The 201,555-nt window shown below is 72.9% G+C and carries 159 protein-coding genes; 88 read left to right on the top strand and 71 right to left on the bottom strand.

All coding sequences use genetic code 11. The features are described from left to right. The 9 genes from K4S16_RS37735 to K4S16_RS37695 form a co-directional block, all read left to right on the top strand. A partial coding sequence (locus tag K4S16_RS37735; protein ID WP_200842343.1) for an alpha-glucosidase C-terminal domain-containing protein occupies positions 1-281 on the top strand: 281 nt, incomplete at its 5' end. A gap of 2 nt (positions 282-283) precedes the next feature. Beyond that, positions 284-1,714, top strand: a complete 1,431-nt coding sequence (locus K4S16_RS37730; protein WP_149263870.1) for a phosphotransferase — start codon at positions 284-286, stop codon at positions 1,712-1,714. A 150-nt stretch (positions 1,715-1,864) separates the two neighbouring features. Next, entirely contained in the window at positions 1,865-2,872 is a 1,008-nt protein-coding gene (locus tag K4S16_RS37725; RefSeq protein WP_149263869.1) for a C40 family peptidase, read from the top strand. Between the two features lie 101 nt (positions 2,873-2,973). Further along, complete coding sequence (locus K4S16_RS37720) at positions 2,974-3,969, top strand: aldo/keto reductase (RefSeq protein ID WP_149263868.1); 996 nt, start codon at positions 2,974-2,976, stop codon at positions 3,967-3,969. A gap of 159 nt (positions 3,970-4,128) precedes the next feature. Further along, positions 4,129-5,037: a metal ABC transporter solute-binding protein, Zn/Mn family gene (locus K4S16_RS37715; protein ID WP_149263867.1), complete on the top strand. Its 909-nt coding sequence runs from the start codon at positions 4,129-4,131 to the stop codon at positions 5,035-5,037. Continuing rightward, positions 5,034-5,732 (top strand): metal ABC transporter ATP-binding protein, encoded by a 699-nt coding sequence (locus tag K4S16_RS37710; RefSeq protein ID WP_149263866.1) that lies wholly within the window; start codon positions 5,034-5,036, stop codon positions 5,730-5,732. The genes K4S16_RS37715 and K4S16_RS37710 overlap by 4 nt, the downstream gene beginning before the upstream one ends. Continuing rightward, entirely contained in the window at positions 5,729-6,628 is a 900-nt protein-coding gene (locus tag K4S16_RS37705) for a metal ABC transporter permease (protein WP_149263865.1), read from the top strand. Before K4S16_RS37710 ends, K4S16_RS37705 begins: the two co-directional genes overlap by 4 nt. Positions 6,629-6,809: 181 nt before the next feature. Beyond that, the gene (locus tag K4S16_RS37700) at positions 6,810-7,868 is read left to right on the top strand and encodes a rod shape-determining protein (RefSeq protein WP_149263864.1); all 1,059 of its coding nucleotides are present in this window, start codon (positions 6,810-6,812) and stop codon (positions 7,866-7,868) included. 72 nt (positions 7,869-7,940) lie between these two features. Next, the gene (locus K4S16_RS37695; RefSeq protein WP_149263863.1) at positions 7,941-8,879 is read left to right on the top strand and encodes an MBL fold metallo-hydrolase; all 939 of its coding nucleotides are present in this window, start codon (positions 7,941-7,943) and stop codon (positions 8,877-8,879) included. A 7-nt stretch (positions 8,880-8,886) separates the two neighbouring features. Here the strand turns inward: K4S16_RS37695 and K4S16_RS37690 are convergent, their stop codons facing one another. The 4 genes from K4S16_RS37690 to K4S16_RS37675 are packed head-to-tail and all read right to left on the bottom strand — an operon-like array spanning position 8,887 to position 15,501. Beyond that, entirely contained in the window at positions 8,887-10,863 is a 1,977-nt protein-coding gene (locus K4S16_RS37690; protein ID WP_149263862.1) for a hypothetical protein, read from the bottom strand. Beyond that, complete coding sequence (locus tag K4S16_RS37685; RefSeq protein ID WP_200842342.1) at positions 10,860-12,020, bottom strand: VWA domain-containing protein; 1,161 nt, start codon at positions 12,018-12,020, stop codon at positions 10,860-10,862. Before K4S16_RS37685 ends, K4S16_RS37690 begins: the two co-directional genes overlap by 4 nt. Continuing rightward, a complete protein-coding gene (locus K4S16_RS37680) occupies positions 12,017-14,338 on the bottom strand; it encodes a DUF5682 family protein (protein WP_149263890.1) in 2,322 nt (773 codons plus the stop codon). The genes K4S16_RS37685 and K4S16_RS37680 overlap by 4 nt, the downstream gene beginning before the upstream one ends. Beyond that, positions 14,338-15,501 carry an AAA family ATPase gene (locus tag K4S16_RS37675; RefSeq protein WP_149263861.1) on the bottom strand — a complete coding sequence of 388 codons (1,164 nt, stop codon included), beginning with the start codon at positions 15,499-15,501 and terminating at the stop codon, positions 14,338-14,340. The genes K4S16_RS37680 and K4S16_RS37675 overlap by 1 nt, the downstream gene beginning before the upstream one ends. A 103-nt stretch (positions 15,502-15,604) precedes the next feature. Here K4S16_RS37675 and K4S16_RS37670 point away from each other — a divergent pair, with 103 nt between their 5' ends. Further along, positions 15,605-16,459, top strand: coding sequence for an SDR family oxidoreductase (locus tag K4S16_RS37670; protein WP_200842341.1), 855 nt, complete (start codon positions 15,605-15,607; stop codon positions 16,457-16,459). A 332-nt stretch (positions 16,460-16,791) separates the two neighbouring features. Next, positions 16,792-18,156 carry a hypothetical protein gene (locus K4S16_RS37665; RefSeq protein ID WP_149263859.1) on the top strand — a complete coding sequence of 455 codons (1,365 nt, stop codon included), beginning with the start codon at positions 16,792-16,794 and terminating at the stop codon, positions 18,154-18,156. A 382-nt stretch (positions 18,157-18,538) separates the two neighbouring features. On the opposite strand, the gene K4S16_RS37660 is transcribed toward K4S16_RS37665, so the two are convergent. After that, a complete protein-coding gene (locus tag K4S16_RS37660; protein WP_149263858.1) occupies positions 18,539-19,270 on the bottom strand; it encodes an SDR family oxidoreductase in 732 nt (243 codons plus the stop codon). 95 nt (positions 19,271-19,365) lie between these two features. On the opposite strand from K4S16_RS37660, the gene K4S16_RS37655 reads away from it, so the two are divergent. Next, the gene (locus K4S16_RS37655) at positions 19,366-20,196 is read left to right on the top strand and encodes a LysR family transcriptional regulator (RefSeq protein WP_149263857.1); all 831 of its coding nucleotides are present in this window, start codon (positions 19,366-19,368) and stop codon (positions 20,194-20,196) included. A gap of 398 nt (positions 20,197-20,594) precedes the next feature. Here the strand turns inward: K4S16_RS37655 and K4S16_RS37650 are convergent, their stop codons facing one another. Continuing rightward, a complete protein-coding gene (locus K4S16_RS37650; RefSeq protein ID WP_149263856.1) occupies positions 20,595-21,989 on the bottom strand; it encodes a pyridoxal-dependent decarboxylase in 1,395 nt (464 codons plus the stop codon). A gap of 61 nt (positions 21,990-22,050) precedes the next feature. On the opposite strand from K4S16_RS37650, the gene K4S16_RS37645 reads away from it, so the two are divergent. After that, complete coding sequence (locus tag K4S16_RS37645) at positions 22,051-23,463, top strand: PLP-dependent aminotransferase family protein (protein WP_149263855.1); 1,413 nt, start codon at positions 22,051-22,053, stop codon at positions 23,461-23,463. Positions 23,464-23,488: 25 nt separating this feature from the next. On the opposite strand, the gene K4S16_RS37640 is transcribed toward K4S16_RS37645, so the two are convergent. Further along, positions 23,489-26,779, bottom strand: a complete 3,291-nt coding sequence (locus K4S16_RS37640; protein WP_149263854.1) for a DUF4132 domain-containing protein — start codon at positions 26,777-26,779, stop codon at positions 23,489-23,491. A 49-nt stretch (positions 26,780-26,828) separates the two neighbouring features. Here K4S16_RS37640 and K4S16_RS37635 point away from each other — a divergent pair, with 49 nt between their 5' ends. From K4S16_RS37635 to K4S16_RS37620, 4 genes are all read left to right on the top strand, one after another. Continuing rightward, positions 26,829-30,287 (top strand): protein kinase, encoded by a 3,459-nt coding sequence (locus tag K4S16_RS37635; protein WP_160161161.1) that lies wholly within the window; start codon positions 26,829-26,831, stop codon positions 30,285-30,287. Positions 30,288-30,303: 16 nt separating this feature from the next. Next, positions 30,304-31,203 (top strand): tetratricopeptide repeat protein, encoded by a 900-nt coding sequence (locus K4S16_RS37630; RefSeq protein WP_149263852.1) that lies wholly within the window; start codon positions 30,304-30,306, stop codon positions 31,201-31,203. A 103-nt stretch (positions 31,204-31,306) separates the two neighbouring features. Further along, positions 31,307-32,416: a cystathionine gamma-lyase gene (locus K4S16_RS37625; RefSeq protein ID WP_200842340.1), complete on the top strand. Its 1,110-nt coding sequence runs from the start codon at positions 31,307-31,309 to the stop codon at positions 32,414-32,416. A gap of 48 nt (positions 32,417-32,464) precedes the next feature. After that, positions 32,465-33,715, top strand: coding sequence for a hypothetical protein (locus K4S16_RS37620; RefSeq protein WP_149263851.1), 1,251 nt, complete (start codon positions 32,465-32,467; stop codon positions 33,713-33,715). Here the strand turns inward: K4S16_RS37620 and K4S16_RS37615 are convergent. The 5 genes from K4S16_RS37615 to K4S16_RS37595 all read right to left on the bottom strand — a co-directional run bounded on the left by K4S16_RS37615 (position 33,712) and on the right by K4S16_RS37595 (position 43,104). Continuing rightward, a complete protein-coding gene (locus K4S16_RS37615; protein WP_149263850.1) occupies positions 33,712-35,871 on the bottom strand; it encodes a DUF4132 domain-containing protein in 2,160 nt (719 codons plus the stop codon). The two genes, K4S16_RS37620 and K4S16_RS37615, sit on opposite strands and share 4 nt — an antisense overlap. 14 nt (positions 35,872-35,885) lie before the next feature. Next, positions 35,886-39,209, bottom strand: a complete 3,324-nt coding sequence (locus K4S16_RS37610) for a DUF4132 domain-containing protein (RefSeq protein ID WP_149263849.1) — start codon at positions 39,207-39,209, stop codon at positions 35,886-35,888. A 37-nt stretch (positions 39,210-39,246) separates the two neighbouring features. Beyond that, positions 39,247-40,635, bottom strand: a complete 1,389-nt coding sequence (locus K4S16_RS37605; RefSeq protein ID WP_149263848.1) for an FAD-dependent oxidoreductase — start codon at positions 40,633-40,635, stop codon at positions 39,247-39,249. 57 nt (positions 40,636-40,692) lie between these two features. Further along, complete coding sequence (locus K4S16_RS37600; protein ID WP_235037334.1) at positions 40,693-41,808, bottom strand: amidohydrolase family protein; 1,116 nt, start codon at positions 41,806-41,808, stop codon at positions 40,693-40,695. A gap of 135 nt (positions 41,809-41,943) precedes the next feature. After that, positions 41,944-43,104: a transposase gene (locus K4S16_RS37595; RefSeq protein WP_235037333.1), complete on the bottom strand. Its 1,161-nt coding sequence runs from the start codon at positions 43,102-43,104 to the stop codon at positions 41,944-41,946. A gap of 209 nt (positions 43,105-43,313) precedes the next feature. On the opposite strand from K4S16_RS37595, the gene K4S16_RS37590 reads away from it, so the two are divergent. Then, entirely contained in the window at positions 43,314-44,771 is a 1,458-nt protein-coding gene (locus K4S16_RS37590; RefSeq protein ID WP_200842338.1) for a glutamine synthetase family protein, read from the top strand. Positions 44,772-44,803: 32 nt separating this feature from the next. Here the strand turns inward: K4S16_RS37590 and K4S16_RS44695 are convergent, their stop codons facing one another. Beyond that, positions 44,804-44,959 carry a hypothetical protein gene (locus tag K4S16_RS44695; RefSeq protein WP_160161160.1) on the bottom strand — a complete coding sequence of 52 codons (156 nt, stop codon included), beginning with the start codon at positions 44,957-44,959 and terminating at the stop codon, positions 44,804-44,806. A 116-nt stretch (positions 44,960-45,075) separates the two neighbouring features. On the opposite strand from K4S16_RS44695, the gene K4S16_RS37585 reads away from it, so the two are divergent. Together K4S16_RS37585 and K4S16_RS37580 are read left to right on the top strand one after the other, a co-directional pair. Then, positions 45,076-45,609, top strand: a complete 534-nt coding sequence (locus K4S16_RS37585) for a CGNR zinc finger domain-containing protein (RefSeq protein WP_149263846.1) — start codon at positions 45,076-45,078, stop codon at positions 45,607-45,609. 79 nt (positions 45,610-45,688) lie between these two features. Then, positions 45,689-47,080, top strand: a complete 1,392-nt coding sequence (locus K4S16_RS37580; RefSeq protein ID WP_235037332.1) for an aromatic acid exporter family protein — start codon at positions 45,689-45,691, stop codon at positions 47,078-47,080. A 16-nt stretch (positions 47,081-47,096) separates the two neighbouring features. Here the strand turns inward: K4S16_RS37580 and K4S16_RS37575 are convergent, their stop codons facing one another. Further along, the gene (locus K4S16_RS37575) at positions 47,097-48,542 is read right to left on the bottom strand and encodes an LVIVD repeat-containing protein (protein WP_149263845.1); all 1,446 of its coding nucleotides are present in this window, start codon (positions 48,540-48,542) and stop codon (positions 47,097-47,099) included. A 204-nt stretch (positions 48,543-48,746) separates the two neighbouring features. Here K4S16_RS37575 and K4S16_RS37570 point away from each other — a divergent pair, with 204 nt between their 5' ends. From K4S16_RS37570 to K4S16_RS37540, 7 genes are all read left to right on the top strand, one after another. Beyond that, on the top strand, positions 48,747-50,276 hold the full coding sequence (locus K4S16_RS37570) for an ABC transporter substrate-binding protein (RefSeq protein ID WP_149263844.1): 1,530 nt from the start codon (positions 48,747-48,749) through the stop codon (positions 50,274-50,276). Positions 50,277-50,292: 16 nt separating this feature from the next. Then, positions 50,293-50,832: an NADPH-dependent FMN reductase gene (locus tag K4S16_RS37565; RefSeq protein WP_235037331.1), complete on the top strand. Its 540-nt coding sequence runs from the start codon at positions 50,293-50,295 to the stop codon at positions 50,830-50,832. A gap of 44 nt (positions 50,833-50,876) precedes the next feature. Next, positions 50,877-51,899, top strand: coding sequence for a LacI family DNA-binding transcriptional regulator (locus K4S16_RS37560; protein WP_149263843.1), 1,023 nt, complete (start codon positions 50,877-50,879; stop codon positions 51,897-51,899). A gap of 109 nt (positions 51,900-52,008) precedes the next feature. Next, positions 52,009-52,587 (top strand): TetR/AcrR family transcriptional regulator, encoded by a 579-nt coding sequence (locus K4S16_RS37555; protein ID WP_149263842.1) that lies wholly within the window; start codon positions 52,009-52,011, stop codon positions 52,585-52,587. After that, positions 52,584-53,417: an oxidoreductase gene (locus K4S16_RS37550; protein WP_149263841.1), complete on the top strand. Its 834-nt coding sequence runs from the start codon at positions 52,584-52,586 to the stop codon at positions 53,415-53,417. The genes K4S16_RS37555 and K4S16_RS37550 overlap by 4 nt, the downstream gene beginning before the upstream one ends. A gap of 97 nt (positions 53,418-53,514) precedes the next feature. Continuing rightward, positions 53,515-54,078 (top strand): TetR/AcrR family transcriptional regulator, encoded by a 564-nt coding sequence (locus K4S16_RS37545; protein ID WP_149263840.1) that lies wholly within the window; start codon positions 53,515-53,517, stop codon positions 54,076-54,078. A gap of 9 nt (positions 54,079-54,087) precedes the next feature. Further along, positions 54,088-54,873 (top strand): MBL fold metallo-hydrolase, encoded by a 786-nt coding sequence (locus tag K4S16_RS37540; RefSeq protein WP_149263839.1) that lies wholly within the window; start codon positions 54,088-54,090, stop codon positions 54,871-54,873. Here the strand turns inward: K4S16_RS37540 and K4S16_RS37535 are convergent. Together K4S16_RS37535 and K4S16_RS37530 are read right to left on the bottom strand one after the other, a co-directional pair. Continuing rightward, on the bottom strand, positions 54,864-57,095 hold the full coding sequence (locus K4S16_RS37535) for an ATP-dependent RecD-like DNA helicase (RefSeq protein ID WP_375708363.1): 2,232 nt from the start codon (positions 57,093-57,095) through the stop codon (positions 54,864-54,866). The two genes, K4S16_RS37540 and K4S16_RS37535, sit on opposite strands and share 10 nt — an antisense overlap. Before the next feature lie 27 nt (positions 57,096-57,122). Then, positions 57,123-58,331, bottom strand: coding sequence for an RNA-guided endonuclease TnpB family protein (locus tag K4S16_RS37530; protein WP_149263837.1), 1,209 nt, complete (start codon positions 58,329-58,331; stop codon positions 57,123-57,125). 24 nt (positions 58,332-58,355) lie between these two features. Between K4S16_RS37530 and K4S16_RS37525 the strand changes: the two genes are divergently transcribed. Beyond that, entirely contained in the window at positions 58,356-59,222 is an 867-nt protein-coding gene (locus K4S16_RS37525; protein ID WP_149263836.1) for a transferrin receptor-like dimerization domain-containing protein, read from the top strand. Here the strand turns inward: K4S16_RS37525 and mtnA are convergent. Then, entirely contained in the window at positions 59,206-60,264 is a 1,059-nt protein-coding gene (mtnA, locus tag K4S16_RS37520; protein WP_149263835.1) for an S-methyl-5-thioribose-1-phosphate isomerase, read from the bottom strand. The genes K4S16_RS37525 and mtnA overlap by 17 nt on opposite strands. A 146-nt stretch (positions 60,265-60,410) precedes the next feature. On the opposite strand from mtnA, the gene K4S16_RS37515 reads away from it, so the two are divergent. Genes K4S16_RS37515 through K4S16_RS37505 form a run of 3 tightly spaced genes read left to right on the top strand, consistent with a single transcriptional unit; the run spans position 60,411 to position 66,031 of the window. Next, positions 60,411-61,196, top strand: a complete 786-nt coding sequence (locus tag K4S16_RS37515; protein ID WP_235037330.1) for a hypothetical protein — start codon at positions 60,411-60,413, stop codon at positions 61,194-61,196. Next, positions 61,193-62,716, top strand: coding sequence for a DNA polymerase Y family protein (locus K4S16_RS37510; protein WP_149263834.1), 1,524 nt, complete (start codon positions 61,193-61,195; stop codon positions 62,714-62,716). Before K4S16_RS37515 ends, K4S16_RS37510 begins: the two co-directional genes overlap by 4 nt. 45 nt (positions 62,717-62,761) lie before the next feature. Beyond that, positions 62,762-66,031, top strand: a complete 3,270-nt coding sequence (locus K4S16_RS37505; protein ID WP_149263833.1) for an error-prone DNA polymerase — start codon at positions 62,762-62,764, stop codon at positions 66,029-66,031. A 21-nt stretch (positions 66,032-66,052) separates the two neighbouring features. Here the strand turns inward: K4S16_RS37505 and K4S16_RS37500 are convergent, their stop codons facing one another. Beyond that, on the bottom strand, positions 66,053-67,408 hold the full coding sequence (locus K4S16_RS37500; protein ID WP_235037329.1) for a transposase: 1,356 nt from the start codon (positions 67,406-67,408) through the stop codon (positions 66,053-66,055). A gap of 341 nt (positions 67,409-67,749) precedes the next feature. Between K4S16_RS37500 and K4S16_RS37495 the strand changes: the two genes are divergently transcribed. Then, on the top strand, positions 67,750-69,774 hold the full coding sequence (locus K4S16_RS37495) for a protein kinase (protein WP_149263832.1): 2,025 nt from the start codon (positions 67,750-67,752) through the stop codon (positions 69,772-69,774). A gap of 30 nt (positions 69,775-69,804) precedes the next feature. Here K4S16_RS37495 and K4S16_RS37490 read toward each other — a convergent pair whose 3' ends face one another. Continuing rightward, a complete protein-coding gene (locus K4S16_RS37490; protein WP_149263831.1) occupies positions 69,805-70,731 on the bottom strand; it encodes a Ppx/GppA phosphatase family protein in 927 nt (308 codons plus the stop codon). Between the two features lie 65 nt (positions 70,732-70,796). Here K4S16_RS37490 and K4S16_RS37485 point away from each other — a divergent pair, with 65 nt between their 5' ends. Further along, positions 70,797-71,225, top strand: coding sequence for a PH domain-containing protein (locus tag K4S16_RS37485; protein WP_149263830.1), 429 nt, complete (start codon positions 70,797-70,799; stop codon positions 71,223-71,225). A gap of 1 nt (position 71,226) precedes the next feature. Here K4S16_RS37485 and K4S16_RS37480 read toward each other — a convergent pair whose 3' ends face one another. Both K4S16_RS37480 and K4S16_RS37475 read right to left on the bottom strand, forming a co-directional pair. Continuing rightward, on the bottom strand, positions 71,227-72,132 hold the full coding sequence (locus tag K4S16_RS37480; protein WP_149263829.1) for a ribokinase: 906 nt from the start codon (positions 72,130-72,132) through the stop codon (positions 71,227-71,229). A 42-nt stretch (positions 72,133-72,174) separates the two neighbouring features. Next, a complete protein-coding gene (locus tag K4S16_RS37475) occupies positions 72,175-72,393 on the bottom strand; it encodes a hypothetical protein (RefSeq protein ID WP_149263828.1) in 219 nt (72 codons plus the stop codon). Between the two features lie 117 nt (positions 72,394-72,510). On the opposite strand from K4S16_RS37475, the gene K4S16_RS37470 reads away from it, so the two are divergent. Further along, positions 72,511-73,329: an SAM-dependent methyltransferase gene (locus tag K4S16_RS37470; RefSeq protein WP_200842337.1), complete on the top strand. Its 819-nt coding sequence runs from the start codon at positions 72,511-72,513 to the stop codon at positions 73,327-73,329. 1 nt (position 73,330) lies between these two features. On the opposite strand, the gene K4S16_RS37465 is transcribed toward K4S16_RS37470, so the two are convergent. From K4S16_RS37465 to K4S16_RS37385, 17 genes are all read right to left on the bottom strand, one after another. Beyond that, on the bottom strand, positions 73,331-74,122 hold the full coding sequence (locus K4S16_RS37465) for an aldo/keto reductase (protein ID WP_149263883.1): 792 nt from the start codon (positions 74,120-74,122) through the stop codon (positions 73,331-73,333). A 137-nt stretch (positions 74,123-74,259) separates the two neighbouring features. After that, on the bottom strand, positions 74,260-74,736 hold the full coding sequence (locus K4S16_RS37460) for a MarR family winged helix-turn-helix transcriptional regulator (RefSeq protein WP_235037328.1): 477 nt from the start codon (positions 74,734-74,736) through the stop codon (positions 74,260-74,262). 81 nt (positions 74,737-74,817) lie between these two features. Beyond that, a complete protein-coding gene (locus K4S16_RS37455) occupies positions 74,818-77,946 on the bottom strand; it encodes a family 78 glycoside hydrolase catalytic domain (RefSeq protein WP_200842336.1) in 3,129 nt (1,042 codons plus the stop codon). A gap of 20 nt (positions 77,947-77,966) precedes the next feature. Continuing rightward, positions 77,967-80,021 (bottom strand): trehalase family glycosidase, encoded by a 2,055-nt coding sequence (locus tag K4S16_RS37450; protein WP_149263826.1) that lies wholly within the window; start codon positions 80,019-80,021, stop codon positions 77,967-77,969. Positions 80,022-80,114: 93 nt separating this feature from the next. Beyond that, a complete protein-coding gene (locus K4S16_RS37445) occupies positions 80,115-83,069 on the bottom strand; it encodes a glycosyl hydrolase (protein WP_200842335.1) in 2,955 nt (984 codons plus the stop codon). A 2-nt stretch (positions 83,070-83,071) separates the two neighbouring features. Beyond that, the gene (locus K4S16_RS37440; protein ID WP_235037327.1) at positions 83,072-86,257 is read right to left on the bottom strand and encodes a family 78 glycoside hydrolase catalytic domain; all 3,186 of its coding nucleotides are present in this window, start codon (positions 86,255-86,257) and stop codon (positions 83,072-83,074) included. A gap of 11 nt (positions 86,258-86,268) precedes the next feature. After that, positions 86,269-88,983 carry a family 78 glycoside hydrolase catalytic domain gene (locus K4S16_RS37435; protein WP_160161159.1) on the bottom strand — a complete coding sequence of 905 codons (2,715 nt, stop codon included), beginning with the start codon at positions 88,981-88,983 and terminating at the stop codon, positions 86,269-86,271. Beyond that, positions 88,980-92,942: a family 78 glycoside hydrolase catalytic domain gene (locus K4S16_RS37430; RefSeq protein ID WP_149263824.1), complete on the bottom strand. Its 3,963-nt coding sequence runs from the start codon at positions 92,940-92,942 to the stop codon at positions 88,980-88,982. Before K4S16_RS37430 ends, K4S16_RS37435 begins: the two co-directional genes overlap by 4 nt. Positions 92,943-93,013: 71 nt before the next feature. After that, complete coding sequence (locus K4S16_RS37425; protein ID WP_149263823.1) at positions 93,014-94,432, bottom strand: L-fucose/L-arabinose isomerase family protein; 1,419 nt, start codon at positions 94,430-94,432, stop codon at positions 93,014-93,016. Between the two features lie 310 nt (positions 94,433-94,742). Beyond that, the gene (locus K4S16_RS37420) at positions 94,743-96,794 is read right to left on the bottom strand and encodes a bifunctional aldolase/short-chain dehydrogenase (protein ID WP_149263822.1); all 2,052 of its coding nucleotides are present in this window, start codon (positions 96,792-96,794) and stop codon (positions 94,743-94,745) included. Positions 96,795-96,858: 64 nt separating this feature from the next. Further along, a complete protein-coding gene (locus tag K4S16_RS37415) occupies positions 96,859-100,131 on the bottom strand; it encodes a family 78 glycoside hydrolase catalytic domain (protein ID WP_149263821.1) in 3,273 nt (1,090 codons plus the stop codon). Positions 100,132-100,133: 2 nt separating this feature from the next. Next, positions 100,134-101,300 (bottom strand): L-rhamnose isomerase, encoded by a 1,167-nt coding sequence (rhaI, locus tag K4S16_RS37410; protein ID WP_149263820.1) that lies wholly within the window; start codon positions 101,298-101,300, stop codon positions 100,134-100,136. Positions 101,301-101,329: 29 nt separating this feature from the next. Then, positions 101,330-101,659: an L-rhamnose mutarotase gene (locus K4S16_RS37405; protein ID WP_141584541.1), complete on the bottom strand. Its 330-nt coding sequence runs from the start codon at positions 101,657-101,659 to the stop codon at positions 101,330-101,332. 58 nt (positions 101,660-101,717) lie between these two features. Beyond that, positions 101,718-102,803, bottom strand: a complete 1,086-nt coding sequence (gene rhaS / locus K4S16_RS37400; protein WP_149263819.1) for a rhamnose ABC transporter substrate-binding protein — start codon at positions 102,801-102,803, stop codon at positions 101,718-101,720. Positions 102,804-102,904: 101 nt separating this feature from the next. Next, a complete protein-coding gene (locus K4S16_RS37395) occupies positions 102,905-103,894 on the bottom strand; it encodes an ABC transporter permease (RefSeq protein ID WP_149263818.1) in 990 nt (329 codons plus the stop codon). Continuing rightward, complete coding sequence (locus K4S16_RS37390) at positions 103,891-104,994, bottom strand: ABC transporter permease (RefSeq protein ID WP_149263817.1); 1,104 nt, start codon at positions 104,992-104,994, stop codon at positions 103,891-103,893. The genes K4S16_RS37395 and K4S16_RS37390 overlap by 4 nt, the downstream gene beginning before the upstream one ends. Before the next feature lie 4 nt (positions 104,995-104,998). Continuing rightward, positions 104,999-106,537, bottom strand: coding sequence for a sugar ABC transporter ATP-binding protein (locus K4S16_RS37385; protein ID WP_149263816.1), 1,539 nt, complete (start codon positions 106,535-106,537; stop codon positions 104,999-105,001). Positions 106,538-106,837: 300 nt separating this feature from the next. On the opposite strand from K4S16_RS37385, the gene K4S16_RS37380 reads away from it, so the two are divergent. From K4S16_RS37380 to K4S16_RS37345, 8 genes are all read left to right on the top strand, one after another. Further along, positions 106,838-107,902: a LacI family DNA-binding transcriptional regulator gene (locus tag K4S16_RS37380; RefSeq protein ID WP_149263815.1), complete on the top strand. Its 1,065-nt coding sequence runs from the start codon at positions 106,838-106,840 to the stop codon at positions 107,900-107,902. Between the two features lie 50 nt (positions 107,903-107,952). After that, complete coding sequence (locus tag K4S16_RS37375; RefSeq protein WP_149263814.1) at positions 107,953-108,666, top strand: (Fe-S)-binding protein; 714 nt, start codon at positions 107,953-107,955, stop codon at positions 108,664-108,666. Beyond that, positions 108,663-110,117, top strand: coding sequence for a LutB/LldF family L-lactate oxidation iron-sulfur protein (locus K4S16_RS37370; RefSeq protein WP_149263813.1), 1,455 nt, complete (start codon positions 108,663-108,665; stop codon positions 110,115-110,117). The genes K4S16_RS37375 and K4S16_RS37370 overlap by 4 nt, the downstream gene beginning before the upstream one ends. After that, entirely contained in the window at positions 110,114-110,734 is a 621-nt protein-coding gene (locus K4S16_RS37365; protein ID WP_149263812.1) for an LUD domain-containing protein, read from the top strand. The genes K4S16_RS37370 and K4S16_RS37365 overlap by 4 nt, the downstream gene beginning before the upstream one ends. Further along, a complete protein-coding gene (locus K4S16_RS37360; RefSeq protein WP_235037326.1) occupies positions 110,731-112,176 on the top strand; it encodes a rhamnulokinase family protein in 1,446 nt (481 codons plus the stop codon). Before K4S16_RS37365 ends, K4S16_RS37360 begins: the two co-directional genes overlap by 4 nt. Before the next feature lie 316 nt (positions 112,177-112,492). After that, positions 112,493-115,375, top strand: a complete 2,883-nt coding sequence (locus K4S16_RS37355; RefSeq protein ID WP_235037325.1) for a LuxR family transcriptional regulator — start codon at positions 112,493-112,495, stop codon at positions 115,373-115,375. 133 nt (positions 115,376-115,508) lie between these two features. Next, positions 115,509-116,603 (top strand): alpha/beta hydrolase, encoded by a 1,095-nt coding sequence (locus K4S16_RS37350; RefSeq protein ID WP_149263810.1) that lies wholly within the window; start codon positions 115,509-115,511, stop codon positions 116,601-116,603. A 3-nt stretch (positions 116,604-116,606) separates the two neighbouring features. Further along, entirely contained in the window at positions 116,607-119,051 is a 2,445-nt protein-coding gene (locus K4S16_RS37345; protein WP_149263809.1) for a GMC oxidoreductase, read from the top strand. Positions 119,052-119,165: 114 nt separating this feature from the next. On the opposite strand, the gene K4S16_RS37340 is transcribed toward K4S16_RS37345, so the two are convergent. Continuing rightward, positions 119,166-119,615, bottom strand: a complete 450-nt coding sequence (locus tag K4S16_RS37340) for an SRPBCC family protein (RefSeq protein ID WP_149263808.1) — start codon at positions 119,613-119,615, stop codon at positions 119,166-119,168. A gap of 53 nt (positions 119,616-119,668) precedes the next feature. Continuing rightward, complete coding sequence (locus tag K4S16_RS37335; protein WP_149263807.1) at positions 119,669-120,232, bottom strand: CGNR zinc finger domain-containing protein; 564 nt, start codon at positions 120,230-120,232, stop codon at positions 119,669-119,671. A 70-nt stretch (positions 120,233-120,302) separates the two neighbouring features. On the opposite strand from K4S16_RS37335, the gene K4S16_RS37330 reads away from it, so the two are divergent. Further along, complete coding sequence (locus K4S16_RS37330) at positions 120,303-121,079, top strand: trans-aconitate 2-methyltransferase (protein WP_235037324.1); 777 nt, start codon at positions 120,303-120,305, stop codon at positions 121,077-121,079. A 20-nt stretch (positions 121,080-121,099) separates the two neighbouring features. On the opposite strand, the gene K4S16_RS37325 is transcribed toward K4S16_RS37330, so the two are convergent. After that, positions 121,100-121,771, bottom strand: coding sequence for a hypothetical protein (locus K4S16_RS37325; protein ID WP_235037323.1), 672 nt, complete (start codon positions 121,769-121,771; stop codon positions 121,100-121,102). A gap of 322 nt (positions 121,772-122,093) precedes the next feature. On the opposite strand from K4S16_RS37325, the gene K4S16_RS37320 reads away from it, so the two are divergent. The 3 genes from K4S16_RS37320 to K4S16_RS37310 all read left to right on the top strand — a co-directional run bounded on the left by K4S16_RS37320 (position 122,094) and on the right by K4S16_RS37310 (position 124,235). Further along, the gene (locus K4S16_RS37320) at positions 122,094-122,693 is read left to right on the top strand and encodes a sigma-70 family RNA polymerase sigma factor (RefSeq protein WP_149263806.1); all 600 of its coding nucleotides are present in this window, start codon (positions 122,094-122,096) and stop codon (positions 122,691-122,693) included. Beyond that, on the top strand, positions 122,690-123,415 hold the full coding sequence (locus K4S16_RS46105; RefSeq protein ID WP_149263805.1) for a zf-HC2 domain-containing protein: 726 nt from the start codon (positions 122,690-122,692) through the stop codon (positions 123,413-123,415). The genes K4S16_RS37320 and K4S16_RS46105 overlap by 4 nt, the downstream gene beginning before the upstream one ends. A gap of 79 nt (positions 123,416-123,494) precedes the next feature. Beyond that, on the top strand, positions 123,495-124,235 hold the full coding sequence (locus K4S16_RS37310; protein ID WP_149263804.1) for a hypothetical protein: 741 nt from the start codon (positions 123,495-123,497) through the stop codon (positions 124,233-124,235). Positions 124,236-124,240: 5 nt separating this feature from the next. Here the strand turns inward: K4S16_RS37310 and K4S16_RS37305 are convergent, their stop codons facing one another. Both K4S16_RS37305 and K4S16_RS37300 read right to left on the bottom strand, forming a co-directional pair. After that, entirely contained in the window at positions 124,241-124,990 is a 750-nt protein-coding gene (locus tag K4S16_RS37305) for an ABC transporter permease (protein ID WP_149263803.1), read from the bottom strand. Positions 124,991-125,031: 41 nt separating this feature from the next. Further along, positions 125,032-125,988, bottom strand: coding sequence for an ATP-binding cassette domain-containing protein (locus K4S16_RS37300; RefSeq protein ID WP_235037322.1), 957 nt, complete (start codon positions 125,986-125,988; stop codon positions 125,032-125,034). A 93-nt stretch (positions 125,989-126,081) separates the two neighbouring features. On the opposite strand from K4S16_RS37300, the gene K4S16_RS37295 reads away from it, so the two are divergent. Continuing rightward, complete coding sequence (locus tag K4S16_RS37295; protein ID WP_149263801.1) at positions 126,082-126,831, top strand: TetR/AcrR family transcriptional regulator; 750 nt, start codon at positions 126,082-126,084, stop codon at positions 126,829-126,831. Here K4S16_RS37295 and hrpB read toward each other — a convergent pair. After that, a complete protein-coding gene (hrpB, locus tag K4S16_RS37290; RefSeq protein WP_149263800.1) occupies positions 126,818-129,310 on the bottom strand; it encodes an ATP-dependent helicase HrpB in 2,493 nt (830 codons plus the stop codon). The genes K4S16_RS37295 and hrpB overlap by 14 nt on opposite strands. Before the next feature lie 468 nt (positions 129,311-129,778). Here hrpB and K4S16_RS37285 point away from each other — a divergent pair, with 468 nt between their 5' ends. Further along, positions 129,779-130,366, top strand: coding sequence for an NERD domain-containing protein (locus tag K4S16_RS37285; protein WP_235037321.1), 588 nt, complete (start codon positions 129,779-129,781; stop codon positions 130,364-130,366). Between the two features lie 54 nt (positions 130,367-130,420). Here the strand turns inward: K4S16_RS37285 and K4S16_RS37280 are convergent, their stop codons facing one another. Together K4S16_RS37280 and K4S16_RS37275 are read right to left on the bottom strand one after the other, a co-directional pair. After that, positions 130,421-130,828, bottom strand: a complete 408-nt coding sequence (locus tag K4S16_RS37280; RefSeq protein WP_149263876.1) for a hypothetical protein — start codon at positions 130,826-130,828, stop codon at positions 130,421-130,423. A gap of 169 nt (positions 130,829-130,997) precedes the next feature. Continuing rightward, the gene (locus tag K4S16_RS37275; RefSeq protein ID WP_149263799.1) at positions 130,998-131,363 is read right to left on the bottom strand and encodes a hypothetical protein; all 366 of its coding nucleotides are present in this window, start codon (positions 131,361-131,363) and stop codon (positions 130,998-131,000) included. Positions 131,364-131,473: 110 nt separating this feature from the next. Between K4S16_RS37275 and K4S16_RS37270 the strand changes: the two genes are divergently transcribed. Continuing rightward, complete coding sequence (locus K4S16_RS37270; protein ID WP_149263798.1) at positions 131,474-132,199, top strand: histidine phosphatase family protein; 726 nt, start codon at positions 131,474-131,476, stop codon at positions 132,197-132,199. Here K4S16_RS37270 and K4S16_RS37265 read toward each other — a convergent pair. Beyond that, positions 132,183-133,676: a GAF domain-containing protein gene (locus tag K4S16_RS37265; RefSeq protein WP_149263797.1), complete on the bottom strand. Its 1,494-nt coding sequence runs from the start codon at positions 133,674-133,676 to the stop codon at positions 132,183-132,185. The genes K4S16_RS37270 and K4S16_RS37265 overlap by 17 nt on opposite strands. A 479-nt stretch (positions 133,677-134,155) precedes the next feature. Between K4S16_RS37265 and K4S16_RS37260 the strand changes: the two genes are divergently transcribed. The 5 genes from K4S16_RS37260 to K4S16_RS37240 all read left to right on the top strand — a co-directional run bounded on the left by K4S16_RS37260 (position 134,156) and on the right by K4S16_RS37240 (position 139,786). Beyond that, positions 134,156-134,719, top strand: coding sequence for a hypothetical protein (locus K4S16_RS37260; protein ID WP_149263796.1), 564 nt, complete (start codon positions 134,156-134,158; stop codon positions 134,717-134,719). A gap of 85 nt (positions 134,720-134,804) precedes the next feature. Then, a complete protein-coding gene (locus K4S16_RS37255; RefSeq protein ID WP_149263795.1) occupies positions 134,805-135,863 on the top strand; it encodes a low specificity L-threonine aldolase in 1,059 nt (352 codons plus the stop codon). A gap of 98 nt (positions 135,864-135,961) precedes the next feature. After that, positions 135,962-137,155: a beta-ketoacyl synthase N-terminal-like domain-containing protein gene (locus K4S16_RS37250; protein WP_149263794.1), complete on the top strand. Its 1,194-nt coding sequence runs from the start codon at positions 135,962-135,964 to the stop codon at positions 137,153-137,155. A 156-nt stretch (positions 137,156-137,311) separates the two neighbouring features. After that, positions 137,312-138,232 carry an oxygenase MpaB family protein gene (locus tag K4S16_RS37245; RefSeq protein WP_149263793.1) on the top strand — a complete coding sequence of 307 codons (921 nt, stop codon included), beginning with the start codon at positions 137,312-137,314 and terminating at the stop codon, positions 138,230-138,232. Between the two features lie 507 nt (positions 138,233-138,739). After that, a complete protein-coding gene (locus K4S16_RS37240; RefSeq protein WP_149263792.1) occupies positions 138,740-139,786 on the top strand; it encodes a lysylphosphatidylglycerol synthase domain-containing protein in 1,047 nt (348 codons plus the stop codon). Positions 139,787-139,804: 18 nt separating this feature from the next. On the opposite strand, the gene K4S16_RS37235 is transcribed toward K4S16_RS37240, so the two are convergent. After that, positions 139,805-140,614: an amidohydrolase family protein gene (locus K4S16_RS37235; protein WP_149263791.1), complete on the bottom strand. Its 810-nt coding sequence runs from the start codon at positions 140,612-140,614 to the stop codon at positions 139,805-139,807. Beyond that, on the bottom strand, positions 140,604-141,176 hold the full coding sequence (locus K4S16_RS37230) for a TetR/AcrR family transcriptional regulator (RefSeq protein ID WP_149263790.1): 573 nt from the start codon (positions 141,174-141,176) through the stop codon (positions 140,604-140,606). The genes K4S16_RS37235 and K4S16_RS37230 overlap by 11 nt, the downstream gene beginning before the upstream one ends. Positions 141,177-141,444: 268 nt before the next feature. Between K4S16_RS37230 and K4S16_RS37225 the strand changes: the two genes are divergently transcribed. After that, positions 141,445-142,614, top strand: coding sequence for a Cmx/CmrA family chloramphenicol efflux MFS transporter (locus K4S16_RS37225; RefSeq protein WP_149263789.1), 1,170 nt, complete (start codon positions 141,445-141,447; stop codon positions 142,612-142,614). Here the strand turns inward: K4S16_RS37225 and K4S16_RS37220 are convergent. After that, positions 142,560-143,375 carry an SGNH/GDSL hydrolase family protein gene (locus tag K4S16_RS37220; RefSeq protein ID WP_149263788.1) on the bottom strand — a complete coding sequence of 272 codons (816 nt, stop codon included), beginning with the start codon at positions 143,373-143,375 and terminating at the stop codon, positions 142,560-142,562. The two genes, K4S16_RS37225 and K4S16_RS37220, sit on opposite strands and share 55 nt — an antisense overlap. 699 nt (positions 143,376-144,074) lie before the next feature. Between K4S16_RS37220 and K4S16_RS37215 the strand changes: the two genes are divergently transcribed. Together K4S16_RS37215 and K4S16_RS37210 are read left to right on the top strand one after the other, a co-directional pair. Next, on the top strand, positions 144,075-145,598 hold the full coding sequence (locus K4S16_RS37215) for a hypothetical protein (RefSeq protein WP_149263787.1): 1,524 nt from the start codon (positions 144,075-144,077) through the stop codon (positions 145,596-145,598). Continuing rightward, positions 145,595-146,233, top strand: coding sequence for an NUDIX hydrolase (locus tag K4S16_RS37210; protein ID WP_149263786.1), 639 nt, complete (start codon positions 145,595-145,597; stop codon positions 146,231-146,233). The genes K4S16_RS37215 and K4S16_RS37210 overlap by 4 nt, the downstream gene beginning before the upstream one ends. Here the strand turns inward: K4S16_RS37210 and K4S16_RS37205 are convergent. Beyond that, positions 146,217-146,522: a PGPGW domain-containing protein gene (locus K4S16_RS37205; RefSeq protein ID WP_235037320.1), complete on the bottom strand. Its 306-nt coding sequence runs from the start codon at positions 146,520-146,522 to the stop codon at positions 146,217-146,219. The genes K4S16_RS37210 and K4S16_RS37205 overlap by 17 nt on opposite strands. Positions 146,523-146,674: 152 nt before the next feature. Then, positions 146,675-147,670, bottom strand: coding sequence for an aldo/keto reductase (locus K4S16_RS37200; RefSeq protein ID WP_149263785.1), 996 nt, complete (start codon positions 147,668-147,670; stop codon positions 146,675-146,677). A 132-nt stretch (positions 147,671-147,802) separates the two neighbouring features. Between K4S16_RS37200 and K4S16_RS37195 the strand changes: the two genes are divergently transcribed. From K4S16_RS37195 to K4S16_RS37185, 3 genes are all read left to right on the top strand, one after another. Further along, on the top strand, positions 147,803-148,663 hold the full coding sequence (locus K4S16_RS37195; RefSeq protein WP_149263784.1) for a helix-turn-helix transcriptional regulator: 861 nt from the start codon (positions 147,803-147,805) through the stop codon (positions 148,661-148,663). Between the two features lie 76 nt (positions 148,664-148,739). After that, positions 148,740-149,234, top strand: coding sequence for an NUDIX domain-containing protein (locus tag K4S16_RS37190; protein WP_200842333.1), 495 nt, complete (start codon positions 148,740-148,742; stop codon positions 149,232-149,234). Between the two features lie 18 nt (positions 149,235-149,252). After that, on the top strand, positions 149,253-149,654 hold the full coding sequence (locus K4S16_RS37185) for a PPOX class F420-dependent oxidoreductase (RefSeq protein WP_149263783.1): 402 nt from the start codon (positions 149,253-149,255) through the stop codon (positions 149,652-149,654). Between the two features lie 17 nt (positions 149,655-149,671). Here the strand turns inward: K4S16_RS37185 and K4S16_RS37180 are convergent, their stop codons facing one another. From K4S16_RS37180 to K4S16_RS37165, 4 genes are all read right to left on the bottom strand, one after another. Then, a complete protein-coding gene (locus K4S16_RS37180; protein ID WP_149263782.1) occupies positions 149,672-150,238 on the bottom strand; it encodes a hypothetical protein in 567 nt (188 codons plus the stop codon). A 21-nt stretch (positions 150,239-150,259) separates the two neighbouring features. Then, complete coding sequence (locus tag K4S16_RS37175; protein WP_200842332.1) at positions 150,260-151,663, bottom strand: sigma-70 family RNA polymerase sigma factor; 1,404 nt, start codon at positions 151,661-151,663, stop codon at positions 150,260-150,262. A gap of 115 nt (positions 151,664-151,778) precedes the next feature. Then, complete coding sequence (locus K4S16_RS37170) at positions 151,779-154,415, bottom strand: tetratricopeptide repeat protein (protein WP_149263780.1); 2,637 nt, start codon at positions 154,413-154,415, stop codon at positions 151,779-151,781. 1 nt (position 154,416) lies between these two features. Beyond that, positions 154,417-154,719 carry a trypco2 family protein gene (locus tag K4S16_RS37165; protein WP_149263779.1) on the bottom strand — a complete coding sequence of 101 codons (303 nt, stop codon included), beginning with the start codon at positions 154,717-154,719 and terminating at the stop codon, positions 154,417-154,419. A gap of 485 nt (positions 154,720-155,204) precedes the next feature. Here K4S16_RS37165 and K4S16_RS37160 point away from each other — a divergent pair, with 485 nt between their 5' ends. Beyond that, the gene (locus tag K4S16_RS37160) at positions 155,205-156,143 is read left to right on the top strand and encodes a hypothetical protein (RefSeq protein WP_149263778.1); all 939 of its coding nucleotides are present in this window, start codon (positions 155,205-155,207) and stop codon (positions 156,141-156,143) included. A gap of 42 nt (positions 156,144-156,185) precedes the next feature. On the opposite strand, the gene K4S16_RS37155 is transcribed toward K4S16_RS37160, so the two are convergent. The 4 genes from K4S16_RS37155 to K4S16_RS37140 all read right to left on the bottom strand — a co-directional run bounded on the left by K4S16_RS37155 (position 156,186) and on the right by K4S16_RS37140 (position 158,887). After that, positions 156,186-157,043 carry a hypothetical protein gene (locus K4S16_RS37155; RefSeq protein ID WP_149263777.1) on the bottom strand — a complete coding sequence of 286 codons (858 nt, stop codon included), beginning with the start codon at positions 157,041-157,043 and terminating at the stop codon, positions 156,186-156,188. 232 nt (positions 157,044-157,275) lie between these two features. After that, entirely contained in the window at positions 157,276-157,545 is a 270-nt protein-coding gene (locus tag K4S16_RS37150) for a hypothetical protein (protein ID WP_149263776.1), read from the bottom strand. Positions 157,546-157,898: 353 nt separating this feature from the next. Continuing rightward, positions 157,899-158,465, bottom strand: coding sequence for a hypothetical protein (locus K4S16_RS37145; protein WP_149263775.1), 567 nt, complete (start codon positions 158,463-158,465; stop codon positions 157,899-157,901). Then, positions 158,462-158,887 (bottom strand): ATP-binding protein, encoded by a 426-nt coding sequence (locus K4S16_RS37140; RefSeq protein WP_235037319.1) that lies wholly within the window; start codon positions 158,885-158,887, stop codon positions 158,462-158,464. Before K4S16_RS37140 ends, K4S16_RS37145 begins: the two co-directional genes overlap by 4 nt. A 385-nt stretch (positions 158,888-159,272) precedes the next feature. Between K4S16_RS37140 and K4S16_RS37135 the strand changes: the two genes are divergently transcribed. From K4S16_RS37135 to K4S16_RS37105, 7 genes are all read left to right on the top strand, one after another. Next, the gene (locus K4S16_RS37135; protein ID WP_149263774.1) at positions 159,273-159,746 is read left to right on the top strand and encodes a hemerythrin domain-containing protein; all 474 of its coding nucleotides are present in this window, start codon (positions 159,273-159,275) and stop codon (positions 159,744-159,746) included. Positions 159,747-160,246: 500 nt separating this feature from the next. Further along, a complete protein-coding gene (locus tag K4S16_RS37130; protein WP_149263773.1) occupies positions 160,247-162,055 on the top strand; it encodes a hypothetical protein in 1,809 nt (602 codons plus the stop codon). Positions 162,056-162,059: 4 nt separating this feature from the next. Then, the gene (locus K4S16_RS37125) at positions 162,060-162,482 is read left to right on the top strand and encodes a hypothetical protein (RefSeq protein ID WP_149263772.1); all 423 of its coding nucleotides are present in this window, start codon (positions 162,060-162,062) and stop codon (positions 162,480-162,482) included. A gap of 5 nt (positions 162,483-162,487) precedes the next feature. After that, complete coding sequence (locus tag K4S16_RS37120; RefSeq protein ID WP_149263771.1) at positions 162,488-162,991, top strand: hypothetical protein; 504 nt, start codon at positions 162,488-162,490, stop codon at positions 162,989-162,991. Between the two features lie 395 nt (positions 162,992-163,386). Next, positions 163,387-164,268: a helix-turn-helix transcriptional regulator gene (locus K4S16_RS37115; protein WP_149263770.1), complete on the top strand. Its 882-nt coding sequence runs from the start codon at positions 163,387-163,389 to the stop codon at positions 164,266-164,268. Further along, the gene (locus K4S16_RS37110; protein WP_149263769.1) at positions 164,265-164,459 is read left to right on the top strand and encodes a DUF397 domain-containing protein; all 195 of its coding nucleotides are present in this window, start codon (positions 164,265-164,267) and stop codon (positions 164,457-164,459) included. Before K4S16_RS37115 ends, K4S16_RS37110 begins: the two co-directional genes overlap by 4 nt. A gap of 270 nt (positions 164,460-164,729) precedes the next feature. Next, a complete protein-coding gene (locus K4S16_RS37105) occupies positions 164,730-166,052 on the top strand; it encodes a glycosyltransferase (protein ID WP_308800962.1) in 1,323 nt (440 codons plus the stop codon). Positions 166,053-166,096: 44 nt separating this feature from the next. Here the strand turns inward: K4S16_RS37105 and K4S16_RS37100 are convergent, their stop codons facing one another. Continuing rightward, on the bottom strand, positions 166,097-166,888 hold the full coding sequence (locus tag K4S16_RS37100) for an arginase family protein (RefSeq protein ID WP_149263767.1): 792 nt from the start codon (positions 166,886-166,888) through the stop codon (positions 166,097-166,099). 185 nt (positions 166,889-167,073) lie between these two features. Here K4S16_RS37100 and K4S16_RS37095 point away from each other — a divergent pair, with 185 nt between their 5' ends. The 4 genes from K4S16_RS37095 (at position 167,074) to K4S16_RS37080 (ending at position 171,290) form a co-directional block, all read left to right on the top strand. Further along, positions 167,074-167,694, top strand: a complete 621-nt coding sequence (locus tag K4S16_RS37095; protein ID WP_149263766.1) for a GNAT family N-acetyltransferase — start codon at positions 167,074-167,076, stop codon at positions 167,692-167,694. 264 nt (positions 167,695-167,958) lie between these two features. Next, a complete protein-coding gene (locus tag K4S16_RS37090) occupies positions 167,959-168,969 on the top strand; it encodes a DUF1259 domain-containing protein (RefSeq protein WP_149263765.1) in 1,011 nt (336 codons plus the stop codon). Positions 168,970-169,122: 153 nt separating this feature from the next. Beyond that, positions 169,123-169,488, top strand: coding sequence for an Mth938-like domain-containing protein (locus K4S16_RS37085; RefSeq protein WP_149263764.1), 366 nt, complete (start codon positions 169,123-169,125; stop codon positions 169,486-169,488). 263 nt (positions 169,489-169,751) lie between these two features. Then, positions 169,752-171,290: an Ig-like domain repeat protein gene (locus tag K4S16_RS37080; RefSeq protein ID WP_149263763.1), complete on the top strand. Its 1,539-nt coding sequence runs from the start codon at positions 169,752-169,754 to the stop codon at positions 171,288-171,290. 64 nt (positions 171,291-171,354) lie between these two features. On the opposite strand, the gene K4S16_RS37075 is transcribed toward K4S16_RS37080, so the two are convergent. After that, a complete protein-coding gene (locus K4S16_RS37075; protein ID WP_200842330.1) occupies positions 171,355-171,678 on the bottom strand; it encodes a YciI family protein in 324 nt (107 codons plus the stop codon). A gap of 191 nt (positions 171,679-171,869) precedes the next feature. Here K4S16_RS37075 and K4S16_RS37070 point away from each other — a divergent pair, with 191 nt between their 5' ends. Both K4S16_RS37070 and K4S16_RS37065 read left to right on the top strand, forming a co-directional pair. After that, complete coding sequence (locus K4S16_RS37070; protein ID WP_149263762.1) at positions 171,870-172,454, top strand: suppressor of fused domain protein; 585 nt, start codon at positions 171,870-171,872, stop codon at positions 172,452-172,454. Between the two features lie 81 nt (positions 172,455-172,535). Then, a complete protein-coding gene (locus tag K4S16_RS37065; RefSeq protein WP_149263871.1) occupies positions 172,536-172,913 on the top strand; it encodes a nuclear transport factor 2 family protein in 378 nt (125 codons plus the stop codon). A 337-nt stretch (positions 172,914-173,250) separates the two neighbouring features. On the opposite strand, the gene K4S16_RS37060 is transcribed toward K4S16_RS37065, so the two are convergent. Both K4S16_RS37060 and K4S16_RS37055 read right to left on the bottom strand, forming a co-directional pair. Next, positions 173,251-173,445, bottom strand: a complete 195-nt coding sequence (locus K4S16_RS37060; protein WP_149263761.1) for a DUF397 domain-containing protein — start codon at positions 173,443-173,445, stop codon at positions 173,251-173,253. Then, complete coding sequence (locus tag K4S16_RS37055; protein WP_149263760.1) at positions 173,442-174,257, bottom strand: DUF5753 domain-containing protein; 816 nt, start codon at positions 174,255-174,257, stop codon at positions 173,442-173,444. Before K4S16_RS37055 ends, K4S16_RS37060 begins: the two co-directional genes overlap by 4 nt. A gap of 101 nt (positions 174,258-174,358) precedes the next feature. Here K4S16_RS37055 and K4S16_RS37050 point away from each other — a divergent pair, with 101 nt between their 5' ends. After that, entirely contained in the window at positions 174,359-174,709 is a 351-nt protein-coding gene (locus K4S16_RS37050; protein WP_149263759.1) for an ATP-binding protein, read from the top strand. 52 nt (positions 174,710-174,761) lie between these two features. Here K4S16_RS37050 and K4S16_RS37045 read toward each other — a convergent pair whose 3' ends face one another. Continuing rightward, positions 174,762-175,727: a zinc-binding dehydrogenase gene (locus K4S16_RS37045; RefSeq protein ID WP_149263758.1), complete on the bottom strand. Its 966-nt coding sequence runs from the start codon at positions 175,725-175,727 to the stop codon at positions 174,762-174,764. A gap of 164 nt (positions 175,728-175,891) precedes the next feature. Here K4S16_RS37045 and K4S16_RS37040 point away from each other — a divergent pair, with 164 nt between their 5' ends. The 5 genes from K4S16_RS37040 to K4S16_RS37020 all read left to right on the top strand — a co-directional run bounded on the left by K4S16_RS37040 (position 175,892) and on the right by K4S16_RS37020 (position 179,850). Continuing rightward, entirely contained in the window at positions 175,892-176,536 is a 645-nt protein-coding gene (locus tag K4S16_RS37040; protein ID WP_149263757.1) for a TetR/AcrR family transcriptional regulator, read from the top strand. A gap of 109 nt (positions 176,537-176,645) precedes the next feature. Further along, the gene (locus K4S16_RS37035) at positions 176,646-177,275 is read left to right on the top strand and encodes an RNA polymerase sigma factor (protein WP_149263756.1); all 630 of its coding nucleotides are present in this window, start codon (positions 176,646-176,648) and stop codon (positions 177,273-177,275) included. Continuing rightward, a complete protein-coding gene (locus K4S16_RS37030) occupies positions 177,272-178,030 on the top strand; it encodes a hypothetical protein (protein WP_149263755.1) in 759 nt (252 codons plus the stop codon). The genes K4S16_RS37035 and K4S16_RS37030 overlap by 4 nt, the downstream gene beginning before the upstream one ends. Before the next feature lie 187 nt (positions 178,031-178,217). Next, complete coding sequence (locus K4S16_RS37025) at positions 178,218-178,661, top strand: group II truncated hemoglobin (protein WP_149263754.1); 444 nt, start codon at positions 178,218-178,220, stop codon at positions 178,659-178,661. 169 nt (positions 178,662-178,830) lie between these two features. Continuing rightward, on the top strand, positions 178,831-179,850 hold the full coding sequence (locus tag K4S16_RS37020) for an aminotransferase class V-fold PLP-dependent enzyme (RefSeq protein ID WP_149263753.1): 1,020 nt from the start codon (positions 178,831-178,833) through the stop codon (positions 179,848-179,850). Positions 179,851-180,061: 211 nt separating this feature from the next. On the opposite strand, the gene K4S16_RS37015 is transcribed toward K4S16_RS37020, so the two are convergent. From K4S16_RS37015 to K4S16_RS37005, 3 genes are all read right to left on the bottom strand, one after another. After that, on the bottom strand, positions 180,062-181,030 hold the full coding sequence (locus K4S16_RS37015; RefSeq protein WP_149263752.1) for a hypothetical protein: 969 nt from the start codon (positions 181,028-181,030) through the stop codon (positions 180,062-180,064). Between the two features lie 209 nt (positions 181,031-181,239). Continuing rightward, entirely contained in the window at positions 181,240-183,474 is a 2,235-nt protein-coding gene (locus K4S16_RS37010; protein WP_149263751.1) for a UvrD-helicase domain-containing protein, read from the bottom strand. Next, on the bottom strand, positions 183,471-190,085 hold the full coding sequence (locus K4S16_RS37005; RefSeq protein WP_149263750.1) for a DEAD/DEAH box helicase: 6,615 nt from the start codon (positions 190,083-190,085) through the stop codon (positions 183,471-183,473). Before K4S16_RS37005 ends, K4S16_RS37010 begins: the two co-directional genes overlap by 4 nt. Positions 190,086-190,455: 370 nt before the next feature. Here K4S16_RS37005 and K4S16_RS37000 point away from each other — a divergent pair, with 370 nt between their 5' ends. From K4S16_RS37000 to K4S16_RS36990, 3 genes are all read left to right on the top strand, one after another. Further along, positions 190,456-191,982, top strand: a complete 1,527-nt coding sequence (locus K4S16_RS37000; RefSeq protein WP_149263749.1) for a B12-binding domain-containing radical SAM protein — start codon at positions 190,456-190,458, stop codon at positions 191,980-191,982. A gap of 179 nt (positions 191,983-192,161) precedes the next feature. Beyond that, the gene (locus tag K4S16_RS36995; protein WP_149263748.1) at positions 192,162-193,322 is read left to right on the top strand and encodes a hypothetical protein; all 1,161 of its coding nucleotides are present in this window, start codon (positions 192,162-192,164) and stop codon (positions 193,320-193,322) included. A 38-nt stretch (positions 193,323-193,360) separates the two neighbouring features. Then, positions 193,361-194,548 carry a hypothetical protein gene (locus K4S16_RS36990; RefSeq protein ID WP_149263747.1) on the top strand — a complete coding sequence of 396 codons (1,188 nt, stop codon included), beginning with the start codon at positions 193,361-193,363 and terminating at the stop codon, positions 194,546-194,548. Positions 194,549-194,575: 27 nt separating this feature from the next. On the opposite strand, the gene K4S16_RS36985 is transcribed toward K4S16_RS36990, so the two are convergent. Then, positions 194,576-195,766 carry a hypothetical protein gene (locus K4S16_RS36985; RefSeq protein ID WP_149263746.1) on the bottom strand — a complete coding sequence of 397 codons (1,191 nt, stop codon included), beginning with the start codon at positions 195,764-195,766 and terminating at the stop codon, positions 194,576-194,578. Positions 195,767-195,989: 223 nt separating this feature from the next. On the opposite strand from K4S16_RS36985, the gene K4S16_RS36980 reads away from it, so the two are divergent. The 5 genes from K4S16_RS36980 to K4S16_RS36965 all read left to right on the top strand — a co-directional run bounded on the left by K4S16_RS36980 (position 195,990) and on the right by K4S16_RS36965 (position 200,453). Continuing rightward, a complete protein-coding gene (locus tag K4S16_RS36980; protein ID WP_149263745.1) occupies positions 195,990-196,424 on the top strand; it encodes a DUF6196 family protein in 435 nt (144 codons plus the stop codon). 665 nt (positions 196,425-197,089) lie between these two features. Then, positions 197,090-198,292, top strand: a complete 1,203-nt coding sequence (locus tag K4S16_RS36975; protein WP_149263744.1) for a S9 family peptidase — start codon at positions 197,090-197,092, stop codon at positions 198,290-198,292. A gap of 84 nt (positions 198,293-198,376) precedes the next feature. Continuing rightward, positions 198,377-198,769 (top strand): sigma factor, encoded by a 393-nt coding sequence (locus tag K4S16_RS46100; protein WP_235037318.1) that lies wholly within the window; start codon positions 198,377-198,379, stop codon positions 198,767-198,769. Continuing rightward, complete coding sequence (locus tag K4S16_RS36970; protein WP_235037317.1) at positions 198,652-199,368, top strand: sigma factor-like helix-turn-helix DNA-binding protein; 717 nt, start codon at positions 198,652-198,654, stop codon at positions 199,366-199,368. The genes K4S16_RS46100 and K4S16_RS36970 overlap by 118 nt, the downstream gene beginning before the upstream one ends. 284 nt (positions 199,369-199,652) lie before the next feature. After that, positions 199,653-200,453, top strand: coding sequence for an RNA ligase family protein (locus K4S16_RS36965; protein ID WP_149263743.1), 801 nt, complete (start codon positions 199,653-199,655; stop codon positions 200,451-200,453). Between the two features lie 369 nt (positions 200,454-200,822). Here the strand turns inward: K4S16_RS36965 and K4S16_RS36960 are convergent, their stop codons facing one another. Continuing rightward, positions 200,823-200,954, bottom strand: a complete 132-nt coding sequence (locus K4S16_RS36960) for a DUF397 domain-containing protein (RefSeq protein WP_308800960.1) — start codon at positions 200,952-200,954, stop codon at positions 200,823-200,825. 16 nt (positions 200,955-200,970) lie between these two features. After that, positions 200,971-201,555, bottom strand: a 585-nt coding sequence (locus K4S16_RS36955; RefSeq protein ID WP_235037316.1) for a DUF5753 domain-containing protein, incomplete at its 5' end; no start/stop codon positions are given.

The following is a 201,555-nucleotide window of genomic DNA, read 5'->3' as shown; positions in this document are numbered from 1 at the left end:
CCGAGGACGAGAGCCCGTGGGGGGAGATGGACACGGTCCTGTGCGTCAGCAACCTGTCCCGGTTCCCGCAGCCCGTCGAGCTGGACCTGCGGCGCTTCGAGGGCTACTCCCCCGTCGAGTGCATGGGCGGCGTGCAGTTCCCGGCCATCGGCGAGCTGCCCTACCTGCTGACCCTGCCGGGCCACGGCTTCTTCTGGTTCCAGCTGATCCCCCCGGACGACGCGGCCCCCGGGCCGAGTGCGGAGGCCGGGCTCGGCACGCGCGCGGGAAGGACCGTCTGACCGTGCTTCCTCCAGAGCCGGACCTCGTCCGGGACATCGCGGAGTGGCTGCCCCGGCAGCGCTGGTTCGGCGGCAAGGACGGCCCCATCCACGAGCTCGCCATCGGCACCGCCACCGAACTCCACTCCGGCGACCCCGCCCTGCACCACCTCGTCATCGACGTCCGCCGCGACGACGCCACCGACCACTACCAGCTCCTCCTCGGCGTCCGCCGCGACCTGCCCGACCGGCTCCGGCACGTCGAGATCGGCGGGCACTGCGGCGACCGGCCCGCGAGGCCCCGCCTGTACGACGCCGCGCACGACCCGGACCTGACCCGGGTGCTGCTGGACGCCATGGCGCGCGAGGCGTCCGTCGGCCCGCTGCGGTTCCACCACGCCGGCGGGGCCCGCATCCGCACGGACCTGGCGAGCCTGCCCATGACCGCCGAGCAGAGCAACACGTCGCTGCTGTTCGGCGACGAGTACATCTGCAAGCTGTTCCGCCGCCTGTCCCCCGGCGTCAACCTCGACCTGGAGGTCAACCTCGCGCTGACCCGCGGCGGCTGCACGCACGTCCCGGCCGTCCTCGGCTGGATCGAGCTGGACCGGGGGCACGGCGCCCCCGCGGGCGGGGAGCCGGTCACGCTCGCCCTCCTGTCGGACTACCTGCACACCGGCGTGGACGGGTGGAGCCTCGCGATCGCCAGCGTGCGCGACTGGTTCGCGCACACGCCGCCGCCCGGCGGCGACGAGTGGGCCGAACTGGACGCGAGCGCCGCCGGCGGCGACTTCGCCGCCGAGGCCGAACGGCTCGGCGCGGCCACCGCCGAGGTGCACCGGGCGCTCGCCGACGCGTTCGGCGTGACGGTCGTCCCGGCGGCGGAGGTCCGCGCGATGGCCGCGCGGATGAACACCGAGCTGACCGGCACCTGCCGCACGGTGCCCGCGCTCGCGCCGCACGCCAAGGCGCTCACGGAGGCGTACCTCGACCTGGCCGCCCGGGCCGAGCCGCTGCCCGTCCAGCGCGTCCACGGCGACTACCACCTCGGGCAGGTCCTGCGCACCGAGTCCGGGTGGACGGTCCTGGACTTCGAGGGCGAGCCGGCGCGGACGCAGAGCGAGCGCCGCGCCCTCGCGCACCCGCTGCGCGACGTCGCCGGGATGCTCCGCTCGTTCGAGTACGCCGCGCGGTACCTCATCACCAAGGCGGGCACGGTGCCGAGCGAGTCGGGGCCGCGGCTGGAGACCCGGGCGCACGCCTGGGCGGCGCGCAACCGCGCCGCGTTCTGCCGCGGCTACGCGGCGGGCGGCGGCCCCGACCCGGCCGCGCATTCGGTGCTCATCCGCGCCTTCGAATTCGAGAAGGCCGTCTACGAGGTGCGGTACGAGGCGCAGAACAGGCCCGCCTGGCTCGCCGTCCCACTGAAATCGCTCGCCCATCTGACCGCTTGATCAAAGACACTGAATCCGGCCTCCAATTCGGCGCCATGATCACGTAAAATCGGCGCGCTCGCACAATTCCGTGCCGTTCAACGGGTACCCGTTCCCTCGGCGGGATGATGATCACCTGCCGATACCTGATCGGAAACGGAGAGCGGAAGAATGTCCATCGCACGCCACTCGCACGAGGCCGAAAGCGGAAGCGGAGCGATCGCGGGCCGGACCGGCCGCGGCCGGGCGGCCGACCGAAAACGGGGAGCGCTCCGAACCGCCGTCACGGCGACGGTGACCGGGCTCGCCCTGACGGTCCCGCTGGGTTCCACGTCCTTCGCCGCGCTCACGCCGACGGCGCTCAGCCCGACGTCGCTGAGGAGACTGCACCTGGACGCGGCCACGCTGCACAAGGTCCGGGCGTACGACAAGTACCGGACGCGGGAGGCGGCCCAGCGCAAGCGCGCGAAGAAGGCGCTGCGGTTCGCCCGCAAGCAGATCGGCAAGCCGTACAGGTGGGGCGCCACGGGGCCGTCCGGCTACGACTGCTCCGGCCTCATGATGGCCGCGTGGCGCAGGGCGGGCGTCAGGATCCCCCGCGTCACCTACGCCCAGTACCGCAAGGTGGACCGGAAGGTGAAGATGAGGCACCTCAAGCCCGGGGACCTCATCTTCTTCCACGGCCGCAGCCACGTCGGCATGTACGTCGGGCACGGCCGGTTCCTGCACGCGCCCAATTCGGGGGCCAGGGTCCGCATCGACAAGTTCGGCGCGCGGCGCAAGAAACAGTTCGCGGGCGCGGTACGGCCCGGCGCGCCCGCCTATCGCGAGTGGTCGCCGTCCGTGCGGGAGCTCGTCGAGAAGATCGATCGGATGAGTGCGCAGAAGAGAGCCGACCAGCCCCCAGATAGCGAGCGGACCCCCCACATTCCGCCACATCACTTGAAATCCCACAAGAAAAGCGACAAACCCTCTAAAAAGGCCCCCCGCCACCCGGTAGCGAAGGCCGCGCCACCCGGCGGCCACTCCAGACCGGACGATTCCGCGACCCAGGCTCCGCGAAGCGACACACCGTCGGACATGTCAAAGCCTGAACCCCGGCCGAGAGCCGCGGGGCAACCGAGATCCTTCTGGCACGGCCCGGCCTACGAGCCGTGGGCCGTATACGTCGGTCCCTGAGCCTCTCTCCGCCTGCCCCGGCGCCATGCGCGCGCCGTGCGGCGCCGGGGGGCGCGTCACGCTTGACCTGGAGCACGCTCCAGGTGCTTGGCTTGATCACCATGGAATACACCCGACTCGGCCGCACCGGCCTGAAGGTCAGCCGCCTGGTGCTCGGCACGATGAACTTCGGCCCGTTCACCGAGGAGGCCGACGCCCACACGATCATGGACGCGGCGCTCGACGCGGGGATCAACTTCTTCGACACCGCGAACGCCTACGGGTGGGGCGCGAACAAGGGCCGCACCGAGGAGATCATCGGCTCCTGGTTCGCCAAGGGCGGCGGTCGCCGGGAGAAGACCGTCCTCGCGACGAAGGTCTACGCGGACATGGCGCCGCCCGACTCGCCCTGGCCGAACCAGGGCGGGCTGTCCGCGCTGCACATCCGCCAGGCCGCCGAGGCGTCGCTGAAGCGGCTCGGCACCGACCACATCGACCTGTACCAGTTCCACCACATCGACCGGTCGACGCCGTGGGAGGAGATCTGGCAGGCGGTCGACGTCCTCGTCCAGCAGGGCAAGGTGCTCTACGCCGGCTCGTCCAACTTCCCCGGCTGGGGCATCGCGCAGGCCAACGAGGCCGCCGCCCGCCGCGGCTCGCTCGGACTGGTCAGCGAGCAGTGCCTGTACAACCTGGTCGAACGGCGCGCCGAGATGGAGGTCGTCCCAGCGGCGCAGGCCTACGGGCTCGGCGTGATCCCGTGGTCCCCGCTGCACGGCGGGGTGCTCGGCGGCGTCCTGCGCAAGGAGCGCGACGGGGACGGCTCCCGGTCCCGGTCGGGCCGCGCCGCGGAGATGCTGGGCGACCCGGCGGAGCGGGCGCGCGTCCAGGCCTACGAGGACCTGTGCGACGAGCACGGCCTCCCCCCGGGCGACGTCGGCCTCGCCTGGCTCCTCACCCGTCCCGGCGTGACCGGCCCGATCGTCGGGCCGCGCGTCCGCGAGCAGCTCGACTCCGCCGTCCGCGCCGCCGAACTGGAGCTGCCCGAGGCGTTCCTGTCCGCCCTGGACGACATCTTCCCCGGCCCGGGTCCGGTGCCGGAGGCGTTCGCCTGGTAGAGCCCGTCGACCGAACACCGCACAGGCCGCCGTCCCTGACCGGGACGGCGGCCTTTCGCGTGCGAGGGCCTTTGCCCGCGACGAGCGACGAACGGGACAGGACGGGCGAGCCGTGCTAGGTTGCCACTGAAAATCGTTATCATTTTCAGGAGGTTCATGATGCCTGCTCAGCGTGCGCGCGTCCTCGGGGCGGGCGCCGTCCTCGCCGCCGCGGCGCTCGGGTCCGCCGCCTGCGGATCGTCCCCCGGCGCCGGCGCGGCGGCGACGGTCCAGGTCGTGGCGTCGACCAACGTGTACGGGGACATCGCGCGGCAGATCGGTGGCGGCAGGGTGACGGTGACGTCGTTCATCAGCGACCCCGCGCAGGATCCGCACTCCTTCGAGGCGGGCACCCGCGCCAGGCTCGCGCTCTCCAGGGCCGAGGTGGTCATCGAGAACGGCGGCGGCTACGACGGCTTCGTGGACACGCTGCTGAAGGGCGCCGGTTCGAAGGCCCGGGTGCTCAACGCCTTCCAGATCTCCGGGAAGACCGCGCCCGCGGGCGAGGAGCCGAACGAGCACGTCTGGTACGACCTGCCGTCCGTCGCGCTGCTGGCCGACCGGATCTCCGCCGCGCTCGGCGAGGCGGATCCCGGGGCCGCCGAGACCTTCTCCTCGAACGCGGCGTCCTTCAAGGCGAAGCTGAAGGCGCTGGAGGAGAGGGTGGCGGCGATCAAGGCCGCGCACGCCGGGGACCGTGTGGCGGTGACCGAGCCCGTCCCCGCCTACCTCCTCGAGGCGGCCGGCCTGGTGGACCGGACGCCGGAGGGGTTCGCCGAGGCGATCGAGGAGGGGGACGACGTCCCGCCGAGGGCCATGCGCGACACGCTGGCGCTGCTCACCGGCAAGAAGGTCCGGGCGCTCGTCGAGAACGTGCAGACGAGCGGCCCGCAGACCGAGCAGGTCCGCAAGGCGGCGGACGAGGCGGGCGTCCCGGTGGTCCCGGTCACCGAGACGCTGCCCGGCGGGCGGGACTACGTCGCCTGGATGGACGGCACCGTGTCCGCGCTCCAGAAGGCGCTGTCGTGATCGCCCTGCGCGGCGCCGCCCTGTCCTACGGCGGCCGGACGCTGTGGCGCGGGCTGGACCTCGACGTGGCGCCCGGCGAGTTCCTCGCCGTCGTCGGGCCCAACGGTTCGGGGAAGACCAGCCTGCTCAGGGTGCTGCTCGGGCTCCAGCGGCCGTCGTCCGGAACGGTCGCGGTGGACGGGCGCCGCCCCCGGCGCGGCGGCGCCGGCATCGGCTACGTCCCGCAGCACAGGGCCGTGCCGCCGCACACCCCGCTGCGCGCCCGCGACCTCGTGCGGCTCGGCGTCGACGGCCACCGCTGGGGGCCCGGCCGGCCGCGCCGGGACGTGCGCCGCCGGGTCGACGCCGCCCTCGCCGACGTGGGCGCCGCCGCGTTCGCCGATGTCCCGCTCGAACTCCTCTCGGGCGGCGAGCTGCAGCGCGTCCGGGTCGCGCAGGCGCTGGCGGCCGGTCCGCGCGTCCTCCTGTGCGACGAGCCGCTGGCGTCCCTGGACGCCCGGTACCAGCGCGTCGTCGCCGGACTGGTCGACCGGCGCCGCCGCGAGCACGGCACGACCGTCGTCTTCGTCACCCACGACATCGACCCGGTCCTCCCCTTCGCGGACCGGCTGCTGGACATGGGCACGACCCGGGTCACGGAGGCTCCGGCGCGCGCGGCGGCCGGCGCGCGGCCTTGCCGCTCGGAGACGGTATGAGCTGGCAGGAGGCGTGGCACGAGGTCTTCGACTTCCAGGACTACGGGGCGCTGCTCGGGCTGGTGCGCAACTCGCTCATCGCCGGGGCCGTCCTCGGGCTCGTCGGGGGGCTCGCCGGGACGTTCGTCGTCATGCGCGACCTCGCGTTCGCCGTGCACGGCATCAGCGAACTGTCGTTCGCCGGAGCGGCGGCCGCCCTGCTGGCCGGGGCGAGCGTGGCGGGCGGCTCGGTGGCGGGGGCGCTGGCGGCCGCCGGCCTGATCGGGGTGCTCGGCGCGAAGGCCCGCGGCCGCGGGTCGGTCATCGGCGTGCTGATGCCCTTCGGGCTCGGGCTCGGCGTGCTGTTCCTGTCGCTGTACCAGGGGCGGTCGGCCAACAAGTTCGGGCTCCTCACCGGCCAGATCGTCGCGATCGACACGCCGGGGCTGACCTGGCTGCTCGCGACGTCGGCGGTGGTGCTGGCGTGCCTCGCGGTCATGTGGCGCCCGCTGGCGTTCGCCAGCCTGGACCCGGACTCGGCGGCGGCGCGGGGCGTGCCGGTGCGGGCGCTGTCACCGGCCTTCATGCTCGTGCTCGGCCTGGCGGTCGCCGTGTCCGTGCAGGTCGTCGGGGCGCTGCTGGTGCTCGCGCTGATCTGCACGCCCGCCGCGGCGGCGGTGCGGGTCACCGCGTCGCCCGCCGCGGCGGCGGTACTGAGCGCGGGGCTCGCGACGGTGTCGGCCGTGGGCGGGATCCTTCTGTCGATCGGGTCCAGCCTTCCGATCAGCCCGTACGTCACCACGGTCTCGTTCCTGCTGTACGGGGCGTGCCGCGCGGTGGGCGAGGTCCGGGCCCGGTGGGGTCGGCAGGGCCGGACGGCGCCGCCGGACGCGCGGTCCGGCACCGTCCCCGCATGATCTCTGGCGCCGGCCCGGGAGCGGGTGCCGGGCCGGCGCCGGGGCGCGTTCCGCGATCCGGACATTCCGGATTCAACCCGCCAGGTCGTTGCGATTCGCTTACCCGGGCGTGGGCATCGCCGCAGGTAGCACGGGAATCATCTGGACTCTTGCGACGAACAGGGCGATTGGGAGGGACGCGATGTGGGACTTCGCGGGCCGGGACACCGCTATCGACCTGGGCAGCGCGACCGTGCGGATGCATGTGAAGGGCCGCGGCGTCGTCTGCCGCGAACCGTCGCTCCTCGCACGCTCCCGGGACACGGGGCGCATCCTCGCCCTCGGCGCCCCCGCGCGGGAGATGGCCGGGCGCAACCCGGACGTCACGCTCGTCCGGCCCATCCGCGAAGGCGCACCGACCGAGACCGACGAGGCCGAGTACCTGATGCGGCACCTGGTGCGCCGCCACCACAAGCGCCACTACACGGCGCGCCCGCGCCTGGTCGTCACCGTCCCGAGCGGGCTGACGTCCGTCCACTACCGGGCGCTGCAGTTCTCCGCCTACCAGGCGGGCGCGCGGCGCCTCACGCTCGTGCCGACGCCCATCGCCGCCGCCATCGGGATGGGCATGACCTCCACCGTGCGGCCCGACATCACGGTGATCGCCGACATCGGGGCGGACGTCACCGACGTCGGCGTCATCGCGTTCGGCGGCCTGGTCACCTCGCACACCGCGCACGTCGGCGGATCGGCGCTGGACCGCGCCATCGCCGCGCTCGTCCGGCAGGAGCACGGCCTCGCGCTGTCGCTGTCGGCGGCGGAGCAGGCCAAGCTGGAGGTCGGCGCGGTGCCGCCGCTCGGTCGCCGCCCGGTCCGGCAGACCGTCGTCCACGGGCGCGACATCGCGACGGGGATGCCGCGCGGCGTCGTCCTCACCACCGCGGACGTCGCCCGGGCGATCTCCGGTCCGGTCGCGCGGATCGTGGACGCGATCGGCGCCGGGCTCTCCGGCTGCTCGCCCGAGATCTCCGGCGCCCTGCTCGGCGTCGGCATCACGCTCACCGGCGGCTGCGCCCGGCTGCCCGGCCTGGAGCGGCTGATCAAGGACCGGACGGGGCTGGGCGCGCGGCTCGGGGACGACACCGGCGACGCGGCCGTGCTCGGCGCCGGGGAGGTCCTGCGCTCCGCCGGGACGCAGGAGCCGTCCGCCCGCGCCGTCTCGCCGCGCGCGCACCTGCTGACGACCGTGGCGGAGTACTGACCGGGCCCGCCGCGGCCGCGCGGGAGCGGCCCGCCCGACCGCGTTCCCGCCGCCCGTTACACTCCCGGTCCCATGAGCGACGCACCCGACCGCGAGGGACCGGGAAGCCCGCGGCTGCAGGAGGTCTCCGACGGGATCTTCGCCTACCTCCAGCCCGACGGCACCTGGTGGATCAACAACACCGGCTTCCTCGTGGGGGCGCGGGGGGTGACGAGCGTCGACTCCTGCTCGACCGAGCGCCGCACCCGGGCGTACCTGGAGTCGATCCGGTCGGTCACGGACCGCCCCGTCCGGACGCTGGTCAACACCCACCACCACGGCGACCACACCTTCGGCAACTACCTGTTCTCCGGCGCGACCGTCGTCGGCCACGAGAGGACCCGGGACGACGCGCTCAGCTGGGGCGAGCCGTTCGACGAGCCGTTCTGGACGAAGGTCGACTGGGGCGGCGTCGAGATCGAGCCGCCGTTCCTCACCTACACCGACGCCGTGACGCTGTGGGTGGACGACCTGCGGTGCGAGGTCCGCCACGTCGGCACGCCGGCGCACACCACCAACGACTCGATCGTGTGGCTCCCCGACCGGCGGGTGCTGTTCTGCGGCGACCTGCTGTTCAACGGCGGCACCCCGTTCCTGATGCAGGGCTCGGTCGCGGGCGCGATCAAGGTGCTGGAGGAGGTCGTCGCGCCGCTGGGGGCGGAGACGATCGTCCCCGGGCACGGCCCCGTCGGCGGCCCCGAGCTCATCGGCCGGGTGCTGGGCTACGCGCGATTCGTCCAGGCGACGGCCGCCGAGGCCAAGCCGGCCGGGCTGTCGCCGCTGGAGGCCGCCCGCGAGGCCGACCTCGGCCCGTACGCGGAGCTGACCGACCCCGAGCGCCTCGTCGGCAACCTGCACCGCGCCTACGCCGAACTGGACGGGCACGCGCCCGGCGCGCCGATCGACCTGGTCGCCGCCCTGAACGACATGATCACCTTCAACGGGGGCCGCCCGCTCACCTGCCGCGCGTAGCGGCAGGTCAGCGCAGTTCCGCCGCGGTGACCAGGCGGATGTGGGCGGTGGCCCAGGCGCGGGACATGCTCCTCGGGTCGTCGCCCGCGAGCGCGGCGGCGAAGGCGGCGAGCGCGTCGGCGGTCGTGCGGAGGCCGGCGCGCTCCAGCGTGGTGCCGGCGCGGACGAGGCGCTCCCGCACCCCGGTCGGGAGGCGCAGCAGGCCGCGGTGGGCCGCCTCGGCGCAGGCTGCGAGCGCCTCGTCCAGGGACTGGCCCAGCGGGTCCGGCGCCGCAGCGGGAGGGGCCCCGAGGGCGGCGGTGCCGTCGCCGGGCGCCAGGTCGGGGACGACGGTGCCGTGCGAGGTCATGACGGCGAACGGGTCGATGACCAGGCCCCCGCGGTCCCTGCGGACGGTGCCCGACACGAACCGGGGCTCCGCAGCGAGCGCCTCGGCGAGGGCGTCCAGCGCGGCGGGGCGGTGCGGGCTGTAGTCGGCGGACACGGCGGCCGCGGTCCCCGCCGCGTCGGCGACCACGGCCTCCAGCCGCTGCGCGCCCGGGTGGTAGCCGATGTCGCGGACCTCGGCGATCTCGACGACGCGGACCATCTCGGCCTCCACGCGGGGCCGCACCAGGCGGGGCGGCAGCGCGTCCAGGGCCCGCCCCTCGGCGGCCATGTCGCGGACGAGCAGCCGGACGGGCAGGCTCTCCCAGGTGTCGCCGAGCGGGGTGACCGTCGTCTTCGCGATCCGCCCGGCGGCGACCCGGACGACGCGCCCGGCGCTGCGCGAGGCGCTCTCGGACACCACGTTCGCGGCGGCGAGGGACCGCAGCGCAGACCCGAGGACGCGGCGCCCGGCGAGGTCGGAGCCGGTGAGGCGGTCGCCGTCCGGGACGTCCCAGCGCCGTTTCAGCACGAGGACGATCCCGGTGCCGGTGTGCGCGAGGTAGACGTCGGCGGTGCGGGTCCCGGGCGTGCCGCCGACTCGGCAGCCGAGGGCGGCGAGGCGGACGCGGCGCAGCGGCGTGTCCGCGGCCTCCTCCGTGCCGAGCACCTGGGAGCGGCCGCCGCCGCGGGCCGCCGCGCGGTGCCGGGCGTGGAGCTCGGCGAGCAGTTCCGCGACGCGCAGCGGGTCGTGGTCGGCGCGGCGGTCGTGGTGCGCGGCGAGCTGCTCGGCCAGGTCGCCGAGCGCGGCGGCGGGCCAGTGCAGGCCGGCCGCCGCGAGGTCGCCGGCGGTGCGGCCCAGCGCGGTCGCGAGGACGGGCCCGGCGTGCGCGGCGCCTTCCAGGAGGACCTGGTCGGCGAGGTCGAGCGCGGCGTCGAGGCCGTTCCCGCCCGTCCCGCCCGGCCCGCCCGTCCCGTCCGCCGCGGCCGGGCCGCCGACGTCCAGCCGGACCTCCTCGCCGGTCAGGCCGCGCTCGTCGGCGGCGCGGAACGCCCAGACGGCGAGGACGGTGACCTCGCCGCGCACCGCCGCCACGGCGTCGGTGTGGATGTAGCCGAGCTCGCCGGGCACCAGGAACCGGACCGTGCAGGTCGGCAGCTCGACCTGCGCCACCGGGTCCTGCGCGGTGGGGCGGCGGATTTTCGCCGAGTAGCCGGCGCGCAGGGCGCGGCGCGCGGCGGTGAGGGCGCGCCGGCCGAGGACGCGGGCAAGCGCGTCGTCGTCGAAGGCGCCCGGCGACCAGTCGGCCGCCGGCTCCGGGGCCGGCGGGGCGTCCGGTTCGGCGGCGCCGCGCTGGTAGGCGAGCACGAGGCAGATCCGGTGCCGGCACGTCCCGGTCGCCGCGCAGGAGCAGTGCGCGGCGTCCAGCCCCGCCCCGGCGGGCAGGGACGCCGTGGTGCCGTCGGGGAAGGCGCCCTCGATCCCGCCGTCCGGCATGACGGTGATCTCGGGGCCGTTGCCGGCGTCGAGGTCCTTGGCGGCGCGCTTGACCAGGCCGCGGTTGGCGAGGGCGGCGAGCGCGTCCGGGGTGAGCGCGAGGAGGTCGGCGCGGGTCAACGGCCCATCCTCTCCGCGACGAACTCGGCGAGCTGACCCGGCGTCATCGCGCCGACGTGGGCGCCCTCGTCGGCGAGGCGCTGCGCCATCCCCCGGTCGTAGGACGGGTTGGCCTCCTCGTCGAGCGCCGCCAGCCCGAGCACCTGCGTGCCCTGCTGGACGAGCCGCCGCACCTCCCGGACGAGCCGGTGCTGGTCCCCGCCCTCGTAGAAGTCGGTGATGAGCGCGACGATCGAGCGGCGCGGGTTCTCCACGAGGCCCGCCCCGTAGGCCACGGCCCGCGCGATGTCGGTGCCGCCGCCGAGCTGCACCTTCATCAGCAGCTCGGCGGGGTCGGTCACGTCGGAGGTCAGGTCGACGACGGAGGTGTCGAACGCGACGAGGTGCGTCTTCAGGCCGGGCAGCCCCCACAGGCACGCGGCGGTGACGGCGGCGTGTACGACGGAGCCGACCATGGAGCCGGACTGGTCGACGAGCAGGATCATCTGCCACTGCTCGACGTGCCGCCGCGTCCGGGACACGAACCTCGGGTTCTCGATGTAGAGGCGGCGCTCGTCCGGCCGGTAGTGGTCGAGGTTGGCGCGGACGGTGCCGTGGAAGTCGAAGTTGCGGGAGTTCCTGATGCGGCTCGGCCGCCGCGTGCGGGTGCCGTGGAACGCCTGCCGGACCTCGGTGGCGAGCCGCTCCATCAGCTGCCGGACGACGGCCTCCACGATCTTCCGCGCGAGCGCGAGGACCTCGGGGTTCATCAGGTGCTTGGTCCGCAGGACGGCGCGCAGCAGCGCCTCGTCCGGCTCGATGCGCTCCAGGACGGCCGGGTCGGTGACGATCTCGTGGATCTCGTACCGCTCGACGGCGTCGCGTTCGAGCCGCTCGATCGTCTCCTTGGGGAAGAGCCGGTGCACGGCGTCGAGCCAGTCGACCGTGGTGAGCTTGGACGGCCCATCGCCGCCGGTGCGGTCGTCGGACCGGGCGGGGTCGCCGTCGCAGCTCCCGCCGCCGCGCCGCACTCCGCGCCGGCCGAGGTCGGGGTCGCGCCCGTACAGCCAGTCGAGCGCCGCGTCCTGTTCGGCGGCCGCGCCGCCCAGCCCGCCCATGCACGCCCCGGCGGGCGAGCCGAGGACGAGCCGCCAGCGTTCCAGGTCGGGCGGGATCACGATGCCCCCTCCTCTGCGGTGGGCCGGCTTTCCGCGCCCTGCCCGTCCGCTTCGGCGGTCAGGAGGCCCGCGGCCGCGAGGGCCCGGTCCACGCGGGCGTCCAGCGCGAGGGCCTCGGCGGTGAGCAGCGGCGGGTCGGGCGCGCGGAGCAGCGCGCGGCCGGAGCCGCTCAGGCCCCGGCGGTCCAGCAGCCCCTGGGCGATGGCCTCGCGCTCGCGGGGCGGGAAGAACTCGAACGCCTGCCGCAGCGCGGGCAGCGCCACCAGGAACTCGGTCTGGTCCAGCCCGCCGACCAGCTCGTCGAGGACGCCGAGGACGGCGGCGCCGGGGTCGAGCACCTCCTGCCTGGCCAGCGCGAACAGGCCGGCGAGCCAGTCGCCGAACGTCTCCGGCGCGGCCGCGCCGCGCACCGCGCGGGCCGGGTCGGAGGCTTCGCCGAGGGTGCGGGCGAGCCCGAACGCGGCGCCGCGCAGGTCGGGCGGCGCGCCGGGTTCGGCGGCGACGCGCCGGGCGACGCCGAGTGCCGCGTCCCGGTCGAGGCGCAGCGCGCCGGAGGCGTGCAGCAGCGCGTCGCGGGCCGCGGCGACGGCGCTTAGCCGGCGCAGGTCGGCGGGCGCGGGGCCGCCGCGCACGCCCTCCGCCAGCCACAGGATCCGGTCGACGCACTCCTCGATGACCGTGCCGAACAGCGGGCTGCCGGCCGTGCCGAGGACGCGGTCGTGCCGCCACAGCCCGAGGACGGATTCGAGCGCGGCGCCGAGCGCGGCGATGTCGGAGGCGCCCGCGACGCCTGCGGCGATCGACTCGGCGATCCGGCCGGACTGGTCGGCGCAGCCGCACAGCGCCGCGTCGAACAGCACCGCCGCGAGGTCGTCCATGTCGGCGCCCGCGGCGGCCGTCCGCTCGTCCAGGACGGCCGCGGCGGCGTCGGCGAGGGTCGGCCCGTAGGCGCCCGCCTCGATGAGGGCGGCGTGTCGGCGCCCGTCACGGTCGGAGGCGTCCAGGACCCAGCGCTCCTCCAGCACCGGGTCGGCGCCCGTCTCGGGACCGGCCTCGCGCTCGGCGAGGGGAACGCGCAGGACGCGCAGGCGGTGCAGCGTGCGGCTGCGCTCCAGCCCGCGCGGGGTCGCCAGCTTCAGCACGACCCGGCCGTCGCGGTCGAGCCCGAGCCGCGCCAGCTCGGCCGTCGCGTGGTCGACGAGCGGCGGGGCCGGGGTGTCGGAGTGCAGCCGCCCGGTCCGGTCGCCGCTCAGCGCGGCCACCATCTCGACGACGGCCGGATGCGCCCCGGGGGCGAGCGGGCCGCGCGAGGTCCACGGGAGCCGCTGGTCGAGGTCGTCGTTCACCAGCGCGGACACCAGGCCGTCGAGCAGGTCGGTGCGGGCGGGCGCGGAGTGGCCGCGCAGCCGGGTGAGGCCGCCGGTGAGGGTGCGGGCGGCGATCAGGTCGGCGGTCGACACGACCTGCCCGCGTCCGCGCAGCCGGGCCACGACCGTCTCGACGAGCGCCTCGGCGGCCGCTTCGGGGCCGTCCTCCCAGAGCCGCTGGTAGTACTCCGGCGACGGCATCCCCGACTGGTAGCCGGTGAACGCGTCGAGCCGCCGGAACGAGTACGGCACGAGGAAGCTGCCCCCGGCGGCGCCGTCGGGCGGCTCGGGCACCCGGGGCCACTCGGTGCCGCCGGACGCGGCGAGGGCTTCGAGGGCCGGCTTGTGGAAGCCGCCGGTCACCACGACGACGGGACGATCCCCGGCGTCGGCCTCGGCTGCCCGCACCCACTCCGCCATGTAGGACTCGCGGGCGGTGTCGTCTCCCCCGGCCTCCGCCTCGCCCCTCAGGAGCCCGAAGTACGCGTCGAGCCGCTCCGCCGCGCCCTCGGCGTCGATCTCGAACAGGTGGTCCCAGAGGATGTCGGTGTTGTCGACGGCGAACTCCCGGCACAGCCGCTCGGTGACCTCGGCGTAGCGGCGCTCGGCGTCGGCGTAGCGGTTGCTGCGGCCCGCGAACGCCGGATGCCACGCGGGCAGGTCGATGAACCGCAGCTCCGCCCCGGCGGCGCGGCCCTCGTTCAGCGCGACCCATTCCGGGGAGTACGCGCAGAACGGCGACCAGGAGGCGTGCACCCGCTCGGCGTCCCGGTAGTAGCTGAACACCGCGACGGGCGGCAGGTGGCCGAGGAGCAGCTCGCCGATCCGTCCGCCGAAGTCGGCGGGCCCCTCCACCAGCACGTACGCGGGCCGCAGCCGCCGGATCACGTCCCGGACGAGCCGGGCGCACGCGGGGCTGTGGTGCCGGACGCCGACGAACGTGACGGCCATCAGCCGGGCAGCAGGTGCCGGGCGGCGTGCAGCGCGCTCCACTGCTCCCCGCCGCGGCGGGGCGCCTGCTGCTCCAGGTAGCGGCGCAGCCGGGCGAGGTCCTCGGGGCTGTCCTTGGCGGCGGTGCCGGCGAGGCACTCGACTATGTCGGCGGCGCCGCCCGCCTCGCCGCGCAGGAACCAGCCGCGCACCCCGACCTGGTGGGCGACCGACACCGCCTCGGCGGTGCTCATCACGGCCGAGAGCCGGTCCATCGCCCGGCCCTCCCCGGTGGTGGCGTCGCGCAGCTCCCGGAACACGGTGACGAGCACCTCCAGGACGTCGCGGCGCGGCGCGACCTCGACGCCGCTGTGCTCCAGCAGCCGCCGCGCCTCCTGCTCGACCAGGTCGAGCTCGGTCGCGAAGTCGGCGATCGGGAACACGGTCTCGAAGTTGAACCGCCGCTTGAGCGCGGCGCTCATCTCGTTGACGCCGCGGTCGCGGGTGTTGGCGGTCGCGATGATGTTGAACCCGTCGCGCGCGAACACCATCGCGTCCGCGCTCTGGCCCCCGTGCGAGACCGCGCCACTCCCCCCGGCCGCCGCGCGGGACAGCTCGGGGATCGCCAGGACGCGGTCGGACAGCGGCGAGAGCAGCGAGTCCTGCACCTCCAGCGGGCAGCGGGTGATCTCCTCGAACCGGACGACCTTGCCCTCGGCCATCCCGGTGAGCAGCGGCGCCGGCACGAGCGAGCGCGTGGAGGGCCCCTCCGACACCAGCAGCGCGTAGTTCCACGAGTACTTGATCTGGTCCTCGGTGGTGGCCGCGCCGCCCTGGATCGTGAGCGTGGAGGTGCCGCTGACCGCCGCCGCGATCAGCTCCGACAGCAGCGACTTCGCCGTCCCGGGCTCGCCGACGAGCATCAGCCCCCGGCTCGTCGCCAGCGTCACCAGGGCCCGGTCGATGAGCGCGGTGTCGCCGACGAACTTGCGGCGGACGCCGAGCGCGTCGTCCCCGACGATGAACCGCCGCGCGGCCGTCAGGCTGAGCGCCCAGCCGGGCGGTCGCGGCCCGGTGTCGCTCTCGCGGAGCCTCTCCAGCTCGTCGGCGAACCGCACCTCCGCCGGCGGCCGCTGATACTCCGCCTCGACGTCCTCGGGCCCCTCCGAGGGATGATCTTCCATGCCCCCAACGCTAGGGGACCTCTCGGACACTCCGCCCGAAGATCCTCATCTTGCCCCGAGCGGGAGGGCGGGGCTGTCGGCCGGTGCGGTTAGCATGCGCGGCATGATCTTGGTAACGGGGGCGGGCGGGGCCGTGGGGTCGGCGCTTCTCGGGACGCTGCGGGATGCGGGGCAGCCGGTGCGGGCCGCGTACCACGCGCAGCGCGACGTCGATCGGGCGGTCGCCGCCGGACTGGACGCCGTCCGGATCGACCTGGGCGAGCCCGCGACGCTTCCGGCGGCGCTGCGCGGCGTCGACGTGGTGTTCCTGGTGAGCGCGATGGGCCCCGACCAGACCCGCCATGAGCTCAACCTCATCGAGGCCGCGACCGCCGCAGGTGTGTCCCGGGTCGTGAAGCTGTCGGTCTGGCGGGCCGACGAGGAACTGACGCCCATCGGCCGCCTCCACCGGCCCGCGGAGGTGGCGCTCCAGGCGTCCGGCCTGCGCTGGACGTTCCTGCGGCCGAACTTCTACATGCAGAACTTCTCCCGCCAGTTCGCCGCGTCGATCAGGACGACCGGCCGCTTCGCCCAGCCCCGCGCCGACGCCCCCATCAGCTTCGTCGACGTCCGCGACATCGCGCGGGCGGCCTCCCACGTGCTCACCACCGACGGCCATGACGGTCGCGTCCACGCCCTCACGGGCCCTGAGGCGCTGACCTACGACCAGGCCGCCGAGGTGCTCTCCCGGGTGCTGGACAGGCCGGTCCGCTTCGTCGGGCTCTCGGACGACGAAGCCCGAGCCGCCATGCTGGAACGCGGCCTGCCCGCGTACCACGCCGACGCCCTCATCGAGGTGAGCCGCGCATACCGGAACGGCGGCGCGGAGGCGGTCACCACGGCGGTCCGCGACCTCACCGGCCGCGAGCCGACGACCTTCGAGCAGTTCGCCCGCGACCACCGCGCCGCCTTCCTCTAGGTCGACGCCGCACAGCTCATCGCCCATCTCGCCGACGCCCGGGCCCGTCTCGCACGCCTCCTCGGCACCCATGGGCACCCGGACCGCCACCGCGACCGCGAGTTGCGGCGATTCAACCTGGACCCCGAACTCACCCTGAGACACGAGATCAACGTCCTCGATGCGCAGGCCTGCTTGACCTATAAGGCACTAGTCGAATGTTCCCGCTACACGGAGGCCGACTACCAGCGGGTCCTTGAAGAGGGCGGCGAAGGACTCGGCCAGTACCATTCCAGATTCCCTTAGGCCGCAGGAGCCCACCCGGTCCCGAGTGATCGCCGGGAACGGTCGCTATGACCGCCACGTCCTATCCGGGGTTTCGCTGGGAAATCACCTCGCAAGGGATGGGCGTGAGGATGCAGAGCGTCTGGGTGGGCGAGAAGCGGTTAGGCCTGATGACCGTGTCGGGTTTCCAGGACGTTCCAGGGCTCGGCCTCCTTCCCAAGGGCAGGGTGGTGGGAGGGCCCGGGATCGCACGGGGCGCCCGGGCGCGACTGCTTCGGCACGGCACGGTGATCGCCGAGGATCTCCGTATCGGCGCCCTGATCAAAAAGGCCGGCATCGGGTCTGGGCTGGAGCCCAGGGAACGGGTCGGCATCCTGGAAAGGTGCATGCCGGCCATCGGTCACCGGCACGTCCTCAAGGGCGATCAGATCCAGGCCTACGTCCGCGCGGAGCCTGCGGGGGTCAGTTCCGACCTTGTTCTGGGGTACCAGGATCCCTTACCGGAGCACCGGCGCGGGCTCGGGCGAGCCGAGGTGCGCGGGGTCGCCGGCGATCCCCTGGCAGGGTCCGTCGCGCGGGCCGCCGTGACCGAAGGCAGGCTGGCGGTCGGTGACCGAGTGCGGGTCCTGCGCGACGGACGGCCGGTGGTCGAGGCGCTGCGCCTGCTGGCCCTCGCGGACGGCAACGGCGGACCGGAGGACGACCTTTTGCAGGGAAGCACCGGGACCCTGTACCTGGGCCATCCCGATGTGCGTCCCGGAGACGTCGTCCAGGCATATGACGTTCCGCCCCCGCAGCGAACCGAGGAACGCAAGCAGATCCTCACCGTCCTGCTGGCGGGGTCGAATGCCATGGTGGCCACGGCCCGTGTCCAGCCGGTCCCGAGTTCTCCCCACGGAGGGCAGGAACTGGCCGTCGGGCACCGCGCGCGGGTGCTGCGCGATCGGGTCGTCGTGGCCGACGGTCTGACCATCGGCGATGTCCGCGAGCCGGGCCTCCTCCAGACAGTGGCCGTCGACTACGGCTCCAAGGCGCGGGCCGGCTGGCTCGATGTCGGCGTCGACTTCCCCGGCCTCCGGAACGGAGACGAGATCGAGCCGTATGAGGTCGTCCCCGCCGACCACGAGCCGACACCGCAGATCAAGCGGCCCGAGAGCATACGATTCATGGTCGGCGTCACGGTGGTGCTCGGCGCCGTCGTCGCCCTGTTCGGTTCTTTGGCCGTCTGGGCAGGTGTGACGGCGTGGCAGTCGTTCCGGACGCCGCCTGCGGACGACACCGGCTTGGACGGGGGTTCGGCGCTGGGCCTCACTCTGTTCTTCACCGCGATCACCGCCGTGTTCGCCTGGATGCTCGTCATGGGCCACCGTCATCAGCGTCGGCGGCGCGAACATGCACGACGGCGAACCGGCCCGCGTCGGTTCAGGGGCTGAAGGCGGGGCGGGTCGGGTCGTTCATGCCGTTGACCGGGGCGATCGTCGTGCACCGGGACACCTCCGTCAGGCGGTCCGCGGCCTCGGCGGGCAGGTCGAGCGCGAGGCCCGGGCGCTGGCAGGCGCCAGCGACGCCGGGGCGGCGTTCTTCGCCTTCTTCACCCGCGTCGTGGCCGACTCCACCGACAAGAAGATGCTCGTGGACGCCCTCGCTGACCCGACCCGCCGCCTCGTCGGGCGTTGCTCTTCAGCACCTCAACGAGACTCCGAAGACCCGCCCGGCTCATGCGGTGTCGCGGCTGCAGCGGCCGGTCAGCACGCCGCCCGAAGCCCGGGCCGCTGCAGAGCGGGGACGCGGGTTTCGTACGGGCTGGTCGGCGAGTTACCAGGGCACCACGCCGGCGTCTTCGAAGAAGGAGCCGGTCGGGCCGTCGTCGGGCAGGGTGGCCAGGTGGATGGCTATGGCGGCGCCCTGCTGGGGGGTGCGGATGCCGCGGAAGCCGTTGAGGTCGGTGGCGCAGTAGCCGGGGCAGGCGGCGTTGATCAGGATGTCGGTGTCGTGCAGTTCCTTGGCGTACTGGAGGGTCACGGCGTTGAGGAAGGTCTTGGAGGGCGCGTAGGCGGCGGAGATCGGGCCTACGGCCTCCGCGGCGGACTGGGAACTCTGGCGGGTGAGAGACCCGACGCTGCTGGACATGTTCACGATTCGCGGTGCGGCGGACCGCCTGAGCAGCGGCAGCATGGCGTTGGTGACGCGGATGACGCCGATCACGTTGGTCTCCACGACCGTTCGCATGGTCGCGGGGGCGACGGTCGTGGGCGTCTGCGGCATCCCGCCGGTCACCCCGGCGTTGTTGACCAGCACGTCGAGCCGTCCGAAACGCTCGGAGAGCAGGGAGGCCGCGGCGGTGACGCTCTCGTCTGAGGTCACGTCGAGGGGTACCGCGAACGCGTCGACCCCCTCGGCGCGGAGTTTCTCGACGGCCTCCGAGAGCCGCTCCGGGGACCTGGCCCCCACGCCGACGGTGTGGCCGAGGGCGCCGAGCCCGAGGGCGATCTCGTATCCGATTCCCTTGTTGGCGCCGGTGATCAGTGTGATCTTCTGTTCGCTCATGACCTGAATCCTGGCCGGTACGGCCGAGAGCACTCCAACACCGCCTGGGTAGCACTCGATACCCCACGGGTATTGATCCCGGGTACGGTGAGAGCATGGAGACGCGGGAGCTGCGGTACTTCGTCGCCGTCGCCGAGGAACTCCATTTCGGCCGCGCCGCCGAGCGCCTCGGGATCGCCCAGCCGCCCCTCTCGCGAGCGATCAAGCAGTTGGAACGCCGCCTGGGCGTTCAGCTCTTCGAACGCACCAACCGTACGGTCGCACTCACCGAGGCCGGAAAGGTCCTGCTCAGAGAGGGCCGGGCCGCCCTCGACGCGGTCGACGCCGCCGCCCGCCGCACCCGCCGCGCCGCCGCCGAGGAGCCGAAACTGGTGCTGGTCACCAAGGCCGGGGCGTCGGGTGAACTGCTGCCGAAACTCCTGGACGCCTACGCCGCCGAGCCCGGCGCGGTCGCCGTCGAGGTCCTGCTGTGCGGGATCGGAGAGCAGGAGCGGCTGCTCCGCGACGGCCGTGCCGACGTGGGCCTGCTGCACAGGCCGTTCGACTCGACGACCGGCCTGGACATCGAGGAGCTGAGCACCGAGGGCCAGATTCTGATCCTGCCGAAAGGCCATCCCCTCGAAGGCCGTACGGACCTGCGCATGGCCGACATCGCCGGCCTTCCGCTGCCGCGCTGGCCGCGCTTCGACGGCGGCTACCCCGACGGTCCGGGACCCGAGGTGCACGACCACGCCCAGCTCCTGCAACTGGTCGCGCTGGGCAGGGCGGTGGCACTACTGCCCGAAACCGCCCGGAGCCACCTCCGCCGCGACCTGGCCTTCGTGCCGATCCTGGACGCGCCGACCGTCACCACCGTGATCGCCTGGCCGCCGCACAGCCGCTCCCTGGCCCTCGCCGGCCTGATCCAGACGGCCACCCGCCTTTAGAGCCGACCTCATTCGGCAAGGCACCGGTAGCAGACGCCCATCAGGCGTCGCTCTTGAGCACCTCAACGAGACTTCCGAAACCCGCCCGGCTCATCACGACCCGGGCACCGTCAGGATCCTTGCTGGCCGGGCGGGGATGTGCCGGTTACCTGGCGCCGTGTGGTGACGCGAAGTTCGCCGCTGATCAGATCGACGCGGTGCTCAGGCACAAGATGTTCCCGGCCGCCTGGTAGTCGCCGGGGCGACGTCAGGCGGCCGGGGGCGGGCGGGTGGTCTTGGGCGGCGGTGTCGGCCCCACGCTTCGTCACCGCCGATCTGCCGTTCCCCGCGCCGCACCGCACCGCACCGCCCGGCGGATATCGCCCATGGCGGTGCAGGTGGTCAAGCTGCCGAGACGCCTAGGGTGCGGGAGCCGGACGGCCCAGCGCGTTCCTCAGTGCCTCGGTTAGGCGGTGGACGTCGGCCTCCGTAGTGCGCCAGTTGCTGAAGGCGGCGCGGAGCGCGGGTACCCCGGCATAGGTGGTCGGGGTGAGGAAGGCCTCGCCCTTCAGGTCGGCGGCGAGGTCGGCGAGCCGCTCGGCGGTGGGGTCCTCTGCCAGCGTGAAGCAGACGACGTTCAGGCGGACCGGTGCCAGCAGGCGCAGTCCGGGGATCGTCTCGACGGCCTGGCCGAGGGCGTGGGCGCAGGCGATGTTCCGCTGGACGATCTCGCGGTGCCCGTCCCGTCCGTAGGCCCGCAGCGTGAACCAGGCGGCGAGGGCGCGCAGGCGGCGGGAGTTCTCCGGGGTGAGGTGGACGGGGTCGGGCGTCTCGCCGAGCGGGCCGAGATAGGCGGCGGCGTTCTGGAACACCCGGGTCTGGAGGCGCCGGTGGCGGGTGAACTGCACGGCGCTGTCGTAGGGGACGTTCAGCCATTTGTGCAGGTCGACGCAGATGGAGTCGGCGGCGTCGAGTCCGGCGACCAGGTCCGCGTGGCCGGGCGACAGCGCCGCGAAGGCGCCGAAGGCGGCGTCGACGTGGAGCCAGAAATCGTGGCGTTCCCGCAGCGCGGCGATGGCGCGGAGGTCGTCGAAGTCGACGGTGTTGACCGTGCCGGCGTTGGCCACCACGATCACTGGGCCGCCGGCCTGGGCCAAAGCCCGCTCCAGCGCCTCGACATCGACCGCTTCCCGGCCGTGCAGAACCGGCACCTGAACCAGCGAGGCGCGGCCTAGGCCGAGGAGCGACAGGCCCTTCCCGATGCTCGAATGCGGGCTGCCGGACAGGACGCGCACCCGCCCCAGTGCCGCCGCGCCGTCCTCCGCCACGTCGACGCCCGTGCGCTCGCCGAGCCACTCGCGGGCGATGGCCAGGCCCACCGTGTTGGACATGGTCGCGCCGCTGACGAACGCCCCCTGGTGCGCGGCGCCGAGACCGAACAGCTCGCGCAGCCAGCCGACCGTCCGGCGTTCGAGCTCCGGGCCCGCGCCGTCGAGCGCCGACGTGGGGTTCTGGTCGGCGGCCGCGGTCAGCCAGTCGCCCGCCAGCGCGGCAGGCGTGACGCCGCCCGTGACGAAGCCCAGGTAGCGGGGCCCCGCGCTGGCGGACAGCAGCGGAGCCCACTCGCGGGTGAACTCCGTGAGCGCCGCCGCCAGCCCGGCTCCCTCCTCGGGGAACGGTTCGGGGTCGGGCAGGCGCAGCGGCGGGACGACCGGCTGCTCGTGCAGGCGGCCGAGGATGTCGTTCGCGCTTAGGCCGACCGTCCGCAGGAGATCCGGGAGCCCGGCGAGATCAGCGGCAAGGCGTGGATGCATGGGTGGAACGGTAGCCAGGGCGGCATCCGAAATCCTGGTCCAATACTGGCAAACTGGACCAATGCGTACTACCGACCTGCAGTTGGCCGCGGCGCTGGGCGCGTGGCGAAGACCGGGCGTGGCGCTGGCCCGGGCGCTGGCCGACGCGGTCGGCGACGCCGCCCTGGACGGCCGGCTGCGGGTCGGCTCCCCGCTTCCCGCCGAACGCCGTGCCGCCGCCGCGCTCGGCGTGAGCCGGGGCACCATGACCGCGGCGCTGGACATCCTCCGCGCCGAGGGATGGGTCGACACGCGCCGCGGCAGCGCGAGCACCCTGCGGCTTCCGCCGGAGGCGGCGATGCGCGTCGCCCCGACCTCGGCCGTCGGCGAGGACGGCGTCATCGACCTGCGAAGGGCGGTTCCGGCCGCGCCCCACACGGCGTACCAGCAGGCGGTGCTGAGAGCGGTCGAGCGTTCCGGCCCGGTCCTGGCCGAGAGCGGGGAGACCGGCCCCGGGCTGCCGGAGCTGCGCTCACTGATCGCGGACCGCTACACGGGGGAAGGGCTCGTCACGCGGCCCGAGCAGATACTGGTCACCGCGGGGGCGCGCGCGGCCCTCGCGCTGCTGACGGCGCACCTGCGTCCCCGGGCCGCGGCCGTGGAGATCCCCACCTATCCCGCCGTGCTGGCCGGCTTCCGGGACGCCGGAACCCGCCTGGCCGGCTGCCGGGTCACCACGGGCGGCTGGGACCTCGACCAGCTCGACGACGCGTTCCGGGTCGCGGCGGGCGGGGTGGCCTACCTGGTCCCCGACTTCCAGAACCCGACCGGCGCGCTCATGCCGGACGCCGCCCGGCGCACCGTGGCGCGGCTCGCCGAACGGCACCGGGTGACCGTCCTGGTGGACGAGACCATGCGCGACATCGATCTGCGCGCGGCACCGGAGTCGCTTGACCGGATACCCCGCGCCGTCCTCATCGGATCGGCGGCCAAGACGGTCTGGGCCGGCCTGCGGGTCGGCTGGATCCGCGGAACGGCCGCGCTGGTCGGCGAGCTGGCCCGCCATCCGCTGTGCGAGCCGCTGTCCGCGGCGCCGACGCAGCAGATGATCGCCGCCGAGCTCCTCCGCGACCCCGCGCCGGTCCTGGACCACCGGCGGAGGGCCCTGCGGCGGCAGCGCGACCACCTGAGCGGGCTGCTGGCCGGAGACGACCGCTGGCGGTTCACGGTCCCTCCGGGAGGGCTCGCGCTCTGGTTGCGCCTGACCGACGTGCGCTCCGACCTCGTGACGGCCCGGGCCCGCGCGCACGGGCTCGAACTCGCACCCGGACCGTCCTTCGCGGCCGACGCGACCTGCTCCCACCATCTGCGCCTGCCCTACACCTCGCCGATCTCCACGCTGGACCGCGTCGCGGCCGTGCTGGACGGCGCGTGCGGCGGCCAAGGCCCGGAGGCCCCGGGTCGGGGCCACCGGGAGGCGCGCTCCGGTCGGTGAGCCGCCGCTCAGGTGGTCGTGCCGCTCATTTCTCGGCCTTCTCGGCGAGGGCGGTCAGGTCGGACAGGATCTCGGACGCCATGACGGGGTGCAGCTCGCCGAACGTCAGCGGCGTCCCCTTGCTGGGCCAGAAGTCGTCGGGTTCCGGGGCGAGCCACACGTAGTCGAGGACCTGGTGGTCGCCGGTGGCGTCGAGCGCGCCGACCGCGAAGCCGGGATCGAGGTCGATGACGACGTACTGCTGATCGTCGACGCGCCGGTAGATCCACCGTTCGACCCCGGCGTCCAGCGGCGCGCCGCGCTCCCAGCCCAGCTTCACCAGCCCGAGGACGTCGCCGAAGGGCAGCTTGAGGCCCTCGAACCGCTTCAGCCGCCCGCTGCCGCCCTCCTGCTCGGTCAGCGCGAAGACCGGGCGGGTGAGCTGCGGGAACGGCTGTGTGATCTCGTAGTCGGCGAACACCTCCGTCCACGCCTCCGCCGCGCCGCCGAGGTCCAGCGGGTGGGCGATGCCGACGCGCGCCGACTCGGGGAGGGTGAACGCGTCGTCGTCGGCGTCGGCGAGCGACCGGTCCTCGGCGATGCGGAACGCGGTGGTCCTGCCGCCGTCCTCCGCCAGCCAGACCAGGCGGCGGGCGACGTGCCAGACGAGCGGGTGCCGGACGAGGTGCTCGCCGAACTCGGCGGGCGTCCAGCGGCGCCGCGTCACCATCGCCTGCTCCAGCCTGCGGATCTGCTCGGAGGCGACGGTCCGGACGTCCTTCTTGAGCCCCGCGAACGCCTTGTAGGCGGCGGGCGCGAGTTCCGGGTCGTCCTTGGCGCCGGGCTTGGGGAGGGACTTGCGGCGCTTCCCGTCCTCGTCGGCGACGAACGGCTTGAGCTGCTCGTCGAACCGGACGAGGAAGCGGCGCGGCCCGTAGTCGAGGGCCATGCCGCCGTCGGCGTCGAGGCCGAAGTCGGGGACGAGCCGGTCCGCGAGCTGGTCGGTGGTCAGCCCGAGCCGCTCGGCGACCTGCCGGATCCGCTCCTGCGCCTCGTACTGGAGGCCCTTGAACTTCACCTTCTGGGCGATGCCGTGCAGGTGCATCAGCGCCACGTCGGTGCCGATCTCGGCGAGGACGCCGAGGCCGTTGACGGCGTTCTTGTGCCCGCCCTCCCCCGGCCACGCCCGGATCACCGGGGTGAGGAGCCGGACGGTCTCGTCGTCGCCGGTGCGGCCGAGCTGCCGCAGGGCCCAGGCGTCCTTGGACGGCTTGCCTGCGTCGAGCCACTGCCGGAACAGCGCCCACCCGAACTCGGCCACCGAGCCCGGCGCGCACGCCTCCGCCAGCTCGTCCATCCCGTGGGGGGTCGGGAGGGCGAGCAGCTCGATCAGGCGGCTGACCGCGTCCAGGGGAAGGGCGCGGTCGCGACCGCGCAGCAGCACCTGCGGGAGCGGCGCCGGATCCGCCCAGGCGCCGATCTTGGCGGGCTGGTCGAGGCCCGTCTCCGCCGCGGGCCGGGACAGCAGTTCCCCGATCGCGTCCGCGGCCTCGCCGCCATGGGCGTCGCGGGCGGCGGCCGCGACCGCGTCGGGGCCGTGCGCGTCCAGCAGGTGGCGGAGGGCCGTCTCGGCGTTCCGCCAGTCCTTGGCCTTCTTGCCGAGCGCCGCCGGGACCAGGAAGGGCACCGCGTCGAGCCCGTGGCGGCCGAACCACTCGCGGGCCGGGTCGAGGACCGCGCCGCGCTTGGCGAGCCCTTCCGCCATCAGCATCGCCACGCGGCCGTCCAGGTAGGGCATCAGCGGGGCGGAGGAGTAGCCCGGGTTCGCCTTGGCCATCCGGATGGCCGCCGGCAGGGCGTCCATCTCGTAGCGGGCCGCGAGGAGCCGCGTCCACGCGTGAGCCCATCGGACGGCGTAGCCCTCCCAATCGGGCAGAAGCGGACGGATCAGATCCTCCGGCCCGTGCACCATCAACTGCACGGCGCCGGTGCGGTGGTTCCCCGTCTTGTAGCCCTCGACGAGCGCCTCCCAGTCGGTGCTGTCCGGCTCGCCGATCCCCGGGTCGGTTTGGAGCCACTCCTGGCGCTCGCCGTCCAGCCACCCGAGCCGCGGCTCCGGGACGGCAAGACCGGTCAGGGCGGGGCGGCGCGGACGCAGCCACGGCGGGTCGGTGAGCACGGCGGGCAGTTCGTCCGGCGCCGCCGCCGGGACGCGGGCGGACGCGGCGGAGGCGCGGCGGACGGCGTCGGCCACGTCGTCCGGCAGACCGGGCAGCGCGGAGGCGACCAGGTCGGCGTTGGCCTCGACGTGGGCGGCGAGCAGGTCGTCGGCGCCCGCGCGGGCCAGCAGCCGCAGCGCCCGCACCGGGAACCGGCGGGCGGCCTCCCCGAGGGCGGCCCGGACGTGCTTGCGGTCGAGCCGGTCGAGCAGCGCCTGGAACGCCTCGTCCGTCGGCAGGATCGCGACCGTCTCGAAGATGCGCTTGCGGTCGTCCGACGCCAGGTTGCCTCCGTCCGCCTCGGCGAGCAGGAGGGGCAGGACGCCGGGGCCGATGCCGTCGGCCATGCTGGCCAGCAGCCCCCGGGTCGCCCAGCCCCAGTACAGGTCGCGCGCCGGATACGGGGCGTCGAGCTGCTCCGGCTTGCCGAGCGCCGACATCACCATCCACAGCAGGGTGTGGTTGCGCGCCGGCGGCGGCGGGACGGCGCAGCACTCGTCGACCCAGTCCTCCCGCGTCGGGACGAGGTACGACACCAGCCAACGGGTGCACCAGCCGGTCCTGAGGGCGGCCAGCCGCTCGACCGCGTCCGCGTACTCGGCCTCGGGCGCGACGGCCAGCAGCCCGCGGACGCGGCGCGCCTCCTCATCCGGGATCTTGGGCAACCTGGCCTCATCCGAGACGCGTCGGGCGCCGACCCGGGTGCCGCCGCCCCCTCTGGTCGCCTCCGTCCTGCTCAGTTCGACCAGCGCGCACGCCGCGAACGCGACCCCGTGCTCGGTGACCCATGCGTCGACGAACGCCCGGTGCGCCCTGTTCTTCTCGTCCAGGCCGTGCACGCGCACCACCGTGACGGCCGCGATCGCCGCCGCCCCGGCCGGATCGGCACGGCCGTCCAGGTGCCGCCGCGCCGCCTCGGTCAGCTCGGGCTCCCCTTCGCCGCCCTTGAGCAGCGCCTCGACCGCCCCGGTCTGCTCGATGAAGCCCTGGACGGCCCGCGCCGCCGAGCGGTCCACCTTGATCTTGGGGCCGGGCGCGCCGCCGCGCCGCGCGTGCAGCGAACGCCGCCAGGCGTCCGGGATCACCAGGTCGTCCTCGCCGGGGAGCTGATCTTCCATGCCGCCCAACCGTAGAGGGGCGCGCCGACAAATCCGTAGGATCCGGGAAATGATCGACTCTGGGGGCGCGCGGACGTGGCGGCGCGGCGACGTCGTGCTCGACCTCTACGAGGTCCTCGACGTGGTGGCGAGCGGCGGGATGGGCCTGGTCTACCGGGTGCGGCACCGCGGCTGGGACGCCGAGCTGGCGATGAAGGTGCCCCGTCCGGAGCTGGTGGGATCGCCGGACGACCTGCGCGCGTTCGAGGACGAGGCGGGGACCTGGGTCGGGCTCGGCCTGCACCCGCACACGGTGAGCTGCGCCTACGTACGCCGGCTCGACCCGCTGCTCGGGGTGTTCGCCGAGTGGGTGGACGGGGGCAGCCTCGCGGACGCGGTCCGGGACGGCCGGCTCCGCGACCCCGACCCGCGGCGCGCGACGGCCCGGATCATCGACGTCGCGATCCAGTTCGCCTGGGGGCTGGACCACGCGCACCGCAGCGGCCTCGTCCACCAGGACGTCAAGCCCGGCAACGTGATGCTCACGCGGGACGGGACCGCCAAGGTGACCGACTTCGGCCTGGCGAAGGCCCGCGTCCGGGCGGGCGAGGACGGCGTGCGGCGCCCCGACGCCGACCCGCTGGTCAGCTTCGCCGGGCTGACCCCGGCGTACTGCTCGCCCGAGCAGGCGCTCGCGGCGGAGGGCCGCCGGACGCCGCTCACCCGCGCGACCGACGTGTGGTCGTGGGCGCTCAGCGTCCTGTCGATGTTCACCGGGGGCCCGCCGGTCCGGTTCGGCGCGCTGGGCGGGCGGGCGTTCGAGGAGTTCGCGGCGCGGGCGACCGGCCTGCCGCCGGATCTGACCGCCCTGCTGGGCGCGTGCTTCCGGCCCGACCCGGCCGCGCGGCCGGACCGGATGGACGAGCTGGCGGACGCGCTCGCCGCCGTCTACGCGCAGGTCGCCGGCGTCCCGTACCCGCGGGCCCGGCCCCGTCCCGCCACGCTGCTCGCCGACGGCCTGTCGAACCAGGCGCTGTCCATGCTCGACCTCGGGCACCCCGCCGAGGCGGAGGCGCTGTGGGAGCGGGCCCTGGAGACCGATCCGCACAACCCGCACGCGGTGTTCGACCGGGGCCTGCACCGCTGGCGCGCGGGGCGGCTGACCGACGCCGAGCTGCTCGCCGAGCTGGAGGCGGTCCGCGCGACGCACGACGGCGACTGGGTCGGCGACCACCTGCTCGGCCTCGTCCACCTGGAGCGCGGCGACCCGGCCGAGGCGACGGCGTTCCTTGAGGCGGCGGTCCGGCGGGCGCCGCACGCCCCCGAGCCCGCCGCCGCGCTGGAACGCGCCCGGCGCCTGCGCGCACCAGGGCCGCCGGTCGTCCTGGAAGGGCACGCCAACGGCGTCAACGCGCTCGCGCTCGGCCCGGGCGCGGCCATGGCGGTGAGCGGCGGGCGGGACGACTCGTCCAGTCCCCCGCCGGGCTCCGAAGGCGGCACCGTCCGGCTCTGGGACCTCGCCTCCGGGCGCTGCCTCCACACGCTGCCGGCGCATCCGGGCGGGCTCGCCGGCGGGGTGGGCGCCGTCGCGCTGAGCCCCTGCGGCCGGTTCATGGCCTCGGCCGGCGCGGACGGCGCCCTCCTTCTGTGGGACGTCCGCGCGGGGCGCGTCCTGCACCGGTTCGAGGACCATCCCAGCAGGGTCGCCTCACTCGGTTTCTCCGAGGACGGCTCGCTGCTGGTGTCGGCCACCGAGGGCGGGACCGTCCGCGTGTGGGCCACGCTCGGCGGACGGTGCGTGCACGCGCTCCAGAACGAGCAGGACCTCGGCCGCGGCCACGGGACCGCCGTCGCGGTGACGGGCGACGGCGCGCACATCGTGAAGTGGGAGCCGACGACGATGCGGCTCCGCGTCTGGGAGACCGGAACCGGCGGCCTGGTGCGCACGATGCCGCTGCCGGGGGCGACCGTCGCGCTCGGCCCCGGCGGGCGCGTGGCGCTGGCCGTGTCGGACACCGAGCAGCGGCTGGTGGACCCTCTCGCGGGCCTGCCGCTGCGGACGGTCCGCTTCCCCGTCGGCCGGGGCGCGCGGTTCGGGGTCAGCGGCGACGGGTCGCGGGCGCTGACCGGCGGCCTCCAGCTGTGGGACCTGGACGAGGGCCGCTGCCTGCGCACCCTGCCCGGCGACGGCGGCTCCCTGACCGCGCCCGTGCTGAGCGCCGACGGGCGCGTGGGGCTCACCGCGGCGGGACGGACCGTCCACGCCTGGCGGCTCGGGCCCGCCGGGCCGCGCGCGCCGTGGAGCCACGCCCGGCCGCGCGGGGCGGCGGAGCTCGCGCGCGAGGCGGACACCGCCGCCCTCGCCGCCGCCCGCGCCCGCGGGCACGCCGAGCGCGGCGACTGGGCGCGGGCCGCGGCGGAGATCCGCGCCGCGCGGAGCGTCCCCGGCCACGAGCGCAACCGCGAGCTGCTCGACCTGTGGCGGGCCGCCGGACGGCACGGACGCCCCACGGCGGTCCTGGGCGCCTGGGAGGTGCGTGCCCTCCCGGACACCGGGGGCCGCGCGGACGGCGGGACCGCACTGAGCCGCGGCGGCGTCCTCGCCGTGCGGTTCGGCGGCTGGTCCGAAGTGTGGCTGGTGGACGTCGAGACCGGCGAGCACCTCCGCACCCTCCACGTCGGCGGGACGTCGGTCGGCGCGGCGGCCTTCACTCCCGACGGGACCCGGCTGCTGACGGGCGCAAGCGACGGGAAGGTCCGGGTGTGGGACGTGGCGTCCGGCTCCTGCGTCCACGTGTTCGGCGGACACCGCGCCGAGGTCAGGGCGCTGGCGGTGAGCCCGGACGGGCGGCTCGCCGCGTCCGGCGACGAGAGCGGCACCGTCCGCGTCTGGGACCTGGCCAAGGGCAGGCGCAGGCACGTCCTCAAGGGCCACGACGGGATCGTGTTCAAGGTCGGGTTCGGGCAGGGCGGCCGGACCCTGCTCGTGGGCGACTTCCAGCGGATCGTGACGCTGTGGGAGCTGGACGGGGAGCGCCGCCACATCCTGCCCGGCCAGACGCCCGCCGCCATGAGCGGCGACGGCCGCACCGTCGTGTCCTGCGGGCACACGGTCGGGACGCTGTGGACGGCGGACGGCACGACCGGCGAGGCCACCGGCTACGTCCGGGGCCCGTCCGAGCAGCTCGCGGCGATCGAGGTGAGCGCGGACGGCGGGATCGCCGCCGCCGTCGGCCCCGGGCGCGCCCTGCGGGTCTTCGACGTGCGCGCCGGGCGCCTCCTGCACCGCCTGTCGGATTCGACCGTCTGCCTCGCCCCCGCCACCGACGGCAGGTTCGCGGTGTCCGGCGAAGCGGACGGGACGGTGCGGGTATGGGACCTGCCCGCCGGCCGCTGCCTGCACGCGTTCGGCGCGGACACCACCGCGATCGAGTGGGTCGGCCTCAGCGCCGACACCCGGATCGCGATCACGCGAACCCGGGACCACGGTATGCGCGTCTGGGAACTCGACTGGGATTACGCACACTAAGGGAACGGGAGCGACCATGCTTCTCAGCTGTTCGGGTTGGGCGTGCACGCGGCTCATCTCGGTGTCGAAGGTGCCGGGCGGCAACCCGGTGGCGCGGCAGGACCCTGACGGGTTCGCGATCGAGTTCATGATCTGCGACTTCTGCGGCAGCAACTTCTGCGACCGGTGCCACGAGCCCGGCTCCCGCTTCCGCGCTCCGCGCTGCACGTCCTGCGGAGGCAAGCTCGTCTCCGGCGCGAGGCTGGAGCAGATGAGCGGCCGCCCCCGGCCGGCCGCGGCCCAGCACCACGCCCAGGCCGTGCGCCTCATGGAGTCCGGCCGGTTCCAGGACGCCCTGCCCGAGCTGGACGAGGCCGTCCGGCTCCGCCCCGAGTACGCCGAGGCGCACCGGGTGCGCGGCATCGCCCTCAGCGGGACGGGGCGGCACGCCGAGGCCCTGGCCGCCTTCGACCAGGCGCTCCAACTCAATCCGTCCGACGCGCTCGCGCACGTCGAGCGGGCCGGGACGTTCCTGCGGATGGAGCGTCCCGCCGAGGCGATCGCCGCCTACGACCAGGCGATCGCCCTGCGGCCCGGCTACGCCGCGCCGCAGATCAACCGGGCGATCATCCTCATGGACGGCGGCCGGGACGCGGAGGCGCTGGCCGCGGTGGACCGCGCCATCGCCCTCCTCACCTCCGGGAGCGCCGTCGGCGCGGGACGCTACGACCTCGCCTCGGCCCACAGCGTCAAGGGCGCGGCGCTCGTCAAGCTCGGCCGCTACGCGGAGGCCCTGCCCGTCATCGACTACGCCATCGACAACGGCCCCGACTCCTGGAACGACCACTACAACAAGTCCTACGCCCTGGAGCGGCTGGGCCGCATCGAGGAGTCGGAAAGGGCACGCGGTATCGCCGACTCCCTGCGCAACTCCTGAGCGAAGCGAACCGGGGGGTGTGAGGGGATCGTCCCCGCATGAAACACGCTCGCGGACCCGTGGGTGGGACGATGGGGGCCGGACCTGCGGGAAAGGAGCGCGCGTGGAGATCGGGGACGGGACGCTGGCCGTGGGCGCCGGGCGGCCGGAGGCGGAGAACTTCGCCCCCGCGCTGCCCGGGCCCGTGTTCGCGGCGCACTACCACCTGGCCGGGGAGGCGGTCGGCCCCTACACCTACGGGCGCGACTCCAACCCGACGTGGACGCGGCTCGAACGGGCGGTCGGCGAGCTGGAGGGCGGCGCGGAGGTCGTCTCGTTCTCGTCGGGGATGGCGGCGGTCGCAAGTGTGCTGCTGTCGCAGACCGGCTCTGGCGACGTCGTGGTCATGCCCGACGACTGCTACTACACGGCCCGGGCCCTGAAGGAGCGGCTGGAGTCCTACGGGGCCGTGGTCCGGATGGCGCCGACGGCGGGCGACGTACAGCTCGGGCTGCTGGAGGGGGCGCGGCTGGTCTGGCTGGAGACCCCGACCAATCCGAGCCTGGACGTGTGCGACGTCAGGCGGATCGTCGACGCAGCGCACCGGGCGGGCGCGCTCGTGGCCGTGGACAACACCCTCGCCACTCCGCTCGGGCAGCGGCCCCTGGACCTCGGGGCCGACTTCTCCGTCGCCAGCGACACCAAGTCGATGAGCGGGCACGGCGACCTGCTGCTCGGGCATGTCGCGACCCGCGACCCGGAGCTGGCGGACGCGGTCCGGTTCTGGCGCAAGACCGTCGGCGCCATTCCCGGGCCGATGGAGGCGTGGCTGGCGCACCGGTCGCTCGCCACGCTCCAGTTGCGGCTGGACCGGCAGACGGCCAACGCGCTGGCCGTGGCCGAGGCGCTGCGGGGGCACCCGCTGGTGTCCGGGCTCAGGTATCCGGGGCTGCCGGACGACCCGGCGCACGAGGTCGCGGCCCGGCAGATGCGGCGGTTCGGCTGCGTCGTGTCGTTCGCGCTGAGGGACGAGGCGTCCGCCGAGCGGTTCCTCGGCTCCCTGCGGCTCGTCATGCAGGCCACCAGTTTCGGCAGCGTGCAGAGCTCCGCGGAGCGGCGCGGCCGGTGGGGCGGCGACGCCGTGCCGCCCGGCTTCGTGCGCCTGTCCGCCGGCATCGAGGACACCCGCGACCTGGTCGCGGACGTCCTGCGGGCGCTGGCGGCGACCGAGTAGGGAAAACCGGATGATCGGCGCGGGCGCCCGCCGCTAGCGTGGCGGCCCATGAGCGAAGCGCGGGAACTCCTGGAAAGCGGCGACATCTCCGGCCTGATCCGGCATCTGCGGTTCAACGCCGACGCCATGGAGCCCGCCGAGGTCGCGCGGCTCATGGAGGGCGCGGCGGCGGTGTCCGGCTTCGACGACATGCGCGAGGCCGCCGCGGCGCTGGCCGCCCGGCAGGAGCCGCAGCAGCTCTACGACTTCGGCTACGCCTGCATCGAGCGCGGCGTCGCCTTCCTGGCCGTCCCGGCGCTGCGGCGCGCGCTGGAGATGATGCCGGGCGAGCCCGCCCTGCTGGCGGAACTCGTGTCGGCGCTGGAACGCGAGAACCGGAACGCCGAGGCCGTCGCCGCCCTGGAACCGCACGTGGACGCGCTGGACCCGTGGCCCTCCCGGTACCTGCTGGCCTACAACGCGCTGTTCTCCGGGGACCTCGACCGGGCCGCCCGCGAGGCGGCACGGCTGCCCGCGCCGGACGAGCAGTGGGGCCTGGCCAACGACCGGCTCGCGCGGATGCTCTCCCGGGCGGCGGCGGCCCGGGCCGTGAGCCCGCTCGACTCCCGGGACCTGCGCGGCTGGCACTTCGCGCTCGGCGGCTCCGTCCTCGCCACGATCTCCCCGTACGGGTTCGAGGACGGCATGACGGGCCGTTTCGCCTACACCTCCGACAGCTTCGCCACGTGCAGGCGGACCCTCGACCGGCTGCGGCTCGTCCTGGACGCGGCGGGGCGGCGCCCCACGTCGGTCGGCCTGCTGCCCGGCCGGTCGAGCCGCATCCTGGGCCTGGCGGCGGCGCGGCTGTTCGGGCTGCCCGCCGAGCCGTTCGCCCCGGACCGCCCCGGCGCGCTCGTGGTCGCCTACGACCTGAACGAGACGGACCCCGGCGGCCTGCACGAGCGGGCCGAAGGGCAGGTGCTGTTCGAGCACGCGTCCTGCTGGACCGACCCGCCCGCGGTGAGCGCCGACGTCGCCGGGTTCCTGCACCAGGTCGTGGTGTCGCCGTGGGGCGAGCAGCTGCGGTTCTCGCCGGGCGGCGAGCCGGAGCGGGCCCCGGAGGACGAGCGCCCCGAGGAGGAGCTGGCCGCCGAGATCGTCGCCGCCGACCCCGCGCCGGAGGCCGGCGACGGCGACGCGCCGCCGGACCCCGACGAGCGCCTGGCGGGCTTCGTCCGGGCGGTCGCCGGCCACTGGCTCGCCGGGCCGAGGTACATGGTGCACTCCCCCGGCCCGGTGCCCAGCAGCCGTTTCGCCTAAGACGCGGTGAGGGCCGTCAGGTCGGCGAGGAGCTCGGAGACCAGGACCGGGTCCACACCGGCGAGCCCGTTCGCGATCATGCTGGACGGGTCGCCGGGCGCCCGGCCGATCCAGACCCGCTCGATCGTCTGGACGGGGTTCAGGTCGACGAGGCCCACCGCGATCCCGGGGTCCAGGTCGACCACGACGGTGACGCCCGGCGCGAGCGTGCAGGAGATCCAGTGCTCGATGCCGTTGTCCTGCGGGGCGCCGCGCTTCCACGCCGTCCGGGTGAGGCCGAGGAACCTGCCGGTCGGGACGGCCGCACCCTCGAAGCGTTCGAGCCTGCCGCCGTCCCCCTCGCCGTCGGCGAGCGCGTGGACGGGCCGTCCGAGCTGCGGGAACGGCTGGAGGATCTCGTAGTCGGCGAACACCTGCGACCACGCGGCCAGGGACTCGCCCAGCAGCACCGGATGGGCGATGCGGACGCCCGCCGCAGGGTCGGGCTCGACGGGCTCGTCGTTCAGGTCGGCGAACGTGCCGTCCTCGGCGATCCGGAACGCCAGGCCGCCGCTCAGCCAGACCAGCCGCCGGGCGAGGTGCCGCATCAGCGGGTGCGCGACGGCGAACTCGCCGAACTCGGCGTGCGACCATTCGCGGCCCGCGACCATGGCGGCCTCCAGCCGGGCCACCTCCGTGGACGCGACCGCGCGGGCGTCCTTCCTCAGCTCCGCGAAGCGCCGGTAGGCGGCCGCGGCCGGCTCGGGGTCGTCCTTCGCGCCGGGTTTCGGCAGCGCCTTGCGGCGCACCCCGCTCTCGTCCGACACCTGCGGCTTGAGCTGCTCGTCGAACCCGACGACGAAGCGGCGCGGACCGTAGTCGAGCGTCAGGGTCCCGTCCGCGTCCAGGCCGAAGTCGGGCACGAGCCGGTCGGCGAGCTGCTCCGCGGTCAGGCCGCGCCGCTCCGCGATCTGGGCCAGCCTCCGCTGCGCCTCGCCGCGCAGCCCCTTGTACCGCGACTTCTGCGCGATGCCGCTGAGGTGCGTCAGGGCGACGTCGGTACCGATGGCCGCCAGCGCGTCGAGGCCCTGGACGGCGCTGCTGTAGCCGCCGCTCCGCCCCGGCCACTCCTTGACCATCGGCGTGAGCCGGCGGACGGTCCCGTCGTCGCCGAAGCGCCCGAGGGCCGCCAGCACGAACCCGCTGCGGTTCGGCATGCGCGCCGCCTGCCACGCCTCGAACAGCGCCCACGCGAACGCGGTCAGCGACTCCGGCTCGCAGACCTCGGCGGCGGCGTCCACCACGCCGGTCGCGTCGAGGCGTCCGCCCGGGCTCACCGTCAGGGCGAGCAGCAGGGTGCGGGCGGCGTCGCGCGGCAACTCTCCGCCGTCCCGCAGGACCGGGCGCGGAAGCGCGTCGGCGTCGAGCCACCTCGGGAGGGACGGAGCCCTCACCGGAGGTTCGACGGGCGCTGCGACGGGCGGCGCGGCGGCGAGGAGCCGCGCGACCGCCTCGGCCGCCTCGTCCCCGTGGACGCGGGCCGCCGCCACGACGTCCCCCTCGATGGTCCGCAGGGCCTTCACCGCGCCCCGGCGCGGCCCGACGCGCTTGCCCAGCGCGTCCGGCACCAGGTACGGGACGGCGGCCAGGCCGTGCCGCTCGAACCACGCGTGCGCGAGCTCCTGCGCCGACTTCAGCCGGTAGAGCCAGTCGGCGACCAGCCGGGCCACGTCGGCGGACAGGAACGGCAGCACGACCGGGCCCGTCCCGAAGGGGTTCTGCTTCGCCAGCCGGACCGCCACGTCCCAGGCCGCGGTCTCGAACCGCGCCACGATCGGTTTGAGGGAATGGTCGAAGTCCCACGTCACGTGGGGCTCCCACTTGTCCAGCAGCGGCCGGGCGAGATGCTCGGGCGCCTGCGCGAGGAAACCCGCCCGGGTGGGCTCGTAGCCCATCCGCCCGTCGCGGAACTCCTCAGCGGCCTGCTCCCACTCGCCGTCCTGCCATGCCCCAAAGGGGCGGACCGCGGCCCATTCCTCGCGCTCGCCGGGCGCCCAGACCACCTGGCGGCCGTCCGGCGCCGCCAGGCCGGGGACGATGACCGGCTCGTCGCCGGAGGGCGGGGAGGCCGGTTTGCGCGCCCACGGCGGGTCCAGCAGCGGCTTCGGCAGATCCATGGGGGTTCTCTTTCTCAGGTCAGCGTCGCCAGGTCGGCGAGGATCTCGGACGCGGTGATCGGGTCGAGGTCGGCGAAGGACGCCGTGGGGCCGTGGCCGTACCCCACATGTTCGCGGCGGCTCACCAGGGCGACGCCCCGCAGCGTCTGGTCCGGTAGCGAGCCCACCGCGCGGACGGTGATGCCGGGATCGAGGTCGACGACGAGGTACCGGCCTTCGGGGAGGCGCCGGGAGATCCAGGGTTCGATGCCCCCGTCCTGCGGGTCGCCACGGTCCCAGCCGCGCGAGGTCAAGCCGAGCACCTTGCCGACCGGAACGGTCAGGCCCTCGAAGCGATCGAGCCTTCCGCCCGACCCCTCGCCGTCGGCGAGGGTATGGACGGGCCGTCCGAGCTGCGGGAACGGCTGGACGATCTCGTAGTCGGCGAACACCTCCGACCAGGCGGCGAGGGAGCCGCCGAGGTCGAGGGGGTGCGCGACCCGGACCTCCGCCGACTCCGGGAGGGCGACGGCGTCGTCCTCGACGTCGGCGAACGTGCCGTCCTCGGCGACGCGGAACGCGGTCGTCCTCGCCCCCTCCCCCTCGCCCCCGCACGCGAGCCACACCAGGCGCCGGACGATGTGCCGGACGAGCGGGTGCCCGGCCAGCAGCTCCCGGAACCCCCGCACCGGCCAGCGGCGCTGCGCGACCATGGCCGCCTCCAGGCGGCGGAGCTGGGTGGAGGCGGCGGCCCGCACGTCCTTCTTCAGCGTCGAGAACGCCTTGCAGGCCGCGGGGGCGAGTTCGGAATCGTCCTTGGCGCCGGGTTTCGGCAGCGCCTTGCGGCGGGCGCCGCCCTCGTCCGCCACATACGGCTTGAGCTGCTCGTCGAAGCCGACGACGAAGCGGCGCGGACCGTAGTCGAGCGTCAGGGTCCCGTCCGCGTCCAGGCCGAAGTCGGGCACGAGCCGGTCGGCGAGCTGCTCCGCCGTCAGCTCCAGCTCGGCGGCGACCTCCTCGATCTTCTCCTGCGCCCTGGTCCTGAGCGCCTTGAACTTCACCTTCTGGGCGATGGCGTGCAGGTGCATGAGCGCCACGTCGGTGCCGATGCCGGCGAGGACGTCCAGGCCGGTGACCGCCTTGGCGTGCCCGCCGACGCCGGGCCACTCCCGGATGAGCGGGGTCAGGCGGCGGACGGTCTCGTCGTTCCCCGTCAGGCCGAGCTGCGTCAGCGCCCACCCCTCCTTGGACGGCGCGCCCACCGTCTCCCACCGCCGGAACAGGCTCCAGCCGAACTCCGCGAGCGAGTCCTCGTCGCACAGGTCGCGGACGGCGTCCACCCCGGCGTAGACGTCACCGGGCCTGGACATCGCGAGCATCGTCACCACGTGCCGCGCGGCGGCGTCCGGCAGCGCACGTTCCCGGCCGCGCAGCAGGATCTGCGGGAGCATCCGCATGTCGGCCCAGTCTCCGATGGACGGCGTCTTCGCGGGCAGGACGCCCAACGGGTCCGCCGTGACGAGTGCCTCGACCGCGCCCGCCGCCCGGTCGCCGTGGACGCGGGCCGCCGCGACGACCGCCTCCGCGCCTTCCCGCTCGGCGACGAAGCGCAGCGCGGCCTCGGCGGCGCGGCGCGGCGCGCCCGCCTTGCCCAGCGCGGGCGGCACCAGGGCCGGGACGGCGGCCAGGCCGTGCCGCCGGAACCAGACCCGTGCGGTCCGGCCCGCCTGCTTGAGCCGGAGGAGCCAGTCGGCCATCAGCAGCGCGACCTCGTCGCTCAGGAACGGCAGGAGTGCGGGGCCCGCCTTCGCGGGGTCGCTCCGCGCCGCGGTGACGGCGAGCTCCAGCGCGTCGAGCTCGAAGCGGGCTATGACGGCCCGCAACCACTCGTCCGCGTACCAGTTGGACGAATCCAGGTTCGCCAGGAGGGGACGGACGAGCTCCTCAGGCGCCTCGGCCAACAGCATCATCCGCAGGGAGTAGCGAAGGGTGCCCTTCTTGAACTCCGCGACCTGGAGGCGCCAGTCCACGCGTTCGGCCCATCGGGGCCGGGCGACGCCCGCCGTCCAGGCGTGCCGCTCGCCGGGTTCCCAGACGACGGAGCGTGTGCCCGGCGGCTCCAGGTCCTTGATGACGACCGGCCTGGCCTTCGTCCGAGGCCGGGTCCAGGGCGGGTCCACGAGCAGTTGCGGCAGGGCGTCGGCCGGGGCCTCCGGCACGCGCACGGCGCTCCCGCGGAGCGCCTCGACCGTCGCGCGCGACTCCTCCGGGAGTCCCGGCAGCATCTCCTCCGCCAGCTCGGGGTGCGTGAGCAGGTGCGCCCGCAGCACTTCCTCCACCTCCGGGCGCCGCGCGGCCGGCGGGAGGAGGCGCAGCGCCCGCCGCGGGAACATCCGCGACGCGCTGATCAGCGCGGGCGGGCCGTAAAAGTAGCGGGCCTGCTCCACGAGCACCTGGAACGCCTCGTCCAGGGGCAGCCGGGCCAGCACGTCCAGCAGCTCGGGGCCTGCCAGGGCCTCGAGCACCAGCGGCAGCGCTCCCGCCGGCCCGACGCCGTCCACGAGGGTCGCGATGACGCTCGTCGTCCGGGCGAAGTGGCCGAGCGGCAAGACGTCCGGGTCGACCTGCTCCGGCCCGCCGAGCGAGCAGAAGAGCATCCACCGGTTCGCCGTGTAGGGCGGCAGGGCGAGGGTCGCCGGGTCGGCGCGGACCTCGTCGACCCAGTCCTGCCGTGTCGGTGCCAGGTAGGACACGGTCAGCCGCTGGAGCGGCGTCCGGCGGTGGCCCGCCAGTTTCTCGACGGCCTCGGCGTACACGTCGTCGCCGGCGGCGGCCAGCAGGGCGCGCAGGCGCCGCGCCGCGCGCTCGCCCGCCCACCAGCCGCCGCGGATCTCCGACGGCCCGGTCCGGCGCACTCCGGTCCAGGTCGGCTGGAGAGGCCTCTGCAGGTAGTCGGACGTGACGTCGCACATCTCGGCGTAGGCGCACGCGGCGAACGGCAGGCCGTGCTCGGCGGCCCACGCGTCCCGGAACGGCTCCCTGCCGCCGAGTTCGCGCAGGCCGCCCCTGGGCACCGCGACGGTCGCGACCACGGCCGCGCCCAGCGGGTCGGCCTCGCCCTTGAGGTAGGCGCGGCCGTGCTCGGCCAGGTCGGGCACCGAGCCGGGCAGCGCGAGGACTTTCCCGATCTCGGCCCGGCGGCCTTCCAGCAGCGCCCGCGCCTCCCCGACCGCTCGTGCGTCGATCCGCACCCGCGGCCACGGCCCGGGCCGGTCCCGGCGGGGATGCGCGACCCGCCGCCACTCCTCCGGCATCACCCAGGTGGTCTCGTCGGCCGCCGCCGGCCCCGCAGTCGCCATGACGCCACACCGTAAGGGAGATCACCGACAAGGCGGATCAAGAACCGGAGCGCATGTCCCGCTCGACGGCGTCGGCGGCCTTGCGGGCGGCGATCAGCACGGGGTCCCAGACGGGCGCGAACGGCGGCGCGTAGCCGAGGTCGAGGCCCGTCATCTCCTCGACCGTCATCCCGTTCCACAGCGCGATCGCCAGGCCGTCGATGCGCTTGGCCGCGTTCTCCTCGCCGACGATCTGCGCGCCGAGCAGCCGCCCGGACCTGCGTTCGGCGATCAGCTTGGTCGTCATCGCGGCGCCGCCCGGGATGTAGCCGACCCGGGTCGTGGACCCGACGGCCACGCTCAGCGTCTCGAACCCGGCCGCGGCCGCCTCGGCCTCGTTCAGGCCGGTCCGCGCCACCTCCACGTGGCAGATCTTGGAGACGGCGGTGCCGATGACGCCGGGGAAGGTGGCGTAGCCGCCGCCGATGCCGATCCCGGCGACGCGGCCCTGCTTGTTCGCGTGCGTGCCGAGCGCGATCGCGACCGGCGCGCCCGAGATCAGGTGGCGGGTCTCGACGCAGTCCCCCGCGGCCCACACCCGATCGGTGCGGGTGCGCATCCGCCGGTCGGTGACGATGCCGCCGGTCGGGCCGGTCTCGATCCCCGCTTCGCGGGCCAGTCCGGAGGCCGGCCGCACGCCGAGCCCGAGGACGACGAGGTCCGCCGGCAAGGTGCGGCTCTCCGTGCGGACCGCCGTGACGCGCCCGTCCGGCGAGGTGTCGAAGCCCTCGACCGGCTCGCCCAGGTACAGCTTGACGCCGATGCCGCGCATCGCGTCCGCGACGAGCGCGCCCATGTCGGGGTCGAGGGTGCGCATCGGCTGGTCGGCGAAGTCCACGAGGGACACCTCCAGGCCGCGCATCACCAGCGCCTCGGCCATCTCCAGGCCGATGTAGCCGCCGCCCACGACGACGGCGCGGCGCGGGCTCCCGTCCTCGACGGCGCGGCGGATCGCCACGCCGTCGTCGAGGATCTGCACGCCGTGGACGCCCTCGGCGTCCGCGCCGGGCAGCCGCGGCCGGGTGGGGACGGCACCGGTGGCGATCACGAGGTGGTCGTAGGGCTCCCAGCTCTCGCCGCCGCCGTCCAGGGAGCGGACCCGCACTCGGCCGCCGCCGGGATCGATCTCCACGGCCTCGGTGCGGAGCCGCAGGTCGATGCCGCGCTCCTGGAACTCGGCGGGCGTCCGGGCGATGAGCGAGTCGAGCTCCTCGACCACACCGCCGACGTAGTACGGGATGCCGCACGCCGCGTAGGACGCGTGGTGCCCCCGCTCGACGGCGACGATCTCCAGGTCGTCCGGGGCGCGCAGCCTGCGGGCCTGGGACGCGGCGCTCATCCCCGCGGCGTCGCCCCCGACGACGAGCAGGCGTTCACGTGCGGCCATACCTGTCCCCCCAAATGCCGAATCCTCCCGATCGCCGGTTCCGCCCGGATGATCGGTTCACTCCAGACCGTAGACCCGGCGGGCGTTGCCGGAGGCGACCAGCCCCGCGACGCGCTCGGCGTCCCCGGGCGTCCAGGCTCCGTCGTCCACTCCCCCGGCCAGGAACCCGGCGAGCGCGCGCCGGAACAGCAGCGCCCCGAGGTGGTAGAGCTCGGCCAGGCCGAACGCGTCCGAGGAGTACAGCACCTTCCCGAACGGCGCCAGCTCCAGCAGCTCGGCGATGAGCGCGGGCGAGCGGTGCCCGAGGTTGTGCGTCGCCAGGCCCGCGTCGACGTACACGTTCGGCAGCACCTGCGCCAGGTACCCGGCGTTCCGGTGGAACGGGTAGTTGTGCAGCAGCATCGCGGGGACGGGGTCCATGGCGCGCAGCAGCTCGATGAGCAGCAGCGGGTCGCCGCGGCGCAGGTCGGCGTCCGCGTCCCCGTAGCCGACGTGGAACTGGACGGGCAGCCCGGCGTCCACCGCGCACCACACGAGGAAGCGGTGCAGCACCTCGTCGCACACGCGCGGCGGGGTCCCGGCGCGCTCCGCGGCGAGCATCAGCCGGTCGGCGGCGAAGACGACCTCGGCCTCCGACGGCCGCTCACCCGAGAGCTCCAGCCCGGCCCGGTAGGCGGCGATCGACTTGGCCCCCACCGCGTCCCTGGCGTGGAACCGGGAGCGCACCTCGTCGGCGAACCGGGCCGCCTCGACCCCGTCCGCCGCCACCTGCTCCGCGACCGACTCCAGCCGCACGATCTCGTGCGCCTCCGCCCCCGCCAGGCGGCCGAGGGCGGGCGGGTCGAGCATCGCCTCCGGCAGGTAGCCGGTGTCGACGCAGAGCGCGTCCAGCCCGGCGGCGTCCAGGAACCTGCGGTTCACCTCGGCGGCGCCCAGCTCGTCCCGGCGCGACAGGTACTCGTCAGGCCCGGCGTGCGCGTCGAGGCCGAGGACGGGCGGGCACCAGCGCCGCAGCGCGAACCCGACCTGGGTGTCGAACATGCTCACGCCGGGCGGCCCGGCGGTCTCCGCCTCGGTCAGCATCTCCTCGAAGGCCGTCCGGCCCAGGTCCCTGTCGAGGACGCCATGGCAGTGGTGGTCGACCAGCCGCAGCGACTCCAGATACTCCAGCACGGTTCCCGCTCTCCTCCGTCAACTACTCGGCCCTGGAAGCGCCGAGCTTGCGAGCTCGGTCCTTGGGGCGTTGTTCGCGCTCCCGACTGCCCGTTACGGCGGGGCGGTCACGGGTCGCATCCACCAGCGCCCGGGCTATGCCGGGGCTGGTTGGGGCATGTTGACAAATACCCACGCCGAGCGTGCGCGGTCGCGCACGTTGACCCCGGCGACGACGTCGGCGGGCCCAGCGAGACCGCACCGGCGACAGTGGAAGTGGTCCCGCGTGGGACGGTTGTTCCTGGCGGTGTGGCCGCAGCGCGGGCAGCGCTGCGAGGTGTAGGCCGCATCCACCTCGATGAAGGCCACACCGGCGCGGCGGGCCTTGTACTCGATGAAGGCGCCGAGCTGGCGGAACGGCCAGGACGACAGGCGTGCCCGCTGGTCGCGAGGAACCGTGACCCGTCCGCGGATCCCACCCAGCTCTTCGAGTGCGATGCCGCGTCCGGTGCGTGCCGCGACGGCGACGACCTGCTTGGAAATCGTGTGGTTGACGTGGCGGGCGTGCCGGGCCTCCCGCCGGGCCCGCTTCTTCAGCAGCCGGGCCGCCGCCCGGGTGCGTTTGGCCTGGAGTTCGGCGCGTTTGCGAGCCTGCCAGCGGCGGTAGCGGTCCAGGCGCCGCCCTTGATGGTTGTCGCCGTCGCTGGTGGTGGCCAGGTTGACGATGCCGCGGTCCACGCCCACCCAGTCGGCGGGTTCGTACACCTGCGGTTCGGGGATGTCGCAGGTGGCGATCAGCAACCACTTCCCGCCCCGGTGGACGAGGTCGGATTCACCGCGCCGGTGCGCGGCCAGTGTCTTGGCCTGCTCGGGTGAGCAGGCGAACCGCAGATGCTTGGCCCGGCCTCTCACGGTCCAGATGCTGACCGTGCCCGCGTCCAGCTGCCAGGACAGGCACCGGTCGTCGTAGGTGTGCGCGGCCTCGGGGCGGAAGGCGATCGGTTTGGCCTCGGCTTTGCGGCGCCGCTTGGAGCCCGGGCCGCCGAGGCCGCCGCCGCGGATACCGGCCCGCAGGGCAGTGTAGGCGTCCACAACCCGTTTGATCACGTGCTGGGCGGCCTGGGCGCCCAGCCCGCCGGCCTTGAGGTCGCCGTAACACAGCCTCCGCAAGGGCAACTCCCGGGCACGGAGCCCGAACCGGGCGAAAGCGACAGCCGAGACGTGATCGGCGGCGGTGTTGACCTGGTGGAGGGTGTCGGTCAGGGCCGCCGCCTGCTCGGGCGTCGGCAGCAGCCTCACCTGCACCACCAGCTTCACAATCCGTGACCATAGCATTACACTCTCCGGAATGTTCGGGGGTTGGACCCTGGCGGCTCTGACGCACCACGTAAGGCAGAAGCGATTCCTCCGGCCCTGAAGAACCCGGGTTCCTCACTAGAAGCCCGCTGAAACGCGCACGCGTTCTCCCTACGATGCCCTTACGGAGCGTGTTCACCTCCGCCGCCACCCGACCGGGAGCCAGCACCGTGGAACCGACCTCTCTTCCCGCCCCCCGGGGGCGCGGCGCCGGAGCGCAGGCACTGGACGGGCACGAGCGCGCCCGGCTCGGCGCCCGCGCCGCCGAGGCGGGGCGCAGGCTGGCCGGCGAGGGCATCGTCGCCGTGGCGCTGACATGGGTGGACGTCAGCGGCATCACGCGCACCAAGACCGTCCCGGTGGAGCGGCTGGAGCACGCGGCGGCATGGGGCGTCGGGATGTCCCCGGTGTTCGACGTGTTCCTGCTGGACGACTCGATCGTGTCCGGGCGGCACATCGGCGGCCCGAGCGGGGACCTGCGGCTGCACCCCGACCTGGACCGGCTCGTCCCGCTGGCCGCGCTGCCGGGCTGGGCGCACGCGCCCGCCCTCCGGTACGCCCAGGACGGCTCGATCCATCCGCTGGACACGCGGGCCCTGCTGCGCCGCGAGGCGGGCCGGCTCGCCGAGCGCGGCTGGGCGGTGAAGGCGGCGTTCGAGATCGAGTGGGCGGTCTCGGACGGTGGCGGCGACGAGTTCTCCCCCGCGTGCGAAGGCCCCGCGTACGGGATGACGCGGGTGACCGAACTGGCCGGCTACCTGCGGGACCTGCTGGAGGCGCTGAGGACGACGGGCGTGACGGTCGTCCAACTGCACCCGGAGTACGCGCCCGGGCAGTACGAGGTGTCGGTCGCCGCCGAGGACCCGGTCGGCGCGGCCGACACCGCCGTGCTCGTCCGGGAGACGATCCGCGCGGTGACGATGCGGCACGGGATGGCCGCCTCGTTCTCCCCCAAGGTCGAGGCCGACTCGGTCGGCAACGGCGCGCACGTCCACCTCAGCCTGTGGCGGGACGGCACGGCGAACGCGGCGGCGAACGGCGCGGTGAACGCGATGGCGGGCGGCCCCGGCCCGTTCGGGATGACGGCGGCCGGGGAGGCCTTCGCGGCGGGCATCCTGCGGCGGCTGCCCGCGCTGCTCGCGGTCGGCGCGCCGTCGGTGGCGAGCTACCTGCGGCTGATCCCCTCGCACTGGTCGGGCGCGTACGCGTGCTGGGGGCTGGAGAACCGGGAGGCCGCGCTGCGGTTCGTGACGGGCGCGGACGGCGAGCGCGCGACCGCCGCGAACCTGGAGGTCAAGTGCCTGGACGGCGCCGCCAACCCGTACCTGCTGCTGGCGGCGCTGCTCGCGGCCGGCCGGGACGGGCTCGGCGCCGACCTCCGGCTGCCGGAGCCGGTCGACGTCGATCCGGCGGGGCTGGCGGAGGAGGAGCGCGCAGCGCGGGGCATCGCCCCGCTGCCGTCGTCGCTGGCCGAGTCGGTCGCGGCGTTCGAGGCCGACGCCGTCCTGCGCGAGGCGCTCGGCGAGGCCGTCACCGACACGGTGGCGGCGGTGCGGCGCGGGGAGATCGCGCTGCTGGACGGGGCGACCCCGCAGCAGGTGGCCGCCGCCACCCGCTGGCGGCACTAGCGGTGCCGCCGAGTGCGCCGCCAGGGGCGCGGCTAGGGGTGCTTCGGCGCGGCCCCGCCGTCGCGGCCGGCCGCCGCGACCGGGCCCGCCTCGAACCGCTGCACGCGCATCTGCGGCCGTCCGCACGCGCAGCGGGTGTAGGTCACCACTCCCTCGGAGGTCAGGTGCCGCGACAGCACCTCGTACACATCGGACTCAGGCCAGCCACAGCGTGGGCATTCCACCGCGCATCCCCAGGGACGTCTGTAAGGGTTATAAACAAGATAACATTTACTGATCGGCTGCGGGACCGGAGGCCCGGGTAATGCGCATCACTGGATACAAGAGTCACGGGGTGGCCGCCGCCGCCGCGCTGGTCAACGCCGTGACGAGCGCCGGCGGGGACGACTCGCCCGGCGCGCTGCGCCGCATCCTGCGGGAGAACGAGTTCTTCTGGCAGGAGTTCGAGGACGCCGACGCCGGCGACTTCCGGCGCTGGGGCCGGGTCCTGCGCCCCTTCTTCGAGGCGCGGAGCCTGGAGGAGGCGATGGCGCTGCTGAACGGGCTCATGCTGGAGATCCCCATGCACCCGCACCTCTCCGACCACGAGCCGCACGGCCTGCACATGCACTACGCGCCGCCCTCGTCCCGGCTGGTGGAGCGGTTCCGCGCGACCACGCTGATGAACCTCGCCGAGCTGATCGTCGAGCACGGGCTCGGCCGGACGGGCGTCTGCGCGGCGGACGGCTGCGACCGCGTGTACGCCGACACGTCCCGGGCGGGCCGGCGCCGGTTCTGCTCGGAGTCCTGCGCCAACCGCACGAACGTCGCCGCGTTCCGCGCGCGTCGGCGGGAGTGACGCCCCCTCCCCGTTGACCTGCGGCTTCAGCGATTTTGTGATCTTTGTCCCTATCTGTGACCTTTACCCGCCTGCGGGCATGACAGAGCGCATGTCGCTCGTGTTCTTCCGCCGGCGTTCCGGCCAGGGTGACCGCCGCGACCGCTCGCCGCTGCGCGTGGCGACGGAGATCCGCTCCACGGTCTTCCGCATCGCCCGCCTGACGGTCACCGCCACGCTGGCGTTCGTGCTGGCCCTGGAGGTGCTCCCGGCCGGCGGGCCGCAGCCGCTGCTGGCACCGCTGACCGCGCTGCTCGTCGTGCAGTTCTCCGTCTACCAGACGATCAAGGCGAGCATCCTGCGGGTCGCCGCCGTCACCTCGGGGGTGCTGGTCGCGGTGATGGCCGCGAGCACGATCGGGTTCTCCTGGTGGACGCTCGGCCTGACGATCCTCGCGGCCCTGGTCATCGGGCACGTGCTGCGGCTCGGCGAGCACGTGCTGGAGGCGCCGATCTCCGCGATGCTGATCTTCGCGCTCGGATCGGCGAGCGAGGCGGGCGCCGCCGACCGCGTGCTGGAGACGCTGATCGGCGCCGCCACCGGGCTGGCGGCGACGCTGCTCGTGCCGACGGTGCGGGTGCGGCCCGCGGAGGAGGCCGTCCAGGACGTCGCCGAGAAGCTGCGGGAGCTGATCGAGGGCATCGCGGACGGGCTGCGCGGCGAGCGCGCCCCGGACGAGGCGGCCCGCTGGCAGGCGGACGCCGAACGCCTCGCGCGCGAGATCGGCCGCGCCGACCGGGACCTCGGCGCCGCCGAGGAGAGCGTCCGGCTCAACCCGCGGACCCAGGCGCGGCGGCTCATCGACGCCGGTGTCGCGCTGCGCAACGCCATGGAGACCATGGAGCACTTCACGCTGTCGCTGCGCGGGCTGACCCGGTCCCTCGCCGACGACGAGCGGCTCGGCGAGCGGGGGCGGCTGCTGACCGACCCCGAGGTGCGCCGCGAGCTCGGCGACGCGCTGGCCGGGATCGCCGCCAGCATCGCCTCCTACGGCCGGCTGGCCCGCTCCGACCTCACCCGCGACGCCCGGCCCTTCCTCGCCGAGCACGAGCTGGAGGTGCGGGTGGACGTGGCCCGCGAGCGCCGCGCCCGGCTCGCCCGGCGGCTGCACGAGCGGGCCGCGGCGGGCGACCTGTGGCCGCTGTACGGGGAGGTCTCCATGGACATCGACCGCCTCATCGAGAACCTGCGGGTCGAGCACCGGGCCCGCGCCCGCGAGCACTGGCGGCGGCACCGCGGCGCCTCGCGGCACCTGCCCGCGCGGCCGGTCCAGGTCGTCCAGCAGGCGGGGCAGCAGCTGCGCCGGGCGGCCGGGTCCGCGGTCGCGGCCGCCGAGCGCGGCGCCGGCGAGATCGAGACGCGCGCGACCGACCCGAGCAGGGCGAAGACCCGCCCCCGGGGGGATGGGGACGGGTCTTCGCGCGGGGCGTGAGGCCCCGGTGGGACGGTCAGCGGAAGGTGGGCTCCAGCACGTCGACGCCGCGGGTGTTGTCGGCGACGTAGACGTACTTGCCGTGCCAGTACGGCTGCCAGGACGCGGCGTCCGCCGGGCGGTAGTAGGCGACCTGCCTGGGGTTCGTCGGGTCCGTGACGTCCAGGAACCGGGTGCCCTGCGAGTAGAACGACTGGGCGATCACGCCGTCCCGCACGTCGAAGTAGTGCGCCGAGCAGTCCGTGCTCTCGGGGTCGCTGCCCTCCTTGCCGGCCACGCCCCAGGTCGCGACGGTGTGCAGGCGGAACTTGTTCTCCGGCGTGGACCGCCAGCCCTCGCCGCCGTAGGAGCCCTTCAGCGACGCGATGACGAGCAGGCCGTCGTTGGCGCAGCCGTCGTTGAACGTCTCCTCGGTGACGTACAGCAGCTTGCCGTTACCCCACCGGCGCGGGTCGGCGGCCTGGTCCCGGGTCCGCCCGACCGCCCGGTAGCTGTTGTGCATGAAGGTGGAGTTGGTGGTGGCCTCGTCCAGGCCGCCGCCCGCGTACGGGACGGGGTCGACCGCGGTGGCCGTGCGCCACTTCTTCCGCAGCGGATCGTAGTGGCGGCCGGTCGTGTAGTAGCCGCGCACGCCGCCGCGTCCGGACGCCCAGGCGACCCCGTCGGAGTCGACCTGGATGTCGTGGGTGTAGTCGGTCTTGCCGTCGTTGCGGCCGGTGTCGATCGGGTCCTTGTGGACCTTCGGCCTGGCCGGGTTGCGCACGTCGGTCACCCAGACGGGGCGCCCGCCCCAGTCCGCGGGCATCCAGCTGGCCTTCGCGGGGCCGCCCGTCCACAGGTACTTGCAGTCGTTCACGCAGGTCGTGGTGTGGCCCGCGGGCACCTTCACGTAGGTGATCTGGCGCAGGCTCTCCGGCTTGGAGGCGTCCACGACGTAGATGCCCGACTCGCCGGTGGCGGTGTTGCCGCCGAACGCGCGCGGGTCCCGGGAGAGGTAGATGATCTTGCGCTTGGGGTCGAAGTCGGTGTCCTCGGTCTCCCACATGCCGGGCATGTTCAGCTGCCCGACCAGCTTGGGGACGCGGGGGTCGGCGCTGATGTCGTAGGCCTTCAGCCCGAACTGGCCGGTAGCGTACATGATCGTCCGCTTGTGCGGGCCGCGGCCGTAGTCCATGAACATCAGGGAGATGGCGCCCTTGGCGTCGGGCACGCCGCCGACGCGCCGCACGCCCTTCACCGCCTCGGACTTCGTGCTCGCGGGGGCCGCCCGGTGGTAGTGCCCGGCGTGGCCGCCGGTGCCCTCGGCGGCCTGACCGCCGGCCGCGGCGGCCTGCTCGGTCTGGGAGTTCTCCGGCTCGGGCGGGCACGCCCAGGCGCTGCCGGCCGTCAGTGCCACGGTCGCCGCGACCGCCGCGGCGCCCTGCAGCAGGCGCCCGGAGGGAAAGGATGTGCGGGGGTGCATCGCGCCTCCACGGAAAGGATCTTCGCAAGCGCCAGTGTGACCGGCGCCGCCGAGGTGATCAACAGGCCCGCGGGTCACGAAATGGACTCAGCACCGTAAGGACTGGTGGGACCTGACATCGTGGTCTAGCCTCCCCTGGGGGCCGCCCCGGCCCTCGGAGCCGTCCCGGCCCGGCGGCGCCCGCCCAGCTCCCGGGAGTGGCCCTTGAAGAGCTCAGCCCGCACCGCCGCCCTGGTCGCCGGGGCCGTGGCGGTGCTGGTGGCGCCCGTCGCGGCCCTGAAGGCGTGGAGCGAACCCGCCGATCCGCGGATCTCGGTCGGCGCCCCGGCCCCCGCGACGCTGCTGCCCGGCGACGTCCGCGACGCCTCCGGCCGGATGATCGCGAACGCGGTGTGGACGGGCCTGGTCGCCTACGACCCGAAGACGGGCGCGCCCGTGAACGCCGCCGCCGAGTCGGTCACCAGCCCGGACCGGCGCGTCTGGACGGTCCGGCTCCGCCCCGGAGCGACGTTCCAGGACGGCTCGCCCGTCACGTCCCGCTCGTTCACCGGCGCCTGGACGGCCGTGCTGCGCGAGGGCTGGGCCGGGTCGCGGCTGTTCACCGAGGTCGCGCACATCAAGGGCGCCCGAGCGGGCGAGGACGGGGTCGCGGGCCTGAAGGTGAAGGACGAGCGGACCTTCGAGGTGACGCTGGACCGCCCCCTCAACGGCTTCCCCGCCCTTCTCGGCGACCCCGCGTTCTTCCCGGTCCCGGAGAGCGTCCTGGCGTCGCGCGACTGGGCGGCCTACGGCCGCGCCCCGGTCGGCAACGGGCCGTTCCGGCTCCGGTCGCGGAGCGCGCGGGAGATCGTCCTGAGCCGGCGCTCGGGCGACGGGCGGTCCGTGGTCGTCAAGGCGATGCCGGAGGCGAAGCGCCAGTACACCGCGGCCGGCTCCGGCGACCTGGACGTCGCCACGACGGTGCCGGCGGACCGGCACGAGACGATGGAGGCCGACTTCGGCGACCGGCACCTCGCCGTCCCCGGCCGCGACGCCGCCTACCTGGCGTTCCCGGCCTGGGCGGAGCGGCTGTCGTCCCCCACGGTCCGGTCGGCGCTGTCGATGGCGATCGACCGCTCCGCCGTCACGGAGGGGCCGCTCGGCCACCAGTACTCCCCCGCCGACTCGCTCGTCGCCCCGGGCATCCGCCCCGGCCGCCGCGAGGGGCAGTGCCGGCTGTGCGTCCACGACTCCAAGGCGGCGGTCGCCGCGCTGGCCGACGCGGGCGGGCTGAAGGGCCCGCTGAACCTCTGGTACGAGGCGGGCCGGGGCGACGACGCCTGGGTGAAGGCGGTCGCGGACCAGCTCCGCAAGGAACTGAAGCTCGACGCGCGCCCCCACCCCGTCGCCGACCTGCGCAAGGCCCTGGACTCCCATGACGTGGACGGCCCCTTCGCCGTCCACACGACCGCCGCCTACCCCGCGCCCGTCGCCGCGCTGACGCCGCTCCTGGACGCCGGGACCGGGTTCGACGACGAGTACACGGCCGGTCTCGTCGCCGAGGCCGAGCGGGCGGTCACCCCCGAGGAGGGCGTGATCCCGGCGCGCCTGGCCGAGAGCGCGATGCTGCGCGACATGCCCGCGATGCCGCTGTGGGCGCACCACGACCACATGGTCTGGTCCGAACGCGTCCGCGGCGTCACCGCCGACGCCTTCGCCGGGCTGCGCCTCGACCGCCTGACCGTCGAGGACTGACCGTAACCTGGTGATCGTGACGAACGTGCTGATGCTGTGCGGAAGCCTGCGCAAGGGGTCCACGAACGAGGCGGCGCTGCGCACCGCGCAGGCCGTGGCGCCGCCCGGGACCGAGGCGACCCTCTACCCCGGCATGGGCGACCTGCCGCACTTCAACCCCGACGACGACCGCGAGCCGCTGCACCCGGCCGTCGCGGGCCTGCGCGCGGCGATCGGTGCCGCGGACGCGCTGCTGATCTGCACCCCCGAGTACGCGGGCGCGCTGCCCGGCTCGTTCAAGAACCTGCTCGACTGGACGATCGGCGGCGGCGAGGTCTACGGCAAGCCCGCCGCCTGGCTGAACGTGGCCTCCCCGTCGGCTCCGACGGGCGGCGGCGACGCGCACGCCTCGCTGCGCAAGGTGCTCGGCTACGCGGGCGCCGAGATCGTCGAGGCCGCGTGCGCGCGGATCCCGGTGACCCGGCCCGACGTGGGCGAGGACGGGCTGGTCCGCACCGCGGAGCCGCGCGAGCGGATCGCCGCGGCGATGGAGGCGCTGCGGGCCGCGCTCCGCTGACGGCAAGTTTCGGGGCGTCGGGCGAAATCCCTATGCTTGCCGGCATGGAGCAGGACGAGGGGGCGGGCCGGGTGACCCTGGCCCAGGTCGCGGACCAGGCCGGCGTCTCCATCTCGACGGTTTCGAAAGTCCTCAACGGCCGCGAGGACGTGGCGCGCGGGACGCGGCTGCGGGTGGAGCGGCTGCTGGAGCAGCACGGCTACCAGCGGGGCTCCCGGATGGCGACGGACGCGCCGCTGATCGAGCTCGTGCTGCACGAGATCGAGAGCCTGTGGACCATGGAGCTGATCCGGGGCGTGGAGAGCGTCGCGAAGGCGAACGGCGCGAGCCTGGTGCTGACCGAGAGCGGCACCCGCCACTCCCCCGGCCCCGAGTGGATCGGCGGGGTGCTGCGGCGCCGCCCGCTCGGCGTCGTGCTGACCTTCTCCAGCCTCGCGCCGCAGGACAAGAAGCGGCTGCGGTCCCGGTCGATCCCGTTCGTCATCATCGACCCGGCCGGCGACCCCGACCCCGACGTCCCCTCGGTCGGCTCGGCCAACTGGTCCGGCGGCCTCGCCGCGACCCGGCACCTCATCGACCTGGGGCACCGGCGGATCGCGATCATCACCGGGCCGGCCGACATGCTGTGCTCGGTCGCACGCCTCGACGGGTTCCGGTCGGCGATGGGCATGGCGGGCCTGGAGGTCGACCCGTCCCTCGTCGCCTACGGCGACTTCCACGTCCAGGGCGGGTTCGAGAGGGCCGCGGAGCTGCTCGCCCGGCCCGACCGGCCGACCGCGATCTTCGCGGGCAGCGACCTGCAGGCGCTCGGCGTGCTGGAGGCCGCGCGGGTGCACGGGCTGCGGGTCCCGGACGACCTCTCCGTGGTGGGCTACGACGACGTCGCGGTGGCGCCCTGGGCCAGCCCGGCGCTCACCACCGTCCACCAGCCGCTGCGGCAGATGGCGGAGTCCGCCGCCCAGATCATCCTGAGCGTCCGCGCGGACGAGCCCGTCGCCACCCGCATGGAGCTGTCGACCAGCCTGGTCGTCCGCAAGAGCACCGCCCCGCCGCCCGAAGCGGGCTGACCGCGCTCAAGCGCGCTCCGCCGTTCCGTCCGGACAGTTCCCCACCGCCGTCGGCCACTCCCTCGCGCCCATGCATGTCACTCTGACATTTTGTGCATAGAATGTCAGAGTGACAGACGCGAGGATCGAACCCATCCTGGACGCCGCGTACACGTGCTTCACCCGGCATGGAGTCCGGCGCACCACGATGGACGACATCGCCCGCGAGGCGGACATGTCGCGCGCGGCGGTGTACCAGCACGTGAGCAACAAGCAGGACGCCTTCCGCCGCCTGGCCGAGCGGCTACTGGAGCGGGCCCTGACCGAGGCCCGGCTCGGCGCGGAGTCCGGCGAAGGGCTCGCGGCGCGGCTCACCGCGGCGCTGGAGGCCAAGCTCGGCTTGGCACTGCGCCTGTGGCAGGACAGCCCCGCGCACGCCGCCGAACTGCTGGGCGAGGACGCCCGCCTGTCCGCCGACCTGATCGAGTCCTACGACACCGCCATGCGCGACCTGCTCGCCGCCACCGTCCGCACCGGCGCCCCGGACGCGGACGCCGCCGAATTCGCCGAACTCCTCCTCGCCCTGACGCGCGGCCTGGAGGCCGACCTCACCGACCCCGAGGCCCCGACCCGACGGCTGCGCCATGCCGTGGCGCTGCTCGTGGCGGGCCTGACCCAGCAGCGACCTCTCACCTCGGAGCAGCCATGACGACCGCAGTCCTGATCACAGGGACCTCCTCCGGCATCGGCCGGGCCACCGCCGAGCGGCTGGCCGCCCGTGCCGAGCTGACCGTCTACGCCACCGCCCGCCGCCCCGAGACGATCGCCGGCCTCGCCGAGACCGGCGCCCGCGTCCTCGCGCTCGACGTGACCGACGACGAGTCCATGCACGCGGCGGTCCGCGCGGTCGAGGCCGAGCACGGGGCGGTCGGCGCCCTGGTCAACAACGCCGGCTACGGCGAGTACGGCACCATCGAGGAGACCGACCTCGGCGGCGTGCGCCGCCAGTTCGAGACCAACGTCTTCGGCCTCGCCCGCATGACCCAGCTCGTCCTGCCCGGCATGCGGACCGCCGGACGAGGACGGATCGTCAACGTCGGCTCAATGGGCGGGCGGATCGTCTTCCCCGCGGGCGGGTACTACCACGCGAGCAAGTACGCCGTCGAAGCCCTCACCGACGCGCTGCGCTTCGAGGTCGCCCCGTTCGGGATCAAGGTCAGCCTGATCGAACCCGGCCTGATCCGCACCTCCTTCGGCGAGACCGCCGCCCACACCCTCGCGGGCTCCGCCGGGTCCGCCGGCCCCTACGCCGCTCTCAACGCCGCCGCGGACCGCCAGATGGCGGCCTCCTACCGCAACGCCGCCCTGTCCGCTCCGCCCGAGTCGGTCGCCAAGGTGATCGAACGCGCCGTCACCGCGGCCCGGCCCCGCTCCCGGTACGTGGTCACCCCCGCCGCCAGGGCTCTGATCCACACCCGCCGCCTGCTCGGCGCCGGCGCCTTCGACGCCTACCTGCGCATGCAGTTCCGCGGCGCCTGAGGCAGGAGCTCGAAACATTTCGGGTCGCCCGATCCGCTCGCGGATCCGTCCCGGCGCCGACTTGTAATCTATAGACCAGTCGGTCTATTTTGGGGTCATGACACCTCGGGGCGAGACGCGCGAGCGCGTCCTGCGGACGGCGGCGGAGCTGTTCCAGCGGCAGGGCTACCACGGCACCGGGCTCAACCAGGTCCTCGCGGAGAGCGGGGCGCCCAAGGGCTCGCTGTACTTCCACTTCCCGGACGGCAAGGAGCAGCTCGCGGCCGAGTCGGTGGCGCGGTCCGGCCGCGCGGTGGGCGAGGCGCTCGCCGAGGCCCTCGTCGCGGCGCCGGACGGGCGCGCCGGGCTGGCCGCCCTCGGCGACCACTTCGCGCGCGCCCTGCTGGAGTCCGGCTTCACCAAGGGGTGCCCGGTCGCGACGGTGGCGCTGGAGACGGCCGCCGAGAGCGAGGCCATCCGAGCCGCCTGCGACGCCGTCTACGCCGAATGGCAGCGGGGCATCGCGGCGGCCCTGCGCGGATGGGGCGTGCCGGAGGAGCGCGCCGATCCGCTGGCGGAGCTCGTCCTGTCGTCGGTGCAGGGCGCCGTCATGCTCGCCCGCGTCCGGCGCGACGTGTCCGTCATCCACGAGGTCACCCGCCGGCTCGGCGACCTGGTCTAAGGAGCATCAATGCGCGTTCACCACCTCGACTGCGCTCCCATGCGGGAGATCGAACCGGCCGACGGGCCGGAGAGCCCGCTGCGGCCGGCGCGGGCCACGGGCCATGTGCTGCTGGTGGAGACCGACTCGGCCGGGCTCGTGCTCGTGGACGCCGGGATCGGGCTCGGCGACATCGAGCGGCCGTCCGAGCGGCTGCTGGACGACTGGGTGGAGATGGCGGGGCCGACGCTCGATCCGTCCGCGACGGCCGTCCGGCAGATCGAAGGGCTCGGGTACTCGGCCGCCGACGTCCGGCACGTCGTCCCGACGCACCTGCACCGCGACCACGCGGGCGGGCTCAGCGACTTCCCGGACGCGGCGGTGCACCTGTTCGAGGCGGAGCTGGCGGACGGCGGCAAGACCCCGGCGCAGCTCGCCCACGGCCCGAAGTGGGTCGCCTACGACGGCGGCGGAGGCGGGACCTGGCACGGCTTCGAGGGCGTCCGGTCGCTGGAGGGCGTGCCCGACGACATCCTGCTGGTCCCGCTCGGCGGCCACACGCCGGGGCATGCCGGCGTGGCCGTCCGCGACGGCGACCGCTGGCTGCTGCACGCGGGCGACGCGTACATGTACCACGGGGAGGTCGACCGCCCAGAGCCGGTCGTGCATCCGCTGATGGAGCTCGTCCAGATGAGCGGCGAGGTCGACCGGGAGCTGCGGCTCGCGAACGTGGCGCGGCTGCGGGAGCTGGCGCACGGCGGCGAGGTCGAGGTGTTCTGCGCCCACGACCCCTGGGAACTGGCCCGCTACCGCTGACCCAGGCGGTGGGCCAGGGCGGTGTGGCGGCGGCCGGCGCCGGCGGTGCGGACGGCGGCGGCCAGGGCGCGGCGCGACCCGACGAGGACCACGAGCTTCTTGGCCCGGGTGATGCCGGTGTAGAGGAGGTTGCGGCGCAGCATCATCCACGCGCCGGTGGTGAGCGGGATGACGACGGCCGGGTACTCGCTGCCCTGGGACCGGTGGATCGTGATCGCGTACGCGTGGGCGAGCTCGTCCAACTCGTCGAAGGCGTAGTCGACGCTCTCGTCCTCGTCGGTCACCACGGTCAGGGACTGGTCCTCCGGGGAGACGGACGACACGACGCCGACGGTGCCGTTGAAGACGCCGGCCTCGCCCTTGTCGTAGTTGTTGCGCAGCTGGGTGACCTTGTCGCCGACGCGGAAGACCCGGCCGCCGTAGCGGCGTTCGGGGCGGGCCTCGTCGTGCGGGGTCAGCTTCTCCTGGAGCAGTGAGTTCAGCGTGCCGGCCCCGGCGGCGCCCCGGTGCATCGGGGTGAGGACCTGGACGTCGCGGCGCGGGTCGAGGCCGAACCTGCGCGGGATGCGGTTCGCGACGACGTCCACCGTCAGCTCGGCGGCCTCGTCCTGCTCCTCGCAGGGGAACAGGAAGAAGTCGGGGTAGCCGCGGGTGTGGGGGTGGTCGCCGGAGTTGACGCGGTGCGCGTTGACGACGATGCCCGACTGCTGCGCCTGCCGGAAGATCCTGGTGAGCCGGACGCGCGGGACGGCCTCGGCGCCGAGCAGGTCGGCCAGCACCTCGCCCGCGCCGACGGACGGGAGCTGGTCGACGTCCCCGACGAGCAGCAGGTGCGCGCCGCGCGGGATGGCCTTCACCAGCTTGTTGGCCAGGATCAGGTCGACCATGGAGCACTCGTCGACGACGACGAGGTCGGCGTCGAGGGGGTTGTCCTGGTCGTACTTGGGGTCGCCGCCCGGCTGGAGCTGGAGCAGCCGGTGCACGGTCGCGGCCTCGTGCCCGGTCAGCTCCGCGAGCCGCTTGGCCGCCCGGCCCGTCGGCGCCACCAGGACGATCTTGGCGTGCTTGGCGGCGGCCAGCTCCACCACCGAGCGGACGGTGAAGCTCTTGCCGCAGCCGGGGCCGCCGGTCAGCACCGCGAGCTTGGAGGTGAGCGCCAGCTTGACGGCGTCCTCCTGCTCGGGGGCGAGCGCCTGGCCGGTGCGCTGCCTGAGCCACGGGAGCGCCTTGTCCCAGTCGACGTCGGCGAACGCCTTGAGGCGGTCGGCCGGGGCGTCGAGCAGCTCCAGCAGGCCGCGGGCCAGGGAGCGTTCGGCGCGGTGGAACGGGACGAGGTACACGGCTGGGATCGTCGCGGCGTCCTCCCCCTCCCCGGGGATCGGCTCCCGGACGACGCCCTCCTCGCGCGCCAGCTCCTCCAGCGCCGGGACGACCAGCTCCCGCCCGACGCCGAGGATCTTCTCGGCCGCCGTGACGAGGTTGGGCTCGGGCAGGAAGCAGTGCCCGTCGTCGGCGGCCTCCGACAGCGTGTACTGCAGGCCCGCCTTGATCCGCTCGGGGCTGTCGTGGGGGATGCCGACGGCCTGCGCGATCGTGTCGGCGGTCTTGAACCCGATCCCCCACACGTCCGAGGCGAGCTGGTAGGGCCGCTTGCGGACGGTGTCGATCGAGGCGTCCCCGTACTGCTTGTAGATGCGGACGGCGAGGGAGGTGGAGACGCCGACGCCCTGGAGGAAGACCATGACCTCCTTGATGGCCTTCTGCTCCTGCCAGGCGTCCCCGATCCGCTTGGTGCGCTTGGGGCCGAGGCCCTGGACCTCGACGAGGCGCTCCGGCTCCTCCTCGATGACGCGCAGGATGTCGGTGCCGAAGTGCGAGACCATCCGGTCGGCCATCACCGGGCCGATGCCCTTGATCATCCCGGAGCCGAGGTAGCGGCGGATGCCCTGGATCGTCGCCGGCAGGACGGTCGTGTAGGAGTCGACCTCGAACTGCTTGCCGTACTTCGGATGCGAACGCCAGCGCCCGACCAGGCGCAGGCTCTCCCCCACCTGCGCGCCGAGCAGCGCGCCCACGACGGTGAGCAGGTCGGGCCCGCTCCTGGCGGTCGCGACGCGCGCGACGGTGTACCCGGTGTCCTCGTTCGCGTAGGTGATCCGCTCCAGCACCGCCTCCAGCTCCGCCGGACGCGGCGTGGCGGGTGGGTTCGGGGAGGTCGGCACGACAACCATGTTGACATCCTCCCTCGCCTAGAGGCGAAGGGCTCCAGCGGTCGCCCGCCGGGTTTCCTGCTTCGCCGACGACCGCCCCGTCCGGGAGGTGTCCCGTTGAGGTCTTACACCGTCTCCACAGGCGGTCACCGCCAGCCCGGCGGCCAGGATGTTGCGCGCCGCGTTCACATCGCGGTCATGCACCGCGCCGCACTCGCACGTCCATTCGCGGAGGTCCAGCGGCAGCTTGGCGCGGACCGTGCCGCAGGTTCCGCACAGCTTCGTGGAAGGGAACCAGCGGTCGACCACGACCAGGTCGCGCCCGTACCAGGCGCACTTGTACTCCAGCATCGAGCGCAGCTCGCGCCACGCGGCGTCAGACATGGCGCGCGCGAGCTTGCGGTTCTTGAGCATATTGCCGACGGTGAGGTCCTCGATCACGACCGTTTGGTTCTCACGGACGAGACGAGTCGACACCTTATGCAGGAAGTCGCGGCGCCGGTCGGCGATCCGCGCATGCACCTGGGCGACTCTGCGGCGGGCCTTGTCCCGGTTGGCCGAACCCGGGGCTTTGCGGGACAGGTCCCGCTGCGCCTTGGCCAGGCGGGCGCGGTCACGGCGCTCGTGCCGGGGATTGTCGACCTTCTCCCCAGACGACAGCACCACCAGGGAAGTAATCCCGGCATCGATCCCGACCGCGCTCTCTGTGGCCGGGGCCGCAGGAATGATGTCCTTGCACAGCAAGGACACGAACCAGCGGCCCGCGCTGTCGCGCGACACCGTCACCGTGCTCGGCTCCGCTCCCTGGGGCAGCGGACGCGACCAGCGGATGTCCAGCGGCGCGGTCATCTTGGCCAGCGTGAGGTGGCCGTCGCGCCAGGTGAAGGCGCTGCGGGTGTACTCGGCCGACGCACGCGACCGCTTGCGCGACTTGAACCTCGGGTAGGCGGCGCGCTTGGCGAAGAAGTTGGTGAACGCCATCTGCAGATGCCGCAGCGCCTGCTGCAGCGGCACGCACGACACCTCCGCCAGAAAGGCAAACTCCCTGGTCTTCTTCCACTGCGTCAGCAAGGCCGAGGACTGCGTGTAGGAGATGCGCCGCCGCTCGACGTGCCAAGCCCGGGTGCGTTCCTCCAGCGCCTTGTTGTACACCAGGCGCACGCAGCCAAACGTCCGCGACAGCTCCGCCGCCTGCTCCTCAGTGGGATAGAAGCGGTACTTGAACGCCCGCCTGACCTGCCGCGCCACGTCCTGCACCCTACTGACCCTGACGTGAGCCAGGCCGACGAACGCCGAATCACCACAGAAGAACCCGATGACGGCGCCGGAGGGTCGCGGTTCGGTGCGGCGGCGACGCCCGCCCTCGACCGGTCGGTGGTGGACGCCTCCAAGGAGGTGCGGTGGCCCGGCACGAACGGGACGCTGCACGAGGCGTGGAAGGCGCAGAACGGCGGCGAGACCCCGATCGACCGCATCGGCGGCGGCTCTGACTTCCAGCCGTTCTTCCAGCGGTATGGAGTGCCCGCCATGGACCTCGGGTCCGCGTCGCCGGGCTCGCCCGGGAACTACCACTGCTCCTGCGACGACTTCTACTGGACGGCGCACTTCGGCGACCCGTCGTGGGAGTACCACGCGGCGATGTCGCGGCTGGCCGGGATCGCGACGCTGCGGCTCGCCGACGCCGACGTGATCGCGATGCGGTACCGCCCGTACGCGGCGGAGACCGCCGGATACCTGGCCGGCTTCACCGCCGAGCAGCGCAAGCGGCTCGGGTCGGTCGTCGTGGACGTCTCGCGCGACATCGCGCAGGCCAGGGCCTGGCGGCGCGCGGCGGAGGCGCTGCAGGCGCGCGCGGACGAGGCGCTGCGCCGGGGCGACACGGCCGCGTTCCGGCGCCTCAACGACAAGATCATGCGGACCGAGCGGGATCTGCTGACGCGGGCCGGGCTGCCGGGCCGCCCCTGGTACCGGCACCAGATCTACGCGCCGGGGATCGACACCGGCTACGCGACGCAGCGGCTTCCCGGGCTGCACGACGCCCTGTTCGCCGACCGCGACGTCCGTGCCGCCAGGGCGCAGGAGGCGCGCCTGTTCGAGAGCCTGCGCGCCGCCACCCGCACCCTCACGCCCGAGGAGTGACCCCAGGGGCGGTCGCGGCCGCCCGCTGAGCGGGTGTGGCGCCCGCGGAGACCTCCAGCACGCCCGTCTCGGTGACCAGCGCGGTCACCAGGCGGGCGGGCGTGACGTCGAACGCGGGGTTGAACGCGCCCACCCGCTCCGGGGCGGTCCGCGCGCCGCCCCAGGCGAGGATCTCCTCGGCCTCGCGCTCCTCGATCGGCACGCCGGTCCCGTCGGGGAGCGCGAGGTCGACCGTGCTCCACGGCGCGGCGACCACCAGGGGTACCCCGGCCTCCCGGCAGGCCAGCGCCACGCCGACCGAGCCGATCTTGTTGGCGGTGTCGCCGTTGGCGGCGATCCGGTCGGCGCCGATGACCGCGACGTCCACCAGGCCGCGCAGGATCGTGCTCGGCGCGGCCCCGTCCGCCTGCACGACGCACGGGATGCCGGCCTGGTCGAGCTCCCACGCGGTGAGCCGCGCGCCCTGCAGGAGGGGGCGGGTCTCGTCCGCGTAGACGAGCTCGACGCGTCCCCGGTCGTGCAGTTCCCGGACGACGCCGAGGGCCGTCCCCCAGCCGGCGGTGGCGAGCGCCCCGGCGTTGCAGTGCGTCAGGACGCGCAGGGCCCGGTCCCCCGCCCGCGCGAGGATCCAGTCGGCGCCGTGCGCCCCGATGGCCCGGTTGCCGCGCACGTCCTCGTCGAGCAGGGCCTGGGCCTCGGCCGCCACCGCGCCGGCGCCCCGCGCCACGAACGGCAGCACCCGGTCGACGCCGGCGGCCAGGTTCACCGCCGTCGGGCGCGCCTCCCGGACGCGGGCGATCGCGGCGTCGCGCCGGGCGTCGTCCCAGCCCTCGCGCGCGGCCTGCGCCACGGCGACGGCGACGCCGAACGCGCCCGCCACGCCGAGCGCGGGGGCGCCCCGCACCACCAGCCGCCTGATGGCGTCCACGAGCGCGTCGACGTCGCGGACCGTGCGGAACTCGACCCGGCCGGGCAGGACGGTCTGGTCGAGCAGCCGCAGGGCGTCGCCCGTCCATTCGAGGGTCGGCACGTCGTTCGTCATGCCTCCATCATGTCCGAAATGCCGGGAGGCCCTGCCCCACCAGGCTTTCGGGCCCGCCCGGCTCCCCCGTGTGACCTGCGACAACTTGACAGAGGTCGAACTCGTGTTCGAAATTGATCCGGGAGGGTTCGAGAGGAGGAACGAGCGTGCCGGAGGCGGCCCTGCGGGATCTCGCGACGGCGCTGGAGGGCGCCGGAGCGGGGACGGCGCCGCACGCGACCGTGCCGGTCCTGCCCGCGCTGCGGACCGTGGTCCCCGGCGGCGGGCTGCGTCCCGGCTCGGCCGTCGGGCTCGACGGCCCCGGCGCCGCCTCCCTCGGCCTCGCGCTCGTCGCGGGCGTGTCCCGGCACGGCGGCGAGGACGGCGCCGGCGGCTGGTGCGGCGTCGTCGGCCTCCCCGGCTTCGGCGTGGCGGCCGCGGCGGGCATGGGCGCCGCGCCCGAGCGGCTCCTGCTCGTCGACGAGCCCGGCGACCGCTGGCCGGACGTGGTCGCCGCGCTGGCCGAGGCCGTCGACCTGGTCCTGCTGTGCCCGCCGGAGCGGCCCGGCGCCGCCGCGGTCCGCCGGCTGTCGGCGCTGGCCCGCAAGCACGGCTGCGTCCTCACGCTGACGGGGGCGTTCGCCCGCGACTGGCCCGGCACCCGGCTCCGCCTCCGCGTGGAGGATCCCGCCTGGGAGGGCCTGGCCGAGGGGCACGGCCGGCTCACCGGCCGCCGCGTCCAGGTGGTCGCCGAGGGCCGGGACGCCCCCGGCGCCGGCCGCCGCGCGAGTCTCTGGCTCCCCGCGCCCGACGGCACCGTCCGGCCGGTCGAGACGGCACGGCCGCCGCTGGAGCTGGTCCCCGGCTCCGTGGCCGCGGGCGCGCCCGTGCATCCGCGGCCGGCCGGCGCCCCGCCGTTCGTGCGGGCGGCGGTCGAGGAGGGGATCGCGTGACCAGGGTCCTCGTGGCGTGGTGCCCGGACTGGCCGGTCACCGCGGTCGGGATCGACGCGGCGACGCCGGGGGCCGTGGTCGTGCGGGGGCAGGTCGCGGCCTGCTCGGCGGCGGCGCGGGCCGAGGGCGTGCGGCGCGGGCAGCGGCTGCGGGACGCCCAGCGGCGGTGCCCCGGGCTGGTGGTGCGCGAGCGCGACCCCGACGCGGAGGGGCGCCGGTTCGAGGCGGTCGCGGAGGCGGTCGCGGAGCTGACGCCGCGCGTGGAGGTGGTGCGGCCGGGGCTGTGCGCGATCCCGGCGCGCGGCCCGGCCCGGTTCTACGGGGGCGAGGAGGCGCTGCGCGTCCTCGTGCAGGACACCGTCGTCGAGGCCGGGCACGACTGCGGGACGGGCGTCGCGGACGGCCTGTTCGCGGCCGAGCTGGCGGCGCGCGCGGGCCAGGGCGGCATCGTGGTGCCCGAGGGCGGCGCGGCGGCGTTCCTCGCGCCGTACCCGCTGTCGGTGCTCGACCGGCCGGAGCTGGCCGACCTGCTGCGGCGCCTCGGGATCAAGACCCTCGGCGACTTCGCGGCGCTGCCGTCCGGGCACGTCGCCGGCAGGTTCGGGGCCGACGGTGCGCTCGCGCACCGGCTGGCGCGGGGCGAGGAGCCGCGCCCGCTCGCGCCGGTCCGCGCCGCGGCCGACCTGTCGGTGCGCGCCGGCTTCGACCCGCCCGCCGAGCAGGCGGAGCGGGTCGTGTTCGCGGCGAAGCGGCTCGCGGGCGAGCTGCACGAGGGCCTCGCCGCGGCCGGGCTGGCGTGCGTCCGGCTGGAGGCCGCGGTCGGGTTCGCCGACGGGCACGTCCTGCGGCGGCTGTGGCGGCACGACGGGCTGTCGGCGCTGGCCGTGGCCGAGCGGGTCCGCTGGCAGCTGTCGGCCCACCGGCCGGCCGGGCAGGACGGGAGCGGCGAGGCAGTCTGGGGCGGCGTGACGTGGGTCGAGCTGGCGCCCGACCAGCTCGTCCCCGACCTCGGGCGGCAGGAGGGCCTCTGGGGGCGCACCACCGTCACCGACCGGATCGCGCGGGCCGCCGACCGGATCCAGGCGCTCCTCGGCCACCACGGCATCGCGCGGCCCGTGCTGGTGGGCGGGCGCGGGCCGGGCGAGCGGGTGGTCCGCGTCCCGGTCGGCGACCTGCCGCCCGCCGCAGCGCCGGAGGGGCCGTGGCCCGGGAGCGTGTCCGGGCCCGCGCCGGCGGTCGTCCCCGTCACCCCGGCGCCCGCCGAGCTGGCCGACGCGTCCGGCGCGGCGGTCGTGGTGTCGGCGCGGTGCGAGGTGTCCGCGCCGCCCGCGACGCTGTCCGTGCGCGGGCGCCCCGCCGCCGTGACCGGCTGGACGGGCCCGTGGCCCGCGGACGAGCGCTGGTGGGACCCGGCCGCCGCGCGCCGCCGCGCCCGGTTCCAGGTCACCACCGACGACGGCGCCGCCTACCTGCTCGCCGTCGAGGGCGGGCGCTGGCACATCGAGGCCGTCTATGACTGAGGCGTCCATGACCGAGCCATCTGTGATCGAAGGGTGCTCCGGCTGATGGGATGGCACAACCCGCCGATCTCCTGGAAGGAGTTCGAGGGGCGGCTGTCGTGGCGGCCCGGCGAGCGGGCGCCCGAGCCGCCGCCGGAGCCGGCCGGCGTCCCCCGCCGCGCCGAGGGGGAGGTGCCGTGGGCGGAACTGCACGTCCACTCCTCGTTCAGCTTCCTGGACGGGGCGAGCGACCCCGGCGCGCTCGTCGCCGAGGCGGCGCGGCTCGGCGTGCGGGCGATGGCGGTCACCGACCACGACGGCATGTACGGGGCGGTGCAGTTCGCGCAGGCCGCGGCCGAGGCCGGGATCGGCACCGTGTTCGGCGCGGAGCTGGGCCTCGGCCTGCCGGGGCCCCGCACCGGCGAACCCGACCCGGCGGGCCGGCACCTGCTGGTCCTCGCCCGGGGCGCCCCCGGCTACGCGCGGCTCTGCTCGGCGATCACGTCCGCGCAGCTCGCGGGCGGGCTGAAAGGCCGTCCCGTCTACGACGTCGACGCGCTGGCCGGTGCGCACGACGGCCACTGGGCCGTCCTCACCGGCTGCCGGAAGGGCCCGGTCCCGGCGGCGCTGGAGTCGGGCGGGCCGGACGCGGCGGAGCGGGAGCTGCGCGGGCTGGTCGGCATGTTCGGCCGCGAGAACGTGTTCGTCGAGCTGATCGACCACGACCAGCCCGACGACGACCTGCGCAACGACGCCCTGTTCGCGCTGGCGCGCCGGACCGGGGTGGACGTGGTGGCGTCCAACAACGTGCACTTCGCCGCGCCCGGCGCCGACGCGCGGCTGGCGCAGGCGATGGCCGCCGTCCGGGCCCGCCGCGGCCTGGACGACATGGTCGGCTGGCTTCCGGCGAGCGGCACCGCGCACCTGCGGAGCGGCGCGGAGATGGCGCGGCGGCTGGCGCGCTTCCCCGGCGTCCTGGAGCGGACGGTCGCGCTGGCCGAGGAGTGCCGGTTCGACTTCGACGTGGTCGCGCCCCGGCTGCCCGACTGGCCCGTCCCCGACGGGCACGACGAGGCGAGCTGGCTGCGGCGCCTGGTGAAGGAGGGCGCGCTCAAGCGGTACGGGCCGCCCGAGCGGGAGCGGGTCACCGGCGCGTACGAGCAGATCGCCCGGGAGCTGGACGTCATCGAGCAGCTCCGCTTCCCCGGCTACTTCCTGATCGTGCACGACATCGTCGAGTTCTGCCGGAGCAGGGGCATCCTGTGCCAGGGGCGGGGGTCGGCGGCCAACTCGGCGGTCTGCTACGCGCTCGGCATCACCGGGGTCGACGCCGTCCGGCACGGCCTGCTGTTCGAGCGGTTCCTGTCGCCCGGCCGCGACGGCCCGCCCGACATCGACCTCGACATCGAGCACCGGCGCCGCGAGGAGGCCATCCAGTACGTCTACGGCAAGTACGGGCGCGAGTGCACCGCGCAGGTCGCGAACGTCATCAGCTACCGCCCGCGCATGGCCGTCCGGGACGCGGCCCGCGCGCTCGGCTTCTCCCCCGGCCAGCAGGACGCGTGGTCGAAGAGCATCGACCCCCGCGATCCGGTCGGGTCCGAGACCGACATCCCGGCGCCGGTGATGGACCTCGCCGAGCGGATGCTGAAACTCCCCCGCCACCTCGGCATCCACTCCGGCGGCATGGTCATCGCAGACCGGCCCGTCGGGGAGATCTGCCCGATCGAGTGGGCGACGATGCCGGGCCGCAGCGTCCTGCAGTGGGACAAGGACGACTGCGCGGCGGCGGGCCTGGTCAAGTTCGACCTGCTCGGCCTCGGGATGCTCGCGGCGCTGCACGACTGCTTCGACCTGGTGGCCGAGCACCACGGGCGCCGCTACGACCTCCAGTCGATCCCGCCGGACGACCCCGAGGTCTACGACATGCTGTGCGACGCCGACACGGTCGGGGTGTTCCAGGTCGAGTCGCGGGCGCAGATGGCGACGCTGCCCCGCCTCAAGCCCCGCGAGTTCTACGACCTGGTCGTGGAGGTCGCGCTGATCAGGCCGGGGCCGATCCAGGGCGGGTCCGTGCACCCCTACCTGCGGCGGCGCAAGGGCCTGGAACCCGCCGAGTGCCCGCACCCGCTGATGGAGCCGGCCCTGTCCCGGACGCTCGGCGTCCCGCTGTTCCAGGAGCAGATGATGCAGCTCGCCGTCGACTGCGCGGGCTTCACCCCGGCCGAGTCCGACCAGCTCAGGCAGGCGATGGGCGCCAAGCGCGCACCCGAGCGCGTCGAGCGGCTGAAGCGGCGGCTGCTGGACGGGATGGCCGAGCGCGGCATCCCGGCCCCCGTCGCGGAGAGCGTGTACGAGAAGATCCTCGGCTTCACCGGGTTCGGGTTCCCCGAGTCGCACGCGCAGAGCTTCGCCCATCTGGTGTACGCGAGCGCCTGGCTGAAGCGCCACCACCCCGCCGCCTTCACCGCCGCCCTCGTGCGCAACCAGCCGATGGGGTTCTACAGCCCGCAGAGCCTCCTGGCCGACGCCAGGCGGCACGGCGTCGTCGTCCGGGGCGTGGACGTCAACGCCAGCGGCGTCCACCCGGCCCTGGAGGAGCCCGTCGAGGTCGACTCCGGCCATCCCCACGCGCCCGCCGCGCCGCAGCCCGCGATCCGGCTGGGGCTGGCGGGCATCCGCAACCTCGGGGACGACACCGCCGAGGCCATCGCGGCGGGCCGCCCCTACACGGACATGGAGGACCTCGCCCGCCGCGTGCCGCTGTCGGCGGGCGCGCTGGAGGCGCTCGCCACCGCGGGCGCGTTCGACCGGTTCGGCCTGTCGCGGCGCGAGGCGCTCTGGGCGGCGGGCGCGCTGGCGGGCTCCGGGCCCGGACGGCTGGAAGGCGTCACGCCGGGCGCGGCGGCCCCCGCCCTGCCGGCGATGACGCCGATCGAGGAGACCCTCGCCGACCTGTGGGCGACCGGCGTCTCGCACACCCATCCGGTCGCGCACGTCCGGGACGCGCTGGACGAGCTCGGCGCCCTGTCGTCGGCGCGCCTCGCCGAGACGCCCGGCGAGACCAACGTCGTCGTCGCGGGGCTCGTCACCCACCGGCAGCGCCCGCCGACGGCCGGCGGCATCGTGTTCATGACACTGGAGGACGAGACCGGCATCATCAACGTGGTGTGCCCGCCGCAGGTGTTCCAGCGGTTCCGCGGCCTCGCGGTCGACTCGCAGGCGCTGCTGGTCAGCGGCCGTCTGGAGCGCGCCGACGGGGTCGCCAACGTGCGCGCGACGCGGTTGCGGCGGCTCCCGGTGCCCGGCCGGGTCCGGGCCCGCAACTTCCACTGAAACGAGATCGGGGCGCCCGCGCTAGAACCTCACCGCGTCCTCTGACATCGTATGGAGGCGTTGGGGCCGCGTGCCGCCGTGGGGCGGTCGCCAAGACGTGGCTGGGGCGGAAGGTGAGACTCCGTGACTCCACCCACGCGTAAACGCGCGGGCTTCCTGCGTCGGTGGCCAGGCCACGTCGCAGCGGGCCAGCCCGGCCCGGTTGAGGACGTTCAATGCACCGACGTGGTCGGCGTTGGCTGCGAACCCGCATGCGGTGCATCGGAAACCGGCTTGGGTGACGCGGTTCTCCGCGCTGACGTGCCCGCATTCGGGACACGTGCGGGAAGTGTTGCGGGCGTCCACCGCGATCACATGGCGACCGGCGCTCTCAGCCTTGTTCGCAAGGATCGTCAGGAATTGCCCCCAACCCGCGTCCAAGATGTTGCGGTTAAGCCCGGCCTTGGCGGCGGCGCGGTTGGGCAGAAACGCGCCGCCGTTGCCGGGGGCGGGCTTGGGTGCGGGTGCCTTTACCATACCCGCCGTGTTGAGCTGCTCGTGTGCGATGACGTCATGGTCGCGGACCAGCCGCAATGCGGTCTTGTGGTGGTGATCCAAGCGCTGCCTGCGGACCTTGGCGTAGAGCTTGGCGACCCTGCGGACGGCGGCCCGGTGCCTCTTGGTGCGTTGCCGGGTCCGTTTCGGGAACGTCGCCAGGTGCCGTTGGGCCTCGACCAGCTCGGTGGCCGCCGCGCCCAGGAACCGGGGATTGGGAACGTGCTCGCCGTCGGCGGTGGTCAGGAAATGAGTCACGCCCATGTCGATCCCCGTGACCGCGCCCGTGGGGTCCAACGGCTCGGCAGGGACGTCGGCGCAGACGATGATGACGTGCCAGCGGGTGCCCTCGCGTTTGACACTGATGGTCCTCACACGGCCCTGGACGGCCCGGTGGCGGTGGACGCGGACGTGTCCGACGCCCTGGAGCCGAACGCGGGTCTGCCGATCGTGCGGGGTGGAGTCCCAGCGGCACCCGTCACCGTCTTTGGGGAAGGTGACGGTGTTGAAACGCCCGGTGCCCTTGAATCGCGGGTATCCGGGGCTCGCACCGTTCTTGAGTCGCTGGAAGAACGCGGCGAACGCCTTGTCCAACCGGCGCAGGGTGGCCTGTTGCGAAGAGAACGACCAGCGGCCCTGACATTCGGGGTCGAACGCCCGGATCTCCTTGAGCTGCGCGGACTGTTCTCCGTACCGGATCGTGGTCTTGGACGGGTGCCGGTAGGCGTCCCGCCTTTCCTGGAGCGCAGCGTTGTACAACGACCGGTGGTCCCGCAGCATCTCGGCCAACGCCTGTCGTTGGCGCGAGGTCGGACGGAGCAGGAACTTGTAGGCGCGTATCACGGCCCGTCCCCCTTGTGCGAGGGACGTTCCACCGGCACGATCTCCCACCCCCGTTCGTCAACCGTGATCCGGGTCAGTTCGTCCAGGCCGGATGCGACCTGGCCGCCGAAGACCGGACGGCGGCATTTCGGGCACCGCACCACGTGCAGCCCGAGGCCCTACACACCGCCGGACAACCGGCGAACCCTTCTGCCCACAGCCACAGCCACAGCCACAGCCCAGATATACACGCCCGGCTCATATCCGCTCGGGGAGACACGCTGGCCACGCCAGGCAACTCCGGCCCGGCCCGCCACACCCCCACCGGCCAAGGCCAGCGGTCTTCTCGGAGGCAATTGACGATGGACGCGACCACCCTGGGTGAGCTGCGCCCGGACGACCCCACCCGGATCGGCCGGTACCGGATCGAGGCCAAGATCGGCGAGGGCGGCATGGGCGCCGTCTACCTCGGCCGCGATCCCGACGGCCGCGCGGTGGCGGTCAAGGTCGTCCGGGCCGAGCTGGCGGGCGACCGGACGTTCCTCGCGCGCTTCCACGACGAGGCCGCCAACGCGCAGCGCGTCGCGTCGTTCTGCACGGCGCAGGTCCTGGAGCACGGCGAGGACCTCGGCCTGGCCTACATGGTCACCGAGTACATCGACGGGCCCTCGCTGCTCCAGCACGTCAGCGCGAAGGGCGCGCTCTCGCCGGGGATGCTGCACGGCGTCGCGGTCGGGGTCGCCGCCGCGCTCGTCGCCATCCACAGCGCCGGCCTCGTGCACCGCGACCTCAAGCCCAGCAACGTACTGCTGTCCATCTCCGGCCCGCGGGTGATCGACTTCGGCATCGCCCGCGCGCTGGACATGGCCTCCTCCCACACCCGGACCGGGCAGGTCGTCGGCACGCCCGGCTGGATCGCGCCCGAGCAGATCACCACGCAGGAGGTCACCCCGGCCGTGGACGTGTTCGCCTGGGGCTGCCTGGTGGCGTACGCCGCCAGCGGGCGCAACCCGTTCGGGCAGGGCTCGTTCCAGATCATGGCGGCCCGCGCCGTGCACGCCGACCCCGAGGTCGGCGACCTGCCGCCGTCGCTGTCCGGGCTCGTCCGCGCGGCGCTGCGCAAGGACCCCGCGCAGCGGCCGACCGCCCGCGACCTGCTGCTGGCGCTGGTCGGCGGGTCCGGCGAGGCCGCCGTGACGACCGAGCTGGGCGAGGCGTGGACGTCCCCGCCTCCCGCCGGACCGGTGGCCTCGCCCGCCGGACCGCCGGCCCCGGCCGCCGGAGGACCGAGTGCGCCGTTCCCGGGCGGGCCGGGGGCCACGTTCCAGGACGTCCCGGCCCGGCGGCCGGAGCCGGAGCCGCGCACCGAGCCCGTGTACGAGCGCCGCACCGACCCGCCCACCATGCGGGAGCTGCCGGAGCATCCGGTCGCGCGCCGGGGAGCGTCCCGGCGCACCGTGCTCGCCGCGTCGGCCGCTGCGGGGCTGCTGGTCACCGGGATCGCGGGCGCCGTCTACCTCGTCGGCCGGCCGTCCGGCGGCGCGCGGAACGCGGGGGCCGCCGCGGCGGCCCTCCCGACCTCGCCGATGTTCGTCCGGATCGACACGGCGCCCGGGTGGCCGAAGACCTGCAACGCCGACATCGGCGTCTACAGGCCCGGCGACCCGTCCGCGAAGACGCTGGTCCGCGGGCCGAGCTGCGACATCCTCCCCGAGCGGTCACCGGACGGCAGGCGCGTCGCGTTCACCAGGATGGACGACCGGAGCGCCGACGCGTGGACGATGAACGCCGACGGGTCCGGCGCCCGGAAGGTGACCGGCATCGTGCGCGGCACCCGCGTCGCGTGGTCGCCCGACGGCACCCGCCTGGCCTACATGGGCGTGAAGGACGGCGTCCGGCAGATCTTCTCCCTCCCGCTGGGCGGCGGCCCGGCCACCCAGCTGACCACCGACGACTCGGTCAAGGACGACCCGATGTGGTCGGCCAAGGGCAAGCTCGTGTTCTGGAGCAAGCGCGACAGCGACGTGGAGCAGCTCTACACGATGGACGCCGATCGCCCCGGCGGCGCCTGGACGCGGCTCACCCGCGACGGCGAGCGCGCCGTCGACCCGGAATGGTCCCCCGACGGCTCCAAGATCGCCTACGTGCGGGGCCCGGCCACCGCGAGCGACATCTGGGTGATGAACGCCGACGGATCCGGCGCGCACGCGCTGACGTCCGGGACCGACCGCGACATGGACCCGGCGTGGTCGCCCGACGGCCGGTGGCTCGCCTACGTGCGCGGCGACGTCGCCGACCCGGTGATCCACGCCGTCCGCGCGGACGGCTCCGCCGACCGCGTCCTCACGCCCCAGGGCGCGGTGATCGGCCACCCGAACTGGTCGTGAGAGCGGGCCCGGTGCTCGGAGCGCCGGCGCTCAGCCGGTGATCATGTCGAGGCGGCGGAGGATGACGCCCTCGCGCAGCGCCCACGGGCAGATCTCCAGCTCCCGCAGCTCGAACAGGTCCATCGCGGCGTCCGCGACGATCGCGCCCGCGAGCAGCTGGGCGGCGCGCCGCTCGGACACCCCGGGCAGCTCGGCGCGCTCGGCGGAGGGCATCGCGGCGAGCTTGTCCGTCCAGTCGGTGAGGTCACCGCCGGACAGGACGCGCCGCTGGTAGGGCCCGTCGCCGGTGGGGGCGGCGCCGCCGATCCGGGCGAGCTGCTTGAACGTCTTGGACGTGGCGACCGCGTGGTCGGGGGGCCCGTACCGGGCGACGTCCCCGACCCGGCGCGCGATCTCCGTGCGGACGTGCCGGCGCAGGCCGCGGACCTCCTCGGCGGGCGGCGGGTCGGCGGTGAACCGGTCGCGGGTGAGCCGGCCGGCGCCGAGCGGCAGGGAGAACGCCACGTCCGGCTCCTCGTCGATGCCGGAGGCGACCTCCAGCGAGCCGCCGCCGATGTCCACCACCAGCAGCCGCCCCGAGGACCAGCCGAACCAGCGGCGGACGGCGAGGAACGTCAGCCGCGCCTCCTCCTCGCCGGACAGCGCCCGGATGTCGATCCGCTTGTCCTCGCGGATCCGCGCCAGCACCTCCTCGCCGTTGGAGGCGTCGCGGACGGCGGAGGTGGCGAACGCGACCAGGTCCTCGACGCCCTTGTCCTCGGCGACCTGCAGCGCCTCGTCGACGAAGTCGCGCAGCAGCGTCTCGCCCTCCTCGGAGAGCCGGTCGCCGTCCAGGTGGTCGGCGAGCCGGAGTTCCGCCTTGTGGGAGTACGCGGCGAGGGGGCGCGCGCCCTGATGGGCGTCCACCACGAGGAGATGCACCGTGTTCGAGCCCACGTCCAGCACACCGAGTCGCATGGCCCCGACGGTATCGGACCGCTCCGATGCGCGGGCAGGCCCCGGGTGCGGCTATGGTCTCGGGCATGGAGCCGGGTCAGGAGCGGCGGTGGCGCGTACCGCCAGGTCACGTGGTGGTCAAGTGCGCCGCCGCGGCCGCCGTCACGGCGCTGCTCGTCCTGTACTCCCACGACCCCCAGTTCCTGTTCCTCGCGGGCGCGGCGGCCATCGGGCTGAACGCGCTCGCGCTGCGCGACCTGGTCGCCCCCGTCCGCCTCGCCGCCGACGGCGACGGCCTCACCGTCGTGACCGGCTACGCCGGGCGCCGCCGCCTCCGCTGGGACCAGGTGGTCTCCATCCGGGTCGACGAGCGGCGCCGGCTCCTGCTGCACACGCGCATCCTGGAGATCGAGACCGCCGACGACCTGTACCTGCTCAGCGCGTTCGACCTGGGCTCGGACGTCCACGACGCCGCCGACGAGCTGTACCGGCTGCGCGCCCGGACGGACCGCTGAGCTAGAGGGCGGGCAGCTCGTCCGGCGTGGGGAACGAACTCTGCGCGCCGCGGCGGCGGACGGCGGCGGCGCCCGCGCGGGTGGCGAGGCGGGCCGCGTCCCGCAGGGAGTCGCCGCGCGCGAGCCGCAGGCACAGCGCGGCGGTGAAGGCGTCCCCGGCGCCGGTGGTGTCGACCGCCTCCGACCGCGGGGACGGGACGGCGGCCGTGCCCCGGCCGTCCGCGACGACGACGCCGTCGGCGCCGACCGTGACGGCGGCCGAGCGCGCCCCGGACTCGACCAGCGCCGCCGCCATCCGCGCCGGGTCGCCGTTCCCGCCGAGCAGGAAGGCGGCCTCGTGCTCGTTGACGACGAGGGGGTCGCAGAGGGCGAGCAGGTCGTCCGGGACTGGCGCGGCCGGCGAGAGGTTGAGCACGACCCGGCGGCCCGCCCCGGCGGCGACTCCGGCGGCGGCCTCCACCGCGGCCGGCGGCACCTCCATCTGGAAGGACACCACCGGCGCGCTCTCGATCAGCGCGCGGGCCGCCTCGACGTCGGCGGGGCCGAGCCGGGCGTTGGCGCCGGGCGAGACGACGATGCTGTTGTCGCCGTCCGGCCCGACCGTGATCAGCGCGACGCCGGTCGGGACGCCCGGCGTGGTCACCAGGTGCGCGAGGTCCACGCCGTCGGCGGCCAGGGCGCCGCGCAGCAGTTCGCCGTGCCCGTCGTCGCCGACCCGGCCGACGATCGCGGTCCGGGCGCCGAGCCGCGCCGCCGCGACCGCCTGGTTCGCGCCCTTGCCGCCCGGATGCGTGGCCAGGTCGGACCCGAGCACCGTCTCCCCCGGCGCGGGCCGCCGCTCCACGCCCACCACGAGGTCCGCGTTGAGCGATCCGACCACGGCCACGTCCCACCTGCGCTCTTCCACGGGTAACCGACTACACGCGCGGGGGCCGTCCGCGCAACCCGCTCACCCGGAGCGCAGCTCCGCGAGGTCGACCACCTCGGCGAGCTCCGCGACCGACGGGTAGTACCCGCGGCCCACGGGCACGCCGTCCCGCGTCACCAGCAGCGCGGTCGCGCCCCGCACGCCCGCGAAGTCCGCCCACACCCGGTGCGCGCCGGTGAGCCGCACCGCCGTCACCCGCAACCCGCCCGGCCCCGTCCAGGTCCCCTGCTCCTCCCCCATGCACGGAACGTTACGTATCGCTACTTAAAGCCACGACCACGTGGGTTCCCAGGCGGTCACCGGGCCGGATGCGGCGTTCGTGTTGCCGCCCGGGGGCCGTTGCCCGATCATGAGCCGGTGACCGACTTCTCGGGCGGGGCCTCCGCCGGTCTCGACGCCTCCTCGCCCAACGTGGCGCGGATGTACGACTACTGGCTCGGCGGCAAGGACAACTTCGCCGCCGACCGGGAGGCCGCCCAGCGCGTGGTGGAGATCTCCGAGGGGCGGGTGGTGCGGGGCGTCCGGCTCAACCGCGCCTTCCTCGGCGGCGCGGTGCGGGACGCCGCCGGGGCCGGGATCCGGCAGTTCCTCGACCTCGGGTCCGGGCTGCCCACGCGGGAGAACGTGCACGAGGCCGCGACGCCGGCCCGCCCGGACTCGCGGGTCGTCTACGTCGACTACGACCCGGTCGTGTGCGCGCACGGCCGGGCGCTGCTCGCCGACGCGGGGAACGTGGGGTTCGCCGAGGCCGACCTGCGCCGCCCGGACGACGTCCTCGGCCACCCGGTCGTGGCCGACCTGCTCGACTTCTCCGAGCCGGTGGCCCTGCTGCTGGTGTCGGTGCTCCACTTCGTGGACGACGCCGAAGATCCGCACGCGCTCGTCGCCCGCTACCGGGACGCGCTGGCGCCCGGCAGCCGCCTGATCCTCTCGCACCTGGCGTCGGACGCCTTCCCCGAGCGGATGGCCGAGGCCGAGCGCGTCTACAAGGACGCCAGCGCGCGGCTCGGCGCCCGTCCCCGCGCCCGCATCCTGGAGTTCTTCGACGGCTTCGACCTGCTGCACCCGGGGCTCACCGGTCCCCGCGAATGGCTGGACGGGGGCGTCAAGACCGACGGCGAGCAGTTCGCGGGGCTCGTCGGCGTCGGGGAGCTGACGCGGCCCGGCGCGGGCTGAGCTAGTCCGTCTCGAAGGTCGCCGGGTCGGGCCCGAACCGGACGCCCTTGTCCATCTCGCCGATCGCCTTCATGTCGTCCGTCGTCAGCTCGAACCCGAACACGTCGATGTTCTCGGCGATCCGGGAGGGCGTCACCGACTTCGGGATCACGACGTTCCCGATCTCCAACTGCCAGCGGAGCGCGATCTGCGCGGGAGTGCGGCCGCGGGCCTGGGCGATGCGGTCGAGCGCGGGGTCGTCCAGGAGCCCGTGGCCCTGCCCGAGCGGCGCCCACGCCTCGGTGCGGATGCCGTGGTCTCGGTGGAAGGCGCGCAGCCCGTCCTGCTGGAAGTACGGGTGCAGCTCGATCTGGTTGACGGCGGGGACGACGTCGGCCTCGTCGAGGATCCGGCGCAGCGTCTCGACCGTGAAGTTGGAGACGCCGATCGACCGGACCCGGCCGTCGTGCTTCAGCCGCTCCAGCGCCCGCCATGTCTCCAGGTACAGGCCGCGGCCCGGCATCGGCCAGTGGATGAGGTAGAGGTCCAGGTACTCCAGGCCGAGGCGGGACAGGCTCGCCTCGTAGGCGCGCATCGTGTCGTCGTAGCCCTGGTCGCTGTTCCACACCTTGCTGGTGACGAACAGCTCCTCGCGCGGCAGCCCCGACGCGCGCAGGGCGCGCCCGACGCCGTCCTCGTTGCCGTAGACGCTCGCGGTGTCGATGCTGCGGTAGCCGTTCCGCAGGGCGGTCGCCACGGCGCTCTCGGCCTCGTCGTTCCCCACCTGGAAGACCCCGAAGCCGAGCTGCGGCATCGCGGTCCCGTCGATGAGATCCACCTTCGGTACGGTCACGGTGTCCCTCCTTCCTCGACTGTGTGCCGTGCGCTCTCCTGCCCAGCGACGTGCCGTCAAACATGGCGGGGCGACCGCGCCCCGGCCCGGAGGCCGCGTCAGGCGTCCCGGTCCCAGGCGCGCTGTGACCGCGCGATCTCGTGGAACGCGTCCTTGAAGACGGCGTAGCGCTCGTCGCCGAGGGCGCGCCGGTGGCGGTCCTCGATGCCGGCGAGGATCGCGCGGGCCTTGGCGATCTCGTCGAGTCCGCGCTCGGTGGGGACGACCCGCTTGGCGCGGCGGTCGGCGGGGTCGGGTTCGCGGAGGACGTACCCGAGCTCCACCAGCTCGTCCACGATCGTGCCGACGATCTGCTTGTGCTGCCCGGAGCGGGCCGACAGCTCGGTCGCGCGCACGCCCGCGGGGTCCAGAAAGGCGAGGACGGTTCCGTGCCGCGGCCGGACGTCGGGGTGCCCCTCCTCGGCGAGCCGGTGGAACAGCTCCTCCTGGAGCGCCCGCATCAGCTGACCCGCCAGCATGCCGAGGTCGGGGGCGCCGCGCCCCTGGGCCGCGCGGTCCCGTCCATCTTTAGTCACAGTCTCTGACTATCAATATTCGTGACCGCAGGCAAGGCGCCGGTCCGGTGGGCCGCGGGGCGCGGCCCACCGGATGGTGCGTCAGGAGACGGTGCCGTGGAAGGTGTGGGTGCCGGAGCCGACCGTCGTCGGCTCGGCGGTGCCCGGGACGTGCACCTGGGCGGTGCTGCCCGGCGGGACCGTGACCTTCAGGGTGATCTCGCCGTCCTCCAGCGTCCAGGAGGAGCGGACCTCGCCGAACGGCGTCCGCCGGGTGGCGGAGGCGCTGGTCAGGTCGCCGACCACGGCCGGGTCGATGACCAGCTCGCGGTACCCGGCGGAGCCGGGCGCCTGCCGGATGCCGGCGAGGCGGCCGGAGAACCAGGAGTCGATCGAGCCGAGCATGAAGTGGTTCTGCGACTGGCCGGCGCCGCCGTCCCACGACTCGCCCAGGGCGGTGTTCCCGTGGACGACCTGGTACCCGTAGCTCGGGCTGTCCGTCCGCGTCGCGATCTTGTAGATCACCTCGTCCGGGAGGACCCGGAACGCCGACGGCAGCGAGATCTCACCGAGCAGCAGGTGGTGGCCCGCGTCGCGGATGCTGCCGACCAGGTGGTCGAGCAGCCTCTGGCGCTGGTCGGCGGGCACGGCCCCCATGTCCAGCGCGATGGCCTCGGCGCCCTGGCCGCCGCCCCCGAAGGTGCCGGTCGCGGGGTCGTAGAGCTTGTCCGAGAGGGCCTTGGCGCTCCTGTCGGCCTTGGCGCGGTAGGCGGCGGCGCCCGCCTCGTCGCCCAGCGCGCCTGCGATCCTGGACATGGTGTCGGCGATCCGCCACCAGCCGTACGTCCCCGAGACGACCTTGGGGAACGTGCGGTCGGGGGTGAACCAGTCGCCCAGGGTGTAGTCGGTCAGCCCGTCGGAGACGCGGCCCTCGATGTACGCGGCGTACCGCTTCATCGCGTCGTAGTACGTCCGCATGGTCTCGGTGTCGCCGTAGTTCAGGTAGAGCTGCCACGGGACGGCGACGAACGCGCCGCCCCAGTTGGAGTCGTCCCTGTAGGTGCCCGGAAGGACCGTGTAGTCGGGGACCGTGGACGGGACGAGCCCGGTCTCGGTCTGCGCGTCCGCCATGTCCTGGACGATCTTGCGGAGCTGGGCGTGCACGTCGTAGTTGGCGGCGAGCGCGTCGCCGACGAGGTGGGTCTGCTCCAGCCAGCCGAGCTTCTCCCGGCTCGGGCAGTCGGTGAGGACGCTCGTCATGTTGCCCTCGATCGCACGGCGGATCAGCCCGTGGATGCCGTTGAGGAGGTCGCTGGACGAGCTGAACGAGCCCGCGGAGTCGTTGTCGGCGCGCAGCACCTGCCCCCGCACGGATATCGTCGCGCCCTCGGGCAGGCCGCGCACCTCCAGGTAGCGGAAGCCGTGGTAGGAGAACTGCGGATGCCACGTCTCGGAACCCGCGGTGCGCGTCGTGTACTCGTCCCAGATGGGCGCCCCGACGTTGCTCATCGACTGGAACGCGCGGCCGTCCTTGAGGCTCTCGGACGGCAGGACCCGCACGGACGTCCCGGCCGGGGCCTCGACGGTGATCTCGGGACGGCCCGCGATGTTGCGGCCGACGTCGAACACCCGGTAGCCGTCACCCGCCCCGACCTGGCGGCCCTCCAGCGTCTCGACCACGCGGACCGGTTCGGCCGTGCGGCCGCTCAGCGCGCCCGGCGCCGCGACGGGGACGGCCGCCTCCCAACCGGAGCGGGACGCGCCCGGCCTGTCCCAGCCGGGACGCTCGCGGCGGGCGTCGTGGTCCTCGCCCCCGTACCAGTTGGAGAACGTGACGGGCCCGAGGACGGTCTTCCACGTGCCGTCGCTGGCGACCCGCACGACGCGGCCGTCGGAGAGGGCGACCTCCAGCTGGGCCATCAGCTTGGGGTCGCTGATCGTCCCGGTGAACTTGCGGTACCGGTCGGGGGTCGAGATCACGTTGGCGATGCCGTTGCCCAGCTCGACGCCGAGCGTGTTGGTGCCGGAGCGGAGCATGTTCGTGACGTCGTAGGTCGCGTACTGGACGCGCTTCTTGAACCCGGTGTTGGCCGGTTCCAGTTCGGCGTCGCCGACGCGGCGCCCGTTCAGCCGGGCCTCGTAGACGCCGAGGCCGGCGACGTAGAGGCGGGCGCTGCGGACGCCGCCGGGCAGCCCGAAGTCCTTCGCGAAGATCGGCAGGGCCTCGGGGACGGGCGACTCGGGCGGCTCCTGGCCGGTGACGGCCGCCCTCGTCGTGAAGGGCCCCTCGGCGGCGTCGGAGGCGGCGACCGAGAAGTCGACGGGCGCGTACGGGACCTTGCCGCCCTCGATGCCCTGGTCCGTGCGCGGGTAGAGGAGGACCTCGTCGAAGTCCTTGGCCGCCTGGAGGTCCACGGTGAGGGTGAGCGGCTTGTCGGAGACGTCCGCCTTGCCGTAGGCGGAGCTCGACCAGCCGGCGAACTCCTGGTTGGTCGTCTGCGTGCCGTCGGTCAGGTAGCGGGTCAACCACTTGCGGTTGACGTTGCCGCCGTTGTCGGACGCGGTCACGGTCCTGCCCTTGGCGAGGTTGGTCTCCGGGTCGCCGGAACTGCGCACCTCCAGTTCGGCGAGCTGGAGCCGCCAGGTCTTGTCCGGCAGCTGCTCGACCTTGGGCAGGCCCAGCTTCGTCACGTCCAGGCGGACGTAGCGCGCGGTGGTCTTCGGCAGCTTCACCACGATCGGGGCGGGTTTCTTGCCCGCGACCTGCCAGTCCTTCTGGCCGATCCAACCGCCCCGCCAGTCGTTCTGGGACGTCAGGCCCGTCTCGAACCAGGACGGCGACGACCAGCCGGAGGGCCGCGGCCCGGTCCAGACGCGGACGCGCCAGTACACCCGGGTCCGGCTGCCGATCTCCTTGCCCGCGTAGACGGCGCGCTGGCCGCCGGAGGCCACCCGGCCGGAGTCCCAGAGGTCGGCGCGGCCGTCCCGCAGTGCCTTCTCGCTGGTGGCGGCCTGGATCTGGTAGGCGGTCTGGGCGACGTTCCGGCCGCCTTGGAACTGCCAGGTCAGCGGCGGTGTCGTGTCGTCGATGCCGAGGGCCTGGTTGAGGTCGGCGGTCTTCATGCGGGTGACGTGGGCTTCCGCGTCCGCGTACACGGGGGCGGACAGGAAGGTCATCGGAAGGGCGACGGTGATGGACGCGGCCGCGAGGCCGCGCAATGGCCTGCGCAAGGGGACTCCTGGAAGGGCGGTCATGCGCGGTCGCTGCGCAGACGGTGGGAGCCGCGCAGGCCCTCGATGTACACGTACTCGCCGTCGCTGCGGACGCCCGCGGCCCGTGCGCGGGTGCCGTCCCAGACGAGGCGTCCGTCGACCCGGACCTCGATGCGGGCGCCGAACGTCGGCACGCCGGCGCGGCCGACGGTGGTGCCCGGAGCCTTCAGGTGCGCGGTGTACGTCCCGTTGGAGACCCTCCAGGAGGCGTCGACCGCGCCGGCCGTCGTGGTGATCCGGCCCTGCGCGAACGTGAGGTCGGCCGGGTGCGGGACGAAGTCGAACGACCGTCCGCCCGTCCCGGTGGGGTTCAGGCCGAGGACGGAGAACGTGAGGGCCGGCGTCGGGCCCGTCGCCCAGGCGTGCGCGAGGCTGACGTAGGAGCTGCAGAAGACGCACCCGTCCCCCGGGTTGCGGAACGACTCCCAGAAGGTGCTGCCGGTCCCCTGCGGGTGGTCGAGCATGTAGCCCCACTGGCGGCGGATGATGTCCACGCCGGCCTGGTCGGCGGCCTGGCCGCCCGCCGCGAAGTGGGCGTTCACCTCCATCGATCCGGAGAAGACGCCGGGGTTGCCCTTGTTCTCGGGCGCGGTGGAGGTGATCTCGTTCCAGTTGCCCTTGAGGGACTCGCTGATGCGGCGTGCCTGCCGCTGGTCGGCGAGGCCGTACCAGACGGCGAGGGCATTGTCCGCCTGCGGGTGGATCGGCGAGTTCGGGTAGAACTTGTACGCGCCGGCGGCCTCGTCCCAGAAGTTCGCGTTGATGGCGGTGCGGAGCGCGGCGGCCCGCTCGGCATAGGACGCGGCCAGGGCGTCGTCGCCCTGCGCCTTGGCGAGCTGCGAGCCCCTGTCGAGGACGCGCCACATCAGCACGTTCGCGATGAGGTTCTCGCCCTTGGCCAGGATCCGGACGGAGTCGGACGTCCCGGTGATGGACACCAGGCCCTTGTCGTCCATCTTCCTGGCGATGAAGTCGACGCCCTTCTGGTACCGGCCCCAGACGCCGGACAGCCAGCCCGCGTCGCCGGTGTAGTGGTAGTAGTCCCAGCTCGCGGCGAGGGTCCACAGGTGGTAGGTGTCCGAGCCCCACTTGTTCAGCTCGGGGCCGGCGTAGGGCAGCTCGCCGGTGTCGCGCTGGGCCTGGTAGACGGTGGTGAGCGCGTTCCGGGCGGACTCGGTGTCGTTGAACGCCGCGTAGGCGCTCGGGATCTCGATGCCGAGGTCGCCGGGCCAGACGGTCCGGTCGCGCTTGGCGCCGTCCACGAGGATGGTGTCGCCGACGCCGATGTCGCCGGTGCTGTCCCACAGGGCCGCCGGGGGCTCCCAGACCCGGCCGGTCTTCGGCGAGATCGTGTTGAGCTGGACGGTGTAGGCGCCCGCGTACCAGATGCGGTTGAGCAGATCGTCGCTCGAGTAGAAGTAGTTGGCGTACTTCGACGGGTCCTTCATCGTCGGCGCGGGGGTGTAGTGCAGCGACACCTTGTCCAGGTCGACCCGGCCGCCGGACTGCAGGAAGACCGTCAGGTAGCGGAAGCCGCCGCGGAGCAGCTCGGCGGGCGTGGTGTAGGACGTGGCGCCGTCGACGTCCACGGTGAGGGCGCCGTCGCGGCTGCGGGGGCCTCCGGTGGAGGCGTCGCTCGTCGTGTCCACGTAGGTGGACGACTCGGAGAACGCGACGCCGACCTTCTGCGGGCCGTCCGACCCGGCGAAGCGCAGCGTGGTGAGCCCGCTGACCTCCTTGCCGAAGTCGAGCGTGACGGACGATCCGGCGCCGGTCAGGCTGGTCGCGCCGCCCTTCAGGACGGCGTCCTGGTCCGCCACGGTGCCGGTGGTCTTGAAGACCGACACCGGGGAGAGCGTCCGCGACGACGGGGAGAAGTTGTACCGCTCCCAGGGGGCCGACTCGCGGCCCGGCTCGCGGCCCGGCTCGGCGTAGGCGGAACCGAGCGGGGCCGCCTGGACGGCGGTCAGGGCGGACAGTCCGAGAGCGACCGCGATGGCGCCGCGGCGGCGCCTGGATACGCTGGTGTGCATGGATTCCTCGCTATTCCGGTCTTGAAGAGGGCTTGGGATGAGGGGTCCACCGTGCGGGAGGGCGGGGCCAACGCCCTCCCGCACGTCCGGGGTTCAGCGGGTGGGGACCACCGCCTCGCCGTAGGGGACGAGCCGGACGGGCCCGACCAGCCCGTACCGCTGGCGCGACGCGTTCCCGTAGACGCCCGGGTCGGAGACGCGGAGCCGGTTGTTCAGCGTGGTGGCGACCTCGACCTCGATCGTGTTCGCGCCGCGCCGCAGCCAGGGGCCGATGTCCACGACCGGGACGATCACGCTGACCGGGAGCCGGTGGCCGTTGACGGTGACGCGGCAGGTGTCGAAGACCTCGCCGAGCTCCAGCAGCGCGCCGCCGCCCGTCCAGTCCACGGTGGTGGTGTAGGTGCCGATGCCGGAGACGTCCGCGAGCTCGGGGATGTCCGGCCACGCCTTGAGGCCGTCGAGCTCAAGGTCGTGCCGCTTCACGCCGTCCGGCGTCATGTCCTCCACCTGGAGCCGCCAGGACGTGAGGGTCCGCGCCTCGGGCACCGCGCCGATCTCCGTCTGCACGGTGCGGCCGTCGGGCAGCGTCGTGGAGTAGCCGCCGGCGGCCTTCGCGCGGGCGATCAGGCGCTGCCGGTCGACGCGGAGCTCGGCCTGCGACGCGGTCGCGGACGGGGCCTCGCCGCCGCGCGCCAGGATGATCACGGTGGCCTCGGAGGGCTGCAGCGCCACCCGAAGCGTGATCGTGTCGCCGTCCTCGCGGTAGACGGCGATCCGCTCGGTCTCGCCCGTCCACAGGTTCAGCCGGTACGGGACGGCCTTGCGGTCGGACCGGGTGAACGTGACCTCGTGGTCGATCGCGGCGACCGGCGGCTTGACGGTCTCGGCGTGCTTGCCGTTGCACAGGTAGAAGTAGTCGGCGCGGCCGTCCCGCCGGTGGCCGGTGAGGAGCGTCGACGCCTCCGCGTAGGAGACCGTCGGGCGCAGCCCGAGGTCGGCGAGCGCCCCGGGCACGTCGGCCTCCGTGGCGACGACTCGGACGCGCGGCTGCGCGAACAGCTGCTTGAGGACGGCGCGCAGTTGCTCGTTCTCGCCGTCGCGGTCCAGGCCCGGCACGGTCGCGGCCGACCAGTCGCCGAGGAACAGCAGCGGCAGCCCCGCCTTCGTCAGCTTCAGCATGGTGCGGGCCGTGGCGAGCGGCAGCGTGCACTCGTTGCCGCCGAAACGGTCGCCCTCGACGAACACGACCTTGTAGGCCGGGCCGTCGGGGGCGAGCCGCCCGCCGGACACGGTCGCGGACGGGAGGTCGAGCAGCGGCGCGCTGATGAGCTGGTGCGTCCAGCCCAGCGGGACGCCGAACTTGGTGAACCACCCGGCGCCGATGCCGGTCTTGGTGTAGCCCTTCTGGCGGAAGACGGCCACGTCGATGCGGCTCTTGCCCGCCTGCATGGCCAGGTGGATGCGCGACAGGTAGGCGGCCACGTCGGGGACGTGCCGCCATGTCGGCTGGCGCGGCCCCCACGACTCGGAGAATCCGATGCCGCCGTTGTAGGGGGTGAACGCGGCGAAGCCCGGCCACGCCGCCCCAGGCGCGGTGGCGTAGGAGAAGCCGTGCAAGACGGTCTGGTTGAGACCGGCCGCATAGGCGCCGCCCATGGTGCGGAGGAACTTGCCCCAGGTGGTGTTGTAGGCGCCGCCCTGGTAGGCGCCCGCCTCGCAGGAGAGGACCTTGCGTCCGCCCATGTCGCGGCCTCCGGCGAGCGCGCGGTAGTCGTCCAGGTTCTTGAACCCGAGCGACTCGCCCTCCGGGACGTCCAGGATCGCGGCGGTGTAGATGGCGTCGGTCTCCAGCCCGTACGGCTGCGCGCGGTACTCCAGCCCGATCGAGTGCGCCCACTTCGCGAGCGCCGCGAAATGGAACTCGTTGAACAGGTCGGAGACCGTCTGCCAGAAGTCGTGCCGGACGTGGGCGGTCGTCGCCGCGTCGTAGGCGAACTTGGTGTTCTCCTTGAGCCGGACGATCACCGGCAGGTACGGCATCAGGTCGTAGCCGCGGCGCCGCCGGAACTCGGCCGGGAGGTCGGGCGTCCAGTTGAGCGCCGCCGTCTCCAGCTCGATCGAGTCCTCGAACAGCGTCGCGCCCGCCCGCTTGATCAGTTTGCGGATGTCGCGGGTGAGCAGGCGCGCCTCCCAGAACGCGGTGACGGCCCGGGTCCCGGCGCGGCTGAAGTGGTCGACGACGCAGCTGTCCGGGGACGAGTGCGGGCCGGACTCCGGCCGCTGCCCGCTGCCGCGCCGCCAGTAGGAGAACAGCAGCCAGTCGCCGCCCCCGGGGGCCGTCCAGGTGATCCGCTCCCCCGCGGCCTTCGAGGTCAGGTCGGTGAACGACGCGGGGTCGAGGCCGGTCTCCTTGCGGGTGTTGTTCGCGGCGTCGAGCCGGACGGCGTGGACGGCGACGAGGTGGCGCCTGGTCACGCCGCTCCCGGGCGGGGCGACCGGCTCGGGGACCGGGCCGTCATGGGTGGCGCCGCCCGCGACGGTCACCGTCCCGTACGCGAGTTCCTGGACGGCGGCCTCGTCGTCCGGCGTGATCGTCGGGACGGCCGCGGGCCAGGCCGGGCCGATCGTCAGGTCGACGGTCACGCCGCGCCGGGCGGCCTGGTCGAGCGCGGCCTCGACGCCGGCGTTCCAGGCCGGGGTGCCCCAGCCGTGCCCCGCCGGGTCCAGGACGGACTTGTCGCGGATGCTGTGGTGCACGGCGACGATCTCCGCGCCGCCGAACCCGGCGTCCGCGATCTGGTCGATCTCGCGCCGGATCTCCGCCGGATCTACCAGGCCGTCCGGCCACCACCAGCGGAAGCGGGGCCGCACCGCCGCGCCTGGGCCGGCGAACCCGCCGGCCTCCGGCGCCGCGGGGAGACCGGGCGCGGCCTGCGCCGCCGCCTCACCACCGAGGACCGGGCCGGCGCCCGCCACCACGGCGGCGGCGGCGCCGATCTGGAGTGCGCGCCTGCGGGTGACGCCCTGGCCCATGCGTTCGTCGTTCACTGTCAACTCCTGATCACTGTGCTGCGGCCGGAGCCGACCGGGCCGATGGCGAGGAGCCGGCCGGTGGCGTCCTGGCTGGTGGAGCGGGGGGCGCGGGCGTGGGGTCCGGTGAGGCGGAACGCGCGCGGATCGTCGTCGCCGAGCTCGACGACGACGCGGGCGGACATGCCGGGCGGCACGTCCACGTCCAGGCGGTAGCCGTCACCGCGGTCGAGCGCGACGGAGACCGGGCCGCGGATCGTCGGGACCCGGCCGGAGGCGCGGGTCAGCCCGCCCGGACGCGGCCGGACCTCGATCTCGGCCGCTCCCGGCGCGGTGATCCGCACACCGAGGACATGGCGCGGGATGACGTTCGCGGGCGCCGAGCCCCAGGCGTGCGAGAACGTCATGTTGGGTTTGAGGGACGGGTCCCAGGCCTCGGCCACGATGGTCGCGCCCAGGTCGTCCAGCATGTGCAGCCACGAGCTCATGCCGGTGGCCGTCATCAGGCCGATCGCGGCCTTGGCCTGGCCGGTGGCGAACAGGGCGTCCAGAAGGAACTGCGCGCCGTAGACGCTGACCTTCATGCCGCCGTCGGCGAGGGTCTCGCCCAAGGCGCGGACGACGGAGTCGGGAACCGTGCCGGGCCCGGCCACGCCGAGCGCGACCGGGTAGACGGTGGCGTGCTGCGCGCTGTGGGTGGTGCCCACTCCGTCGAAGAACCGCCCGTTGGACGCGTCGAGGAACTGCTCCCGCATCGCCCTGGCCAGCGTGTCGGCGCGTCCCCGCCAGCTCTTCGCGTCGGCCGTCCTGCCGAGAGCGTCCGCGATGTCGGCCATGGCGGTGAACGCGGCGTACTGGCAGGCGTTCACGACCGTGTTGACGTCGGTGAACACGTAGCCGTCCCGGTTGGACGCAGGCCAGTCGACCAGGTCCTGAGTGGGCGAGCCGGGCTTCTTGTGGACGAGCCCGTCCTCGCCGAGGTGGGGCGTCAGGTGCTTGGAGACGAGGATGTCGTAGTCCGCGGCGAGCTGCTCCGGGTCACCGGTGTGCAGGTAGTCCTGCCAGGCCGACATGACGCTCATCAGCCGGTACTCGGTGGGCCAGGTGGGGTTGCGGGCCAGGTAGGCGTCCGAGGCGCGGGCAAGCGCGAACGAGCGCTGCACGGCGTACTCGGACGCCTGGTTGACGAGCGCGTCGCCCTCGTAGGGGCCGCGTTCGCGGGTGGGCGTGTCCGTGTAGAGGTCGCCGCGCGTCGCCTCGATCGAGTACCGGCACAGCTCGTACACGCGGTCGAGGTCGGGGCTGGAGCTGGAGAACGACGCGTCGGAGTCGCGCCAGGCGGCCCGCCAGGCGCGCCCGGTGGCGGCCTGTGAGAGGTCGAGGTCGTCGTCGCAGATCAGCTGCGCGTAGCGGAAACCTCGGTAGCCCCAGTGCTCGATGGTCTGGTCGCCGTCGCGGAGCGTCCAGACCTCCCGGTAGGTGACGCCGGCGCGCAGCGCGTGCCTGACGGTCCCGTCGGCGTTCAGCTCCTCGCCGAGCCGGACCTCGACGGTCTGCCCCGCCTTGCCGCGCAGGGACAGGCGCAGACCGCCCGCGATCTCCCGTCCGAGATCGACGATCCAGGTGCCGGACGACGCCTTCCGCACGGACGCGGGCCGGACGTCGTACAGCCCGACCGGTTCGACGAGCGCGGGCTCCAGGCCGCCGATGGCCTGCTTCACCACCGGCGGCTCCCACCCGGAGTCGTCGAAGCCGGGGCTCGTCCAGCCGGCCGGCTCCTGCCGCATGTCCCAGTACTCCTGGGGACCCAGGTAGAAGCCGGAGCCGATCGTCCCGCCGTCGCGCAGCATCCCGGCCTGGCGGCGCGCCTTCCATGCCGCGCCGCTCCTGACGGTGGTGGACGTCCCGTCGGCGTAGGTGACGACGAGTTCGGCGAGGAACCGCTTGTCCTCGGTGGTGAACGCGAGGGCGGCGAGCGCGTTGGGCCGGCCCGGCTCCAGCGCCCCGGTGACGTCGAAGGAGTGGTACTTCGGCGCCCCCGTCCCGCCCCGCATGGAGGCGAAGCCGGCCACCTCGCCGTTCACCCAGATCTTGGCGGGGTACTGGCGGCTGGGCGCCGGGGACTGGGCGGCGACGTGGAGCACGGCGGCCGCGATCGGTTTGCGCTCCGGGGTGAACTCGGTGCGCAGCAGCGCCCAGCTGTCGTCGGGCGACCCGGCCGAGGACAGCGTCGACTGCCCCTTGGCGAGGGTCAGGGCGCCCCCCGCGACCGTGCCGGCGCCGAAGGTGCCGCGGCCGTCGGTGAAGTCCTCGTCGATGACCGCCTTGCCGTCCGCGCCGGTGAAGGTGACGCGGTCCCACACGTTGGCCTCGCTGGAGCCGTTGCGCATCCCGACCGTGCCCGTCCGGTACGTGCCGTCGGTGGTGGTGTCGACCTCCGCCCCGTCGATGGACGTCCGGAAGGTGGAGCCCGCCATCTCGACCGCCACGTCGTACCAGCGGCCCGTCTCGACGGGGAACGCCAGCCGCTTCTCCTCCAGCACCTGGTAGGTGCCGTTCACGCAGACGTGCTTCTTCAGGACGCCCGGAGATCCGGCGCGCAGCTGCCACAGGTAGTTGGCGCCCGTCCCGGACGCCCGGAACCAGAGGCTCGCCGCGACCAAGGTGATCTGCACCCGGGCCGTGAGGACGCCGTCGCCGGGCGCCTGCGCGGCCGCCGTCCAGACCGGTTCGGCGGACCACTCCTCGACTCCCGTGGCCAGCAGCGCGGGCTCGGACCAGCGGGACGCCTTGGGCCCGTCGAACGTCCGAACCCGCCACCAGTACGGCGTCCGCGGCGACAGCGCCGGGCCGCCGTACGGCACGGCGACGGACGCCGACGACGCGGCCCTGCCGCTGTCCCAGACGTGCGGGCCGTGCTCCAGGCGGGCCGGCGTGGTGGCGAACTGCACCTGGTAGTGCGTCTGCTTCGTCCCCGGACCGAGGTCGGCGACCTGCCAGCTCAGCCGCGGCCGGGCCGCGGTGACGCCGAGCCCGTCGGGCAGCAGGGAGGTCAGCAGCCCGGACGGCGTCCGGGCCGCCGCGGCGGCCGGGGACGCCGACGCGGCGCCCCCGGCGGAGCCGAGGACGACCGTGCCCGCCACCCCGGCCACCGACGCCCCGAGGAAGTGCCGCCGGCTCATCCCGCTTCTCGATCGTTCGGTCATGACCGGGCTCCTCAGAGGTGGTTCGAACGGAAGGTCAGGTGCCCGGAGCCGGCCTCGAAGACGGCGTAGCCGTCCTTCATGCCGACGAAGCGGGCGCCGCCCGGCCCGGAGACGTGCACGTCGCCGGCCGAACGGGCGGGGACGTGGATCTCGGCGCGGACGTTGACCGGGATGTCCGCGTCGAGGGAGAAGCCGTCGCCGGCCCGCTTCCACGCGACGCCGACGTCACCGCGCTGCAGCGGGACGGTCCCGGCCGCGCGGTCCAGCCCGGTCAGCGGCGGCCTGATCCGGACGGCGGCCGAGGCCGGGGCGGTCGCGGTGACGCCGAGGAGGGTCCGCTGCACCTCGACCAGCGACGTCGCGCCCCACGGGTGGGAGTGGCTCTGCCCGGTCTCCGGCGCGTCCCACGACTCCCACGTGAACGTGCCGCCGCGGGCGAGGATGTTGCCCCAGCCCGGCCCGTCCTTGTCGGTCAGGCGGGCCACGACGTCCGCCGGACGTCCCGCGAGCGCCTCCAGGAGCCGGTGCGCTGTCATCGGCCCCATCTGCATGCCGAGCCCGGCGATGTGGGACTCGACCTCGGCCCGGTCCGCGGCGGGGGCGACGCCGTAGGCGAGCGCGTAGGCGTTGGCGATCTGCGAGGCGTGCGTGCTCTGCACGCCGTCGCTCTTCAGGCCGTCGATGTAGACGCCGTCAGGGCGGCGGAGCCTGGCGTTGATGTTGCCGGTGAGCGTCCCGGCGTCCTTGCGCAGCGCCTCCGCGTCGCCGGTCCTGCCGAGCACCTCGGCGGCGCGGGCCGTGGCGTTCAGGACGTCCACGCCGAGCACGTTGACGACCGTGCGGGCGGCGGTGTCCATGTCGTGCCCGTACCGCATGGTCGCGGGCCAGTCGATGATGCCGTACTTGTAGGCCCCGGAGCCGCCCTCCAGGTTGGTGACCAGGCCCGTCCCGTCCGCGATGTAGCGGCGGACGTAGCCGGCGACCGCGCTCATCACCGGGTACGCCTCCGCGAGCGTGGACGCGTCGCCGGACTGCTGGTAGTAGTCCCAGACCCAGCCGGGGAACATCTCGGTGTAGTCGGGGATGTCGCGCTTGCCGTCGCCGTTCGGGTAGACGGCGTTGAGGCGCCCGTCCGGCCAGTACCGCGCCTGCGACGCCATGAACTCGCGGATCGCCTGCCGGGTCAGGCGCCGCTCCCCGTACGCGCCCATCATGGCGATCGACGTGTCGACCGAGTCGCCGAGGAACTGCCCCTTCTCCCGGGTGGGCGTGTCGAGGAACTGCGACTGCGACCCGTACAGCGCCGACCGCGCCATCAGGTCGTAGGCCGCGTTCACTCCCTCGTCGGACGTGCGGAGGTCGCCCCTGCGGGTCACCTCGTTGTGCTGGAGGACGGCGGAGATGTCGTCCGCCTCGGCGCCCGAGCCAGGCGCGATCTCCAGGTAGCGGAACCCGACATAGGTGAGCGGCCGGAAGGTCTGGTCGCCGTCGCGCTGGGTGTAGCCGTAGCTGAGGTCGGTGTCCTGGTTGTCGTCCTTGGAGCGGGAGACCGTCCCGTCGGCGTTGAGGACGTAGGAGGCGTGCATGTCGACGTGCCGCCCGGCGACGCCGTCCCGGAACCGCACCACCGGCACGGCCGGGATCACCTTCCCGAAGTCGGCGACCAGCGCGCCCGAGTCCAGCCGCGTGACCTTCACCGGCCGGACGGCCTGGTACGCGAGCGCGGTCTCCTGCCCGTGCAGGTGCTTGAACCCGGACGCGGGGTGGACGCCGACGACCACCGGGTCCTGCCAGGAGGAGGCGTCGAAGCCGGGCTCGTCCCACCCGGCCTGCACGGCGGTGCCGTCGATGTCCTCGACGTAGTCGCCGCCGTCGCCGTTGCGCTTGGGCGCCTTCTTCCAGGGGGCGCGCGCCACCTTCCACGTCCCGTCGGTGACGACGACCTGCCGCGTCCCGTCGGCGTGGTCGATGACCAGCCGGACGAGCAGGCCCGGCTCGCCCTTCGGCCGCCCCTGCCCCGACCCGTACCAGTGGTAGAGCGCGCCGATCGTGGCGGGCTGCCCGGCCTTCACCTTCGAGGTGACGTCGACGGTCTTGTAGAAACCGTCGTCGGCGTACTCGAAGGCGGGGCCGTGGTCGACGGTCTCGCCGTTCAGGTGCAGCGCGTACTGCTGCCCGGCCGCGATGTGCACGCGGGCCCGCACGACCTTCGACGCGCCGACCGTGAAGTCCTTGCGGGCGAGGGTGTAGTCGTCGGCCTCCGCGGTGGTGCGCCGGATCCAGGCGGCCTGCCAGTCCGGGTCGGACAGCCCGGTGTCGAACGCGGCGGGCCGCGCCCACGGAGAGCGCTTTCCGGAGATGTCCCAGGTCCGGACCGTCCATGTGTAGGACGTCTCCGGCGCGAGCGCCGGCCCGGCGTACTTCACGTACTCCTGGCTCCCCGACCGGACGCGCCCGCTGTCCCAGACCGCCTTGCCGGAGGCGTCCCGCACGACGATCTCGTACGCGCTCTGCACCTCCCCGGGGTCGCGGTCGCGGGGCGTCCAGCCGAACAGCGGCGCCCCTTCCACACTCAGCGGGCGGTGCTGGTCCCCCACGGTCAGCCCGGCCGGCGCCTGCGGCGCGTGCCCGGCCCTCAGCGCGGCCTGCGCGGTCCCGGGGAGTGCCACGACGGCGGCCGACAACCCGGCCGCGGCGGCGACGCGGAACGTCTTGGAACGGATCATGAGGCGTAGCCCTCCAGTTCGATGACGCGGCTGTAGTTGTGGTCGTTGGAGTCGTGGACCAGGAGCCGGAGGGCCGACGCCGGGACGGGGGCGAAGGTCTTCTCGACCGTGCCGGCGGCGCTGCCGGCGACGGTCGCGACGGTCGTCCATGCCCCGTCCACCCGCGCCTGGACGTCGAAGTCCCGGATCCCGGACTTGGCGGCCGGGTGCGCGGGGTCGTCGAGCGTGAAGACCTTCACGCGGCCGATGCGCTGCGGCTCGTCCCAGGTGGCGGTGAGGGTGTCGGGGAAGTCGCCTGCGGTGTCGTCGTTCCAGCCGCCGACGCCGTTCAGCCAGACGCCCGAGTCGGTGCCGCCGTCGTTGGTCCACGCGGGCGAGGAGCCGCTGTGGACGCTGGACGCCGACATCTCGGCGAGGCGCACGAGGTTGCCGGTGACGCGGACCGGGGCCTGAACGCTCTCATCGTCGACGGTGAGGGTGACGGTGCCGTCCGCCGCGCCGCCGGAATGCCCGATCTTGACCGGGACGTGGACGGAGCCGCCCGCGGGGATCGTGACCCGGCCCGCGGCCTCGGCGGTGAAGCCGTCCGACGCGGCGGCCTTCACCGGGACCGTGACGGTGTGCCGCTCAAGGTTGGTGACGCGGAACCGGGCGTCGGTGGTCTTCCCGTCGAGCACCGGGATGTCGACGCCGAACGGCGGTTCGACGGCGAGCTGGGTGCGGTCCTGTTGCACGGCCTCGGGGGTGCGGACGTTGAACGTCCAGGAGCCCGATCCGACCTCGTACACGGCCCGCCCGTCCTGGACGCCCAGGGACCGGGCGCCCGCCGGGGCGGTCGCGGCGGCCGCGCCGAGCAGCGGCACCTCGACGCGCGCGGGGGCGCCGGGCGGGACGGTCACGTCCAGGCGGAGGTCGTGCCCGGAGCGGCGCCACTCGCTGGACACCGCGCCGCGCGGCGTCCGGTAGGTGGAGGCGGCGCGGGTCAGGTCGCCGACCACGGCGGGCCGGACGACGAGATTGCCGAAGGCGACCGAGTCGCCGGCCTGGCCGATCCCGGCGAGCCCGGCGCCGAACCACTCGTCGATCGCGCCGAGCATGAAGTGGTTCTGCGAACCGTAGCCGGTGGGGCCGTCCCAGTACTCGGTGAGCGCGGTCGCGCCGTGCACGACCTGGTAGCCGTAGCTGGGGTCGGTGACCTGCTGCGCGACGGCGAGGATGACGTCGTCGCGCCCGGCCGCCGACAGCACGCGGAACAGGGCGGGCAGGGCGATCTCACCGGTGGTGACGTGGTAGCCCTTGCCCTTGACGGACGCGACGAGGTGGTCGAGGACCGCCTGCCGCTGCGCCTCCGGGACGATGCCGAGGTCGAGCGCGAACGCGTCCCCGGCCTGGCTGCCCGACCCGTAGGTGTGCCGCTCCTCGTCCAGGTACTTGGCGTTGAACGCGTCGGCGATGTCGCCGGCGAGCTTGCGGTAGCGCGCGGCGTCGTCGTCCTTGCCGAGCAGCCCCGCCACGGAGGCGAGCGCGGCGGCGCTGCGCTGGTAGCCGTAGGTCGCGGCGATCCCGCGCGGCGTGGTCTTGTCGACGGCGGCCCAGTCGCCGAGGCCGTAGTCGAGCAGGTTCCCCTTCGCCTTGGAGGTCAGGTAGTCCAGGTAGCGCTGCATGTTCGGGTAGAAGTCGCGCAGCGGGCGGGCGTCGCCGTAGGTGCGGTGGTGCTGCCAGGCGGCCATGATGATGGCGCTGCCCCAGTTGGGGTCGTCGCGGACACCGCCGGAGAACTGGACGTACTCGGGCGCGATGTCGGGGACGAGCCCGTCGGCGGTCTGCGCCTCGGCCATGTTGCGCAGCAGCGCCGGGTAGTAGGCCGCGACGTCGTAGTTGCGGGTGACCGACCCCTGGACGAGCTGGGTCTCCTCCAGCCAGCCGAGCTTCTCCCGGTCGGGGCAGTCGGTGAGGATGCTGAACATGTTGCCCTGGATCGACCGGTCGATGATCCGGTGGATGCCGTTCAGCAGCAGGTCGGAGCTCTCGAACGAGCCGGCGGAGGCGTTGCCCGCGCGCAGCACGACGGCGGAGACGGTGTCCGGGTCCGGCGCGGACGGCAGGCCCGTCACCTGGAGGTAGCGGAAGCCGTGGTAGACGAACCGGGGGTGCCAGGTCTCGGTGCCGCCGCCGGCGAGGGTGTAGTGGTCCTCGATCGGCGGGCGCTGCGCGCCGCCCGCGATCACCGTGCCCTGCTCGACGAGGCCGTCCGCGCCGAGCCGCTCCCCCGGCTTGAGCGCCAGTTCCGTGCCGCGCGGGCCGCCGACCCGGATCCGCGGCCAGCCCGCGACGTTCTCGCCGAGGTCGAAGACGTAGGTGCCCTTCTTCGGCTGCGTGACCTTCACGGTCCCGCGGCGGCCGACGGGCACGATCGTGGGCGACATGCGCGCGGTCAACGCGATGCCGGGGTCGGGGGCCTCGGCGGCGGGGCGCCATGACGCCAGGTCCGCCGACGGCTCGTCCCAGCCCTCGCGCGCGAGCCGGGCGTCCTCGTCCTCGCCGCCGTACCAGTGCGTGAACGTGGTCGGCCCGAGGTCGGTGCGCCAGGACGAGTCGGTCGCGACCCGCGCGGTCGTCCCGTCCGCGAGCGTGACCTCCAGCTGGGCGAGCAGCTTCGGCGATCCCTGCGCCCCGACGTACTTGGTGTAGCGGTCGCTGGTGGAGGTGACGTTGTAGGTGCCGTTGCCGAGCCGCACGCCGATCGCGTTGCCGCCGCGCCGCAGCAGCTTCGTGACGTCGTAGGCTGCGTACTCGGCGCGCTTGCGGTAGTCGGTGTTCGGCGGCTCCAGGACGGCGTCGCTGACCGGGCGGCCGTTGACGGTGGCGTCGTAGATGCCGAGCGCGGTGATGTAGAGCCGCGCCGACCGGACCTCGTCCTTCAGGGAGAACTGCCGGGCGAGCAGGGGCAGCCGGGGCAGGTCCGTCTGGTAGGCGGGCGGCGGCTCCTGGCCGGTGACGGTCTTCACGGTCGCGAACGGGCCGTCCGCCGAGTCGGAGGTCTGCAGGGTGTAGTCGACGGGGAAGTTCGGCGTCTTGCCGGCGCTCGTCATCAGGTCCGTGCGCGGGTACAGCTTGACCGAGGCGAGGTCCTTGGCGGCGCCGAGGTCGAGCTGGAGCCAGATGTGGTGGCCGGGGTCCTGAGTGCCATAGGCGGGGCTCGTGTAGCCGAACGGTGCCTTCTGCGTGGTGAGCGACCCGTCGGTGACGAACTCCGGCATCCACTTGCCGGGGTACTCGCGCACCTCGGAGGCGGTGACCTTCGCGCCCTTCGCGACGTTCGCCCCGGACGGGTCGAGCGCCTCGATCTCGGCGAGCTGGAGCCGGGACAGCAGCGAGCCGCCCTCCTTGACCGGAAGGCCGAGCCTCGTCACGTCCAGCCGCAGGTAGCGGGCCTTGGTCCCCGCGGGCAGCGGGACGGTGGCGGGGGTCGGCGCCCGGTTCAGCCAGCGCTCGTCACTGATCCACTTGGCGGACCAGTCGTCCTTGCCGAGCAGGCCGGTCTCGAACAGGGCGGGCGTGCTCCAGTCCGACGCGCGCCCCGAGCCGTCCCAGACCCGGACCCGCCACCACACCTGGCGGCGGGAGGTGAGCGCCGTGCCCCGGTAGACGGCGCTCGCGGCGGCGGAGGACACCTTGCCGGTGTCCCACAGGTCGGCGCTGCCGAGCCGGTCGCGGGACGTCGCCGCGACGACCTGGTAGGCGGTCTGGAGGGAGCCGCGGCCGGGGGCCTCCAGGCGCCAGCTCAGGGTGGGCGCCGTGTCGTCGATTCCGAGGGGCTCGTCGAGCGCGTCGGTCCGCAGCCCGGTGGCGTGCAGGCCGGGGGCGTCCGCGCGGGCGGGCAGGGCGGTGGCGGTGGTGAGCGCCAGACACAGGGCGACGCCGCACGCGGCACCGCGGGGTGGGGGGATTTTGCGCATGACGAAACATCCTTCGGAGCTGCGCAGGGGGGTGGGGGTGGGGAGCGGCGTCGCGCCCGGGTGTCGTTCCGTCAGGGATTCACTTGGACGAGTTCGATCTCCATGAGGTCGGCGAGGGCCTTCAGGTCGGCGACGCGGTGGCCGGTGCCGAGGGCCCAGTGGTGGGAGATCCCGGTGGCCGACCACGCGTCGGTCCACTCGCCGGGGTCGCAGCCGAAGTCGACTCGGGAGGTGGTGTTGCCGATCTGGAGCAGCGGCCCGTCCACGGTCTCGCCCTCGGACGCGACGAACGCGAACCGGCCGTCGCGGCGCTGGATGACGCCGAACGCGGTGACCGGGCCGTGCTTGACGTCGAACTCGACGGACACGCCGTAGCCGCGCTTGCCGTGGTAGACGCCGAGGCCGCGCAGCAGCGGCCGGCGGGCGCTGATCGCCAGGTGCGCGGGCCCGTCGTGGCCCATCTCGACGTGGCCGCGGTGGAAGTCCAGCGCCTGCAGCTCGGTGAACGAGCCGCCGGCGCCGAGCCGGTCGGCGATCAGCATCGCCAGGGAGGTGCGCAGCTCGTACTCCCCGGCCGCCGGGATCCCCCGCGCGGTGAGCAGCGACGCGCCGAGGATCATCCCGGCGCCGAGCCGCTCGTGGATCTCGCCGTCCAGGCCCCGGTGGTAGTAGGCGAGGCTGTCCAGCTCGAAGTCCTCGACGAGGCGGTCCAGGCCGACCGAGACGCGGGCCGCCCAGGTCAGGTCGTCGTCGTTGACGGAGGCGTCCAGCTCGAAGATCTTCTCGGCCTCGGCCTTCTTGGCGGCCGTCTCGGCCTCGGTGACCTTCTCGACCCTGACCCGCAGGTCGTCGAACTCCAGCACCTCCACGTGCCCGCCGAAGTTGGCGCTGACGAGCGTGAGGTCGGTGGAGACGTCGAGCATGCCCGGGTACAGGTGGCCCATCAGCCCGTGCCTGCCCCGCCGCAGCGCCGCGCGGACCCCGGCGGCGCGCACCCAGCGGCCGATCCTCGCCCAGGCGCGCTCGTCCTCCAGGTACCCCGACACCGAGCGGAACGGGACGCCGCAGCGCGCGAACGCGTTCGCCATCTCCGGCAGCGGGCAGGCGCCGCAGTAGGCGAGCCACTGCCCGGTGTCGAAGGTCGCGTGGTCCATCGACTCGGTCGGCTGCAGGTTGATCAGCAGGACGGGCGCGTCCGCCCGCTGCGCGACCGGGACCAGCATCGTCGCGGTCATGTAGGTGGTGAGGAAGCCGACGATGATGTCGCAGCCCGCGGCGCGCAGGCGCTCGGCCGCGGCCGCGCCCTCCTGCGCGTCGGAGATGAACCCGACGTCGACGACCTCGGCGCCGAGCCCGCGCATCCGCTCCGAGACGCGCTCGGCGGACCGCTCGAGCTGCGGCAGCAGGTCGGGGAACTGCGGCCAGTAGGCGCCGAGGCCCCCGGCGACCAGGCCGACCTTCACCGGCGGCGGCGCTGTCGTGTCTGCCATTGCTTGTCCTCTCCTAGCAGGCGGTGAGGGTGCGGCGCCCGGCGGACGCCCCTTCCATGGGGACATGCCCACCGGCGCGGGACCCGCCGGATGCGGCGTCCCCGGCCCGGGGACGTGACGACGGACACAAGGGAGCGTGTGAACTTCCTCGCCGCCGGCACCGTTGTCCCTTCGGGTTCACTTGGTCGAGCGGGCCCGGACAGGACGGCCGGCGGCCCGGGTGGGGACGGCGCGGCCGCGGCGGGGGTGAGCGCCGCGGCCGCGCGGTCCGGGCCGCCGGCCGGCCTTCCTTCCAAGGGGACGGTCCTCCTCAGCGCAGGAACGCGGCGGCGACGCCGGCGTCCACGGGGATGTGCAGTCCGGTGGTGTGGGTCAGGTCCCCGCCGGTGAGGGCGAAGACGGCGGCGGCGACGTGCTCGGGCAGCACCTCGCGCTTGAGCAGCGTCCGCTGGGCGTAGAACTCGCCGAGCCGCTCCTCCTCGACGCCGTACACGGCGGCGCGCTTCGCGCCCCACCCGCCGGCGAAGATCCCGGAGCCGCGGACGACGCCGTCCGGGTTGACCCCGTTGACGCGGATGCCGTGCTCGCCGAGCTCGGCGGCCAGCAGCCGCACCTGGTGCGCCTGGTCGGCCTTGGTCGCGCCGTAGGCGATGTTGTTCGGCCCGGCGAACACCCCGTTCTTGGACGAGATGTAGACGATGTCGCCGCCCATCCCCTGCTCCACCATGACGCGGGCGGTCTCGCGGGAGACCAGGAACGAGCCGCGCGCCATGACGTCGTGCTGGAGGTCCCAGTCGGCGGTGGTCGTGTCCAGGAGCGGCTTGGAGATGGACAGGCCCGCGTTGTTGACGACGAGGTCCACTCCGCCGAACGCCAGGACCGCGACCCGGACGGCCGCGATGATCTCGTCCTCGGACGTCACGTCCGCGCCGGCGGCGACGGCGGCGTCGGCTGCGCGCAGCGCGGTGGCGCCGATCTCGGCGGCGACCTTCTCTGCCGCCGCGAGGTCCCGGTCGGCGACGACGACGCAGGCGCCCTCGGCGGCGAGGCGGCGGGCGGTGGCCGCGCCGATGCCGGAGCCGCCGCCGGTGACGAGCGCGACCCGGGAGGCGAGCGGCTTCGGCGCCGGCATCCGCCGGAGCTTGGCCTCCTCCAGCTCCCAGTACTCGATGCGGAACTTCTCCGCCTCGTCGATCGGCGCGTACGACGACAGGGCCTCCGCGCCGCGCATCACGTTGATCGCGTTGACGTAGAACTCGCCGGCGACCCGCGCGGTCTGCTTGTTCGCCCCGAAGGAGAACATCCCGACGCCCGGGACCAGCACGATCGCCGGGTCCGCGCCGCGCATCGGCGGCGAGTCCGGGCCGGCGTGCCGGTCGTAGTAGGCGGCGTACTCCTCGCGGTAGGCGGCGTGCAGCTCCTTCAGGCGCGCCTTGGCCTCGTCGAGCGGGGCGTCCGGCGGCAGGTCCAGCACCATCGGCGCGACCTTGGTGCGCAGGAAGTGGTCCGGGCAGGACGTGCCGAGCGCGGCGAGCCGGGGGTGCTCGGCGCGCGACACGAAGTCCAGGACCGGCTCGCTGTCGGTGTAGTGCCCCACCTGCGGGCGGTCCGTCGACGCCAGGCCACGGATCAGCGGGAACAGCGCGGCGGCGCGCGCGTGCCGCTGGTCCTCGGGCAGCGCCGGGTGGACGACCTCGCCGAACGGGTCGGCCTTGCCGTGCTCGGCGATGTAGGCCTCCGCGGTGCGGATGATGTCGAGCGAGTTGGCCTTGCACTCCTCGCTCGTCTCGCCCCACGCGGTGATGCCGTGCCCGCCGAGGACCACCCCGATGGCGCCGGGGTTGGCGCGCTTGATCTCGGCGATGTCCAGGCCGAGCTGGAAGCCGGGGCGCCGCCACGGCACCCACGCGACCCGGTCGCCGAAGATTCGCCGCGTCAGCTCCTCGCCGTCGGCGGCCGTCGCGATCGCGATGCCGGAGTCGGGGTGGAGGTGGTCGACGTGCGCGGCCTCCACGAGGCCGTGCATGGCGGTGTCGATGGACGGCGCGGCGCCGCCCTTGCCGTGCAGGCAGTAGTCGAACGCGGCGACCATCTCGTCCTCGCGCTCGACGCCCGGGTAGACGTCCACGAGGGCGCGCATCCGGTCCAGCCGCAGCACGGCCAGGCCCTTCTCGGTGAGGGTGCCGAGGTCGCCGCCCGAGCCCTTCACCCACATCAGCTCGACGTCGCGGGCCGTCACGGGGTCGGTGACGGTGCCCTTCGCGGACGCGTTGCCGCCGGCGTAGTTGGTGTTGCGCGGGTCCGAGCCGAGGGTGTTGGCGCGTTCCAGCAGCTGCTCCACCTCGGGTGGAGTGGCGGTCATCGGATTCTCCTCATGTGGGTGTGCTGCGTCGGGTGCGTGCGGGGCTTCATGTGCGTGCGCGGCTTCATGTGCGTGCGTGGAAGGTGTAGGCGCCGGAGCCGGCCTCCACCCGGACGACGTCGCCGTTGGCGCCCCGCCCGGTGCCGAGGACGCGCACGCCCTCGGCGGCGGTCAGCGGCCTCCCGCTCTCGGTCACCCGGTCCGCGGCCGCGGCGGGCAGCTCGATCTCGGCGGTGGCGCCGACGGGGACGCGCACGCGCAGGTCGAACCCGGCGCCGGACCTCGTCCAGCGGACGGTGACCGGGCCGTGCGGGGTGGGCGTGGAGGCGTCCACCGAGCCCAGGTCGCCGAGCGGCTGCGGCGCGACCCTGATCCGGTCGAACCCGGGCGCGGCGGGCGTGATGCCGGCGAGGTCCTCGGTGAACCACTCGCCGATGGCGCCGCCGAGGAACACGTGGTCGCGGGACCGCGAGTCCAGGTCCCAGCGCTCCCACAGCGTGGTCGCGCCGTTGGCGGTCCAGTACCCCCAGCTCGGGTAGGTGCGCTGGTCGGCGACGCGGTAGGCGAGGTCGCCGTGGCCGCGCTTCGTCAGCTCGGTCAGCAGGTACTTGGTGCCGAGCGCCCCGGTGTCGAGGTGGTCGCCGCGCTCCTCCACGTCCCGGACGAGCCGGTCGGTGACGGCCTTCTGCGCCTCCTCCGGCGCGAGGCCGAGGGCCAGGGCGAGGAGCGCGTTGGTCTGCCGGTAGCCGGGGTCGGAACGGGTGACGTAGGCGTCGCCGCGCAGGAAGGCCTTGTTGAACGCGTCCTTGATGCGGGCGGCGGCGGCCCGGTAGCGGGCGGCGTCGTCGCCGCGGCCGAGGACCTCCGCCACGCCGGCGATGATCAGCGCGTTGGAGTAGGTGTAGGCGGTGCCGTGCAGGCGCCTGTCCTCGGGGGTGTTGCCGTTGTACCCGGGGGCGAGGTAGTCGTTCAGGCTGCTCGGGTAGAGCCCCTCGCCGTCCGCGCGCTTGAGCCACCCGTCCAGGTAGGCCTGCATCGCCGGGTAGTTCGCGGCGAGGACGTCGCGGTCGCCGTACCGCTGGTACATCTGCCAGGGGATCTCGGTGAAGGAGGCGTGCCACGGCGGCGCCTGGCCGTAGGAGCCGAGGCCCCAGCCGTTGTCGGGCACGATCCCCGGGATGACGCCGTCGGAGCCCTGGCTGTCGCGGTGGTCGGTCATCCACTTGGCGAACAGCCGGCGCAGGTCGAACCGGCCCATCTCCATCTCGGCCATGAGCTGGGCGTCGCCGGTCCACCCGTTCTTCTCGTACATCGGGGTGTCGGTCGGGATGCCGTGCCAGTTGTTGACGACGGTCTGCCGGGTGGCGGCCTCCACCGTGTTGAACAGGTCGTTGGAGCTGCGGAACGAGCCGTTGGAGCGCAGGGCGCTGTGCACCTCGCGGCCGTCGAGGTCGTCGACGGTGGGCGGCTCCCCCGGCCAGCCGGTCACCTGGACGTACTGGAAGCCCTTGTAGCTGTAGCGGGCCTCCCACGTCTCGGTCGTCCCGCGCCCGGCCAGGACGTACTCGTCGGTCTGGAAGCGCCCGGTGACCAGGCCGTTGCCGGCCTGGACGGTGCCGTCGGAGTTGAGCCGCTCGCCGTACTTCAGGCTCACGATCGCGCCCTGCGGCCCGCTGACGCGGATGCGCGCCCACCCGGCGGTGTTGTGGGGCATCTTGAAGACGTGGACGCCGGGCTTGGGGCTGGTGACCGCGACGGGCCGCAGGGTGCGCGCGACCTTGATCGGCTCGTGCTCCTCGGGCACCACGGTGGCGGTCGGGGCCTGCACGGCCGCCGCCTGCCGCCAGGAGGAGGCGTCGAAGCCGGGGCGGTCCCAGCCGGGCTTCTCCTCGCGGGCGTCGTAGGTCTCGCCGCCGTAGAGGGAGTCGTAGCGGACGGGGCCCTCGGCGTAGCGCCACTGCCCGTCGGTCGCGACCGTCTGGGTGCTGCCGTCGTCGTAGGTCACGACGAGCTGGGCCAGCAGCCGCGGCTCGCCGGTCCACGGCGTGGCATGCCAGTTCCAGGTGTTCTTCTGGGTCATCCCGTAGAAGCCGCGGCCGAGGCGCGCCCCGATCACGTTGCCGCCGTGCCGCAGCATGCGGGTCACGTCGCGGGTGACGTACTCGACGCGCTTGTCGTAGCGGACGAACCCGGGCTGGAGCACCTCGTCGCCGACGCGCCTGCCGTTCAGGCTCAGCTCGACGTAGCCGCCGGCCGCCGCGTACAGCCGCGCCTTGGCGATCTTCTTGCCGGCGACGTCGAAGTCGCGGCGCAGGAGCGGCTCGGGGAGGGTGGGCTTCTCGGGGTTCACCTCGCCCCAGGGAGCACCGCCCCAGGGCGCCAGCACCTTCGCCTGCGGCCAGGCCGCGTCGTCGTAGCCGACCGCCTTCCAGTCCCCGGAGGGCTCCTCGTTCGCGGCCCGCCAGGCCGCGCCGGTGTCGAACTGCTTCGGGTCCTGGCCGGGCAGTTCGAGGCGCCCGAGGAGTCCGGCCGGGCTGGCCTTGCCGTTGGTCGCCTTGACGGCGACGACGTTGCGGCCCGTCCGCAGGTGGGCGGTGACGTCGACGACGATCGGGCGCCGCCAGTTCTCGGCCACCGGGTCGGGGTCGCGCCCGCCGACCTCGGCGCCGTTCACCCAGGCGGTGAAGCCGTCGTCGGCCGTCATGACCAGGCGGGCGCCCTCGGGCACCGCGGCCAGGTCGAACGCGCCGCGCAGGTAGCGCGAGCCCGCGGGCGCCTGCGTCTTGGGGTCGCCCTCGGGGTACCAGATCCAGCTGGTGCCCCGCAGGTCCGGGGTGGACGCGGCGTTCTCGGGGGCGGCGATCCACGAGCCGCGCCAGCCGTCCGCGCCGAGCGCGGTCTCGAACCAGGTGGCCGCGCTCCAGCGCGTCCAGTGCCCGCGGGCGTCGGCAACCTTGACCCGCCAGGTGTAGCGGGTGGCGGGCGCGAGAGCCGGGCCGCCGTAGCGGACGTCGTAGCCGCGGGCCGAGTCGACCGCGCCCGAGTCCCAGACGGTGCGGCCCCCGTCGGCGGTGGCGACGGAGACGCGGTAGGCGGTCTGGCGCTGGCCGCGCTCGCGTGCGTTCAGCAGCCATCCGAACCTCGGCTTCGCGGCCGAGACGGCGTTCGGGGTCGTGGCGTGCTCGGTCTCCAGGCCGCCGACGCTCAGGGCGGCCTCCTCCAGCGCGTGCGCCGGAACGGCCGCGGCCAGCACGAGGCCGGCGACGGCGGCGATGACGACGGGGCGGCGGGGCGCCGTGCGGGTTCTGCCGGACGGCGCGGCGGGCGCGGCGGCCATGCTCAGGCCCCCCAGCCGGCCGCCTGGCCGTCCTTGCGCTCCTCGGCGATCCGCTCGTAGTAGCCGGACGCCTTGTAGGCGGCGACCGGGTCCGGGTGCAGGCCCATCTCCTCGCGCAGTTCGGCGAGCAGCGGCCGGACGTCGGTGTTGTAGGCGTCCATGAACACGGCGTTCGCCTCCAGGACGTCACCGGACTCCTGCGCCGAGCGCAGGGCGTCGGCGTCCACCAGCAGGGCCTTCGCGGTGGCCTCCTGGACGTTCATCACCGAGCGGATCTGGCCCTGGATCTTCGGCTCGATGTTGTGGCACTGGTCGAGCATGAACGCCACGCCCGTCTCGGCGTCGTAGCCCCCGCCGCGCACCACCTCGTACATGATGCGGAACAGCTGGAACGGGTCGGCCGAGCCCACCATGAGGTCGTCGTCGGCGTAGAAGCGGGAGTTGAAGTCGAACCCGCCGAGCTTCCCCTCGCGCAGCAGGAACGCGACGATGAACTCGATGTTGGTGCCGGGCGCGTGGTGGCCGGTGTCGACCACGACCTGCGCCTTCGGGCCGAGCTTCAGGCAGTGCGCGTAGGAGGTGCCCCAGTCCGGCAGGTCGGTCATGTAGAACGCCGGCTCGAACAGCTTGTACTCCAGCAGGAACCGCTGGTCGTCGCCGAGCCGCTCGTAGACGGCGGCGAGGGCCTCGGCCATCCGGTCCTGCCGGGTGCGGATGTCGTCCTGCCCCGGGTAGTTCGTGCCGTCGGAGAACCACAGCTTCAGGTCGCGGGAGCCGGTCGCGTCCATGATGTCGACCGCCTCGAGCAGGTGGTCGAGGGCCTTGCGGCGGACGGCGGGGTCAGGGTTGGTGACGCTGCCGAGCATGTAGTCGTCGTCCTGGAAGACGTTGGTGTTCACCGCACCGATCCGCACGCCCCGCTCCTTGGCGTGGGCGGCCAGCGCGGCGTAGTCGTCCACCCGGTCCCAGGGGATGTGGACCGCCACGCTGGGCGCGACGCCGGTGAACCGGTGCACCTGCGCGGCGTCGTCGATCTTCTCCTGCGGGGTGCGCGGCACGCCCCGCTGGGCGAAGACCTTGAACCGGGTCCCCGAGTTCCCGTACGCCCACGAGGGAGTCTCGATCTGCTGGCGGCGCAGGGCGTCCTTCACCGCGCTGGTGTCGTTCACGGTTTGCCTCTCTCCTATCCGGTCACCGGCTAGTCCAGGTGGAAGACCTCGGTGAGCGGCCGCATCCCCTCGTCGGGGCGGCCGTCGAGGTCCTCGAAAAACTGCGCCATCTCCGCCTGCCACCGCGCGTTCACCTCGGTGCGGGCCATCGCCTCCTGGGCCGCCTCGAAGTCGTCGGTCTCCAGGTAGCCGACGAGGAGGCCGTCCTCGCGCAGGAACAGCGAGTAGTTGTGCCAGCCGGTGTCGCGCAGGGCGTTGAGCATGTCGGGCCAGACCGCCTGGTGGCGCAGCTTGTACTCCTCCAGGCGGTCCTGCCTGACCTTCAGCAGGAAGCAGACGCGCTTCGTGCGTCCGGACATAGGGGCGTCTCCTTGTGGGGGGCGAAGCCCCCCGCCCCCCGGTTCGCGTCGCTCAGGGTCAGAAGTGGTACTGGTCGATGTTCTTGGCGTCGAACACCGTCGGCGGGCCGAGGATCACCTCGCCGTTGGCGCCGATCGTGCGCTCGCCGAGCTTGCCCGCCTTGAACTTCTCGCCCTCCGCGCCGGTGATCTGGCCGGACGACAGGGCCGCCGCCGCGTACGCGGCGAGGTAGCCGAGGTTCTTCGGGTCCCAGAGCTCGAAACCCTTGACCGTGCCGTCCTTGACGAACTTGCGCATCTGGTCGGGGGTGCCGAGGCCGGTCAGCGCGACCTTGCCCTTGTACTTGGAGCCGGAGATGTAGCGGGCGGCGGCGGCGATGCCGACCGTGGTGGGCGAGATGATGCCCTTCAGGTTCGGGTACGCCTGCAGCAGGCCCTGGGTCTGCTGGAACGACTTCTGGTCGTCGTCGTCGCCGTAGGCCACCTTGACGAGCTTCATCTTCGAGTACTCGGGCTTCTTGAGCTCGTCCTGCATGAACTTGATCCAGGTGTTCTGGTTCGTGGCGTTCGCGGTCGCCGACAGGATCGCGATCTCGCCCTCGCTGCCGATCTGCTCGGCCAGCAGCTTGACCTCGCTGCGGCCGATCTCCTCGGAGCTGGCCTGGTTGATGAACACGTCCCGGCAGTCGGGGTTGGTGTCGGAGTCGTAGGCCACGATCTTGATCTTCTTGGCGCGCGCCTGCTTGAGCGGGCCGCACACCGCGTTCTCGTCGTTGGCGGCGATGAGGATGGCGTCGTGCCGCTGCTGGACCAGGGTGTTGATGTAGGAGACCTGCGAGGACGCGGACGCGTCGGACGGGCCGACCTCCTTGGCCTCGCCGCCGAACTCCTTGGCCGCCGCGATGCCGGCGTTGTCGACGATCGTCTCGTAGGGGTTGTTGACCTGCTTGGGGAGGAAGGCCAGCTTCAGGCCCTTCTTCAGCGGCGCGTTCGGGTTCGCGGACGCGTTGCCCCCGGCCTTGGCGTCCCCCGAGTCGGACGCGGAGTCCTTGGTGGTCCCGCCGCAGGCGGCCAGGCTGAGGGCCAGGGCGCTCGCCGTGGCGGCGGCCAGCAGCCGGCGCGGGGCGCGCAAACGAATGGTCATCAGGGTTGCCTTTCACAGTTCGGGGTCGTGCTTGAGGTGGGTGGGTGTGCGGCGGGGGGCCGGGGGGTGGGTGCGCGATGGTGGTCAGGGCGCGGTGGTGGTCAGGGCGCGGCGGCGGGGACCGCGGGTCTCGCGCCCCGCCGCCGTTCTCGGGCCTCGCGCACCACGGCGATCAGCCGCGGGGTGAGGACGCTGATGATGAGCAGCAGCCCGGTGACGATGGACTGGACCTCGGTGGACACGTCCCTGAGCATCAGCAGGTTGCGGAGCAGGCCGATGAGCAGCACGGCCGCGATGACGCCGCCGAGGGTGCCCTTGCCGCCGTCGAAGTCGATGCCGCCGAGCAGCACCGCCGCGATGACTGCGAGCTCCAGGCCGATGCCGTTGTCGGCGCGGGCGCTGCCGTAGCGGAGCGTGTAGACGATCCCGGCGAACCCGGCGACGAGGCCGGACACCGCGAACAGGATCAGCTTGATGCGCTTGACCCGGATGCCGGCGAAGTACGCCGCGTCCTCCTGGGAGCCGATCGCGAACAGCGACCGCCCGATTCCGGTGGCGTGCAGGACGACGCCGGTGACGGCGGCCAGCACGACGAACAGCGCGACCGGGTACGGGATCGGCGTGCCCGGGATGGAGGACGTCGCGAGATCGGTGTAGGCGGTGGGGAACTCCGAGATCGCCCCGGTGCCGAGCGTCACGTACGCCAGGCCCCGGTAGAGGGTCAGCGTGCCGATGGTGACGGCGAGGGACGGCAGCCCGAGCCTGGTCACGAGCAGGCCGTTCACCAGCCCGCAGACGACGCCGACGGCCAGCACCACCGGGATGATCGTCTCGATGGCCATGCCGCCGTCCCACAGCTTGCCGGTGAGGGCGCTGCACAGCCCGAGGATGGAGGCGACCGACAGGTCGACCTGCCCGCACACGACCAGCAGCGTCATCGGCAGCGCGATCAGCGCGATCTCGCTCAGGTCGTCCAGCGCGAACGACAGGTTGTCGTTGTTCGCGAAGTCGGGCGAGAACCCGGCGCCGCCCGCGAAGACCAGGACCAGCAGCGCGGTGACGGCGGTCTCCCACCGCATCAGGCGGCTCATGACCGTCCCTCCCTGTTCTTGCGGGCGCCGCTCTCCGGGGCGGCGGCGCGGTGCGCGGCGGAGGCCAGCGAACGCTGTTTCAGCGCCCGGGTGACGCGCAGGGCCAGCAGCCGGTCGACGCTGATGGCCAGCAGCAGCAGCACGCCGGTGATCGCGTCCTGCCAGAACGAGTTGACCTTGAGCACCACCAGCACGCTGCCGATGGTGGTGAGCAGCAGCGCGCCGAGCGCCGCCCCGTAGACGGTGCCGACGCCGCCGGTGATGGCGACGCCGCCGACGACGACGGCGCTGACGACCTTCAGCTCCCAGCCGTTCGCGGCGTCGGCGACGACGGTGCCGAACCGGGCGAGCCACAGCACCCCGGCGAGCCCGGCGAGGGCGCCGCTGACCAGGTAGGCGGTGAGGACGCGGCGGCGGATCGGCACGCCGGCGAGCATCGCGGCCTCCGGGCTGGACCCGATCGCGTAGTACTCGCGCCCGGAGGAGTAGGAGCGCAGGTAGTAGCCGACCGCCAGCATCACGAGCACGGTGATGATCGGCAGGTAGGGGACGCCGAGGATCCCGTCGTTGCCGAGGCTCAGCAGCGAGGCCGGCAGGTCGGCGGCGCCGATCTGCTGGCCGTGCGCGATGCGGTAGTCCAGCCCCTGGATCACGTACAGGGTGCCGAGGGTGACGACGAGCGCGGGGACGCGGCAGAAGCTGACCAGCAGCCCGTTCACCAGGCCGCACAGCAGGCCGATCCCGACGCCCACCAGCACGACCAGCACGACGTTGCGGTCACCGCCGGAGGCGTACTTCCCGGCGGTGAAGGCGACGAGCCCGACGACGGACCCGACCGACAGGTCGATGTTGCGGGTGACGACGACCATGCTCTGCCCGACGGCGAGCAGGACGAGGATCGAGGCGTTGAGGAAGATGTCCTTGAGGCCCTGGCCGGACATGAACCGCGGGTTGGCGATCGTCGTGCCGAGGACGAGCAGGACCAGCGCACCGAGGATGCTCAGCTCGCGGGCGCGCAGCACCATCTCGACGAGGCGCCGCCCGCCGCCCGGCGGGCCGCCCGACTCCGGCCTGGCCGGTGACTGGGTGAGGACGGTCATGGGGTCAGGCCGCCTTTCCGGTGCCGGGGCGGCCGGTCGCGGCGGCCATCACGCTCTCTTCGGTCGCGTCGGCGCGGGCGATCTCGGCGGTCAGCCGGCCCTCGTGCATGACGAGGATGCGGTCGGCCATGCCGAGCACCTCCGGCAGGTCGGAGGAGATCATCAGCACCGCGAGGTCCTGCGCGGCGAGCTCCGACAGCAGCCGGTGCACCTCGGCCTTGGTACCGACGTCGATGCCGCGGGTCGGCTCGTCCACGATCAGCACGTCGGGCTCGGTGGCCAGCCACTTGGCGAGCACGACCTTCTGCTGGTTGCCGCCCGACAGGACGCCGACGACGTCGGTGAGCTTGGAGTACTTCAGCTGGAGGCGCAGGCCCCAGTCGGCTGCGCGGCTGCGCTCCACCTTCCGGGAGATCAGGCCTCCGCGCCCGGTCTCGCGGCGCAGCGTCCTCAACTGGGTGAGGCCCATGTTCCGCTCGATCGACATGTCCATGACCAGTCCCTGCTGGCGGCGGTCCTCGGGGACGAGCGCCAGCCCGGCCGACACCGCGGCGGTGGGGCTGCCCGGGGGGAGCTCGCGGCCGCCGACCTCGACGGACCCGGCGTCCCAGCGGTCCACGCCGAAGACGGCGCGGGCGACCTCGCTGCGGCCGGCGCCGACCAGCCCGGCCAGCGCGACGATCTCGCCGCGGCGGACCTCGAAGGAGACGTCGGTGAAGGCGCCCTCGCGGGTCAGCCGGCGCACCTTCAGCGCGACCTCGCCGGGCGCCACGTCCTGCTTGGGGTAGAGCGCGTCGAGGTCGCGGCCGACCATCCGGCGGACGAGGTCGTCGGGCGTGAGGTCGGCGACCATGTCGGTGCCGACGTAGGCGCCGTCGCGCAGCGTCGTCACCCGCCGGCAGATCTCGAAGATCTCCTCCAGCCGGTGCGAGATGAACAGCACCGCGCAGCCGTGCTCCTGCAGGCTGCGGGTGACCGCGAACAGGCGGGCGACCTCCTGGCCGGTGAGCGCCGCGGTCGGCTCGTCCATGATGAGCACCCGCGCGTCCCGGGAGATGGCCTTGGCGATCTCGACGACCTGCTGGTCGGCGATCGACAGGCCGCGGGCGGGCTGCTGCGGGTCCAGCGCGACGCCGAGCCGCTCGAACAGCCGCGCCGTCTCGGCGTGCATGGCGCGGCGGTCGATGCGGCCGAGCGCGCCGCGCGGCTGGCGGCCCATGAAGATGTTCTCGGCGACCGACAGGTCGGGGAACAGCGTGGGCTCCTGGTAGATGACCGCGACGCCGGCGGCCTGCGCGTCGGCGGGGCTGTTGAAGGCCACCGGCTCGCCGTCCACCCGCACCTCGCCCGCGTCGGGGCGGTGCACGCCTGCGAACGTTTTTACGACCGTGGACTTGCCGGCCCCGTTCTCTCCCGCCAGCGCGTGCACCTCGCCCGCGTGCAGCTCCAGGGTGACGCCCTGCAGGGCGCGTACCGCACCGAACGACTTACTCACGTTGACCAGTGCCAATGTCGGCGGCGCCGACCGGCCCGGTGCACCCATCGCGGCCCTCCTCGCGGGGGACGTCTGTGACGTACAGATGAAAAACGTTTTAACGAGATGTTGCGGAGGACGCTAGATGTGACCCGGAGCACCCGTCAAGGGGTGAAATCCCGGCCGCCCCCGCCCGACGTGCCGAGAAGCCCGTACTCGCAAGGGCAGGGCGAGTTTTCGAAGTCGCTCCGGCCGGGACCGGCCGACCGGGTTCGGCGGCCCCGGTTCCCGGTTTCGGGTTGACACGTTTTAATCAGATGATTCACAGTGAGCGGCGACACACCAGCGGACGACTCGGGGGCACACAGATTGGGCGCAGACCAGACCGGCCGCTCCGCGCCGCCGGGCCGGACGGTCGGGATCAAGCAGGTCGCGGCGCACGCCGGGGTGTCTCCGGGCACCGTGTCCAACGTGCTCAACCGGCCCGAGCGGGTCGCCGAGGCGACCCGGATCCGCGTCGAGGAGGCGATCCGCGCCCTCGGCTTCGTGCGCAACGGCTCGGCGTCCACGCTGCGCGCCGGGCACAGCAGCACGATCGGGCTGATGGTCCTCGACCTCGCCAACCCGTTCTTCACCGACGTGGCGCGCGGCGTGGAGGACATCGCCAGCGAGCGCGGCTACGCGGTGATCCTGTCCTCCTCCAGCGAGTCGGAGGAGCGGGAGCTGCGCAACCTGCGGGTGTTCGCCGAGCAGCGGGTCCGGGGCGTCCTGCTGACCCCGGTCGGCGACGACGGCGAGGCGGCCGACCAGCTGCGCGAGCGCGGCGTCCCCGTCGTGCTGCTCGACCATCCGACGCCGCGCGCCAACCAGTGCTCGGTCGCCGTGGACGACGTCGCGGGCGGCGAGCTCGCGGTCGCCGAACTGCTGGACGCGGGCGCCCGGACGCTGGCGTTCGTCACCGGCCCGACGGTGCTGCGCCAGTGCGCCGACCGGCGCACCGGCGCCCAGCGGGCGCTGCGCGCCGCCGGGCTCGGCCGCGACGCCATGCGCGAGGTCGCCGTCGGGGCGATGAACGCGCGGTCCGGGCAGGAGGCGGCCCGGCGGCTGCTGGAGGCCGGTCCCCCGCTGCCCGACGCGATCTTCTGCGCGAACGACCTGCTCGCGCTCGGCGTGCTGCGCGTCCTGCTGCAGGCCGGGGTCAAGGTGCCGGGTGACGTCGCGCTGATCGGGTACGACGACATCGAGTTCTCGGCCGCGGCCGCCGTCCCGCTCAGCTCGGTGCGGCAGCCCACCTACCAGCTCGGCCGGATCGCGACCGAGCTGCTGCTGGAGGAGTGCGACGGGTCGGCCGGGCACGCCCACCAGCAGGTCATGTTCCAGCCCGAGCTCGTCGTCCGCGAGTCGAGCCGGTCGGTCTTGGGAGACCTCAAATGAGCGGAGCGAGCCGGGGGGCGTTGGGGGTCGCCCCCCGAAAGGGCGAACGTATGAAAGTCGCGCTGTTCCTCACCTGCGTCAACGACACGATGTTCCCGGGGACGGGCAAGGCGGTGGTGAAGCTGCTGCGGCGCCTCGGCCACGACGTCGAGTTCCCCGAATCGCAGACCTGCTGCGGGCAGATGCACCTCAACACCGGCTACCGCCGGCAGGCGCTGCCGATGGTGAAGGGGTTCGCGGAGACGTTCGAGCCCTACGACGCGGTGGTGACGCCGTCCGCGTCCTGCGCGGCGATGATCCGCGACTGGCACCCGAGGCTCGCGCCGCGCACCGCCGGGGTCGCCTCCCGCGTGTACGAGCTGTCGGAGTTCCTGGTGGACGTCCTCGGCGTCACCGACGTCGGCGCCTACTTCCCGCACCGCGTCACCTACCACCCGACGTGCCACTCGCTGCGGATGCTGCACGTCGGCGACCGCCCGCTGCGGCTGCTGCGCGAGGTCCGCGGCATCGACCTGGTCGAGCTCCCGGACGCGGCGGAGTGCTGCGGGTTCGGCGGGACGTTCGCGCTGAAGAACTCCGAGGTGTCGGCCGCGATGTGCGCCGACAAGGTCACCGCCGTCCGCGCGACCGGGGCCGAGGCGCTGTGCGCGGCGGACAACTCCTGCCTGATGCACATCGGCGGCGCGCTCACCCGCACCCGCGCCGGGGTGCGCACCGTCCACCTGGCCGAGATCCTCGCTTCCACAGAGGAGGACCCCGTATGACCTCCCCGGCGATGCCGACCTATCTAGGTATGCCGTCGTTCCCGGAGGCGGCGCGGCGCGCGGTGGGGGACGCGCGGCTGCGCGGCAACCTGGCGCACGCCACCACCACGATCCGGGGGCGGCGCGCCGCCGCGGTGGCGGAGCTGGACGACTGGGACGCGCTCCGCGAGGCCGGCAAGCAGATCAAGGACCACGTCCTGGCGAACCTCGGCCACTACCTGCCGCTGCTGGAGGAGAAGGTCACCGAGGCCGGTGGGACGGTGCACTGGGCGCGCGACGCGGCGGAGGCCAACCGGATCGTCGCCGACCTGGTGAAGGCCACCGGCGAGACCGAGGTCGTCAAGGTCAAGTCGATGGCGACGCAGGAGATCGGCCTCAACGAGTTCCTCGCCGAGGAGGGCATCACCGCCTACGAGACCGACCTGGCGGAGCTGATCGTCCAGCTCGGCGACGACCGGCCGTCGCACATCCTCGTCCCGGCCATCCACCGCAACCGGTCCGACATCCGCGACATCTTCCTGCGCACGATGGACGACGCGCCCGAGGGGCTGACGGACGCGCCCGCCGAGCTGGCCGAGGCGGCCCGGCGGCATCTGCGCGCCAAGTTCCTGTCGGCGAAGGTCGGGGTGTCGGGGGTGAACTTCGCGGTCGCCGACACCGGCACGCTCGTCGTGCTGGAGTCGGAGGGCAACGGCCGGATGTGCCTGACGCTCCCGGAGACGCTCATCTCGGTGATGGGCGTGGAGAAGATCGTGCCGAGCTGGCGGGACCTGGAGGTCTTCCTGCAGCTGCTGCCCCGCTCGTCCACCGCCGAGCGGATGAACCCCTACACCTCCACCTGGACGGGCGTCTCCCCCGGCGACGGCCCGCGCGACTTCCACCTCGTCCTCCTGGACAACGGCCGCACCGACACCCTGGCCGACGAGGTGGGCCGGCAGGCGCTGCGCTGCATCCGCTGCTCGGCGTGCCTGAACGTGTGCCCGGTCTACCAGCGCGCGGGCGGCCACGCCTACGGGTCGCCCTACCCCGGGCCGATCGGCGCGATCCTGTCCCCGCAGATCAGAGGGATCGGGTCGGAGGTGGACGCGTCGCTGCCGTACGCGTCGTCGCTGTGCGGGGCCTGCTTCGAGGCGTGCCCGGTCGCCATCGACATCCCGGAGGTGCTCGTGCACCTGCGGGCCCGCGCCGTCGAGAAGGGGCCGCGCCACCCGCTGGAGCGGGTGGCGATGACGGCGGCCGGGTGGACGCTGCGCTCCCCCACCCGGCTCGCGCTCGCGCAGCGCGCCGCGTCCGCGAGCCGCCGCGTCGTGGCGCGCGGCGGCCGGATCCGGCGGCTGCCCGGGCCGCTGGGCGCGTGGACCGAGACGCGGGACGCGCCCGCGCCGCCGCCCGAGTCGTTCCGCGCCTGGTGGGCCCGGACCGGCGGCGGACGCGAGGAGGAGGACCGGTGAACGCGCGCGAGGAGATCCTGCGCCGGATCGAGAAGGCGGCGCCGACCCGGCCCGCCGCCGAGGTCGCGGCCTCCTACGAGCGGATCGACCGCGGTTACCTGCGCCGCCACCACGAGGACGGGATCCTCGACCTGTTCGCCGAGCGGGTCGCCGACTACCGTGCGAACGTCCTGCGCGTGGCCGCGTCCGAGGTCGCCGCGGCCGTCGCCGAACGGCTCGCCGCCCGCCCCGGCGCGTACGGGGTCCCGTCCGACCTGCCGCCGGAGTGGACGTCCGCGACCGGCGCGGCGCTCGTGCGCGACCCGTCGGTCGCTTCGCTCGACGGCCTCGCCGGGGCGGTCACCGGCTGCGCGGCCGCGGTCGCCGAGACGGGGACCATCGTGCTGGACCACGGCGCCGCCCAGGGGCCGCGCGCCCTGTCGCTCGTGCCCGACTACCACCTGATCGTCGTCCTCGCCGACCAGGTCGCCGCCGACGTGCCGGAGGCGCTCGAACGGCTCGATCCGGGCCGTCCGCTCACGTTCGTGTCGGGCCCGTCCGCGACGAGCGACATCGAGTTGTCCCGCGTCGAGGGCGTGCACGGGCCCAGGACTTTGGAGGTTTTGGTCGTCCAATGAGTGAAGCGATGAACGCCGCGACGTTCGCGGCCGTCGATCTCGGGGCGTCCAGCGGGCGGGTCATGGCCGGGCGCGTCGGTCCGGGCACCCTCGCCCTGGAGGAGATCCGCCGTTTCCCGAACCGCCCCGTCCGGGTCAACGGCACCCTGTACTGGGACATCCTCGGCCTCTACGGCAACGTCCTGGACGGCCTGCGCGCCGCGCCGTCCGGGCTGGCGTCGATCGGCATCGACTCGTGGGCGGTCGACTACGGGCTCCTCGACGCGGAGGGCAGGCTGCTCGGCAACCCCGTCCACTACCGCGACGCGCGCACCGACGGCGTGATGGAGCGGGTCCGCACCGAGCTGGGCGACGACCTCCTCTACCGGACGTCGGGGTTGCAGTTCCTGCCGTTCAACACGATCTACCAGCTCGCGGCGGACGACCTGTCCCGGGCCGCCACGCTGCTGCTCGTCCCGGACCTGCTGGCCTACTGGCTGACGGGCGAGGCCGGCGCCGAGCGCACCAACGCCTCCACGACCGGCCTGCTGGACGTCCGCGACGGCACCTGGTCGCGGGACCTCCTGGACAGGCTGGACCTCCCCGCGAAGATCCTCCCGCCGCTCCGCGAGCCGGGCTCGGCCATCGGGACCCTCCGCCCGGACGTGATGGCCGAGACCGGCCACGGCGCCCTCCAGGTCACGGCGGTCGGCTCGCACGACACCGCGTCCGCGGTCGCCGCCGTGCCCGCCGCCACCGAGCGGTTCGGCTACATCTCGTGCGGCACCTGGTCGCTGGTCGGCGTGGAACTGGACGCCCCCGTGCTGACCGAGGAGAGCCGCAAGGCCAACTTCACCAACGAGGGCGGCATCGACGGGACCGTCCGCTACCTGCGCAACGTGATGGGCCTGTGGCTGCTCCAGGAGTCCCTGCGGACCTGGGGGAACCCCGACCTGCCCGCGCTGCTCGCCGAGGCCGCGCGGCTCCCGGGGCTGCGCTCGCTCATCGACCCCGACGACCCGGAGTTCCTGCCGCCCGGCGACATGCCCGGCCGCATCGCCGCGCACTGCCGCCGCCGCGGGTTCCCCGAGCCGGCCACGCGCGCCGAGACCGTCCGCTGCGTCGTGGACAGCCTCGCCCTCGCGCACCGCGTCACGCTCCGCCAGGCGTCCCGGCTGTCCGGGCGCGAGATCGAGGTCGTCCACCTGGTGGGCGGCGGCAGCCGCAACGACCTGCTGTGCCGGCTGACCGCCGACGCCAGCGGCCTCCCGGTCGTGGCCGGGCCGGTCGAGGCGACGGCGCTCGGCAACGTCCTGACCCAGGCGCGTGCGCACGGGGTCGTCGCCGGCCTGGCCGAGGCCCGCGCCCTGGTCGCCGCCACCCAGGACCTCTGCCGGTACGAGCCGTCCGGCGACGAGGCCCGCTGGCGGGAGGCCGCCGTCCGCCTCGGCCTGGAGTCCTGACCCGGCGGGTCGTCCGGGCGGCGGGATGTCACGGTCGCGGGACGGTTTACCCTCCCGAGGTTGACATGGGGCGGGCGAGGGCCGTTCATGGCTATGTACATACGGTCAGGAGGACGCCGCCGCGAGTGGACCAGACGCAGGCAGGGTGTGTTGTCCTGCCTTATTGACGTTCCACCCGATAGGGTGAATCCCGCTCGTTCAGAGGAACCACAACAAGAAGCATGGTCACGGCGTCTCGGCCGCCTGTCGCTGTTGGGGTGTGGACATGGAGGGTCGTGCGGCCCGCGCCGCCGGAGGTTCCGGCAATGCTCCGCTGGTGGGGCGACGGGACGCGCTGCGGCGGATCGACCGGGCTCTCGACGCGGTCGAGGACGGCTACGGCTTCGTCGCGCTGGTCGGCGAGCCCGGCGCCGGCAAGACGCGGCTGCTGAACGAGCTCGCCGACGGCGCGAGCGCCCGCAAGCTGCCGTACGTCGCCGGGCGCGCGGCCGAGTTCGAGCAGGAGATGCCGTTCGGCGCCGTGGTCGACGCGCTCGACGACCGCCTCGAGGAGCACGCCCTCGACCTGCCGCCGGGCGCGCTGCGGCTGCTCGGCACCGTGTTCCCCGCGCTCGCCGACCTGTCCGGCGACCCGCCCGCCGCCTCGCCGGAGTCGCGGGTGGCGCGCTACCAGCTGCACCGCACCGTGCGGCACCTGCTGGAGGCGCTGGCCGAGCCGTCCGGGCTGGTGCTGATCCTCGACGACCTGCACTGGGCCGACGACGCGACGATAGAGCTGCTGGACCACCTGGTCCGGCATCCGCCCCGGGCCCGGGTGCTGCTGGCGGTCGCCTACCGGCCGGCGCAGGCGTCGCCGCGGCTGGCGGCGCTGGTGGACGCGGCGGGCCAGCAGGGCGTGCGGGTGACGGTCGACCCGCTCTCCCAGAGCGAGGTCCGCGAGTTCCTCGGCCCGGACGTCGGCCACGCGCGGTGCGAGGCGTTGTTCAAGGCCAGCGGCGGCAACCCCTTCTACCTCGAAGCGCTGGCCAAGATGGCGGGCGGGGCCGCGCCCCAGGCCGGCCCCGGTCTGGACCGGCAGTGGGAGAAGGGCGTCGCGAACCTGACCGAGGTGCCCCCCGCGGTGCGGGCGGCGCTGCAGGTCGAGCTGAGCGCGCTGCCGCCGCGGGCGCTGCTGATGGCGCAGGGCGCCGCGGTGGCCGCGGACGTGTTCGAGCCCGCGCTCGCGTCGGTCGCGGCGGAGATGGAGCGGGACGCCGCGCTCACCGCCCTGGACGTGCTGACCGGCCACGACGTGGTGCGTCCCGCGCCGGGCGGCCGGTTCCGGTTCCGGCATCCCCTGGTGCGGCACGTCGCCTACGCCTCGACGGCGGCGGGCTGGCGGATCGCCGCGCACTCGCGGGTGTCGGAGCGGCTGGCCGACCTCGGCGCCCCGGCGGCCGTGCGCGCCCACCACGTGGTGCGGTCGGCGCGGTTCGGCGACGCCGAGGCCATCCGGACGCTGGTGGAGGCCGCCCGCGCCGTCGCGCAGCAGGCGCCCGCCACCGCGGCGTACTGGTTGCAGGCCGCGCTGGAGCTGATGCCCGGCACCGCCGACGACGCCTACCCCGACCGGGTGGAGCTGCTGGTCGAGCTGGCCCAGGTGCAGGCGTTCAGCGGCCACGCCGAGGAGGGCCGCGAGACCGCCCGCACGCTGCTGCGGCTGCTGCCCGCCGACGACACGGTCCGCCGCGCCCGCACCGTGCACATGTGCGCGATCATGGAGCGGCAGCTCGGCCGGATCCACGAGGCCCGCGCCCTCGTCCTGGACGAGCTGCGCCGCATCACCGACCGGCAGACCCCCGAGGCGGTGCTGCTGCGGATCCGGCTCGTCGCCGACCGGATCCAGCGGATCGACACCCGCGGCTCGCACGCCATCCTGGAGACCATCCCCGACAGCGCCCCCGGGTGGACCCCCGGGCTGACGGCGGCGGTCGCGGCGATGCGCCCGATGGTCGCCTACGGGCGCGGCGAGGTCGCGGAGGCGATCGAGCGCGCCCAGACCGCCGACCGGCTGTTCTCCGCGGCGTCCGACAACGACTTCGCCGACTGCCTGGACTGCTTCGCCTGGCTGGTGTTCGCCGAGTCGTTCCTCGGCATGTACGACGAGGCGCTGCGGCACGCCGAGCGGCTGGTGTCGATCACCCGCACGACCGGGCAGACGTTCATCCTCGGCTACATGCTGTCCGGGCTGTCGCGCGTCCTGACGCAGCTGGGGCGGCTGGAGGAGGCCGCCGCCGTCGCCGACGAGGCCACCGCGGTCGGCCGCGACCTGCGCTCGCAGGAGGTGCTGGCCTACGGGCTGATCCAGCAGTGCCTGACCGCGTCCCTGATGGGCGACCACGAGCGGGCGCTGCGCGCCGGGGACGAGGCCGTCGCCAACGACACCGGATCGGGCGAGTGGTGGACGCACATGGCGCACGTCGCCCGCGCCATCGCGGTGGTCAACGAGGGAAGGCTGGAGGAGGGCGCCGCCGCGCTGGTCGCCGCCTGCGGCGACGGCACCCTCGGCCTGGACTTCAGCACCCTGGTGGTCTGCGCGGAGGCGCTGGCGTCGGTCCGCGCCGCGCAGGAGGACGCCGCCGACGCCGCGAACTGGGCCGACATCGCCGACGCGATCGCCGACCCGCTGCTGACCGGCGACGCCGGCCTGGCCAGGCTGACCCGCGCGCACGCGCTCCGCGCCGCCGACCCCGCGAGGTCCGCGGCGCTGGCGGCGGAGGCCGCCGATCTGCTCGCCAAGGCGGGACGGCGGCCCGAGGCGGGGCGGGCCGAACTGGCCGCCGGGCTCGCGCACGCCGCCGCCGGCGACCGCGCCCGGGCCCGGGACCGGCTGCGCGCCGCCGCGGAGGTCTTCGAGGCGTGCGGGATGAGGGGGCTGCTGGCGCAGGTCGTCCGCGAGCAGCGCCGGCTCGGCGTCCGGGTCCCCACCGCCGGGTCGCCCGCCAGGGCCGCCAGGGGCGGGAAGGACCTGCCGTTCGGGCTGTCCCCGCGCGAGCACGAGATCGCGCTGCTGGTCGCGGAGGGCAACAGCAACCAGCAGATCGCCGAGCGGCTGTACCTCAGCGTCCGGACGGTCGAGACCCACCTGTCCCGCGTCTTCGCCAAGATCGGCGTGCCCTCCCGGGTCGGCGTCGCGACGGCGATGAACCGTTCCGAGTAGATCCGACTCTCAGTTCACGTACGTCCCGTACACCCGGCGGGTGACTCGCACCCGTAAGTACGGGTTCTCCACGATGCCGCGCCGATATCCGCGTTTGGCAGGGTTGGACCGTCAGGAAGCGGAGGAGATGGCCATGGATCAGCAGCGGATCGCGCGCTTCACGCACGCGGGCGTCGCCGACGCCGAGGTGTCCGTGCACCCCTTCGCGACCGACGACGGCCTCGGCCTGACCCTGACCCGGTTCCGCCGGGACGACTGCGACGACGTCGTCCTCCTGGTGCACGGGCTGACGACGTCCAGCGACATGTACATCATGCCGGAGCACACCAACATGGTGAACTACCTGCATGACGCCGGGTTCGGCGACGTGTGGGCGGTCGACCTGCGGATCAGCGGCCGGTTCCCCTACAACGCCGAGACCGCGCGCCACGACCTGGACACCATCGCGCTCCTCGACCACCCGGCGGCGCTCGCCGAGCTGCGGCGCCACATCGGCGACCGGCGGGTCCACGTGGTCACCCACTGCGTGGGCGCGATCTCGTTCTCGATGGCGCTGTTCGCCGGCACCGTCAGCGACGTCGCCAGCCTGGTCTGCAACAGCGTCTCGGTCACCCCGCGCACCCCGACCTGGTCGAAGATCAAGCTGGGTTACGGCCCGGCCCTGATGGAGTACGTGCTCGGGCCCTGCCACCTCGACCCCCGGTACGGCCACGCCCCGGTGCTGACGCGCGGCTGGATGCTCGCCAAGGCGGTCGCCCCGTTCCACCGCGAGTGCGGCGAGCCCGCCTGCCACATGCTCAGCTTCATGTGGGGCGGCGGGAAACCGATCTTCACGCACGAGAAGATGTCGCCGGTCACGCACGGCCGGCTGCCCGACCTGTTCGGGGCCTGCAACGTCAACTACTACCGGCACCTGCACACGATGGTGAAGGCCGGCCGCGCGGTGAAGCACCGCCCGCGCGATCCGCGCCTCGCCGCGCTGCCGGACGACTACCTGTCGCGCGCCGCCACGGTCACCACGCCGATCCTGTTCCTCACCGGAGACCGCAACCACGTGTTCACCGACTCCAACATCGTCTGCCACCGCACCCTGGAGAAGATCACTCCCGGCCTGCACGAGCTGGCGGTCCTGCCCGGCTACGGCCATCAGGACCCGTTCATGGGCGCCGCCGCCGACGCCGAGGTCTTCCCGCAGGTCGTGGACTTCCTCAAGCGGAAGGCGGGCTGAGCGATGAGCGAAGGCAACGGCGCGGTCGAGCACGTCGGCGCGGTCGTGGTCGGGTCCGGGTTCGGCGGGTCCGTCGCGGCGTACCGGCTGGCGGAGGCCGGGCAGCGGGTCGTCCTGCTGGAGCGCGGGCAGCCGTACCCGCCGGGCAGCTTCCCCCGCTCCCCCGCCGAGATGGGCCGGGCGTTCTGGGACCCTGACGCCGGCCTGTACGGGATGTACGACGTGTGGGGGTTCAAGGGCTGCGACTCGGTCGTGTCGGCCGGTCTCGGCGGCGGTTCTCTGATCTACGCGAACGTCCTGCTGCGCAAGGACGAGCGCTGGTTCGTGCACGACCGGCCGGGCCCCGGCGGCGAGCACGAGCCGTGGCCGATCTCGCGCGCCGACCTCGACCCGCACTACGACGCCGTCGAGCGGATGATGGGCGCGACGCCGTACCCCCTCGACCGGGTCCCCTACGACGACACCCCGAAGACGCACGCGCTCCAGGACGCGGCGGCCGAGCTCGGCCTGCACAGCACGCTGCCGCCGCTCGCGGTGAGCTTCGCCGCCGAACCGGGCGGCACGCCCGGGGTGGGCCTGCCGATCGCCGAACCGGCGTACGGCAACCTGCACCGCACCCGCCGGCTGACGTGCAAGCTGTGCGGCGAGTGCGACATCGGCTGCAACGAGGGCTCCAAGAACAGCCTCGACCACAACTACCTGTCGGCCGCGGCGCACCACGGCGCCGACATCCGCACCTCCCACGAGGTGAAGGCGATCCGGCCGCGGCCGGGCGGCGGGTACGAGGTCGACTACGTCCACCACGCCGACCTCGGCGCCAAGAAGCGCCGCCTGCCGGTCCGGACGATCACCTGCGACCGGCTCGTCCTGGGCGCCGGCACGTACGGGACCACGTACCTGCTGCTGAAGTCGAGGGACGCGTTCCCCGGCCTCAGCTCCGCGCTCGGCACCCGGTTCTGCGGCAACGGCGACCTGTTGACGTTCCTGCTGCGGGCCAAGGACCGCAACCGGGTCCGCCCGCTGAGCGCCAGCCGCGGGCCGGTGATCACCACGGCGATCCGGCTGCCGGACGAGCTGGACGGCGTGCCGGGCGCGGGCCCCGGCGCCTACATCCAGGACGGCGGCTACCCGGGGTTCACCGACTGGATCGTGAACGGCCTCGACGTCCGCTCGGAGTTCGAGCGCGCGGTGGCCTTCCTGTGGGACCGCTTCACCGAGTTCTTCAAGGACGCGCCGGACACCAACCTGTCCAAGGAGCTGTCGGACCTGATCGGCGACGGGGCGCTGACGGTCAGCTCGCTGCCGCTGCTCGGCATGGGCCGCGAGACCGCCGACGGGCGGCTGCGCCTGAAGGACGGCCGGCTCACCGCCGACTGGACGGCCGAGACCAGCGAGGAGCTGTTCCAGCGCGTCCGCAAGACGATGCGGGGGATCGCGGACGTGCTCGGCGCCGACTACGCCGACAACCCGATGTGGTTCCGCAAGCGCATCATCACCGTCCATCCGCTGGGCGGCGCCCCCATGGGCGGCCACCCGGGCGAAGGCGTCTGCGACGCCTTCGGCGAGGTGTTCGGGTTCCCGGGCCTCTACATCGCCGACGGGGCGGCGATGCCCGGCCCGGTGGGCCCGAACCCCTCGCTCACCATCGCCGCGCACGCCGATCGCCTGGCCACGCGGCTGCTGGAGACGTCCGTCCGCCGGGGGGCGGACGGGACGACCGCCCCGTCTGCCACGGGGGCCGAGCCGGCCGGGGGAGCCGGCTCGCCAGGCGGGGCGGGGAACGGCTCGGCGTACGGTCCGGTCTCGGGGAGCCGCGGTGGGACACGGGGACCTTCCACCGCGGCGGCGGGCCGTACGTCGCTGTCGTTCACCGAGGAGATGAAGGGGTTCGTCACCTACGGGGAGACCGACACGCGGATCGGCGAGCTGGCCGAGGGGCGGCTGCCCCTGTCGTTCCGCCTGACGATCACCGCGGCGGACACCGAGCGGTTCCTCGCCGAGGCGGCCCACGAGGCGACCGCCGCGGGGTGGGTCGACGCGGGCGGGCACGGCGGCCGCCGCCCGGTGGAGCGGGGCACGTTCAACCTGTTCGTCGCGGACGGCTCCGAGGACCGGCGGCTGATGAAGTACCGGCTCTTCTACACCGACGGCGAGGGCCGGCGGCGCACGCTGAGCGGGCACAAGAACGTCCTGCACGGGCCGCCGACGCGGATCTGGCCGGACACCTCCACCCTCTACGTGCGGCTGCTGGACGGCCACGTCGCCGAGGACGAGAAGGACGGCGCGGAGATCGTCGCGGCGGGCGTGCTGCACATCCAGCTGACCGACTTCGCGCGGCAGCTGACGACCTTCCGCACGACGGGACCGGACGGGGCGGGCAGGCTGCTCGACTTCGGCAGGTTCTTCGCCGGGGAGCTGTGGGAGGTCTACGGTCCCGACCCCGCCTGAAGGGGTCCATGGTCGTGCAGGCCGAGGGAACTGCGGGGTGCTCTCGGCCTGCACCTTTTACGCCGGAGGCCGTGCGGGGGGTCGCGCGGTCTCCGGCTCGCGCGTCCGGCCGGGTCAGACGCCCTCGGCCCGCCGGGCCGGGCAGTCGGGCGGGCAGTGCTCGACGTGCGCGGGCAGCCACCGGGTGAAGGCCGTCAGCATCCGCCGAAGCGCGAAGCCGACGACCGGGCCGGTGCCGGGGATCAGCGGCTCGAACTCCGCCTCCCAGCGGATGAACGTGCCGGCGTCCCGGCGCTCCAGCCGGACGTCCGAGCGGTAGCTGCGCACGGGCAGGCCCGACACGGCGACGTAGCCGAAGTGCTCGTAGGGCTCGTAGGCGACGGTCCGCTCGCTGGCCGGCCAGATCTTCTTGACGGTGCCGACGCCGTAGGGGGTCGTGTCGCCCCGGCGCGTCTGCTTCGCCGGGATGGGGAACCTGCCCCAGGCGCCCCATGCCTCGGGGACGGCGAGATGCCGGAACAGGTCCTCGGGCGAGGCGGCGGTGGTGGCGGTGGCCTGGATCATCGCCACACGCTACAACGACCCGGAAATGTCGCACCACCGGCCCGGGGGCCCGGTCAGGACGACTGCGCGCGGGCGCGGAACGCGGCGGCCTTGACGCGGTTCTGGCAGGCGGTGGAGCAGAACCGGCGGGTGCCGTTCCGGGAGGTGTCGACGTAGACGCGGTCGCAGTGCGGCGCGGTGCAGACGCCGAGGCGGTCGTGCAGCTCGCTGCCGATGACGATGGCGAGGCCGGTGGCGCACGGTCCGGCCCAGTCGTTCTCGTCGGCGCCGTGGTAGTGGACGTGCCACGGCTGCCCGTCGTGGCGTTCCAGCCGGGGCCGGGCCTCGGTCTTCTCCAGGATCCGGTTGACCTGCTCGGCGGCGCCGTCGACGTCGCCGGCGGCCACGGCGTCGAACACGATGCGCAGCTCGCGCGCGACGGCGGCGAGCACGGGCAGTTCATCCTCGGTGGCGCGCGATCCGTACCCGACGCCGTGGAGGACATCGGTGACGGCGGCGGCGAGCGCGGGCGGCGGGGGCGGGGTGTAGGCGCGGCCGCGCCGCTCCCCCGGCGTCAGCTCGTTGACCAGGCCGGCGGCGGCCTGCACCACCGCATCGGTATGACTGTTGAAATCCACTTGACCAGTTACACCTTTCCGGTTCACACTGTAACTGCCCAAAGGTTATACGACAGTCACAGGAGGGGCCATGACCCTGCTCAGCCACGAGGTCGCGAGCGCGTGGACCGCCCGCTGGGACGTCCAGCAGGAGGGCTACGTCCCGGACCGCGAGGAGCGGTTCACCGCCCTCATCGACGCGCTGGAGGCCGCGACCGGACGCCCCGACCCGCTCGTCCTCGACCTCGGCTGCGGGCCGGGCTCGCTCGCCGGCCGGATCCTGGACCGCCTCCCCCGCGCGACCGTGGTCGCGGTCGACGCCGACCCGCTGCTGCTGTCGCTCGGCCGCGCCGCGCACGCCGGCCGGCCGAACCTGGCCTTCGCCGAGCTGGACCTGCGCGAGCCCGGCTGGGCGGCCCGGCTGCGGCTGGACCGGCAGGCCGACGCCGCGGTCAGCACGACCGCCCTGCACTGGCTCTCGGGCGAGCAGCTCCGCGTCGCCTACGGCGAGCTGGCGCGGGTGCTGCGGCCCCGCGGCCTGTTCCTCAACGGCGACAACCTGGGGGTGGAGGACCGGACTCCGGGCCTCGCGGCCCTCGACGTCGCCCTGCGCGAGCGCGAGCAGGCGCGCCGGTTCGCCGGGGACCGCCCCGAGGGCTGGGACCAGTGGTGGGCCGCGATCGCCGCCGATCCGGACCTCGCCGAGCTGCGGGTGCGGGCCCGGGACGAGACGACCGGCCACCACGGGTCGGAGTCGGAGCTGCTGTCCACCCATGTCGAGGCGCTCCGCGACGCCGGCTTCGCCGAGGCCGGGACGCTCTGGCAGCGCGGCGACAACCGCCTCCTCGCCGCCCTGCTGGGTGACTAGCCCCGACGGTCACTGCCCCGTCACCCCATGGCCATGGCGGGGAAGTCGAGGACGCGGGCGGACCGGGAGTCCGGTCCGCCCCGCCCCTCGCCGTCGCCCTCGCGGGCGGCGCGGCCGGTCAGGATGTGGCCGCGGAACACCGCGCCCTTCGCGACGACCTTGACGGCGTGGAAGCCGCGCGGCGGCAGGGCGCAGAACCCGGTCCGCACGACGTCCTCGAACAGCGAGTCCGACACCACGTAGGCCAGGTCGCGGTCCGGGTCGTCGATCAGCAGGCGGCGCAGCGGCGTCGCGTCCAGCAGCCGCTGGACGACGATGGGCGCGTCGCCGGCGGGACCGAACGGCCCGGCCGTGAGCGTGCCGTGGTGCAGCGAGAGCCGCACGCGGAGCCGGAAGCGCCCGGCGTCCCGGTTGGCCTCGCGCAGCGCCTCGTCGAGGAGGATCACGAAGTCGCCGGCCACCGTCGCCGGGTCGACGCCCTCCGGCAGCGTGGCGAGCTCGCCGTCCCCGCCGACCTGCTTGTCCCAGCCGGCGCGGTCGAGGCCGACGCCGCGGGCGGCGCCGTCGAGCGCCTCCGACAGCAGCCGCTGCGCGTGCAGCTGCTCGCGCGTGTCGCGCTTGCTGTATCCCTGGATGTCCACCGCCAGCAGCAGGCGGTAGCTGAGCTGTACTTCCCCGTTCCCCTTCACCATGCCGATCCCGCCCTCGGTCTCTGTTTGGGCAAATGGGCCTGATGCCCGCATTCGCTCCACTATCCGGAGTGAGGTTGCCCGGCGAAGACCCGCTGCGCGGTTCGGATGCGTCGCCTCCCGTTCGCCCCTTGAGACGCACTCCGGCGGCGGTCGGCGCAGAAGGTAAGTAAAAGCTAGCGAACCAGTAAGTGCCATATCGGAAAATCACCCACGAAACGGTCCCGGTTGAACCGGGGGGCGCAGGGGTTCCGTACTGCCTCCCAACGTGACACCCACGGTCACCGCGTCGCCCCGCACCCCTCGCACCCCGCCGGAGACCCCGATGGCCCACAGATCGCCGGCCGCCGCGTCGGCCACCCGCGAACGCCCGCCCGGACCCTGGAGCTGGTTCCGCGGCCCGCGTCCCGCCGGCGGCGTGGACGACCAGGTGATCGTCACCGAGCTGTACCGCGTGTACGGCCGGCCGCTGCTGTCGTTCGTGCTGCGCCTCACCGGCGGCGACCGGCACTGGGCCGAGGACGTCGTCCAGGAGACGATGATCCGGGCCTGGCGCAGCGCGCACCAGCTCGACGAGAACGCGACCTCGCTGCTGCCCTGGCTGGCGACCGTCGCCCGCCGGATCGTCATCGACGACCAGCGCCGCAAGAACGCACGGCCGCAGGAGGCGGGCGAGGGCCCGCTGGAGAACATGCGCGTGCCCGACGGGTTGGAGGATCTGCTGCGCTCCGTCGTCGTGTCCGAAGCCCTCCTCGCCCTGTCCCCGGCCCACCGCGAGATCCTCAACGAGACCTTCTTCCGTGACCGCTCGGTGAACGAGGCCGCCAAGCATCTCGGGATCCCCGTGGGCACCGTGAAGTCCCGGGTCTACTACGCGCTCCGGGCACTGCGCGTCGCCCTGGAGGAGAGGGGCGTGACGCCATGAGAGCGCCGGACATGCCGCACGTCGACGTCGGCGCCTACGCCCTCGGCCTGCTGGAGGAGCCCGACCGCCGCGCGTTCGAGGCGCACCTGGCGACGTGCTTCTCCTGCCACGAGGAGCTCGGCGCGCTGAGCGGGATCGCCCAGACGCTGGACGGCATCGGCCCGATCGCCGACCCGGTGGACGCGATGCCCGCGCCGCCCGAGCCGGCGGCGGTCACCGACCTGATGCGGCACCGGATCCGCCGGCGGCGCCGACACAGGGCCGCGCGGGCGCTGGCCGCGGCCGCCGCCGGGGTCGTGCTGCTCGGCGGCGCGCTCGGCACCGGGTACACGCTGGGCGCCGACCGCGGCCCCACCGCCTCCGCTTCGGACGGCGGCACCGCCGAGCTGCTGCGGAACGGCCGGGCCATGTCGGCGACCGACGCGGGCACCGGCGTCACCGGGACGGTCGCGATGCAGGGGAAGGCGTGGGGCAGCCGCGTCGGGCTGCGCCTCAGCAAGGTCCGCGGGCCCCTGGCGTGCGAACTGGTCGCCGTGGACGCCAAGGGCGGCGCGCACACCGTCGTCGGCTGGTCCGTCCCCGCCAAGGGCTACGGCCTGCCGGACTCGCCGCAGCCGCAGCTCGCGGTGCAGGGCGGCACGGCGCTGCGGCCGGAGGAGATCAGCCGGTTCGAGGTCCGGACCATCGGCGATGGCCGAACCCTGCTGACCGTCCCCGCGTAGGACGCCGCCCGCCCGGACCGCGGGGGCGCGCCCCGGCGGCGCGGCCGGGCCGCTCCCCCGCGTCTCATAGGCTGAAGCGGTGAGTGCGACCCGATCCTCCGCCGGCCCCGAGCTGATGCTGCCGGGGCTGCGCGAGGTGTACGCGGCCTACGTCCGGGAGGCCGACGCGCTGCCCGCGCTGCCCGGCCCGCTGCAGGCCGAGATGTGGACGTCCGCGCAGCTCGGCGGCCTGGAGGCGGCGGCACCGCACGCCGCGGCGCGGCGCGCCGCGCTCGGCGACCTGATCGGCTGCCTGCACGCGGCGGCCACCCCGGGCGCCCGGGCCTTCCTGCGGGCGCTCGCCGCGATCGGCCCCGCCGAGGGGCGCGCCGCGGCGGCCCGCGCCGCCGACCGGCTCGCGGGCGTCCCGGCCGCGCCCTGGGAGGGGGCGCTCGGGCGGGTCGTCCCCGGGCAGGCGTGGCTGATCCAGGAGGGCCCGCTGGACGGCGACCGCCTGGTCTGCGAGTTCCGCTACGAGGACGCCGGCACCGCCGGGATGCACGCCCTCGCCGTCCGGCTCTCCTACGGCGACGCACCCGCCGAGATCGTGGTCGTCGGGGACGTCCCGGCGCTGATGGCGGCGGCGCGGCAGGCGATGCAGGCCGAGCTGTGCGTCGTCCAGCCCTACGACGCGGCCGCCGTGGGGGCGAGGCTCCGCGCCGCGCTCGGCGGGGAGCGCGGCGGGGCGTCCTCCGGCGCCGGGAACGGCGCGGAGCCTCTGCCCGAGGCGTGCTACCCGGCGCTGGCGCTGGCCCGGCACCGAGTGTCCCTCTTGCCCTAGCCGCCCTACCGGCCGAGGGCGCGGTAGCGGCGGACCGACAGCGGGAAGAACACCGCCGCGATCACCAGCGGCCACACCACCGCCATCAGCACGCTGTGCTGGGCCGCCCACGACCCGCCCGCGACCGGCTCGCCGAACAGCTCCCGGCACGCCGTCACGGTCGCCGACATGGGGTTCCACTCGGCGATCGCGCCCAGCCAGCCCGGCATCGTGCTCGGCGCCACCAGGGCGCTGGACAGGAACCCGATCGGCCAGACCAGGATCTGCACGGCGGCCACCGACTCCGGCCCCTTGGCCATCAGGCCGAGGTAGACGCCGAGCCAGACCAGCGAGAACCGCAGCAGCAGCAGGAGCCCGAGCCCGGCGAGGGCCTTGGCCGCGCCGTCGTGGACGCGCCAGCCGATCAGCACGCCGCAGACCGCCATCACGGCGAGCGCGACGACCGAGTGCAGCATGTCGGCGGTGGCCCGGCCCACCACGACGGCGGACGAGGACATCGGCATGGACCGGAACCGGTCGGTCACGCCCTTGCTCGCGTCGGTGGCGATCGCGGCGAACGTCGTCTCGACCCCGAACGCCATCGTCAGCGCGAACATGCCGGGGACGATGAACTCCCGGTAGGTGCCGCCGCCCGGCACGTCCATCTGGCCGCCGAACAGGTAGCCCATCATCAGCACGACCATCACCGGGAACAGCAGCCCGACGGCGACCTCGCCCGGCCTGCGCGCCCAGTGGGCGAGGGCGCGGGAGGTCATGACCCACCCGTCGACAGCAGCCCACCGAACCGTCTGCACACTCACAGGGCCACCTCCTTCTTCTCCGTAAGGCTCAGGAACACCTCGTCCAGCGTGGGACGGCGGAGGCCGATGTCGGCGACGGCGACGCCCGCCTCGTCCAGGGCCCGGACGGCCTCGGTCAGCGCGGCCGCCCGGCCCGCCACCGGCGCCCCGACGCGCAGGGCCTCGGCGTCGACGTCCACCTCGCCGGTCGCGACCCGGCCGACGATCTCGGCGGCGGCGGCCAGCGCTCCGGGGTCGTCCACGACGACCTCGACGCGGTCGCCGCCGAGCCGGGCCTTGAGCGCGTCCGGGGTCCCCTCCGCGATGACGCGGCCCTGGTCGATCACCGAGACGCCGGAGGCGAGCCGGTCGGCCTCCTCCAGGTACTGGGTGGTGAGCAGGACGGTGGTGCCGCCGTCCACCAGGTCGCGGATCGCGTCCCACACCTCGCCCCGGCTGCGCGGGTCCAGGCCGGTGGTCGGCTCGTCCAGGAACAGCACGGGCGGCGCGAGGATCATGGACGCGGCCAGGTCGAGGCGCCGCCGCATGCCCCCGGAGTACTCGCCCGCGGGCTTGGCGGCGGCGTCGGTGAGCCGGAACCGCTCCAGCAGCTCGTCCGCCCGCAGCCGCGCCCGCCTGGCGCCGAGGTGGTGGAGGCGGCCGAACATGACGAGGTTCTGCCGGCCGCCGAGCACCTCGTCGACCGCGGCGTGCTGCCCGACGAGCCCGATGCGGCGCCGCACCTCGACCGCCTCGCGCACCACGTCGTGCCCGGCGACGCGGGCGGTGCCGGCGTCCGGCCGCGCGAGCGTGGTCAGGATGCGGACGGCGGTGGTCTTGCCCGCGCCGTTCGGGCCGAGCAGGCCGTGCACGGTCCCGGCGGGGACGCGCAGGTCCAGCCCGGCGAGGGCCTCGGTGCCGCCGTAGCGCTTGCGCAGCCCCTCGGCGACGACCGCGAACCGTGGTTCCGTCACCCGTCCTCCAAAACTATGTACGCAGTACGGATTTACCATCGCGGCCAATATAACGTACGCAGTACAGAGTTTCATCCCTGAGAGGATCGGCCGGTGACCGAGTACAGCGGGGCGGGCGACCCGAAGCGCACCCTGGAGCTGCTGTGGGGCGTGCGGGAGCGCCCGCGGCGCGGGCCCAAGCCGCGCCTGACCGCGGAGGAGATCGTCCGGACGGCGATCCGGCTGGCCGACGCCGAGGGCCTGGACGGTCCGTCCATCCGCCGCATCGCCGAGGAGCTGGGCGTCTCCCCCATGTCGATCTACACCTACGTCCCGGGCAAGGCGGAGCTGATCGACGTCATGATCGACCGCGCGTTCGGCGAGCTGACGCCGCCGGACCAGGGCTCCTGGCGCGACCGCCTGGAGCACATCGCCCGCGACAACTGGGCGCTGTTCCACCGGCACCCGTGGCTGCTGGAGATCACCAAGGCGCGGCCGCCGCTCGGCCCGAACACGTGCGCCAAGTACGAGTACGAGCTGCGCGCCGTGGACGGCCTCGGTCTCAGCGACCTGGAGATGGACTCGGTCGTCGCGCTCGTGACCGGCTTCGCCGAGAGCGCCGCCCGCGTGTCGGTCGACGCCGCCGAGGCCGAGCGCCGCAGCGGGATCACCGACGAGCAGTGGTGGGAGGCGAGCGCCCCCCTGCTGGAGGCGCTCGTGAACGAGGACGACTACCCGCTCGGCACCCGGGTCGGCGCCGCCACCGGGCGCGAGTACAACGCCGCCATCGCGCCCGGCCGCGCCTTCGAGTTCGGCCTCGCCCGCGTCCTGGACGGCATCGAGGTGCTGGTCAGTTCCCGCTAGCCCGCTTGGTCCGCTTCGTCGGCACGGCCTTCGCCGGGTCCTCGGGCCACGGGTGCTTCGGGTACCGGCCGCGCAGCTCGGCCCGGACCGCCCGGTACCCCTCGTGCCAGAACGAGGCCAGGTCGGCGGTGACCGCCGCCGGGCGCCCCGCCGGCGACAGCAGGTGCACCACCAGGGGAACCCGCCCGCCGGCGAGCCGCGGCGCCGCGTCCCACCCGAACAGCTCCTGCAGCTTCACGGCGAGGACGGGCCGCTCTCCGGAGTAGTCGACCCGGATCCGCGACCCGGACGGCACCTCCACCCGCTCGGGCGCGTACTCGTCCAGCCGCTTCGCCAGGTCCCACGGCAGCAGCCCGCGCAGCACGCCCGCGACGTCGACCCTCGCCAGGTCGGCCCGCCGCCGCGCGCCGGCCAGCCACTCCGGCGCCCGTTCCAGCAGCGCCGCGTCGCCGACGTCCGGCCAGGGCTCCCCGAGGGCCCCGTGCAGGAAGGCCAGCCGCTCCCGCAGCGCGACGGCCGCCGGCGTCCAGCGCAGCAGCCCAAGGCCCTCTGCGCGCACCCCCTCCAGCAGGGCGGCGCGCACGAGCCCGGGGTCCGGGTCGCGCAGCGGGCGGGCCTCCAGCTCGATCGCGCCGAGGCGCTCGACGCGGCGCGCGACCACGTCGCCGTCGTGCCACCCGACCTCCTCGGCGGTCCCGACCAGCGCCGCCGCCGCGGACCGCGCGACCTCCTCGTCGATCACCACGGCCTGCCGGACCCGCGCCGACGCCGACCCGGCGGGGCGGTCGGCCGCCGCGACCGCGAGCCAGCCGGGCCGCGCCCCGGCCAGCGCCGACCCGTCCGCGAGCTCGGCCCCCGTGCCGGACGCCATCAGGTAGCCGCTCCCCCGCCGCCGCGCCACCCGCTCCGGGAACGCCAGCGCCACCACGGTCCCCGCCGCGTGGTCGTCGCTCCGGGACGGCGGGGCCCCGGCCCGCGCGGGGAGCGACCGCTGGAGGCGGGCCGCCTCGTCGCGCCAGCGCGCGGCGTGCGGGTCGGCGGGGCGGCTCCGGCCGCGCAGGGCGCGCCAGACGGCGGTGAGGTCGTCGCCTGCCGAGCGGGGCGGCGGTTCGGAGAGCAGCGCGACGATCTGGGCCGCGTCGCGCGCGCCGACCAGGGGCGCGCCGTCGAGCAGGGCGCGGGCGAGCCGGGGGTGCAGGCCGACGCCCGCCAGGCGGCGGCCGCGGTCGGTGGCCCGGCCCTCGCGGAGGGCGCCGAGGGCGTGCAGGGTGCCGCGGGCGACGTCCATCGCGGCGGGCGGGGGCGGGTCCAGGAGGGCGAGGCCGGTCGCGTCGGGATCGCCCCAGCAGGCCGCCTGGAGCGCGAAGCCGGTGAGGTCGGCCAGCTCGATCTCGGGGCGGGGACGGGCCGGGAGGCGGTCGTGCTCGGCCTGCGTCCAGCACCGGTAGACGGTGCCGGGGGCCTCGCGTCCGGCGCGTCCGGCGCGCTGGTCGGCGGTGGCGCGGGACGCGCGGACGGTGGTGAGCGAGCCGAGGCCGCGGGCGTGGTCGGTGCGGGGCTCGCGGGCGAGGCCGCAGTCCACGACCGCGCGGACGCCGGGGACGGTGAGGCTCGACTCGGCGACCGAGGTGGCGAGGACGATCCGGCGGCGCGGCGAGGGCGCGAGCACCTCGTCCTGCACCCGTCCCGGCGCCTGGCCGTGGATCTGCAGGACCTCGGCGGGCGCGCCGGCCAGCAGCCCGGCGACGCGGGCGATCTCCCCGACCCCCGGCAGGAAGCACAGGACGTCGCCGTCGCGTTCGGCGAGGGCCCGGCGGGCGGTCGCGGCGACGTGGGCGAGCAGCGCGGGGTCGACGCGCATGCCGTGCGGCGGCGGGACGGGGCGCGGCGGCGGCGCCCAGACCGTCTCGACCGGGTGCAGCGCCGCCGCGGTCTCCACGACGGGGGCGCCGCCGAGGAGCCGCGCCCACGGGCCGGTGTCGGCGGTGGCGGACGCGGCGACCAGCCGCAGGTCGGGGCGCAGGGCGGCGCGGACGTCGAGCATGAAGGCCAGCGCGGTGTCGGCGTCCAGGTGCCGTTCGTGGCACTCGTCCAGGATCACCGTGCCGACGCCGTCGAGTTCGGGGTCGGACTGGAGGCGCTGGAGCACGACGCCCGTGGTGACGACGTCCACGCGGGTGCCGGGGCGGGACTCGCCGCGGACGGTGACGCCGATCCGGCCGCCGACGCGCTCGCCGAGGAGCCACGCCATGCGGCGGGCGGCGGCGCGGGCGGCGAGGCGGCGGGGCTCCAGGACCAGGACCTTGCCGGGGGCGGGCGGCGCGCCGAGGGCGAGCCCCGCGAGGGCGAGGGGGACGAGCGTGGTCTTCCCGGTGCCGGGAGGCGCCGCCAGCACCGCCGCGCCGCCCTCGTCCAGGGCCGCGCGCAGGGCGGGGACGGCGTGGCGGACGGGGAGGCCTTCGGCGGCGCTGAGGTGCATCGTCCCAGTCTGCCGCCCCGCCCCGCACTCCCGGAAATCAATTGCAGCGAAAAGGGCCTTGAATGTTGCGGTGATAGTTGCACCGCGCCTTTCAATCAATCTCAGGGGGCACTTTACCAGCCTTCCCGCGAATCGGTGCGGCCAATCACATGCGAACGAGCAGGTGAGCAATGCCCCAGGCCCAAGAAGTGGCGTGGCAGTTTGATTTAAGTCACCCCGCAAAGTGTGGCGGGAATGCCGGGCCGTCCCCATACTGGTGGCGTCGTGGCAGGTGCTGGAAGGACGGACATGTTCGGCAGCTCCATCTACCTCAGGGACCGTCCCGCTTTCACCGGCGGTTCGCCGCAGGCGGTGTACGAGGAACTCTGGCAGCGAGGCCGAAAAGGCCGGTTGCGGACGCGCGCCTTTCTGGCGGCGGCGACGCTTGTGTTGTGCGGGATGCTCATCAACGCCGTTTTCGGAATCGTGATGGCCGTCCTGGTTGCGGCCGCGGACACGCTCGTCCATTGGCGCATTTACAACTCGTCGCGGGTGTGGCGGCTCGGACTGCGCGGTGTGGAGCGCATGGACCGCTTTCTCCGCTACACATTGGAACGGCGCGGCCACCGCGTGCTGCATTCCCGCACCGTCCCCGGGCACGGGGTCGCCGACGAGCTGGTGGTCGGACCCGGCGGGGTGTGGCTCGTGCACAACGAGGCCTGGTCGCCCGGGGCCGAGGTGTCGCAGCACGGCGGCCGGCTGTTCATCGACGGCCGGACGCAGTCCAAGCTCGTCGGCGCGCTGACCGCGCGGGCCGAGGCCGCCGCCGCGGCGATCACCCGCGTCGCCGGGACGCCGGTGACGGTCACGCCGGTGCTGGCCGTGCACGGCGGCAAGCTCGCCCGGACCCCGTTCACCGCCGACGGCATCGTGTTCGCGCCGCCCCTGAAGCTGATCCGCTGGATGCGCCGCAACCCGACCGCCGACCGCTCCACCGAGGAGATCGAGGCGCTCGCCCAGGCCGTCGTGCGCGCCCTGCCGATCGGTTCCCGCAGTTCGATCCAGGCCGCTGCGTGACCGGTCCCCGCACGGGAGGACGGCATGACCACCAGACACCTGTGGCCGGAGGGCTCACACGCCGCCGTCCACAGGGCGCCCACCGCCCGCGGGGGTTCCGCCACCTCTGCGGGCGGTGTGGCGCAGCCACAGCAGGCCCACGACCGGCAGCACCAGGGGCACGAAGCCGTAGCCGCGCCCGTACATGGACCAGACGGTCTCGTCGGGGAACGCGGCGGGGTCGGCGACGCTGAGCGTGCCCACGGCGAGCACGCCCGCCAGTTCCGTGGAGCAGGCGGCGACGGCGATCCGGAACGACGTCCGGCCGCCACGGGCCAGGGCCACCGTCGCCAGGACGTAGACGGCCGCGGCGAACGCCGACAGCAGGTAGGCGACCGGCGCGTCGGAGAACGCGGTGGCGATCTGCACGCCCGCCCGCGCGCCGGCCGCGAGCGCGAAGATCGCGTAGACGGCGACCAGCAGCCGTCCCGGCCCGCCGGCGGCGCCGCCGGGACGGGCACCGCCGCCCGTGCGGGCCTCGGCGCCGGCGCGGGCGCCGTCGTCCGCGCGGGCCGGCGACCCCTGGTCCGCCCCCGCTCCGGGGACGGTCTCGCGGACGGGCCGGGTCTCGCTGACGGGCTCGCGTTCGGGTTCAGGCACCGGTGCCGCTCCACAGCTGGTTCATCCGCACGATCATGACGGCGACGGCCACCCCGGCCACGACGAGCACGCCGGGCCCCCACCGGGTGCGCTCCAGCAGCCCCCACCCGGCGCCGGCGGCGGGGATCAGCAGCGAGCCCAGCAGGTAGCCGACGAAGGTGGCGGGGCCGTCCGGCCCCTCGCCGCCGGAGAGCTTGACGAAGGCGACCACGGCCTGGACGACCAGCAGCACTTCCAGGACGCCGAACGCGGCGAGGTCGCCGGCGCCCATCGCCCGGCCGCGCAGCGCCGTCACGAGGGCGTACCCGGCGGCCAGGAGCGCCACCACGACGACCACGGTGGACAGCACGTTCGTCACGGCACCAAAGAGTACTACCGGCTGTAGAGCACCGCGACGGCGCGGGCGCCCGCGGCGGTCGAAGGGCGGCGCCGCGGGCCCTGGGCCGGGGGCCGCTGAGGCGTGGGAGCATGGCCTGCGTGAACGCGCTGCAATGGCTGACCCTGACCCGGCACGGAGAGAGCACCGGCAACGTCGCCCACCAGGCGGTTCTCGGCACCGACGCCGAAGAGGTCGGCATCCCCGAGCGGGACGCCGACATCCCGCTGTCGGACACGGGGCGGGCCCAGGCGGCGGCGCTCGGCCGCTGGCTGGAGGCGCTGCCGGACGACGAGCGCCCGACGGCGGTGATCTCCTCCCCCTACGTGCGGTCCCTCGACACCGCCAGGATCGCGCTGGCCGAGACGTCCTTCGCCGCCCCGCGGATCCAGATCGACGAGCGGGTCCGCGACCGCGAGCTGGGCGTCCTGCAGGGGCTCACCGCCCGCGGCGTCCGGAACCGGTTCCCCGAGGAGGCCGAGCGGCTGCGGCACCTCGGCAAGTTCTACCACCGGCCGCCCGGCGGCGAGTCGTGGGCCGACCTGGCGCTGCGGCTGCGCAGCTTCTACCGCGACCTGCAGAGCGCCGCCCCCGGCGGACGGGCCCTGGTCGTCGCCCATGACGCGATCGTCGTGATGACCCGCTACCTGGTGGAGGAGCTGACCGAGCAGGAGATCATGGAGATCGAGAAGGAGCCGATCGCCAACGCGTCGGTCACCCGGTGGCGCCACGACGGGTCCGGGCTCGCGCCCGTCTGCTACAACGACCGCACCCACCTGGCCGCCGCCCCGGTGCCGCCCCCTACGGCTCCCCGCTGAGCAGCCGGGCGCTGCGCGACGCCACGGCCGCCTGCCGCGGATCCGCCGGCGGCAGGACACCCCGCAGCCGCTCCAGCGCCTCCAGGTCGGCGCGGCCCGGCTCGGTCTGCGCGTACGCCCACAGCACGTCGGGGTCGCCCTGGTCGAGGACCTGCCGGCGGACCCGCACCGCCAGTTCGTCGCGCTCGGCGCGGACGGCCGGCGCGTCCGAGCGCGGCAGCAGCTCGCCCGCGTACAGCCGCACGGCGCCGGCGACGTCCCCCTCGTCCAGCAGCCGCCGGACGGCGAGGAAGTCGGCGTCCACCGCGCAGCCGAGCCGGTAGGGGCGGGCGCGGACGACGCCGCCGAACTGATGGCGCAGCCGGTGGATCTCGGGGCGGACGGTCGCGGCGCTGCCGTCCTCGCCGTACAGGTGCAGCGAGAGCCGGTCGCCGCTCAGCCCCCGCGGGTGCAGCGCCAGCAGCGCGATGATCTCGGCGTGCCGCAGCGTCAGGTCGAACCGCCGCCCGTCCAGCAGCGCGTACGGCGGCCCGTCGCCGAGCAGCACCAGCGACAGCAGCGGCGCCGCGCCCGCCGCGGGCCCGGCCGCGAGGCCCCGCCCGGACGGGGCGTCCGCGTCGACCATGCCGCGGGCCCCCGGCACCCGCAGCAGGAACGCCTCCCCCAGCGGCTCGGCGACGGCGGTGCGGCCGTCCGGCAGCACGACCGTCCCGCCGGGCTCGGGGACGGCCACGCGCCGGCCGACCAGCGCGCCCTCGGGCGCGGCGAGGATGCGGCCGGTGGCGGTGGCGAGGACGCCGGTGCCGCGCAGCCCCCGCAGGTGCGGCAGGAGCCGCTCGCGCAGCCGCTCGTCGCGCCGCAGCATGTCGTTCTCCATCCGCGCCTCGGCCAGCCGCGCCGCGGCGGCGACGAGCGCGACGGTCGCGGGGTGCAGCGCCCGCGCCGTCGCGCTGACGTCGATGCAGCCGACCACGCGCCCCGAGTCGGGGTCGCTGATCGGCGCGCCGGCGCACGACCAGCTGTGCAGGACGTGCGCGACGTGCTCGGCGGCGTACACGTACTCGGGCCGCCCGGAGGCGAGCGCGGTGCCGATGCCGTTGGTCCCGACCGTGTCCTCCGACCAGCGGAAGCCGGCGGTCAGCCCGATCGCGTCGGCGGCGCGGCGGGCGGAGGCCGGGCCCTGCGTCCACAGCACGTGGCCCTCGGCGTCGGTGATGACCATCAGGTGCTCGGTCTCGTCGGCGACCCGCCGCAGCAGCGCCTGGAGCATCGGCAGGTGCGGTTCGAGGGCATGGGCCGCGCGGGCCCCGGCGAGGGCGTCCCGGTCGAACACCAGGGGTGCCGACGCCATGCCCGCGTCGACCCCCGCGTCCGCGGAGCGCCGCCACGACTCGGCGATCGGCGGCCGGACGGTCACCGGCTCGCGCACCACCACCAGCCCTTTCTCCCGCAGAGGAACCCGACTCGCTTCGAGCATCGGTCCACGGTCGGGGCGGCGCAACCGGTTCACCGGATCCCGCATGACCGGATCTCCGCACGTTCCGTGACCAGATGATCGCAACGTGCGTGCAACGTAGGAGCGCCTACCGTGAGCGGCGCCGGGGAGTCGAAGGACCATCCGGTGGGTTCGCCGTCCCGCACGCGTCCGGGGGGAATGCGTGCGGGACGGCCCGCTCCGCCGGCGCTACGGGGAGGCCGCACGACCATGCTCTGCCTGACATGCCACCGCGTCCGCCCGGCCCTGAGCCGGTCGGACTACACCGCCGAACGCGCCTGGCTCATCGTGCGCCAGGGGCTGTGCGCCTGCGGCGTGACTCCTGGCCGGACGTGGCCGCCGCCGGTCGTCCGGGAGCCGGCGACATCCCCGAAATAAACCGCCGGCTTCACAAAATGTTCATGGTCGTTTCGCCTAAAGTTTAAGGAGATTCCACCGCCCCGGCCCCGGAAGGGAGCGCCATGACCGTGATCCCGGGTCTCGTCCGCCGCGCCGCCGCCGAGGCGGAGCGCCATCTGCGCGCGGGCGCCGGGGTGCTCGTCAGAGCCGGGCGGGATCTGGAGCGGTCGGCCGAGCTGGTCCGGCTGCTGCCCGCCTTCATGGAGCGCGTCCTGATCCTAGAGCAGGCGGTCCGCGACCAGGACGCCGAGCTGCGCGCGGTCCGCACCGAGCTCGACTCGCTGGTCCGGCAGCTCAACGACCGGCTGCTGCCGCGCCTCGACGAGCGCATGGACGACACCGAGCGCGACCTGGCCGCCGTCGCCACCAGCCTGATCCGGACCGGCCGCGAGACCGCGGGCAACCGCACCCGGCTGGAGGCCGCCGAGCGGCGCGTCGCCGACCTGCGCACCAAGCTCGCCGCGCTGGAGCAGCGGACCGGGCTGTGGCGCGACCTGCAGTCCACCGTCAGCAGGTTCGGCGACGACCTCGACGCGATGCGCGCCCGGATGGCGCTGCGCACCGCCGAGCCGCCGGCCGAGGCCGCGCCCGCCCCGGTGCAGAACCTCACCGACCGCCCGGCATAGCGCCCGCGGGCCCGGGCCTCCGATCGCCGCACGCGGGGAGCGGGCGCGGAAAGGCGCATCGTCGGACGTCCGGGAGAATGGGCGCATGACTCAGCCGTCCGAACCCCGTCCGTCCGCCGCGCGCGGTTTCGCCAGCGACAACCAGGCGAGCGTCCACCCGGAGGTCCTCGCGGCCCTGGCCGAGGTCAACGCCGGGCACCAGCCCGCGTACGGCGACGACGCCGTCACCGGCCGCCTCCGCGAGGTCGTCCGCCGCCACTTCGGCGAGCAGGCCGAGGTGTTCCCGGTGTTCAACGGGACGGGCGCGAACGTGGTGTCGCTGCAGGCGATGTCGGAGCGGTGGAGCGCGGTGGTGTGCCCCGAGTCGGCGCACATCAACACCGACGAGTGCGGCGCGTCCGAGAAGATCGCTGGGCTGAAGCTGGTCACGGTGCCGGCCCCGGACGGCAAGCTCACCCCCGGCCTGGTCGACCGGTACGCGACGGGCTTCGGGAACGTCCAGCGGCGGGAGCCGGCCGTCGTGTCGATCACCCAGAGCACGGAGCTCGGCACCGTCTACACCGCGGACGAGACGGCGGCCGTCGCGGCGGCGGCGCACGAGCGCGGCCTGTCGGTCCACATGGACGGCGCCCGCATCGCCAACGCCGCCGCGTCCCTCGGCCTGCCGCTGCGCGCCCTCACCACCGACGCCGGCGTGGACGTGCTGTCGTTCGGCGGCACCAAGAACGGGCTGCTGCTCGGCGAGGCGATCGTCGTCCTGAACCCGGGCGCCGTGCGCGGGCTGGCGTACCTGCGCAAGTCGAGCATGCAGCTGGCGTCCAAGATGCGGTACGTGTCGGCGCAGCTCATCGCGCTGCTGGACGGCGACCTGTGGCTGCGCAACGCCTCCCACGCCAACGCGATGGCCCGCCGCCTGGAGAGCGCCGCCCGCGCGGTCCCCGGCGTCGAGATCACCCAGGCGGTGCAGGCCAACACGGTGTTCGCGCTGATGCCGAAGGACGCGGCCGAGCGGCTGCGCAAGCGGTTCCCCTTCTACACCTGGGACGAGGCGACCGGCGAGGTCCGCTGGGTCTGCTCCTTCGACACCACCGAGGACGACGTCGACGCGTTCGCCGCCGCGCTCGCCGAGGAGATGGCGGCCTGACCGGCCGGGCGTCCCGAACATCGGGAGCGCCCCCGCCCGCCGGGCGGCCCGCGGGTTATGGTGTGACCGAACAGGATTCGGTTACAGGAGGCGACCCGATGGCCAACCGCACCTTCGTCGTCGGCGTGGGCATGACCAAGTTCGAGAAGCCCGGCTCCCGCGACTGGGAGTACCCCGACATGGCCAAGGAGGCCGTCGGCAAGGCCCTGGAGGACGCGGGCGTCGGCTACGACGCCGTCGAGATGGCCTACGCCGGCTCGATGTACGGATCGATGGGCCAGCGCGCCCTCTACGAGACCGGCATGACCGGCATCCCGGTCATGACCGTGATGAACGCGTGCGCGACGGGGTCCAGCGCGCTGTTCCTCGCCCGCCAGGCCGTCCGCGGCGGTCTGGCCGACTGCGCGCTCGCGCTCGGCATGGAGAAGATGAAGAAGGGCTCGCTCGGCGCCGGCATGGGCGAGTCCAAGGTCACCATCATCGACCACCACCTGCGGTCCATGACCGCGGGCCGCGAGTGGGAGCTGGACAAGGCGCCCATGCCGCAGATGTTCGGCAACGCCGGCCGCGAGCACATGGAGAAGTACGGCTCCACCCCCGACCACTACGCCTGGATCGGCTGGAAGAACCACAAGCACTCGGTCAACAACCCCTACGCGCAGTTCCAGACCGAGTACTCCCTCGACGACGTCAAGAACGCCACGATGATCTTCGACCCGCTGACCAAGCTCCAGTGCTCGCCCACCTCCGACGGCGCCGCCGCCGCGCTCGTCGTCAGCGAGCGGTTCCTGGACCAGCACGACCTGTGGGACCGGGCCGTCGAGATCGCGGGCCACCACATCGCGAGCGACACCCAGGAGAGCTTCGCCGACCACTCCTCCATCCAGGTCGTCGGGTTCGGCGTCTCCCGGCGCGCCGCCGAGAAGGCGATGGACGAGGCGCAGGTGTCCATCGACGACGTCGACGTCATCGAGCTGCACGACTGCTTCAGCGCCAACGAGCTCATCACCTACGAGGCGCTCGGCATGGCCGAGGTCGGCGAGGGCCACAAGCTCGTCGACGACGAGGCCACCACCTACGGCGGCAAGTGGGTCGTCAACCCCTCCGGCGGCCTCATCTCCAAGGGCCACCCCCTCGGCGCCACCGGCCTCGCCCAGTGCGCCGAGCTAACCTGGCAGCTGCGCGGCAAGGCCGGCGCCCGCCAGGTGGACGGCGCCCGCGTCGCCCTCCAGCACAACATCGGCCTCGGCAGCGCCTGCGCCGTCGCCGTCTACAAGCCGGCGATCGCCTGACCGCGGGCCGCGGGCCGGCACGGCCCGCGGCGGTCGACGTCGTGGACCGGCGGAGCGCGCCCCCAGGCGCGTTCCGCCGACCGGTCGTGCGACAAAGATTGACTTCTGTCTCACGGCGGCTACGGTGGAAGTAAGTAGTTGCTGGCAGGAGGTGCGATGCCCGTCCCGTCCTCGCCCCCGACGGTCGCCACCGCCGCCGCCCGCAGGCCCGCCCGCACGGCCGCCCGCGCCCCGCTCGGCCCCGGCACGCTCCTCTGGCGCCACGCCGCCGACCTGCGCTCCCTGCTCCCCGGCGCCGCCGCCGGCCTGATGCAGCTCATGCACCCCGGCATCGGCGCCGGCGTCACCGAGCACTCCGCGTTCTTCGACGCGCCGTTCGACCGGATCCACCGGTCCGTCCCGCAGATATGGGCGACGATCCTCGCCCCGGACGGGACCGCCCGCGCCCGCACCATCCGCGACCTGCACCGCGCCATCGGCGGCGTCGACGAGCGCGCCCGCCGCTACCACGCCCTCGAACCCGAGACGTTCTGGTGGGCGCACGCCACGTTCACCTGGGAGATCTTCAAGGCCGCCGAGACCTTCCACCCCGGCACCCTCACCACCGAGGACCACGAGCAGATGTACGCCGAGACCGTCACCTGGTACTCCCGCTACGGCGTCAGCATGCGGCCCGTCCCCGCCGACTACGCCGCCTTCCAGTCCAAGTTCTGGCACGTCTGCACGCGGACCCTCGAACTCACCCCGGCCGCCGCCCGCGCCCTGGAGATCGCCAAGCACGGCTCCGACACCGTGACGCTGCTGCCCGTCGGCGGCGCCCGGCTCGACCGCGCCGGACGCCTCGTGATCGAGCGCCCGCTCCGCCTGATCACCTTCGGCTGCCTGCCGCAGGTCGTCCGGGACCGCTTCGACATCCCCTGGTCCCCCCTCGACCAGGCCCGGTTCGCCGCGCTCGCCCTGGCCAACCGGCAGGGCTACCGCATGATGCCCACCGGGCTCAACCACTGGGCCCTGCGCAGCATGCTGCGCTACATCGGCGCCCAGACCCGCCAGAACCGCTACCAGCCGGCCGCCTGAGCCGCCCCGCGGACCGCCCGGCGCCCCAGCGCTCGAGCGCACGCGCCCCCCGCAAGATCAGTCAGTCTGGGGCGTCGTCGGGCCAGCGACCCGCGTCCTGCAAGATCGCCTTGTACACGTTCCACCGGGGGGAGGTGCGCCCGTAACTCCAGTGTGCACTGTCAGCGCCGGGAATAGTGACGTGGATGTGCTTCGTACCAGCGTCGTACCAGACCCCGTGTTCGACGTAGACGGTGTGCTTGCCCCTACTGGGAAGGCGCGTCTTCGGCGGCATATCGGCAGTGTGGGGCCGATGCCGTTGCCGGTCCAGACCCGCGACCACAACAGGCCCTGGAAACGCGCGCTGCTGAATAGGGGCGTCCTCCGCTACCTCGGCCGCGACCCGGGCTGGACCGCCTGAACGAACCCGCGTGACCTGCGGGCCCGCGGCCCGCAGGTCACGCAACGTTCTTGTCGAGGGGGCCGGGAGGTCGCATACGCTTCAGGCGAGTAGCCGAACACTGAGGTGTGGAGACGATCGCCGCCGGCGCCGACCCCGCGGCGTCCGCCAAGCTCCCCGACCTTGGCGCCGACGCCCTGACGCTGTCCATCACCCAGCGGATCCACCGGGCCCGCTGGGCGCTCGCCGGGCTCCTGGCGGCCCTGCTCGCCGCGGTCGTGCTGGCGACCGCCGGCCCGCTGCGGCCGGCCCTCGCGGCGCTCGGCCACATGCGCTGGGGGTTCCTGCCGGCCCTGGTCCTGATGTCCCTTCTGCACTACGTCTGCTCCGCGGTCGCGCTGCGCGGCGCGGCGGGCCGCCCGCTGCCGCTGGTCAGCACGACGATGACGCAGTTCACCGCGTCGGCCGCCAACCGCGTGACGCCGGGCGGCCTCGGCGCCGCCGCCGTCAACACCCGCTACCTCGTCTGCCGCGGCCTGACGCTGCCCCGCGCGGCCGTCGCCGTGGCGGTCCTGCAGGTGGCCGGCGTCCCCGCCGACCTGCTGCTGATGGCCGCCGTCCTCGGGCTCGGCGCCGTCCTCGCCCCGGGCGGCGGCAACGACCGGATGCTGGACGCCCTCGGCCACCACGCCTCCCGGGCCGCCGACCTCGTGCCGCCCGTCCCGCTGCTCATCGCCGGCGGGGTGCTGCTGCCGGCGGCCGCGCTGTGGGGGCGCCGCGCGGTCCGCTCCACCGCGGCCCGCCGCGCCGCGGCGGGGCTCGCCGACCTGTGCCGCCGCCCGCGCGACCTGGCGGTCACGCTCGGCGCGTCCGCGGGGACCACGTTCGTGCTCGGCGTCGCGTTCGCCCTCAGCGTCCTCGCCATCCCCGGCACGGCCGTCGGGCCGGCCGACGCGCCGGCCCTCCTCGCCGCGTACCTGGTGGGGGCCGCTGCGGGCTCGGCCATCCCGACGCCGGGCGGCGTCGGCTCCACCGAGGCCGCCCTCGTCGCCGCGCTCGCCGCCCTCGGCGTCGCCGCCGGCCCGGCCCTGCACGCCGTCCTGCTGTTCCGGGCGGTCACGTTCTGGGCGCCGGTCCCCCTCGGGCTCCTCGCCTGCCGGACGCTCCGGCGGTGACCTTTACGTTGTAGATCATTAAAGGCGGAAGACCTTGCGGGCGTTGCCCGCGAGGAACGCCTCGCGGGCAACGTCGCCGAGGCCGAGCTCGTCCAGGCCCTTGAGCGCCCGCTCGGCGGTCAGCATCGGGTAGTTGGTGCCGAACATGACCTTGTGGTGCCGGTCCTGGGCCATGTAGCGGACGAGTTCCGGCGGGTACCTGCGCACCGTGTAGGCGGACGTGTCGATGTAGACGTTCGGGTGCTTGCGGCACACCGCGACCATCTCCTCCGTCCAGGGGTAGCCGATGTGCCCGCCCACGATGACGAGTTCGGGGAAGTCGAGCGCCACCTGGTCGACGTACGGGATCGGCCGGCCCGTCTCGCTCGGACGCAGGGGGCCCGTGTGACCGACCTGCGTGCAGAAGGGGACGCCCAGCTCCACGCATTCGGCGAACAGGGGGTAGAAGCGCCGGTCGGTGGGCGGAACCTCCCACAGCCACGGCACCACGCGCAGCCCCTTGAAGCCCAGGTCCCGGACGCACCGCCTCAGCTCCCGCACGGCCTCCATGGGCTTGCGCAGGTCGACCGAGGCGATTCCGGCGAGCCGGCCGGGGGCCTGCCGGACGAACGACGCGACCTCGTCGTTGCTCACGAGGTCGCCCTCCGGCCCGTACCAGGCGCTGATCAGGCCGACGTCCACTCCCCCGGCGTCCATCGCGGCGACCGTCGCACCGACCGGGATCTCCTCCGTCGGCGGCTTCTGGCCCGTCCACCTCCAGAGCGAGTCGAGCATCTCGTGCCGCAGGAACCGCACCGTTCCGTGCTGCATCCAGGCGTCAACCACCATCGGGACCTCCCACCGACCGCCATGCGGCCTCACTCAGCGACTCGACCTGCCGGCCGTCCGGTTCGGGGCTCTGGCCGTTCAGCCAGAGCCGGCACAGTTCCTGCGCGGGGCCGAGCCAGAGGACGAACGCGGTCACCGCGTCCACGTCCAGCAGCGCGCCGTGCCGCGCCTGCACCCGCCACCAGCTGCGCACCTCGCGGAAGAACGCGCCGTTGCGCTCGGCCAGCGCCTCGCTCCCGGCGGGGCGTTCCGTGAACATGAACCGGGCCCGGCCAGGGTGCTCCCTGCACCACCGCACGTGGAAGGCCACGACCGAGGCCACCGCCTCCCGCGCGCCGTCATGGGCCTTCAGCTCGGCGAGGAAGGCGTCCTGGTACATCGCGATGCTCTCGACGAACAGCGCCTCCGCCACCTGCTCCTTGCCCGCGAAGTGGTGGTAGAAGCTGCCCACGCTCACCCCGCTCGCCGCCCTGAGCCCGCTCAGCGTCGTCCCAGCGACCCCGTCGCGCCCGAACAGCTCCAGCGCCGCCCGCAGGATCCGCTCCCGTCCGGCCTCCTTCATAGAACATTATTCTGGCACACTAGAAGAATGTTCTGTACGGCGGCGTCGGGGCCCCTGCTAGCCTCATGACCATGTCCAGCCCCGAGTCCGACAGACGCTGACTCCCGGGCGGCTCCCCTGCGTGCGGGCCGCCTGAGGCGGGCTGCCTTCGCCCTCCGATCCGAGGGATCTCCTTTCTCCGCCGCGCCGTCCGCGCGCGATACCGGACGGCCGTCCCGGCGCAGCCCCCCGACCAGCCGACCTGTTCGCTCGTCTCGGGAGTCTCCCCTTGCCTTTCGCCGTCTACGTCCTCGGGCTGGCCGTGTTCGCCCAGGGCACCTCCGAATTCATGCTGTCCGGCCTCGTGCCGGGGATCGCCGCGGACCTGGGCGTGTCCATCCCCGCCGCGGGCCTGCTCACCTCCGCCTTCGCCATCGGCATGGTGATCGGCGCGCCGTCCATGACGCTGCTCGCCCGCCGGTGGCCGCGCCGCCGCGCGCTGCTGGCGTTCCTGACGGCCTTCGTCGCCGTCCACGTCGCCGGCGCCCTCACCACCAGCTACGCGGTGCTGCTGGCGACCCGCGTCGCCGCCGCCCTCGCGAACGCCGGGTTCTGGGCCGTCGCGCTCGCCGCCGCGACCGCGCTCGTGCCCCCCGCCGCCCGCGCCCGCGCGACCTCCGTCGTGGTCGGCGGTGTGACCGTCGCCTGCGTCGCCGGGGTCCCGGCGGGCGCGGTGCTCGGCGGGGCGTGGGGCTGGCGGGCGGCCTTCTGGGCGGTCGCGCTGGTCTCGCTGCCCGCCCTCGTCGCGATCGCCAGGGCCGTCCCGGAGGAGCGCCCGTCGGTGGGAGGCGCCCGCAGCGAACTGCGCGCCCTCGCCGACGGCCGCCTCCTGCTCACCCTCTCCGTCAACGCGCTGTTCCAGGGCGCGACGTTCTGCACGTTCACCTACCTGGCGCCGCTCGCCACGCACGTCACCGGCCTCGGTTCCGCATGGGTGCCGGCGCTGCTGGCGCTCTTCGGCGCGGGGTCCTTCGCGGGCGTCGCCGTCGGCGGGCGGCTCGCCGACGCGCATCCGGCCGCGCTCATCGCGGCGGGCATGACGTCGCTGGCCGCCGGGTGGGCCGTCCTCGCGCTGACGGCCGGGAACCCGGCGGCGGTGGTCGTGCTGGTGTTCGTGCAGGGGATGCTGGCGTTCGGGACGGGCCCGGCGCTGATCTCACGCGTCCTCGACCAGGGCTCCGCGGCCCCGACGCTGGCGGGCGGGTTCGCCACGGCGGCGTTCAACGTGGGCGGGACGCTCGGCCCGTGGCTGGGCGGCACCGCGATCGGCGCCGGCCTCGGCTACCGCTCGCCCGTGTGGGTGAGCGCGCTGCTGATGGCCGGCGCGATCGCGGTGCTCGCCGGTCAGGTCTGCTTCTGGAGGGTCAGGCTGGCCGAGCCCGTGAACGCGGGCAGGTAGCCGGAGCGGTGGCCGAGCGCGGTCGGGTGGTAGGACGAGCCGATCGGGATCGTGACGGCGTTGAGCCAGTCGTCGCCGGAGCACAGCTCGTGCCCGGCGAACTCGTCCCGGACGTCCGACCAGGTGAACCCGGCGCGCCCGGCGGCCGCGGAGAGCACGCCGTCGAGGGTGTCGGCGGCGTGGTTGAGCGCGGTGCGCTTGGTGTTGCCGATCCCCGCGCACCAGTCGACGATGATGTACAGGCGCGGGTACCCGAGCACCACCACCCGCGCCGACGGGGACTTCGCGCGGATCTTGCCGTACAGGGAGTCCAGCTGGCCGGGCAGCGTGGTCTTCATGTAGTTCTCGGCCTGCGTCACCCTGTTCTGGCAGGTGGTCGTCGAGTACAGCACGCACGTCTGCATGACGTCGGCGAACCCGGCGTCGTTGCCGCCGGCGGTGATGCTCACGAGCGTCGTCGAGGAGTCGAGCGCGCCGAGCTGGCCGCTGGCGACGCTCGTGGTCGTCGCGCCGGAGCAGGCGACGAACTTGTAGGACGACGTGGAGTGCGACGCCGCCCACAGGTTCGGGTAGGCGTTGGCGCTGCGCTGGCAGCTGCCGCTGTTCGGGTCGTAGTTCCCGGCCCCCGTGCCGGACGAGTAGGAGTCGCCGAGGGCGACGTAGTTGGCGCCGGCCGCCGAGGCGGATCCGGGCCACATCAGCGAGGCGGCGGCGAAGGTCGCCGCACCGAAGGCGACCAGGCTGGGGCGGGTCAGACGCATCTGCACACTCCGGAGCGACGTATCGAATTGTGTCGCGCGTCTTATACCCGCGGGACCATTCTCCGAAGCTCCAGACTGATCAACTTTGCTTGGCAGGATTCGCCATTGAAATCCGAAATAGCCGAAATTTCACGGAAGTCAACCACAAAACCTAACAACAATTCCGTCGCCGACCCCGCGGCCCCCAGGGACCCCCCAAGCCCCACGGGCATCACCGCCCCGCGCCACCCTCGTTCATCACCGCAGCAGCACCCAGGGGGCCTCGTCCAGCAGCCCCTACCCGGGAAGAGTCGCCGAAACCACCTCATCCTCCCCGCGGGGGCGCAGTCAGGAGCGGAGGCGCGACCACCGTTCCCACCGCGAACGAGGCACCGTCAGACCGACCGCTCCTCCCCCATGCGGAAGATCACTTTTCTCCTTTCACTCAGGGGAGGCCACCGCAGCGACCGCAGAAGCCGATCGGCGATCCGACGGTCGGTTCCGCCTTTCTGAGACGGTCTTTATCGGGAGATCCGCGGCCGGGCGGGTTCGGGAATCGCAGCACCGGGAACCCGTTGCGGAGGGCCGGCGTCCAAATGGAAACACGCGTGACGGCGTGGCCGCGGTCGGCCACCGCAGGGGTCCCGGAGCGCCCAAGGCGCGTTCGCCTTAAGGTGATAGGCCGCAATGGTCGGGCGGTTCGGCGGCGAGGGGGCACGGATGTCGGTCACGCATACCGGTGACGTCAGCTTCACCCGGTTGATCTCCGCGGATCTGCGGCAGACGATCACGGCGGTCCCCCAGTCGCTCGACAACCAGTGGTTCGACCGCGATCTGCTGGCGCGCGTGCTCCAGGAAGGCCGGGTCAGCGATGGGGCGTTGCAGGAGCAGGCGCGCAAGTCCAGGCGCGAATACCTGCGGGCGCTGCTGAACGCCGAGAAAGTGCTCGTCAACCGCGCGTTCCTCTACAACGCTCCGCAGGTCTACCGGGATTACGCGAAGAAGGGGCCCGACCGCGACGCCTTCCGCGAGATGCTGGGAAGCGGCGTGATCATCCCGATGCTCCTGCTGGAGGACCATCCGGTTCCCGCGGCCGATCCGGATTTCCAGGTGGCCGAGGGGATCGACGCGTGGCGCAGGATGGCGGAGAGCACCATGATGTCGTGCCTTCGCCTGTCGTGGGACGACACTGAGAACACCGCGCTCGCCGAGGAGATGAACCGGGCCTACGGCGAGTTCCTGACGAGCTTCGTCCATTTCAGGGCGCCGGCCGTCCAGCGCGACTTCGGCCTCGGCGAAGAGGAGGCCCAGGCCGCCTTGGACCGGCTCAGGGAAGTCGGGCGGTGGGCCTACGACGAGTTGGCCGCCGGGCGGCCCGTGGTGCGCCAGCGGCTCTACGAGAAGTTCGTCGTCGGAGAGGGCGGGGACGTGGCACGGCGCCAGTACGACGCCGGCCTGCCGCACATGCCCGTCGTGAAGCAGCTGATCGACCTGAAGTACGCGACCAATCTCGCCGACGCGGTCGACGTCTTCGCGCTGACGCCGAGCAATTCGCTCCGGCGCACCGCGCTGCAGGAAGGCCTCTCCCAGGTCCGCCGCCGCCGCGACGGCGCGGGCCCCGAGTCGACCGATGCCGAAGAGCTGATCCGGCTCCTGCGGAACCTGGCGTTCGAGGACGTCCAGGCGCTGCTGGAAGCGGTCCCGACGCTCGACCGGCTCTCGCTGGCCGACATCTGGCGGGTCCGCAACCAGCCGGAATGGCATGCCTACAAGACGGCGCTCGCCCGCCTCATCAACACTCCCTCCATCGACGCGCTCGCCGATCCGGCCACGGGCGTCGTCGAGATCAGCCGGACCTACCTCACGATGCTCAACAAGGCGGAGGAGGTCCGCAACGACCGTTCCGGAGGACGTTTCGGCGGCCTCACCGAGATCGCCATCGACATCGGCGCGCTGACCGTGAACGTCCTCTACCTCCCGGACGGGGGAATCGGCTACGACGTCATCGGGGAGGTCGCCGGCCTCGCCGGAACCCGGCTGGCGCGGGTTACGCTCCGCCTCGGGCTGGGCAGGTTCCTGGCGAACAAGTCGCGGCACCGGATCGAGACCACGGCGCAACTGATGGACCTGCGGATGGAAGACCCGTACCGGGAGGCGAGGAAACTGCTCGAATTCCTGTCCAGGCAGGCCGTGACGCGCAGGCCCGGCGATGACGGCGCGGACCTGTCGAACGAGGGCGAATGACCGCTTCCTTCGATGACTACGAACGGCTCCGGGAGAGCCGGCCCGCCCTTTTCGTCAACCCGCCCGGCGCGTGGAGCGTGATCCTGGAGGAATGCCCTTCCGAGGGCGGCCCGTACGGCGTCTGCTACAGCGACCCCTACCTCACGCTGCTGCGCGATCCCGTCGCTTTCAAGGACGGACGGGTCGGCGGCTACCTCCGTGCCCTGCATTCGGGCGGGCACGGCGGGGCGGCCGTGCTCCCGGTCCACGACGGCCGGATCGTCCTGCTGCGCCATTTCCGGCATTCGACGCGCCAGTGGCATTGGGAGATACCGCGCGGATTCCCCGAACCAGGCGACTCCCCCGAACGCACGGCGCGCCGGGAGGTCGAGGAGGAGATCGGCGCATCGCCGTCGTCGATCGAGTTCCTCGGCGACGTCTACGCCGACACCGGCATCGCCGCGAGCAAGGTGGGGCTGTTCTGGGCGGCGGTCGGCGAGCCCGACCTCTCCCTGCGCGAGGAGGGCATCGACCTCATCGAACCCGTCACCCCCGAGCGACTCGACCTCATGCTAGAGCAGGGAGAGATCACCGACTCCTTCACCCTGGCGGCCGTCCTGCACGCCAAGCGGCGCGGGCTCAGCCCCTTCGCCTGAGCCGGGACGCGCCGTCCCGGATCCCGTGCCACGCGGCGCGCGCGTAGCCGTTCACGCGGGTGCTGACGCGGCGCGCGGTCGGGAACTCGGTGCCGAGGAGGCCGAGGCCGGCGAGGATCGCGACGATGCCGGGGCCGGGCAGCACGAGCATGGCGACACCCGCCACGATCAGGGCGGCGCCGGCGACAGCGACGCCGATCTTGCGGAGCAGGCGGACGTGCGCGCGTCGCCGGGTCGCGGATGCCGCGTCGGCGTCCGTCCCGGTCCGTTCCATGGCGGTCGTGGTCACATCGCCCCCGATCTGCGGACTTGGCTTTTCTGTGGGACGAACCGGCGGGGCGCCGAAGATCCCTGATCCGGCCCGATGTGGCCAGGGTCACACCCCTCCCCCGCCCCGCGGGAGGCCGCCCGCGGGGCCGGAGTCCCACCGGAGGGCCGGGGTCAGTTGCCCACGCCGAGGCCGGACATGAACGCGGACGGGTACCGGTCGCCGCGGGCCGCGCCCTGCGGCACCGCCTTCCCGATCTCGGCGAGGTCGTCGGCGGTGAGGTCCAGCTCCGCCGCGGGCAGCGCCTCGGCCAGCCGCTCGCGCGTGCGGGCGCCGACCAGCGGCACGATGTCGGCGCCCTGTGCGGCCACCCAGGCGATGGCCAGTTGGGCGACGGTGCACCCCTTGGCCTCGGCGACCCGTCGCAGCGACTCCACCAGGGCGAGGTTGTGCTCCAGGTTCCCGTCGGCGAATCGCGGGCTGAAGCCGCGGCTGTCGCCGGGGGCGGCGGTGCGGCCGGGATTCCAGTGGCCGGAGATGAGGCCGCGGCCGAGGACGCCGTAGGCGGTCAGGCCGATGCCGAGCTCCCGCAGCGCGGGCAGCACGTCCGCCTCCACCGCGCGGGAGATCAGCGAGTACTCGATCTGCAGGTCGGCGACCGGGTGCACGGCGTGCGCCCGGCGGATCGCCGCCGCGTCCACCTCCGACAGCCCCAGGTGCCGCACGTACCCGGCGTCGATCATCTCCTTGATCGCGCCCACCGTGTCCTCGATCGGCACCGCCGGGTCCAGCCGCGCGGGACGGTAGATGTCGATGTGGTCGGTGCCCAGCCGGGTCAGCGAGTAGGCCAGGAAGTTCTTCACCGCCTCCGGACGGCCGTCCTGCCCGCCGAACTGGGAGCCCGGCCCCCGCAGCATGCCGAACTTGACGCTCAGCACGTAGCCGTCCCGGTCCCGGCCGCGCAGCGCCTCGGCCAGCAGCAGCTCGTTGTGGCCCATGCCGTAGAAGTCGGCGGTGTCGATCAGCGTGACGCCGCCCTCCAGCGCGGCGTGCACGGTGGCGATGCTCTCGGCGCGGTCGGCCACCCCGTAAGCGCCCGACATGGCCATCGCCCCCAGCCCCAGCGCGGAGGTGACCGGTCCGGTACGGCCCAAGGTTCGACTCTGCATCATGTTCTCCTCGTTCTCGTGCTCGTTTTCGTCTCCAACCCTGCGTCCGCGCCGGGACGCAGAGAAGCGGAGCGTTCATCGTGGGAGAGCCGCTCCCTGGATGGGCGCGCGGCCGCGAGGGACCATGGGGCCATGCAACGCGACCAGCTCGCCGACTTCCTGCGCCGCCGCCGCGAGGCGATCCGCCCGGCCGAGGTGGGCCTCGACGACGGCCCGCGCCGCCGCACCACCGGCCTGCGCCGGGAAGAGGTGGCGATGCTCGCCGGCATGTCGGTGGACTATGTCGTGCGGCTGGAGCAGGGCCGCAGCAGTCAGCCCTCGGTCCAGTTGCTCGGTGCGCTGGCGCGGGCGCTGCGCCTGTCCGACGACGAGCGCGACCACCTGTTCCACCTGGCCGGCCACCGTCCCCCGCCCGCCGACGGGGTGGCCCGCCTGGCCCGCGCCGGCCTGGTGCGCATGCTCGACCTGCTCGGCGACACCCCGGCCCTGGTGCTGTCGGACCTGGGCGAGGTCCTGGCCCAGAACCGGGCGGCCGTTCTGCTGATGGGCGACCACACCCGCTTCTCCGGCGACCGGCGCTACGTCGCGTACCGGTGGTTCACCGATCCGGCCCTCCGGGCCGTCTGCCCGCCCGAGGAGCAGGAGCATCAGGCCCGCCATATCGTGGCCGACCTGCGCGCGACCGCCGGCCGCCGGTCCGGCGACCCCGCGGTCGCCGGACTCATCGACAGGTTGGAGGCCGCCAGCGCCGACTTCCGCCGCCTCTGGGCCGAGCACGAGGTCGCGGTCCGGCGCGCCGACCGCAAGACCGTCCTGCACCCGCGCGTGGGCCGGATGCAGATGGACTGCGAGACCCTGGTCACTCCCGACCAGGGGCAGCAGCTGCTGGTGCTCACCCCGGCCGACGCCGAGACCCGCGAACGTTTGGAACTGCTGCGGGTCCTCGGCATCGAGGAGTTCCCCACGGGCGCGCCAGGCACGCCCGCACGGTGAAGCACCGGAGGCATGCACGCGCAGTATGAGTGCGCCGACGTCGCGATGGCGGATGGGCTTCACTAGCATCGCGGAAATGAAGATCCGGTTCGGCGCGCGGGCGCGCTTGGGGGCCGTGGCCGCGCCGGTGTGGAGGCGGCTGAGCGGACCCGCGCAGTGGCGCCTCGCACGGTTCCGGCACCGGACGTTCCTGGTGTACGCGGGCGGGATCGTCCGGGACGAGCAGGGCCGGATCCTGCTGCTCCGCCACCGGCTGTGGCCCCCGTACCGCGCCTGGGGCCTGCCCGGCGGATACGTCAACGCCGGCGAGCGGCTCGAAGACGGGGTCGTCCGCGAGGTCCGGGAGGAGACGGCACTGGAGGTCGAGGTCACCGCGCCGCCGCTCCACGTCGCGAGCGGCTTCCGGCACCGGGTCGAGGCCTACTACGAGGCCCGGGTCGTCGGCGGGCGCCTCGACCTCGACGCGGCCGAGATCCTGGAGGCCCGCTGGTGCCCCCTCGACGCGCTCCCGGACGAGATGTCGCCCCGCCTCCGGAGCGTCCTCGCCTCGCTTGACCTCGACCATGGTTGAGGTTGCAGCCTGGACGGTATGAGCCTCACCGACCACGAACGCGAGTACCTGTCCACCCAGCGGCTCGGCCGCCTGGCCACCGTCGGCCCCAAGGGCGACCCGCAGAACAACCCGGTCGGGTTCGCCTACAACGCCGAGACCGGCACGATCGACATCCGCGGCTGGAACCTCGCCGCGTCCCGCAAGTACCGCAACCTGCGCCACAACGACCAGGTCGCCTTCGTCGTCGACGACCTGGCCTCCGTCGACCCGTGGCGCGTGCGAGGCATCGAGATCCGCGGCCGCGCCGAGACCGCCGTAGAGAAGGTAGCGGAAGGCTCCCACTTCAGCGGCGACATAATCCGCATCCACCCTCACACCATCTTCACCTGGGGCATCGCCCCAGACGCCGAAGGAATGACCAAACGCACCACCGACTGACCACCCGCCGCCGTCCCCTAGGCGCTCAGTTCGTCGGGGCCGAAGGGTGGGAGGTAGATGGCGTCGTGGCGGACTACGCGGAGGCCGGGGTTGCGGGCGGTGGAGAGATCTACCTCGCCCTCCGCGTACAGGACGAGTTCGGTGAGCTCGTCTAGCGGCGGTAGCGGTCCGAAATCGCCGTGGGCGAGTGTGAGGGACTCCAGGCCCGCGATGCCGCGTAGGTCGGCCAGGTCTACGACGTCGACGTTCGACAGGATGAGACGGCGGACGGGCGTCCCGCTGAGCTGGCCCAAGTCCACGTTGGAGGCGGGGCCGGCGAGTTGGAGGAGGTCCCAGGAGCGTCCGGCCAGCGGTCCGAGGTCCATGCCGTTCTCGTCCCACAGCAGGGCCTCGGTAACGGAGGTCAGCCACCGGACGGGCTCGAACGTCCCCACCCACTCGTAGTCGGTGGTGAGCCGGCGTCGGCGCATGATCGGCTCGGCGGGCGGCGGGTCCTCGGTGTCGGAGCCGCCGAGGACGCGTCGCCACACAGGCCCGATGTTGACCCAGAACTCGTCCCAGACGAACTCCTCGTCAGCGCCCACTACGTCCCCTTCCTGTGCTGGTCAGCGAGGCGTCGCGAACACCTGCGTCCACCAGGGTCCGCCGGGGCCCTGCACGACCCCGATCCCGACCATCGTGAACCCGCAGTTCAGGATGTTGGCCCGGTGCCCCGCGCTGTTCATCCAGCCGTCCACGACGGCGGGCGGGGTCGCCTGGCCCTGCGCGATGTTCTCCGCCCATGCGCTCCAGCGGAACCCGGCGGCGGTGATCCGCTGCCCGGGGTCGTCGCCGCCGGCGCCCTGGTGGTCGAGGACGCGGCGGGACGCCATGTCCGCGGAGTGCCGCTGCGCGGCTAGGTGCAGGGCGGGCGAGACGCGCAGCGCCCGGCACCCCGCCCGGGCCCTTTCCGCGTTGACCAGCTTCACGACCCGCTGCTCGACGGTGGCCGGGGTGGGGCGCGGCGCGACGCGGTCCTTGTCCGCCGCGTTCCGGGGGGCGGGCTCCGGCGTCCGCGACGGCGTCCGCTGGACGGGGGCCGCGGGATCGGGCGCACGGCGCGGAGGCTCGCTCGGCAGGCTCCAGTAGACGACCGCCGCGACGGCGCCGACCGCGGCCGCCCCCGCCAAGGCGGCCGATCCCTTCCCGAGGACGAGCGAGGCCTTCCCCGCGCCCGCCGACGCCTTCGCACCGCTCAGCACGGCGTGCAGCGGGGACTCCGCGGGCATCGGCACCATGACCAGTCCCGCCAGCAGAGCCTCTGGCGGGACGAGGTCGCGTTCGCGGGCGGCGCATGAGCGGCATCCCCGGATGTGCTTCGCGATCCGCTTGCGCCACAGCGGGGACGGCCGCCCGTCCCAGCCGTCGAGGACGGGGCCGAGCGCGTCGCAGCGCCGCCCGCCCACCGCCCGGACGACGGCGCGGCACGTCGCGAGCTGCTTCTTCATCCGCTGCACTCGGACGGCGGCGTGCGGGGCCGACAGCCCGAGACCGTCCGCCAGCTCCTTGCGGGTGAGGTGCCCCGAGGCCTCCAGCCACCACAGCGCGAGCAGTTCGCGCTCATCCGGGTCGAGCCACCGCGTCGCCTCGGCGACTTCCCGGCGCTGCTCCGAGAGCTCCAGCCGCAGGACGGCCAGTCCGGCGAAGTCGTCCTCGGCGCCCGCCAGCCCGGCCATGGCCTGCGGGTCCACCGGCGTCCTGCCGCGCTGCGACGACCAGCGGCGGCGCACCTGGTTCATGGCGATGGACACGAGCCAGGACCGGAACCGCGCCGGCTCCCGCAGCCCGCCGAGGCCGCCCAGAGCGCGCAGCACCGACTCCTGGACGACGTCGTCCACGTCGGCGTGGCCGCCGAGCGCCCAGCCGACCACGTTGTACAGCAGCGGCAGATGCTCCGTGACCAGCCGCTCCCGGGCGTCGGCGTCCCCGTCCTGCGCCGCCCGGACCAGCACCTCCACATCCGTGCCCACACGCATCCTCGTCCTCCAGCGAGTACCGGCCGATCCCTCTGGAGACCTCCGAAACCACCAGAGATAACAAGAACCCCGGCAATTCTCCCGCAGGGCGGCGGCGGCGCGAGCGGTGTCAGTCCTCTTCGGGGAGGTCCGCCAGGATCTGCCGCACCTCGGCGGCCCGCGTGGGAGCGTCGATCTCGATGAGGAGGTCGAGCGCCTCGGAGTAGGCCCGCCGGGCATCGGACGGGCGTCCGGCATGGCGGTGGACGCTGCCCAGGATGCACAGCATGGTGGCCAGACCGGCCTTGTTCTCGATCTCCCGGTGGTAGTCGGCCGCCGGCCGGAGCACCGCCTCGGCGTCGGCGAAGCGGCCGAGGCCCTCGTAGGCAAGCGCCAGATGCCAGGCGCACCAGACGACCTCGTCGCGGTCGCCTCGGCGCTCGCTGAGCGCCATCGCCTGCTCCACGACGCGGGCGGCGTCCGCGTGCCGGTCAAGTTGGCGGTACGCGTCGGCGATGTGCGCGGCCAGCCAGATCTCGCCCGCCGCGTCGTCCCTGCCCCGGTAGATCGCCTGCGCCTCGGCATAGAGGTCGAGGGCCCGCTCGGCCTGGTCGAGGTCGCACTGGAAGTCGCCGAAGTGGACCAGCACCCACGCCTCCTTGCCCGGGTCGTCCATGGTGCGGACGACCTCAAGCGCACGTTCGTAGAGCGGCGGCGCCTCCGTCCCGCGCCCGAGGAGCCGGCGCGCCTCGGCCAGGTGGATCAGCGAGCCGAGTTCGGCCGGGGCGTCGCCCACGCGCCGCGCCGACTGGACGGCGAGAGTCTTGATCGCCTCCATCCCCTCCCAGTGCGCCCGGTAGAAGAACAGGCCGTAGAGCGACTCCGCGATCCGGACGACGAGCCGGTCCTCGCCCGCTTCCGCGGCGGCCCGAAGGCTCGCCTGCACGTTCAGGGACTCGTCCGCGAACCAGGCGATCGCGTCGGCCGGAGGCTGCTCGTGGGCGCCGGGCCGCGACATCCATTCGTGCAGGACGTCCCCGTACCAGTCCAAGGAGCGCCGGAACGCCTCCTGCCGCGCGGAGTCGGACTCCTCTGCCTCCATGCGTTCCCTGGCATAGAGCCGGAGCAGGTCGTGGAGGCGGTAGCGGTCCTCTCCGGCGACCTCGACCAGATGCCGGTCCGTGAGTTCTCCGAGCATGCGCTCGGCGTCCTCGTCGTCCACGTCACCGGTGCGCGCGACCAGTTCGGCGGTGAAATCGCGGCCCGCCAGAACGCCGAGACGGCGGAAGAGCCTCGCCGTTTCCGGCCGCAGCGAACGGTAGCTGAGTTCGAAACTGCTGCGCACTCCCCTATCTTCACCTTGAAGGCGGGAAATACGCCTGGTCTCGTCCTGGAGCCGGGACAGATAGCGCGCAGGAGACGTGCGCCTCATCACAAGGTGCGCGGCGGCGATGCGAATGGCCAATGGGAGTCCGGCGAGCAGTACGACGATTTCCCGGACGGACGTGCGGTCGCGTTCCACCACGTCGGCGCCGACGATCCGTTCGAACAGCCGGAGCCCCTCGGGATCGGGCAGGGGGTCGAGCCGGAGCCGGTCGGCGCCGTCCAGCGAGGCCAGCGTGGTCCGGCTGGTCACGACCACGGCCGTCCCGGGCGTCTCGGGCAGCAGCGGGGCGGCCTGCCGCGCCTCGGACACGTTGTCGAGGAGCAGCAGGCTGGGCCCCTGCCTCAACCGCTTCTGGAACTCGCGCCGGCGCTGCCCGGGATCGCGCGGGAGCCTGTCGCCGGACAAGCCGAAGGCGGCCAGGACCTCAACCATGGCGGCGTCGGCGGTGGCGGTCGCGGCCACGTCCACGCGAATGCGCGCATAGGTGAAAGTGGAGGCGAGCCTGTGGGCGAGTTCGTTGGCCAGTTCGGTCTTCCCTACCCCGGCCATACCGTGCAGGACGACCAGCGGGCACGTCTCGGTCAGCCGCTCGGTGAGCAGGGTCCTTGCCTTCGCGACCGCCTCGTCCCGGTCCGTGAAGTCCGGGAGCGACCGGCGCAGGTTCACATGCCCGGAGGAGGGCGGACGGGGACCCGGCGGGCGCGGGAGGCGGACCAGGTTCCCTAACCCGAGTTCCCGCCCCCAGGGTGTGTCCCGCATCGTGTCGGCCCAGGTGTCGAGTGGGGCGACGGTGAGCACGGACACCCCCTCGGGGACGTGATGCTCTGTCACCACGCCGACGGCGAACTCGTCAGAGCCGTCCTGGGCGAGCACCACGCTCCCGGACATCCCCTGCCACTCGCTCACGCCGCGCCCGCCGGCCGAACGGGGCATGGAGGAGACGCGCAGTTCCAGCAGGTTCGTGCGCAGGTTCGACCCGGTGGGGATGACGCCTTTCAGCTGAGCGCTGTCGCGCTGGCGGATGTCGGCCGACTCCAGCCTCCGCTCCTTCCACCTGGGGAAGCCGGTCGCCCAGCACGGGCCGACCTCCCCCGTCCGCGAGCGGTCGACACGGGCGAACCTGACCGGCGGCAGGTCGTCCGGTGCGAAGTCTCCGGTCACCGCGAGCATGGCGAGGTCGCGGGCCTCGTCCACCGCGACCGCTTCGGCCGGACGCTCGGCCCCGTCCACCCGCCGGACGAGCAGGGTCTCGGCGTCCACGACGTTGTGCGCCGCCGTCAGCACCCACCGCCGCCCGACCAGGTAGCCGGACCCCACATGCCACCCGTCCGTCGGGCCGTAACGCAGAATCTCGACCGCGCGAGCCGTGAGTCCGGACATCTCAGGGCTTCGTGCGGAGGCCGCGGGTCACCTTGATCGGACGGCCGTCGTCGTCGACCGGCGGTTCCAGGGTGACCGTGACGCGCTGGATCTCCTCCCGCCGGTAGGAGCCGTCGCCGCCCAGTTCGAGGACCCAGAATTTCGCCTTGCCGGACGCCCCGCCCTGGCGCGTGACGCCGACGTGGAACTCGAGCTGGATCTGGCCCACCTCGAAACCGAACTCCGCTTCCTTCCCGGCCTCCAGCGCCTCCACCAGCTCGGCGCGGAGGGCGGCGATGGTCTCAGCGAGCCCGAGTTCACCCATGCATTCCTCCACTATCCGCATTGGAGACGTGATCATTAATGCCGGATGCCGCGCCGAGACGGCCCCACGCTGCAATCGTCCAAGAGCCTCGTGATCGAGACGAGGGCTACGGGCTCACACGGCCGGAAAAGGCCAGTCCGCGCGTCCGCAGACGCGATCCGGCCGGAGGGGCCGGTGCGGGCGGGGTTCGCGCGCTCGTGTCGCGCACGTGCAGGATTCGCACGTCAGCCGCACGGACAGTCGAGACACGGTCGTCCGCCTTTCGAACAACGCCATTCCCATAACGTCCGCCAGGCCATTTACGGCCAATGTGGGCGATGGGCTCAGCGCGCGTGGTAAAAAATTGGGCACGGCCGACCCCGGCCCCACGGATGAGCATCCGAATGAACTGGGCAGGAACACCGTTCCACCCCGCTGTCCTCCGCCGCTTTCCGCGGCGGCTCCGCATGAACGGAGCCGCGTGAAGACGACTGTCAGGAAGCCCTATGAACAAGGAACGCGAAGCGCCCCCGCCCTGGTCTCCGGCGGTCAGCACCGAGTGCCCGGTCGGCGTCGCGCACCAGGCGTGGATCGAGGCGTCGATCACCTGGTTCGTCCAGGAGTTCGGCCGCGACCCGCTGACGCGGCCGATCGTCCTGCCCCGGTCGGATCTGCGGTCTGCCGGCTATACCGGCACACCGGAACAGGTCGACGACGTGGTCGCGAAGACGTGCGAGTTGATGGAGATCGACCGGTCCGAGCTCACGGTGGAGCTGTTCGACCGGTCGGACGAGGACGCGGCGGCCCAGGAAGGCAAGCGCGCGGTCGGGCACTACTACGTGAAGGACGGCCGCGCCGTCATCGGCCTGGACGTGACGGAGGCGTCCGACGCCGCCTACCTGATCGCCGTGATCGCACACGAACTGTGCCATGTCCGCCTCCTGGGCGAGGAGCGGATCACCACCGAGCGCAAGGACCACGAGCGGCTCACCGACCTCCTCACCGTCTATTTCGGATTCGGCGTCTTCAGCACCAACGCCGCACTGAGATTCGGCGAGACGACCCGCGGCTTCTCCGTTCAACCCCTGGGCGATCTGGACGAACGCACCCTGAACGCGGCCCGCAACGACGGCTATTCGCGGCTCGGGTATCTGACGGAGCGCGAATTCGGCTACGCGATGGCCTGCTACGCCTGGCTGCGCGGCGAGACCGAGCCGCCGTGGGCCGGCCACCTCGATCCGGGGCCGCGCGCCTTCCTGCGGCAGGGCCTCGCCTACCTGTCCCGCTCCGCGCCGCCGGGCGAGTTCCCGACCCGCCGGACCGGAGGCGTCCCGGTCTCGGTCCGCGTGGTGCCGAAGCCCGACCTCGTATGGCTCGGCGGCCTCTACCTGATGTTCGACCGAACCGAATGGCCCCCGAGAGCCCCCGGCCACCGTCCGACCTGACCTCTCTCGCGGCGTGCCCGGGCTACCGGACTCCGCCGGCGGTCAGGGAATCCTGGGATCGACGACGAGGACGCTCGGCGCGGCGGCGGCGTCGAAAGGAACCCTCACCCGCATCCGATCCATTGCGCCGGTCGCGTGCAGGGCACGGACATGGACGAGCCAGCAGCCGGACTCCCGCTCGATACCGAGGAGAGTGATCGTGTGCTCCGCGTGGCCCGTCCTGACGACTTCGGCCCGCGCCAGCTCGAAGGCCCTCTCTTCGGTGACCGGCGCCGCACGGCCGAAGCGTTCACGCAGCGCGCGGAACAACCTCCTCACGGCGCCGTTCGTCGCCGCGTCCGCCCTGTTGCCGATGATCCCTCCGGCGGCGACCGCAGCGACGTACGTACCGGCGGTCACGGCGTGTTCAACGAACTCCGGTGCCGACTGAGCGATCGCGCCACCCCAGGCAGGCGCAGGGGGATTCGGACCGTTGTCCGGCACAACGGGTCTGTCATCGTGCGACGGCCGGGGCTCGGCGCTGGGCGCTCCCGGTTCCGGCATGTCGAGCCACAGCCGCATGTTGGCCTCCCAGGCGGCTCGGCGGCCCTGATCAGAGAACTGGTAGATCTGGCAGCCCTCTATCAACCTCGTCCAGGCACCATGGGGCAGATCGCAGCGGTGCCCGGCCATCGCCAAAGCCGCTGGATGGAAATCACCGGAACCGGCCTCCGCGAGCAGCGCCGCCTGCCGAGCGATCTGGTGTATCGACGGACATGAGCCGCCAAGATGGGGGGCCGCACCGCCCCACGGCCCATCCGCAGCCTCGTACTCGCTGACGAGCGTCTCGGCCAGTTCCCGAAGATCTTGTATGAACCGTTCCCAAAGCTGAGGATCTGTGGCGGGGGGCTCGGCGGTCATTCCCCTAGCATCAGGCCTGCCGCACCAGGGGAACAACCCGAATGGCGCGTCCTGACGGCCTGTGGCGACTACCCAATTCCGGCATCGCACGGTCAACCGCTCATGACCGATCTCTCACCATACCGGGCCAACAGCACATGGCCCGCCCACGATGGCCCCCGCCCCTTCTGTCCCACTGCGAACCGCTCTCAGCAGCAACCAGCCGGGCATAGCGACCCAGATAGGGCCACGGTCACTTCACCGGACCGGACGGCCTCCGATGCTGTCGCAGCAACTCGAAGGCCTCACGCCAATGGAGATGCGAATGGTCCTCGGCCAGCGCGGTGTGCTCATCACAGAACCAGGCCACCCAGGAGGGATGGCCGACCCACCCCTCCCGATCCCGATCCTGTTCGAGCGCCTCCTCCTGCGCATTGATCCCGAACCGGACGGCCGTGAAGGACGAGGCCGGATCCCCTTCCCGAAGCGACCGATCGCAGAGAAAACAGTGCGGCGGCATCATGCCCACTCCTCTCAGCGGCGCTCACGTCCACAAGAATGGCGCACGGGACACACTGCCAGGCATCACCGCGGCCACCGGAAGGCGCGCGTAGACGGTCAGAGATACAGACCTGTGTTCTCGGAAGCCCTTCGGGCATGACAGGCCGCAGGTCAGCACGGCGGAGGGGCGATGGTCTGGCGTAGCACCCAGCGAGATTCGAGGGCTCGCCGCATCTCCAGCACCAGCCCGTCCATGCGGACGGCGGCTCGCCATCGAGTTCGTCGGACGCGCCGCCCAACACGAGGTCGGCGAGGCCAAGCGCGGCGCGGTTGCGACAGTTAAGGCGCGTCTGCCTAAGTGCGGGAAGAGGCTGTCTACAGTCCTGCACGGTAGCGGGTGTATTCGCAGGCGAGGAGTTCGACGGGCATGGAGGGCCAGCGGCTCAGCGCGCCCGTGTGGCGATCGATGACCAGTAGCGGGGTCGGGTCGTCGGCGAGGTCCTCGGCGGCGCGGGCGACGAAACCATCCGGGAAGTCCTCGATGGTCAGCGGGACGGGGCGGCCGTCGTGCCAGAAGTACGCGTCCGCGCGGCGCCAGGCCTCGGCCCGGTCGACCAGTGCTGGGCGGACGCTGTAGGCGGCGAGGACGTGCGCGAGGCCGCGCAACGTACGGCACTCGCGCGTCCCGCAGCCACGGCAGACCGGTTCGCCGTGTGCCCCCTCACCGGGGCGGTGCGCCGACAGTACGCAGGTGAGCGCGGCGGTGCAGGCCAGCACAAGGCGGCGCGCCTGGGCGATGAACTCCTGGCTGGAGCGGTCGAGGCTTCCGGCCTGGACGAGGGCGGCGTCGATGGAGTGGGGATCGGCGCGCATCGCGGCGGTCATCGCGGCGTGGACGCGCTGGTGGACCTGGTCGTGCGTCCAGGAGGCGGGCTCGGTCACGCGGCCCACTCCCCCGCGAAAACAGCGGTGACCGTGCGGCCCTCGTCGTTGCCGTGCCATCCCCAGCTCGCGGCGGTGAGCGAGATGGTCCGCAGGCCTCGGCCGGACTCGGCCAGCTCCCCCGCGTCCAGCGCCACGGGTTCGCCGGGGCCGCCTTGGTCGGCGACTGACACCACAACCAGGCCGCCATCCTGGACGATCTCGACGGCGAACGAGCCGCCGTCCTGTCCGGACTTGGTGTGCCGCAGCGCGTTGACGACCAGTTCGTCGGCGGCAAGTAGGACGTCGTCCAAGTAGGGGAAGCCCGCCAGCAGGCAGCCGACGAACCGCCGGACGGCACGGGCCTGCTCGGGCCCGCCCGGGAAGGAGCGCCGCCACCGCAGCGGCGCCGGCTGTGCTGCCGGAAGCATTGTCGGGGACATCGGAACACCTCGGCTCGTGATGGACTTCAGCGTCGCGGATCTGGCGGATCTCTCCTTTGTCCGCAGGCACATCGTCACATTGAGTCGCTATCCGAGTACGGAGAATCAGCGCTCACCCTCCCCCCGCAGGGGATTCAGCACAAGCACGCGTCTCACGTCCGCTCTCCGCATGTGCGAGGTTCTCACCCCGAGGCCCCAGGGCCAAGGCATCACGCAAGCAGCGCAACAGGGCGGCGGCATTTCCCGTACGCCAAGCGTCGTCGCCGTGATGACATGTGATCGATATGGTGAGGGGCAGCGTCGCGTGCCGGTGACGGACCGCGTCAGGCATGGAGGCGCCGGATCTGGAAGGTGGTCACCATGACCCTTCCCCGCGCCCGCACCGGTGAGTGAGGGCCAGAACAGGCTGATCGCCTGGAATCGTGAACTGGCGGCCGCACACCAGCGGCTGCGCCAAGCGCTGCACCTCGCACGCCGGGCACTCGATGCCGGCGACAGCGCCGAGGCCGCATCGGCGGGCAGCGATCTATTGCTGTACTGCAAAGGGTTCTGTGCCGCGCTGGAGGGCCATCACCTCAGCGAGGACGCCGCACTGTTCCCCGAACTGGCGGCGCGCCATCCCGAGCTGCGTCCCGTGATCACCAAGCTCCAGCAGGACCACGAGTTGATCGCCTCCCTGCTGACGCAGTTCGACCATGCGCTGTCGACAGGCGGACCCCCCGACGTCCTGGCCTCCCACCTGGACGGGCTCGCGGCCATCATGGAGTCCCACTTCCGGTACGAGGAACGACAACTGCTGGACACCCTGGCGGCACTGGAACTCGACGTCGACCCTCGCACCCTGCTCGGCCCTCTGTGAGGCACCCGTCCACCGGTTCACGCTCTCGGACACGGCGGGCTCTTGCACTGTTCCCTGCGTGCCCCAGACCGCCCATCTCACCCTGAAAACGACATCATCAAAACACTTGAATGATCCGTCGTGTGATGCCGCAACGTTCCAGCCGCTTCAGACGAGTTGACGAATCGACGGGAAAACGGCATACGACCCCAGCGATACGCGCACGGGAGAGAAGCGTTCGGAATATCGGCACGTGCAAAGTTCGCACGTGCGCGATTACATAGGGCACGGCTTTGCCCTGATGTCAGCCCCGCGCGTCAAGGGCTCCGCCTGGCGGGCTGCCCGACCAATGCCCTGGAACCGGTCCGCCTCCCCCCAGTGAAAGGGCTGCGAGCGTGGGCGTGGACAATCCCCCCGGTGGGCCGGGCAAGGGCCCTGAGACCACCGACAAGCCCACCCCACCCGACACCGGGAGCACGTCACCGCACGACCATCCCGGAGCAGACGGCAAGACGCCCCGCATGGACAGCCTCAGAGCAGCAGGCTGGAAGTTCCCCGAGCGACCCGAAGCCGGCAACGGGCAACCCGCCGACCGCGATCCGCAGACCAACGGCTTTACCAGCGGCCCACCCCGCGACCAGGCGCAGCCCCCCGGCACCCCTCCGACCGAAGCCAAGCCGGAGGCAAAGAAAGACCCCGAGACCGACAAGATCGGCACTGGCTCCCAGCCGACCGAAAAGCCTGACGACGACAAAGCCGACCCGGCACAGACCGGCAACGGCAGCCCCAAAGCGGAGAAGTCCGGCCAAGCCAAGCCCGAGGACCCCCGCCAAGACGAGGGCGAGCGCGGCAACGACCGCGAGGCCAAGACCGACCGATCCGAGACCGGTGAGACGGCGAACCAGGGCGACCTCGACAACAAGGACCGCCCCCAGGACAACGCCAGTTCTGCCGGCGACCAGACCGACGAGCCCCAAACACCCCCGCAGCCGCCCTCCCGCCTGGAACACATCGCCCGCACGCGCGAAGCACAACAGCAACACGCAGAAGAACTACGAGCCAAGTTCCAAGACGCCCAGCCGCCCAACGGCACCGCCCAACCAGTTGACAGCGAACCCGGCGACAATGCCGCGCCACGGCAAAACGAGAACGCGGAAGGAAACGAGCCCGGCCCAGAAGCACAGCCCCCAGCCCCCGAGGCATCAATCGGCGAGAACGGTGGCGGCGACCCACCCAACGATCTATCCCCACCCTCCGCCCCCGAGAACGACGGGGACCCCCGTGCATCAGAGACCGGACGCGTTCAGGGCCCAGAGCAGGCCCCCCTCCCCCCGCAGGACTCCCAGAAGTCCGGAGACGGCAGCGGCCAGCCCCCCGAACCACCTGCAGACCGCACGCCACCCACCGAAGGCCAACCTCCGGACCAGCAGAACAGACCACAACCAGGCCGAGAGACCGACCAACGCCCCGAACCTCATGCTGAGCAAGTAGGAGAGGGGGACGGTGAGGAGCCTCTCGGGCCAAAAGAAGGGACCTCGGGCGAACCGAAGGCCGAGGACGGGGTCACCGAGCCACCCGGCGACGGCAAGACAAGCGACCAGAAACCCGACGACCACTCGGCACCCCCATCCGAAAGAACTGACGAGAACACCCAACCTCCGGAAGCCCAAGGCGGCCAAGGCGACGGCCGTGATAGGAATGCCGAGGGGGACGGCAACGAGTCGGCCCCGAAAGAAGCCAATGAGCAAAAACCCGAGGCCCGCCCCAACCCCATCATTTCCGAGATATACACCGACAGCCAAGGCCAAGTACACGTCGAACCCCGATACGGACGACAGCAGACCGATGAGTCCGAGTCCGGCAGGGAACTGGCACGAAACGAACCGGAGACCACAGAACCGGCAGGACTCCCGACCAGGGAAGACCTCGACCCCGTGGGTGCCAGAGGCGGCGAACCGGGCCGCGGCGAACTCCGCGACCCCGAGGACGATCCAGAAAATCGAGAAGCAAATGACGAAGATACGGAGGCCCTTGCTCGCTGGAAGCAGAAGGGACGCGATTTCATCCGAACATCGGATGACGTCGCCGACACTACAGAGAAACTCGCCAAAGACATAGGCAAACTACTCAAATGGGATCGACCGACCGGCACTGCAGTGAGCAAGCCCGCCATCGAAGTTAAGCCACATCACGAAAGCATCCAGGGCGCCAATGCGGCTATAGGAATACTCGGGACGGGGATAGTAGTCTACGAGGTCGCACGCCTTGGTCGCGTCGGAATACGTAAGATCCGAGTCCAAATGACAGGAGCAGAGCGTGCCAATAACTGATAACATGGCCGCCACCTTGCAGGCACAACTTGCAGGCCGAACAGATGATCACTTGAGGCTATTGCGAGAGCTGGACAAGGAGAGTGTTCAGGCAGATTATCCGGTACTGGTTGCCGCAGCCTTCTTTCTCGCGACAAATCGCCGCTTCGGTAAGTGTGACCCGAAGACTGTCAAGTCTCAGATAATTGAGTTTGTGGCTTCTCTTCGGGGAAGGACACCAGAGGCCACAGAGAAAATTGACGCACACATCGCAGAGCGACTGCTGCTGGCTGTTCTTGGCGAAGGGTCTATCGCCGACATCGACGACAGGGCAGTCTACACAACCGAGTTGTTCCTGCTTGCAGGCTTGATTGCTGATGCAGATCTGAACGATGCGGAGCTGGCCTCATTCATAACGAAAGCCAGAGCAATGGCCGACGAGGAATAACGCAGTTGACAAATTTCCTAGAGATACAGATCACGGAGGAGAACATACTGGCGCTGCGGTCCTTCCTACTGGAAGGACCGGAGGCGTGGGTCCCCCTGAAGGACAAGATCCAGGCGAACAACAAGACGGCGGCCGGCCACATGTCGCTGCTCTACGGGGCGTTCTGTGTTGCGGTACGTCGGAAATTTTCGCCAGCTTACACGGTCGACGAGATAGTCCAACTCGTGGCCGAAGTACGAGTCAAGGCCCAAGAGGACGCAGGGTTGATCAACGTTCCCTTAGCCGAGGACATGGTTCGCGCTGCCGTCGGCGCACCAACACTTCACATTGGCGGGGCAGACGATTTGAGAGCTGTGCTCTACGCCGAGGTCTTCATCCTGCTCTACCTGATCGCCGAAATGGACCTCGACCGCGCAGGGCTGGAGCAGTTCATCGAGGAAGTCACCGCCTATACCGAGCAGTGGCTTGCGGCGCGGCGGGCCGAAGCCTCCACTTCCGCCTCCTCTTAAATCCTGAGAAGTCTGACTAGATAGCCAATCGTATGCCCTCGTCCCATTCATGGCGGGGTTAATCGTTGTGGTACGGGATCAGCCGATGCCGTGCTGGTCTCACCGCGCGTCTCAACTGGACGGCCGTCGGAAGGGACATGGGAGGTGGCTCGACTCCTGGGTTACTCCCGCAATTCCCGCAAACTTGGGTATGGGCGGCTCACATGGGGACTTATCCGCCTTAACCGGATTGGCGGCGGTCGTACCGTCCAACTTCTGCACGTGCGGATTTTGGCCTCGCGTCGGCGTGGCCGGATTTTGTCGGGGCGTGACTTTAATATTGCCGGACATCGTTCGATTGCAGTGAGTTAGCGATCAGTACGGACCGTGTCCTACGCGATATCGGGAGGACGGCCATGCCGAGCCCCTACGTCCGCCGCCGCCGGCTGGCGGGTGAGATCCGCAAACTCCGGGAGAGCCGCGGCCTTACGACCGACGACCTCGCCCGCCTCGTCTTTCACTCCCGGACGAAGATCACCCGCCTGGAGAACGCCCAGATCCGCCCCGATCTGGCCGAGATCATGAACATGCTCGACGCCCTTGAGATCACCGGCAGCCAATACGACCGACTCCTCCAGCTCGCCCGCGAGGCCGCCCAGAAGGGGTGGTGGGACCGGTACGGCATGTCCATGGGCCCTCGACAGAAGCTCGCGGCCGACCTCGAATACAACGCCAGCACCGTCCGCAGCTACGACCAGACCGCGATGCCCGGCGCTCTACAGTGCCCTCCGTTCATCGAGGCTCTCATCAGGCTCGATGAAAGCCAGGGGACGCTCGAATACCAGCCCGACCGGATGACCGAAGCGCGCGAGCATCGGCAACGCGAGTTGCTCCGGCCGGACGGACCGTTCTACGAAACGGTCCTGGACGAGTGCGTCATTCACAGACTCGCGGTGCCACCAGAGGCGATGGCCGCCCAACTCCGTCACATGATCGAGCTGGCCTTGGAGGCCGAGCGGATCACGATTCGCGTCCTGCTGCACAACGCCCGCATCCCTGGGGGCTTCCTTCCGAAGTCGTCCTTCTACCTCTACACGTTCGCCGATCCCGGCGACCACCCGATGGCGATCGTCGACACGGTGACCACGGACCTCGTTGTTACACAGCGGAGCGAGGTCACGAGGTACACAGAAAGATATGACCTCCTGAGAGAGGCCGCCCTGTCCACGGAAGACAGCATCTCCTTCCTTGATCGGGTGGCCAACAGGCTCGCCGACCAGACAGGATCGGGTACATGAGCAAGCACTTCCACGGCTGGCGCAAGTCTGGCTACAGCGAACCCAACGGCCACTGCGTCGAGGTCGGCCGGGCTGCCGACGGCACGATCGGAGTCCGCGACACCAAAGGTCACGGTGACGGCCCGACCCTGGAGTTCAGCAGAGACGCATGGCAGCACTTCATCCGCGAGATCCGTGCAGACGACCATTGAGCTCATCCGGACAAGATCGGCCTTGAGACACGTCTTTCTGTCTCAAGGCCGATGATGCTTCTCAAGGCATGCACCATAAGGAAGCAACTCCGGAGCGCCGTTAGGACGGAGTGCTTTCGGAACTGTGCGAGGGGGAAGTCGGCCCCCGCGAGCCAGCGGCGTCGCGCGCGAGGCGCGGCCGCCCTGTTGGCCTTGAGTGCTCATGTTCGGCATGGCCGTTAGGTGGCGCGGTGATGGGCGGAGCGAGCGGTCGGGGGCTGAACTTCCCCCGTGGGAGGGATACGGCTTCAGGGGCGTGATGAGACGATCCGCGCCATACGACGGTGCGGGCGCAGGCGGGTGGGTGCGGTGCGGGTTTTGGTTGTCGCGGTTGGGACTAGTGGGGATGTCGCTCCGTTCACTGGGCTTGGGGCTCGGCTGCGGGAGGCGGGGCACGAGGTCACCATTGCCGCGCACGGGCCCTTTGAAGAGTTCGTGCGGGTGCGGGGGCTCGGGTTCGCGGCGCTGCCGATGGATATGAAGGCGGAACTGAGCACCGAGGAAGGGCGCAGGTCGCTGACGTCGTCGCCCGCGATGGTGGTGCGGCAGACGCGGATCTATGCCCGGCACTGGGCCGCTATGGCTGACGCGATCGTCGACGCCGCCGAAGGGGCGGAGTTCATGCTCGTGTCGACGATGGGTTGGCTCGGCATCCATGTCGCGGAGGGTCTGCGGATCCCGAGCATGGGCATCTATCTGCAGCCGATGGATCCGACCCGCGAGTTCCCACCCGCTGTCATGACCACCCGGTCGCTCGGAGGATGGGGCAATCGGGCGGCGGCGCGGTCGATGCGCGTCCTTGGGCAGGCGCCGTTCCGGTCGGTGGTGAACGGGCTGCGCGAGCGCCTGGATCTGCCGCCGGTCACGCCCGCGCGGTTCTTCCGGCGGCTGGATGAGCAGGGCTGGCCCGTCGAGTACGGGTTCAGCCCAACGGTCGTGCCGCGTCCCGCCGACTGGCCGCGCGGGCGGGAGGTCGCCGGGTACTGGTGGCCCGAGCCCTCGCCGGACTGGCGTCCGCCCGAGGCACTGTCGCAGTTCCTGGACGACGGCCCGCCGCCCGTGTTCGTCGGCTTCGGCAGCCTGACGGCCGGCGACCAGGAGCGGTACGGCGCGATGGTGACGGAGGCGCTGCGGAAGGCGGGGGTCCGGGGCGTCGTGCAGGCGGGCTGGTCGGGGCTGGCTGCGGACGAGGGGTCGAAGGACGTCCTGGCGGTCGGCGAGGTGCCGCACGACTGGCTGTTCCCGCGCATGGCCGCGGTCGTGCACGCCTGCGGCGCGGGGACGACGGCGGCGGGGCTGCGGGCGGGCGTCCCGTCGGTCGGGGTGCCGCTGTCGGCCGACCAGCCCTTCTGGGCGAAGCGCGTGGCGGTGCTCCGGGCGGGGCCCGAGCCGGTCCCGTTCCAAAGGTTGGACGCCGGACGGCTCGCGTCCGCGATCAGGGAGGCGGTGTCGCGCGACTCCTACCGCGAACGCGCCCAGGCGGTCGCCGAACAGATCGCGGCGGAGGACGGCGCGGCCCACGTCCTGCGCGCCATCGAGTCCCGGGCGTCATAGGGGAAGCGAGGCCCGGCCGGTCAGATCACGCAGGCTGCGCTCTCTCAGAGGGGAAGCGCGGCGGCCAGGCGACGGATCACCTCGGCGTCGTCGTCATCGCCGGGCTCGCCGGTCGGCATGTGCTCCGTGATGGCCGCTCCGACGACGTCGCGCAGGCCGGAGACGAGGCCGATCAGGCGGTCCGGCGCCACCCCGTCCGGTTCGCGGTAGCCGAGCGAGCCGAACTGCGTGGGTTCGAGGACGTCCAGATCGATGTGGACGTAGAGGGGGCCGTCGAGATCCTCGAACGCCGCCTCGAAGTCGTCGACGCCGTGGCGCCGGATCCCGGCGCTCCGGAGGTACTCGTGCTCCGTCGTGTCTCCCGCCCGCTCCCCCGCGATGATCACCTGTTCGGGAGTCAGGGGCTCGTCCGGCAGGAGGGGCGCCGGGCCGTCGCCGAGCAGGGTGCGCAGCACCATCCCGTGGAAGGACCCTGACCGCAGGGTCCGCGGCGTGTACAGGTCAGGGTGGGCGTCGATCCACAGGATTGTGAGCCGGTCGCCGTACCTGGCGCGGGCGGCGGCGATCGGCGCCAGGTCCACCCCGCAGTCGCCGCCGGCGGTGAGCACGACGTCGTCGATGCCCGCCAGAGCCTTCCGCGTCCTGCCAAGGTTCTCCACGAGCACGTCGAGTGAGCGGACTCCGGCGTCGGGCTTGCCGCCCGTGTCGAGCACCGGCACGGTGACCCGGGAGTCGGCCGCGACCACCTCGGCGGTCCGCCGGGCACCCGCCGACAGCCGCGGCGAATCCCCCAGCCCCGACCCTTGCCACTGCGGCACACAAAGCACAGTCGTCACGTGATCGACAATACGGGTGGCCCTGCCGCAATAGGCAAGACTCACGTCAGAGCATCTTCACTGAGCTCGGCCTCCACAGCCGCGTCCCAGACGCCGTCGTCGCCCAGGAGGTCGGCCTACTCGGTCGCCGATCACCGCCCGCCTCGCCGAGGAACCCTCCTGGCGGACTCTGGGATCATGACCCGGTGCTCACACTGGCGCGGATCGCCGAGGACCCCGGCACGCTGACGCATCGTCTGGAGTCGCGCGACGGTGCGCGTCTCGTCTTCCGTCCTCTGGCCCCCGGCGATGCCCAAGGGCTGGCCGACTTCCTCGCCGGGCTGTCCCCCGAGTCCCGCAGGTTCAGCACGTTCGACGGCTACGACCTGGCGGCCGCCCGGGAGCTGTGCGCGGCCATCGCGCGCTACGACAAGCTCCGCCTGGTGCTGGAGGAAGAGCCGTCCGCCAGGATCGTCGGGCTGCTGGAGTTCAGCCTCGCACTGCCGCCGGGCGACGTCGAGCGCTACCGCCGGGCCGGGATCCGCCTGGATGAGACGACCGACTGCCGGTTCGGCCCCACCCTGGCTGACGACCATCAGGGCAAGGGGCTGGCGACGCAGGTTTTCCCACTGGTCCGGCAGGTCGCGCGACGACTCCGCAAGCGCAGGATCATCCTGTGGGGCGGCGTTCTGGCCGACAACCCCCGCGCGATCCGCTACTACGAGAAGAACGGCTTCCACCGAGTCGGCACCTTCACCGGTCCCGACGCCCAGACGTCCCTGGACATGATCCTGAACCTCGAACCGGCCCCGGGCGAGCAGGCCTGAAGACCCGGGCCATCGCGCCGCCTTCGCGAAAGCGCCCACGTCGTGCAGCGCTGAGGCGGAGTGGTCTCGGCCGGGGCGCGCAATAAGGCGACATGTTCTTGAATGGGTGCTACGTCCCTTCAGGTGCGGGAGTTGACCGCGGGACGCCCTCCTCCGCAGGTCTCGCCCGCCGCCATTCCCCGGATCTGTAGTTTCCATGATCATTCTTCGCGTTCGCGCTTGCCCCGGCGGGGGCAGTGCTTGGAACGAACGGGGGGAAAACTCATGATCATCAATAGTTCATCGGAAACGGCGCGGCGGGGGACGCTCGGCCGGTTCTGCGGAAGCGTCGCACTTGTCGCGGGCCTGGTCGCGTCCGGAATGGCGGGGACCGCGGGCGCCGCCCCGGCGCCGGGCGCGGACACGGCGGGCCCACGGGCCGAGGCGCCGCAGGCCAGGCCCAAGAAGGACCGGCTGCCGGTCAAGGCGATCGAGAAGATATTGCAGGCCGACGGCCACGTGAGCAAGAGCGGGGTCCTCGAGGTCGACATCGACCGCAAGGACCTCCACGTCAGCGGGGGCCAGCCCCGGGTGAAGTTCAAGGACGGCTTCCAGATCCAGCACGAGTTGTTCTTCCAGTCACTCGGGCATGGAAAGGCGATCCTCAACGGCGACCTGGTCCTGCGGCCCCGGGAGATCCAACCGGTCATCGACGCCTTCATCGCCCACGGGATCACGTTCCAGGCGCAGCACCAGCACCTGTACGACCTGCAGCCGATGGTGTGGTTCCTGCACTTCCGCGCGGTCGGGAACCCGATCCGGCTGGCCGGCGCCGCGCGCGCCGTCATCGCCAAGACGTCCACGCCGCTGCCGCAGCACTCGCCGCCGCACCCCAAGACCCCGCTTCCCGTCCGGAAGCTGGCGAAGGTCCTCGGCGGGGACGCCACGGTCGGGGAGAACGGGATAGTCACGGTGACCGTGCCGCGCACCGACCGGATCAGGCTCGGCGGCGTGCTCGTCGACCCGGACCTCGGGGTGTCCACCAGCGTCCAGTTCCAGCCGCTCCGGAAGGGCAAGGCGGCCGTGATCCCGGACTTCTCGATGACGTCCTCGGAGACGCAGCCGGTCATCTCGGTCATGCGTCGCAAGCACTGGCAGGTGGGCTGCCTCTACAACCAGGAGACCGCCGAGATCCCTCAACTGTACTTCTCGCACATGTTCCGCGTGGGCGACCCTGTCGTCCTCGCCAAGCAGATCCGCGAAGGGCTCAACCACACGGCCGCCAAGCGCGCCTGACGGCAGGGTGAGGGATCCGCTCTGAGGCGGCCGGCGGCAGAACCCGCCGGCCGCCTCATCGCTGGGCGCGTGCCGGTTCGGGCAGAACGCCCGGTGCTCCCGCCATAGTGGTTCCGAAGCCGGAGAACAGCCTGTGCCGGAGAGGAAGCCGCAATGGCGACATCACCGCAGATCACACATGTCTCTTGGGGCCGCATGGAGGTGGAGGGCCTCGAACCGGGCAAGGACTTCAAGCTCTTCCCCGGCGGCGGCCGTGCCTGGGACTGGTCCGAGCACGGGACGCGCCACGATCCGGGGGTCCAGCCGGCCGACGTCCAAGAACTCCTCGACCACGGATGCACGGTGGTCGTGCTCAGCCGTGGAATGGAACGACGGCTGCTGACCATGCCGGAAACCCTGAGGATGCTGGAGGAAGCAGGCGTCAAGGTGCATAGGGAAGAGACGACGGCAGCCGTGGACCTCTACAACGAACTCGCCAGGACGACGGCCGTCGGCGGCCTCTTCCACTCGACATGCTGATCGGCGCGTTGGGCGCGGCGCGATCCCGCGCCCGACGGCGCCGGTGATCCCACCGCGAGCAGGACGTCGAGGCGGCCGCGATGTGGCCGATGAATTCGTTCGACCTCGCTCTGCACGCACTAATCGACATTGCCGTTTGGGGATCAAGAATGGTGGAGACCCTCAGCGATAAGTCGAACACTCGTGGTGAACTGCCGCAGGTGAGAGGCGATCCGTGATCGTCGCTCGGCGGACGCTCGCCCCTACCCGGGAGCGTGTCCCCCATGCCCTCCAGCACCGTCCCGACGCATTCCGCGCACGCCCGCTCCCGAACGCCCGGACGTGCGGCCGCCTCTGCCGCGGCCGCGGCGACCATGACGCTGGCCTACGTCCCCAACCGCTCCGGCGACACGGTGTCGGTGATCGACACCGCCACCCACGTGGTGGCCGCCACCATCACCGTCGGCTCCGGGCCGATCTGGGTCGCGATCGCCCCCGACGGCGCCACCGCCTACGTCACCAACCTCGACGAGGACTCGGTGTCAGTGATCGACACGGCCACCAACACGGTGACCGCCACCATCGCGGACGGCTCCGGCCCTTATGGAGTGGCCGTCACCCCTGACGGCGGCACCGTCTACGTCGCCAACTCCTATGCGGAATCGGTGACGGTCATCGACGCCGCCACCAACACCGCGACCTCCACCATCACCGTCGGGTCCGAGCCGGCCGGCGTGGCGGTCACCCCTGACGGCCGCAGCGTCTACGTCGCCAACGAGGGCACCGACACGGTGTCGGTGATCGACACCGCCACCAACACCGTGGCCGCCACCATCACCGTCGAGTCCAGGCCGACCGGGGTGGCCGTCACCCCGGACGGCGGCACCGCCTACGTCACCCGGTGGGCAGGCGACGTAGTGTGGGCGATCGATACCGCCTCCAACACGGTGACCGCCACGATCACCGTCGGCTCGCTTCCGATCGGTGTGGCGGTCGCCCCGGACGGCCGCACCGCCTACGTCGCCAACCGGGACAGCGACTCCGTGTCGGTGATCGACACCGCCACCCAGACTGTGACCGCCACCATCACCGGCGTGACCGGCGCGAACGGTGTGGCCGTCAGCCCGGACGGCACCGCCGCGTACGTCACCGGAGACTTCAGGAGCGACACGGTGTCAGTGATCGACACCGCCGCCAACACGGTGACCGCCACCATCACCGGTGTCGGCCCCGACCCGTTCGGCGTCGCGATCATCCCGGGCGCCGCCTCCGCGGTCACGGTCACGGCCGAGCCCGACCCGGCCCGGGTCGATCAACCGGTGACCCTGACCGCCGCGGTCTCGTGCAGCGAGGGCACCCCCACCGGCACGGTCGTCTTCCGCGACGGCGCCACCGTTCTGGGCTCCGCCGATCTGCACGGAGGTACCGCCACCCTCGTCCGCGGATTCGAGGCCGGCCCCCACGCCATCACCGCCCGGTACACCGGTGACGGCACGTGTCCGCCCGGAGCCTCCGCCCCGACCGCCCTCACCGTCGCCAGGGGCACCTCGACGACCAGGGCATCCGCACTGCCCAGAGCGACGCTGCGGCACGTACCGGTCGCCCTCACCGCCCGGGTCCTCTGCACCGACGGCACTCCCACCGGCACGGTCGAGTTCCGCGACGGCGCCACCTTCCTGGGCACCGTCCCACTGACCCTCGGCGCGGCCTACCTGGTCACCGCCTTCCGCGCCACCGGCCACCACACCATCACCGCCGTCTACAGCGGCGACCGCCACTGCGAGACCTCCACCTCGCCGCCCGTCACCGTCCTCGTTCTCTGAGGTGCTTCGCAGGAGCCCCCGCAGACGGGTTGAGCACTTGAGGGGTGTTTCCGAAGTCGCGGCGTCAGCCGCGTACCCGGGCCTCGTCGACTCCCAGTACGTCCGCCAGCGCCGGGTGGACCCGCCCCGGGTCGATCGTCACGACCGTGTACTTCGCGACCCCCGCCACGACGAACGGGTCCTCTGCCACAATCCGCTCGACCGCCGCACGATCGACACCGCAGGCCACGATGGCGCCGCCCTCCGCCGAGGGCACCGTCTGCCCGGACAACAGGAACGTCCCTTCACGGTGATGGCGCTCCAAGAACAGGACGTGGTCGGCGACGAACGGCTCCGCCGCCTGCTCCGACCCCGTGTACTGCAGGAACAGCAGGTGCACCATGCCCATCCCCTCGGCTCCCCTCGCGAACCGGTACATCATGGCACCCGCCGACCGGCATCCGAGGCAGGGCCGGATACGCACTCGCACTCGTCGCGCACCACCACATGCTTGACGAATCTGCCCGCGCGCGTGCAGGCAGTTGATCTACGCTGGCCGCGCCAGGTGATCGAGGTGGCGAAGCCGCAACTGGGGGGATCATGGTCGAGGTCGCGAACGAGGCTCCCGGCTGGGACGCGATCGAGGCCGCGGTGGCCACCAGAATGGGTGATCAAGAGCCGCTGCACTGGGGGACGAGCAACCTGCCCGGGCAGGGCCTCTACGGCCTGAGCGCGTACCGAGCCGCCGGGCACTGGCTGCTGGTCACGTTCGGGATGACGGAGCTGTTCTCCAAGGACAGCGATGACCCGGACATCAGCGGATGGGGCTACGAGCTGACCATGCGGGTCCCCCTCGACGCCGACCAGCCGCCCGCGTGGTCCCTGCGCCTGCTCGACAAGCTGGTCGAGTACGTGTTCAACAGTGGCAGGCCGTTCGCCGAAGGCCACCGCATGGACGTGGGCGGCCCGATCACCGGCCAGGCGAACACCCGGCTCCGCGCGGTCGCCTTCGCCGCCGACCCTGAACTGCCGCCCATCGACTCCCCCTTCGGCTCGGCGCAGTTCCTGGCCGTCGTCGGGATCACCATCGACGAGCTGGAACGCATGAAGGCCACCACGACGGCCGCGGTGCTCAGCGAACTGGCCGCACACTCCCCCATGCTCGTCACCGACCCGACGCGCTAGTGCTGTGACCGGGATGGTCCACCGTGATCGGAAGGCGGCTTGCGGGAGGAGCGCACGCGCAGCGACTGGTATTACTGGGGCATGCAGGAAGAGATGGCACGCTCCGCGATCGACACGTTCATCTCCGCGTTCAACGCCTCGGCCGACAGCTATGTGACTGCCCTGCTCTCCCAGGCACTGACCTCAGACGTGGTCTTCTGGGGGCCGTTGGGGCGCAGCGAAGGAATCGCGGCGGTCGAGCGGTTCGTGCTGGACATCCGGCGCCACCCGGCGGGGACCGGCACGATGGCGCGCTGCTCAGCGGTGGACATGCCTGACGAGTGGGCCCGGTACCAGTGGGTCTTCACCACGCCGGATGGAGGCCCCCGCCTGGCGGGAACGGACGTAGTCCATCTGCGGCGGAGCCTCATCGACCAGGTCATCGTCTTTGCGGGGGAGATCGAGCCGTCCACCTCCTGAGTCGTCCATCCGTCGCTGTCCTTCTCGTGAACTTGCCCCTTTCGGCAGTCCGGGGCTGCGGTTCGTGGTCGGCCAGGCTGCGGCGTTGAGGTGGCGTCCGCCCCAGCGGATGACCTTCTCGTTGCGGATGCGGGCGCGTTCCTTGCGTTGGGCGGCAAGTACGCGGGGTGGCGGGCGGGGTTGTGTTGCCGTGGAGATGGCCGAGCACGACACGCGCCGCCCTGACCGACACCCGGTCGGAACCCTTGGGTACGGCGACGTCTCCGCGTCCTTCGCCATCCGTCCCCGCCGAGCCGGCCGGTCCCGCAGCCCCCGCCAGGACCGGCCCGCACGCCCGTCAGGCCCGGTCGAGAGCCCCTTCCTTGATCCGCTGAAGCAGACTCCCGAACGCATCACCGCTCACGATCAGCCGTCCCCCATCAGGATCCTTGGAATCCCGGATCCCGACGCCATCGATCAACCCGGCCACCTCGACGCACGCTTCGTCTGTTGCTCCCCCGCTGAACGAGCTCTTCCGCCACGCGCTGGTCACGTGCACTCCTCCATCACCTTGCGGATCAGAGCCCGGGAGGCATCCTCATGGAGGGCTTTCGCTCCGATCCGCTCGAAGTCCATGCTCAACTGCCTAACTTCGGAGGGCACCTCCACCAACCGGCCTCCGCGGAAAGCCCCGATGTAGGCGATGTCCCGAGCTTCCAGACTCATGATCTGGAACGGCCCGTCAAGCCCTATGCAGGCTCCGGCAGACCTCGGGATGACGCGCATGATCACATTGGGGCGCTCGCCGAACTCCAGAAGGCGGTGGAGTTGGGCCCTCATCACCTCGGCTCCGCCGACTGGACGGTAGAGGACGCCTTCGTCCAGCAGCACGAGCAGCAGAGGCCCTGATGTGCCACTCAGCAACGCCTTCTGGCGGGCCATGCGCGCGGCCACGACGGTCTCGACATCGGAAGCACCACCGGCTTGCACGAACGCCCGAGCGTAGTCCTCGGTCTGGAACGGGACGGGGATGACCTGCCCCTGGTAGATCCTGATCAAGTTGGCTTGCGCCTCATACTGGGCGTACTGCCGGAACCAATCCGGCTCATGCGCCGTACGAGCGAACCAAATCAGCATTTCGAAGAGCCTAGGGGTGTTGTACTTTTTGTCCAGCACCCTCGCCTGATCGTCGTGCAGTTTGAGGCGTCCCGCCTCCATGTTGGAAACAGTCGATCGCGCGGCCCCGATGATCTGCCCGCACCGGGCCAGCGAGTGATCATGTTTTTCTCGCTCGAAGCGCAGCGCGTAGGCCAGAAAGTGCCAGAGAGAGATCTTTGGGTCGAGTGGATCCCGATGGTTGGCCATACTCCCCCCAATGTTTCCGGTTTTCCCAGATACACGCGAGGTTAGCTCGCACGCCCGATCCTGGGCACGGAAAGCCGAAAACACATAGAAAGGGCAGGGCGATGCTGACCACGCCGGATTGCCTGCTGCTCTCCATGCCGGCGTCGAAGGCCGCGCCGGGGCTGGCGCGCACGTTGACGATGGCGCGACTCCGCAAATGGGGCTGCGCACATATTTCGGACGATGCGTTTTTGATCGCGCCGGAATTGATCACCAACGCCGTGGTGGCCACGCCTGGCGAGGAGATCCGGTACCAGTGCAGCCGCGACGTCGCCGGCGTCCTCATCGCCGTGTGGGACGCCAGCCCGGCCCGGCCGCGAGGCCTTCCGATAGTCGCGGCCCTCGCCGCCGAGTGCGGCTACTCCCCCGACCCCACAGGCGGCAAATGGGTCTGGGCCCGCCTCAAACCATGAGCGTGATGGACAGCACTGCTTGAGCCGGTCTGGCCGAGGTGCGGGCTTCCTCTCAGGGGACCAGCACGATCCTGCCGAACACCTCGCCCGCGTCCATCTTCTGGTGGGCCTGCACCGCCTGATCCAGGGGCAGCACCTCGTGGATGACCGTGCGCAGGTCCCCGTGCGCGGCCTCGGCGAACTGGGACGACCGCACGGCCTGCCTTTCAGGGACGGGCACGGTATCGGAGCTGAACGTGGCGAACGACAGCGACTTGCGAAAGGCATCGATCAGCCGCATGCCGAAATCCTCCGGCGGCTGTCCGCCGACCACTCCGACGGCCACGAACCGCCCGTTGGGGTGCAACCTTTCCAGGAAGTCGGGAAGCCGGGGGCCGCCCACGACATCGATCACCACGTCGAAGCCCGACGGGGCGCCGGGGCCGCCGTCCTCACCGGAACGGTCGAGGACATGGGTGGCGCCGAGGTCCCGCAGCCGCGCGCCGCGCGCCGCCGATGAGGTGGTGACCGCCACCGCGCCCGCACCGACCCTGGCCGCGAGCTGGACCGCCGTGATCCCGATGCTTCCCGCCGCGCCGCGCACGAGCAACGCCTCGCCAGGCGCGAAACGGGCCCGGTCCAGGGCGAAATGGGCCACTACGCCGGAGCCGCCGAGAGTCACCGCGTCGGCGCCGGCCAGGCCGTCGGGCAGCGGCAGGACGTCCTCGACGGCGGCGACGGCCTGCTCGGCGTATCCACCCGCCAGGCCGGTGAACGCCCACACGGGCCGTCCCGTCCACGAAGCGTCCACCCCCTCCCCCACCGCGGTGACGCGTCCCGCGACCTCGCTGCCGAGGAGGTGGCCCTCCCGGAATCCGTGGGCGGCGAGCGTCCCCCGGCGGATCACGGCGTCCACGCCGCCCACCCCGATGGCCTCCGTGGCGATCCGCACCTGCCCCGGGGCAGGATCGGGCGCCGGCAGGTCGACGACCGCCAGCCCCTCCGGGTCGCCGAACTTCTTGATCACGACGGCTTTCATCCTGGCTCCTCAGGGCGATACGTGGACGGGCACGGCCGCGACGGCCGTGGATGGCGAACCGGTCACCATGCCGAAGCCTCACCCGCCACCTGCTGGGACGGGCCGGCGCCACCGCCATCGGAACGTAACGGACGCCCCCGTCCGTTTGGCTAAAGTGAGAGGCGATGACCGGCCGTTTGCCTCGTACCGCGCGCTCCGACGCCCGCGGCAACCGAGCCCGCATCCTGGCCGCCGCCCGCGCGGTGTTCGGCGAGGAAGGCCTCGGTGCGCCCATGCGCGAGGTCGCCCGGCAGGCGGATGTCGGCCCGGCCACGCTGTACCGCCACTTCCCCACCAAGCGGGCCCTGATCGTGGAGGCCTTCGCCGAGCAGCGGCGAGCCTGCCACGCCATCGTCGGCGACGCCCTGGCGGACCCGGATCCATGGCACGGATTCCAGAGCCTGATCGAGCGGATCTGCGAACTCCACGCCCTCAGCCGGGGTTTCGCCGATGTCTTCATGGCGGCTTTCCCCGAGGCCACGGACTTCACCGCCGACCGGCAGCGCGTCCTGCGGGCGGTCGCCGAGCTGGCCCGCCGCGCCCAGGAGACCGGCCGTCTGCGGTCCGGCTTCGTCGTCGACGACCTGACCCTCATGCTCATGGCTCACCGGGGCCTCCAAGACACACCGCACGAAGCCCGGCTCCAGGCGTCCCGCCGTTTCGCCGCTTACGTGATAGAGGCCTTCCACACCGTCCCGGCACCGGAAGCACCCACGCCACTACCCCCGGCCCCACGCCTCCAGCTCGCACACGAGCCCATCACCCCGTAAGCGACAGCGGCCTGTGGAAGGCGTCCACCTGCCGGAAAGGCGGTGAGGTGTAACGCGACGAGGCTCTCCCGCCAAGAAGAGCAAACAGCACACAGCGGGAGGCCCTTGGATGGGAGATGAGAAGCCGGCCGAGGAAGCAGATCCGGTGGACGTCACCGCGATCGCTCGTGATCCGGCGGCGCTGGAGGTGTTCTATCGGCGGCATGTCGCGGAGGTGACCCGCTTCGTGGCACGCCGGATCTCGGACCCTCACACGGTCGACGACCTGACGACCGAAGTGTTCCTGGCCGCGATCGACAGCGCCGAGCGATATCAGGCCGGCAGGGGAAGCCCGCGGGCGTGGTTGCTGGGAATCGCCCGGAACGTGGTGGCCGCCGAGTGGCGGCGCCATGCCGGTGAACTCGACAAGGCCCAGCGGGCGGGGGGCCGTCGCTACCTGGACGGCGACGACATCGCCCGGCTGGAAGAGCAGATCGACGCCGAGCGAGTGGCGCGCGGCCTGCACGCGCTGCTTTCCGTGTTGCCCGAGCGGCTGCGCAGTGTCATCGAGCTCGTCGATCTGGACGGCCTGACGTTGGCCGAGACGGCCACTGCGCTGAACATCCGCGCCGGGACCGCCCGGGTTCGACTGCACCGGGCCCGCAAACGGCTGAAGGCCGCCTTCCCGCAGGACCAAGCGCCACCCGCCCGGTCGACCGCCAATGCACCGTCTCCTTTGGCGAAGGGAGCCTCCCTATGAGCGGCATCTCCACCGACGACACGCCCCTTGCGGGCTATCAGGAACGACGTCTGATCGAGCTGACCGCGGCGGTCGTCGCCAAGAGGGAGCAGGGTGCCCGCGCGTCGACGGTCCGGCCGACGCGCCGACCGGGGCTGGTGCGGCGGCGGTCGGCGTGGGGCCTCGCGGGGGCCGCGTGCACAGCGTGCGCGGTCGCCGCCGGGCTTCTGGCCTGGACGGGGAACGCGCAGCCCGCCTACGCGATCACCCGGGATCCGTCCGGCCTGGTCACGATCAAGGTGACCGAGGAGACCCTGGACACTCGCGACGCCGACGCGCTCTCCCGCGGTCTGCGTTCGCTGGGAGTGCCGGCGGCCGTGTACTCCATCCCGGAGGGCAAGGTGTGCCCGCAGCCCTACGCCAGGCAGGTCGACCTCCCGTCCAACGTGTACGAGATGCCAGACGGCCTCTACACGGTGCCGAGCAACCTCCCGCAGCCGGGCGGCGGCTGGAAGATGACGATCAACCCGGGCCACTTCAAGCGCGGCCAGTTCATGATCTGGACGCTGTCCCTTTCCGGTACCTACGACCAGAACGGCCGACGCGTCGGAACCGCGACCTCCGTCGGCACCTACCTGGTCAGCGGGCGAGTCATCCCCTGCCGCTACCGGCCGGCGCCACAAAAGGAAGCACCACCGCCCCCCGCCAAGAAAGACGGCAAATCGGTCTTCGCCACCGACAGCGGCGGCTACGTCACCTTTGCGGACTCGGACTGACGGGTCACCAAGGGCGGCCGCAGTCCGTCCGACGGACCTGGAACGACGCCGCCGCCGGGGCGCGCCATGCGGAAACCCGGTCACGGAGCCGCGCGGGTGGCCACAACCGGCATGGGCCCTCGACAGCCCCCGCGGCGGCCTGAAATAAACGAGACTCGACCACTGTCAACCAGGTAATGGTGTAATCATGGAGAGTCTGTACGAGCACGCAGGCGGCCACGAGGGCCTCCGCCGCTTCATCGACCTCTTCTATGCCAGTGTGCTGGCCGACGACCTGCTCCAGCCGCTGTTCGGCGAGGGTCGCCCGACCCACGTCGACCATCTGACCGCCTTCACCGCCGAGACGTTCGGCGGCCCCGACACCTTCACCCGCGACATGGGCGGCTTCGCGCACCTCATCGACGTCCACCGCGACCTGGAGATCACCGAGGAACAGCGCCTCAGGTTCGTCGAGCTGTACATGGCCGCGGCCGATGCCGCCGGCCTGCCCTCCGACGCCCCGTTCCGCCAGGCGCTGCGCGAGCACGTGGAGTTCGGCTCCGAAGTCGCCAAGCAGAACTCCAACGCCAAGACCGACGACGAACTGCACCCGCTCCGCGAGGTCCCCCACTGGGACTGGCCCGTCCCTTGACCTCCCGGCCCCGTGCAGGGGCCGCCCGGCATCGGAACGAAAAGTCGGGTGAGTGCTGCCCGTACGCGCCGAGGCGGGAACGAGCGCCTCGTAGGCCATCAGCCCTCGGCATGCGCCACTGCACGCCCGGACCGATGAGCGTGGTGGGTGGGCGTCTAGGGTCGTGAGGGTGGATTTGGGTGATGCGGTGCGTTTGTGGGGTCCGGAGCCGGGGTGGCTGAACACTGCTAGTTACGGCATACCGCCGGAGCCGGCGTTCGAGGCGCTGCAGGGCGCGCTGGGCGAGTGGCGGCGCGGGGCCAACGGCTGGGACAAGTGGGACCGGTCCACCGGCCGCGCGCGCAGCGCGTTCGCGCGGCTGGTCGGCGTCGCGGCGGAGGACGTGGCCGTGGGCGCGTCCGCCTCGCAGGTGCTGGCCCCGGTCGCCGCCTCGCTGCCGCCGGGGTCGCGTGTCGTCGTCCCCGACATCGAGCAGACGTCGAACCTGTTCCCCTGGCTCGTGCAGGATCTCGACGTGCGCACGGTGCCGCCCGCCGAACTGCCCGGCGCGATCGACGAGCGTACGGACGCGGTCGCCTTCAGCCTGGTCCAGTCCGCGACGGGCGAGGTCGCCGCCGCCGAGGAGGTCGTCGCTGCGGCGCGGGCGCACGGCGCGCTCGTCATCGCCGACGCCACCCAGGCGGTCGGCTGGCTCCCGGTCGACGCGGCGCCCTACGACGTCCTGGCCGTCTCGGCGTACAAGTGGCTCATGTGCCCGCGCGGCACCGCCTTCTGCTACGTCAGCCCGGCCCTGCGCGACCGCATCAGGCCGCTCGCCGCCAACTGGTACGCCGGGGAGGGCGACGCCTCCTACGGGCCGCCGCTGCGGCTGGCCAAGGACGCCCGGCGGTTCGACATCGCCGCCCCCTGGTTCTCGTACGTCGCGGCCGCCCCCACGCTGGAGCTGCTCCTCGAGATCGGCATCGGCCGGATCCACGAGCATGACGTGCGGATGGCCAACCGGTTCCGGAGCGGGCTCGGCATGCCGCCCGGCGACAGCGCGATCGTCAGCGTCGCCCGGCCGGGCGCGGCCGAGCGGCTCGCGGCGGCGGGCATCCGAGCGTCCGTCCGCAAGGGCGCGGCCCGCCTGGCCTTCCACCTCTACACGACGGACGCCGACGTCGACGCCGCCATCGGAGCGTTGACCTGAACCTCGAGTCCCGCGGCGTCCTACCCGGCCCGCCGTTTCCTGGCCGTCCATCACCACCTCGGCCAACTCCGCGTCGCAGGGGGGTGGCCCGTCGCCCGCAGGTGCTCCAGGTGCTCGCGGACCAGCGGGACGACCGCCCGGTCGCCGCCCCTACACCGCCCGGTTACGCGGCGGCTCTCGACGGTCGCGGCAGCCGTTCTGCGCCTTCTGCCTAGTCGCCCGCGTGAAGGGACCAGAAGCCCGGACCGTCCATTGTCATGACGAGCAGATCTCCGGGCCGCACTTCCATTTTGAGCATGCTGTCCCCCACGTCGGACACTCCCGCGTAATAATCGCGGGCCGCGTAGTCGCCGTTCCTTTCGTTGACGGCTTTCAGTTCCCAGCTGCGCTCGGCCCTCACCTGAACTGTCACCTTTCCAGGCGGTCCCTTGTACGTCACCACCTCTGCGCAGTCCCCTTGGAGCTCCCGCTCCAGGACGGCGGCATGGTCGATGGAGAGAAACCTGGCGGTCCATGTGCTGGAATGGCCGTTCTCGACACGGACCTTCAGGTGAGTGCACTCGACGGGCAGGAACACCCGTCCTCGGTAGTCGTCGATCCAGATCACCTGAGGTTCGTCGAGCGTCTCAATTCGGGCCTCGGTGCGGACGTGACCGGCGACCAGGAGATTGCCCTTCCCGGAAAAGACGAGGTCGGCGATCGCCGGCCGTCCGGGCTCGGGCCGGTCGATCAGGACTTCGGTGGTCCCGTTACCCCGGCCGGTCGCCACGAAGCGCTCCCCGGTCGAAGGCTCGGCGCGGGACGGGCGCCGCGCCGGGGCCCGCCGCTCCAGAGCGTCGATCGGTACCGGACGTCCGTTCCGCCGCGCCTCCAGGCGGATCAGCGCAGCCCGGCCCTCCTTGAGCGCGGACAGCGCGTCCGGTGCGGAGGCGGCGGTCTTCGCCCGGTCGTAGGCGTCCAGAGCGAACCGGTAGTCCTCGAGCGCCTCGGGGGTCGCCTGCGGCCCCGAGGGGTCGAAGGACAGCACGTCCAGTTCCTCACCGAACGAGGTGATCGAGTCGGCGAGCCGCTCGCCGACCGGACCCGGGCGCCTCGACGTGACGCGTCCGAGCACGAATCCAACGGCCAGCACGACTCCCACCGCCAAGGCGATCACGAACGCGAACACAGGATCGAACATGTCCGAGATCATGCCATTGGTCGCCTGATGGAACGCGCCGCCTCCCAACCTCAGAACTGGCCACCTCGTCTTCGAGGTCGCCGAACCTTTCCGCCTTTCTGGCGGCCCTCAACATCGACACGCCGCTGCTCCTCTCGCGCACGAGCGTGCGCACCGTCCTCGCCCCCGCAAAGACCGGCAGAGACGGCGCCTGTCCCGAGCCGCGATGTTCATGGGGTCATCGCGGGGAGGAAGGGGCTGGGGGTGGCGTGCCAGGTGATGTGGAGGGTGTCGCGTGCGCGGGTGGCCGCGACGAACAGCAGGGCGCGGGCGCGCTGGAGTTCCCGCCGGTAGCGGGCCGGGTCGGAGTGCTCCCACTTGCGCAGGTAAGCCTGCGGGAGGAGGCCGTCACAAACCCCGGCGATGATCATGTGCTGGTATTCGAGGCCCTTGAAGCGGTGCATGGTGCCGACGTGGACGACGTCGTCGACACGCGGTCCGTCGGGGCCGATGGAGGTGGCGGGGATGCCGGCGCGGGAGAGGCGCGCTTCCACGTCGGTCGCCATGGCGCGTTCCGGGACGCAGACCGCGATGGACGGCGCCGGACCGTCGATCAGCTCGCTGACCCGATACGCGATGTGGTCCAGCTCGTCCTCCCAGGTCGCGGAACCGTGCAGGACGGGCCGGGCGCCGCGCAGGACGGAGCGGTAGCCGGTGATCTCGTCGGTCTCGCCGTCGAGGTCGTCCCAGGGCTCCTCACCGAGCAGGCGAACGGCAGAGCCGAGGATCTCGTGGGTGGTGCGGTAGCTGAGCGTGAGGCGGGTCGAGCGCCGGCCTCGGATGTTGATGCCGAGCACGCTCAGCGACACGTGGTTGTCGTATAGGCGCTGGTGGACGTCGCCGACGAGGAAGATGTCGTCGGGTCCTTCGGGGACCATGGCGCGCAGCATCTTCCAGTGCGCGGCGGCGAGATCCTGAGCCTCGTCCACGACGATGTGCTGGAAGCGGGGACGCATGCGGGCGACGGAGGCGTCCTCGCGGTGGATGTTAAGGCCGTCCTCGTGGTGCTTCCTGATGCGTTCGGCGCGTTCCTGTTCGAGGCGAGCGGCGTGTTCGGCGACCTGCCGGTAGGTCCACAGGTTCTTCTCGTCGAGGCGGAGCCGGAACTTCTCGACGAGCCGCCAGATCTCGGCGCGCTGGGCGCGGCCGATACTGCGGCCGCGGCCGGGGCGGCGGGTGCGGAAGTAGTCGGCGCGGGAGTGGCCCGCCATGCCGAGGATGACATGGGTCCATTCGGCGTGCAGGAACTCGGGGTCCCAGTCGGTCTCGCCGAGTTCGAGGAGCAGGTCGCGCCACTCCTGGACGGCCTTGGCGTCGTCGATCCAGCGGCGCTTGCCGCCGGGTTCGGCGCGGGCCACGACGTCGGCGGCGAGCTTGTCGATGTTGACGATCTCGACTCGGGAGACGGTCTCGGGGCCGCCGAGTTCGAGGAGGCGCTTGCGCAGGTCGGCGGCGAGGTTCTTGGTGAAGGTGGTGAGCAGCACGGGCTTGTCGTCGCCGGGCGGGAGCCGGTCGACCAGGTGCTTGACGCGGTGCAGAGCGACGATGGTCTTGCCGGTGCCCGGGCCGCCGCTGACGCGGGCCGAGCCCTTGCCGGAGCGTTCGACGATCTTGCGCTGGCTCGGGTGCAGGAAGACCTTCCAGCGGCCGAAGTCGTCCTCCAGGACGGCCTGCAGGTCGGTGTCGGACGTGGTGACGCGGGTGGCGGGCCGGGTGAGCGCGGTCGCGTAGTCCTCGGTGTCGACGGTTCCGGCGGCCTGGACGGGCGCGGTGACCAGGTCGAGGACCTCGTCGAAGGTCTTGCCGAAGTACAGCTCCAGCAGGACTTCCTCGGTCAGGGCCGGGGCCAGCTCGGTGAGGCCGAGGAGCTGCGCCTCGGTGGTGATGGTCCTGATCAGGGGCAGCAGGACGGCGGCGACGCCGAGCTGGAGGAGCTGGTCGTCGGTGAGGTCGGCGAACAGCGGGCGGGCCGGCGCGGGTTCCGGAGGCGGCGCGGGCTCGTCGGGGGCGGGGCCGGGCGGTGCCGGGGCCGCCGCGCGGGGCGTGGAGACGCTCTCCTCGACGCTGACGAGGTCGACGAACTCGATCGCGCCCGTCACATCGTTGATCTTGTACTGGTAGCGGTCGAGGTTGTCGTAGACGTCCTTGCGGTGCCGGACGGCGACGAGGATGTAGTCGCGGTCGCCGGCATGCAGGAGCAGGGCCCGGTACTCGGCGCTGATCCGGGCGGAGTAGAGGCGGGTGTGGCCCTGGAGCTGCTTGAGGCGCAGCCCGCGCGCGTCGGGGTTCTTGCGGAAGTCGTGCTGGAACTCGTAGATGGCGCCCTTGACGACGCGGGGCAGCTTCTGGATCTCCTTGTCGGCCTTGTCGAGCAGCCGCAGTGTGGCCTCTCCCTGAATGGTCATGGGTTCCCCGCCTTGATCCGCTCCGCCAGTTCGTCCACGTTCCACCAGGTCGCCGCCCTGGTCTCCCAGCCCGCCCGCGCGTAGGCCTGGTAGCGGCCGGTGGCCTCTTCATCGTTGCCCGCGAGGACGACGGCGACCTTGGCGTGAGGCCAGGCCAGTTCCGCCTGCCACGCCTGTTCGCCCAGCTCGTGGCCGACTTCGGGGACGGGCACGTCGCGCGCCATCAGGCCGCGTACCAGCTCCGCAAGGCCACGCTCGTCGGGGTCGATGAGGTCGAGCACCTCGGCCCAGGCGGAGTCCGGTGCCGGGTCGGCGTCCAGGGCGTCCGGCCGGGACGGCGCGGAGCCCGCCGCAGGCGGGGGACGCTCGGCGGCCGCGGGCGGCGTGGGCATGCCGGTGGCGTGCCGCATGTCCGGCGGGACGGCGTCCGGCTCGGGCCGCACCTCGTGGACGCTGCCGGGCGGCAGGTCGTCGGGGTCCGGGGGGCGCAGGCCGAGTGTCGAATGGAACCCTTCGCCGCCCGCGACTGCGAGGGCGGACGGGTCGAAGGCGTCGAGGTCGGTGTAGGCGAGCTGCGCTCCGTCGCCCGCGCCGTGGGAGAGGAACTGGAGGAGGTTCCCCCAGTAGAGCCAGGCGCGCCAGCGGCGGCGGTGGGCGTCCTCGTCGGCGTCGATGACGGCGGCCCGGTCGTCGATGACGGCGAGGCCGGTCCATGAGCCGGTCCGGCCGTTCGCGACGACGACCAACGGGCAGCCGCTCGCGTCCGCGGTCCGGATGAGCGCGAGTTCGCCCTTGGGCCGCTCGGGCAGGTCTTCGCCGCGGACGGCCGCGCCCAGAAGGTCGACAATGCGGTCGGGCGGGACGCGCCGCAGTTCCGCGCCGGGCGCGAGGAGGCCCGCGACCGCCGCCTCGGCGCGGCGCCACCAGCGGTCGCCGTCCGGGTCGGACAAGAACGCCAGCAGTGTCTGGATCGGGTTGACCCAGATCAGGTCGGCGAGTTCGGCGGGGTCACCGTGCGGGAGGTAGACCTTGCGCGCCGCGGCCTGGGCGTTGCCCTGGTAGGGGGTCCAGGCGGGGGCTTCGGGGAACCTCCCGTCCTCCCAGTGCTGGACGTCGTCCCAGGTGATCTGGAAGACGACGCGGCCATGGGCGCGCAGCCGCTCGCGTTTGGCGGCGTCGCCCGCGAGGCGGTTGGCGTGCGGGGCGGCATGGTAGTTGTAGCCGTCAAGGTAGACGGCCACTTCGAGGGGCGCCCCGTCAAGCCGTTTGAAGTAGACGTCGGGGCGGGTGCCCTTGATGGTGTTCTGCAGGATCACCTGCCAGTGGACGACATCGTCTCCCGCGGCGATGCGCAGGTGGGCGGTGCGGCGGTCGTTGAGGCGGGGGCCGGGGCTGACGGCGCGGCCGGTGCCGGGCTTGCCCGCCCAGCGGAGCAGCGCGTCCAGGAAGCGGGCCTCCAGCTCGCTTTCGACCTGATTGACGAGGGAGATGTCGTCTGTGCTGGCGACGGACGCGGTCTCCCACCCCTCCAGCAGGTCGGCGAGCATCTCGACGGCGAGGCCGCGGTCGGCCTTGTCGAACTCCTCGCCGCGGACATGGGACAGCAGGCAGCGGTGGCAGGCGGCCTTGCCCTCCTCGTTGGCGCACGGGCAGTGGAAGACGACCTCGTACGCCTTCTCCAGCACCTCGCGGAATCCCGCCTCGGTGGACATGCGGTGCAGGTAGCCGGTGCCGCCGGGCAGGGTGTCGTGCAGGACGAGGAAGCGACGGCGGTGCCCGCTGTGGTGCAGGTGGTCGGGCATGGTGGCGGTGACGATCCGCAGGTGGGCGGGGTCGCCGCCGTAGCGGCGGGCGATCCCGGCCATCAGCGCGGCCTCGAACGTGACGGTCCGTTCGGGGATCATCGTGGTGGCGATGGGCACGAGGATGCGCAGTGCCTCGGTGTGCAGTTCGTGCGCCAGGATCAGCGGCTCGTGCTCGACGTCGGCGCCGCGCCGCTGCGGGCACCAGGGGCGGTGGTGGCTGCGGGACGCGTCGTAGCCGGAGGAGGTGCCGCCGAGGCGCCCGTCCCCGTCGGGCGGGCCGTCGGCGGTGGCGCCGCCGCACGACTTGCAGACGTGGAAGGGGTTGAGACGGCGCAGGTCCCCGGCGAACGGGTCGCCGGGAGGGCGCTCCATGCGCAGCGACCCGAGGTTGAACCGGCGGATCACGGCCCGGCGTGTGAAGTCGACGCCGAACACGCGCCTGGCGTGCCGCCAGGCGCCGGGGGCGATCTCTTCGCGGGGGATGTCGACGGCGACGGCCGTCTCGTAGAAGCGGCGCTGGCGCTCGTCGTGGTCGTCGCGGATTCGGGCGTCGTCGCGCAGGTCGTGGGCGGTGACGCGGGTGGGGACGAGGACGGTGTGCAGGCCGCTGCTGTCGCCGATGCGCTCGTTGCCGCAGCGCTGGCAGGGGCTGTGGTCCTCGCGGGCGGCGGTCGTGCGGACGTAGCCGCATTCCTGGCAGACGCGCCACTGGCGGTAGGCGGGGCGCTGCGGGGTGCCGATGTCGAGGCCGGTGACCTCATGGCGGTAGCCGCGGATGTAGAAGTGGTTGCCGGGCGCCAGCTCGGTGAGCGCGAGGGACGCCGACCGCTCGTACTCGCGGAGTTCGCCGTGGAAGCGCCGGTCGCCGCGGACCCGGTCGGTGCGCTGCCGGTCGGCGGGGGCCTCTCCCGTTTCGTCGCCGACGCGCTCCTCCCAGGTGATGGTCGCCTCCAGCGCGGTGGCGGAGTCGATGAGGGAGTAGTTGGGCAGCAGCCCGAGTTCGACCAGGGCTCCGTGCGCGTCGGCGCGGCCGATGTCGCGGATGCGGGCCTGGACGGCGCGGCGCTCGGCGCGCAGTTCGCCGCGCCGGTCGCGCTGCTGCCGGTCGGAGTCGATCAGATCGGCGATCGCGGCGTCGATGACCTCCAGCCGGGCGCGAAGGTCGGCGAGCCGCTCCTCCCAGGTCCGGGCCGCGGTGTCGACGCTCTCCTTGAGCCCGGTGGCGGCGAAGTCGCGGAGCCTCAGGGCGGCGTCCTCGGTGACGCCGGTCTCGGGGTCGCCCTGGGCGAACAGGGCGAGGAAACGGTCTGCGAGGGCCTCGCCCCTGGAGAGGACAGCGTCCTGGAACGCGGGGAGCCAGCCGGAGTCGCCGAACAGCGCGGACGCGACCCGCGGCATCGGCCGCAGTCCTTCGAAGCGGCCGCGGGCGGCGAGGTCGACCAGGTGCGCGACGTACTGGCGCTGGAGGATCTCGACGGCGGACAGGTGGCAGCCGGGCGGGACGATGTCGCCCGCGATCATGTCCGTGGGGTCGGTCAGGTAGTAGCGGTCGCGGGGGTCGCGCCCGATGAGCGTGAGGAGGAAGGCGTTGCCGGTCCTGCGTCCGGCGCGTCCCGCGCGCTGGACGTAGTTCGCGGGCGAGCGCGGCAGCGAGGCCAGCACGACGGCGGACAGGTCGCCGATGTCGATCCCGAGTTCCAGCGTCGGCGTGCACGCTAAGACGTTCGGGTCGCTGTAGCGGGCGCCGTCGCGGAACTGGCGTTCGACGGTCTCGCGCTGCTCGCGGGTGAGGGCGCCGGTGTGCTCGGCGGTGATGACGCTGAACGGGCGGGCGCTGCGGTACAGGCCGCGGTAGTAGTCGTTCTCGTAGCGGTCGCCGCGGCGGGTGTCGGTGTCGAGCCGTCCGGTGCACCGGTAGCGCGGGCAGGGGGCCTCGACCCATTCGCGCATCCGGTCGGGGTGGACGGTCTGCTGCCAGTTGCAGACAGGGCAGTACACCCCGGCGCCCTCGACCTGGTCGTCTTCGAGCCGCCACACCTGGACGTGGCCGGGGCGCAGCCCGTAGACGGGGGTGGCGCCGTCGCCGGCGGTGCGCCGGGCGATGACGTCCTCGTCGGTGAGGACGTTCAGCAGCCGGGACAGGTAGTGGCCGGACGCGCCGGGTTCGATGCCGAGGCAGCGGGCCGTCCAGTCCTGGAACCAGGACTGCCGCCCGGTGATGCCGTCGAACTCGCTGCGGTTCTTCGGCGCGCCCAGCACGAAGCGCGGCGCGGACAGCCCGCGCGGGAAGGCGGGCATCCCGTCGGGGCGCTTGCCCCAGATGGTCATGTACCGCTTGGTGCCGGCGCCGTCGATCCAGGCGTCCAGCCAGTGGTGCTTGATGGCGCCGCGCATGCGCATGCGCTCCAGCAGCCCCCGCACGTACGCGACGTAGGTGTCGTGGCCGGGCAGGCCGGTGAGCGCGGCCGGTCCGGCGAGCTGGAGGTCGCGGGCAAGCTCGGCGATGCGGTCGATGTCGTCGACGGCGACCTCGGCGGCGGCGGTCCGGGTGAGTTCCAGAGTGCGGCCCTGTCGGGAGCGCAGGCCGAACTCCATGACCGACGCGAAAGCGAGCCGCTCCCCGATGAGCGTCCACGTCCGCGCGGACCCTTCGGTCTCGCCCGCGAGCAGCGCGTCGACATCGTCGCGGTCGTGCAGGTCGGGCGGCACCACCGAGGGGAGGTACCGCGGGTCGCCGGCCTCCTTGACCGTCTCGGAGATCAGCTCGTGCAGCGGCTTGGGCCCCTCGGCGCCGTCGAGCTGGGAGGCCAGGAGGAGCCGCAGGGAGAACCCGTACGAGCGGTTGGCGACGAACCCGGCTCGGTGCGCGGCGTCCTGCACGGAGTCGTTGAAAAGGAGCGTCTTGCGTTCCTGCTTCTCGAGCTGGCCGCCGGTGAACAGCTCCGTCACCGCGACCGACGCCAGCGCCGCCAGCCCGGAGCCGAGGAACCGCGTCCCCTGCTCCATGCCGCACGCGGGGCACCGGTCGTTCTCGGCGTCCCGGTTGCTCTCCTTGGAGTGGCCGACGTCGGCGAGGACGAACACGTCCCGGAAGTCGCTCCTGGTGGAGTTCGCCAGGTCCTTCTTCGGGTCGAGCGGCCGGACGTGTCGGCCGCTCGCCTCCAGGACCAGGACGTTAGGGCCGCCCTTCTCCCCCGCCGCCCGCGCCTCGACCTCGCGCCGCGTCGCGGTGATGAGCGTCCGGACGAGGCGCTTCTCCGCGATCCCGGACCGGTAGATGCGGGCGGGGTCGGCGACCAGGTCCTGCGGGTCGCGCTCCGGGGAGATCGCCGCCCATCCGGACCGCCCGCAGTGGCGGCAGTACACGGCGGGCAGGGCCTCGCGGCCGCCGCCGGTGAGGGTGGTCTCCGCGTCCATGGGGGGCGGGGCCTCCCCGTACCAGGCGAACCCGGGACGGGGGCCGACCGCACGAAGCAGCCGCGTCACCGACCGGACCCACAGGTGCGTCTCGATGTGGAGGAACGGACGCTCGGGGGCGTCCGGGTCGCGGGCCTCCGACAGCAGAGCGACGAACCGCGCGAGGGCGGTCGCGGCCTGCTTGGGCGAGAGCCGGATCGCGTTGCCCCAGCTGTAGGCGCCCTTGCGCGGGAGGAGTTCGAGGATCTCGCCCAACGTGTGCGGCCTGCCGTCCAGGACTTCGAGGACGGCGCTGGTGAGGATGTGCCGCCGCAGCACCGCGCCGAGTTCCTGCGGGGTTAACGCGTCCCGTCCGGTCACGGCCTGCATGATCTGCGCCATCGCGCCGCGGTCGCCGTGCGGGTCGCGGATGAGCGCGAGCTCCTGCGGGTCGGGGAGCGGGAGCGTGTAGTCGATCCCGGCCTGCTCGATGAACTCGTCGGTGCTCTGACGGTCCTCCCCGATCACCGAGTCGGGGCCGAAGGGCATGCCGAACACCGTCTCGGCGACCCGCCGGATCTCGGCCCCGTCGCCGCCCTCCCCCAGCGTCGCGCTCGTCGCGACCGGGCAGATGCGCCCCAGCGGCCTTCCCGGCTCGCTGTGCCCGAGGGCCGCCGCCAGCCGCCGCAGGAGCATCGCCACGTCGGTGCCCTGCGCGCCGTCGTAGGTGTGGAACTCGTCGACGACGACGTAGGCGAGGTCGGCGCCGTCCCAGAGGGGAAGGTCTTCGGCCCGCTGGAGGAGCAGGTCGAGCATCTTGTAGTTGGTGATGAGGATGTCTGGACGCGACCGCCGGATCTCCGCCCGCCGCGTCAGCACTCGGGCGTAGCCGGTCTCGGGCGTGTCGCCGATGTAGAGGGCCGCGGTGACGTCGCCCAGACCGGGCTGCTGGAGGTAGTCGTTGAGGCGTTGGGCCTGGTCGGTGGCGAGGGCGTTCATCGGGTACAGCAGGACGGCCTTGACGCCGTCCTTTCCCTGCGCGCGCCGCCTGCGGCAGTGGTCGAGCACGGGGATCAGGAACGACTCGGTCTTGCCCGACCCGGTCCCCGTGGTGATGAGCGTCGGCCGCGCCTCGTGGCCGTGGGTGGTGAGCCGCCGGAACGCCGCCGCCTGGTGGCGGTACGGGGCGAACCCGGGCGGCGCCCACTGGAGCAGCTGCCTCCAGCCGTCGGGCTCGACGCGGAACGGCGTGCGGATGCGCAGGTAGGGGCCGCGGAAGATGCCCTGCTCGGGATGGTTGAGGAACCTGTCGAGCCCGTCGCGCACCTGCTCGTCGGCCAGCGCGAACGTCGTCGTGAGGTACTGCGTCAGATTCCGCCGAACCTCGTCGGCGGCCAACGTCGGCCTCATCTACACCGCCCTCTCGTCCACCTGCGACAGGCTATCGACGGTCAGTGACGATCTCGCCTGGTTCGGGTAGATCATCCTGGCCGCCAACGGTCAATTCGGGCGCGCCGGTCCACACGGTTCGCGTGTCACGGGCCGCGCACTCGAACGCCCGACAACCCTGGCCGCCAGATGGACGCACCAAAGGCAACTACTCCCTTTTTCGGACATTCATAATCACCAAGCCGAAAGGCCATCATAATATCACCGAGCACACCGCAACTCAAGTCGCCATCGGCACATACGGGGCACCGCCTACCGCTACCATCGTGAGGACGCAGAGGCTCGCTCTCACGTCTCATCATGAAGTTCTGGACTGCCACGGATTGCACAGATGGCCGGACGACAAAGAGCGTTATTCATTTCCCCTGCATATGACACCGACGCCTATCTCGCGGCCGAGAGCCTTGGCCTGAGGTCGGTGGCTGCCGCGCTCGCGCGCTCGGGAGTGGAAGTCCAAGTTCGGGAAGAGGTCCCCGTCCCCGTCCCGGCCGACGTAGGCGAGAGCGCCGCGCGCTCAACTCTGATCGGATTGGGCGTCCTGTTCACCAGGCAGATACCGGATGCCATGGAACTCGCCCGGGAGTTACGCGGCCTGAATCCCGGAGCGCACATCGCCGTCGGCGGCCAAGGGCTGGAGTTCCTCTGGAGCAGGGTGCTGGACGACTGCCCGCAGATCGATTCCGCCTGCATGCATGAAGGCGACGAAATCGTGGTCCAGTTGTGGCGGGCGATCACCACGGGCGCACCGTTTTCCCAGGTGGACGGGTTGTGCTACAGAGACGCGGGCCGGGTCATGACCGCCGCCATCCGGCCGCCGGTCCGCGTCCTGGACGATCTACCGTTCCCGTACCGGGGCGCGGGGAACGGAAGATATCGCGACGGCCACGCCACCATGAGTACGAGCCGAGGCTGTGCGGCACATTGCACCTTCTGCCAGTCGGGCAACTATGGCAACCGCTACCACAGACTTCCACGGTGGCGCGCGCGTTCGGCAGCGAACGTCGCGGACGAGGTGTCCCATCTGGTGGCCGACCACCGAGTGCAAACGATCAGCTTCGTTGACGATGATTTCCTCGGCGGCGATGGGCGGGGGCGGGAGCGCGCCTTCGAGTTCGCCGAGCTGCTGCGCCGGCGGGCCCTCCAGATCACGTTCTCCATCGAGTGCCGGATCAATGAACTGGACGCCGAGATCCTCTCAGCACTGCGCGATGTCGGGCTCCGGCACGTCCTCATCGGCATCGAATCAGCGAACAGCACCGACATTGCACTGTTCGCCAAGAAGACGACCAATGCCGAGGCCGAGCGCGCGATTCGTCTGCTGCGGGAGCTCGACATCGATTTTTCGACCGGCTTCATCATGTTCCAGCCACTCTCTGAATTCGACGGCATCCGCACCAATCTCGCTTTCCTCGCCAAAAACCGCATCGGAACGCACCGGCGCGTCGCCAATCGCCTTGAGCTATATCCCGGCGCCCCTCTGTCTTCGTATTTCAAGCGGCGCGGCGTCACCTTCCACGAGGACCGATATCGGCTGTACTACGACTTCAAGAATCCCGGCATTTCTGTGCTGTACCGAGCCTTCCAGGAAGTCCTGCGACCGTTCGAGCATGTCGAACTCAAAGGCCAGAAGGAGCTCTTCGCTCTTGCTACCTCACACGGCGACGAAGACACCGTCCACATGCGCGAACTGAAGGGGGTATTGGACGACATCGCGGCGGCCCTGGTCTCCGCGGCGTTCACATGCCTGGAGGCGGTCCAGGCGGAGGAGGATCCACTATCGGCCGGAGAAATCGCCGAGGATGTGCGGCAGAAATGCGCAGAGCTCATCGAGCGCGTTGACCATGCCGCATGCCGTTGACGGGGAGCACGAGAAAGGAGAAGCCATGTGGATCATGGGCAATAGCGGCGGAGGATGAGAAGGCGCGACTTGCTTGGTGAGGACCCGTCCGGCCCTGACCGGGCAAGTCGCACTGCGGAATGTTTTCGTGACCGGTTTCGGCGCCTGCGGCGCCCATGAGCCATGAAGGCGGTGCAGTAATGCCGACGATTTCCGACTTCCTCTACGGGGCCCTCTACCAGCGGCAGTGCCGCTTTGCCAACATCGAGCGCTTCATCGATCAATTGGAGCAGGTCCTGGACCTCACCGGCTCCGCCGACGCGGACACCGCCCAGCGCCGCATCAAGGCCGCTGCGGCCTCGCTTCGCGGTGACGCCGCCATAGGTTCCGATGCCGAGGCCGCCCGCGAACTGGTCGCCCGTGACCTCGAGTCCCTGGGCACGGTGGATCTGTCGGAGATCGGCAGGTGGGAGACGGTGACCGAGCGGCTCGACGACCTTGCCCCGCGCATCCAGCGGCGGCTGGCGGACGCCGGTCTTGCGGTCACCGACGCGCCGCTGCGCGTGGTCGAGGAGTTCCCCGAGCCGTTCAACAGGTTCACGTGGTCGGCTTTCTCTCCCGACCGGGAGGACGAGGAGAACTTCGGCATTCCCACCGGCGTCTACTTCCGCCGCGACCGGTTGCGGCCGCTGTACAGCGAGGCGCTGTTCGCCCACGAGGTGATCCACACCGTGACGGGGCAGACCGACCCGGAGGTCTTCGCCATGGGCCTCGAAGAGGGGATAGCGGAAGTCCTCGGCACCTGTTACGGCTCGCTCGCCGTCCTGACCGAGCCAGTGATCCGCAACCTCCTCGTCTACGGCAGGCACGGAGCCGAGCGCGACAAGCTGTGGTCGGTCTACCTCGACCACACCCGCCAGGCGTTCCTGCTCTACCGCGAGTTCGGCCTCGACGGGCTCGTCGAGCTGGTCAGGCGAGGGCGGGCGGCCATCCACGACGCCGAGAAGCGGCTGATGACCGGGACCCATCGCGACCTCGGCCTTCCGCGGGGGAACTGGGACGAGGAAACGACCCGGCTGTTGGAGTTCTCCACGCTCGGTTTCCTGCCATCGCATGTCTTCTCACCGCTGGAGTGCCTTCTGGCGATCAACGCCGAGGCAGGTTTGACGGCTACGGAGGTATGCCGCCGAGCGGGCGTGGATCCCGACTGCGGACGGCCCGTCCTGGAGGGGCTCGGGGCGAGATCCGCGCTCTTCGTTCAGGACGGCGAGCGCATCGGCTACTCCAACGTCGAGCGCTACCTAGAGCTGGAGCAGGCAAGCGGGGTCGCGGTCATGCGCTACCTGCCACCCGGGGGCTGACCCCGCCCGCCTGCGAATCCGAGCAAGGAGCGAACCCCATGACCGCCGAAAGCGAGACCCGCGAGCACCGGGATACGGCGAGCAGAAACCTGGTCAACGCACTGGGCGATCTCTATCGCAGCCGCGGCCTGCTGCTCGGGCTACTCGCCACGACGGTGGGCTTCCTTCTCATCCTGCTCGCGCCCGACAGCGCCACCGAGGTCGCGATCCGCGGCGACCACCTGGTGGTCGGCAGCGACCGGAACGACCTGTGGACCAAGTTGCGCATCGCCGACGTCGGCGTCGCGATCTTCCAGGTGGGCATCACGCTGACGCTGTTCCAGGTGCTGCTGAACCAGATCGCCGAAGACAGGTTCGTCGAGCACGTGCGCACGGTGCTGGACGAGCGGCAGGAGGAGGTGAAGCTGGCGGTCGCCCGGTCCCTGGCGGCGAGCGAGAACGTGGAGACGCTGCGTCTGTCCCCCGAGGAGCTCGACCACGTGATCGAGACCGCCTCGCGGCTGCGCTCCGGGAACCCCGAACTGGGACGGGTGATCTCCAGGAAGCTGCGGACCGGCGTCTTCGAGTCCGAGGAGATATGGCGCGGGCTGGTCGTCCGCGCCGAGATCCTGGAGCTCGACCCCGTCGGCGCCGGCGGCCGGGAGCACGACTACTACGAGGTTTTCTTTCAGTTCGCCTACTACACGACCAACGTGCGCAGGACCCGCTTCGCCTTCCGTGTAGCCAGGTGGAAGGACGAATACGACGTAGCGTTGAGGGCGCAGGATATGGGCGCGGTCTGGCGCCTTCCCTCGACCGGGGAGTTCGACGACGACTGGAGCGCCGGGTTCAACTTCATCGACGCCACGTTCGGCGGACGACCAGTCTCCTTCACCCGCAGCGACGTCGAACGCGAGTACGTCGGGCACATCCCCACCGAGGACTTCGAGGACGGCCAGAACATCCTTGTCCAGTACTCGTTCAGCGCCAAGGTGCTCGCCAACGGCAACCTCCTGAGTTTCGAGGTCCCGAAGCCGACCTTCGGCGCCACCTACTCGATCAGCGTCGCCGTCCCCGACATCGAGCGGATCCGCGCGCTCGACTACTTCGGCGCCACCCGTCCCGCCTCGATCAGTTACGCACCCGGACTGGACCGCACGCGCGTGATCAGCGTCAGCGTGGACGACTGGATCCTGCCCAAGGCGGGCATGGCGGTGGTCTGGCAGCGCCGCCCACCAGAGGCCTGACGACCCCGGCTCGCGCTGTGCGGTGGGTTACCGGAGGGCGGTTTCCACGGTTCGGGGGTCGAGGGGGGTGGGGATTTGCCAGTAGGGGCGGGCGGCGTTGAGTTTGGCCGTCAGGGAGGCGACGAGCTCGGGCTCCGGGTAGGGGTAGGGGCCGCCCTTCGCGAAGAGTTGGGAGTAGCGGACGGAGTCGACGATCGCCGACTTGATGCGTTCGTGGGCTAGATACGCGTCGAGGTCCTGCCGCCAGCCTGCGGTGTGGGCAGGCAGCATGGCGGCCTGCCAGCGCGTGACGAGCGCGTCCTGCTCCTCCGGCAGGTAGCCCGTCGCGATCGCCTGGCGTGCGGTGTGGTCGGTGATGCCGCCGTCCGCGAGGAGTTCCAGCCGGGCCTCCATCGGCAGGCCGTCCACGCGCTGGTGGCGGATCACGTCGGTCCAGCCGGGGTCGTGCGCCGCCCAGGCGAGGGGTTCGCGGCTGGCCACGACGACCACTCCCCTGTCGAGCTGGGCGATCAGGTCGCGGAGCCAGACGTCCTGGGCCATGGCGTGCCCCGATCGCGCCGGGGCGGGGACGAGCGCCTCGTAGGCATCGACGAAGACGAGGTAGGGACGGTCGGCGCCGTCCCGCAGGTCTTCGGCGAACAGGTAGGTGACGGCGTCGGCGAGTTCGGCGTTGGTGAGGTCGTCGAGCTGGCTGAGGGTGTCGTCGGTCTTGACGCGGTGCCGCTGCCGCATCCCGCTCGTGGCCTTGCCGAGCAGGCGCAGCAGGCCCACACCGGTGCCGAACACCGGGACGCCGGCCGCGCCGTCGAGGATCTGGGAGAGGGCTTCGCTCTCGTCCACGAACGGGAGTTCCTTGGGCGAGAGCCGCAGGTGCGGGTGGAGCCGCTGCCAGAGGACGGCGTAGGCGATGTCGAAGCGGTCGAACCGCACACCCTGGCAGCCGAGCTCGACGCGCAGGACGGCGAGGGCGTCCTCCTGCTGGCGCATCGCGGGGACCTGGAGGTCGAGCGTGGCGGTCCGGTGCGTCTCGGCGCTGCGCTGCTTGAGTTCCTGGAGGAGGCGCGACTTGCCGATGCCGCCCACCCCGACCACGTTGAAGACGCACGGTGCGTCGCGTCGGGCTCCCAATGCCTCGGCGAACGCGGCCATCACCGACTCCCTGTCCACGAACGGCCGGTGCAGAGCGGCCACCCGCCGGAACCGGGGTTCGAGGGGCATGGGGGTCTCCCGTGAGTCCTGGTAATCGTTCCCGCCGGCCCGGCGCTGGACGGCAGCAAGTTCCGACCCTAACGGGGCACGCCGGTCACTCTCCAGCAGAAATCAACGAGCCGACGTCGGTGTTGGGGTGATCGTCAAGGTGCCGGGGCGCCATGCCCGGCATGGTGCGCCCACTCGGCTCTCTGGGGCCGATTCCAGCCGCAAAGAACCAGGAGACCTCGTCATGGTCAGTGTCAGCGTGGAGACTCCGCAGCAGACGGAGGAACGTCTGCGCCATGTGATCGCCATGGCCGACCTCGTCGTGCACGACGGTGTCTGGTGCTTCGAGGAGTCCCCCGCCGACCGGCCACCGCCACTCGACGGCGACACACTGGCGGTGGTCCGGGACGGCGAGAGCTGGAGCCGGCTGGTCCCGCTCACCCGGGAGCACCGGGATGTCGAACGGTTCGGGATCTTCTCCTTCCACTTCCCGGCCGACCTGGACAACAGCGGCTTCGTCGGCTGGCTGGCCACCCGCCTGAAGACCGAGCTGGGCACCGGGGTCTTCGTCATATGCGGGAGCAACCGCGACCGCGGCGGCATCTACGACTACTGGGGCTGCCCCATCGACCTGCTGGACGACGCCACCGCGGCCATCCGGGCGCTGCGTACCGGCTGAGCCGAGCGCACACGGCCGCGACGGCCTCAACCACCGCTCCGAGGCGGGAGTCCGCTGTTCTCAGAGGCAGGCGGTCTCATCGGTCCGCCTGACCCGGTTCCCAGGAGGCGCGGGGTTCCTATCGTCCTCACACGCGGTTCCGAAGTGGACCACATCACGGGCTGCTGAACTGCGTGCCTCATGAGACGACGACGGTCCGGCCCCATCCGGCACACGGCCTACGGCATGGCCGGCGCCGCAGCCGCGACCTGCGGAACCCTCCCGATGGTCAGCCTCACCGGCGGCACGCATCCCGGCACCCTCGCCTCCGATGAGGGCGAGTCCCGGCTCCGCCGCCTTCCGAGCCGATCGAGGCGGAGCGGGACGTCCCCCTGCCGTCTGGTGTGGAACCCATGTCCTCACAGGGGCTGCGGCTCGCCCCGGACGGGCGGCCGGGGTGATGAGCGTCGTCTACCAGGGCGCCGAGCGGTCGGGACGCCGCGTCGCCCCGACAACGGCACCCGGCGATCCCGCCCCAGCCGCACTCGTCCGGAAACCGATCGGCGCCGTCCACGGCGCCCTCGCCGCCGCCTGCCGCCCCGCGCACGCGCGGCCGACCTTTCTTCCCGTCCCGGTCTCGCGAAGGGCACCGGGATGTGCCCAACCCTCCAAGGAGTGATGTCACCATGCCGTCTTCCCGACGTCCCGCAAGATTCCCCTCGCCCTTGGGCCGGTTCGCCTTCAGCCTGGCGGCCATCGCGGCTGTGGCCATCGGCGGCTCGGCGGCCTTGACCGATGCGTCCAGTGCCCGGCCCCGCGCCACGGTCGCCGCCGCCCGGGCCGACAGCACCGCACCGGGCCGCGTCGTCAAGGTCGAGCCGCTGCCGCAGGAGCAGCGGCCGTCAGGCGCGGGCATGGCGGAACGCCTCACCTACTGGTCCACCGGGTCGGACGGCAAACCCGTGGTGACGGGCGGGAGGGTGTTCCTGCCGTCGGGCCACCGGGCGCCGCGCGGAGGCTGGCCGGTGATCTCCTGGCATCACGCCACGGTAGGACTGGCCCCCGACTGCGCCCCCTCGATCGCCGGAGGCAAGAAGGGCGACACCGCTTTCCTGGCGCAGTGGCTCCAGCACGGCTACGCGGTGGTGGCGACGGATTACGCCGCGATGGGCAGCCCGCCCGTGCAGCCCGAACTCGACGGCCGCACCGAAGCCCACAACGCGGTCGACATGGTCCGCGCCGCGCGCTCGGCAAACCGGTCCCTCGGGCGGCGCTGGATCGCCGTGGGGCACTCCGAGGGCGGTCATGCCGCCCTCTTCACCGCGGCCAACGCCACCCGGTTCGCCCCCGAACTGGACTTCCGTGGCACGATCGCGCTCGCGCCGCCGTCCAACTTCGTCGAGCCCGCGACCGCTCTGGGACCCGCCACGCCGGACGTCCCGATCCCCGGCACCGTGGCCCACATCGCCGTGATACTGGCGGGCCTCAAGGCGGCCCGTCCCGACTTCGACCTGGACGGATACCTCACCTCGCGCGGCCGGAGCGTCATCGCCGACGCCGAACGGCTGTGCTCGGCGGACCTGGCGCAAGCTACGAAGGGGATCGCGGTGCGCAGCATGTTCCGCAAGCCCCTGAGCACTGGGGACTTCTCCAGGACCGCGCACCAGGTGATGGACGTCCCGCTCAAGGGCTACGACCGGCCGCTGCTCATCGCACACGGGACCAACGACACCACCGTGCCGATCGCGCTGACCGCGAAACTCGTCGCCGACCTCAAACTGCGCGGGGCCGACCCCGACTTCCGCCCGTACCGAGGCGTCGACCACGGTGGCATCCTGGCCGCCTCCTTCCCACGCGACCTCGCCTACGCGCAACGCCTGTTCGGCTGACCTCCTCCGGCTCCGGAACAGTCAGGCCGAGCGAGGCCGAACCGGCAGCATCGGGCGTGGGAGTGCCCGGAGTACGCGGCGTACGTGACGGAGCGGCCGCCGCGCCTGCTCAGAACGGCCCATCTGCTGTGCCGCGACTGGACGCAGGCGGAGGGCCTGTTGCAGACGGCGCTGGTCAAGGCGTGGTCGGCGTGGCAGCGGATCGGGGACCACCTCGATCCGTACGTCTACCGGATCATCGTCAACACGCACGCGTCGTGGGCCAGGCGGCACTGGCGCCGCGAGCGGCCCACGAACCGGCCGCCGGTCCGCCGCGACCGGGCGGACCGCATCGGCGCCGCCAAGGACAAGGCGGTCCTGTGGCGGCGCTCGGCCGGCTTCCGCACCGGCAGCGCACCACGCTGGTGCTGCGCTTCTTCGAGGATCTGCCGGAACCGCAGGTCGCCGAGGTGCTCGACTGCTCGGTCGGGACCGTGAAGAGCCAGACCAGCAAGGCCCTCGCCAAACTCCGGATCGATCCGGGCGCCCTGGCCGCCGCACGACAGGGAGGAGAATGTGCCCATCACCTTCGAGGTCGTGGCCGTCCGTTGAAGGGCGGCGGCCAGGGCTCGGACACGTTCGGATCGATGAACGGCATCGACCGGTATCTGAGCGGTCACGGACCGACGCCGGGCGACTGGAGCTTCGGGGTGTACGGCGGCCGGTGCGACTCCAGCACCTGCGCCATGGTGACGCGTCCGCCGTCGCAGCCGGAGCAGCTCCCGGTGGCGGGGCCGAAGCGGCTGGCGCAGGTGTCCGGAACCGCCGACGGCCGCGCCCGGACGGCGTCGCTCAAGGGGGCGGGGAGGTCCACGCGGATGCGGGTGACGTGCGTGGACGGCGCGGCGGTGGCGGTCGGCCGGATCGGCGGGCGGAGCAAATCCGCCGAGTGCGAGAGCGCCGAGTACACGGGCGTCGTCTGGGACCAGACTGTCGAAGACCGGACGAGCAGGATCGAGATCGCTGTGCTGCCGGCGGAGGCGGCGTGGCAGGCGAGCGACATGCGCGGCACCGGCGACGCGGCGCTGGCGAGCTGATGAAAGGCGTGGAACCGGCCGGAAAGTGGGCGCTGGAGATCTACTCTCACTGAGCCCCGAGGAACCGCCGGGCCCGGACGGCCGCCGCCCCGGCCACCGCACGGCAGAGCGGTCCTCGCCGGGTACGGACGGCCGCTCCTGGCTGGACGCCGCGGTTCCTGCGGCCAGTGGAAGAACCTCGGCCCCCGGCCTCGGCGGGCGGGCATCCGCAGCGCCACCGAGCCCCGGTCATTTTCTGTTTTGCCAATTGACACAAGTCGCTGATCTGATCTACCGTCCTCCGCGTGAGTACCGGCAAGGGGCGCGGACGGCCGCGCAAGGACCCGGACCGCCTGGCGCGTTGGACGCCCCCGGAGGGCTGGTCGCGGCTGGTCGCCTGGGTCTCCCCCGAGGAGAAGAAGGCGCTCAAGCACGTCGCCGTCGACGCCGGGGTCTCCGTCGCCGATCTCGTCCGAGCCCTCGCCGGCGGGCTGGCCGGTGGCGCCATCAGCCACGAGGAACTACTCGGGCAGGTCGAGAAGGGAAGGGACGTCATGGAGAAGATCCCCACGCTCTTCGAGCGCGATGACCGGTTCAAGGTCGTCGACCGCCCCAAGCCCGAATGCGCCTGGGTTCTCGAAGGGGCCGGGACCGGCACCGAGAAGCTCGACGGCACGAACGTCCGCCTCACGGTGCGTTCAGGCCAGCTCGTCCGGGTGGAGAAGCGGCGCAACCCGAGCAAGCAGCAGAAGCAGCAGGGGATCGTGGACGGCTGGTACGTCGACGCCGGGGAGGGAGGCGAGGACAAATGGATCCATGCGGCGGCCCGCAACACCGACGTCGCCGCGTGGCCGGACGGCGAGCATCCCTGCGAGGCGCTCGGCCCCCGCATCCAGGGCAACCCGCTAGGGCTCGAAGAGCACCGATGCGTCCCCTTCAACCTGGAGGCGCCGGCCTACGAGGACGTGCCCCGCAGCTATGACGGCCTGCGGGACTACCTCGCGAAGCTGGACAGCAGGTTCGCTCCGGGCCACCTCGCCGAGGGGATCGTCTTCCACCATCCCGACGGCCGCCGCGCCAAGATCAAGCGCAAGGACTTCGCCTGACGGGCGAGATCGCCGCACTGCCACCGGAGGCGGGCCGGGGACGGCAACGGCGAGGCCGCGTTCGTGACGCTGGTGCGGTGGGGGCGGCGAATGCTCCGTCCCTTCCCCCGGCACCCATTCGGGCAGGTCGCCAAGCGCTCCACAGGGAGCGGCTGGTGATCCTGGCGACGAGCAGGGCGGCACCGAAGGACGTCAGCAGGATCAGGTAGAAGACGGGCGGGGCGAGTTCCGGCGGGAACACCGCCTCGCCCCCCTGATCCGCGAGTGACCGACCATTCCGCGCCGCCCTCCTCGCCAACGGGTGGCATCACCTACGCCGAACCACGGCCTGGCCCCGATCACCCCGTCCCAGGACCGGCCGCACGCCCGTCAGGCCCGGTCGAGAGCCCCGTCCTTGATCCGCCGAAGCAGACTCCCGAACGCATCGCCGCTCACGGTCAACCGCCCACCCTCAGGGTCCTTGGAATCCCGGATGCCAACGCCATGGATCAACTCGGCCACCTCGACACATGCCTCATCATTGATCGCCCCGCTGCGGGAGCTCTTTCGCCAGTCGGTCTTCACTCGCCACCTCCAACAATCCAGCGACACGGGCTCGGGAAGCCTCCTCAGATAGGGCCTTGAACCCGATTCGCTCGTAATCTACGGCGAGTTCCTGTACCTCCGCCGCGTCCTCGATCAACCGACCGCCTCTGCGAGCACCGACGTAGGCAACCTGGCGATTCTTCACGGTGATGAGCCTGAACGGGCCATCGAGCCCCATGTGCGCACCCGCCGACTTGGGGAGGAGACGGACCGACACGTGAGAAAGTTCTCCAAGTTCAAGCAGGTGTCTGAGCTGGGCCAACATCACATCGCGCCCTCCGATCTCGGAGGTCACCGCATCCTCGTCCATCAACACCCAAACATAGGGAGGGGACGGCCGGGACATGACGGCGTCCTGCCGCGCCATCCGTGACTGGACGGCCAGGTCGAGGTCCTCAGCGTCACTCTCCGCGAGGAGCGCTCGCATGTAGTCCTCGGTCTGGAGAGGGGGCGGGATGATCTGGCCCTGGTAGATCCTGATCACGCTCGCAGTCGCCTCGTACTGGCTGTGCTGCAA

This window comes from Actinomadura sp. K4S16 (genome assembly GCF_008327685.1).
Taxonomy (GTDB): domain Bacteria; phylum Actinomycetota; class Actinomycetes; order Streptosporangiales; family Streptosporangiaceae; genus Spirillospora.
The sequence above is the reverse complement of the archived record's forward strand: the minus strand, read 5'-3'. Positions and strand labels throughout refer to the sequence as shown.

Bases quoted from the DNA above. Each gene is read 5' to 3' on its own strand.
- K4S16_RS37395 (WP_149263818.1), bottom strand. From the start codon at position 103,894: ATGAGCCGCCTGATGCGGTGGGAGACCGCCGTCACCGCGCTGCTGGTC.
- K4S16_RS37540 (WP_149263839.1), top strand. From the start codon at position 54,088: ATGCGCGTTCACCACCTCGACTGCGCTCCCATGCGGGAGATCGAACCG.
- K4S16_RS37360 (WP_235037326.1), top strand. From the start codon at position 110,731: ATGAGTGAAGCGATGAACGCCGCGACGTTCGCGGCCGTCGATCTCGGG.
- K4S16_RS37700 (WP_149263864.1), top strand. From the start codon at position 6,810: ATGTGGGACTTCGCGGGCCGGGACACCGCTATCGACCTGGGCAGCGCG.
- K4S16_RS37030 (WP_149263755.1), top strand. From the start codon at position 177,272: ATGAGCGGCATCTCCACCGACGACACGCCCCTTGCGGGCTATCAGGAA.
- K4S16_RS37070 (WP_149263762.1), top strand. From the start codon at position 171,870: ATGGTCGAGGTCGCGAACGAGGCTCCCGGCTGGGACGCGATCGAGGCC.
- hrpB (WP_149263800.1), bottom strand. From the start codon at position 129,310: ATGCACCTCAGCGCCGCCGAAGGCCTCCCCGTCCGCCACGCCGTCCCC.
- K4S16_RS37345 (WP_149263809.1), top strand. From the start codon at position 116,607: ATGAGCGAAGGCAACGGCGCGGTCGAGCACGTCGGCGCGGTCGTGGTC.
- K4S16_RS37645 (WP_149263855.1), top strand. From the start codon at position 22,051: ATGCGTACTACCGACCTGCAGTTGGCCGCGGCGCTGGGCGCGTGGCGA.
- K4S16_RS37720 (WP_149263868.1), top strand. From the start codon at position 2,974: ATGGAATACACCCGACTCGGCCGCACCGGCCTGAAGGTCAGCCGCCTG.
- K4S16_RS37190 (WP_200842333.1), top strand. From the start codon at position 148,740: ATGAAGATCCGGTTCGGCGCGCGGGCGCGCTTGGGGGCCGTGGCCGCG.
- K4S16_RS37450 (WP_149263826.1), bottom strand. From the start codon at position 80,021: ATGCACACCAGCGTATCCAGGCGCCGCCGCGGCGCCATCGCGGTCGCT.
- K4S16_RS37000 (WP_149263749.1), top strand. From the start codon at position 190,456: ATGGCCGGACGACAAAGAGCGTTATTCATTTCCCCTGCATATGACACC.
- K4S16_RS37415 (WP_149263821.1), bottom strand. From the start codon at position 100,131: ATGGCCGCCGCGCCCGCCGCGCCGTCCGGCAGAACCCGCACGGCGCCC.
- K4S16_RS37040 (WP_149263757.1), top strand. From the start codon at position 175,892: ATGACCGGCCGTTTGCCTCGTACCGCGCGCTCCGACGCCCGCGGCAAC.
- K4S16_RS37080 (WP_149263763.1), top strand. From the start codon at position 169,752: ATGCCCTCCAGCACCGTCCCGACGCATTCCGCGCACGCCCGCTCCCGA.
- K4S16_RS37615 (WP_149263850.1), bottom strand. From the start codon at position 35,871: ATGGATCTGCCGAAGCCGCTGCTGGACCCGCCGTGGGCGCGCAAACCG.
- K4S16_RS37405 (WP_141584541.1), bottom strand. From the start codon at position 101,659: ATGTCCGGACGCACGAAGCGCGTCTGCTTCCTGCTGAAGGTCAGGCAG.
- K4S16_RS37465 (WP_149263883.1), bottom strand. From the start codon at position 74,122: ATGCCGCAGCTCGGCTTCGGGGTCTTCCAGGTGGGGAACGACGAGGCC.
- K4S16_RS37005 (WP_149263750.1), bottom strand. From the start codon at position 190,085: ATGAGGCCGACGTTGGCCGCCGACGAGGTTCGGCGGAATCTGACGCAG.
- K4S16_RS37725 (WP_149263869.1), top strand. From the start codon at position 1,865: ATGTCCATCGCACGCCACTCGCACGAGGCCGAAAGCGGAAGCGGAGCG.
- K4S16_RS37055 (WP_149263760.1), bottom strand. From the start codon at position 174,257: ATGGCCAACCATCGGGATCCACTCGACCCAAAGATCTCTCTCTGGCAC.
- K4S16_RS37045 (WP_149263758.1), bottom strand. From the start codon at position 175,727: ATGAAAGCCGTCGTGATCAAGAAGTTCGGCGACCCGGAGGGGCTGGCG.
- K4S16_RS37655 (WP_149263857.1), top strand. From the start codon at position 19,366: ATGGAGACGCGGGAGCTGCGGTACTTCGTCGCCGTCGCCGAGGAACTC.
- K4S16_RS37545 (WP_149263840.1), top strand. From the start codon at position 53,515: ATGACACCTCGGGGCGAGACGCGCGAGCGCGTCCTGCGGACGGCGGCG.
- K4S16_RS37430 (WP_149263824.1), bottom strand. From the start codon at position 92,942: ATGCGCAAAATCCCCCCACCCCGCGGTGCCGCGTGCGGCGTCGCCCTG.
- K4S16_RS37215 (WP_149263787.1), top strand. From the start codon at position 144,075: ATGTCGGTCACGCATACCGGTGACGTCAGCTTCACCCGGTTGATCTCC.
- K4S16_RS37560 (WP_149263843.1), top strand. From the start codon at position 50,877: ATGGAGCAGGACGAGGGGGCGGGCCGGGTGACCCTGGCCCAGGTCGCG.
- K4S16_RS37130 (WP_149263773.1), top strand. From the start codon at position 160,247: ATGGACAGCCTCAGAGCAGCAGGCTGGAAGTTCCCCGAGCGACCCGAA.
- K4S16_RS37440 (WP_235037327.1), bottom strand. From the start codon at position 86,257: ATGACCGAACGATCGAGAAGCGGGATGAGCCGGCGGCACTTCCTCGGG.
- K4S16_RS37220 (WP_149263788.1), bottom strand. From the start codon at position 143,375: ATGCGTCTGACCCGCCCCAGCCTGGTCGCCTTCGGTGCGGCGACCTTC.
- K4S16_RS36980 (WP_149263745.1), top strand. From the start codon at position 195,990: ATGGTCAGTGTCAGCGTGGAGACTCCGCAGCAGACGGAGGAACGTCTG.
- K4S16_RS37425 (WP_149263823.1), bottom strand. From the start codon at position 94,432: ATGGCAGACACGACAGCGCCGCCGCCGGTGAAGGTCGGCCTGGTCGCC.
- K4S16_RS37665 (WP_149263859.1), top strand. From the start codon at position 16,792: ATGACCGCCACGTCCTATCCGGGGTTTCGCTGGGAAATCACCTCGCAA.
- K4S16_RS37605 (WP_149263848.1), bottom strand. From the start codon at position 40,635: ATGGCCGCACGTGAACGCCTGCTCGTCGTCGGGGGCGACGCCGCGGGG.
- K4S16_RS37245 (WP_149263793.1), top strand. From the start codon at position 137,312: ATGCCCGTCCCGTCCTCGCCCCCGACGGTCGCCACCGCCGCCGCCCGC.
- K4S16_RS37305 (WP_149263803.1), bottom strand. From the start codon at position 124,990: ATGACCTCCCGCGCCCTCGCCCACTGGGCGCGCAGGCCGGGCGAGGTC.
- K4S16_RS37270 (WP_149263798.1), top strand. From the start codon at position 131,474: ATGGCCTGCGTGAACGCGCTGCAATGGCTGACCCTGACCCGGCACGGA.
- K4S16_RS37010 (WP_149263751.1), bottom strand. From the start codon at position 183,474: ATGACCATTCAGGGAGAGGCCACACTGCGGCTGCTCGACAAGGCCGAC.
- K4S16_RS37660 (WP_149263858.1), bottom strand. From the start codon at position 19,270: ATGAGCGAACAGAAGATCACACTGATCACCGGCGCCAACAAGGGAATC.
- K4S16_RS37550 (WP_149263841.1), top strand. From the start codon at position 52,584: ATGACGACCGCAGTCCTGATCACAGGGACCTCCTCCGGCATCGGCCGG.
- K4S16_RS37255 (WP_149263795.1), top strand. From the start codon at position 134,805: ATGACTCAGCCGTCCGAACCCCGTCCGTCCGCCGCGCGCGGTTTCGCC.
- K4S16_RS37350 (WP_149263810.1), top strand. From the start codon at position 115,509: ATGGATCAGCAGCGGATCGCGCGCTTCACGCACGCGGGCGTCGCCGAC.
- K4S16_RS37620 (WP_149263851.1), top strand. From the start codon at position 32,465: ATGAGCGAAGCGCGGGAACTCCTGGAAAGCGGCGACATCTCCGGCCTG.
- rhaS (WP_149263819.1), bottom strand. From the start codon at position 102,803: ATGACCATTCGTTTGCGCGCCCCGCGCCGGCTGCTGGCCGCCGCCACG.
- K4S16_RS37035 (WP_149263756.1), top strand. From the start codon at position 176,646: ATGGGAGATGAGAAGCCGGCCGAGGAAGCAGATCCGGTGGACGTCACC.
- K4S16_RS37200 (WP_149263785.1), bottom strand. From the start codon at position 147,670: ATGCAGAGTCGAACCTTGGGCCGTACCGGACCGGTCACCTCCGCGCTG.
- K4S16_RS37165 (WP_149263779.1), bottom strand. From the start codon at position 154,719: ATGGGTGAACTCGGGCTCGCTGAGACCATCGCCGCCCTCCGCGCCGAG.
- K4S16_RS37695 (WP_149263863.1), top strand. From the start codon at position 7,941: ATGAGCGACGCACCCGACCGCGAGGGACCGGGAAGCCCGCGGCTGCAG.
- K4S16_RS37370 (WP_149263813.1), top strand. From the start codon at position 108,663: ATGACCTCCCCGGCGATGCCGACCTATCTAGGTATGCCGTCGTTCCCG.
- K4S16_RS37115 (WP_149263770.1), top strand. From the start codon at position 163,387: ATGCCGAGCCCCTACGTCCGCCGCCGCCGGCTGGCGGGTGAGATCCGC.
- K4S16_RS37505 (WP_149263833.1), top strand. From the start codon at position 62,762: ATGGGATGGCACAACCCGCCGATCTCCTGGAAGGAGTTCGAGGGGCGG.
- K4S16_RS37090 (WP_149263765.1), top strand. From the start codon at position 167,959: ATGATCATCAATAGTTCATCGGAAACGGCGCGGCGGGGGACGCTCGGC.
- K4S16_RS37385 (WP_149263816.1), bottom strand. From the start codon at position 106,537: ATGGGTGCACCGGGCCGGTCGGCGCCGCCGACATTGGCACTGGTCAAC.
- K4S16_RS37390 (WP_149263817.1), bottom strand. From the start codon at position 104,994: ATGACCGTCCTCACCCAGTCACCGGCCAGGCCGGAGTCGGGCGGCCCG.
- K4S16_RS37185 (WP_149263783.1), top strand. From the start codon at position 149,253: ATGAGCCTCACCGACCACGAACGCGAGTACCTGTCCACCCAGCGGCTC.
- K4S16_RS37340 (WP_149263808.1), bottom strand. From the start codon at position 119,615: ATGATCCAGGCCACCGCCACCACCGCCGCCTCGCCCGAGGACCTGTTC.
- K4S16_RS36995 (WP_149263748.1), top strand. From the start codon at position 192,162: ATGCCGACGATTTCCGACTTCCTCTACGGGGCCCTCTACCAGCGGCAG.
- K4S16_RS37680 (WP_149263890.1), bottom strand. From the start codon at position 14,338: ATGGCCGTCACGTTCGTCGGCGTCCGGCACCACAGCCCCGCGTGCGCC.
- K4S16_RS37475 (WP_149263828.1), bottom strand. From the start codon at position 72,393: ATGGGGGAGGAGCAGGGGACCTGGACGGGGCCGGGCGGGTTGCGGGTG.
- K4S16_RS37585 (WP_149263846.1), top strand. From the start codon at position 45,076: ATGCGCATCACTGGATACAAGAGTCACGGGGTGGCCGCCGCCGCCGCG.
- K4S16_RS37375 (WP_149263814.1), top strand. From the start codon at position 107,953: ATGAAAGTCGCGCTGTTCCTCACCTGCGTCAACGACACGATGTTCCCG.
- K4S16_RS37640 (WP_149263854.1), bottom strand. From the start codon at position 26,779: ATGGAAGATCAGCTCCCCGGCGAGGACGACCTGGTGATCCCGGACGCC.
- K4S16_RS37675 (WP_149263861.1), bottom strand. From the start codon at position 15,501: ATGGAAGATCATCCCTCGGAGGGGCCCGAGGACGTCGAGGCGGAGTAT.
- K4S16_RS37195 (WP_149263784.1), top strand. From the start codon at position 147,803: ATGCAACGCGACCAGCTCGCCGACTTCCTGCGCCGCCGCCGCGAGGCG.
- K4S16_RS37160 (WP_149263778.1), top strand. From the start codon at position 155,205: ATGAACAAGGAACGCGAAGCGCCCCCGCCCTGGTCTCCGGCGGTCAGC.
- K4S16_RS37250 (WP_149263794.1), top strand. From the start codon at position 135,962: ATGGCCAACCGCACCTTCGTCGTCGGCGTGGGCATGACCAAGTTCGAG.
- K4S16_RS36985 (WP_149263746.1), bottom strand. From the start codon at position 195,766: ATGCCCCTCGAACCCCGGTTCCGGCGGGTGGCCGCTCTGCACCGGCCG.
- K4S16_RS37330 (WP_235037324.1), top strand. From the start codon at position 120,303: ATGACCCTGCTCAGCCACGAGGTCGCGAGCGCGTGGACCGCCCGCTGG.
- K4S16_RS37610 (WP_149263849.1), bottom strand. From the start codon at position 39,209: ATGGCGACTGCGGGGCCGGCGGCGGCCGACGAGACCACCTGGGTGATG.
- K4S16_RS37495 (WP_149263832.1), top strand. From the start codon at position 67,750: ATGGACGCGACCACCCTGGGTGAGCTGCGCCCGGACGACCCCACCCGG.
- K4S16_RS37150 (WP_149263776.1), bottom strand. From the start codon at position 157,545: ATGATGCCGCCGCACTGTTTTCTCTGCGATCGGTCGCTTCGGGAAGGG.
- K4S16_RS37050 (WP_149263759.1), top strand. From the start codon at position 174,359: ATGCTGACCACGCCGGATTGCCTGCTGCTCTCCATGCCGGCGTCGAAG.
- K4S16_RS37025 (WP_149263754.1), top strand. From the start codon at position 178,218: ATGGAGAGTCTGTACGAGCACGCAGGCGGCCACGAGGGCCTCCGCCGC.
- K4S16_RS37485 (WP_149263830.1), top strand. From the start codon at position 70,797: ATGGAGCCGGGTCAGGAGCGGCGGTGGCGCGTACCGCCAGGTCACGTG.
- K4S16_RS36975 (WP_149263744.1), top strand. From the start codon at position 197,090: ATGCCGTCTTCCCGACGTCCCGCAAGATTCCCCTCGCCCTTGGGCCGG.
- K4S16_RS37575 (WP_149263845.1), bottom strand. From the start codon at position 48,542: ATGCACCCCCGCACATCCTTTCCCTCCGGGCGCCTGCTGCAGGGCGCC.
- K4S16_RS37140 (WP_235037319.1), bottom strand. From the start codon at position 158,887: ATGTCCCCGACAATGCTTCCGGCAGCACAGCCGGCGCCGCTGCGGTGG.
- K4S16_RS37125 (WP_149263772.1), top strand. From the start codon at position 162,060: ATGGCCGCCACCTTGCAGGCACAACTTGCAGGCCGAACAGATGATCAC.
- K4S16_RS37210 (WP_149263786.1), top strand. From the start codon at position 145,595: ATGACCGCTTCCTTCGATGACTACGAACGGCTCCGGGAGAGCCGGCCC.
- K4S16_RS46105 (WP_149263805.1), top strand. From the start codon at position 122,690: ATGAGAGCGCCGGACATGCCGCACGTCGACGTCGGCGCCTACGCCCTC.
- K4S16_RS37230 (WP_149263790.1), bottom strand. From the start codon at position 141,176: ATGAAGGAGGCCGGACGGGAGCGGATCCTGCGGGCGGCGCTGGAGCTG.
- K4S16_RS37085 (WP_149263764.1), top strand. From the start codon at position 169,123: ATGGCGACATCACCGCAGATCACACATGTCTCTTGGGGCCGCATGGAG.
- K4S16_RS37170 (WP_149263780.1), bottom strand. From the start codon at position 154,415: ATGTCCGGACTCACGGCTCGCGCGGTCGAGATTCTGCGTTACGGCCCG.
- K4S16_RS37320 (WP_149263806.1), top strand. From the start codon at position 122,094: ATGGCCCACAGATCGCCGGCCGCCGCGTCGGCCACCCGCGAACGCCCG.
- K4S16_RS37650 (WP_149263856.1), bottom strand. From the start codon at position 21,989: ATGCATCCACGCCTTGCCGCTGATCTCGCCGGGCTCCCGGATCTCCTG.
- mtnA (WP_149263835.1), bottom strand. From the start codon at position 60,264: ATGACGAACGACGTGCCGACCCTCGAATGGACGGGCGACGCCCTGCGG.
- K4S16_RS36990 (WP_149263747.1), top strand. From the start codon at position 193,361: ATGACCGCCGAAAGCGAGACCCGCGAGCACCGGGATACGGCGAGCAGA.
- K4S16_RS37155 (WP_149263777.1), bottom strand. From the start codon at position 157,043: ATGACCGCCGAGCCCCCCGCCACAGATCCTCAGCTTTGGGAACGGTTC.
- K4S16_RS37635 (WP_160161161.1), top strand. From the start codon at position 26,829: ATGATCGACTCTGGGGGCGCGCGGACGTGGCGGCGCGGCGACGTCGTG.
- K4S16_RS37715 (WP_149263867.1), top strand. From the start codon at position 4,129: ATGCCTGCTCAGCGTGCGCGCGTCCTCGGGGCGGGCGCCGTCCTCGCC.
- K4S16_RS37705 (WP_149263865.1), top strand. From the start codon at position 5,729: ATGAGCTGGCAGGAGGCGTGGCACGAGGTCTTCGACTTCCAGGACTAC.
- K4S16_RS37325 (WP_235037323.1), bottom strand. From the start codon at position 121,771: ATGGTGAAGGGGAACGGGGAAGTACAGCTCAGCTACCGCCTGCTGCTG.
- K4S16_RS37110 (WP_149263769.1), top strand. From the start codon at position 164,265: ATGAGCAAGCACTTCCACGGCTGGCGCAAGTCTGGCTACAGCGAACCC.
- K4S16_RS37580 (WP_235037332.1), top strand. From the start codon at position 45,689: ATGACAGAGCGCATGTCGCTCGTGTTCTTCCGCCGGCGTTCCGGCCAG.
- K4S16_RS37260 (WP_149263796.1), top strand. From the start codon at position 134,156: ATGACCGTGATCCCGGGTCTCGTCCGCCGCGCCGCCGCCGAGGCGGAG.
- K4S16_RS37435 (WP_160161159.1), bottom strand. From the start codon at position 88,983: ATGATCCGTTCCAAGACGTTCCGCGTCGCCGCCGCGGCCGGGTTGTCG.
- K4S16_RS37075 (WP_200842330.1), bottom strand. From the start codon at position 171,678: ATGGGCATGGTGCACCTGCTGTTCCTGCAGTACACGGGGTCGGAGCAG.
- K4S16_RS37670 (WP_200842341.1), top strand. From the start codon at position 15,605: ATGATCTTGGTAACGGGGGCGGGCGGGGCCGTGGGGTCGGCGCTTCTC.
- K4S16_RS37420 (WP_149263822.1), bottom strand. From the start codon at position 96,794: ATGACCGCCACTCCACCCGAGGTGGAGCAGCTGCTGGAACGCGCCAAC.
- K4S16_RS37490 (WP_149263831.1), bottom strand. From the start codon at position 70,731: ATGCGACTCGGTGTGCTGGACGTGGGCTCGAACACGGTGCATCTCCTC.
- K4S16_RS37065 (WP_149263871.1), top strand. From the start codon at position 172,536: ATGCAGGAAGAGATGGCACGCTCCGCGATCGACACGTTCATCTCCGCG.
- K4S16_RS37235 (WP_149263791.1), bottom strand. From the start codon at position 140,614: ATGGTGGTTGACGCCTGGATGCAGCACGGAACGGTGCGGTTCCTGCGG.
- K4S16_RS37265 (WP_149263797.1), bottom strand. From the start codon at position 133,676: ATGCTCGAAGCGAGTCGGGTTCCTCTGCGGGAGAAAGGGCTGGTGGTG.
- K4S16_RS37285 (WP_235037321.1), top strand. From the start codon at position 129,779: ATGGCCGTCCTGGTTGCGGCCGCGGACACGCTCGTCCATTGGCGCATT.
- K4S16_RS37015 (WP_149263752.1), bottom strand. From the start codon at position 181,030: ATGTTCGATCCTGTGTTCGCGTTCGTGATCGCCTTGGCGGTGGGAGTC.
- K4S16_RS37630 (WP_149263852.1), top strand. From the start codon at position 30,304: ATGCTTCTCAGCTGTTCGGGTTGGGCGTGCACGCGGCTCATCTCGGTG.